This is a genomic window from Pseudochryseolinea flava (assembly GCF_003286915.1).
Classification (GTDB): domain Bacteria; phylum Bacteroidota; class Bacteroidia; order Cytophagales; family Cyclobacteriaceae; genus Ohtaekwangia; species Ohtaekwangia flava.
Genome location: NZ_QMFY01000009.1, coordinates 57672 through 263554, shown reverse-complemented (window position 1 = coordinate 263554; position 205883 = coordinate 57672). Strand labels below are relative to the sequence as shown.

Sequence of the window (205883 nt, the reverse complement as noted above, 5' to 3'; positions counted from 1 at the left end):
CGTTAAGAAAAAAATCATTAAAAAACTCTTCCGAAAAACACTAGCTTAGAACCATCAAATCCACGCAGCTAAAAGGTGGGTCAGATCATTACCGAAATAGGTGGGTCACACTTAGCGAAATAGTCACTCGCCCTCCTACGCGGAGAACATTCCCTAACGACAGCAACCGCAATCACGCACGCGAACGTACTCAGACTATCCATTACTGCGTGGCGGATCTAGTCATGCTCAGTGTGGCTCAACATTGTCATTCAATTGATTGAACGCTTAACAAGGATTAGATACTGGGGTTCGATCGGGTGCTTTATTCGGAAAGTTGTAAGGAAATGTCATATTTCAGGTGATGGCGTAAATGCAAAAAGCCTTGTATCACTACAAGGCTTTTAGGAGTAAAAGATAGGCAACGACTTACTCTCCCAGGTTTTATCCCAGTACCATCAGCGCTGGCGGGCTTAACTGCTCTGTTCGGAATGGGAAGAGGTGATCCCCGCCGCCATAGTCACCTTAAGGTCTTCAGATGATCAACTTATCATCTGGTAATATCTTTGACACGATTGAAAAAAGAATAGAAAGGAAGTAAACAAAATAGTGTAGTGAGTTAAGCAAGCACATAGTAGTTCGTTGCTTTGCCAGTACAACCCTTTTGCAAGATTGTACTGGACTTCGAAGCGTTCGGGTAATTAGTACTGCTCAGCTTTGCCATTTCTGACTTTACACCTGCAGCCTATCAACGTCATCATCTCTGACGTCCCTTAATGGAAGTCTCATCTTGTGGAGGATTTCGCGCTTAGATGCTTTCAGCGCTTATTCCGACCCAACATAGCTACTCGGCGATGCAGCTGACGCCACAACCGATACACCAGCGGTTAGTCCAACCCGGTCCTCTCGTACTAAGGTCAGAGCCACTCAAACTTCCTACGCCCATCACAGATAGGGACCGAACTGTCTCACGACGTTCTGAACCCAGCTCGCGTGCCACTTTAATAGGCGAACAGCCTAACCCTTGGGACCTTCTCCAGCCCCAGGATGTGACGAGCCGACATCGAGGTGCCAAACCTCCCCGTCGATGTGAGCTCTTGGGGGAGATCAGCCTGTTATCCCCAGCGTACCTTTTATCCTTTGAGCGATGGCCCTTCCATACAGAACCACCGGATCACTATATCCAACTTTCGTTCCTGATCGACTTGTCAGTCTCACAGTCAAGCATGCTTATGCTATTGCACTCCACGTACGGTTACCAAGCGTACTGAGCATACCTTTGAAAGCCTCCGATACACTTTCGGAGGCGACCACCCCAGTCAAACTACCCACCACGCACTGTCTCCGCCGAAGGCGGATTAGACATCAGATAAACAAAGGGCGGTATTTCACCGTTGACTCCCCTGAACCTAGCGGCCCAGGATCGACGCCTCCCGCCTATCCTACACATTGTCTACCCAATGTCAATGCGAAGCTATAGTAAAGGTGCATGGGGTCTTTCCGTCCCGTGACGGGTACACGGCATCTTCACCGTGACTACAATTTCACCGAGCTCATGGCTGAGACAGTGCCCAGATCGTTACACCATTCGTGCAGGTCGGAACTTACCCGACAAGGAATTTCGCTACCTTAGGACCGTTATAGTTACGGCCGCCGTTTACTGGGGCTTCAGTTCAAAGCGTCGCCTTGCGGCTAACTTCCCCCCTTAACCTTCCAGCACCGGGCAGGTGTCAGGCCATATACTTCATCTTTCGATTTCGCATAGCCATGTGTTTTTGTTAAACAGTCGCCTGGGCCATTTCTCTGCGACCTCCTAGCAAGCTAGGGAGGCACCCCTTTTCCCGAAGTTACAGGGTTAATTTGCCTAGTTCCTTAGCCATGGATCACTCGAGCACCTTAGGATCTTCTCCTCGACTACCTGTGTCGGTTTACGGTACGGGTACCATATCAATATGCTTAGGGGGTTTTCTTGGAAGTCTGCTTACGTTCTCTATCACTTTGGCCGAAGCCTCTGTGTACTGTTGGGTTTCAGCAAAACAAGCGGATTTACCTACTCGTCCTATACCTACACCTTTTAACGCCCACATTCGTCCGGGCGCGGAACTTTCACTCCTCCGTCACCCCATCGCTCAATACGGTAGTACTGGAATATTAACCAGTTGGCCATCACGTTCGCCTCTCGGCTTACGCTTAGGACCCGACTTACCCGCGGTTGATTAACATTGCCGCGGAACCCTTAGTCTTTCGGTGGGCAGGTTTCTCGCCTGCCTTGTCGTTACTTATGCCTACATTTGCTTTTCTAACTGCTCCACACCACATTACCATGATGCTTCGCCGCTGTTAGAATGCTCCCCTACCACTTAGCATTGCTGCTAAATCCTGAGCTTCGGTACTACACTTGATGCCCGATTATTATCGATGCTCTGTCGCTCGACCAGTGAGCTGTTACGCACTCTTTAAATGAATTGCTGCTTCCAAGCAAACATCCTGGCTGTCTAAGCAACTGAACCGCCTTAGTTCAACTTAGTGTAGATTTTGGGACCTTAGCTGCAGGTCTGGGTTCTTTCCCTCTCGGACACGGACCTTAGCACCCATGCCCTCATTGCAGAGTATATTTTATACCATTCGGAGTTCATCAGGATTTGGTAGGATGTGACTCCCCCTAGTCCTATTGGTAGCTCTACCTGTATAAAACTCAACCTCCACACTGTTCCTAAAAACATTTCGGGGAGTACGAGCTATTTCTCAGTTTGATTAGCCTTTCACCCCTACCCTCAGTTCATCCAAAAACTTTTCAACGTTTACTAGTTCGGACCTCCATCCCGTGTTACCGGAACTTCATCCTGACCAAGGGTAGATCACAAAGTTTCGCGTCTACTCCCACTGACTATGCGCCCTATTCAGACTCGCTTTCGCTCCGGCTGCGCAAGTTTACTTGCTTAACCTCGCCAGTGACAGTAACTCGTAGGCTCATTATGCAAAAGGCACGCCGTCACTCGATTACCGAGCTCCGACCGCTTGTAGGCGTACGGTTTCAGGTTCTATTTCACCCCGTTGTTCACGGTTCTTTTCACCTTTCCTTCACAGTACTGGTTCACTATCGGTCTCTCAGGAGTATTTAGCCTTACCAGATGGTGCTGGCAAATTCAAACGGGGCGTCTCCGACCCCGCCCTACTCAGGATACCACTACGTAACACTAATTTACTCTTACAGGGCTCTCACCTTCTATGGCCGGCTTTCCCACGCCGTTCAAATTAATAGTGTAGTCGATGTTATGGTCCTATAACCCCGATCCAGCCGTAACTGAACCGGTTTGGGCTCTTGCGCGTTCGCTCGCCACTACTTGCGCAATCACTAGATTGTTTTCTCCTCCTCCAGGTACTTAGATGTTTCAGTTCCCTGGGTTTGCTCACCTTGCGGTGTATCATACCTTCAGTATGATGGGTTGCCCCATTCGGAAATCTTCGGATCAATTTCTATTTGCGAATCCCCGAAGCTTATCGCAGCTTATCACGTCCTTCTTCGCCTCTGAGAGCCTAGGCATTCCCCGTACGCCCTTCATTACTTCTTTTAACGAATTCTTTACACCTAATCCTCTATTTCTAGAGTTTGGGATTTTCCTATGTGCTCGCTCTTTAAATATTGTACATGTATATTATGATGCTATCGCATATACACGCCCACTACCTAGATCAATATCTCTCGATATCAATCGCTATTTTCTTTACTTTTTACTACTCTTTTCTCAATATGTCAATGAACTCTTCTGTACACTTATTCCCGACAATGTGACCGGAGGTGGCTCACCTCTGATGGCCCGATCGCGGAGCGTACTTCGTTGATAATTCAGCGTTAGCCGTTTTACCTCTTTCAATTTTTCAATTCACTGTTATCCAACTGATGAACAGCGTTTTCTTTTTCACTTTCCGCTTTAAGCTTTCACTTTTAAGCTCCTTAAGTGGAGAATATCGGAGTCGAACCGATGACCTCCTGCTTGCAAAGCAGGCGCTCTAGCCAGCTGAGCTAATCCCCCTGATTGTTTCCTTCCGGTGCTCTTTCACGCACTGCCCTTTCTTTACGCTACCAACTTCTTCCAGTGATTAATCACTTATGAAGCTTTAAGCGTAGGCGTGGGCCTGCGTGGACTCGAACCACGGACCTCTACATTATCAGTGTAGCGCTCTAACCACCTGAGCTACAAGCCCGGATTGTTTGTCCTTCTATTCCTCAAATAAATCTCGAATAACGTAATTGATAGCGGACCATTTAAGGTCTTGCAGAGTTAAGGTTATCTGTGTCACTCTTGAGTGACATCCAGAAAGGAGGTGTTCCAGCCGCACCTTCCGGTACGGCTACCTTGTTACGACTTAGCGCCAGTCATCGGTTTAACCCTAAACAGCGTCTTACAACAACTGTCTTCAGGTCCTCCCAACTTCCATCGCTTGACGGGCGGTGTGTACAAGGTCCGGGAACGTATTCACCGCGCCATTGCTGATGCGCGATTACTAGCGATTCCAACTTCATGCAGGCGAGTTGCAGCCTGCAATCCGAACTGAGACGTACTTTTTGTGATTGGCTCGCTATCGCTAGCTGGCAACACTTTGTATACGCCATTGTAGCACGTGTGTAGCCCTGGACGTAAGGGCCATGATGACCTGACGTCATCCCCTCCTTCCTCTCTGCTTGCGCAGGCAGTCTTCTTAGAGTCCCCACCATGACATGCTGGCAACTAAGAATAAGGGTTGCGCTCGTTGCGGGACTTAACCCAACACCTCACGGCACGAGCTGACGACGGCCATGCAGCACCTTGCTCCTTGTCCTTGCGGAAAAATCCATCTCTGGATCGGTCAAGGGCATTCTAGTCCAGGTAAGGTTCCTCGCGTATCATCGAATTAAACCACATGCTCCACCGCTTGTGCGGACCCCCGTCAATTCCTTTGAGTTTCACCGTTGCCGGCGTACTCCCCAGGTGGATTACTTATCGCTTTCGCTTGGCCGCGTACTGTATATCGCACACAGCGAGTAATCAACGTTTACAGTGTGGACTACCAGGGTATCTAATCCTGTTTGATCCCCACACTTTCGTGCCTCAGCGTCAGTTGTAGCCTAGTAAGCTGTCTTCACTATCGGTGTTCTTGACGATATCTAAGCATTTCACCGCTACACCGTCAATTCCGCCTACTTCGACTACACTCCAGTCTTCCAGTATCAATGCCACCCCTCCAGTTAAGCTGGAGTATTTCAGCACTGACTTAAAAGACCGCCTACGCACCCTTTAAACCCAATAAATCCGGACAACGCTTGCCACCTACGTATTACCGCGGCTGCTGGCACGTAGTTAGCCGTGGCTTATTCACCAGGTACCTTCAATTAAGCGCGCACGCTCATTTTATCCCCTGGCAAAAGCAGTTTACAACCCATAAGGCCTTCTTCCTGCACGCGGCATGGCTGGTTCAGACTTGCATCCATTGACCAATATTCCCTACTGCTGCCTCCCGTAGGAGTCTGGCCCGTATCTCAGTGCCAGTGTGGGGGATCAACCTCTCAGTTCCCCTACTGATCATCGTCTTGGTGGTCCGTTACACCGCCAACTAACTAATCAGACGCATGCCCATCCTTTACCACCGGAGTTTTAATAATCAAATGATGCCATTCAATTATACCACGGCGGGTTAATTCGAGTTTCCCCGAGCTATCCGCCTGTAAAGGGTAGGTTGCATACGTGTTACGCACCCGTACGTCACTCTCATATCATATTGCTATAATATTTACCGTTCGACTTGCATGTATTAGGCCTGCCGCTAGCGTTCATCCTGAGCCAGGATCAAACTCTCCATTGTAATAATCTTTATCCATCAGTTACCCGATGAACCGGTTAGTGTTGTCCATCCACTTTCGCAGATCGGATTCCTAACCCAATAGGTGTCTGTCCTTAACTCCTAGATCTTTTATTAAAGAATCGTTAAGACTTTCATTTTATTGAGTGTCTTCTTGACGACCACAAACACTTTTCAGTATTTGCTGGTCCGCTATCAATTATCAGTCATTCAAAGAACATTTTAACGCTCCGCTTATCACAAGCTTCCTGTTAACTGTGGCTGTACATTACTTCCGTAATTCACATCCTCTTTCCATTCTATATCGCCGTTTCCGCTTCCCGTTTTCGGCGCCCTGTTTCGTTTTGGGAGTGCAAAGGTAGTAGCTTTTTTTTTCTTTGCAAGTCGTTCGGTAAAATATTTTTTTTCTTTTTTTTCCGAACACTCAATCTCTCAATCCTAAACCCCTTTCTTCTAAAGGGCCTCAAAAGTAATAGCTGGATCTTATGATGCAAAAGATCCAGCTAAATATTTTAAACTTTTTCCAATGTACGGTGTATTGTTTGCGTACGATCTGGACCTGTTGATACCAACGTAATAGGAACGTTCAACCTGCTTTCTAGAAACTTTATATAATCGTTTAATTCCGATGGCAAACTTCCTTCTGCGGTAGAGGGCAATGACGTATTCCAGCCTTTTACTTCAGTATAGATCGGAATTATTTTCTCATTCACGATTTCATACGGAACAACTTCTGTGATGGTGCCATCTTCGAGTTGATACGCTGTACAAATTTTGATTGTTGGGAAAATATTTAAAACATCCGCCTTCATCATAAGCAGCTGTGTCACCCCATTTATCATGATAGAATATTTCAAAGAAGGTAGATCGATCCAACCACAACGACGCGGTCTTCCGGTTGTTGAGCCGAATTCATTACCCTCCTTACGCATGCGTTCTCCTTCATCGTTGTTTAGCTCCGTCGGAAACGGCCCACTGCCAACCCTGGTGCTGTACGCCTTAAAGATTCCATATACTTCACCAATGTGTCGTGGTGCAATGCCTAAGCCAGTACAAGCACCTGCTGTTACTGTGTTTGAGCTTGTTACAAATGGATAACTACCGAAATCTATATCTAAGAGCGCGCCTTGTGCGCCTTCCGCTAAGATCGACGAGCCATTCTTCAACTCTTGATTCAAGAAGTACTCGCTCTCAATCAATTTAAATTCTTTCAAAAAGTTAGTAGCGTCTAAAAACTGTGCTTCCAATTCATTCCAATTGAAAGCCACATCGTGATCTTTCAGGATCTTAAAGTGGATATCCGTGAGTTTCTTTAGTCTTGACCCAAAGTCTGCTGAAAGAATATCTCCTACGCGAAGTCCTTGCCTTCCAATCTTGTCTTGATATGTCGGTCCGATACCTTTTAAAGTAGATCCAATTTTGGCATCGCCTTTCGCCTTTTCGTACGCCGCGTCTAATAATCTGTGCGTCGGAAGAATGAGTGTAGCTTTCTTCGAGATAAAAAGATTTTGCTTAACGTTCAGGTTATACTTGGCAAGTTTCTCAATCTCAGCCTTAAAGATGACAGGATCGAGTACAACGCCGTTACCAATAACGTTTCGCGTTTTCTCGCGAAAGATTCCAGAAGGAATTTGGTGAAGTACGTGCTTGATACCATCGAACTCCAAGGTATGTCCGGCATTCGGACCGCCTTGAAAACGGGCTACCACATCGTACTTGGGCGCCAGAACATCCACAATTTTACCTTTACCTTCATCTCCCCATTGAAGGCCTAAAAGAACATCTACCTTAGACATCGAATTAATTCCTGCTGATTAGATTATTTAATGACTTCTGATTCAGACTGAACCACCTGAAAAATGGCGTTCAATTTTGTAATAACCAGAAGCTTTTGAACGCTTTCCGACGGTTTCATCAGATAGACTTCTCCGCCTTTGTTCCTGAACTTTGTCAGTATTGTGATAAGCACACCAATGCCACTACTATTAATATAGCGTAGTTCTGAGATATCTACGATACACGTGAGCACGCCGTGTTGTAGCTGATTGCTAACAATTTCGATTACCGATGCCCCATTGTCTTCTCCGATGAGATCACCGGAAAGTTTTAGGATAAGTTTTCCTGATTTTACTTCGTGGCTGAAATTCATACGCTTTTAGTTGGCTGCGGCCTGACGATTTTCACAATTTGATTTTGTACACGTTGCATACAAAATCAACGAATGATGAAGCACATTAAAATGTAGAATGTCTTCGACGGTATTCTGAATATTCTGAATACGAGGATCACAAAACTCCACCACTTTATGACATTCGGTGCAAATCAGATGGTCGTGCTGCTTATAGCCATATGATTTTTCATACTGCGCAAGATTTTTTCCAAACTGATGTTTGCTTACCAGGTCGCATTCTACCAGCAAATCCAGCGTGTTATAGACCGTAGCCCGGCTTACACGATAGTTCTTGTTTTTCATGCTGATATACAAAGACTCGACATCAAAATGTCCATCCCTGGAGTATATCTCTTCTAAAATGGCATAACGTTCAGGCGTTTTCCGCAGCTCCTTGCTTTCCAAGTATGCTGTGAAAATTTTCTTCACTTCTTCGTAAATCTTTGGATTTAATGCCATAAAATTCTTGAGCGGGGGCAAAGATAGGAATAGAAAGCAAATATCGAACATCGAAAAACGAACACCGAAGTTCTATTCGATTTTCACTCTATTTTCGAAAGTAATCGCTTCATTTTCTGAACGATGCGCGATCAAAATGTGAATTTTATTCTTTCGAGTCAAAGCGGCTTACTTTCACGACGCCTTCCACGCTGCGCATCTTTTCTATTAACTGTTCTAAGTGGCGCGTGTCATTTACGTACAGCATAATCTCGCCCTCGAAGATTCCGGAATCGGTGTAAATCGACATCGAACTCATATTCACTTTCAATTCCTCAGAAATAATCTTGGAAACATCATTGATCAACCCTACGCGATCGGTGCCGCGAATTTTTAACCCCGTGAGAAAAGCAACTTCGTGTTGTGAAGTCCATTTGGCTTTTACTACCCTATTACCATGGTGGGACAATAACTCTGGCGCGTTAGGACAATTTGTTCTATGAATCTTTATTCCTTCACTCACGGTTACGAATCCAAACACGTCGTCGCCAGGAATTGGTGTACAACACTTTGCAAGTTTGTAGTCGACCACGTCCATGTCCTCCCCTACTAGCAGAATGTCTTCATACCGACCTTTAATTTTGGTGATCTCCTGTTCAATTGTCTTGGCATCGGCCACCTGGAGATTCGGCCTGCTTTTAATTGGTGAGGTTGGCTTGTTCTCAACAAACTTTTTAATGTCGGCCGTGGTGATAAAACCTGCACCTACTCGGAAGTATAAGTCAAAATGCGTGGTTGCCTTGAAATAATCGCGCATTTGCTCTAGTAGCGGCTGAGTTGGTTCTTCTTTTAATTGTCGCAGTTTCCGGAAAATAATCTCCTTCCCTTCTTCAGACGACTTCTTCTTGTCCTCTTTTAGTTCGTCCTTGATGCGAGATTTAGCTTTCGAGCTTACTACAAAACGAAGCCAATCTTCATGTGGCTTTTGCTTCGCCGACGTGAGAATCTCAATCTGATCGCCATTCTTGAGCACATAATTTATAGGAACGAGCTTGTTATTGACTTTTGCGCCAATACATTTAGATCCCACTTGTGTGTGTATTTCGAAGGCAAAATCTAAGGCCGTTGCGCCATAGGGCAGTGTTTTAAGTTCACCCTTTGGCGTAAATACAAAAACCTCTTCAGAGAAAAGATTGCCGCGGAAATCGTCAACAAAATCCAGTGCGGAGTGGTTGTTCTGCTCGAGCAAGTCGCGCACGCGATGAAGCCATTTTTCTAAGTTTGATTCCGCTGTGGTATTGCTGTCTTTATATTTCCAGTGAGCCGCGTATCCCTTTTCAGCAATTTCATCCATTCGTTTGCTGCGGATTTGCACTTCTACCCATTGACCGTTTTTGGCCATTACAGTAGTGTGTAGCGACTCATATCCATTTGCTTTTGGTGTACTTATCCAATCACGTAGCCGATCCGGATTCGGTGTATAATAGTCCGTTACAATAGAGTACACTTGCCAGCAAAGCGCTTTCTCGTGCTCAATGGCAGTGTCGGTAATAATGCGAATGGCAAATAAATCATAAACCTCCTCGAAAGGAATATTTTGTTTTCGCATTTTATTCCAGATCGAATGAATCGATTTTGGACGGCCTTTGATTTCATAGTCCACATCCAGTTTATCGAGTTCCTCTTTAATGGGAATCATAAACTGTTTAATGAATTTGTTACGGACAGCTTTTGTGGCATCGATTTTCTGAGCAATCGAATGGTACACAGGCCGATCAGTAAATCTGAGGTACAAATCTTCTAGCTCAGTTTTGATTGCATTCAACCCTAAGCGGTGTGCAAGCGGGGCATAGAGGTAAATTGTTTCGTTGGCAACCTTGAGTTGTTTGTTGCGCGGCATGCTATCAAGCGTTCGCATGTTGTGCAAGCGATCTGCCAGTTTGATGAGGATCACACGAACATCTTCGGACAGCGTGAACAGCATTTTTCGAAAATTCTCGGCTTGCTGCGACGTGCCATATTCAAAGACACCTCTGATTTTGGTGAGTCCATCAATGATCCGGGATATTTTTTTTCCAAACAGTCGTTCGATATCGGCCAACTCAATATCGGTATCCTCCACTACATCGTGCATGAGTGCAGATATAATAGAGGTCGTTCCAAGGCCAATTTCTTCAACGCAGATCTCGGCTACTGCAAGTGGATGAAAAATAAAAGGTTCACCAGATTTACGCCGCATATCCTTATGGGCTTCTAGTGAAATAGTGAAAGCTTTCTTTATAAGTTTAGCATCACCGTCTTTAAGGATCGGTTTTGCCTTGCGCAATAATCTCCTGTATCGACTGATGATCTCTTTTTTCTCCTGCTCAGCATCAATTACCATCATTAAAAATCTTTGATTTTGTGGGTTCTGATTCTCTTTTCGAATCTTTTGCAATTTGCGAAAGGGAATTTATAAACAAAGTCTTCTTTATTTCCGAATTATCAATAAATTTGCGCCTCCTTTTCCGGGATATGTTGGCACCCCCCGATAAAGTTCGGGAGAAATGCCGCCATCGGAATATCAACTATCATCCTCCGGATGTGGCGTAATTGGTAGCCGCGCCAGACTTAGGATCTGGTGCCGCAAGGCGTGGGGGTTCGAGTCCCTCCATCCGGACCATTGAACCCCATAATACGAATTAACCATTCGTGTTTGGGGTTCTTGTTTATAAATCTGCCAATCAAATACTACAGTCTTGGAAATTACACTGAACAAAACGAACAGCACCGAAGGTTTAATTAAAATTAAATTAACCGAGGGTGATTATCAACCCAGCGTTGAGGAAAAAGTTAAAGACTATGCAAAGAAGGCAAACATCAAAGGTTTCCGTCAAGGCAAAGTTCCATCAGGTGTAATTAAAAAAATGTTCGGTAAGTCAATCCTTGTGGATGAAATCAATAGCTTACTGACAAGCAAAATCTCTGATTATATTAAAGATAACAATCTTAAAATACTTGGCGAACCTCTTCCTAACCAAGAGAAAAGCCGTGATATTGATTGGGACACTCAGAAAGATTTCGAATTCGAATATCAGATTGGAATGGTCGATGAGTTCAGTTACGACCTTTCTTCTAAAGTGAAAGTGACTTCTCATCCTATTAACGTTGATCAAGCTGTCATCGATGATACAATCAGTGATTTGAAGAAACGTTTTGGCAAAGTTAGCTACCCTGAAACAAGCGAAGCTGGCGATAACCTTTTCGGTGAACTTACCGGCGCGAATGATTTTAAACGTGAGTATGCTTTTATCGACACAACGAAAGTTGAGAAGAAAGAACAAAAGAAATTTGTAGGACTGAAGAAAGAAGATTCAGTAGACTTTGATATTGAGAAGGCTATCAGCGAGTCTGCTGCGATCAGCCAGTTACTCGGTATTCCCGAAGAAGAAGCGAAGGATGCAAGAGGAAAGTATACGTTGAAAGTTACGAACATCAGCCGTACCGAACCTGCTGAAGTAAACACTGAATTATTCGATCGCGTGTTCGGAAAAGATGCTGTTACGACGGAAGCTGATTTCCTCGGAAAAGTAAAGGAGACTATTTCTGACAATTACAAGCGTGAATCGGAGCACTTCCTGGATCACAACATTGAAGATTATTTCATCAATCATACAAATATCACACTGCCTTCTGATTTCTTGAAAACGTGGTTGAAAGCAACCAGCAAAGGAGAAATTACAGATGCCGTTCTTGACAACGAGTTCAACGCTTACGTACGTGGTTTGAAGTGGGATCTTATCAAGAATAAGATTGCTGATGATAACAAAATTGAGGTTACTACAGATGAAGTTCGTGCAAAAGCAAAAGAAATGATCCTAGCTCAGTTCGGTGGACAAGCATTTGCCGAACAACTTGGCGATCGTATGGATGCGATTGCAGACAACTACCTGAGAAATGAGAACGGTCAGAACTTCATGAAGTTATTCAATCAACTTCGTCATGAGCGTATCCTGAAATTTATCAAAGAAAAGATCAGTGTTCAGGAAAAACCTGTAAGTGTTGAAGAGTTTAAGAAGATTGTAGCAGAACACAAACACTAGTATTTGTATAATGGCCTCTGGCTTTAAAAAAAACCAGTCTGTTATCCAGGCTGGTTTTTTTATTGGCTTTTGACTGCTGGCTATTAACACTCCCTTATTCGATATTTCATCCCCCCTCAACAACACAGCTTAACACGCTGAGGGTATAGCAGGATATACTGACAGAATAGCTACCCTTTAGCTAGAGTCAGGTTTCGGTGAACAGACTGAAAAAATGTCAGGAACAAATGATGGTTCTTCTTGAAATAAAAATCAGCCCAACAAATAGACGGCGGGCTGCGCCAATAGTTTCGAAAACTTCAAACCAACAGGAACGCGGTGCAGATTGGAAGAGCTATTTATACAATAACGCAGACGACTTTCGTCTATGTCGATGGTAAATGGCTGCTGGAAAACCAGAAGCCAGTCGCCAGAAGCCATTAGCAATTTTAAACCATTTTACGGCGATCTTGGTTTTAAGCAATATCCGTTGGAATATTGGAACGGGATAGCTAAGATTACCTTGATTTCAACTTATTCAAAACGTTAATCATCATTCATTTTATACATGAGCAACAACAACGAATTTAGAAAGTATGCTGTACACCATCTCGGCATGAGTGGTAACGGGCTAGACAGCTATATGAAGTACATCAATGAAAATCCATACACGATCAATGCGATGACGCCGAACATTGTTGAGGAACGTCAGCTCCGCGCAACGGTATTGGATGTATTTTCTCGTTTGATGGCAGACCGTATTATTTTCTTCGGCACGCCCGTGGATGACTACGTTGCGAACGTCATCACAGCCCAACTTCTTTTCCTCGAATCTGCGGATCACAAAAAAGATATTATCATGTACGTAAATAGCCCTGGAGGCTCAGTGTACGCTGGCTTAGGAATTTACGACACCATGCAGTACGTAAGTCCGGATGTAGCGACAATCTGTACAGGACTCGCTGCGTCCATGGGCGCGGTGTTATTGGCTGCGGGTGCTAATAAGAAGCGCTCAGCACTCCCCCATGCACGCATTATGATTCACCAGCCTTTGAGTGGAATGCAAGGGCAGGCTTCAGATATGGAAATTTCACTTCGTCAGACGTTGGAGGTAAAAAGAGACCTTTACAACATCCTTTCGAAGCATAGCGGTCAGAAATACGAGAAAATTGAGAAAGATTCAGACCGCGATTACTGGATGAGAGCTGCAGAAGCCAAAGAATACGGTCTTATTGACGATGTACTAGAACGTAAGAAAAGCTAAAGAATAGCACAAAATACGCTCACAAGGGTGTGCTAAATATTTGTACCTTTGATACTTATTTGGCACGCTCTTTTAATTTTCTATATAACACTTAAGAAATCATGGCCGAAGTTACATGTTCATTTTGCGGTCGAAGCAAAAAAGATGTTGATCTGATGATCTCAGGGATACATGCGCACATCTGCGATAAATGTGTGACTCAGGCAAATCAAATCTTGAGCGAAGAGAAAAAAAGTAAGACCGAGACAGGCTTTTCCCCGAACTTCAAGCTGATCAAGCCAAGAGAAATCAAGAAGTTTCTGGATGAATATGTAATCGGCCAAGACGAAGCAAAGAAAATTATGTCGGTTGCTGTTTACAATCACTACAAGCGATTGATGCAACGTAAGCTCGACAATGATGTAACGATTGAAAAATCTAACATCATCATGGTTGGTGAGACTGGTACCGGCAAAACGTACTTAGCGCGCACACTCGCCAAAACACTACAGGTACCATTCTGTATTGCAGATGCTACGGTACTTACCGAAGCCGGGTATGTAGGCGAAGATGTTGAAAGCATTTTAACAAGATTACTTCAAGCTGCCGACTATAATGTGGAAGCTGCTGAACGTGGTATTGTGTATATCGATGAGATCGATAAGATCGCTCGGAAGTCTGATAACCCTTCGATCACGCGCGATGTGAGCGGGGAAGGTGTGCAGCAAGCACTTCTGAAATTATTAGAGGGAACTGCCGTAAACGTACCACCACAAGGCGGACGTAAGCACCCTGATCAAAAGATGATCACGGTAAACACAGAGAACATCCTGTTTATTTGCGGTGGTGCATTCGAAGGTATTTCAAGATACATTGCGAACCGATTGAACACACGTCCACTCGGATTTGCAGCGAACCAAGATGGTTTGCATCCTGGGGATATTGATAAAGATAATCTCCTTCAATTTATCACGGCGCAAGACCTCAAGAGCTTTGGTTTGATTCCAGAGTTGATTGGACGTTTGCCTGTGGTATCATACCTCAGTCCGTTAGACAACGAGGCCCTTCGTAAAATCCTTACGGAGCCTAAGAATGCCCTCATCAAACAATACAAGAAATTGTTTGACATGGAGAACATTGAACTTGAATTCAAAGATGGCGCGATTGACTTCATCGTAGAAAAAGCGATGGAATTTAAACTTGGCGCACGCGGATTGAGAAGCATTTGTGAAGCCATCATCAATGACGCGATGTTTGAACTTCCTTCAGAAAAAAACTCAGACAGATTGATTATCAACCGTGCTTACGCGGAAGAGAAATTCAGTAAGTCGCAGTATAGTAAGTTGAAGGTTGCTTGAGAAATAATCGTTAATCGTTAATCGTTAATCGTTAATCGTTAATCGTTAATCGTTAATCGTTAATCGTTAATCGTTAATCGTTAATCGTTAATCGTTAATCGTTAATCGTTAATCGTTAATCGTTATTTTTTTAGGTCTTGCTTAAGAAAATCCAACATCAACGTCGCTGCGTTTTCTGATGCTGATCCGGTGTCTAGGATTCGAATAATTTCTTCGTATTCATCAACCATTCGCTCGCGATAAGCGGCATTTGTCATCATTTTCTCCAACTCCAAAGAAACACTCTCGACATTGGCCTCATGTTGAATCATCTCTTTGACCACTTCCTTTCCGGCGATGAGGTTGACAAGAGAAATGAATTGTACACTGATTAATTTCTTCGCCAACCAGTAAGAGATTTTGTTGGCCTTGTACACTACAATTTGAGGAACCTTGAAGAGTGCAGTCTCTAATGTAGCCGTTCCAGATGTGACGATCGCAGCTTTAGCATGCTCTAATAAATTGTAAGTATCTTCAAGAACGAAAGTTACATTCGAATATTGACTTACAGCCTCATACATCGATCGGTCAAGGTTGTTGACAGCAGCCAATCCAAAATGATATTGCGGAAAATATTTAACTACTTGTGCCATGAGCGGAATAATCGTTTGCAGTTCTTGCTTACGGCTACCCGGCAGTAGGGCGATCAGTTTACCCGGATCAGTAAAATTGTGCTTCGCTAAAAAATCATCGTTTGATCGATGCGCTTTAACGGCATCGAGCACTGGATTACCGACATAATGCGCTTCCCAATCGTAACGTTTGAAGAAGTCTTTCTCGAAAGGCAAAATAACAAAGAGTCGGTCGACGTGCGGCTTCAACCACTTTGCTCGTTTGGAATACCATGCCCAATATTTTGGAGGAATGTAAAAGTATACGAGCTTTCCCGTACGTTTGCCATGCTTGGCGATCTGCAAATTGAATCCACCATAATCGATCAGGATGATCACATCAGGGTTGTATTGATCGATATCAACTTTACACCGCTTGATAAACTTAGCGATCTTGTTCATGTTGGTGAGCAACTCGAACAATCCCATGATCGCCATTTCTTTATAATGTACAGCTAACTGAACGCCGGCAGCTTCCATGTATTCGCCACCAAAGCCGCGAAACTCCGCGTTGAGGTCACGTTGCTTAATGGATTTAACAAGATTTCCTCCGTGTAAGTCTCCTGATCGTTCGCCGGCAATGATGTAGTATCGCATAATCTAATGTAGGAGACTATTCGCCATAATATTCAACATAGTTACGAGGCGTCTCATACAATCGGATGCAGTGTAGTTTACCTCTTGAAGTTATAGACGGGAGATGGCTATTTAATATTTTCCAGATTTCAACAATTAAATTCTCGCAACTTGCGAGCTTATCTTTCATAAAATCTACATCGGTATTAAGATTTTTATGATCGAGTTTTTCAATGACTTCGTTACGAATGAGGGTGCTCAACTTCTTTAGATCAACAACGAATCCCGATTCCGGGTCAGGTATTCCCTTCACTGTAACAATAAGGTCAAAGTTATGACCATGCCAATTTTCATTGGCACAAGGGCCAAATACTTCTACATTCTTTTCCTTCGTCCATTTTGGATTATAGAGTTTATGGGCAGCGTTAAAATGCTCTTTTCGCGAAACGTAGATCATAGCGCAAATATACAGCGACAAAGACCGATTAAATGGATTTTTTAAACAGTCTTATAATAACTCATTTTGTGGCGTAAATACTACCGATATTTGCTATTTAAATTAGACAGAGCCTCAATTAAAGACACATCGTTAAAATAAATTTGACAAAGTATGCAAAAGAATTTCATTGTCGTTGGAGCATTATTTTTATCAATCGCCACCACCGGAGTCCATGGGCAAAGCGTTGTTGGAGGAATCCAAGGAAAAGGATTAGACATGCAAACTGCGCCAAACGGCTATGTTACAGGACTACCTTTAGCTCCGTTAGCAAGAGAAGGCAACTATTACCTATTCGATGAATGGTCGACAGGAACAATTTATTTGGAGTCGGTAAAAATTGAAAATCATTATTTCAAGTACGACATCAAACTCAACCAGATGGAGATTAAGTTAGGCAACGAAGTTAAAGTTCTTGATGGTCGTAGGGTGAAGCAATTTGACCTTGTTACGGCAGAGGGATCAAAGACTTTCATCAATGCCGCGGAATTTAAATTGAACGGTACGCCCCTGATCGGATTCTTCAATGTAATTGCAGATGGCACCTGGAAAGTTCTCTCAAAAACAGATACCAAAATTCAAAAATCAACATATGTGAGCTCTCTCGACGCTGGCGACCGCAAAGAAAAAATCGTAAAGGACGTCCGCTATTTCATCGCCCAGGACAGTAACTTGATCGATCCAAAGAAAATCAAAAAGAAAACGGTTCATGATATTTTCAAAAATCAACCTGAAAATGTTCGTCAACAGATAATAGATTCCAACTTTAACACCAAAAGTATAGTTGGACTTACTTCGTTGGTTTCACTTTTAAATTCAAGTGCTAGTGCGGCAAATTAATTGTTCGGCTTCCTAAAAGGTTCATCAAGTAGGAGGACATAGCGATTACATCTCCTGTCCTCTCAGACGACCTTCAGATTGAATCACTATTACTACTAATCCCTTAGTTGTAGTAGTGATTTTCTTTTTCCGTCTTTTTTAGGGACTTACACCACACCGTATCGGTCGAAAAGATGGCAGACGCACAAAAAAAGGGATTCAGAAGTTCTGAATCCCTTTTTTTAATTTAAATATTCTTAAGGTTACTCAACACGCGTCACAGTCTCAGTAATTACGCGTGTCAATCCGCTTGCGTTTGCATACTGATAATAAAGCGTAAACACTTTCGCTTCTGGATCGTAAGTTGATGTCTTACCAGGTGTAGGAGTGATTGCCACCCCTGCATCTGGAGCAGCCTCGATAGTTACCGTGTTATCTTCATTAACCGTTAGATTAAAGAAGATCGTAGGGTTGTTAAACCATCCTAACGCACCGAAAGTCTGACAAGTATTTCCGTCGATTGTAGACAACGCTTTCTCATCAGTGTATTCGTTTGTTGCATATACACCAGGCGATGTCTCTCTAACGATTGTGCCTTCAGTTTCATAGTCGCCTGAATATGGGTTATCAACGATAGCTTTGATCACCGCGCTTTGAACTTCTCTACCATCTTCGAGCACAGCCACAACTCTGAATGACCAGAAGTCACCGACAACTAGCCCAGCATCAGTATCAGGAAGCCCTGCAATGCCATTTTTTAATGATGCATAATCAGCTGTGTAGCTCACTACATCATCATCGGCAGCAACGTCAACAGTACCAGCCAACACTTCAGCTGAAACCTCACCGTCCATACTAAACGTTTTATAGTATTTAACTTGTTTGATCCCTACAGTTGGAACAACCGCGACATCAATTGTTGCGCCGGTTACATATGACAGTTCATCATCCACTGGGACAACAAGGCCACCAGCTTTTGCATCCTCCGTCACCAAATCTTCCGGGTCGCCACATGACATTGCGCTGAGCGCAACAGCCGCTGAAAGGCTAAGTGCAAATATTTTCTTAATCATATTACTCATGTTTAGTTAAGTATTTTGCGTACCGGTTCACCCGGTACGCTAATTAATTTAGTCTACATCCCACCACACTCTGGTGTTGAGATTGTCTGCGCCATTGTGCTGTACAGCGGCAGCATAGTTCGAAGGATTTTTAGACTGCTCATCCAACGGGTAAGGAACACGCACTGGAATTTTACCGCCATTCAGACCATCTTGTGCTGGAGTGAGTACAGGAAAATCTACGCGTCTCCATTCGAACCAAGCTTGTAACCCCTGATCAAACATAGCAACATATTTTTGCGTTGCAATTTGCTCAAGCGCTTTAGCAGGATCGTAAATCACTATTGCATTTTCTGTCAGATGACCAAAAATTTCAGCATCAACGGTATAGTCAGCTGGGATAGCGAGTCCACCGTAAGATGATCCAGCATGCGCGTCAAATTCTTCCTGAAGTGGTTCGCGGAATTGATTATAAGACGCAACAAATCCCTGGATGTAATAAGACTCAGCCGCAGCATCGCCGCCAGGGATAAAGTTTCTCTTTGCTGCTTCTGCAAGAATGAATTGCAATTCGGCAAAGCTCATGAGCATACCAGGTGCCTCAGCCGCAGAGAAATATGCGCCGATTTTTGATGTATTTTTCAAACCACCACCATTAAAAGCAGCCGCTTTCGCTGAGGTTAATCCATTAGGCAATCCAACGAACTGACCTGTACCGGCAGGAAGCGCAAATGCCATAATTCTATAATCCCCAAGATCCTTCAAAAGATCGATGAAGTTTTCGCTCACGCGGTGATCATCTCTTGTCTTACGATTTTCGTGGATCGGGTTGTTATTTGGCGCTGAACCAAGGTATTTTAGATATGCCATATCATCTGGCGTATTATCGGCATATACCTCATCATCCGCCTCGTACAGTGCGTCATGGCTTTCGAAGATTGGATACGTCGCCGGAGTTGACACGATCTCAGTCATCTCTGTTGTAACGAATCCAGGATCCCTATCAGACATACGGAGGAGTAATCTCAAACGGAGTGAATTTGCAAATTTCTTCCACATATCGATATCATTACCAAAAAGAAGATCTCCACCAATTTCTTTTCCATCGGCGCTAAGCAACGTGTTAGCTTCCTTCAATTTTGCGATGATATCACGGTAAACCTCTTCCTGCGTGTTATACGTAGGGCTAAGGATACCACCATCAACGACGTCACCTTTGAATGCTTCTTCGTAAGGAATGTCACCGTGAAGGTCAGTCAATACAGAGATAATGTAAGCCTTCAATACTAATGCGACACCTTTGTAATTGTCGTGCTGAAGCTTCTCTCCCAATTTGTAAATAGTCACTACGTCCATTCCGGATGCAGCGTAGAAGCTATTCCAAGTCGTGTTTACAGTACCTGGGCGAAATTGATAACGATCCTCGTCCGTGTATTGAACCTTTGCCATGTGCTGTACCCAGCCTGAGCCCATTTCATGTCCCAAGAAAATCTCATGGACACGATCCGTCAACGATTCGATGGCATTGGTCAAGAGATAATCTGGTGCAGCCTGCTCATTGGAAGGCGCGTTGTTGTTTGTATTTATTTCCTCAAAGTCTTTTGTACAGGAGCTCACCACGAGAGCAGCTGCCAATACTGAGGCATATTTTAATGTTTTTTTCATGTTCTAGTCCATTTAAGGTTAATCTTCCGCCTACTGAAGTTTAAAGCTGATGTTGAAACCTATGCTTCTAGCGCTAGGCAATTGACCGAACTCAAGTCCCTGTGCGTTCGTGTTGCTGAAAGAAGTTTCAGGATCAACATGAGGCACTGTGCTATACAAGAGCGCAAGGTTTCTTCCAACGAGAGCAACATTCAAATCCTTGAACGGCAATCTTCCGAAGATGCTGTTTGGCACAGTGTAGCCAAGTCTAACCTCTCTGAGTTTCACGTAGCTTCCATCAAACACGCTTGATTCGGCAATAGAGTTTGAGTAAGCAGCCTTATTATATTGTTCAGCCGTTACTACAATATCATTTTGCACGTATTCAGGATTTTCTGCAGTTCCGATGTTTTTAACACCGTCACCTACGATACCATCCTCACGACCAAGAAGTGTTTCTTCGAGTATACCAGCATAACGACCCCATGACGTTGTCATTGAATAAAGATCACCACCGCGTTTTACGTCGATCTGACCATAGAGTGTGAAGCCTTTGTAGCTGAACTGCGAGTTGAAGCCAGCTGTCCAATCGGGCGTATAATTCCCAAGAACTTTCGCTGTAGTTGAAGTTACTGGAAGACCGTCCTCGTGAATAATGTTTCCATTCGGGTCACGCTCGAAACCGTATCCAAAGAGGGAACCAAGTCTTTGTCCAGGAATACCCACTACTTGAAGGCTCCAATATGTTGCAATCAAATACTGCTCAACGCCAGGATATAATTCATCAACTTGGTTGATGTTCTTCGCGAAGTTCAAGTCAACATCCCAACGGAATCCGTTTGAAAGACTTACTGGGGTTGCACCAACGTGGATTTCTATACCTCTATTTGAGATTTGGCCCGCATTGATTGTTTTTGTTGTGTAACCTGATGCCCCAGAGATTGGAATATCAATGATCTGATTCTTTGTTTTACGATCGTAATAGGTAAGCTCAAATCTTAACTTGTCCGTGAAGAAATTCACATCTGCTCCAATTTCAAAACTTTCACTCTCCTCAGGTTCAAGCTCTGAGTTAGGAATTCTATTTGGGACAAAAAGGTTTGGAAGTTTCGTTGCAGAATTCCAGCTGTCTCCAAAAGAAACCGTGTTCAGTAATTGATATGGATCTGTATCAGAACCTACACGTGCCCATCCTCCGCGAACCTTTAAGAAAGAGAGTGTGTTGCTTTGAAGATCGAACAAGTCCGCAAGCGATGCACTTACGTTAACGGAAGGATAGAAGTATGAATTGTTTGCTTCTGGAAGCGTACTTGACCAGTCATTGCGACCAGTGATTTCTAACGTAAGCGCTTCTTTGTAAGAAAGCTTCACGGCTCCATACAAGCTGTTGATTCGTTTTTCTCTCCATTCGCTGCTTGTTCTTAATGGAACTCTTGAGTTATTCAGCGTAAACACGTCTGCTACCGAAAGTTCATCCGCTGCACCAAAAATCTGATGAGACTTCTGGTTCATTTGGTTACCCCCTGCATTGATATTAAGGTTGAAATCTTGTGCGACGTCCTTATTGAAAGAGATCAAGAAGTCAGAGTTTGTTTCAGAAACTGTATTTGTCGTCTCGCTATAAGAACCCGGAGGTGTATCCAGATCGCCGAGGGCAGTTCTTCCTGTGTTCGTGTTTGTATAATAGTCAGTACCAGTACGTACAAATGCGCTTAACCAATCAGTAATCCGATAGTTTAATCTCGCGTTTCCGTAGATACGGCTGCGATCCAAAGTGTTTAAATTTTCGTATAGGATGAAGTACGGGTTGTTATGATAGTTGTAGTTCCAGCTGAACTTTGAACCATCCGCATTCTTATAATTTTTCAAAGCCGCAATATCCACCTGACGTCCGAACCAGTTGAATTGCTGCATCACGTTCTGTGCGCTGTAGCCGTAACCTGGTAGGTTATCACTATTTGTTTTTACAAATGTTCCGGATGCGTTGAGGCTGAATCTTTCCGTAAGTTCCACATTGGCATTCAGGGCAACCGTATTCTTAGTCTGATCGGTATTAGGAACCATACCTTCTTGCTTAGAATTTGTGTATGACAGACGTACACCAGCCTTGTCGGTACCACCGTTAATAGCAACACTGTTAGTAATCGTCGTACCTGTGTTGAAGAAATCTTTTACGTTATCTGGATGCGACACCCAAGGGGTAGCTTCTCTTACACCGTTAACTACCGGGCTGTTAAACTGCGGGATTTTAGTACCTACATCGAGACGAGGTCCCCAGCTTTCATCAACACCGTCATTTATTCCACCTCCCTTGCCGTCTACAAATTCAAATTCACCATTCGATCCTTGACCGTAGCCATTTTGATAATCCGGCAATTTCATTGGATTTTCAAACGTAACGTTTGAATTGAAGGAAATACCTAGTCCAGATCCTTTTTTTCCTCTCTTCGTGGTAATCAAGATAACACCGTTAGATGCACGTGATCCGTAAAGCGCCGAAGCATTTGGACCTTTAAGTACTGTAACAGATTCAACGTCGTCAGGGTTAATGTCCGCTGCACCGTTACCACGGTTCACGTCTTCATTTCCTGTACCTCCGAAATTACCGTTGCTGATTGGAACACCATCTACTACGAATAATGGTTGGTTATTTCCAAACGAGTTTGCACCACGGATGAGGATACGGGAAGACGCGCCAACCGCACCTGATGATCCTGTAACTTGTACACCTGCAATCTTACCAGAAAGTGAGTTTACGATGTTCTGATCGCGTGACTTGAGAAGATCTTCTCCTTTCACTTCCTGAACAGCATAACCGATTTCTTTCTTAGATTGCTCCTGACCGAGAGCAGTTACAACAACTTCTGAAAGCTGTGTAACATCCTGTTGCATCGGCACATCAACAACATTGCGTGATCCGATTTCAACTTCCTGGCTGAGTAAGCCGATAAATGTGAATACCAAAGTTCCCCCGCTTGCAGGTACACTGATAGTGTAGTCTCCGTTTGCGTTCGATACGGTTCCTTGCGTAGTTCCTTTCAAAACTACGTTGACACCTGGGAGGCCTGAGCCGTCCTCCTGGGAGGTGATCCGGCCAGTGACCGTTCGCTCCTGTGCCCACAGCTCGCTGGATACGAGTGCAAACACCGCTGTTAAGCATAAGAGTAGAATTCTCTTCATACTGTGTTAGTTAGGTTAATGAAAATTTAAATATGCGATCAAACTTATAACAAAATAATAACTCCCGGAAGTGACCTCACGCAAAATTTAGTATGCACGCATAAAAAAAATCCCCCAAATTGAGGGATTGGAAACGATTGTGCTAATCCACGTTAGTCCGAAAAATGCGGTTTTCGGCCTGTTTAAAACGGTTGCTTTAACGAATGGTAGTTTCTACTGAATTAATTTAAATTCTATCCGACGATTCATTTTTTTATTGTCTTCTGAATCGTTGGCCGCTATAGGACGGTCTGGCCCGTATCCCATGGGTTGTAGGCGCCTGCTGTCTATCCCTTTTTCGACTAGGTAATTAAACACCGACTGTGCGCGCTTTAAAGAAAGCTGCCGATTGTAATCTGCTGTACCCGCATTGTCGGTATGGCCAGCTATTTCCACTTTCACACGCGGATTTTCGGTAAGAAAGGTGAGAATCTTATTGAGCTCCGGAATGGAGGAATCCTTCAAATCGAACTTATCAAATTCAAAAAATATATTATTCAGAACAACAACGGATCCCGCTACAGCTTTCTCCAAATCGATATCTAAAATGATTGGAGCAAAATCTTTCACTTCTGAATAATTAAAATTCAAACTCTTGAAGAGATAACTTTTCCGATTTACATACAATGCATAGTCTGCCCCTTGCGTCAACACAATGAGGTACTCTCCTGTTACTGAATCGGATTCAACAAGCGACTCGACGGCGTTCTTCTCAATGTTGATCAATTCAATTCTTGCTCGGAGTGGATGACGATCTTTTTTATCACGGACGATGCCCTTCACGTAATTGCTTCTGAACTTGATCTGATTCTCTGTAGGAATAACAAGCTCAAACAACCTGCTCTTCGATTCTCCTGCACGCAGCGCCGCTTCATCTTGCGAGTAATATCCCTTCTTCCCATCGGCTGTAATGAAAAGCGAAAATTGATCTTCGTGCGTATTTACGGGTGCGCCAAAATTCTGCGGCGCACTCCAACCGATGGAATCTTTACGCTCTACAAAGTAGATATCATAGCCACCAAAACCCGGCAAGCCATTGGAAGCGTAATACAACACCTTATTGTTTGCATGGATGAATGGCGACATCTCGTCGAACTGAGAGTTGATGGTCTTCCCGGCATTGACGGCTTTGCTCCACTTCCCATTGTCGTCGAGTTGTGATATCCAGATATCGCGTCGTCCGTATCCCGAGCGGCGATCGGAAATAAAATACAGCGTCCTTCCATCGGCGGACAACGAGGGCTGTGATTCCCATGAAGGGCTATTTACATTCGTTCCAAGATTTTTCGGTTCGCTCCACTCATCTCCTATTTTTGTACTCTCGTATAGGTCACAACTTCCAATCCCCTCCCGCCCTGTACATGAAGTCATAATCAATTTGCGACCATCGGCTGAAATGGTGCAGGTACCTTCATTGAGTTGTGTATTGATATTTTTCGAAATGGACACCGGCTTTTGCCATTGCCCTTTATCGTTCTTTGTAGCCACAACAAGATCTTCATCGTCGTTTGGGTCATTACTCAAACGCCGTGTAAAAATAAGTTGCCGTTGATCTGCCGTTAATACGGGAAAGTACTGCATCGCGAAACAATTTACCGTGTCGCTCAGTGGGCGTTGCTTATAGGCCGATATGTTATCTTTATTTTTGAAAGCAAACTCCGCGCTTTTATACATCATTGTCGCGCGGTCCACTTTTTGTTTGTTCTGTATTTCGTTTTTGATAAAGGCGCCAAGTGTTTTCATGGCATCTTCATAACGGCCTTTCGCGAGATAGGCATCACCGAGGTCGAACCAAAAGACTTTTTGTTTCCGGATGTCGGCGGTGAGCGACAATCCTTTTTCAAGTTGTAGAATTGCCGGATCGTACTGCTTCATGTTCAGGTACACCAATCCTAATCGATAGTAGGCTTCCACAAATTCGTCGTCCTTTTGAAGCGCTTGATTTAGCAGTGCGATGGCTTCTTGAAACTGGCCTCTTACGCGATAGTTGTCTGCTTCCGTGTAGAGTTCAATGGCTTTCTTTGATTTTGTACTCAACTGCACTTGCGCAACACTTTGAAATGCCGCGACTGTTAACAGGAAAAAAATAAAACACTTCATGCGATAAAACTATAAAACAATATTTGACACATCAATTTCCGGGCCGTCAAATTCGAGCATGGCGTTGATGAGTTTGAATGACTGGAAAGAGCTCAAATCTTCCGGCGCGATATCTTCTTCACGGATAAGGTTTCTTTCCAAAAGATTTTGGCGTTGTGTTCCTTTCAATAATGCTGACCAGGGCGTGTACCATTTCCCATTCCTTTTAAAAACGATGTTGCAATAAGACGTATCAGTAATATAACCTCGTTTCACAATCAGCACGTCGTCGCAATCACGGCGTAAGTCGAACAATCGATCAATCGTCTTGCGATCTTTGTATTTGAACTCGTAGTTGATTCGATCATGTTCTACAATGCGCAACGACTGAATTGTTTTGGGTTGATAAGGCACGAACTCAACGTCTTTTGATTTTTCGTCGTATTCAATCCGACATTTATAAAGCCCGGATTGCGGATGTTTGAATCGGTTGAGAAAACCTTCTAATTCTATAGGCTCGTCATCGCCACAAAGCATTTGCAGCGAGCGGTGCATGCGCTGTTCATGATAGGAAAGATTATAAAATTTTCCGTCTAGCAGTTTAATGGATTCAATCAACAGGGACATAAACTTTGTCGATAGCTTCTTGGTATTCTGATGACACAACGCTTTGTGTGGTGATTCCGCCTCCGCTGCGATAAAAATATTTATCGCCATCTTTTTCGATGAAGCGGATCATCACGCCACTGTCCAGCACTGAACCATTAAAATAACCAAAAACTCCCGTGTAGAAACCTCTTTTTTCCCTTTCTGCTTCACGAATTATTTGCACGGTTTTCTTCTTAGGCGCACCGCTAACCGATCCTGCAGGGAGAAGTTTCACGATAATGTCTCCCAACCGCGAAGAATAATCTGCGGGCAGGTCGCCTGTAATCTCCGAACTTACTTGTAGTAGATTTTTATGGCTCGTGCGAATCTTGTCGATGTAACGAAAACGCGTTACGCGTACGTTGTCTGCTACTTGACTGATATCGTTTCGAATAAGATCAACAATGGTAACGTGCTCGGCGAGTTCCTTCTGATCTGTCAGAATCTTCTGCTCGGCTCCGGTAAGATCCGCATCGATAGTACCCTTCATCGGATAAGACAGAATTTTACCGTTGCCAATCTTTACAAACGTTTCTGGAGAGAAAACAAGAAATCGATCTCGCCACAACAATTTATAAGTTGCTTTGCTCGCGGCAAAAATTTCCTGCAATGTCGATGTCGTTTCGATCTCCGTTTTAATGGTGAGGTTCGTCAGGAATGAATCTCCGTATGCAAGCCCCGCCATAACTCTATCAAACTTAGCGCGGTAAATCTCAAGCGGTATCACCTTCTTCGCCAGTGCAATGGGCGCTTGTTTCTTATTTGGTACGGCATTCGTCACGCCGTCAATAGCAAATTGAATTTGTGTTGAGTCGAGGTCGCTTTCCTTCACTATCCACGGTTGCTCCATCTCAAAATCTATAGCAAACAGAAAAGGGACTTTATCTCGTCCCCACCTGTTCATCGTTTCAATAAATTTTGAAATCTCCATGTTCGCATTAACCACGTTGCACTATGGAATGTTCATATACTTATGAACCTGTAACGATACCTGCCATTTCGGATTATCCTTAACATACTCAATGATCAAGGGGAGCATTTCTTTTTCTTTCGACCATTCCGGTTGAAGGAAAAGCTGGCAAGAAGGTTTCAATTTAGACGTGAATTCTTCCGCCCAGGCAATATCGCTTTTGTGGTTGATGATCACCTTAAGTTCATCAGCTTTCTCAAAAATAGAAGTATCAGGCTTCTTAAATTTCTTTGGTGAAAAACAAACCCAATCCCACGTGCCTGTTAATGGATACACACCTGAAGTTTCGATATGTGTTCTGAGGCCGGAATCCTTCAACGCATGGGTAAGTTTTTCGAGGTTGTACATCACAGGTTCGCCACCGGTGATTACCACAATCTTTCCTTTGCCAGTTTTAACACGCGATACAATTTCCGCTATCGAAAGCATCGGATGAAGCGATGCATCCCACGATTCTTTCACATCACACCAGACACAGCCGACGTCGCATCCACCAAGTCTTACAAAATATGCCGCGTGTCCTTGATAGAATCCTTCACCTTGAATGGTGTAGAAATCTTCCATTACGGGGAGTGCGTCGGTGATGGTAATATCGTTTTCCTTTAAGCGCAAATTATTTCACAGAGATGCACAAAGAACCACAAAGTTTCACAGAGGGTTCACGCTATGGGTACCGGAATTCTGTTGCTTTTAGCGTGTTCAACAATAATGACGCGATGGTCATTGGGCCTACGCCTCCTGGTACGGGCGTGATTAGCGACGCTTTGGGAGCGACGGCATCGAAATCCACATCGCCTTTGATGGCCCAGCCCTTCGGATATTCCGGACCTTCAACACGAGTAGTTCCAATGTCGATTACCACAGCACCTTCTTTCACCATGTCGCCTGTTACTAATCCAGGTCTTCCTACTGCTGTAAGAAGAATGTCGGCAGCGCGTGTGTAGCTCGCCAAATCTTTGGTGTACTTATGGCAAATTGTAACGGTGGCATGTCCTTGCTCGGTGAGCATCATACTTAAGGGTGCGCCGGCAATGCGACTCGCGCCGATAACCACTGCATGCTTACCTTCTGTTTGTACATTATAGCGTCTCAACAATTCCATTACTCCAAACGGCGTCGCGGGCATGAGCAATGGATTTTTAGAAATGATACTACCGAAATTTTGATTGGTAAATCCGTCGACATCTTTGTCGGAACGAATTTTCTCAGTGATTTTTTCCACTGAAATATGCGGTGGCAACGGAAGCTGAACGATAAAACCATCGACATCGTCGTCGTTGTTCACGTGGTCGATATGCTTCATCAATTTTTCTTCGCTGATGGTATCCGCGAAACGCATCATGGTGTAATGGAAACCTACCGACTTACATGACTTCACTTTATTATCAACGTAAGTTTGACTAGCCCCGTCGTCGCCAACAAGAATGATCGCCAAGTGAGGGATCTTCTTATTTTGTGCTTTGCGCTCAGCAACACGTTGCGTGATCTCTGCTTTAATGTCTGCAGATACTTTCTTACCGTCAATGAGGGTGTAGTTGGATTTTGTCTCGACCATTGCGTATTAATCTATTTTAAGTACGGCCATAAATGCTTCTTGCGGCACCTCGACAGTACCAATCTGGCGCATCCGTTTTTTACCTTTCTTCTGTTTCTCCAAGAGTTTACGTTTACGAGAAATATCACCACCATAACATTTCGCAATTACGTTCTTGCGAATAGCAGAGATGGTTTCTCTCGCAACAATTTTCTGTCCGATTGCCGCTTGGATCGCAACTTCGAACATGTGACGCGGAATAAGTTCTTTTAATTTTTCACAAAGCTTTCTCCCCCACTCTTGTGATTTTCCGCGGTGAACGATAGCGCTCAACGCGTCAACTTTATCACCATTCAGCATTACATCAAGCTTCACCATGTCTGATTCACGGAAGCCAATCAAATGGTAATCCAATGATGCATAGCCGCGTGAAATGGATTTGAGTTTATCGAAGAAGTCGAATACAATTTCGGAGAGCGGCATTTCGAATGTCATCTCAACACGGTCGGTAGTGAGATAATTTTGATTCTTGATGATACCGCGTTTATCGATACACAAATTGATGATCGGCCCGATATATTCTGACTTGCTGATAATTTGCGCTTTGATGTAAGGCTCTTCGATGGATTTCAACATTGTTGGATCCGGCATTTCAGAAGGCGCACTTACACTGATTTCCTCGCCGTTGGTAAGGAAAGCTTTGAACTGCACCGATGGAACCGTGGTGATTACCGTCATGTTGAACTCGCGCTCCAGACGTTCCTGGATAATTTCCATGTGCAGCATCCCGAGAAATCCGCATCGAAAACCAAAACCAAGGGCAGCAGATGTTTCAAGTTCCCACACCAATGAAGCATCGTTCAATTGAAGTTTCTCCATGGCATCACGAAGCTCTTCAAACTCTGAAGTTTCCACAGGATAGATACCCGCGAACACCATTGGCTTCACTTCTTCGAACCCTTTTAATTGCTCGCCTGGATTAGCAGCGTGGGTGATGGTATCGCCGACGTGTACCTCTTTGGCAACCTTGATTCCCGATATCAGGTATCCAACGTTACCAGCACTGATTTCATTTCGCGCGGCCTTATCAAGTTTCAACACACCAATTTCGTCGGCGCCGTATTCTTGACCGGTGCTCACAAATTTTACTTTGTCGCCCTTCTTGATCGTTCCGTTAACAACTTTAAAGTATACTTCAATTCCGCGGAATGAATTAAAAACCGAGTCGAAGATCATCGCTTGAAGCGGAGCCTTCGGATCGCCCTTAGGAGGCTTTACGCGTGTTACTACCGCGCGAAGAATATCTTCAATACCCTTACCTTCTTTTGCACTGGCCCGAATTACATCCTCGCGCTTACAACCGATCAGGTCGACGATTTCGTCGGTAACTTCCTCAGGCATGGCGTGCGGAAGATCGATTTTGTTCATGACCGGAATAATTTCCAAGTCGTGCTCGAGCGCTAAATAGAGGTTGGAGATGGTTTGTGCCTCGATTCCCTGGCTGGCGTCAACGATCAACAAAGCGCCTTCGCAGGCGGCAATCGAGCGTGACACTTCGTAAGAAAAATCGACGTGACCTGGCGTGTCGATTAGGTTGAGGATATATTCCTTGCCCTCGAATTTATACGACATTTGGATCGCATGGGCTTTGATGGTAATGCCCTTTTCACGTTCCAAATCCATGTTGTCCAGTACTTGCGCCTGCATCTGGCGCTCATTTAGCGTACCGGTAAACTCTAACAGTCTGTCTGCCAGCGTACTTTTACCGTGGTCGATGTGTGCAATGATGCAAAAGTTTCGGATGTTCTCCATACCCGTCTATTCCTCGAATTTTGGACTGCAAAAGTAGGAATTATTTGGCGCATGGCCGAGGTAATTACGGGATCAAAGGCCTGTATTTTCATCACCCTCTTTATATGGCAGGTAAACGAGGATGAGACTTAGCATCTCGTTTTTGGTCCCCATAAGCCCATCGGAGAAGACAATCTTCGGCGGAATGTTCGGATTTCGCGGATTTTTGCTTGTGTTGTCGTATCGCCCCTCAATCGTTAAGACTGCACCTTTTGGCAGTATTTGAAGCTTTTTAAATTTATAGGCTTCCTGCCAATTAAAATCCCAGTTATTGATGCGCACTAAAGGAATAGTGTCACCTTGCAGCGCATAATACGCTGTGTATGATTTCCCTAGAAGATGCATGTGTGGCCAGACGTACATCAACGACAGGGGCTCCACTATTTCCATCTGGATTTTAAAATCATTGATTTCCTCGGGCATTAACATTAATGAAGGTTGTATTTCACCCACCCCACCAGATCCAATGCTCAGTGTTTGAACGGTTCTCGTGATTTCACTTTTTGAGAAGAAAAACTTTAGTGAGGAAATTTCCGTGACGTCCACCGGAGACGGCGCGTAGTGGTTCGTCAAAATTATTACCCCACGCCGTGGCATTTTAAATCCAAGGCCTTTTGGAAAGGTGATCGGGGTCGACCCTGGTACCCATCCATTATAATACACGATATGCTGAGAAAGTAGCGCGAGCTGATTTGCCTTGGCTCCTACGAAGTTGGCATCGATGGGATCCTTTAGGGCATGAATATCAATGGCGGGATCGGGTACCGCATAAATGCCAAAATTTGCATGATGAATGATCTTCATCGTGGAGGATAGGTACTCAACACTTTCAACATTCATTTCTTGATTAAACTCAAAGGGAATGATCGCAAGTGTAAAATTCTCCTTATTGTCCCCTTTGATGCTTATCGGCTGGGCGGCGAGTAAAGCATCAGCTGTACGCGTGTTCGCATTTGATAATGATACTTTTGATTTCTTCGTCGACTTCCCTTTAAACATTCCACCGTCGACCCAGTTAGCAATAAGCACAATCTCTTCATCTGTCAACATTTTCTCATTCGCAAATGACCGATACGCAGGATCTGCTTTCCATGGTGGCATGTACCGTTTTCCGGTAACATATTTTATCATCGATCCGTGCTTTACCGCGTCGTCGAACGTGAGTAACGAAAAGGGTGCGGCAGTCCCCGGGCGATGGCAGGGTGCACAATTTTTTAAAAGCAGAGGTTCTATATGTTCACTATAGGTAACTTTTTTTTGCGCTTGCGCTGTAATTGAAATCACAACTGCCAAATAGATGAGGGCTAGTTTTATCGCTTGACTGGTTTTTGTATAATGCATCCTACTGTTTCCGTTTTCTTAAAAGAGGGATTTTGTCCCTCCACCTCTGCTGTTATAACATCCCGAAGGTAGTTCTCTGTAATTTGTTGCCGATAGCTACCAAGATCGTAAAACCAATTGTCGACAGCGCCTTGATAGATAAATTTCTGATGCGTATTAAAGACAAACACCTCCGGCGTGAATCCCGCTTTAAACCAGTCGGTAAAATGATAATTCTCGTCTCTGACAATTTTAAATGCAATCTTATATTCCTGTTTGAATTTCTTTACATCACTTTTTTGAACGCGCCCCGGAATGATCCCCGTTATCACAACCTGACCCGATCGCTCGCCCAACAATTCATTTAATGTACCAATGTACTTTTGACTGATTGGACAGTCTACCGAAAGAAAAACGACAACGTTAATTTTATCGGCAATGAATAACTCCGAGGGCATTGAAAGCTGCCCGTGAGTTTTCAAGCCTACTCCGATGATAAAAAAAGTGAGCACAAGTTTTGTCGTCATTGCTATTTGATCACTGCCCCATCTTTCATCACAAACATAACAGCTTCCAGTGTCTTAATGTTGTTGATTGGATTTTCCTCGGTAGCAATAAGATCCGCTAACTTACCAACTTCCAAAGTTCCTATCTTATCGTCAATTTGAAGCACTTTTGCCGCAACAATAGTTGCCGACTGGATTGCATCCATGGGCGACATGCCAGCCTCTACCATATAGCCGAACTCTTTCGCGTTCTCACCATGCGGAAATACGCCAGCGTCAGTTCCGAATGCAATCTTCACCCCACGCTTATATGCTTTCGCGAACGTAGCCTGAATTTGTGGGCCAATTTCGAGCGCCTTTGGAACTACAAGCGGATGATAATAGCCCGGCTCTTTCGCCTTTGCCGCTACAAACTTTCCCGCGGATATCGTTGGTACATAGTACGTACCTTTTTGAACCATGAGGTCCATCACTTCATCCGACATTTTTGTACCGTGTTCAATCGTGGTGATTCCTGCTAATACGGCGCGTTTCATTCCTTCGGCGCCATGCGCATGCGCTGCAGTATGCATCCCATAGTCCTTTGCTGTTTCGATTATCGCCGCCAATTCTTCGTCTGTGAACTGTGGGCCTGAACCGTCTTTTGCAATGCTCAACACGCCGCCAGTGGCGGTAATTTTGATAAGGTCTGCGCCATCTTTGTAACGCTGGCGAACCGCTTTGCGCGCATCGTCAGGTCCGTTAATAACCCCTTCCTTTGGTCCGGGATCTCCCATACTCTCGCGCCGATAACCGTTGGTTGGATCGGCATGACCACCTGTAGTGGCGATGGATTTTCCCGCTGTGAGTACGCGTGGTCCGACAACAAGGTTTTGATTAATGGCATTACGCAGTGCAATGTTCACACCACTCCCGCCGAGGTCTCGCACGGTTGTAAAGCCCGCCATAATCGTACGCTTTGCGTAAACCGTAGATTTAAGAGCGATATCCGCATCACTCATCGTGAATCGTTGTAACAGTGCATCTTTGTTCGTTTCACTTTCAAGGTGAACATGCAAATCGATCAGGCCGGGTAGTACGGTCTTCTTACTGAGATCGATCAGTTTATCAGCCTTGCCTGGTTTTGAAAAACCTTTCTCAATGGCAACAATCTTATTCCCCTCAACAATCAACGTCACCTGAACTTGGACTTCCGTGTTTTTTCCATCGATCAGATTTCCACAATGAATAAAAGTTTTCTGCGCGAAGATGTCGGCTTGTAGACCCACGACAAAAAATACGATGACGAGTAATGACCGCATAAATATTATTTATCTCGAAGATATCTTAAAGTGAGTACTTTGAGGGCCTCCATTTCATCGGGAGCCATGGCCGCGCTTTTTACGTGCAACATCAGGTCAAACATCACTTGCTGATCGTAGCCGAGCGTGGCTGCAATTTTTGAGCAGAACATGATCTCTTCCTTATACATTCTTTCGTCAATTTTCATCAACTGCACCAAACTAAAGATGTAGGAGAATTTCTGGTCGACGTTCAAGTTATCAGGAACGATAAGGCTGTGACGTTGGTCAAACATCGGTATTACTTCATCTGGATAGATATTATTTGCCCGGCCAATATTGATGATGTAATTACGTTCACGATCTGCCACCTTCCCGTCGATTTGCGCGAGGTTGATCAGAAGTTTCATTTGAGCAAGTGCAGACATGACAATTATTTAAAATAATGATTTCTAACACAACATTGAGCTGTTAACCTAACAAGTAAATGACAAATTACCAATAACTTTATTCGCAATGAATTTTCTTGCACATCTATACTTATCGGGAAATAATTCTAAAATTCTGGTTGGCAATTTCATTGGTGATTTTGTAAAAGGCCGCCATGTGTATGATCACTACGAGCGTGACATCGCGCGCGGCATCGAGATCCATCGTGCGATCGATCTGTATACCGATACCCATCCCGTTGTAAGTGAAAGTAAACAGCGTTTACGTCCCGTTTATCGACACTATTCATCCGTTATCGTGGACGTTTTCTATGACCATTACCTCGCTGCCAACTGGGAAAAATTTCATCCTCAACCACTCACGTTGTTCGCTGAGGAGTCGTACAACACCATTTCATCTTTTGACAGCATTCTGCCCGAAAATGTAAAACATATGTTGCCCTACATGATCCGCGGTAATTGGCTCGTGAATTACGCCGGGCTTGAAGGTATACAACGCGCGCTCACCGGTATGGCGCGACGAACGAAATACAATTCACGAATGGATGAAGCGGTGAACGATTTACGCGAGCACTATCAGGCGTTTAAAAAAGAATTCAAAGAATTCCTCCCGCTGCTAAAAGCCCATGTCGATCAGATGCTTTAAAGAATAGTTCGAGTTTGAGATACTTTTACCGAACGACTCTTGTTCGTCTTCACTCAACCTTCGTTAGCTGAGTAAAATCTTTGCCTGCGTTCCTAGCCAGAGTACGAATTTGAAGATTGAGATAACTTCATTCTTAGCGGTCAAAGTCAAACTAAAAAAATCTTAACTTGCATCGACTTTTTGAATGTCTATAAATATGCAGAACGACCCGGAGTTAAGTGGCAAGTATTTAGGAACGATATCGCAAGATTTTGTCCGTGTGTCCGACACGTTAAAAGAAGCCAGTTACCAGATTAGAACGGCAGGGTTTGATTTTCCAATCTTCGCGATCTGCAAAGAAGCACAGCCGGTTGGACAACTGTTGCTAGATCAAAAGATGAACGGCACTGCATGGAATTACTTTGCCTCGTTTCTCGATGAATTTCTCCAACGCGGATTGGTGACTGCCGATAAAAAAGAAGACTTTGAAGCAGCATACAAAGATCCTGATGAGTTTTGCTGTCTATTCGTAATCGACGAACAGTTTACCAACTTTGTATTTATTCCGTATCCAGAAGATTAACCTCAGGGTGTTCAAGTGTTCAGGTGTTCGAGTGTTCAAGAAATGTGTTGATGTGTTGGTGTTGAATACGTTTTTCAGGTATTGTTATGCGATATCTAGGATTCTGACGTCTACCCCATTTTTCTCGTAGCTCGCAACTTTCCTGACGTCTAACGCATTTCTCGCAACTCGTAGCTCGAAGCTCGCAGCTCTCTAGTACTGGACGCGTAGGGAGAACATCTGGAGAAAATGAGCGAACATCTATAGCTTCTCTAGAGGATCAAGCCAGGATGACTGGAGAATCGATTTCCGGCTGCCAGTTTAATAATGAAAAAAAACTAGCAACCGGCAACAGATAACAGGAAACATTAAGAATTTACGACCGAAAATGATTCCATCCCTGCGCTGTGATCGGCACAACATTTCCTTGCTTGGTGATCATGATGTTTTGATCTATTTTATCGTGCATGTAGCCAATCAAATGAATGTCTGGGTGGTTCTTTAATTTTTCGTGATCTTCTTGAGAGATCGTAAAGAGCAGTTCATAGTCTTCACCGCCATTTAACGCGCAGGTAATTGGATCGATATTGAATTCTACTGCCGTGTTGTATGTCAATTGATCAACGGGCACTTTGTCTTCAAATAAACGCACGCCCACTTTCGAATTTTTTGCCAGGTGTAGCAACTCCGATGCAAGTCCATCCGATACATCAATCATGGATGTAGGCTGAACACCAAGTTCTGCCAGATCATAGACGATATTTGTTCTAGCCTCAGGGCGTAGTTGACGCCCTACGAGGTATTCAAAGTTTTCCAGATCAGGTTGCATGTTTGGATCCGTTAGAAAAACTTCTTTCTCACGTTCCAGAATTTGTAAGCCGATAAAAGCGGCGCCTAGGTCGCCCGTTACGCAGATAATATCATTGGCTTTAGCGCCACTACGATAGGTGATCCTATTTTTCTGCGCGCGTCCAAGTACGGTAATGGATATGATCAATCCAGATGTTGATGACGTTGTGTCGCCACCAACAAGGTCGATGTTATAATTTGCACAGGCTGCGCGAATACCTTCATACAATGCATCAACTGCTTGGAGTGAAAACCGACTACTGAGTGCGATGCTCACCGTGATTTGTTCCGCTTTGCCATTCATGGCTGCGATATCAGACACGTTCACGGCGACAGACTTATAACCGAGGTGTTGGAGTGGCATGTATGCGAGGTCAAAATGAATTCCTTCCACGAGCATATCGGTAGACACGAGGAGGGCTTCATGGCCGATATCGATTACCGCGGCGTCGTCGCCAATGCCTTTTAGTGTTGATGCTTGTGTAAGGGCAACGTTGCCGCTAATGCGATCGATCAATCCAAACTCACCAAGTTGACTGATCTCTGCTCTATTTTCACTCATATTCAGTTTTTGTGGCCCCTCCAGCGTGTGAAGGGGCGTTTCATCCTGCAAAAGTAAGATTCTGTATGAAACTGAGTGGTTTACTTGATAAGTTCGCTATAATTTTGAACGACAAACAACCAAGAAGATGAAGAAGACAGCTGTAATCGTGATGGTGATTTTTGCTTTCCTGATCAGCGCCTGTGGTCAAAAGCCATATTACAAGACAAAAGCGGGTAAGAAGAAGCAGAAGTACTACAACGACATCCAGTACGGCGGGAAGCGCGCTAGTGAGATGCAGCGTCCTTAATTTCTTCGCACAGTTCAACCAATACACCCTGTGTCGATTTAGGGTGTAAAAAACATATCTTTTTATTGTCTGCCCCCATTTTCGGCTCTGGGTTGATCAATTCAAAACCCTTATCTCGATAATTTTGAATTTCCTGAGCGATGTCGTTCACCTCAAAGGCAAGGTGATGAATTCCCTCCCCACGTTTATCGATAAATTTCGCAATCGGAGAATCCGCACGCGTTGCCTCCAAAAGTTCGATTTTTACACCCGAAAGATCAAAAAATGAGGTCCTAACCCCTTCAGAGACAACCTCCTCTATTTTGTAATGATTTCTTCCCAAAAGTTTAGCAAAAAGCGCATTTGCCTGGTCCAGATTTTTGACTGCAATACCGATATGTTCAAGTTTTTCCATATTTGTTACCTTTACAATCCAAAGAAGAAACTTTTCGCCAAAATCGGAAGTTTAGTCAACTGAATATTAGAAAGATGATACTCGAAACCACCAGCGATATGCATGTAGAAGCTGCCCGCATTCAGCAGGAGATTAAGGATTATCTCGGCTTACGAACTGCAGATTTAGTATTCGAGTACACCACGATTGATGGCAAGGTAAAGCTTGATTTGATCACGATCAATCCACGTCACAACCAAGCATTTCTATTTCACAGCGAAACCGGAAGTGACAAAGTGGAATCGCTAAACAAGATGCTTCGTTACGTGCAGAACTATAAGGAGAAAGAAAACTCTTACACCATTCAGTGGGTCGTGAAAGGCGGCGATGCAGAGTTAAATACATCATACTTCCGCGCGGGAAATATTATGGATGCATTGCAGAAACTTTATTACGGCAGAGATATGAATACGATCACCGTGTTTAGCGTGGTGCTGAATCCAGTGTCGTAAGGTGTTCGAGTGTTAAAGGATTAGATAGACATTTAAAGAATTATACAATGATTACGGTTACAGATAAGGCTAAGGAAAGGTTAACGGCCTTGAGAGTTGAAGAAGGAAAAACCAATGAGCATAACATTCGCGTATCGGTTAAAGGTGGTGGATGTTCTGGTTTGATGTATGACCTTGGTTTCGACGACAAGATAAATCCTGCCGATCAAGTATTTGAAGATAAAGGGATCAAAATCCTCGTTGACAAAAAGAGCTTGTTATACTTACTCGGCACCACGTTAGACTTTACAGATGGATTGAATGGAAAAGGATTTCAATTCATCAACCCTAATGCAAGCCGTACTTGCGGATGCGGTGAAAGTTTTTCAGTATAGTATTCATTGGAAGATACAATCGAAAGCACCTTTATCACGAGGTGCTTTTTTATTTGTCCTCGAACGCTGCAATACATTTTAATTCAATCGCGATTGGTGTCGGCAGTGCATTCACTTCCACCGTTGTTCTACAGGGTTGATTTTCTTTGAAGTAGGTTGCATAAATTTTATTGAATGTTGCGAAGTCAGCTTTCATGTTGGTGAGGTAAACGGTTACGTCCACTAGATTCTCCCAACGTGCCCCCGAGGCTTCAAGAATAAAACGCACATTTTCAAATACAGCATGACACTGTTGTTCAATGTCGTAGGCGATGATGTTGCCGTGATTGTCGAGCGTTACGCCAGGAATATCTTTCGATCCTTTTTTACGCGGGCCAACGCCAGAGAGAAAAAGTAAATTACCCACTCGGCGTGCGTGTGGATAAAGACCTACAGGATCGGGAGCTTTGTCGGAGTACAGCATATCTTTAATAATACCTCGCAATTATCTTTTTAATGTCCGAAACTCAAACTTGCTAAATACGATTGCCAATCCGCTTCGGCATTTCTCGACGCAATCATTTTGGATACCATCACAACCCAAGTTCCTTCGCTCCCCAACGGCGCTTCAATAACACCATCTTTGCCTGAGTAAATATGTTGCACGCCGGTGTTGTTATCGGCGGTCACGCGAACAATTACCCTTGCTCCGAAAAGCGGTTGACCATTCCACAGTATCGTGAACTTCATCTTCTCTCCGACTTTCATATCGTAAGGATTTTTCGCTGGAACAATCTCCAAAGGATAACCAGAAGAATTTTGAAATGTATCGTCCGTAGCCGCGCCTACTTGTAGCAACACTGTTGAATGCCAAGAAGTCGTTACCCGTGCAGCTTTATCCAAAAGGTTTTTAGTTGACCTGCCATAAGCAACATCTTCCAAATCAAACTCTTTCACATAGGCATTTATGCTATCCGCGGAAAGTGTGAGAAGCGAGGGATTTGCTCTCATCATTACAGCAAACGTTCCTTCTTTTTGAAACGACACTTCAAAATTATCTTTTTCCGCTGGCGCCAAAAGCGGAAGCAAATCTGTATTGCCCTGGACCGATTGAACCGCTGCTTTCACAAAGGTTGATCGGGTTATACCATGGGGCACGTCAGTCAATTTCTCGCGATGGATTACATTGAATGTAACCTTCTCGTTGGGCTTTACGCGATACTGAGATGCATTCACCCAAATACGCGGCATGAAAGCAGGCGCATCAAGTAAAGCAACAACTAAAAGCGCTAAGGAAATTTTTGATAACATGTTAGGCGTTCATTAAATCTTCTATTTCGTCTGCTTCTTCCGGAATATTTTTCATCAGGTCTTTTACGCCTGAACGTTGGATGAGCACGTTGTTCTCGATTCGAATACCGATACGCTCTTCACGAATATAGATGCCCGGCTCAACGGTCCACACCTGGCCCGCTTTCATTTTGTGATACATACTTCCGACATCGTGCACATCAAGTCCCAACTGATGACCAGTGCCATGCATGAAATATTTTGAAAACAACGGTTTGTCTTTGGGTTGATTCTTCACATCCTTCTTATCAAACAACTTGAGTCCTATCAATTCACTTTCCGTTATCTTTTGTACTTCCTTGTGATACTCATAATAAAGCTCACCAGGTTTTAGCATTTTTGTTGCCGCTTTTTTTATACGAAGCACGGCGTTATACACATCGCGTTGACGTTTTGTAAACTTTCCGCTAACAGGAATGGTGCGGGTTAGATCAGCATTGTAGTTCGCATATTCAGCACCGACGTCTAGCAACAGCAGATCGCCATCCATGCACTGTTGATCGTTTTCAATATAATGTAGTACGCAGGCATTGGCACCCGAAGCAATAATTGGAGTGTAGGCAAATCCACGAGAGCCCAACCGCAAAAATTCATGCGCATACTCGGCTTCGATTTCATACTCCATCACACCAGGCTTTACGAAGCCAAGAACACGTCTAAAAGCTTTCTCGGTGATATCACAAGCTTCTTGCAACAGGTTTATCTCTTCAGCAGACTTCACGCTTCTGAGCTGGTGCATGATGGGTGCAAGTCTTTCATATTTATGCAGCGGAAATTTATCCTGACACCATTTTATAAATCTGGCTTCTCGTGTTTCCACCACTGTTTCCGCGCGGTAGTGATCATTCGTATTCAGGTAAACATGCTCCGTGTCGCCCATAAGCATAATCGTATTAAACCACTTCGGGAATTCTGATGTCCAAAGTATAGTTTCAATTCCGGTAAGATTTCGTGCTTCTTCTTTGGTGAGTTTGTGACCTTCCCAAATAGAAATCAATTCACTCGTTTCACGAAGGAAAAGAATTTCGCGATAGCGCTTATCCGGAAAATCGGGGCACAGCACCAAAATTGTTTCCTCCTGGTCAACACCGGTAAAATAGAACAGATCACTGTTCTGTTTAAAACGCATGGTGCCATCCGAATTCGTCGGCATGATGTCGTTCGCATTGACAACAACAACTGAATTTGGCTTGAGTGTTTTAAGGAGATTCTTCCGATTGTTAACGAAGAGTTCTTTACTAATACTTTTGTATCTCATGATAGAAGTCTAATTTCAACCGGTGCAATTTAAAAGAATTCTTCATGAAGAAGGTTATAATTAGGACAATCGGTGAGTTGCCTAGCTTGCCTGTTATTATACAACCATAAACCAACCATTTAGACCGCATCCGTGTCTATCTAAAAAACATCATGAAACGCGTTACACAATTGAAATTCCTTCTTGTAATCTTCATCCTGATCGGATCATGGTTTGCTTTTTCAGGTTGTATCGACGAGCAGAATGATCTAAACAGCCAAAGGTGTAGCAACGAGTGCATTCTTATTCAGGGGCGGCTAACGACAGCGGGCGGTGTGGAAGCTATTCCGAATGTTGATTTAAAAATTCAATGGGTAAATGTCGCGATGGAGGGTGGTGGTGTAATTCGCGCCAAGGCCAAGAGTAGAACAAATACCAATGGTGCGTTCAGCGTCCAGTTTGCACAACGAGAAGACGAAAGACGTGAAGGATATTACGAGCTTATCTACTATGTGAATGAGAAAATCTTCCACGTCGGCAATGGTGACCGTTCATTTGCGCTGTGGGATGTTGTGCCTGACAGCGTATTCTATTATGACTTTCAGATTGCCCGACTAGCCTATGCGGTTGTGACGATCACGAATCGTCAAGATATCAAGGGTGACGATTACATGAATATTAATTTATCGACAACCATGGGGTTAGATGGCATGAATACGTTTACCACTGGTGGCGACCAAAGTTTTTTCACGTCGGATAAGCGGTGGACAGTTGGCGGCGACCAGCCTGTGGAGCTAATTATTACGAGGAAGAAAGATGGGGTTGTAAGCGAAGAACGCAAAACAATAAATGTTCCTTCGGGACAAACCAAAACATTCGAAGTCACATTTTAGCGAAAGTCAAACTACTGACCCAGAGACTATCCATTCTTACTGGTATCTGGCGCCGTAAGCCACCAGGTGTTTCCAAACGGGTCTTCGATACCTGCGCTGTAACCGTAATCTTCCTGGCGTGGCGCCCTGATGGAGATTGATCCTGCTTTTAGCGCGCGGTGATACGTTGAATCAACATCTGTTACATACACAAACAAATTTGCTGTGTCTGGTTCGAACTGGGTTGTTGCGCCTGCAAACATCAACGTTGATGTGCCGATCATAATTTCGGCATGCATGATGCCACCTTCGGGAGAAGGTACGCGCATTTTCTCAATGGCACTGAAAACATCTTTGACGAAGTCTATAAACTCTTCAGCGCTATCCATGATCAGATAAGGCATAACTGTTTGATGTCCTTGTGGCAGATTCATAGTGAGTAGTTTTTTCGAATGTAGTGTTTAAAGCTGAAAGACGAAAGTCGGAACGGGCGCGTTTTCGCGAAGAAGAAAGTCGTGCCCACTTCGCACGACTCAGTCTAGAATGGCTAAATTAATTTAGCGCTTTCAGAGTTCGGCGATTTTCTTTTACTTCGACGGATTTTATATCATAATCAATTGACCGAACACTCATTCGTCTTCCATAATTCCAACATAAAAACCAACCAAATAACAAGATGTCTAATCAAAAGATCAAAGTAGCAGTTGCTGGTGTAGGATTCATCGGGCCTGTTCACATTGAATCGATTCGTCGCGCGGGGAATCTCGACGTGGTAGCGCTTTTCCATCCATTCGAAAGTGAAGCTGCTGAAAAAGCCGCCGCGATGGGTATTCCAAAATACTATGTCGATTACGACAAGATGATCAAAGAAGAGGCATTAGACTGCGTGCACATTTGTACTCCTAACAATCTTCATTACCCAATGGCGAAGACAGCACTTCTCGCCGGTAAGCATGTGATTTGTGAAAAGCCACTCGCCACTACCGTAAAAGAAGCAGAAGAGTTGCTTGCTTTGGCGCGCGAGAAAAAACTCGTTCACGCTGTAAGCTTTAATTTACGATACTACCCCTTGGTACGTCAGATGAAAAAAATGCGTGAGAATGGTGAGCTCGGCAACGTGTACAGCATCATGGGCAGCTACTTGCAAGACTGGTTATTCTACGCAACGGACTACAACTGGCGCTTGGAACCAGATAAGTCTGGCGATAGCAAAGCCATTGCCGACATCGGTTCTCATTTGATCGATTTGATCGAATATATTTCAGGTCTGAGCATCACCGAAGTGATGGCTGATTTTTCTACGGTACACCCTACACGCAAGAAACCATTGAAAGCAGTAGAAACGTATTCAGGCAAAATGTTGAGCCCCGAAGATTACGCTGATGTTCCGATCAAAACGGAAGACTATGCAAGTGTACTTCTTCGCTTCAGCAACGGTAGCAAAGGTGTGGTAACCGTAAGTCAAGTGGCGGCGGGAAGAAAAAATCGCCTGGGCTTAGAGATCCATGGATCTAATGTTACTATGTCGTGGAATTCAGAGACGCCGAATGACCTTTGGATTGGTAAGCGCAATGAAGCTAATCAAGTATTGATGCGCGACCCTTCACTCGTCGATAAAGATGTTAGAAGTATCATCGCCTATCCGGGTGGACACAACGAAGGTTTCGGTGACACATCAAAGCAGTTGTTCAAAGAAATTTATGCCGCGGTGCGTGAAGGAAAACAACCCGCCACGCCGACCTACCCTACTTTTGAAGAAGGTTTACGCGAGCTGAGATTATGCGATGCAATTGTTGAAAGTCATCGTAAACAAGGATGGGTGAGAATTAGTTAATCGTAATCGTTAATCGTTAAGCGTTAATCGTTAATTGTTTACTCGACTAAATTCTTGAATAGAAAACAAAAAGACGTCGCAGGTTGTGACGTCTTTTTTGTTGACGCAAGTTTTATTGCGCTTCTCCTATTGGTTCTGCCACGTGGTCGGTATCAATCCAATTTACCAACAGGTACGTGAGACCAAAGCCGGAGAATATCCCTTCCAAGAACACCATGAACGACGCGATGTACGGGTTGAGGTACGGACCAAGCGCCTCGTTTTGTTGAATCGATTCCATCAGGTTTCCTTCAAACTTCAAGAACAGAAACAGAAAGAGCGCAAATGTACTTGTACCGATAACAGCTGATGAAGTTCCTGCAGCAAGTGCGCGGAAATAGTTGATGTGACCGTCATGCGTTCGGCGGTATTGTTTGATCGCGAAATACACGCCTGCTAACATGATGAATAAATTTACGAGTCGTAATTCAATCACGTGAATCAGGCCAGCGGCATACATCACAAAAAAGTAAACGAGCAGCCCGAGGAAGATCAGTGTTCCATAGATTTCGGGTATACGTGTTGATCTATTCCAGATGTTCATAATACAATATTTAAGTTGTGATTATGAACAAGGAAAAAGAAATGCCAATGAACGCTTTGGTGCTGACGTGCTAATGTCAATGTAGCTGACCGGCAATAACGTCAGCACATCAAAACGTCAGCGCTCCAACAACATTTAATGCGCTTGCCCTTGCGGATCGCTCACCTCGTCTGTTGTTACCCAATTGAGCAAGACAAAGGTTACGAGTAATCCGGAGAAGAAACCTTCAAGCACAACGATGAATGATGCCATGTATTCGTTCAGGTAAATCCCCATTGGCTCATTTTCTTTGATGGACTTCATCAAGTCTGCAGCAAGTTTCATGTAGGCAAATAGAAAGATGCCGAAGATGAGTGATCCGATACCGGCAGTAGATACGCCAGTAACCAATCCTCTGAAATAATTGAGGCTCTCATGCGAGCGTCTAAACTTTTTAAGTGCGGCATGTACCCCACCTGATAAAATGAAGAGGTTCAACAATCGTAATTCGACATGATGGCCAAGGTTGGCGAATTTCATAATGAGGAAGAATACGATGAGACCAACGGCTATTCTAATGCCGTAACTTTCCGGAATCCGATTAGGTGCATTGAAGAAGCTCATATAATTTAGGTATTGGTATTCATTAAATTTTCCTTTTTTTTGACACATTAACAACGTTTTCGAAATACAGATTTTTGCTTATATTCAGTTTTACCCTCTTTCAATGAAACCTCTCAAAGTCCTCGGCATCGCTGCCTTTCTTGTTATCGTCATCACCATCATCTTCACTTTCATTCAACCTGAAAAAGGATATGTCGAGCGCTCCGTTGTAATCAACGCACCTGCGCAAGAAATTTATCGCGAGCTAAATTCGTTTCAGAATTTTACATTATGGTCTCCCTGGGCGAAGATGGATGTGAATGCCAAGTATAGTTACGACGGACCCGCGAGTGGCATTGGCGCTAAAATGATTTGGGAAGGAAAAAGTATTGGAAAAGGAAGTCAGTGGATCGAAGAAAGTGTTCCCGATGAGCGCATCAAAAATGGCATCAACTTCGAAGACCTTAACGGTGTTTTCTACGCCCAATATTTGATCGAACCCGACGGCAATCAAACGCGATTAACGTGGACATACGACGGCGTGAACAACGGCTTTCTCGGAAAGATGCGTTGGCTTTTTATGAAGGGCGCACTCGGCATGCAATACGAAGAAGGACTCCATGATCTTAAGTACCTCATCGAAAAACGTGTGGGTACGGCCCCGAGAGTACCTGGCGTTGTGGAGTAATCGAACAAATTATTCCAAGCACTGCAATTATTTCTGCTGAATCTCATTGACTGCCTTTTCAAGCAGCGTATTAAAATCCTTTGGCTTTTCAAGCATGGGGTAATGTCCCGTGGAATCGATAACCAAAAGATTGTAATCAATTTCGTTCTGTTTAAACGCGGCTGTATCGGTTGGTGTGTAATTACTGTTAATTAAGTAAAGTGGTTTTCTCAATGATTTTAGTTTTTCAGAGAATGGATACTTGTCCAGGTTTTCCAAGCATGCAATCGCGATGACTGTATCAGAACTAAAAATATCGTCTGTCACTCTCTTTTGTATCGCACTATCTGTTCTCGGTGTAAAGAGGTAGTGAATATCCTTGGAAACCGTTGCTTTGAAATTTTTCCTAGCGCTGTCGTAGAACGTGCTCCACTCCTTTTCTACTTCCGGTGTCATGACAGTACCTACATTTTTTAGATTATCAATTCCAATGATCCCGATAATGCGGTCGGGATGTGTTAATGCGGTTTCAACGATAATCGAACCGCTCATCGAATGCCCAACCAAAATAACATTCTTCAGATCGAGGTCGGTTAAAACTTTATTGATATCGCTTGTATAGTCTTCAACGGTCCAACTTTCTCTATTCTTTCCTGATTGACCGAAGCCTGGTAAATCAAGTGTAACAACCCGGAAATTCTTTGAGAAATGCGCAACCTGATTTGCCCAGTATGTTTGGTTTATTCCCCATCCATGTATAAAAAGTAATGCAGTGTCGCCGTGCTTGCTGTCTGTGTAATGAATATGCACGCCTTGGTTATCGATTTCAACTTTTTCATTTTTATTATTCGTCGAACAAGAGATTTGAAAAAGCAATATGACCGTTACGATAAGCGTAGCCTTGTATTTCATGGGAAATCTTTTCTGTGAATTTGCAGGATCAATTTTTCCTTTCCAAGTATACTTGTGCATAATGTCCTCTTCTTTGTTCGCTTTTACAACAATGAAAGCATGCGTACGACTTTCTAACACCGACTTTCTCGTTAACTTTGAACGTGAAATATTTTTCATGACACTACAAGAATTTAAGAACACTGTAAGTGCGTCAACACCGCCGGCAGTTTCGCCACTGCTACAAGCCATGTGGTACGATGCAAAGGGTGATTGGAATGCTGCTCACAATATTGCGCAGGATATCCATACACATGATGGCTCGTGGGTACATGGATATCTTCATCGTAAGGAAGGCGATGAAAGCAATGCTGCGTACTGGTACCATCGTGCGAACAAAGCTTTCAAGCGCAATACCTTGTCAGAAGAGTGGAACGACATTGTCACAGCGCTCCTTTAATTTTTTATTTCGAGCGTATCGCTTTCATGTGCTCGCGATTGAATTTTCTTTTCCTTCCACAGTCGTAATTCTTCACGTCGCCTTTCGAGTTCTTCTTCAGTGGGATGATAATCAAGTAAACGCTCGAGATCAGGCTGGCCCGCATCTATCCAGGCGGTATACCAAAAGCTCCCAACGGTTTTAATCGCCGAGCGCATTTGTCGCTCAATCATCCCATCAAGAATTTGGTGATATGCTTTAGCATAACTTCGCGAGAGCACCTTTTGCGTTTGTTTGCCCTTCGTTTCAAATGCAAATTTCTTTTCACCGAAATGCTGCGACAATTTTTTCTCTTCACGCAATACCGAATCAACGGCATGATGCGCACCAATCACGGCGTTCCACGCGGCGGCTTGTGGATTTTCTAAATAGGTTGCTTTACCGACGTAGTAATCGTAGTCGTCAGAAAACAACTCAGGCAAACGCGATTCCCAAAATGCGTGGATACCTTCTTGTCCTGTGAGCTGTCCATTATAGTTTTCGGTAGTATGGAGAGGCACGTGGGCGTCGCCGATATAATGACCAAGTTCAGCCGACAGTTTTAAAATTCGATCGGGGTCTCCGACGAGAAAAGCATGTTTTAATTGATAATACATTTTATTGATGTGCCAAGGGACAATGCCATAGGCTTTCAGTGTGTCCTCCGAATATTTCTCGACAGCCTGATCCCAGTAGCGGGGTATGGTATAGAGTGCACTGTCGCCATAGTGGTCTATATCAATATAGTGTCGAGGTGCTTCTTCGGGCATGGAGAAACGGCGGCGGTCGGGGTTCACGGCAGCCTCAGTGATATAGGTCAGATTCTTTTTATAGAATTTTATCATCCCCGGCGGGAGTGTGAAAACAGCTAATTTGTTGATGCGCTGATGGGCAAAAAAGCCCCAAAAACTGCATAGAAAGGGGATTATCCCCAAAAGGACGGCGGTCCTGGTTAATTTATTCATGGCTAACGGGTTAAAGATTTCAGGTAAAAGATAAGGACTCCTTTGCAAATACGCCAAATCCCTCTACCTTTGCAGTCCTTATTTTTAAACGATATGGCAAACCATAAGTCAGCAGAAAAAAGAATCCGTGCAAATGATGCAAAACGCGTTAGAAACCGCTATCAGCACAAGACTACCCGTACGTTCGTGAAAAAACTTAAAGGTACTACTGTGAAGTCTGAAGCTTCAGCGCTTTTAAAGGAAGTATCTGCGATGATCGATAAATTGGCAAAGAAGAACATCATCCATTGGAAGAAGGCTGCCAATCAGAAGTCTAAACTCGCGAAGTTCGTTAACAAGCTCGCTTAATTAGCTTGTACGCATAATATCACAGACCTCGCAGTGCGAGGTTTTTGTGTTTATAGCCCGCGCGGTCAACGGATCGCATTTATTAAGCCTGTGAACAATAAATTAAATGTATTGCGTGCTGGCTATTCTACTAACCATCACCTTGGCCGCAGAACCACAAATGGAATGGGCAAGATTAAGGAAACCCAAGCCCTTTCAACTACGCAAGTCGTTGTGACGATCGAAGAAGCATGCACAAAGATGCTCGACAAGTCGAAGTTAAAGCTTTTTGATTTCCAAGACCTTCAAACTATCTTGGATCAAACGTTGTGTATTACTTATGTCCGATTCAAAACCACTTACCATCAAGCGATGGTCTCCTGAAGACCGTCCGCGCGAAAAACTACTGCTAAAAGGAAAATCATCTCTTACAGACGCTGAACTCATTGCCATTTTGCTCGGCACGGGCACCACTACTCTCAGTGCTGTTGATGTGGGAAAAGCAATTCTTCACGCGAGTAATAATGACCTTCACACACTAGCGTCACTATCGCTGAAAGAACTCACAAAAATAAAAGGCATCGGAGAGGCAAAGGCCATCACGATTATTGCTGCGATGGAACTTGGTCGGCGGCGGAAGGATTTAGAAGTAAGAGAGAAACCAAAGATCAGCGGCTCGCGCGATGTATACGAACTTCTAAAATCGGATCTTATGGATCTTCCTCACGAAGAGTTTTGGATACTACTGCTCAATCGCGCCAATCGCGTGACAAAAAAATTTCAGATTAGTCAGGGTGGTGTTGCTGGCACCGTTGCTGACCCGAAGATAATATTCAAGCTCGCGTTAGAAAATTTAGCGAGCGGTCTGATCCTTGCGCACAATCATCCCTCTGGAAATCTCACAGCCAGCCAAGCGGATATCAATCTCACTCATAAATTAAAAGAGGGCGCTAAACTGCTTGAAATACAAGTGCTCGATCATGTGATCATCGCCGGTCAAAAATATTTTAGTTTTGCAGATGAAGGAATGATCTAACTATCTTGAACCTTTGTTACCTTTTCAATGACCGGAAAAAGAATTCTTTTGTTCACGACTTCTTTGATTCTCACTGTGGCCGTGGTCTATTTTTTCGCATTACCGTCGCCGCAAGAGCCGACACTACCAGCGGCCGCGCCCATCACCTTGAGTCGCCCCGTTAACCCTGTGCTGGGAAGACTGATTCAGGATTATCAAAAAGAGTTTTCATCATTGATGCAGATCGCACACACACCTGGTGCTGCTATTGCTATCGTAAAAGACAGTACCATCCTTTTTATTCGTGGGTATGGTGTAAAACAAATCGGCACGCGTGATTCCATCAATGAACATACCGTATTCAGATTAGGATCTGTGTCAAAACCTTTCGCGTCATTTCTCGCCGGTATACTTGTGCAAGATAGTGTGCTGTCGTGGAGCGATCCTGTAACAAACTACGTCCCCTCATTTGCATTAAAGTCGCCGGATCAAACGAAGTCGCTTTTATTAAAAAATGTTTTATCGCATACCACAGGGCTACCTTATCATACATACACCAATCTTGTTGAAGAAGGACAAGACCTCTCCCTGCTTTTATCGCAATTAAAAGACGTTAACCTCAGTAGTGATGTTGGGAAACAGTATAGTTACCAAAATGTAGCGTATAGTCTTATCGCAGAGGTAGTAAAATCTGCAACTGGAAAAAGCTACGAAACAGAAATGATGGAGCGCGTTTTCAAACCCCTGGGAATGAAAGATGCATCGATCGATTACGCAACAATGATGTCGAACGCCAACATCGCATTTCCACACGTTGTTCGCCGGGGTCAAATGACATCTGCAAGAATTTCTAACACATACTATAATGTTTCACCTGCGGGTGGTATCAATGCGAGCGTTCATGACATGGCGCAATGGATGATGGCGCTATTAAACACGCGCGAAGATGTGATCAATGCTAATACGCTTTCTCAGTTATATACACCTTTGGTGGATGCACCATCCAAAAACAGACGTTATCGACAAATTGAGCCCATCCAACATTCATATTATGGTTTGGGCTGGCGTGTGTTGCATTACCCAACGGATACATTGCTTTATCACGGCGGTTATGTGAATGGATATCGAAGTGAAATTGCATTGAATCCGAAGGAAAACATCGCCGTGTGCATCTTGGCCAACGCGCCAGGAGAACTTGCAGACAATGGTATACCTTTATTTTTCCACATGTATCGGCAACGTCGAGATTCTATTCATCTTTGGGATAAAAATCACCGTATTAAAGGTACTCCCCTGCAGCCATGAAGAGCAAACATGTTACCATCGTCGTTGTTGTTGTCGCACTCCTTGTCATTGTATTTTATTCGTTCACGGGAAGTGATGGAACGTATGAACAACAGATCACCCAAGAGCGCGTCGAGAAAGACAAATACCTACGCACAGCAGACGATTCTCCGTTCAAAGGAAAAACTGATCAATTCAAAGGACTTAACTATTTCCCACCCGATCCGCAGTATAATGTTGTTGCCGATCTAACGCCAATTCAACAAAAGAAAACTATCGTGTTAGGCACCAGCGACGGCAAAGAGGAACACTACCTTGAATATGCTTATGCTGATTTTAACCTTCATGGGAAATCTCAACGTCTACTCATCCTTGAGTTGATGGAGATGGGGCCGAATCGCGGAAAATTATTCCTTGCATTCGCCGATGAAACAAGTGCCAATGAAACCTACGGCGCCGGACGTTACCTCGATGTATCTCGCAATTCAGGAAGCAATTCGATTACACTCGATTTCAACAAAACCTATAATCCTTATTGCGCTTATGATGATGGATTTTCTTGTCCCTTCCCGCCTAAAGAAAATCTATTAACCATCGCCATTCGTGCAGGAGAAAAAAACTACAAATAACCTTCCATGAAAAAGCTGATACTTGTTCTGATTGCATTCGTGTTTGCTTTCGACGCTTCATCACAAAAGCGCGCAGAACCATTTGCACACACATTTTCTATCGTTGCGCGTGATTCAGTTACAGGAGAAATGGCTGTGGCTGTACAAAGTCATTGGTTTAGTGTCGGTACAGTCGTCGCATGGGGAGAAGCTGGCGTAGGCGTTATTGCAACGCAGTCGTTTGTCAACAAGTCGTTTGGCATTCGTGGCCTTGCGTTGCTAAAAGAAGGCAAATCACCTGAAGTTGTCTTGAGCACATTACTGCAAGATGACAGCGGAAAAGATTTTCGTCAAGTAGCCGTCCTGAATACGCAGGGTGATGTAGCAAGTCATACGGGAGAGCGTTGCGTAGAATCTGCTGCCCACAAAAATGGTCGTAACTTTTCTGTACAAGCCAACATGATGTTGAACGACCAGGTCGTTCCGGCGATGGAAAAGGCATGGTTCAAACACCACGCGCTTCCTTTGGGAGAGCGAATGGTGGCCGTGTTAAAAGCCGCGCAAGCCGTTGGTGGTGACATCCGTGGAAAACAATCTGCAGCATTGCTGGTAGTCGCCCCGAAAGCTACCGCTGAACCTTGGAACGACAGACTGATCGACCTTCGGGTTGATGATGCCGGCGATCCAATCGCAGAACTTGAACGATTGCTAAAAGTGTTCAGAGCTTATGAGCACATGAACCTCGGCGACCTTCACGTTGAAAAAGGTGAAATGGAAAAGGCGATGACCGAATACAACGCCGCCATGAAGATGTTCCCGAACAATCTTGAAATGCAATATTGGACCGCCATCACGCTGGCCAACAACAAAGACGTGAAAAAGGCTAGTCAAATGTTACAAAAAATCTACACGCTAGAGCCTAATTGGCGAGCCTTAACCTCGCGTTTACCTAAAGCTGGAGTACTAAACGTGTCCGAGGCTGATCTTAAAGAACTTATCCGTTAGGTTTTTACCTCCGAACACTAGCCGGTTCCGTGTAAAAACGTATTTTTGGGGTCTTAAAATTTAACCCTTAGAATACGAAGGGCTTTTTGCAACTATGACGATCTCCTACAACTGGCTAAAAGAATATATTGACATTCCCGAGTCTGCAGAAGACATCGGAAAAGTGCTTACTTCTACCGGACTTGAAGTAGAAAAGGTGGAAGCCCATGAGACCATCAAAGGTGGATTGAAAGGGCTGGTGATTGGTGAGGTCATGACGTGTGCCAAACATCCTAATGCCGACAAACTTTCTGTGACCACAGTAGATGTAGGTGGTGGCAAAATTCTCCCGATCGTTTGTGGCGCGCCGAATGTTGCTGCGGGGCAAAAAGTGGTTGTTGCAACGCCGGGCACCACGGTGTATCCAACCAAGGGTGAACCTTTCACGATCAAGAATGCAAAAATTCGCGGTGAACAATCTGAAGGAATGATCTGTGCTGAAGATGAAATTGGCATGGGAGAAAGTCACGCGGGAATCATTGTGCTGAATACCACCGTTGCAAATGGGACGTCTGCAGCCGAATTTTTCAACGTTAGCACTGACTACGTTATTGAGATTGGCTTAACACCTAACCGCGCCGACGCGGCATCGCATATCGGTGTTGTAAGAGACATTAAAGCTTCAAAACGTCGTGCGATTCGTTGGCCATCGGTTGATGCTTTCAAAACAAACAATACGTCGTTAAGCATTCCTGTTGTCGTTGAACACGCGCAAGCTTGTCCACGTTATTCAGCTGTGACGATTTCAGGAGTCACTGTAAAAGAGTCTCCACAATGGTTGAAAGATCGTCTTACAACCATTGGACTCACACCGATCAATAACATTGTCGACATCACAAACTTCATCTGCCACGAGTTAGGGCAACCACTTCACGCTTTTGATGCTAATCAAATTGCAGGTGGTAAAGTATTGGTAAAGACATTGCCGCAAGGAACAAAATTCATTACGCTCGACGGTAAAGAGCGAACTTTACAAGCGAACGATCTCATGATTTGCAATGGCAATTCAGAAGGTATGTGTATCGCTGGCGTATTCGGAGGTCAACACTCGGGTATCACTACCGCTACGCAAAACATTTTCTTGGAGAGTGCATACTTCTCGGCTGATTTTGTTCGCAAAACGTCGTTACACCATCAGCTTAAGACAGATGCATCTTTCCGTTTCGAACGTGGTACCGATCCGAACATCACCGTATATGCGTTGAAACGTGCTGCGCTTTTGATTCAAGAAATCGCTGGCGGACAAATTTCCAGCGACGTGATTGATCATTATCCCACGCCGGTTGAAAACAGGAAAATCGAGGTGAAGGATAAGAATGTTAATCGACTGATTGGAAAAACTATTCCACGCGAAGAAGTATTTGAGATTCTGGAGCAACTCGAGATTAAGGTAATCGATAAAAAAGAAGACCGGTATACAGTATCAGTTCCACCCTATCGCGTAGACGTGATGCAGGAAGCTGATATTATCGAAGAGATCTTGCGTATTTACGGGTTCAACAACATTGAACTATCAGACACTGCGAGTGCAGATTTTCTTGCCGAGTTCCCTGTTAAAAATATTGATAAGTACAAGCGCACCATTGGTGAATTACTCACAGGTAATGGCTTCTACGAAATTTGGACAAACTCATTGACGAACTTTGCATATCAGCAGAAACACAAGTTGACGTTTGAAGGCGAGACCGTTGAGATTTTGAACAAGCTCAGTGAAGAACAAGGCATTTTGCGACAAACGATGTTATTCACTGGCCTCGAGGTATGTGCGCACAATATCAATCGTAAGCAAAAGGACTTAAAGCTTTACGAGTTTGGTAAGATTTACTACCGTGAAGCCGGTAAATATCGTGAAGAAGAGAAGCTTGCCATTTACCTGACCGGGAATGTAGAGACCGAAAATTGGCAGCGTAAGACACAATCTGTGACATATTATGATTTAGCCCAGCAGATACAAAACATCTTGCAGAAAAGTGGGTTGAAGAGTGTATCGCAAGAGAATATCAAAGACCAACTGCTAGAATACGGCGTTAGATTAACGCAGGGCCAGCGAGAAATCGGAAAGTTGGGTAAAGTAAAATCGAGCTTGCAGAAAGATTTTGGCGTAAAGCAGGAAATATTTTATGCGGAGCTTAGCACTTCCTTGCTTTTCCAAGGTGCAAATCCTAAGTTAGTAATTCAGGATGTTACTAAATTTCCTGAAGTGCGAAGAGACTTATCGCTAGTGCTTAGTAAGCAAGTTACGTTCGATGAGATTCGGAAATTGATCTTAGAGACAGAGAAACGATTGATCAAAAACATTTTGGCGTTCGATGTTTACGAAGGTCAGAATCTTCCGGAGGGTAAGAAAGCTTACGCGCTTGCATTTACGTTGTTGGATGAGACCAAAACGCTAACGGACGAAGAGATTGATACGACGATGACGAAGTTGATGGCTGCGTTTGAGCAAAAGCTTGGCGCTGTGATTAGAAAATAGAAGTAGATTAAAAAAACGACTGATGTAAATCGGTTGGATAAATTAGATAACCGCGGCCGGGACAACCACTACGTACGGGAGCGAAAACGACACTTGCATGGATCAGGAACTTTTAAAATCTAACCTTGGTGGGTTGGAGCGCAAAATTCTGGTACTCGTTAACGAGCACAAAACCTTGAAGGAAGAGATCAAGGGATTGAAGACAGAAAATCAGGCGCTGAAGTCGGCTATCAAGGCCCGTGACGAGCAAATCCATGGCTTTCATAATCAATTGAAAATCACTAAAATTGTGGATAATATAAACCCGGAAGACGGAAGTGTTCTGGAGTTGAAGAAGAAAGTGGACGAATACATTCGTGAGATTGACAAGTGCATCGCTCACTTAAGCAGATAAGCAACCGTAAGATATTTGATGGAGGATCTTTCTATAAAAATCAAAATTGCCGACCGGGAATACCCCATGAAGGTGAAGCGTTCTGACGAGGAGCGGGTTCGAATGGCCGGCAGACTCATCAATGAAAAGCTGAAATCTTATCGTGAGCAATTTGGTATTGAAGACAAACAAGATTTACTAGCCATGGTCGCTTTCGACTGTTTAGTCGATAAAATGGCAGCCGAAGAAACACATCAGGTCATTGACCAAACTGTGTTTGAAAAAGTAAATCAACTCAATCACCTCGTATCACAGTCTATCCTCTAATCTTCCTCACTCCTTATTTTCTGTGCCAAGGCGGCATATCCGGGGTTAATTCATAAACCCTAAATTTTTTATGGCAGATATTGCTATCGTTATCGCAGTGAGTGCTCTGGTTACCATTGTGCTGGCTGTTTTGATTGGCAACCTCCTGTTTAAGCGCAAGATGACTAAGAAACAGGAAGACGCTGAAGACAAGTCGAAGTTGATCCTGAAAGAAGCCGAAATTGCAGCTGAGAACCTCAAGAAGGATCGAATCCTTGAAGCCAAAGAGAAGATCCTCAAAATGCGCTCAGAATTTGAAGAAGAGGCTAACCGCAAGAAGAATCAAATTATTTCTAACGAACAAAAGATCAAACAACGCGAGCAAACGCTGAGCAAAGAGCTTGAAACCATCAAACGTAAAGAAGGTGAGCTTGATGATCTGAAGACCGACATGGCGGCTCAACTTGAGCACGTAAAAAAACGCAAAGAAGAACTCGATAAATTCAACCAACAGAAGATTCAGGTTCTTGAAAATATCTCGAAGCTTACCGCCGACGAGGCACGTGAGCAACTCATTGCCTCTTTGAAGGACGAAGCTCAGACAAAAGCTTCCAGCTACATCAAAGATATCATGGAGCAAGCCAAGTTGTCGGCTACAAAAGAAGCGAAGAAGATTGTCGTCGAAACAATTCAGCGTACGGCAACAGAACATGCAATTGAAAACTGCGTGTCTATCTTCAACATCGAGAGCGACGATATCAAAGGTAAAGTCATAGGTCGAGAAGGAAGAAATATCCGTGCCCTCGAAGCGGCAACGGGTGTCGAAATCATCGTAGATGATACGCCCGAAGCCATCATTATCTCTGGGTTCGATCCAGTAAGACGAGAAATTGCACGACTTTCTCTTCATCGTTTGGTGCAAGATGGTCGCATTCACCCTGCGCGTATCGAAGAGATCGTTGCCAAAACGACCAAAAACATTGAAGACGAAATTGTTGAAATCGGTGAACGCACAGTAATCGATCTCGGTATTCACGGTCTACATCCTGAGCTTGTGAAGATGGTAGGGCGCATGCGCTTCCGTTCATCTTACGGGCAAAACTTATTGCAACACTCACGCGAAGTTGCCAATCTCTGCGCTATTATGGCAAGTGAACTTGGCATGAATGTAAAACAAGCTAAGCGCGCAGGTCTTCTTCACGACATCGGAAAAGTATGGCCTGAGGAACTTGAAAAACCACATGCGATTGTTGGGATGGAGTTGGCTCAGAAGTACAAAGAGCATCCAATTGTATGCAACGCCATCGGCGCTCACCACGACGAGATTGAAATGAATAACATCATCTCTCCTATCGTTCAAGCATGTGATGCGATAAGCGGTGCACGTCCTGGCGCACGTCGCGAGGTGATGGAACAATACATTAAGCGTCTCAAAGAATTGGAAGAGCTCGGACTTAGCTTCGACGGCGTTGAGAAGTGTTATGCGATTCAGGCCGGCCGCGAATTGCGTGTGATTGTTGACGCTGAAAAAGCTTCCGACGAAAGAGCTAGTCAATTAAGCTTTGATATTTCGCAAAAAATCGAGCGCGATATGCAGTATCCTGGACAAGTGAAGGTGACTGTCATTCGTGAAATGCGCAGCGTTGCTTACGCCAAATAATAGACGATCTCAGTTTTTTGATCGACGAATAAGCCTCATCTCAACGTGAGGCTTATTTTTTTGCTTCCCCCTTTCATCGACATTATTACTCCGACCTCACGAACGCGTGTCATTTTTATGTTACCGGTTAGTTCGGTACTTCTTTAAAGACTATTTTAGTACGTCCTCAACATCCGTTATGATGAAAAAAGTCCTTTTACAATTGTGGATGATGTTTGCCATTACGCAAGTCACCGCACAAGAAATCTTGGCTGACACCACGTTTATCAATGACGCAGCAGCAAGTGCACGAAAAGTGCTGATCAAATCTAAATCACGTCAATCACATCTATTCAACGGTGTAGCTTATATTGAACCTAACACAACAAGCGTCAATCAATTTCCACAATACCAATCAAATGAGTGGACATCAGGGTGGGTGCATTATGACGGTGAGCGCTTCGAGGGCGTTGGCGTACTTTACGACATCTTTACCGACGACGTTGTTGTTGAAATGCCTTCCACCGGTGCTTCAGTGAAGTTGATTAAAGAAAAAGTTTCAGCCTTTCATATATACGATATCACATTTAAAAATTTATCAGCACCAGCACCGACGCCAGGGTTTTATGGACTCGTCTATGCTGGGCCAACACCGGTGTATGTGCGATTCGAAAAAAACAAGCAAGAGCATATCGAAAGTGGATCGTTAAGCATTGATTATGAAATAAAAACTCGGTATTACCTTGTTAAGAACGGAGCCTTCCACATAATCAAAACAAAAGGAGATATTTTTAACGTACTAAGTGACAAGAAAGCCGATCTCAAACAATTCATGAGACAAGAGAAATTGAAGTTCAAAAAAAACAAACAGCTAAGCATTGTAAAGCTTGCGACGTTCTATGACACGATTCAGCATTAAAATTATACTACCCCTCTTAGTCTGTTTACTTACGACTGCCGTCACTGTTAAAGGCCAGCAACGGACGCGTATTAGCGGAAGCTTCAATGGAGCAAGCTTTTCGGAGCTTATTAAATCGATAGAAGATCAAACTGAATATCGCTTCTACTTTGATCCTGCTACCACCGACAGTATTAAAGTGACGGTAACTGCCGATAATGAAGAGATAACACACATTCTTGAAAAGATCCTGTCTACTACCGACCTGCACTTCGCGATTTATAAAACCGGAATTTACATCACGAAGGAACGCGAGATCATGACAAGCCTAGCCGATGATTACTTTGAACCATCGAAAACAAAATCAGCAACACCGGCATTCGACTACTCCGAATTAGAACGAAAAGAGAAACAGCAAAAGCAAGCGGAAGAAAAATTATACAGTATCGGTCCACGTTCTGAAAATTTAGTTGGTAACGCTACACTTTCCGGTGTAATCACCGACGCGGCATCCGGCGAGCCCGTGATCGGTGCGTCGGTATTTCTTGAAAAGCCGCTCATCGGTGCAGTTACCAATCAATTTGGGTACTACTCCCTTACGCTCCCCAAAGGCCGTCACGAGATTCAAATTAAAAGCGTCGGCATGAAGAGTACCCGGCGTCAAGTAATGGTATACAATAACGGGAAGCTTAACATCGAGATCGATGAAGATGTAACGCCCTTGAAAGAAGTTGTTGTTGAGTCAGACCGTGATGTGAACGTTACAGGCATGCAAATGGGTATGGACAAACTCGACATCAAAACAATGAAACAGATTCCACTCGCCTTAGGAGAAACAGACATTATGAAAGTAGTGCTCACGTTACCAGGGGTTCAAACTGTTGGTGAAGGAACCGTAGGATTAAACGTTCGTGGCGGCGCAACGAATCAGAATCTTATACTTTATAACGATGCTGTGGTGTACAACCCGTCGCATCTTTTTGGATTCTTCTCTACGTTCAATCCCGACGTGTTGAAGAATGTTGAATTGTATAAGAGTGGGATCTCTGCTGATTATGGCGGAAGACTTTCTTCCGTGCTTGACGTACACACACGTGAAGGTAATCTCAAAAAAATAGAAGGTTCAGGTGGTATCAGTCCGATTACCGGGCGTTTTACTATTGAAGGTCCGTTGTGGAAAGAAAAGACTTCATTTCTTTTCGGAGCGCGATCAACATACTCCAATTGGATACTGCGGCAACTTAAAGACAAAGAAATCAAGAACAGCGCTGGTTCATTCTATGATTTCAATGGAAGTATCAACCACAAGATCGACGACGACAACCAACTGTATCTTTCTGGGTACATGAGCAAAGATAAATTTAAGCTCAACAACGACACGACGTATGAGTATTCTGATAAGAACGCGTCACTCAAGTGGAAACACATTTTTAACAGTAAGCTGTATGGCGTTGCAACAGCAAGCACCAGCCAATACACATACTCGCTTTATACCAAAAGCATTCCAACCGAAGGATATAAATTGGACTTTTCAATTCGCCAATGGACCGGTAAAGCCGATTTCAGTTATTTCCCAAATGCCAAACATGCTGTAACTGGTGGAATTAGTGTTACGAACTACAATTTAACACCGGGAAATTATGATCGCTATGGTATTGAGTCGAAAGTAGTTGCGCAAGTAATGCAGCGTGAACGAGGTTTAGAGAACGCGATTTACGTTGGCGATAATTATGAGCTCACGCCCAAAATTGCGTTGTATGGTGGTGTCCGATTTTCTCTTTTCCAAAACCGTGGGCCGCGCGATGTGTTCACGTATGCAGAGGGCGTTCCCCTTCAAGAGTCTACCATCCAAGACACAATCAGCTATCGTTCTAAATCTATTAAGACATATGCTGGTGCTGAGCCAAGATTTTCATTGCGATATGTCCTTTCGAAAGAAGCATCTGTCAAACTCAGTTATAACCGAATGCGCCAATACATTCAAATGTTATCGAATACTACTGCTATTTCACCAACAGATATCTGGAAGCTAAGTGACACACACATTAAGCCACAAATTGGTGATCAGTTCTCTGCTGGGATTTATAAGAATTTTAAAAACGGTTTAATCGAAACCTCAGTCGAAGCGTATTATAAGACGACAGAAAATGCAATCGACTTCAAAGACGGCGCAGAACTACTTCTCAATACGCATCTTGAAACGGAAGTTATTCAAGGGAAAGGCAAAGCATACGGTGTAGAATTTTTGATCAAAAAACAAAAAGGCAAACTCAACGGATGGATTAGCTACACCTACAGTCGCACATTGTTGCAGATGCGAAGTGAGCACGCTACGGAGACGATCAATGAGGGCAAATGGTATGCCGCGAGTTACGACAAACCGCATGCTGCAAACTTTGTCGGTAACTATAAGTTTAGCAGGCGCTTCAATTTTTCACTGAACTTTACCTATAGTACGGGTCGACCAATTACTGTACCGATCGCGAAATATGTTATTGATGGCATACCTCGTTTATACTATTCTGATCGCAACGCGCACCGAATTCCAGATTACATCAGAACTGACATTGCCATCAATATTGAAGGGAATCATCGCATTAAAAAACTCGCACACAGCTCGTGGACGTTTGCCGTGTATAATTTATTCGGCCGGGCAAACGCATACTCTGTGTATTTTCAATCCGAGAGCAGCAAGATCAATGGCTATAAGATGTCGATCTTCGCACGTCCAATTCCAACCATTACTTACAACTTTAAATTCTGAGTATCATGACACTTCGGAATTACTATATTATTATTATCGTAGCGCTCTCGCTAGCATTTACGAGTTGCGTAGATCCCTATGCTACGCCAGAGTCAAACCAAAATATCGATATACTTGTCGTCGATGGTTTTCTCGACATCGATAACGGTACGGTGAATGTGACACTTTCAAAGGCCATAAACTTATCAAGTCCAGATGCACCTCCGGCGGTAGTTGCTGCCACAGTGCATTTGGAAGATTCGGACAATAATATTTTGCCGCTTGGAACAACGACAACCGTTGGACTTTTTCGTATTGATGGATTAACGATCGATCAGGGGAAACAATATCGTATTCGCATTAAAACGGCTGACAAAGAATACCTCTCAGATTTTATCACCCCGACGCCATCTCCTGAAATCGACAGTGTGACGTGGAGAGCCTCAGACGATGGCGTTACGGTTCATGTTAATACGCATGATAACTCCGGAAAAAGCAGATACTATCAATGGACTTTCGACGAAACATACGAGTACACAGCACCGCTCTTGTCACCGTTTATAATTGTTGATACAACGGTGGTGCCACGCCCAGTTGACGAACAAGTTTTTACGTGCTGGCGAACATTAGGCTCGACGAACATCGCGATTGGAAGTTCTTTCCGTCTTGAAGACGACATCATTCAACAAAAAGCTGTTCATTTCATTCCCAAAGGCGACGTCAAGCTCTCAAAAAAATATTCCATCTTGGTGAGACAAACTGTATTAAGTCGCGAAGCATATGATTTCTGGTTAAACCTTCAACAAACGACTGAGCAATTAGGAGGTTTGTTCGATCCACAACCCGGTAAAGTTGTTGGAAATATCCACAGTATCAATGGTGACAAGGAGCCGGTACTTGGCTATTTCGGTGGCGGGCAAATCAAAGAAAAAAGATTATTCATCAAACATAGTGACCTGCCTGAAAACTTGCGCGTGCCTCGTTTCTCACCGTGCGAACAAGACACTGTGATGAAAAAGGATCTTCCTTTACTTGACCGAAGCTATTACATTACATCAGAGTTAAGGGAAGGCCCTGTTGTACTCGGTTACACCTATACAACACGCAGTTGCGCAGATTGTCGCGTTGATAGGGGGATAATAACTAAACCGACTTTCTGGGAATAATCTAAGCGTAGCATGAGATTTTTTTTAAAGCATAGCCTCATATTACTCACGGTATTGCTTACCGTGTCATTGACGTTCGGGCAATCACTTCAAACTGATTCACTCGTCGTAAAATTCGATCGCTTTCGCCGAACTGACTACATCGAAAAAATATATGTTCATATAAATCAATCTGCTCTTCTAGTAGGAGAAACTGTTTGGTTTAGTGTGTATGCCGTTGATGGCAGTTTTCACAAGGGCACTCAACTAAGCAAAGTTGCTTACGTTGAAATTCTGGATAAAAATAATGTTGCTGTAGCCCAAGCTAAAATTGCACTTAACAACGGCCTTGGCAGTGGTTCCTTTTACCTATCTCCATTAATCAACGCAGGCAACTATCAGATCCGAGCCTATACTAACTGGATGCGAAATCAACCTCCGTCTTTTTACTTTCATAAACAGTTAACGATTATTAATCCCTTTACATCTTTGGAGCGAAAGAAAGGTGTTAGCGTGGACAAAAAAATAATAGCAGCGTTTTTTCCAGAAGGCGGAAATATTATTGCTGGCGTCACTAACAAAGTCGGATTTAAACTCTCTTCGCCCGATGGTAAAGGAGTTGCTTCAAACGGATTCTTGTTGAATGACAAAAACGATACGCTCGCGCAATTCTCTCCGCTGAAGTTCGGCATAGGAAATTTTTCTTTTGCCGCCGAAGCTGGTACAGTTTACCGGGCCGTGATTAAAACAAACGAAGGTTACGTTACATATCCTCTGCCAACGGTGAAACCCATAGGCTATGCGCTTCGTGTGATCGACAACAAAGATCATTTCGAAATCGTCGTCGAAAATAAAACCTCAACCAACTGGCCGAGTTATTTACTTATTCATGCGCGTAATAAAATCGTGCTTTGTAAAGCAATAGAAAGTACGGGTGAACCTGCTCGTATACAATTGCACAAAACATCGCTCCCTGACGGTATTTGTACGGCAACTTTATTCGACGCTATGATGTACCCTGCTGCCGAGCGCGTTTTGTATAAACATCCAACAGAAAAATTAACGATCAATGCAAAGTTAAATCAGCAAGACTACAGTCCACGAAGGCCGATCACGCTCGACATTGAAACATCTTCTCCTGCAAATCTTTCCGTATCGGTGTATCGTTTAGATTCAATTTCAATACCGTCGTCGTCCACTATTCTGGATTACCTCATGCTTTCATCCGAATTGAAAGGCGTTGTTGAATCACCGGAGTATTATTTGTCCAACGATCCGCACAAGGAAGCCGCCCTTGATAATCTTATGCTGACCCATGGCTGGCGACGCTTTAATTGGACAGATGTGCTGGATGGAAAAAAGTCAGAAAAAAAATTCGTTCCCGAATTCAATTCACCGATTATTTCTGGAAAAGTTTTCAACGAAAACAATGAGCCGGTAGCAAACATTTTAACATACATCGCTTCGCCATCGAAAGCACCGCGTGTGTATACCTCAAGGAGCGATGCTGCCGGCAATATTCAGTTTGAGATGCAAAATTTTTATGGACCTCGAAAGGTTGTACTTCAGACCAATACAAAGTTAGACAGCATTTACCACATCCAAATTGATAATCCTTATGCAACTGATTTCATAGATTCCAACAGTGATGATTTTCAATTAAATACTTCTATTAAGAATTCGTTAGAAGAGCGAACGGTTGCCATGCAAGTCAACGACATCTATCATCGCGCATCGCATGAAAAATTTAGTCACCCCGCAATAGATACGACCGCCTTCTATGGGAAACCTGATGAAAAATATATGTTAGACGATTTTACGCGATTTCCGGTTATGGAAGAAGTACTACGGGAATATGTCGTTGGTGTTGTCGTCAGGAAAAGACGAGATGGTTTTCACTTCATGCTGGTAGATCACCCTTCAAAAACTGTCTTCTCCGAATCGCCTTTTATGCTTATCGATGGCATCCCTTTCTTTGACGAAGATGAAATTATGTCGTTCAGTCCTTTGAAAGTGAAACAACTTGACGTCATGACGCAGCGATATTATTTAGGATATAATCACTATTCCGGCGTATTGAGTTTCCGAACATACAATGGTGACTTAGGTGGTTTTATTCCCAACAAACACGCACTGGTGGTTGACCTCGAAGGACTGCAACTACAGCGGGAGTTCTACACACCAACGTATGATCTTCAAAAAAATCGAGAAACAAGATTGCCAGATCAGCGTCAACAATTGTATTGGAATCCAAAGATCTCGACGATCGATGGGAAACAACAACTAAAATTCTCGACCAGTGATCTCATTGGAAATTACATCATAGAGATTGAAGGAATAAGCACAGACGGAACACCAGGTAAGAGTCGAACGATTTTCGCCGTGAAGAACTACAACAACTGATGGGGCAAATTGACTTACTATCGATTTAATTCGGCAGCACGTTGTCGAAAGAATACACCATCGCTACCGGGTAGTAGTTCTCCCAGTCGAACGTAAACGTCCACATTGCTACTATCATAAGAGATGGCTTCTTTGTAGAGCCCTACCGCACGCGGAATTTCATTCTTACGATCATAAAGGTATGCCATGAGATGACAAATCCATCTATTGCGGACACCATTGTTATAGGCTTTCTCATACCATGGTAGCGCAGCATCAAAATTATTTTGATTGTAATACACATCACCCATCAACTGCATAGTATTGTAGTATTCTGGATTTTGATCCAACAGTATTTTGAGCTCCACCAGGGCTTGATCATATCGCCTCGTTTGCGAATACATCCCTGCACGGCGATAGCGCGCATATTCATTTTCTGGATCTATTTCCAAAGCTTTGTTGAACATTGTTAACGCAGAATCTTCATCATCGAAATACCAAATAGCATTTCCATAACCAATAACGGCTTCAACATTTTCCGGATCTTTTCGGAGTGCACGTCTGTACCACACGCGTGCAGAATCATACTCGGCCATTTCATAAAACTGTGTTCCTGTTTGCGCGTCTTCCTCCGCCGAGGTTTCAGATGACGAGAAGATAATAGGCAGCGTTATTGAAAGGAATACGAACGCAATAAAAGTACCGGCAATCCAAACGATTTTACGTAACGTCGTACTGTGCGATGACGTCGTTTTACTGTACGTTGTTTTGGTATGTTGATAATATGTACTGCGTGCTTCTTCAGCCTTTGCTCGCGCTTGGGCTCGGACATCGTCACTCGAACGAAACGGTGCGCGCGGCGAATTCCAGAAGCCAACGAAAAAGAAAATGCAAGCAAGTGCTAGAAATATAGTGAAGAACGACCCATCTAAGTTCGTCAACAGCGCCATCAGAAATAGCATAACCCATGCCAGCAAAAACCAAAATTTTGCACCAATGCCGTTTTGATTATGGTTAGGTTCTGCCTTCATCATTGCGCTGATTACTACCGCATGTGTCTAATCAATTCGTTCTCATCAATATGAATATCATCTTCACCTACCTCATCGAAAGGATGCTCGAGGTGATCCTGAATATTATCTAAGCTAACCAAAATAAAGCTATATAAGATCGGCATGACATACTCCAAATGCGCGGAGAAGTCTTTGAAATTTACAGCGAAATACGGACCGTATATGATTGGGAATATATAGATAAACACTTTGCTGTATGCGCGCAGTGTTACTGGCGTTCGATACGCATGAATAATCTTCATGTTATCAAAGGCAATGATCATCTTGCTAACGTATTGGCTCACCCTTGAGAACTCACCAGCTTGCACGCCATACTTACGCATCTCCATGGATAGTTTCGAAAGCTGAGAGAAGTATTCATAGATCTGAGCTTCGTTCTTTTCCCACTCAGCTTTTTCAGATTCTTTAAACATCTTTCGAATAACGATGATAAGCTCAGCCATGATCGTTCTCACCTGTTGCGGAAGCGTATTGTCTTTGTCGGTAGTCCAATCGCGCATGGCAAAATATATTGAGATGGCGTGCCCTTTAAAATCCGAAAATCTTTGCAGCGCTGTTTCTCTTCTATTGTAGGCCGACCCGATGGAGAACACCACAGGAAATACGATCGCGACACCGACAAGCATGTCAGGAAATTTTGCTGTGAATCCAAAATGAAAACACAAATAGGTAGAGATTACCGACAGCGTCGTAATGATGATGGTTTTGTAATTGATAATGAGAAAAAAACTTCGGAGGACTCTGTTCATGAAAATGTTAAGACTAGAATGAATGTATGATAATACGATTGAATTTCAGATGGTGATACGCGCTAACGTCAAAAGCCCCGAACACCAGGGCTTTTGATCGTGACGTCAAACGTTATGTTTTTAATCTTCGATAATTTCCACTTCTACACGAACATTCTTTCGTGCGTTAGCGCTTCGCTTGTCGTATAGTGGTCTCTTACCACCCCAAGCTTTGGTTTCAATTCTATCGGCAGCAATACCATTTGCTACGAGATATTGTTTGATTACTTCAGCGCGGTGGAACGAAAGATCTTTCGCGGAGCCTGTTCCGGATTTAGAACCCTCAAGTGAAAAGAAGTTTTTGTCCTCGCCCATGGTAATGATTTTCCCATGGTAATTTCCATTGGTGTGACCATGGAGGCGAATGCGATACTTCGAATTTTCTTTCATCAACTCAAGCAAGCTATTTAATTCATACTTCGATTCTTGCAGCATTAATGCCGCGTCGTTGAAGAAATATACATTGTAAAGCACCACGATATCACCACGATGGTATCGCACGAGATCAAAGTTGATGACAATGGTAGTACCCATTAGATCGATATGCTCTTTCACCGTGTCTGCTAGTGGAAGTGGATAATTGATCTCCTCTTGAGAGCGACGATATCCGAACGCTTCGCATACCAATGTCAACTGACCTGATTTACTTTTCGGATCTGGAAGAATGAGATATTCATTTCCTTTAACTTTTGTAATGGGGCGAGAACGTTCCGTGTCGATAACTTGTACTTCGCCCTCTACAATTCTGTTGTTACGACCGTTGTACAAGCTCAAAAATACTTCGGTGTTGCCCAAGGTCATCTTTTCGTGTTGAACAATCGGAGGGTTATCCGTTACAGTGATCGTATCGCTTTCGCTATTCTGTTCTTTAGCCGCGGCATTGTTACCATTGCTCGGTGTTGTGGAAGGTTGCGTTGATGATGGCTGCGTAGATGATGGTTGTGTGGACGACGGTGTGGTTTTTTCCGTGGGTTGATTATGGCTCTGCTCTACCACTGGTGGAGGGCCTAACACCTCACCAGGCACAACGCGAACCCAGGCATCTTTAAATTCTTCTTGCTTTCTAAGTCTGCTCATTTCCTGAAGCGATGAGCGCAGATCTTTAAAATAGCTTAGGTATACAAAATATAAATTACGCGACGAATTGAAGCCGTAAGCCGCTTTCAAACCCTTCAGGCGAAGTACTTCGACATAGTTTTGAGCGACATTCTCCCTGCTCTTCGCGTATGCGCTGACGACGACATAATAACCTGGCGTCAACTCACTGGAAACTTGTGCCGAAGTAGCCGTGCTGAGCAAGCATACACATGTCACGACAAAGAGAATCAGGAAATTCTTCATGTAAGGAATAGTCAGGATTTTGGTTCAATATGATCAAAAAAAATGAAATTTCCCATTATTCAATCGATGGAGAAATGAGGTAAAACGGTGATCGCAAAATATGTCGGCTTGTGTAGACAGCCGCTGCGGTTACCACAGCCGTTGCGCGTAGTGATTGCTAACTGAAGCGCGCTTTCAAAAATCCGATGCCGTAGCCCCAGAGTTGTAAAAATGCCGATGGAATAGACAGCATTGCTACGGCAACATTTCCGCTAACACGTAACGCATCGACACCGATCAGTAAAAAGTATAGTAACCAAAGCGTGGTGGCTATTGCTGAAAATCCGGTATGGATAAATGGCAAGACTAATAAACTACACGTTCCTAACACAAAAACGGATGGGAACCAATGCGTCGGTTTCACCTCTTCTGGATGCGACTTGCCCACCAATGCGCGGCCTTTTCCAAAGTTTGAAACTTGGTTATAAAACTGCGCGAACGTTGTGCGTCGCTTGTGATATACAAAAGCGTCGGTGATGAGCCCCACCTTGAATCCCGCTTTGCGCATGCGAATACTGAACTCGATGTCTTCGGCAAAACGATCGAACTTAAATCCCTGCGTTTCTTGAAACACTTTCTTCGAAATGCCCATGTTAAAACTTCGGGGCTGAAACCAACCGATGTGTTTTTTGCCGCCACGAATTCCACCCGTGGTAAAGAAACTTGCCATCGTGTAGCCCATGGCTCTTTGCAGCAGCGTAAAGTTTTCGTGCGCTTGATCGGGGCCACCCCAAGCATCCCACTGATGTACTGTCATTGATTTTTCCACGGCATCAAAATACCCTGGCGGAATGATGCAGTCAGAATCAAAAACAACCAGGTAGTCACCGTTAGCTTTGGCATAGCCGAAGTTTCTACTCGGGCCTGGACCAGTATTGGGTTTATAGAAATAATGCAAAGGAAACGCGTCGCGGTAGCGATCAACAACGGTGTCGCAGCGAATAGAAGATCCATCTTCAACCACCACGACTTCAAAATTCCGATACGTTTGATGGCGAAGACTTTCCAGTAGCTCTTCAATCTCCTGTGGTCGATTATAAACAGGAATAACGATGGAATATTTTGGATGATTCATGAGACTACTTCACTTCTTGCAATTGGCGCGCTGAATCTTCTTCAAGACCAACACGCTCGATCACTAAGTAATCGCGCTTAGAGAGCGACTGCATGGCGAACAGTTCAGCAATAAAGCCTGTAAGAAAAAGTTGAACGCCGATCACCACGGCAACCAATGCTAAATAGAATAAAGGTTGGTCCGCGATATCGCGTTTCATTGGAACTTTGGCGATGAACAACGAATTCATCTTGTCCCAAAAAATCTTGGCTGTAAAAATAAATCCGAATAAGAATGATATCGTTCCAAACATACCAAAGAAGTGCATTGGCTTTTGTTTGAATTTACTGACGAACAGGATCGACAATAAATCCAGGAAGCCATTGATGAAACGTTCAAGGCCGAATTTGGTAGAGCCGTATTTACGTTCGCGATGCTCTACAACCTTTTCCGTAATGCGTGTGAACCCCGCCCATTTCGCGATTAGTGGAATATAGCGATGCATCTCACCATACACGGTTATGTTTTTTACGACCGATGAATTGTATGCTTTCAACCCGCAATTAAAATCGTGAAGATTAATGCCGGAAAGTTTCCTGGTGATGTAATTAAAAAACTTCGAAGGGATGGTTTTGGAGATCGGATCGTGTCGCAGCTTTTTCCATCCGGATACCAGGTGGAATCGATCTTTGGTGATCATGCTGTAGAGCTCAGGAATTTCATCAGGACTATCCTGGAGGTCGGCATCCATGGTGATGACAACTTTACCTTTTGCAGCTCTGAAGCCCGTTTGTAATGCGGCAGACTTTCCGAAATTTCTATTGAAGCGAATGCCTTTAAAATGACGATCGTTCTCGTTGATGTTCCGGATTTGATCCCACGTGCCATCATCACTACCATCGTCTATGAAAATAACTTCATAGGAAAAGCCGTGTGTTTGCATGACACGGCTTATCCATTGACTGAGTTCAGGAAGAGATTCTTCCTCGTTCTTTGCCGGTATGACTACCGATATTTGAATTTTTTCGTCTGCCATTTAAAAAGTCTCCGGTGGGTTTTTCTTCGTAGCCAACGAAGTAAGAGCCCCAACAATTAGATAAAATATCCAAGACCAAAGATACGCCTTCAATTGGCCTAATAAAGAAAACTGTTTCGGCAAATCAACTTCCATTTCGGCTATTTTCTCTTCAATTTGGTAGTCTTTCATCCCGAAGCCTTTGAACATTTCTTCAGTTCTTTCAAGCGTAATACGCACCAGGTTTTTAGACAAATCTGGATCGATGAAAGAGTATAAAATACCATTGAACGTGAGGGCAATAAGACCGCTTACCCCGAAAAATATGAGTGCATGCTGAAAAGCTTTTCCATACGGTAGAAAACCTCCGATCTCTTTTCTGTATTGAAGACCTGCATAGATTACGTAGCCAATAGAAAGGATCATAAACAGGATCCCGATTTTCCAATCGGCCAACAGTGTAAAGTCGACGACATAAAGGAGAACAGTGATGGCTATAGAAACGGCCGCCATGATGACGCCATTCTTGGCAGCGTGTGCTACCAATCCATCGTATTTGTTACTGCTGTTGGTTGAATTCGGATCAAGGACTTGTTCCATAATGTTTAGGGTTTTGGTTGTTTTCGGAGTATGATTGACACAATTACGCTTACGAAAAGACCGATAAACGTTCCTTTTGCAAAGAACGAGATCGTCAAATCGAATACGTTAGTCGACGACAACGCCTTAAAATTACTATCGAACACTTCCTTTCCTATTCTTTTTACTTCCTGTTCGGGAAAAGTTGAAAGATAGGATCGCATCTGCTCGACGTAAACCGTGACGAAAGTTTTTTCCAGCAGGCCAAAAATCTGCATACCCAACGCACTGATGATGTTGGCCACCGTAAAGCATATCAACGCAATCATCATTCCCTGCCAGAAGTATAAGACACCTTCTTGGATGTAATCCCGAAATTCCTTTTGAGCAAAAAAGATAAACACACCAAAAACGATAATTCTAAAATCGAGGTATGGCGCCATCAACAATGGATGACGGTTCATGTAAAACAACCCGATCATTAACGCTAACGTGAGTAGTCCTGCCACAGCACCGGCCCGCAGACCTGTCATTACCAAGGGCGATCGTTTCATGCTACGTCGAAATAATGCTTTCCATTATTGAAAACAGCCACAGCTTTACCCACGATTTCCTGACCGAACCAAGGGGAATTTTTTGCTTTCGAGAAATTGCTTCTTTCATCAAATTTCCAAACACGATCCGGATCGAGCAAGGTTAGATTCGCTTTTTCATCGATGTCAATTTTCGGAATCTCCAAGTTTAACAATCGACGCGGCGCTACTGTAATTTTCTCCAGCAACACGTCCCAGTCTACCCATTTGGATAAGCTCACCAAGTTCGCTGCAGTGGTTTGAAGATTCGTGATCCCAAAATCTGCCAAGTCAAATTCAAGGCTCTTACTTTCTTCGTCTTGCGGCACATGGCCAGATATGATGACATCGATCGTGCCGTCTTTCAACGCTTTGATCAATGCATCTTGATCAGCCTTTTCTCGCAGTGGCGGATTTACTTTGTAGTTAGTATCGAAGTCAGCCAATAGACTGTCATCCAACAGCGCTTGGTAAGCCGTGACACTACACGTAACATTTAATTTCTTTTTGCCAGATCGAACCATATCGATTGCCTTTGCCGATGAAAGACGCGTGATGTGAAGTCTTCCCCCGGCATATCCCAACAACTCAAGGTTTTTGTTCACCACGATATCTTCGGCAATACGCGGCATGCCCTTCAGTCCGAGCATGGTGCTGTTGATGCCTTCATGCATCTGGCCAAAAAGATTCAACCAAATATCTTCGGGGTGATCGATCAACAGACCATCAAATTTTTGCAAATATTGTAATGACTTCAGGAATATATCGGTATGCCACACCGGTTTGAGTCCGTCGGTAAATGCAACGGCACCTGCTTCATGCAAGTCAATCATTTCGGTGAGTTCTTCACCCTTATTGTTTTTTGTAACCGATGCCAGCGGATGAATTTTAACCAAGTTGGTGTCGTTACCCTTGATGAGATAGCTTACTTCATTTTTTGTTTGTATCGCTGGCGACGTATTGGGAAGAACAGCAATTTGAGTAAATCCACCGGCTGCTGCTGCCCGCATTCCCGAATCTAAATCTTCTTTATACTCATGACCAGGATCTGGGATTGAAGTGCCAAGGTCAAACCATCCTATTGAAAGTTTCATTCCCTCCGCCTTGATCACCTTATCAGCGGAATAGTTTTTATCCCCGATTTCAACAATGCGGCCGTTGTTGATGAGGACATTTTTTTCTTTAAGATGATAAGGACTGTTTGGATCGATTATTTGAGGCGACTGGAGTAAGATTTTCATCAATCTCTATTTTAAAAAGCGTATGAGAAGGACTTCCACGACCAGGAAGGCAATTGCCATCAGGAGCGCGTACTTCCACAATGGAGTGCCCAAATATCGCTCCTTTATTTCGTTGCTGAAAGTCCCGACGGAAGTCGCTTCAAAAATACTAACGTTTGTGCCATCTCCCATCATTTTCTTCACTTCATCGCCGCTGTATTGCGCCAAAAGCGATTCCGACTTATCGAGGTTAAAAGCCAGCAAGTTAACGGTGTCGCCCTGGCTTACGAGATTGTAAAACCCGTTGGAAATAGAAAACTTCGGAAGATCAATAAAAATACTCTCCCCCACCTTTCGCTGCGATGGCACCAATTCCTCCTGGCCAATCAAACGCACCGGTTCATCTGATTGAAGGCTGTCCATTCGTACCCCGATAAAGCTCTCGCGCAACGAATAGTACAACCGGCTTTCATTTTTCTTTCCACTCGCCGCCAACCGATACATGACCGGAACAAATAGCGCATGATTATAAAAATCCGTTAACTCAGATTCAAGTGCTCCGGACATCACATATAATTTGCCGTTTCGTGAAAAACTTGACAGAAATGGTTGATCATTTTTGAAGCGCAACAACGCAGATCGATCGGCACCCCAATCGAGTTTCTTCGTCGCTTTTGGCATCGCTAATGATACCGAACGTTCCTCGAAAACATTTTCGAAAAATGGGTTGTCGAAATCAGGTCGATCCAAATCCATCGGCTGGGTATTTTCAATAACGTTTACATTGGGCAATCGAAGCAAATTTTTAAAACTTGCTAGATCAGGACGGTTGCCAGGGATCACCAACACGTTGCCAAAGTTATCGAGGTATCCTTGAAGCGCCGACACCAACGATGGGTCTATGCTGTTTAATCCGTTAACCACCACGAGATCTGCTTGCGACAGAAAATTGTAATTAAAATTATCGGCCGAAAAGCCCGTGAATTGGAAGACGCCGGTGTTACCATACACTTTTTCAATCGGCGTTGGCGTGTTGGCGTTTTTTATTTCTACGACACGAATCTTTTCTGTAAAATTCATGGCGAGGTAAAAATCATTATCAAAACTCACCGGAAAATCGTTGAAACTAATTTTGGCTTTATTAATTCCCGATAGGCCAGTAGTAATGTCGAAGGACGTTTCGGCTACACCTTGCTGTGGAATATCCACCGATGAAGTTCCTGCTTGTACATTATTAATAACAAGTTTAAGGTTGAGCTGATCGACATCGCGCATACCATCATTGCGCACACGAACTTTCAATACATTCTTTTCACCACCGGCCGCAAATGGATTCTCCAGAAATGCCGAATCAACAAACACGTTGGGAATGGCTGCAAAAGCAATTGGAACGAGATGGATGTTGCTTGATGAATCACGATTTGTTTGAAGTTTTCCGAACGTCGACTTTTGAAAATCAGATATCCAAAATATTTCTTTGGCCCGTATGCCATCTTGACGAATACGCTCTTGAATTTCGGACGCTGTTCTGCTCACCGACGACAATCGTATTTGTGTGAGTAGGTCGATCATTTCAGGTTTAGTTTTGAACACGTTCGAGAAAGGCGCAAAATCATTCGTGATCAATTTGTAGCGCGTGTCAGGTGGAAACAACTGAACGATAGACCTTGCAAAACCCAATGCAGCATCCAATCCTTTTGTTTTATCGGCAAGTTGCGCCGACATACTTTGAGAGTTGTCGAGATAAATGACAATACTTCGATCACTTCCCAATTGCTCTTTCGCCGGTATTACCGGTTGACAGAATGTGATAACCAGGAAAAAGAGAAAGAGTAAACGCGAGAAAAGGATGAGATAATGTTTGAGTCTTCGTTTGGCCGTACTCGCTTCCTTAACCTGTTTCAAAAACCTATTATTTGAGAAGTAAACCCGCATGGTTCTTCTAAAATTGAAAAGGTGAATGATAATCGGAACGGCCAACACACCTAAAGCCCACAAAAAGGAAGGATACAAAAAACTCATTGCAGCAATTTACACTTTCGGATTCTAGAAAAAACACTTGTCTTACGCTAAAAACGCCATTTTTTTATTTAGCGGTCGTACGAAACTTTTATTGTACGCCAGAACATCTAAAAAATTATCCGGTCGAGGCAACGTAACCGGCTTCTACAGCATTTTAGAACCAGAACCAGCAAACTTTTGGAAGAAAAAGAAATCGTACGTGGATGTCAGCAAGGCAGCGGAAAAGCACAGGAGGCGGCTTATCGTCGCTATGCCGATCGACTTTTTCGATTGTCGCTGCGATACATCCCGATGGAGGCAGAAGCGGAAGACGTGGTGATGCGTGCTTTCGTGAAGGCCTTTAAGAAAGTAAATGGTTTTAACTATCAGCGTGCCGGAAGCTTTGAAGCCTGGCTGCGAAAAATTGTTGTGAACGAAGCACTGATGACGTTGCGCAGTCATCACAATTTTAACATGACGGAGGCGCTCGATGAAAGCATGGATGAGCCAGACATCAGTTCGCTCTCATCGATGGATGCAACCGACATTTTACAATTCATTTCACAACTTCCGACGGGTTACCGCACAGTGTTTAATTTGTTTGCGATCGAAGGATTTGATCACGCCGAAATCGCCGAACAATTGAACATCAGTGAAGTGACTTCGCGGTCGCAGCTCTTTAAAGCAAAGACACTACTCAAGAAAATGTTATCACGGGAGGGCTATCATTATGGAACATAACATTGAAAGACTGTTGCAAGAAAAAATCTTGAAAGAAGAACATCGACCGATTGCGTGGCGTAAAGAAGCTACTTGGGAACGTATTGCTGGGGGCGCTGCACGCAAAGATCGCTCGTCCTATTATTACGCAGCCGCGTCCGTTGCTATCGTACTCGTTGTTGCGTCAGGAGCGTTTTGGCAATGGTCATCTCAATCAGAGACCGCTGCTACCGCGAAGAATGAAAATTCAAAATCTATAGCACCCGCTGTGAAGCTAGAAGAAGCTCAACCCGTAACGCGCGCTGAAAGTTTGACGCCTCCTTCGGAAAACGTGCTGCTTGAAATTCCCATTGATCAAAAAGTTATTGCAGCTCCGGTTGAAGCGACGTCTAAAGATTCCGTTGTGATCGAGACCTTCACAACAATGCAAGACGACATCACCCTTGCGACTGTTACTTCCACGGCGCCCCAAGCGATTGAAGAAGAACCGAAGCAAAAAGTCCGCCCCATCATTGGTGTTGTTATCGAGGATACACCGGAACCAATGATGATGACGAAGAAAAAAAACAGCAAGATCAAATTCTTCTATCACGACAAGGATTCTCCCTTGCTGAACAATCCGGAACCAACCTCCTTAACCGCTAGAATTAACTAAAAACATCTAACCTCTTTTTGTATGAAACTCAAGCATTTAATTTGCCTGACCGGTATTCTATTGCCGATACTTTCCGCCACTGCACAGATACGCGTAAGAGACTTTCCTGATTCTATTCGTATCGAACTACCTGAATACAATGCGGTCGCGACTTTCGAGATGAAAGAACTGTTTGTCGACAAGCAAGTTTTATCACAATTTCCAGATTCACTCAAGCGTCTTCTGGTGCTGATTCGCAAAGGTTTGCCTGACGATGTAGCTCAACTCGATCCGCACAAGATAGAGGTCCGTTATGTGCGCACGCATTACGATGTTATCGCGGGGAAGGAAAGAACCAATGGTCGTCCATTGCACGAGCGATTAGAGGTGACGATACACAAACAAGATCCGCCCGTTACAACGATGACCATCGTAAAAGGACAAGTGGCCGAAGTACTTCCTCCTGCATGGAAGTTGACCATTCACCACGAACGGTATCGCGTTACCGTCTACGCTGAAGACTTTGTCGCTTTCGAAAGATTGGGGAAAGAAGATTTTACTCCTGTAACACAAGCCATCGAAAAGGATCCACAATCGCCCTACATTGGACGCAAGAGTATTATAGCACGCGTGATCTTAAAAAATGGTCAGGTCAACTACAACACCATCGAGTACAAAACGCCTGGTGACTTCCTCGGAATACACCCGGGCGCTGGGGTTGGCTTATATAAGGGAAATCTCTATCCTGAACTTTCTGTAGCGGCAGCGCTGTATTTCAGTAACAGGTTCGGCCAAATGCGTTCGCGCATAGAAGCAACACTCGAAACGAAATTCTTCTGGCCACAAGGAGAAACGGGTCGATTTAACGCAACGTTTTTATCTGTCGGCTACAGTAGAAACTTTCGTAAAAGCAGTGAGCGGCCACGATGGGTTGGCATTGGTGCCGGATATCTAGTTCATCAGAAAAGCTCGATTGCCTCCGGAGAATCATTTATGGGACCAAAAACCTTGAAGCTCTTTGTGATGAGTGATATTGGGAACGGGAAACTCAATATCATTCCTGAATTCTACTTTCACGATATGAAGTTCAAAAATTTTGATTTCGGTATGAAGCTAACGTATCGATTTTAAGCTAGAATACGATACCGCAAAGTTTCACAAAGGAATGCAGAAAGTTTAGCGAAGGGATTCTTGATGATTCCTAAGCTTAAACTTTCTGCTTCTTCGTTTATTTTCCGCGAAGCATCACCATGTCGTTAATGATAACTTCGGTGATGTATTTTTTCTCACCTTTTGTCTCGTAGGCGCGATGAATCAGTTTGCCCTCTACTGCTACTTCATTGCCTTTCTTGAGATATTGTGCTGCTATATCAGCGAGCTTTCCCCAGGCAACAAGATTGTGCCATTGTGTTTCCTCTACCTTCTCACCTTTGTTGTTTTTGTACGAGTCGGTCGTTGCGATGGAGAATTGCACTTGTTTTTTTCCGCTGTCGAATGTTCTGAGTTCAGGATCTTTTCCTAGCCGGCCAATAAGTTGGACACTGTTTCTGAGGTTTGCCATAACGGGTAAATTTTGATGAAGTAATGGATAACGTGCAGCGATATTGCTGATGAGCCAAATCTGCAAAATGATTTTATTGAGAATCGTATAAAAAACGATTAAATTCGTTTGTAATCGTTTCTAAACATTCCACGATTACACCGTTGTATGTCATTCATCACAGAAAAACGTTGCCTTGAATGCGGGACTGCATTTAAAGGTAGACGGGACAAGAAGTATTGTTCCGATCAATGTCGCACAGGATACCACAACCGTATCAACAGCGACAGTCATGAAATCAGTTACATGCGAAATGTGAACAATGCGTTGCGAAAGAACCGGCGTATTCTTCACCAACTCAACCCCTATGGGAAAACCAAAATCGATGTCGACACACTTCGTGCGAGGGGATTCAACTTCAATTACTTTACAAACACAGAATTGCAACGCGACGGATCATTGTATTTCTATTGCTACGATCAGGGCTATCACGCTGCCGCGCATGAGATTCTTGTGCTTGTAAAAAAGAAACATGTTTAACATGACGTTGACTTAGAACAATAATTTTACAACGCTAGGGCAACTGGTCACCCTAGGGCCATACGCAGAACTAGTAAGCCATGCAAAGGGAATAAAACTTTAAGAGCTTTTTCGTTAAACGCTTGATCGTTAGCCAAAATAATATTTACTTAGATAAAAGCCTTTCAGTTTTATTCTTTCTCAACGCCCTTCAAATTTTCGTTGAAATTGAAAAAGACTTAGGACACCAACATATGATACAGCGGTTCAAACCCCAGGACACACGTATCAACGTATTACTTACGCAATGCAAGTCGTACGCAACCGTGTCTCCATTTTCCACGCCTGTTACATCGTTCTCAGAACGTCACCAACGTCTGGGTCTACACGCACGCACTGAGTATCGTTCAATTGTTAGAACAAATACACTCGATTAACCCTGTTATCTTTTAACGTAAACGAGATCCCAAAACACTACCTCACAATAAAAACTCTCTTCTATGGCAACCAAAGCAATCAAAGTAAAACTACTTGCCGGCGAACGCTGGAAAGAATTGAAACTCAAGAAAGGAACAACGACTAAAAACTACGCAGTATCCGACAGAGGCAGGATGGTAAGCTTCAAAGAAAAAATTGATGATGGCTATTTGCTTAAGCCCCGTTTAACACAAGGTTACCCAAGCATCACGATCGGCAGAGAAGACACCCGCCAGAACTACTACATCCATCGATTGGTTGCCGAATACTTTTGTAAACAATCATCGGCTAAACATGCCTTTGTTATTCACGTCGATCATCAGAAAGACAATAACAAAGCATCAAATTTGAAATGGGTAAAACACGACGAGCAAATTGAGCACGCAAAAAATGACCCGAATGTGGTCGTGAGACTTAACCCAGACGAGGGTCCAAAACTTACCGTTACAAAAGTAAAGAAGATAAAAATTGCGTTGTTCAAATCTAAAACGCAACCGACTTTAAAAGCCCTCGCCAAAATGTTCAAAGTATCTGACATGCAAATTCATCGTATCAAAACAGGTGAGAACTGGGCACACGTGAAAGTATAAAGTGTTAATTTGATGCGGCATTCTCTGGAGTGCTGCATCAAACCAATACCAAACCATGCGACACGTTCTTTTTATTTTATTCGCGCTCATCTCCATCGGGGCAATTGCGCAGCCAAAAAATCTAACACCGGCCAACAAGGCAGAAGAAGTGGGCTTATCATCACAGCGTCTACAACGTATTGACGCCATGGTGGAAGAACACATCAAAAGTAAACTCATCCCAGGCGCAGCCGTATTCATTGCGCGAAATGGGAAAGTCGTCTATCACAAAGCGTACGGATTTAGCAACGTTGAAAAAAATACGCCGCTAAAAAAAGATGATATATTTCGTATTGCCTCTCAAAGCAAAGCCATTACTGCACTCGCCGTGATGATCCTGTGGGAAGAAGGAAAATTCCTTTTGGATGATCCCATCTCGAAATTCATCCCTGAGTTTAAAAATCCAACTGTGCTCAAAACTTTCAACGAGAAAGATAGTAGTTACACCACAGAGCCCGCACGCAGTGAAATCACCATTCGGCAACTCCTGACACACTCGTCAGGGATCGACTATGCTGTAATCGGGACCAAGGAATTCAAAGCAATTTTTGCAAAGGCAGGCGTACCCAGTGGAATTGGGAGTAACAACATGAAACTCGGCGACAAGATGAAAATTCTTGGTAAGCTCCCACTCAAACACCATCCTGGTGAGCGATGGACTTATGGACTTAACAATGACGTGCTTGGCTATTTGGTCGAAGTGTTGTCAGGAATATCGTTCGACAAATTTTTAAAACAACGTATCTTCGATCCACTGGGCATGAAGGACACATACTTCTATTTGCCAACTGAAAAACAATCACGTCTTGTTGCGTTGTATGATGGTTCAGAAGGGGCTATCAAAAAAGCAGCATCACCATTCAATGAAGTTGCCGACTATCCAACGCTCAACGGCACGTACTTCTCCGGTGGCGCGGGGCTTTCTTCGACTGTAGAGGATTACGCCAAGTTTCTTCAACTCTTTTTAAATAAAGGCGAATACAATGGTGTTCGCTTAATCAGCAGAAAAACTGTTGAGCTTATGCATACCGATCAAAAGATAAAAGAAACAGGTCCTGTCGGGCTAGGATTCGGTCTTGAAACAGACACTAACGACGGCAATAGTGTGTTATCTCTCGGATCGTTTAGTTGGGGCGGTGCATTTAACACGCACTATTGGGCCGATCCGCAAGAAAAACTTGTTGGTTTAATTTACACGAACGTATATCAAACACAAGTTTGGAGCATAGGCGAGAAATTCAAAGTACTCACCTATCAAAGTATTATTGACTAACGTCAGGTACGTATAAAAAAAACGAGCGGACTAGCCCGCTCGTTTTTTTTATTCTTGAATTTTCAAATCGCGATGAAATCCATTTGACAATCGATTATAAGGCAACTCCACAATCAAATCTTCATCTTCCGTATGTGCGCTTATTTTATTGATGTCGATAAAATACGGAATGACTTTACTGTAAACGATGCGCGGTAAGTCGATCATCATATCTTGTGACAATAAGGTTGTATAATGATATATCGTCAAACTGTTGTTGTGAATTTCAACATGTAGTGAATCGCGGCTGATGCCTGGTATTCTCATGCGGATCTCACGACCTTCGTGGTTGTGATTCACAATCATCTGCGGTTCGCTCATGCCACCGTTTATTGTGTTCAGCACATCTACGGCTGTGCCAAGATCCAAATAGTTATGCTTCTTCATACGCTGTTCTCCTTCCACTGAAAAGGTAACAATACACATACCAAGACTAGCCGCGTTACAAAACCACTTGCCTTTTTAGTGATCAACAATGATAAAGTGGTGCATTATCCTCATCCGACAGCGCGAACACGCGGAATAAAACGCAACGTCTGTGGGGATTTTTCCTCTAGCTGCATGATCTGACAAACAAGCACGCTACTTTTAATGCGACGGTTCTACATTACTTACATCAAACAACGTTATATGAAAACCACTGGCTTACCCGTTAGCAAACGACTTGCTCTTTCTCTTCTGATTCTTCTCCTGATTTCTTCATGTTGCCGCAAATCACTGTACGTATCTACCTATGCAGGCAATGGAACATCCGGCAATACAAATGGTGTTGGGTCTGCAGCTTCTTTTGCACAGCCTATCGATGTTGCCGCAGACAAGAAAGGAAATGTTTATGTTGCAGAGAAAGGTAACAATGCCATTCGAAAGATCGCGCCAAACAAAACGGTAACCTTATTTTATGATTGGGCACGGCGACCGGGAGCTGGCTTTGTGGCGATCAGAAATCTTGATGCCGACAGCAATGGGAAACTCTTTGTGATCGACGATGACAACCTCAGCATTCAAACTATTGAAGGTGGCATATGTTCTACGTTGACTGGTAAGCGTCGCGACGACGAATATTATTACAACTACATTTCCGTTGATGGATCACCCGACAGTGCTTCTTTCTTCTATCTGTTAGACCTCACGGTAAATGGATCAGAAGATTTTCTGTTCGCGATTGATCGTATTAGAACTTCCCCAACCATTCGCCAAATCACCATGTCAGGATTTGTTACAACACCCTCGGCATATTCGGAAGCATTCGGCTCGTGCATCACGATGGATGCTAAGAACAACATGTATTTATCGAGGGGATCGAAAGTCGTAAAAGTAAGTCCTACAGGGACGGTTACTGATCTTGCCGGTAGCAACACGCCGGGATACGCTGACGGTGTTGGTGCCGCGGCACAGTTCAACAACATATCTTCCATTGATGCCGACGCGAAAGGAAACGTCTACGTATCTGACAATGGAAATCATCGCATCCGAAAAATTTCGGTCGAAGGAGTAGTAACAACGCTCGCTGGAAATGGTACCGCGGGATTTGTAGACGGTCCAGGAGGCACGGCACAGTTCAACGACATACGAGGCATCGTCGTGTACAAGTGTGCAGTTTATGTCGCCGACCTGGGGAACAATCGCATCCGACGGATTTCTATTCCGAAATCGTAAATGCGAAGACAACTCAATGGACGTGGTTACTCTTTGAAGCGCAACTTGAAATACAACAAAGTAGATGCAAGCATGAGTGTAAGCATGTTGGCAACGATCACGGGAATATCTTTAACCATGATGCCGTACACCAACCATAGTGTGACGCCAAGGCAGAATATTGAGAACATGCTCAACGAAAGATCTTTTGCAGATCGGGATTTCCAAGTTTTAATGACTTGAGGTAAAAAAGCGATCGTGGTACATGCGCCGGCGACCAATCCCAAAATTTGTGTGTTCATAGTGTTTGAATACACGACAAAGGTAAAGAAACGTTGCGGTTCTGTGGGGTAGATGTAATTTTTTCACGCAAGTCATCCACTATAACGATTGCGGAAAATAACTGATGCTAGCGTCAGCTCTGGTGAATGCTAGCCCAGCCCCGTGGGAACGAAGCTGGGAAGTGCTATTTAGATGTCTGATCGTTTGAGTTTCAGGTACGCAAAATAATTGAAAAGGAACGTCCAAACGAGTACAATGGCGATAGTCGTGAAGGTGAGATAGTCTCTAATTTCCATGAACGCATACCGTGGAAAGGGAATATCAATGAGGTACCATATTGACTTCATCGGAAAGATCGTGATCAACCAATCGGGCACATGGTCGCGGAGATTTTCGGTGATGATCAACTCTATCGTCTGTGTCAATAGCACTAAGATAATTGTGAGCCCAGACCGTTGAACGAGTATACCCAGCATCAACGCATACGACAAGAAGAAAAATACCTCCAGGAAATATGCAAAGAAGAACTCAAGGTCGGTTACAATCAACTCTAAACTCACAACAGGGCTATAGATCAATCCTGTTATTAATCCGATCACAAAGAGCATCACCACGCTGATAGCGCTATACATCACGTTTGCCAAAATCTTTGTTACAAGAAATTGCTGTCGGCTTAACCCGTCGATGATATTTTGCCTCGCAGTACGATAAGTAAACTCGTTGGTGACCGAGATTACAATCATAATTGCTAGCACGATCTTCAAGAATCCACCAACCCAAATCAGGTTGAGCCATACGTCAGGAAAATGATAAAGCGGAATTCTGTTGATGTTGATTTCCTGACCAAATCCTTCAATGGTACGGGCCAGCAATTTTAGAAATTCCATTCCACTTGCCGCGCCAACACCAAGTGTCAAAAAATAAAGACCACCTACTACCCAGAATGTGCGGTAGTTGGTCATTTTCTTAAGTTCTATTTTCAGGAGATGTAGCAGCATGACTAGTGAGATTCAGAAAGGATTTCAATAAACATTTTTTCAAGACTTCTCTTCTGTGTTTGAAGATGCGAGGCAACAATGCCATTCTCAAACAAAAATCGATTGACGTCAACACTATGGAAACCTGTTCGAAGCGTTACATGACAACTACCATTCTCATGATTGATTGTCGATGTTCCTGGAAAGGTCATTAGAATTTCGTTGAGATTCGCTATAGATGCTTTCACCTCCACTACCTCGGCGCCATTGCCAACGTCATCTACGGGCCCGACGTGCACCAAGTTACCACGCTTCAACACTGCAAAATGTGTACATACCTTCTGAACTTCATCTAACAAATGGCTCGCTAAAATTATCGTCTTACCACTTTCGGCAATTTTTTTGATCAGCCTACGGATATCCGCGATTCCCATCGGATCGAGACCATTCGTTGGTTCATCAAGTATCAATACCGTCGGATCGTTAAGCAACGCTGAGGCTATTGCGAGTCGTTGCTTCATCCCCAATGAATATGTTTTATAGCGATCATTGCGACGCTCCGTGAGCTCTACGATATCCAACACTCTTGCAATGTTCTCTGTTGGACACTGCTTGACCATGGCGTTTAACTCAAGATTCTTCTGTCCGCTCAAGTATGGATAGAAGATAGGATGTTCGAGGACTGCGCCGATTTTCTTCCGCACGTCATGGGATGGAGGCTCACCGAACCAAGAAAATGCTCCTTCCGTTGGGTTAACAACGCCCATGAGCATTCCTAAAGTGGTCGTCTTTCCACTACCATTCGGGCCAAGCATTCCAAAAACTTGTCCCGCCTTTACTTCTAAATTCAAGCTATTGACCGCACGAAGTTTTCCGAATGTTTTCGTGAGCGCTCGGATTGAAAGAACATTTTCCAAAGTATTGCTGATTTATGATTACTAGTCGAACGACTTCCAATTGAATTACATCACTGTTCAGCTTTCTTCTCGGATTTATTTGCAATTGTTTTTATTCTCTCACCGATATCTGCGCTTGAGTCGAGTGTTTTAAAAAGTTCCATCACATTATTCAACGCAATGCTTCCGACGATGTCCAACACGTATACACTTTCTGTATCATTCACAATGGCTAACATGCCGAGTGTTTTTCCATTCTTCTCCTTCATGAGAACATTAAAGTTTCTGCCTTCATGGCGACTGTTCATGATCTCCTCAAATGATTCGGATCTGTAATCGCTAATGAGCTTCTTGAAGTTATCGTTGGTAAAATTCTTTTCCTTCTTATTTACCCACACAACCTTCATTTTCTCAATATCCTTAATTAGTTCATCGAAGGCAGCATTCTCACTTTGATTCACCATACGAAGTGTATTGTGATAAAGGAAGAATGTTCGCGAGCTATATTTTTTATCTAAAGCTTCAGTGGTCTTTGTTTGCGCTACCGTGAAAAAACTCACGGCTACAAGCATAAACATGATGGGGTATCGCATAAAATATTAGGTTGTCTTTGATTTACGTTTACTATGATCTTCTACGATCTTCTCCGGATATAGTTCGCCTCTAATCTCAAGTGCTGTCACATCATGACCATTTTCGATAATCATGAAGTACAAGTCACCGTTTTTGCCATCACGTTGAAAAATGGTGAGGCGTTCACCTTCATTATAGGTACTCACAAGCTCCTCGAATTTGTCTTTCGCTAAGATCTTTTTGAAGCCTTTTGTTGTGACGTTCTTTCTTTTGAATTCTGCTTGCGGAATATTAATGAGACGCACGCTTTTTACTTTTCCGAAATCATCTTCCCAGTCGCCGTCATCGGTGAGAAGCAACACAGTTTTTACAAGAAAACTGCCTGCTTTGACAGAAACTACATTGTCGCCACCCTGGAATTTATTCTTCAGTGTGATGAAGCTATCGCTTTGGGCAGCGGCGGACAACGAGATTGTCAACAATAAGAGAGAGAGTAGTTTTGATTTCATGGTGATATAATTTTGGTTAATCACTAGATGCAAGTTTTGGGCCGCTCGTTGCATGAAATAAAAAAGTTATGCTGAAAACAGCATAACTTTCTTGAACCAGTATTAATTGGTCTTGTCTTTTATTTTTTCGAGGTTTTCAAGCCCCTTCACATCCATTTTTTTGCCTATGCGCGACACTTGACGAAGGTCTATTTCCCCGAACAAGCTCATGATCATAAAGTCTTTCGTTCCGCCCATCACCATCACAAGTTCTGAAATCTTTCCGCCACTTTCTTTGATGTAGAACTTCATGTCTTTGTCCTTGTCGCGAACAGCCATCAACTCTTCAAATTCTTTCATCGGGATCAACGCGAAGGCTTCTTTATACAAGGCGCGTGCATCGGATGTGTTTTCTTTAACGAGTATTCTCAATCCTTTCAACTTGCTGATGGCGTCGAGCACTTCTTTGTCTTCTTTTGTATCGGCTTCCATGTTGGTGAATAATCCGAACATTTTTGAAGAGATCGTCACTTGCGTGAAAGACTCATCCGCTTGATATTTGGTAAAGAACTTCGAGATCGCGTCTTGCGCTTGTAAGCCAGTCGTCACAATCATCAACATCGCTACTACTACTATCTTTTTCATATACAGAATGTTTATGCTTTTCTAATTTTTATTTGAAGTACGACTGCTTGGGGGGCAGTATCTTGAGGTTACTTTTTTTCAGGTGTCTTGTTAATTCCTTCTTGCGCTTCGTTAAACATGTTCAACTTGCGCGCTTGTTCCTCTGCTTTTCCGAAACTTTTGGAGATCATCATCAATGCTTTTTTAGTTTCTTCGAAAGCGAGTTTTGGATCATCGTAAGTATCTTCGACCGTTGCGCTTGGGGGATCGCTTTTACGAAGTTCTTGACGTACAAACCATACGGCGGCTACGAGTACGGCTATGCCTGCAGCGATGCGCATGGAGTTGTATACAAGCTTTACGATTTTTCCTTTCTTCGGCGCTACGCTGTTCAGTATGGAGTTATCAAAGCCAATATCGTTTAGCGATTTTTTTTTGCTCACGTCAAAATATTGGAATAAGGCAGCGGTGTCTTTCAATTGTTCTGGAATCTCGCCCGATTTGAAATACTCCTTCAACTGCTGCTCTTCTTCTAAGGAAGTTTCGCAGTTCCAGTATTTGTTTAAGAGTTCTTCAATTTTTTTAGAGTCCATAAGCATTGATCTTAGTTAACTTTTCCCGTACAGCGTTTCTGGCGCGAAACAGATTTACTTTCACCTGGTTCATGTCCAGCTCCATAATTTCACAAATCTCGTTGTAACTATACCCCTCCACGTCGCGAAGGTGTATAATCTGGCGTTGCTTTTCAGGCAATGCGGCGATAAACTGTGTTATGCGTTGCATGTCTTCATGTGCTTCCGTTGACTCGTGCGGTGTTAAAGTTTCTTGGCGAACATCAAACGACGATTCAATAGGCTGCGTTTGCTTGCGGGTTAGCGATCGAATTCTGTCCAGCGACAGGTTTCTGGTGATGCGCATACACCAGGCCTCCCAATTCTGAACCTCGTGCATCTGATCGCGACCGTTCCAAACCCGAATAAATACCTCCTGTACCACGTCTTTCGCCTCCTCTTCGTTCCCCAAAAACTTGAGAGCAAAGCGAAAAAGCTTGTTTTTAGCTGGCAAAACCCGGTTTTGAAATGCTTCCTGATTCATCCGTTGAAATTCAATAACAAGACGCCGGCATTGGAGCGATGTTACAGTGGAATTGTAAAATTATTTTAAAAAACAGAGGCTAAAGCGGAAAGCAGAAAGCTTAAAGCGGAAAGTTTTAAAAGTTTAAAGTTAAAAGTTCAAAGTTTCAAAACTGATACACTGATAACTGACAACCGATAACTATTTCCGTTTCGCTTTCACTTCGCGGATTAGCTTCACATCTACATTTTCCTTGGCGATATATTCATAGTTTCCCTTTCCGAGGTGGGCAAGCTTCTCAAGGTTCTTCGATGACCCCATACCTTTGCCAAAATTAAAAATGGAGAGGTAGATGTCCTGTGTCGAAAATTTCTGAATGAGTGACAACGTAGCGTCATTCAATACAAATTCGCCATCAGTGGCCAGAATGATCCGGTTGTTACCACCGCGAACATAATGCTCATCTGCAACCTTATATGCTAATGAAATCCCTGCGTCGCCGTCCGTTTTCCCCGACGACTTCAAACTTTCTATCGCTTTTTTAATTTTCTCCTCCTCCTTAAATGAAATGGCATCCAACATCACTTTCGGTTTACTCGAAAACGTGATGATTGAAACCTGATCTTCCGCGCGCATCATGGAAATCAAATCAAGCACCGACTTCTTCAGCACTGGAAATTTTTCAGGTGTATTCATGGAACCTGAAACGTCTAAAAGCAAAACCAAATTATTAGTCGCGTAACCTTCCATCGAACGAAGATTCTCGTCACCAGCGTAAATTGTAACCGTATCACGACGCTCGATGTAGACAGTGTCGTGTACAACTTTAATCGATTGACTTGCCGGCGGCGGCGTACCACTCCCTCGATTTGACTGCGCTGTTACCGATGCTGGCGCTTCTGCAGCCTTCACACTAATATTAGGTTGCGCTGCCGGCTTTTTTTGCTCACCCATTTTCTCTTTAGGTGAAGCCAATTGAAACAACTCCGGTTGCTTCACCACTTTTAAATGCGGAATGGTTTTAGACAAGTCACAAAACTTGTTGTAATCATCAGCAATCTCATTATACATGTAAACCATGCTGTGGTACGGATGATCATAAAATCCTTCCTTCGCCGGTTTTAGCTTTTGCAAATGTTCGCTAAGTGTTTTTGAATTTTTAGGTAAATCTTCATAAGGCGTATAAGGGCAATTTCCATTGTTCCTTCCGATCTTCTCTATTCCCTTCATGTTCGTGTATTCATTGGCGATAACGTCGCGAAGCGTAGCGTCAATTTTCTCCGTTGAGATTACAACGTTGGCATTTCCCAAGTAATATGCTTTTGCTTTGAATAGTTGTTCACGGTCTAGGTCTGTCAAATTCAAAAGCGCCTTTCCAGAAATATACCAGTTGTCTGTAGGCGCTGCAACGGGGTGGCTATCGAAATACGCGCGAAGATCAATATATAAAACTTCCTTGCGTTCATCCCATGTAGAAAAAAGCTTGGCCATGCGCTCAAGAACCTTATAAGTATTCCCAAGACGGTCTTGTTCATATTTACGTTCCTTCACATCGACCGCCAATGACGCACACTGTTCGTTCATCTCTTTTAATATATTCAATATAACCGTAGCCTGATCATTAAAAGTTTTGGATGCCAATGGCGGAAGAACTTTGCTATCTACCACAACTTTTTGATATGAAGACAAGGGAATTTCAAGTCCTTTAAAATCAAATTGCATGGCCCCATGACGACTGTAGTCATCTATATTCTTATAATATGCTGCACTCGAACTAAAGTTTCCAACGATCAATTGCAAATGATTTACTTGTCGCCAAGTTTCATTTAAAAATTCAATGTATTCTGTCAGCACAATGAAGGCATTGGTTGTGATGGCCGTTTTAGCTGGCGGAAATGAAACCGCATGGTGTGGAATATCTTCAAACGGTTTCACTGAAATATTTTCAACTTGAGATTGCGTTCTGATTTCATACAATGGAAAGTATTTAATGGCTTTCAATCCGTGGTATCCATTGCCTTCAGAAAACTGCAAAAATGTATTATAGTTTGTCAGTACACCACCATTGAAGTAATTGATCAAGTCCATGTACACCCTATTACTATACTCGTCCGATTTTTTTGCCTCGTATGTGTATTGATCAAGCCCTCGACGTTTTTCTTCGAGAATATCGGACAACGATCCTTGAAAGGACGTCCACATGCTCGACGCTGGATATTTCAACGCCGGTGTGCTTGACTTCAGTGAAACAAGCGCTTGATCTGTTTGCATAATGCTCGCTTCCAATTTCTCGACTGGCCATCCCGTATGCACTTCCCGTGCGATGTTGAATGTCCATTGGTCAATTAGATTTCTTTCCGCTTGTACTTGTCTTCGAATGGCCGCATCAGACTTTGCATAAACACCTTGAGGCGCACCAGCATTTAGTTTTTTGTAAGCATCTTCAAGTGCAGTGTTCAATGCCCGCTGCTTTTCTTTGTAACTTTTCAATAGTGGCGGAATGTTTTCGATTATGGTTAAGGCCTTTGCAAAGTTGTCTTGCTTATAATCTTCTAGTTTATGATACGTGTCAAGCGCTTTACATTGCTCATCAATTTTTGCAGCAGCGTCTTGTAGCGCACGCATTGCAGGCTGAATTTTGGCTAACGATGTTGCAGGAATATTTTTCTGAAGTGCTAATGCTGTCTTTGCATAGTATTCTTCCAGTTGCACCGGGCATGTATACCGTGGTGGTCCCCATGAGCGTTTTTGTTTCAGTGATGGATAATAATCGATGATACTTTTCACTACGGCGGTCATTTCATCGGCGGACTGATTAGCGTAGTCGACATGCGCATTGAGTGCTTTTTGTTGTAGGGGCGTGATGACTTGCGCCTGTGCGGACAAAGCAAGAAAGACAAGCATGGCGAGCAATAACGTGTGCAATGTGTGAGCTGGCGCAAAACTTTTGCATTCCTCAAAGCGTCTCTGTGAAATGGCGCGAAATATTGATAAATTATTCATGTTTTTGAGGTTATGGAAGAAGCTGAAAAGATAGTGGTCATACGCGAATTCGATGATGCAATAGGCGCCAATATTTGCAAGACCAAACTTGACGCTTACGGCATTCCGTGTTTCTTGACGGAAGAAAATTTGGCCAACCTCTATCCCGGTACTCACCTCCTGGCAATCAAGGTACGACTGCATATTTTCCATAAAGATATTGAACAAGCCGATCATGTGCTACGCGAAGCCGCGATGCAAAAAGATGATGGCTCGTTTATGAGTTGCCCTGGTTGCCATTCGTCTAGACTCGAGCGTGATTTCCCGAAACGTTTCTATGACAAAGCTCTCTCTGCGTTGGGTGTGCTTTTCTTTGGCGTGTTCATCCCGCAAAAAAAAGTTTATCGATGCCTAGACTGTGAGCAGGAATTCGACTAAAAGTATTTAATCGCATTTGAAAACTTGTTACTCGGGACGTTCTCAGTTAACTTTGGCATTCATCTCTCTAGTTATGTTTCCAAAAATTCTTGTGGGTGTTATGGGGCCTGGTGAAAATGCTTCACCGGAAGACAACGAAATGGCTTTCGACCTCGGTTTCGCTATTGCCAAAAACGGTTGGGTTACGCTAACAGGCGGACGCAGCTTCGGCGTAATGGACGCTGCCATGAAAGGCGCGCGTGAAGGCAATGGTCTTACAATCGGTATTCTACCCGACAGCAATGATCACAATGCATCTGAGAATGCACAGATCAGAATTGTTACTGGTATGGGTAGTGGTCGAAACTATATCAATGTACTCTCCAGTAACATCATCGTCGTGCTTGGTATGGCGGCCGGTACAGCTTCTGAAGTTGCACTCGCGATCAAATCAAACAAAAAAGTAATCCTACTCAATCAAGATGAAATCACTATTCGCTTTTTCAAAAACATCGGCACTTACCGTGTGATGGTTGCGAAAACAGTAGAGGAAGTGGTTCATCAGATTAAAGATTACTTAGCGGTGCACCAGCGCGCATAAGTAAGCGTTGCGCGTTTCCTGCCTCAAGCACCAAGTCGTTTGGTCTTGCGATTGAACGACATCCTATCTTCTTATAATTAATTATCGAGAACGTTATCGGATTTTTCACCGCATGCCAATGTCGTGGTGATAGCTCCTTTACAATTTAACGTTCTGGGCGTTTCCCGCCGCGGCGGGCCGCGCTGTCCGCTATACTCCTCCCCCGAGAACTGGGGTCCGGGGTGACGCTGCCATCGCTAACGCAAATGCGACTATTTAATGCAGCACCCAAATAGCTCAGATAATATCACACAAAAAAAAGAGCCACCTTATCAAAAGATGACTCTTTATTATTCTCGCGACACCCGTTCATCAATAACGGATAACGGATCACTATTTCTTCAACACGGTAAATTCTACGCGTCTATTATTGGCACGTCCGGCATCCGTATCGTTTGTATCGATTGGTTTTGATTCACCATAGCCGTGCGCAGATAAGCGGTTGCTGTCAATCCCTTGACTGATCAGATAATCAACAACAGATTGTGAGCGGCCTTGCGAAAGATTTGCGTTGTAATCATCTGAACCTTTGTTGTCAGTATGACCAGCGATCTCAATTTCTACAGATTCATTTTGTTTGAGGAAATCCACCACCTTGTTCAACTCTGTAAAGGATTCTTTCTTCAATGTCGTTTTATCAAAATCAAAATAGATATTCTTCAAACGTACTGTAACACCCACTTCGATTGGCGTCAGATAAACATCTTTCACAACAGGTGTATTTTCCAAGCTCTCCACTTCTACGCTATCCGTGGTATTCAGATACCCTTCCGCAGAAGCTGTAATGATGTATCTTCCAATCTTTGGAATCTCGCGCTCAAAGCCACCTTTTTCGGCCACCAATTTAAAAGCTGTTTTTTTATCGCCGCGCACCGTGATATCAAGTTTAGCACCAGGAATGAGCTGATCTGTTTTCTTGTCGAATACACTACCCGCGAGAATGAGTTTCTTTGGCACAGGCTTCAATAGTAATTCAACATAGATCGTTGTATCGCGTACCAGTAGGGGTACCGTGATATTTTGACTTTTCGGCTGGAATCCCTCTGATTTGGCGCTGATGGCAATCGATGGTGTTTCGACGAGCTTCGATTCAAATTTTCCGGTCGTATTGGTTTTTAACTTAGACGGCTCTTTGTCTTTAACAGCAATTTCTACCTCAGCAACCAACGGCTGCTGATCTTTTTCATTCAACACAACACCGGTCAGGTTAACTTTAAATGTTTTGGGCACCAACATGTAGAGGTCGAGTTGTGCGCCTTCCATCGCCTTATTCGCGCGACTCGTAAAAACATTTCCCTGCGCATCGATGGTAAAATAATAATCGAGCGCGCTGGTATTGATCGGCTTACCTAGGTTTTCAGGCACTGACCAGTTCATCCAAGTATCATCCAACCGTGTGGTTTTGTAAATATCGGTACCGCCTTGACGACCAGGAGCCTGACGTGCACTGGCGAAATACAGCGTTTTTTGATCAGGTCCGATAAACGGTCCTACATCATCTGTTGTCGAGCTGAGTTTCATTTTCTCCGGACGCGACCATGAACCATTCGGCTGTACGTGGCTTGCATAAAGATCGCTGTCAGGGCTATTTTCTTTTTCGCTGAAGTAAATCAGCATATGCTTCATATCTCCCGACATGCTTGCGCCGTAAAACCGTCCCTTGTTCATCGACTTAAAGTCTTTCACATCGAGTTCGCGCAGTGAACCACCGGTGACGAGAGAAAATCCTTTTTCTCCCTTTGTTCGTCCACCTTTTATAAAAAGGCTTCCATCGGGCAACACGGTGAATACTTGATTGGAACGATGAATGTTATATGGATTTCTTAAATGCTCCGCTGGCGACCAGGTGCCATTCGCATCTTTCTTCGACATCCAAATGTCTTGGGTGTCGTCTTTTCCCTGCGAGTTTTCAGGATGGTCTTGCACGAAAAAATAAAGGGTATTTCCATCGGGAGAAATAACCGGTGCCGCTTCGTGGTGGAAGGTGTTAACCGTTTTGTCCATTTTCACAAGTTCGTAGCGTTGCAGCGAGGCGGTGGTTTGTGCAATAACGGTTACCGACAGCAACAATCCGGCAAAAAATAAAAGCGGGGTTTTCATAACTATACTTTTAACTGGGTAAAGTTAAACTAAACAAGTAACGAAGCGAAACAAAAAAACCGGGACTTACCCGGTTTGAGCGAAGGTTTTGACACCTCACATGTTCGTATTGCCAATAATCTTAAGGTGTCCCATCAGTAGCGTTCCCAAAATCACGACCAATGCCAAAACATTTAGGTAAGTAAGTCTCTTGAATTTAGAAGAATCGTCAGTCATTTTCTTCGATGTTGTTCTGGCTACCGTAATTAAGATTACCGCTAAAAGCATCCCGAAAGCGTGTTCGAATTTAAAGTACCTTTCGCTTCCAGCGCGTGGGCTGACAAAATAAAGAATTAACCCTACCAGAAATTGAATGTGCGTTACGATCAGAAGGATCAGACTGAAGACATTGTCTATCTTTTCAAAAGGTTTTTTTGACACAAGCCCTAGCAGTGATTTTCCAATCACGATAAGTAACATGATAAGTACAAGATAACGTACCGAGGAATGCGTATGCAATAGACCGATATACATGGTGAGTAAATTTAGATTTAAAATTAGCATAGCTTTCCCAAAGTTCCGAACCTTTGAGCGCTTCTTTGGTTTGGACAAAAGTGATATTTTTGATCGCTTATTCGTCATGAAAAGAACCCTTGCCCTGTTTGTCCTGCTGCTGGCCACAACAACTGCCTTTGCGCAAGACAGTACAAAAAACAACGTACCGGATACTGTAAAAGTCGGCGCTTACATCATCAGCGTTCACGATATCAACTTTCACGATAAGGAATACACCATCCGCTTTTGGCTTTGGTTTGTCTACGACAATCCGGATTTTGATTTTTCAAAACAACTCGATATTCCCAACGCAAAAGAAATTGAGCCACCCGAAATCATCAACGATAGCATTGATGGAAAGGCTTGGACAATCATGAAGATGAAATGCACGATGAAAGAAAGTTGGGACGTGAAAGATTTCCCATTCGATTCACAACATCTGCGTGTTCAAATTGAAAACACTTTGTTCGACAACAAACATCTCATCTTTGTGCCTGATGTGAAAGGCAGTCGCTTCGATGAAAAAGAAGCCATCGATGGTTGGAACATCACCCACTTTCAAGTGATCAACAAAGAGAATGACTACGAGACGGGCTTTGGCGACGCCTCCAATCCGGCGCAAGTATTTTCAACATTCAACATTGAAATGGACTTAGAACGTGATGCATGGGGATTGTTTTTAAAAATCTTCATCGGCATGTACATCGCATTTCTGATTGCCATGGTGAGCTTCACACCACATCCTTCAGAGTTAGAACCACGGTTCGGATTACCCGTCGGTGGTTTGTTTGCAGCAGTCGGTAACAAGTACATCATCGATTCTCTACTACCCGAGTCGTCGGCATTCACGTTGGTTGACACGTTGCATACCTTCACATTTTTTGCTGTATTTATCACGCTCGTTGTTTCGGCGCTATCGCTGAAGCTTCACGACGCAGGAAAGATCCAGCAATCGGAACGGGTGAACAGCATCGGTTCGCGTTTTGTAATCGCCGCATACGTCAGTGCCAATCTGATCGCAATCCTTTTGGCGCTGAACTAACCACCTTCATCAAAAATTCTTGGCATTTCGTGAGTATGATCGTTACCTTCGATCCGTTAAAACTAATTCTATCCAAATGAAAAAAATATCCGCGCTCGCCGCACTTATGCTATGTTTGTTTGTGATCCATGCAGATGCACAAACGTTAACTTCAAAATGGAATTCTGAGGCAACGCTAAGTGTACCGGAAGCTGTTCTTCTCGATGCAAAAAACAATGTAATCTATGTCGCGAACATCGACGGCAAACCCGATAGCGTTGATGGTGCAGGCTTCATTTCTCAACTCACACCGGACGGTAAAATCAAAAATCTAAAATGGGTTACAGGTCTCGATGCTCCTAAAGGCATGGGCTTGGTGAAGAATACGCTGTACGTGTCAGACATCCACCGTGTTGTGGCCATCGACATTACTGCGGGCAAAATATCACAGCGCATCGACATCGCTGGTTCGGCCTTTTTGAATGACATTACTGTCGATGACAAAGGCAATGTTTACGTTTCGGATACCGGCACTGGAAAAATCCACAAGATCGTCAATGGCAAAGCTGAAGTATTTTTCGAAAGTCAGGATATCAAAAGTCCGAACGGGTTGCTCGCGCTTAAAGAAGGACTCTACATTGCCGACTTCGGAACAGGTGCGTTTCATAAACTTGGATGGGACAAGAAGCTCACAAAAATTGGAACCATCGTAGCAGGCTCTGACGGAATTGTCCAGCTAGAAAAAGATAAATTCCTTGTGTCAAGCTGGTATGGCGAAGCACATACGATTACCGCCAGCGGTGCCGTTGAGAAAGTGCTCGACACAAAAGATCAAAAACTCAATGCTGCTGACATCGATTTCGACTCAAAAACGCGCACGCTATATGTTCCTACGTTTTTTGCCAATACGGTAGCAGCCTATACCCTCGGTAAAAAATAATTTCAAAGAATTTTAATGAAGATGGTAATGGACCAATCCGTTACCATCTTTTTTATTTACGAGCCATCTTGTTCTTGAACAGCGAAAGAACTTCACGCGTGGTCGTCCATTTTTTGTAACTTCATTAGTGATCATTACCTGTTGAAATCTTCAATCAATCATCTGTCCTTTCTTCTTTCTACTCTAATCTTATAGCCATGCAGGGCAGACCTACCGTTTCCACACGCAATGCGCAAATAACAAAACCATTAGGAACGAGCTGTAAATCACCACTTCGCTTTAAAAGCTACATTAATATGGGTGCATTGTTCGATTCATTTTCGTATTTCTGATTTCCCGCCCTGGAATAAGTGGGAACCGATACTTTTTTATAAATTTCAGAAACATTTTCATTATGGATAGCAAACCTCTTTCACTGGATCAGCAAGTAGCGTTGGAAACACAACGGTATATGGTGAAGGTATATGGCTGGATGTTTCTGGGATTGGTAATCACAGGATTTGTCGCATGGTATACCGCAGAGTACACCGATTTTATTGATTTTATTCTAGGAACAAAGTGGATGTTTTTTGCTTTGATTATCGGGCAGATTGTTTCTGTGTTCATCTTGGTCAGTCAGATTAATCGTATGTCTGCATCGGTTGCCACGTTTGTATTTTTGCTATACTCCATGTTATTCGGCTTAACCATGTCGATGATATTTCATGTTTATGAAAATGAATCAATTGCGACTACCTTTTTAATTACAGCGGGAACATTCGGCATCATGAGTGCCTGGGGATATACAACCAAAACAGATTTGACAAAATGGGGTAACCTGCTTTTCATGGGTCTTATTGCTTTGGTGATTACCGGATTGGTGAATACTTACTTCATTGAAAGCACCACGCTTCATTGGATTACGTCTTGCGCCGGCGTGTTGATCTTCGTTGGCTTAACGGCATACGATACGCAGAAAATCAAAAACCTTAACATCATTGGTAACGAGGGATCTGACGAAGACCATAAAGAGGCGATCATGGGTGCACTCACGTTGTACCTCGATTTTGTAAACCTCTTCTTGTATTTGTTGCGCATCTTCGGAAGAAGGAAGTAAGCAACATCATAAAATTCCCTCTCGAATTCATTTTGCCGTTCATCGAAAACATGGAATACATTTCCTGTTGCTAAACTATTTTCGCGCCATGAAAACAACGCTCTTTGCTCCTGCATTATTTATCGCTCTTGCCTTTATCGGGTGCGACAAACGACAGGGTAATCTCAAAACGATTGAATCTGAAAATCAGCAATTCGCAGTTGATACTTTAGCCAAAGGATTGACGAATCCGTGGGGCGCTGCTTTTCTTCCCGATGGAAAAATCTTAATCACCGAACGCAAAGGCGTTATCAGAATATTTAAAGATGGTGAACTGCAAGAGCAAACTATCGAAGACGTTCCTGCGGTGTTTGCTAAGGGACAAGGCGGACTGTTGGACATCACGCTACACCCCGACTATGCAACGAATGGCTGGATTTACCTCACCTATTCAAAGCCAGGTGCTAATGGTGCCAGCACGACGGTATCGCGCGCCAAACTAGACGGAAATAAATTCGTTGAGTTTCAGGAATTATTCTCTGCACAACCATTCGTCGATTCAGACTATCATTTTGGATCTCGCATCGTGTTTGATGGCGAGGGCCACATGTTTGTTTCGTCAGGAGAGCGCGGCGATAAACCGAGTGCGCAAACGCTTTCAAATCACCTCGGCAAAGTTCTGCGTTTAAATGATGATGGTAGTGTGCCCAAAGACAACCCATTCGTGAATACACCTGATGCTAAACCAGAAATTTGGAGCTATGGTCATCGTAACCCTCAGGGACTTTTCTACGATCGCGACACCAAAACGTTATGGGAAGCAGAGCACGGTCCAAAGGGTGGTGATGAATTGAACCGCGTTGAAAAAGGAAAAAATTATGGCTGGCCTATAATCACCTACGGAATCGATTATGATGGAAAGCCAATATCCGATATCACTGAAAAAGAAGGACTCGAACAACCAGTATTCTATTGGGTTCCGTCTATTGCCACGTGTGGCATCACGCAAGTAAAGGGTGAGCTTTATCCAGGTTGGAAAAATAATATCCTTGTTGGCGGTCTAATCTTAACACACGTAGCCCGCATTGAACTCAACGATAAAGGACAATTCCTGAAACAAGAAAAACTTCTCGATAAAGTAGGGAGAGTTCGATTGGTCACACAAGACGCCGAAGGGTACTTGTACGTTCTCACCGAATCTCCTGGCCTACTCTTGAAATTGATTCCCGTGAAGAAGTAATGGATTAGACAGCGGCAAGCTCAAATGCTGAGACCGCTTCATTGATCATTGCCAATTCATCATCACCAAGCGTAAAGGATAATGCTTTCACATTCTCTTTAACTTGTTGTTCATTACGAGCGCCTACCAATACACAATCCATCGCAGGTTGACGTGTTGTCCAGTTGATCACAAGCTGTGACAAGGTAGCGTTATGCGCATCGGCAACCGGTTTGATTCTTTCCAGAAGTCTGTTCGCGCGAATGATATTTTCTTTCGTGTAGAACTTATTTCCATCGCGCGTATCGCCATCGTTAAATTGATGATCAGGTTTGATTTTACCGGTAAGTAATCCGCGTTGCAACGGACTGTAAGGAATGATACTCATCTTTTTTTCAATCGCCTGTGGAAGAACTTCCTTTTCAATATCCCGATTGATCATGCTGTAAGGCACTTGGTTGGATACGATATCCAATGTTTTTAGTGCCTCTTCGACTTGTGTTGCCGTGTAATTACAAACACCTGCAGCGCGTACCTTACCTTGTTTGATCAACTCCTTCACAGCATCCATGGTTTCAGCGATCGGCGTAGTCGCATCTGGCCAGTGTATTTGAAGCAGGTCGATATAGTCTGTCTTCAACCGTCGAAGGCTGTCTTCACATTCTTGAATGACACTTTCTCTAGAAGACAGTTTGTAAATCTTAACAGGAGAACCATCATCAAATTTTGTATCGAAGAAAAACTCTCCACGATCCGATTTCCAGTTCAGTCCATACTTGGTTAGAATTTGATATTTATCACGTGCAATTCCTTGCATCGCACGCCCCACAAGTTCTTCACTCTTGCCAAAACCATATACTGGCGCTGTGTCTATTGTTGTAATACCGTTATCATACGAAGCGCGAATGGCAGCAATCGCCGATGCTTCTTCGGCACCTCCCCACATCCATCCACCAATTGCCCATGCACCAAATGCTATGGGTGTAACCTTTACAGAAGAATTTCCTAACACTTTCATATACCGAAATCAACAATCTTTAAACTTTAAACTTTCGACTTTGAACTTTCAACTCAATTCCCCATCATCACAAACGCACCCCAATAATACGGATCTTTGTATTTCGCCATCAACTGAAGCTGTGCTTGTTTGAATGCTTTTTGTTTGTTACCAAGCTTGATGTAGTTGGTATAAAAATTCGTCATCAACGCTTGAGTTGCAGCATCATCTACTTTCCACAACGACATGATTAAGGCATCGGCACCGGCCACTAAAAAGGCACGTTGCAAACCGTACACACCTTCTCCCGCTTTCACTTCGCCTAAGCCCGTTTCGCATGCACTCAATAACACAAGTTCCGTTCCTTCTAAATTCAAATTCATCGCTTCATATGCGGTGAGTATACCATTATCGTTGCTCTCTAAGTTAGGAAGTCGTTTGCCACTTGCCGTTGACGACGCACCAGCCAACATCAAACCCGATCTCAACAATGGATTATCGTTCGCATTGTCGAAGTGGATTCCAAAGGCGGAGCCTTCATCACCTTTGTCTTGCAAGAAATAACCGTGTGTTGCAAAGTGAAGAATCCATGGTGACTTAAGTTTCTTTACGTTTGCCTCGCTTGCTGTTTTCTGTGTGAACATGGTCACCTGATACGCTGATGCTTTTAGTAGTTTACTCACACCGTCAAGTTCGGTTTTTGTTCCCGGAAGCGCTGCGATTTCCGATCCACCGTAATCAGGAAATCCAATGAGCGTTGCATTCTTCTTAGACGTTTTCGTTTTTTTATTTTTCAACGCGAGTAGGTCACGAGAATTTCCCAACACAACAATGTCGTAGCGATTAATTACATAATCTGCGCCGGGTTTCTTCATCGTATTTAAGTTCAGTTGACTATACACACCGTCTGGCGACAAATAGATCATTTTTTTACCTTGCAACTCCGTTTCAAGTTTTGCCCAATACTGATCATACGAGTGTTCATCGTTAAGTCGCTGGTGGATCGCATTGCGATAAAACTTAGCGTACCGTGTCTCGAGTTGTTGTCCATTGTCGAGCAGCACCATCTTTGGGGCTTCTGCATTCTTGGTAAGGACCAACGCCACGTAGCGTGATTCACCTGTGAACTTCTGATCGTATTTCTGTAGCCTAACAACTTCTACAAGTGCTTCATTATCCAACAATGATTTTTGCAATTGTGAAAATTGTACTTTCTGAACACTATACCCAGAAGAGAAATCCGTTGAACGCTCCGATAGTTTTCGCTCCATGGCATTCGTCGCGCGCTCCAACGAGTCGAGGTTAATCTTCTGATTTTTTAACTCCTCTTTCGAGTAAGCATACAAGCGCGACAGTGATTCTTTTGCGTCCAGCCACGCGAGATAATCTTTAATCAAAAGTCCATCTTTACTAGCAAAAATAGCTTGCTTCACTTTGTTGGTTGAGTTGAGCAATAGCCCCTTCGTTGCGATCTGATAGTCAAACATCGCCTCAATAGCATGCGCATTCTCCGTGCTGGCCTCAATTGAGAAATTGTAGAAACGTTGAAATCTTGGAAAGAGGACATCCCAATATTTTGTTTTCTCCGATTCACTCATCGGTGGGAAGTAGTTGTTGATAAAATCCATCGACTTATCCATCACTTCACGGTAAGTCATAAAGGCTTTGTCCCACGCCTTTTTCTTCCAATGTAGAATTGCCAGATCTTCTTGAGATTGCACGTACAGCGGATGATTTTTACCAAGTGTCGCTTCACGAATGGCCAATGCTTTCTCTAGCGCAGGCTCCGCATCTGGATAGCGTCCTTTATACCGATAGAAATTTCCGAGATCGTTTTGTGCCCGTGCATACGCAGGATGTTGTTCTCCTAAATTCGATTTATAAATAGAAAGTGCTCGCTTTAAAAGATCCTCGACTTTGTCTTCCTTGCCCATCGTCATGTACAACGCGGCTTGATTACATAGCACTGTGGCAAGATCAGGATTCGATTTTCCTAACGTCTTCTCTAAGCCTTGATAGGTCGCTTCCGCGTCTGGATACTTTCCTTCCAGTTGGTACAGCAGGGCGAGGTTCGAAAGAAACTTTGCGTGATTACTAGACTTCGTGCTCGAAAGCTTTGCTGAGATTGTTGTTGCTTCTTTCAATTTCCCTTCTGCTTCTTCATAACGACCAACGCCTTGCAGAAGCATCGCTTCGTTGTTCAATACAATTGCATAGGGCATACCTTGCTCCAACTTATTTTGTTTCAAGATTGCTGTAGCGGCCTCGATGTCGGTGAGCGCTTCATTGTACTGTGCAAGGTTATATTTCAAAACACCATAGTTATTGAAAGAAGCTGCGACGCTCGTACTCGTTTCACCGAATTTCTCTTTCCGCAAGTCCAATGCTTCTGCTGTATATCCTTGTGCTTGCGTGTAACGTCCCATCGTAGAATACAACAATCCCATATTCGCGATGGTCTTGATATAGCCGATATCGCCAGTGAGATTTGCACCTTCGTACGCTGCTTTTGCCGCGTCAAATTTACCACTCGCCATTTTGAACCATCCGTTACCATAATACACCTCCCCCATTTCGCGATGACCACGCGCTTTCTCCGCATCAGTTCTTTCTTCATCTTTCATGAATGCCAGTGTAGCGCTGGCCGCAGAACTCAACATGGCCGTACTTTGTCCCTTCTTTTTTAGATCGAACAGACCTGAGTTATCACTTACAAGAATGGCATAATCAAAATCTGTAGAATCAAATTCCGCGCGCGCCTTTTCAAGATTCTTTACCCCGATAGTTGCCACACGCTCGCGATTTTCTTTCGTATTAAGATCTTTCGCCATGTCGGTCGCCGTTTTTTTCAGATCTTTTAGTATCTGTCCATGGGCGTTCATGGTAAAGGCTACCGCGAAAAACACGAGAAGATTTCTTATCAGTCTATTCATATCAAACAATTGATCAGTCAAAATTAATACAAACAATAATTGACACATCATCAAAAATTGAACTAAACGGCGTTCCAGATGTAAAAAACAACATCACCATGCACAGTTGCAAGACTACATGTTGATGGTGGGATGTGTTCCGGTTCGTTTGTGGTTGAGGTACTTACCGGCTTGACACCTTTTATTTTAACGTCAAGAGGTCATCCTTAACACATCGGCACATTTGTTATCTTTGCCGTCTTATGCAAATGCTCAAACTCCATCGCTCTACCACACAAGCGGTTATCACGTCTTTAGACATGATTTTTAATGAAGGACGATATGCCGACAAGGTTATCGAAAAAACGCTCAAACAAAACTCAAAGTGGGGTGCTCGCGACCGCCGATTCATCGCGGAGACAACATACGACATCGTGCGATGGTATAGAACATTGCGAACCACAACCAAAGCCGAGGAAGGAGATCACTGGAAATTGCTGGCTGGGTGGCTGATTTTAAGTGACTATCACATGCCACCATGGGAAGAATTTAAAGGCGTCAATCCAAAAGATGTACTCCAATCATATCAAAAATTAAAAGGCATTCGGAAAATTAAAGAGTCTATTCCCGACTGGCTTGATGAGCTTGGCGAACAAGAACTAGGCAACCGCTGGTCAACGGAACTCACCGCATTAAACGAAGAAGCTCCGGTTGTACTTCGCGCGAATACATTGAAAACAAATCTGCGGGAGCTCCAGGAAAAATTATATGACGAGAATGTAGAGACGAGTTTAGATGAAAACTTTCCGGACGCGCTGATACTGAAGCAACGTCAAAATGTATTCACGACGCCGTCATTTAAAGAAGGGCTGTTTGAAGTTCAAGATGCGGGCTCGCAACGCATCGCACCGTTTCTTCACATCGAGCCTGGCATGCGCGTGATCGATGCATGCGCTGGTGCTGGCGGGAAAACGTTACACCTAGCAGCCCTCATGAAAAACAAAGGACGCATTGTGGCCATGGACGTTGAGCAGTGGAAACTCGACGAGCTTCAGAAACGCGCGCGCCGTGCAGGTGTATCGAATTTGGAAACACGCATCATTGAAAATTCGAAGTCATTGAAACGACTAGAGAATTCTGCCGATCGCGTTCTCCTTGATGTTCCTTGTTCTGGATTGGGTGTGTTGAAAAGAAATCCTGATGCGAAGTGGAAACTCTCGCCGGAGTTTATTACCAACGTTCTGAAGTTGCAAGAAAATATCTTGGCCGACTATGGTACGATGTTGAAAGTCGGCGGGGAAATGGTGTACTCTACGTGTAGTATTCTTCCTTCCGAGAATCAACAGCAAGTTGAAAAATTCCTGAAAGCAAATGCTGGAAAGTATACATTACAAGAAGAGGAGCATCACTGGCCGAGCGAAGGATTTGATGGCTTCTACATGGCACGCCTAAAAAAGGAAAGTTAAGCGCGACCTTTAAAAGCATACGCATTTGGAAATTTCCGATCTTTCATCAATTTGCGCAGCATATTATCCGATTAGATTTTGAAAATCATTACTACCATTCTGATCGTTCTCTATAGATTCTGGGTATTCCTGGTCTTTACGGTGTTTATGATCCTCTTTTTACCCGGCATCATTATTCCGTTTTTCTTCGGACAGAAAGCGGGGCGCATCGGGTATACATTCCTTTGGTTATGGTCGTGGGTATTTAGTATGCTCACGTTTATTCGATATGAATTTCACGGCAGAGAGAACTTCAAAAAAGGAAAGTCTTATATCTATGTCAGCAACCACACATCATTTCTCGATATTCCAGGATTGCGTTTGCTCATCCCTGGTCAATTTCGACCGTTGGCGAAAAAGGAACTCTTAAAGATTCCGGTCTTCGGTTGGATCGCGCAAGCTGCCACGGTAATCGTTGATCGTTCGAGCCAACAAAGTAGGAAGAAAAGTATCGACCGCCTACGAAAGATTCTACACGATGGACTGTCAATCTTAATTTTTGTAGAAGGCACACAAAACAGATCGAAGGAGCCGTTGCAACCATTTCACGATGGCGCCTTTCGAATTGCCATCGACACACAAGAACCGTTGTTACCGATGGTAGTTATCGGCGCAGGGCCACTGATGCCGCCCAGTACGATCAAAGTGCTTCCTGGTAAAATCAAAATTTATGTTGGCCGTGAGATTCCTACAGCGGGGCTTACACATGATGATATCCCAAGACTGAAGCAGCAAACTTTTGACATCATGAAAGAAATGATTGTAAAAAACAATCACTAAATTCGATCATGGCACAAACATCAAAGCAATACATTCAACGCTTGCAAATCATTCACGCGGCTCAAATGGTGATGATTTCAATTTTTAGTTTCATCGCTTACATCTCGCGTCCTGCTTTGATGGAGGGACACGAAATGTTTCTTTATATACTGGCCGCAATCACGATGGCAGGCATTGTAGGATCACGATTTGTTTTCACGATGCTGATCACCAAAGCTCAAAATGAACCAACGCTTACAGCAAAACTTACAAGATACCTCACCGCCTATATTGTAAGGCTTGCGTTTCTTGAAGCACCAGGTTTTTTCGCTGCGGTAATCGTATTGATCACCGGAAACATTTACGCTTTTTTAGCAACCGTCGGAATACTCATGATGTTCTTTCTGGTTCGACCGACGCCTGATTTAATCAAGCTAGAACTTCAACTTGGCGGCGATCAACGCACACGCATCGAAGATCCTAACGGCGTGGTCATGGAGTGAGATCGCTCACTTTTCTTCTGCAAATCATTACAACGTCACACTCAGCGTACAATTCGCAGATCTGCCATCAGACGTTCACACACCTGGGCCGGGATATATCGTCGGTCGTTTCGTAAAGTAAATTTCATCCTTCGTGGCTAAACTTATGCACGCTAAGTAGAAACCAGAATTCATTTCCCCACAAGGAACACGAGGAACACAGGGCGGCACTTCGGCATTCCCTCGTGAACATTGTGTTCTTCGTGGCTAAACTTATGCACGCTAAATAGATAGCAGAATTCATTTCGCCACAAAGAGCACGAGGAACACAAGGCGGTATTTCGGCATTCCCTCGTGAACATCGTGTTCTTCGTGGCTAAGCTAAAGCACGCTTAATAGATAGCAGAATTCATTTCGCCACAAAGAGCACGAGGAACACAAGGCGGTATTTCGGCATTCCCTTGTAAACATGGCGTTCTTCGTGGCTAAACTTATGCACGCTAAGTAGACACCAGAATTCATGTCGTCACAAAGAGCACGAGGAACACAAGGCGGTATTTCGGCATTCCCTTGTGAACATTGTGTTCTTCGTGGCTAAACTTGCGCATGTTAAATAGATAGCAGAATTCATTTCGCCACAAAGGGCACGAGGAACACAAGGCGGCACTTCGGCATTAAAGCGGGACGTATACAACCTTCTTCGTTTCGAAAAATTCTTCTTTGAAGAAGTCAGACAAGTTGAACACTTGGTGGATTCGTTTTACTTCGGCAAGTTCTTCGTCGAGGTCTCCGCCTTTCAAATATAAGATCCCGTTATCAAGTGTGTGGGTCGATGTGGTCTTTACCTTCTTATTGATCCAACCGTAAAATTCTTTCAATCGTGTTACGGCGCGGCTCACGATGAAATCATATTCTCCTTTGATTTGCTCCGCTCTGATTTGTTCTCCGCGCACGTTCTTAATGCCTACGCCTTCAGCAACACCATTCACGACAGTGATCTTTTTTCCTATCGAGTCGACAAGGTGAAATTTTGTTTCAGGAAACATGATCGCCAGGGGAATACCTGGGAATCCTCCTCCCGTACCAACATCTAAAACTTCCGCCCCTGGATTAAACGACATTACTTTGGCAATGCCTAGCGAATGCAAAACATGGTTCACATAAAGATTCTCAATGTCCTTACGCGAAACCACATTAATCTTATCGTTCCAATCACGATAAAGATTAAACAATTTTCCAAACTGGTCTTTCTGCTTTGCTGTAAGATCCGGGAAGTAATCAAATATAATTTGTGACGTAATCAATTGGCAGTAAGTAATAGTGACTTTGTAACCTTCCATCTTTTCTTATGAAGACGGAGGAAATAAACCTTTGTATAATTTGAATTCAGAATGGGCGTGCCATCTTGAAACGTGACGACTTTACCTGAGAGTAATACGAACGCAGATTGCTGATCTGTAAAGAGCGGCAGCGACGCGCGTTGAAGTCGAACTATTTTGTTCATGTACTTCTGATGCGCTGAGTCTAACTTTGAATTTGTATCGATGCCGGTAAATGGATCACGGTCTGCTATTTCGAACCGATAGACATTCTTTTTATCCCATCGCTTGATCGTAGACGTTTCGAGCTGCGAAATAAGGTGCGTTGTTGTTTTATCATCGAAAGCAATTGTTGTGTCGACGGTGCTGAATCGTTTCAACCCTTCGGTGATGGCAAGGAGTCTATCGTTGTCAATGACTGAAGATAGTTTAACAGCGTCGTCGGCAATTAATGCAGCTTCCAAAATAGCATAACGTTCTTTATCGCCATTCGGTGACTGGGCCAATAACAAAGTGGTATTGACGAGCGTAATAAAAAATACAATGAATACCCGCATGGGTGTTGCGTTAGATGTGGTCGCGCTTATTCTTTACCATTTCGAACATCAGTTCACGCGCGCGGTGAAGTTGTGCTTTTACCGTTCCCAGCGGCGCATCGAGCTCTACAGCGATTTCCTCGTACGATAGCTCATGGAAGTAGCGAAGTCGTACAAGTTTTTGATACTTCGGTGGCAGCTTGTCTACGAATACTTGAATCAACTCAGCTTTTTGAGCTTTGATCGTTTCTTCTTGCGGATCCAGATTTTCATCTTCAACGTCTATTGATACCGATTGACCGTCGTCGTCGGTGAATGAATTGTCGATGCTAAAGGTGTTGAGCTTCTTCTTTCGAATGAAGTCAATCGTATTATTCGTTGCTATCCTAAAGAGCCAAGTGCTGAATGTAAAATCTTTTTTGAAACGATGAAGGCTTCGGAATGCTTTGGCAAACGATTCGATGGTTAGATCTTCGGCGTCATCTACGTTACGCACCATCTTTAAGATCATGTGGTAAACGGGTCTTTTGTAACGCTGGAGTAGTCGTGCATATGCTTTATCGTCGCCATCGACAGCAAGATCGATCAGACGAAAATCCTCAAGCGCTTTGGTGGAAAATCGGCTACCTTCTTCTTCTTCTAGTTCTTCCATCGTACTTTCTTCGTAAATAAAGCCACAAGGCCGGTGACAAGATAATAAAAGGCATAAAGAAAATCCAAAGGCAATATTGCCCATGCCTCAAACCGTTGCCCGAGCTTGCGGGCACTGCTATGAAATGCCCAGCCCTCCAATAAGAGTCTGACAATCAGTACCCCCATTACAATGTAGCGATGTTCCGAAAAAATGGCTAGCGGTAGTCCCGCAAACCACGTGAGAATCCACGTGAGCGTAAATAGCCCCAGTAAAAAACGGTGTCCTAAACGGTAATGCTTGCCAACGGAGAGGTGTCTTATCTTTTGATTAAAAAATGCTTTCCAGGTCTCCTTGGGAAAGGTGAGCACCTGAGCATTTGCATTGATGACAACGGCGGTATTCTTTTTAGTAGCCAAATGATTAACCAGGAGGTCGTCATCACCCCCCGTCACAGCGAGCGAACTATTGAATCCTTTCGATTCCAAAAACATAGAGCGGCGGTAGGCCAAGTTACGCCCAACGCCCATGTAGGGATTTCCTAACCAAGCAAAGGAAAGATATTGTATCGCCGTGAGTAACGATTCGAACCGCACAAACAAATTAAGGAAGCCAGGCTTCTTTTGGTATGGCGAATACCCAAGCACAAAGCTCTTGTCAGTAGCAAACTCAGAAGCCATGAGCGATAGCCATTGGCTACTCGTTGGCCGGCAATCTGCATCCGTAACAACAATCCACTCATAGTGAGCAGCTTTTATACCCAACGTCAGTGCGTACTTTTTGCTATTCACGTGTGGCGGTGTCCGATTCACGTGCACCATCCGAAGACGGTGATCCTTCTTCGTTTCTTCTAAGAGCAAATCAAAAGTTCCGTCATTCGACCGATCATCGACGACGATGATCTCAAACGTAGGGTGGTCTTGCTGAAGGAGTTGCGGAATCAGTTCTCGGAGATGCGTCTCTTCATCATGCGCGGATATGATAATAGAAATCGGCAACGCCTGCGTACTTGCCATTGCCGACGCCTTTCGTTGATCACGACCGAACGCGGTAAGGAAAGTAATGAAGTATCCTAACTGAACAGCGGCGATAACACAAAAGGCAATGAATAAAATAAGCAAGGGCGTCGGATTTGCGCACAAAGATAAACATGCCTTGCAACCTTAAACAAGACTGTAAGGATTCTTTAACATTCGAACCAAAAATACAACGCAGGCTAACCGCTACTCTTGGCTAACCGATTCGTTAGGATCAACATCTTGCCCCGGTTTACGGTTCTCAATCTCCTTCTGAAGATCCTCCGGACGCTTGATATTTAAATCGTTATAGGCGTCTTCGGTCGACACTTTTTTCGACAGACGCTTATCTGATTCTACATTCAAGTTTACCACGGGCGAAGATGTACCGGGTAGATTCTGCGGCGTGATCGGCTCAGTTGATCTTTTCGTCTTTCTCATAACCTTTATCTTTTAAGATGAGTAAGAAAAACAGATGCCTTGCCGATTGACAGACCGATTCATGTTGGAGTGGAAGGCTGAAGGCAAAAGGAATTAAAGATTTTCGCCTTTCGGCGTTCTGTTTTCCTGCGCCCGCTTCTCCATCTCCTTGTCGATAGATTGCTCGTTTTTCTTCCGTGGATTTTCCTCCGCGCGCGATGCTTGCTCAGTCTTTTGATTCAAAGGACCGGCCTGAGGCTTGGCCTCTGATTTCGGCTTCTGTTCGTTTTTCATAGTGTTTTTAATCTATGAACTAAAACTTGATGCCGATTTTCTCGACGACTGTTCCTGGTTATCGTACGCCGTCCAAAAGCGCAAAGAAGGATTTTTTCTTCTTAATCATCCTGTCGATCGTTACCGTACTATAGTAGCTCGCTAATACGATCAATGCTTCTTGATACTCTCGTTGGTACTTTAAAAAATTAAGATACTGTCCATAAATATCACGATTCATCTTGGCGTGCATGATCGTACCATGCATCACTTCCTCGCCATCCAGATAATATCCGAATGCTTGCGGACCATTTTTCTTGAAGACGTAAGTTTTATCATTCATGATGATCTTCTCCCCTACGGATGCCACAACGCGCGAGTCGCGCTCCAATGCGTAAGGCTTTCCATCCTGGAATTTCAACACGTACTGACGACCATCGAATGATAAATTCAGCTGCTTAATCCCATCGATGGTAACGACCCTTTCTTCGACACTGAATTGATGTCGTCCGGATTGCAGCCTCGATAATGCAACACCGTCGATAGTCTTATTGCTGTGCACGAGCTCAAGGAAAGTAGTGTCTTGGGCCATTAACACCGACGACACGAGTAGTAAACAAATAAAAGAGAGGTACTTCATAAGGGTTTTGATGACGTAGCGAAAGTAACGCATACGGTCGAATATATTGACTGAATGCGGATACAAAGTGTTCAAATACGAACAACGATCACGACATCAACATTTGATTTTTGGGCCAACTTCTATGATCTAGGCACTTGGCACAGTTCTTATTCCTACATTTAGGAAAATACTCTTTCAATGAAAAAATACCAGCTTGGTGAGTTTGAAGAAATTGTAATGCTCACCATTGGAATCCTTTATAAAGAAGCGTATGGTGTGGCCATAAAAAAGGAAATCGAAACAAGACTTTCACGCGATGTAAGTATGGGTGCAATGCATACTGCGCTGGTGAGACTTGAAGACAAAGGGTATATCAAATCATTCGACGGTGAAGCCACAGAAGAACGCGCAGGACGGCCGCGCAAATACTTTCAGATCACGGCACTCGGAAAAAAAGCAATGACGTACACCAAAGAAACGAGAGATAGTCTTTGGAAAGCCGTGCCGAAGGTCGTGTGGGAATTGAACGGAATATTCCAATGAGAAACAACCCACCCCCTTTCTTCCATCGCTTCTTCCAATGGTATTGCAAGCCGAAGCTTCGCGATTTCATTGAAGGAGATTTAATAGAAGAGTATAACGAACGCATCCGCACATTCGGAAAACGCAAAGCGGATTTTCGTTTCGCGCTGGATGTAATCAAACTATTTCGCCCCGGTATTATTGGGCGTGATAAAAACTTCAATCGTATCAACAATCTTGCTATGCTACAAAACAACTTCAAGATCGCATTTCGGAATCTTCAGAAAAACAAAGTATCGAGTGTTATCAACATCTTCGGGTTAACGACGGGGATCGCATCGTGTTTGCTCATCATGCTTTTTATTCAGTACGAACTGAGCTTCGATAAATTTCAAGAGAAAGGGAATAGGATTGCGCGCGTCATTATGGAGTATAGTTTCGACGGCGCACCTGATTCACAAAAAGGAAATTTTACCAGCACCAAAGTAGCACCGGTGTTCAGTCGCACCTTTCCTGAGGTAGAGCGTGCAGTACGCATCAGCGATCTTTACACGATCGTAAAGCATGGTGAAGAACTGATCACCGAAAAAGAATTCTTACACGTAGACTCTTCCTTCTTCGACCTGTTCCATTACGAGCTTGTAAAAGGAAGCGTTGGAAAAGCATTCCATGGAATCAATAAACTGGTTCTCACAGAATCAACTGCCAAACGTTACTTCGATTCGGAAGACCCCATTGGGAAAAGTTTGCTCATCGGCACGACAAGTACACCTTACGAGGTCGTCGCGGTTGTAAAAGATTATCCGACAAACTCGCAGATCAAATTCGACTTCCTCGGTTCCTTTTCTTCTATGGGCGCCAATCAGGAGTCAACTTACTACAATGCCAACTACACAACCTATCTGTTGTTACGCGACGAATATGCGCTGCCCACCCTACAAGAAAAGCTTCATCCGTTCATGGAGAAAGAGTCGAAGGGAACAGGATCGCATATGCGTTTTTTCCTTGAACGTTTTAGTGATATACATATTTATTCACCCTACGACGCTTTTGTTCCCAATACAAGTCTTGGCTATATGTACATTGTCGGTGGCGTTGCATTGCTGATCATCATCATCGTATGTTTTACATACGTCAATTTGTGTACGGCAAGATCTGTGGAACGTGCGAAAGAAGTTGGAATCCGAAAAGTATCCGGTGCGGCTAAAGCCCAATTATTCTGGCAATTCATCGGCGAATCTTTTGTATTGTGTGTACTGTCCCTGATCACAAGCCTTGCCGTTGTCGGCGCTGTTCTTCCTTTTTTTAATCAACTCGTGGGCAAACAACTCACATTCGACGGTCTTTTAAATCCGGCGTTTTTACTCGGAGCCTTTGGCGTTACGATCACCATCAGCTTTCTCGCAGGCGCCTACCCTGCACTCATCCTCTCTGGACTACAACCTGCTAAGGTGTTGAAGGGAGTTTTTAGAAATACGAACTCAGCAAAGTGGGTTCAGCAATCGCTCATTGTATTTCAATTTGCTATTTCAATCCTTCTTATCGTTGCCACCCTTGTTATCCAAAATCAACTGTATTTTATTCAGCATGAAAAGCTCGGATATGATCGCGAACACGTTGTTCAGCTGAGAATCAATTGGGATATGCCACACGATAAGGCGGAAGTGCTGAAGCAAGAATTAAATGCTATCCCGGGTGTAGTGTCTGTATCACGTTGCGGCAATAGTCCTGTGCGCATCATTAGCGGATATACGATGGCGAAAGGATGGGCCGAGAATGATGAATTTATGTCCGTCAATGCAAATCCGACAGATACTGACTTCTTGAAAACGACCGAACTTGAACTTGTCACCGGTTCTAACTTCACTATACAAGACATGAAAGATGCCGGTGTCGAAGATTGGGAAAAGAAACAATATCATTTCATCATCAACGAAAGCGCTTGTCGTAAACTGGGATGGACACCGGAAGAAGCCATTGGACAAAAAATGTTTGTCAATCGCCCGGGATATGTTCGCGGCGTGATGAAAGACTTCAATTTTAAATCCATGCACGAAAGCATTGCGCCATTGGTGTTCTTTACAGAAACTACGGGCTCTGTCGTGCTCGTTAAAACAACCGGCACTAACATTCAAGAAACACTTGACGCCGCAAAAGAAAAATGGAAGACCTTGGTCCCTGAGCGTCCATTCGAGTTTCAATTTCTCGACGATAGTTACAATCGTCTCTACGAATCAGAACAACAACTTTCGCAAGTGATGAATGTCTTCGCCGCGATTGCTATCATTCTTGCAACGCTAGGGCTATTCGGACTATCGTCTTACATGATACAACAGCGAACAAAAGAGATCGGTATCCGCAAGGCATTGGGTGCGAACCTCAGCAGCTTATTAGTAGCGCTCTCTGGCAATTTTCTCCGCTTAGTCGTGATCGCGATTTTGATCGCGTGCCCTATCGGCTATTTGGCAATGAAACAATGGCTGAATGGATTTGCTTATCGCATCGATTTGCAATGGTGGATATTCTTAGTGTCGGGCCTGAGTGCATTACTCATTGCTGCTGTTACCGTCAGTATTCATAGCATTCGTGCGTCGCGGGCAAATCCGGTGAATAGTTTGCGGTCGGAGTAGGGGGATGCTGTGATTCAGGAGTCGGAAGTCAGAAGTCAGGAGTCAGAAGTCAGGAGTCAGGAGTAAGGAGTCACTGTCTAAGGGTAGAAGCGGAAAGCTTAAAGCTTTGCTACTTTGTGTGACTTCGCTTGTAGGTTCTTATTACATTGTCGCCCTGTTTCGCGAAGCGGCTACGCAGACGAAACGAGTGAAATGATCACATAAAAAAGGGCTTCCCGTACCACCGGGAAGCCCAACCAAACCAAATATAACCTTACGTAGGAGGTTAATCTTTAGCCCACCAAACTTTGGTGGCAATAGCATCAGCACCTTGTCTCTTAACAGCATCTTGTACATTTGCTGTGTTGAGCTTGGCTTCATTGCTCGAATATCTCAAACGTTGTGGGTAGTTTTCCCCCAAAGATCCGAGGTAGTAAATGTCAATATCATTATTAACGGCGCTCACAGAAGTTGGGTAGCCCGTTTTTCTAACAGTTGCCCATGCTTCAAAGCCGTTACCAAAATGACTCACCCACAATTGCGTTGCAACTTGAGCGACCTGTTGTTCCGTTGTACCAGCCAATGTAGCGATGTCTTCATCTGCAATGAAATCACTGGCATCACCACCGGCCACGCCAAATTGCGCCATTGATAATGTAATACCAGCTTTATAATGTTCATCAGCAGTTTTTGAAGTGTTATAACCCTTCAACTTCGCCCATGCTTGTAAGAGCTCAGATTCAGCAGGTGTCATCACCCATCCTGGCATCATGTCTATTGTGCGATCCGCATTACCGGTAACGTAGTCAGAAGGCATTGAGAACAAATTAGCGTTTACTAAGCTATAGATGTTGCCGTTCAACCTTGCAGGCTGACCGATATAGTATTGGTTAGCGGCAAATGTGATTGTGTTTTGCGCTGTCGTAATATCCTCCGAATAGCTCACACCCGCATTATCCAATTGATCCTTGAGGAAGTCATAGTACTTGTCAAACTTTGCATTGTCGGTTTTCGGGAAAGCGATGGCGCCTCCGGCAGCAGGTTTTGCGAACTTGGACAGGCGTGGGTCGTTGTTATCACGCAACACGTCGATCATCGACTTACTTACTGTCCATTTAGAGCCTAGTCCACCAAATGTCCACCAAACGTTGTTGTAACCGTCATCAAGGAATCCTTTTTGAGCGACATCCTTGTTTATTTTAGCAAGGTCAGTAAGATCTGATAGGAGTGGTGCTGCTAAGCTGGCCTTGATAGCAGCGTCTGCGAAATCAGCACCTTCGGCACCAAGAGCGCGAAGGCCCATCCTTAACCTAAGTGTATTCGCCAGTTTCTTCCATTTATCAAGTTTACCACCGTAGATCAAATCATCTTTTATCAACAAATCGTTGTAGATAACGTCTGAAGTCTTATCGCCGAGGATGGAAATTGCAGTAGCAAGATCAGCAATTGATTGACGGTAGATTTCCTTCTGCTCATCATACTTCGGAGCAAGCGTTACGCCGTCAGCAACTTGTGTATATGGAATATCGCCGAAAGAGTCTGTCATCAATTGATAATAGAGTGCCTTCAGCGTTAAGCCAATTGCGTAAAGATTTTCATTTTCTTGCGCACCGCCTTCACCTACAATTTTCAAGTACTCATTGATGTTTGCAGGAACACGAGTGAAATAATCTCTCCAGTACCAATCAGTATAGTCAATGTTGTACTCATAGCCGAGGCCATCATTCCACCAGCTACCATTAAATCCAAAACGGAAATGATCCGCGAACCGATCTGCGTGGATCAACTGTGCCCGCCACCACACTTCACGATCGGGACTGAACGTAAAACGCTCTATTGTACCAATAAATCCTGTTGGAGATGCACTTGATGGCGTGATGGCGTTAGGACGCTCATTCAGATCATCAAAGCCACTGGTACAGCTTACCAGCGCAATAACAACAAGCACAAATATGCTTTTGCTGAATATAGATGAAATTTTGTTTCTCATGATTTGATCAATTAGAATCCAAGATTTAAGTTAAATCCTAAGCTACGTGTAGACGGTAGGTTGTAGTAGGCTACACCCTGCGCGTTGCCCGTGCTATAACTAGCTTCTGGGTCGAAGTTATCTGTCTTCTTATACAGGAAGAACAAGTTTCTTGCTACAATCCCTAAAGAAGCAGACTTAAATGGAAGTTTAAGGTTAGCTACTGGCAATGCATAACTAACGCTAAGTTCTCTTACACGGAAGTTCGTTGCATCTTTGATGAATGGCGTGCTTATCGCCCCGGCAACACCTTGATAGTATTGTTGCGCTGTAATCGTAACATTATTAGCTGTTCCGCTTTCAAAAACACCATCAACGAGAATTCCGTCTTCGCGACCTCCTAAAGTCTCTTCAGAAACTCCGTTTGCCCAAAGGCCACGATCTGTGAATGAATATATTTCACCGCCAATGCGGCCATCAATAAGCATTCTTACATTGAAGCCTTTATAAAGGAAGCTGTTTGTAAAACCGATGGTTGCTTTTGGTTGGTAGTTACCGATTATCTTAGCATTTGTTTCCGCCATTGGGACGCCTTGTGCATTAACTACAATTTGACCATCCTTACGCAAGTAGTCGAAACCGTAGATATCACCAAAACCACCACCTGCAGTCGCAAGAATTGAAATACCACCGTTGTTGATGATACCTAGCTGATAAGTTTTCAACCCATCAACTAACTTGTCGAGTTTGTTCTTATTGTGTGCAAAGTTTACAGAGACATCCCATGTGAAGTCGTCGTTCTTGATTGGCGTACCACCAATCATCAATTCGACACCTTTGTTACTTACTTGTCCGACGTTTTTGAAAAAAGTGCTAAAACCTGCAGACTCAGGTGTTTGTAATGCAACGATCTGATCTTTTGTTACGATGCTGTAATACGATGCGTCAACATACACTCTGTTTTGGAACAATCTAATTTCTGCTCCAAATTCAGTAGAGTTAGATGTTTCTGGTACCAAGTTAGCATTCGGCACATCTCTTGGAACAGATAAGAAAGCAGTTGTCAAATAACCACGAGGATCCAGTGTATACACGAAACCTGTACGATATGGATCTGTGTCATTACTTACAGATGACCAGCTCACTCGTGCCTTCAAGAAGCTTAACACATCGCTATTCACGTCAAACATATCGGAAGCAACCCACGACAAACTTGCTGATGGATAGAAGTACGATCTATTGTTTGCTGGTAAAGTAGAGGCCCAATCGTTTCTTCCCGTTACATCTAAGAATAGGTAGTCACTGTATCCTAATTGCATAGAGCCGTACCATGAATTCACCTTCTTTTCAGAAATGTCATAGAATGGAATTTTGGTGCTGGCACTTTCTAAAGTAACCGCATCTGGATAGCGTAAGCCGGAAGCATCAAATCCGAAATTTTCGTATTTGTTATAGCGCATGCTTGCGCCAATATTCATTGTAAAGGAGATTTTTTCCGAAAGATCCTTATTGATCATGATGAGACCGTCGACATTGGTTTCGGTGTATTCAGGCGTACGTTTTACGAAGGCACCTTGTGCAACGATTGGATGGTAGTAAGGTCTGAGTGTAAAGGTTTTTTGAGTGGTGAAGTCCGTACCTACGCGACCGAATACCGACAACCAATCATTGAATTTGTAAGTAAGCTTCGTAAAGCCCAACACACGATGTTTGGTATCTTCATTTCTGGACTTATTAGCAATCCAATATGGTTGATAACCACTGCTCGTCCACGATATAGGAGAGCCATTTGGATTTTGATAAACCTTTTCCGCATCGCTAATCGCCACGTTTCTTGGCATATTGAACACCATTGTGGTGGTGTTTCCAAGATCACTTTCACCTTGCTCCGGTCTGTTTTTCGCTTCTTGGAGGAAGTAGGTGATTTTTGCGTCGATCGAAAGTTTAGAACCTAGCTGCGCAGTTCCACGAAGATTGAAGTTATTCTTCGTAAGTCTATTGTTTGGCAGTATACCTTTCGAATCGAAGTTTGTGTAAGAAAGATAGAACGTTGCAGGCCCAGTACCACCTTGCAAAGAGATTGAATTGCTAAAGGTTCTTCCCGTTTCAAAGAAATCTCTTACGTTATCTTCTTGTGCAGTGTACGCTTTTGTTTCGCCAGTGTAATAAGGCTTCTCACTTCCATCGAGAGCAGCACCCCACGAACCCGGTTGGTTTACGAGATCACCTACCGATGCAGGTGCGACACCATTTGTACCTTGACCATATTTGTTCTGAAACTTAGGAAGAACAAATGGGGTCTCAAAAGTTGCTGAAGAGTTGATGTTTATTCCTAACCCTTTCGCATTACCTTTTTTGGTGGTAATGATGATAACACCGTTTGTTGCGCGAGCACCATAAAGAGCAGCCGCGTTTGGTCCTTTGAGGACGGTCATACTCTCGATGTCGTCAGGATTGATATCGGAAATACCAGACCCGAAATCCGAAACGTTATATTGACTTGTTTGGGCGCTGATGCCACCAGGCCCAGAATTATCGACCGGGATACCGTCTACCACATAGAGTGGTTGATTAGCACCTCCGAGCGATTTGCTACCTCGGATCACAACACGAACTGATCCGCCTGGCCCTGTGCTACCTGGTGTAACAACCACACCAGCAATTTTACCTGCAAGACCGTTTGTTACGTTGCCGGTTTGGATGGTTGTAAGCTCATTGCCTTTTAAATCTTGCGCTGCATATCCGAGCGTCTTCTTTTCACGTGAGATACCTAGAGCAGTAACGATAACCTCATTTAGCGCAGTTACGTCTTCCTGAAGCACAACGTCGATTGTGGTTCTACTTTCAACAGCGATTTCTTGCGTCGCAAAACCGATAAATGATACAACCAAAATAGCGTTAGGGTCACCAGCATTGATTGTAAATTTTCCGTCGGAGTCCGTACTCGTACCGTTGCCGGTTCCTTTAATAAGCACTGACGCTCCCGGCACAGCCGAGCCATCAGTCGATGAGGTGACTCTTCCTGTCACCGTCTGACCAAAAGCCGCGGCGCTCGTCAGCAGGAGCAAGGCCACGACCTGTAGTAAACATCTTTTCATTGAGATTTGGGTTTGGGTTAAAACTTTGTTGTCCGTTTTTCGACTGGTCCAATACATTGTTGGGCCGTTCGAGAGTGTTAAAGTAGAAAGTGCTTGAAATAAAAGCAAGAAAAATTTTAATTTGTGTACGCACACACTTAATTTGTGTGCGAAAACATTGAAAACACGATTGCGATGATCGTTTTCGATTCAAATAAAAAATTGATTTCTTTAAAGATATGGCGCTCAAAAACATCAGAATCAAGGATATTGCCAAGCTTGCCGGCGTCTCGGTAGGAACTGTGGACCGTGTGTTACACAACAGAGGCCGGGTTTCCGATGAAGCCCTCAAGAAGGTTACATCCGTAATGGAGCAGATCGATTACAAACCCAACCTGATCGCTCGCACCCTCGGAACCAATAAAAACTACCATATCGCGGCGCTGCTACCCGATCCGAATTCTGACCCGTATTGGAGTCAAGCCAATACCGGCATCATTGCCTCTCAATTAGAATGGGAACAGTATGGTATCAGAATCGAACCATTCTTATTTGACCTCTTCGATAAAGAATCTTTTCAGCGACTCGCGAAAAAAGTTTACGAGGCAAATCCAGACGCCATTCTGGTAGCACCAATCTTCTACCACGAGGCGCTTCCCATCTTCGAACTCTTTAATGAGAGCGGAATTCCTTATGTACTGTTCAATACCAATATTCCAGAAGCCAGACCTTTAACCTTTATCGGTCAAAACCTCTATCAAAGCGGACGCGTCGGTGCTGAGCTTATGCACATTGGACAACACCATTCTGGAACACTCGCCGTACTCCACATCGATGAAGACATTCATGAGTCTGTCCACTTATTAGAAAAAGAGCGCGGCTTCAGAGCATACTTTAAAGAGAAAAGCAAAATTGATTTTAACATCGTCGACTTTACACTCAACGTTAAAGACCCAACATTCTCCGATCGATTGAAGACGCTTTTAGATGATCCTACTTTAAAAGGAATCTTCGTGAGTACTTCGAAAGGTACGGCCGTTGCGGCATCGTTCCTGGCTCAATTCGGTAAGCGTGAAATCAGAATGGTGGGCTATGATATGCTTGACGAGAATCTCAAATATCTCCGTCAGGGCACGATCGATTTCCTCATCAACCAAAACCCAAAACGTCAAGCATCGTTGGGGATCAGTCACCTTGTAAATTATTTGATGTTCAAGAAGGGCGCTCCTGACACGGATCTTTTCCCTTTAGAAGTAATCACGCAACAGAATATCGATTCCTATACAGGATCAGGTATTCATTAGTGTAGAGACTTTTAACAAGGTCCTTTGGCCACAGGCTCCGTTATCTCGCAGATGACGGAGCTTTTTGTTTATCGGCATAACGAAGCCTTAAGAAATTGGGTGCACCACTACGCTCCATCTTCACACTGCGCATCTTTCAACGAGGCGCCAAGAATTGTGGCATTCAAGGTTTATTTATCCTGCGCTCAACGATTAAATCCTAAACTTTTAAGCCCGACTTCCTATTTTTGCAGTCCATGAAATTTCAACTGACAGCAACAGATCCACGTTCCTGGGCACGCGCAGGCACGCTTCAAACCGACCACGGCGAAATTCAAACGCCCATCTTCATGCCTGTGGGAACTGCAGGATCGGTGAAAGCTATTCATCAACGTGAACTAGAACATGACATTCAAGCACAAATCATCCTTGGCAATACATACCACCTCTATCTAAGACCGGGTACTGAAATTCTGGAAAAAGCCGGCGGACTCCACAAGTTTAACGGCTGGAACAAACCTATTCTTACGGATAGCGGTGGATATCAAGTATACTCCCTTGCTGAAAATAGAAAAATCGTGGAAGAAGGTGTGACCTTCAAATCTCATATCGATGGATCGAAACACCACTTCACACCGGAAAGCGTGATGGATATTCAGCGCACCATTGGCGCCGATATCATTATGGCATTCGACGAGTGTACACCCTATCCATGTGAATACCGATACGCTAAATCATCGATGGGGCTCACGCATCAATGGTTGAAGCGCTGCGTGGAAAGAATCCGCACCACAGAACCAAAGTACGGTTATGAGCAAGTGCTATTCCCCATCGTACAAGGAAGTGTCTTCAAAGATTTAAGAGAAGAGTCTGCAACATTCATTGCGTCGCAAGATCAGCCTGGTAACGCCATCGGCGGTCTCTCTGTTGGGGAGCCGCACGAAGATATGTATGCGATGACGAGTCTTGTGTGTAGCATACTTCCGAAAGAAAAGCCGCGCTACCTGATGGGCGTAGGCACGCCTGAGAATATTCTTGAATGCATCGCTTTAGGTATCGACATGTTCGACTGTGTGTTGCCGACGCGTAATGCTCGAAACGGTATGCTGTTCACGACCGAGGGCATCATCAATATTCGGAATGAAAAATGGAAATCGGACTTCTCTCCGATCGATGCAGCGCTTGGAGGTTATGCCAGCACGTTTTATTCGCGAGCGTACCTCCGACATTTAGTCATCAACAAAGAGATTTTAGGCGCGCAAATTGCATCAATCCACAACCTGACGTTTTACCTTTGGCTCGTGAAAGAAGCACGCCAACAAATTATCGCCGGTACGTTCGCCTCTTGGAAGGAAATGATGGTGAAGAAGGTGAGTAGGAGGCTTTAGGGATTGGGTATTGGGTATTGGGTATTGGGTATTAGGGCTTTGGGTATTAGGGCTTTGGGGATTAGGCATTGGGGTATTGGGCATTAGGTATAGGGTATTGGGAAATTGAAATAACACAGACATCTAAAGAACTAACTTGAACACTTACGCCCTGAACACTTGAACACTTTAAAATGAAACTGATCGACAAATACATTCTGCGGCAATTTCTCAGCACGTTTTTCTTTGTGGTGTTGATATTACTTGCTGTGATCACCGTGATCGATCTGACCGAGAAGATGGACAAGTTTGCCAAAGCAAATGTTTCTAGCGCGCAAATTGCATCTTACTATCTCGACTTTGTCATCTGGATCGCGAGTCTGCTCACGCCCATTACCATTTTCATTGCAACGGTATATGTATGCGCACGCATGGCAGGGCGGACAGAAATCATCGCAATACTCAGCAGCGGCGTTTCGTTTAGACGATATCTGTTTCCTTTCTTCATCGGGTCGATACTTGTCGCGGGCATTAGCTTCGCCCTTAACGGATGGGTAATCCCTAATTCGAACAAAACACGTCTTGCTTTCGAAGTACAGTATTTGAAGTCTAAATATTATTTCGATAAGAAGAATATTCATATCCAAGTCTCTCCGAACGTATACCTGTACATGCAGAGCTATAACAACAGCAACATGACGGGCTACCACTTTACGATGGAGAAATTTGAGAACAACAAGTTAATTGAGAAGCTTGTCGCCAATCGTATTCAATGGGATTCTGTCAAACAGAAATGGAAGATGAAGGAATGGCAGATCAAAAGGATAGAGAATATTTTTCATCCAACAAAAGATGGGCAAGACAGTGTTCGCGCGACAGATTTGATTGGCACTGAAGATCGAGATACCGCTTTAGTAATCCACCCGAAAGAATTTGAAAGCGATTACCGTAAGTACGACGGTATGACCATAGGAGAGCTTAAGCACTACATCGGCACACTAAAAGCGCGAGGCTCTACAGGCGTTGAAGCGTATGAAGTGGAATTGTATACTCGATATGCAGCGCCCTTCACAATCTTTATTCTTGTATTCATGGGCGCCATTGTATCGTCTAGGAAAAGTCGTGGCGGAACAGGCGTTCAAATTGCGCTGGGATTTTTGCTTTCATTCGTGTTGATCATTTTCGTTACCGTATTCCGAACGTATGCTGAGAACGGCTCCGAACTGCTCACACCAGCACTGTCTGTTTGGATTCCAAACATCATCTTTGGAAGCTTAGCACTCGTCATGTATAAATACGTTCCGCGTTAATGGCCTCGACGAACGATTACATTAAACTTCACTTCATCGTTTTCCTTTGGGGCTTCTCGGCAATCTTAGGAATGCTCATTACTATTCCCGCGGTTGAAATGGTATTCTATCGTTCCATTCTCGCGGCAATCGGTATGGCCATTCTAATCGCTGCAACGAAAGGATCTTTTCAAATTACTACCACAGATCTCATCAAACTTCTCTTCATTGGCTTCATCGTCGGCGGCCATTGGATTGCTTTCTTTGGATCAGGGCGCATATCGAATGTATCCGTCAGCTTAGTTGGGTTTGCAACGAACTCTTTATGGGCAGCATTGCTTGAACCTGTATTCAACAAAGTACGCATCAAAAAGACAGAGGTCTTCTTAGGCCTTCTCGTCATCGCTGGGCTGTACATCATTTTCTCCTTCAAGTTCCAATATAAACTCGGATTACTCCTCGGTATTCTTGCCGGGTTCTCTTCAGCATTATTTTCAGTGTTCAATTCAAAGATGGTCCGTCGCGTTCCAGCTTATACCATTACGTTTTATGAAATGATTGGCGCGGCATTATTCATTGCATTGTTCCTGCCGATTTACAAGATGACGTGGGCAAGCAATCATGAGCTTCAGCTAATTCCTACAACGATGGACTGGATATACATCGCACTTCTCGCAGGTGTGTGTTCCGTATATGCGTATTCTGTTGCTGTTGAACTCATGAAAAAAATCAGCGTGTTCATGCTTCAACTTGCATTGAATCTCGAACCACTCTATGGCATTATTATGGCCCTGATAATTTTCAAAGACAAAGAGAAAATGGGCGTAAATTTTTATCTCGGTGCCGCCCTTATTGTAAGTGCCGTGTTGCTTTATCCCGTTTTGAAGAAAGCTAAAAGCGGAAAGCAAAAAAGTTGAAAGCTGAAAGCAGACAGCAGAAAGTTGAAAGTTGAAAGTTGAAAGTTGAACCATAAAAAAATGCTGAATCTTTGATTCAGCATTTACGGTCTATTGTCGAATACTAAGTGCTAGTAGGCTCGTACGAGTTTTCCTTCCATGTAGTTCACATATGAGCGGTTGACGACTTTCATACCGCCAGGCGTTGGATAGTCGCCGGTGAAATACCAATCGCCGAGATGAAGTGGACAAGCTTTATGAAGATTATCTACTGTTTGAAACACAACCTCGAGGTCGGCTTGCATATCGGCAGGTCTACAAATGTCCGCGATCTTTTGAGAGATCTGATCATCTGTAAATTGCTCGTAAAGTTGTTTGATGTAGTTATTCTGACTTTGGTGCCCGCGTGCGCGTGTACATTTTTCGTATACCTCGCCAAGCAAGTAGTCTTTTCCTTGCTCCTTCAACAGCGCGATCATAGCACGGAAAGCGATGAAGTCGCCCATACGGCTCATATCAATTCCGTAGCAATCAGGAAAACGGATTTGTGGCGCTGAAGACACGACGACGATCTTCTTCGGCTGAAGGCGATCCAACATTTTTAGAATACTCTTTTCCAACGTAGTCCCGCGAACGATAGAGTCGTCGATCACTACGAGTGTATCTACATTTTTACGAATTACTTCATACGTTGTATCATAAACATGCGACACGAGTTCGTCGCGATGTTCATCGTCAGTGATGAACGTACGAAGCTTCACATCTTTCAATACCAACTTTTCAACACGTGGTCTGAAAGAAATTATGTCTTCAACAGAATCAACCGATGGTTTCCCATCAATAATAATTTCTTTTTGTTTGTTTATCAGATATTCATCGATACCCGCCATCAATCCATAGAAAGCTGTTTCAGCGGTGTTGGGGATGTATGAGAATACGGTGTTCTTTATATCAAAGTTGATAGAGCGCAGTACTTGCGGAACAAGCAACTTCCCAAGTTGCTTTCTTTCCTTATAGATATCTGGATCGTTTCCACGAGAGAAGTAAATGCGTTCGAAACTGCATGATTTTTTCTCGCCTGCTTTTATGATCTGAAATTGACCATAGTCGCCATTTTTATTGACGATCAAAGCATGACCTGGTTTGATCTCTTCGATTTGATTATAATCAATATTGAATGCTGTTTTGATCGCTGGTTTCTCCGAAGCAACCACAACAACTTCATCGTCGGCATAGTAGTAGGCAGGACGGATTCCATTTGGATCGCGAACGACAAAAGCAGAACCAGAACCAGTCATGCCTGCCATTGTATACCCGCCATCAAAATCTTTACATGCTCTTTTTAGTAAGCGATGAAGATCGAGTTCGTTCTCTATGATTTCAGATACTTCGCGGTTGGAGAATTTGTCTTTGTATTTCTCGAAGATGTTTTGAACTTCTTCATCCAGGAAGTGACCGATTTTTTCCATCACGGTAATCGTATCAACTTTTTCTTTTGGATGTTGTCCGAGATTGACGAGAATATCAAACAGTTCATCAACATTGGTCATGTTGAAGTTACCAGCCATCACCAAGTTTCTACTTCTCCAGTTATTCTGACGAAGGAAAGGATGAACATTTTCAATGCTATTCACGCCGTGCGTTCCATAGCGAAGGTGTCCTAACCAGAGTTCCCCGCTGAAGGCAACGTTTTCTTTCAACCATTGCTCATCACGGAATTTATCCTTCCCTGCTTTTTGCGCCTTCTTATATTTTTTACTGATTTTCTTGAAGAGATGTGCCACGGGTTGTGGCTTGATTGAGCGATAGCGGCTAATGTAGCGGTGTCCTGATTCAACGTCGAGTTTGATGTTGGCGATCCCCGCGCCGTCTTGTCCCCTGTTGTGTTGTTTTTCCATCAGGATGTACATCTTGTTCATGGCATAGGTAGGGCCATACTTTTCGATGTAATAAGAGAGCGGTTTACGAAGTCTGATAAACGCTACGCCGCACTCGTGAAGAATCTGGTCGCTCATGTTATGGTTTCCGTTGTAAAATCGCCGTCGCCATTAAGTTAAAAAAGCGATCGTAAAGCCGTTATCCTGCCCACGATCTCCTCCACTTTGATAACGCCAACGAATTAAAGTACAAAGTTAATTTTATTAATCCATCCCATCAATAATCCGGGCGCGAAGAAGATTAATAATAGCACTATAACCAGAATGAGTCCTAAAAGATTTCCGATGCTACTCCGTCCAATAAAAGAATCGTAAGCGACCGGCGAAGACGTGAGAATATTCGTTTTTGGAGTCGATTCCCAATTTTTTATGAATGCGAAGTAGGGAATTCGCAGATAATAAAATAGTGAAACCACGGTATTGAGGAGTCCAAAAATGAATAACCAGAGAAGAATTTGATCACCACGATGCGCGTGATTTGAATAGGATTCCCACAAAGCAGAAAAAATAAAAAGCTTAGCCGTAAAACCGCCAGTAGGTGGCAACCCTGTAAGCGAAATAAATCCAACCAATAAGAAAATCGAAGGCCACAAATATTTAGAACCAGCATTTTGATAGGATGCAATCGTTGTAAATCCACGAAGTTCAAAATACTGCAGATAATAAAACACAAGAAAATTCATCAGCAGATAAATCGTGCTGTAAAAAATCATAAACTGAAGCCCGGATGCCGAAAGCGCAACCAATCCTACCAGCAAAAATCCAGACTGCGCGATGGAAGAATATGCCATCATCCGTTTTGGATTCTTTTGTACCAGCGCAGAAAAATTGCCCACGGTGATGGTAAGAATAGAAATGAGCGCAAGTGCGTGCATGACAGCAGGATTTCCGTTATCATAAGGAGACACGATGACGAATCTTACCAGGATAGCAAGGCCAGCGAGTTTGGGTACAACAGAAAAAAAAGCAACGATGGGTGTAGGCGCAGCTTCGTACACATCGGGCGCCCATGGATGCATTGGAACGGCAGCAATCTTATAGAGAAAACCTGCCATCGAAAACACCACACTGACGACCAGTAATGGCGACCACGGAACCGTAGCAAAAAGATCGTCTCTTCTGAAATCAAGTGTTCCAAACTGTCCGTAAAATAACGAGAAACCGTACAACATCACCGCTGACGCCACTGCACCGAAAAGGAAATACTTGAAACTTCCTTCCGAACTTTTTTTATTGAATAAAAATCCAGCGAGCGCATATGATGGCAGCGATATTAATTCCAGCGACAAGAAGACCATCAGCAAGTTCACACTGCTTATCAGAAGATGTCCACCAAGAACGATCACGACGATCAACAGATAGTACTCTGATACAAACCGCCTGCGTTGCTCTAATCCTTCTTTCAATTTATCGGCGTGAAGAAAATAAGGCCACGACATGAGCACCGTTAATATTCCACCGAGATCAAGTAAGAAACCCATGTAAGAACTGAAATTGCTCACCACAATCATCTTGCTGAAAAGCTCGTGAGAGATTTCACTTGTCAGTGGAATATCACGAAGGTATTGTGCATAGGCTACGGCCATCAGCACCAATAAAGCGACAGCACTTATTTTATGAATATCATTGGTGAACAAACCAATGATCAGCAACAGCACAACACCACCGCCAAGCATAAGCTCTGGCGTAAATACACGGAGACCCGTGATGATATCTTGCAACGATAGGGCTACACTACTCTCCATCGATCAGGGATTTAGTGTTATTGCTTTTCCATGATCAATAACCAACGCTGTGAGATACTTGGCAAATGGATCGATCATATCGAGCATAGGCTGCGGAAAAATTCCGAAGCAAAGTGCTGCTATCGCCAAAGGAACCAGCATTACATACTCGCGACTTGTCAGGTCGACAATAGCATCGCTCTCAATATTTGCTTTTAAGTGAAACGGTCCAAAGAACATTCGCTGGAGTGTCCACAAATAATAGGCAGCAGAGAGAATCAATCCTGACGTTGCAATTACAGCGAGACTTTCATGCAGCACCCCATTTGTAGCATTCGATCTAAACGATCCGAGGAACACCATCACCTCGGCGATAAATCCTGAAAACCCTGGTAGCCCCATCGATGCAAAAAATCCTACTAACACCAACGCGGTAAAGTTCTGCATCTTCGAGGAGAGCCCCGAGTAGTGATCAATAATGCGATCGTGTGTACGATCGTACAACACGCCAGCAATCAAGAACAACATAGCCGAAATAATTCCGTGGCTTACCATCTGATATACGGCACCTGCTATTCCTTCCTCCGTCACCGAAGCGGCACCCAGTAAGACAAAGCCCATGTGGGAAACAGAGGAATAGGCAATCAAGCGCTTTAGATCTTTGCTAGCCATTGCATTGAGTGCGCCATAGATGATTGACAGCACGCCCATAATTCCGACAAACATTCCAAAGTGCATCGCTGCCTCCGGAAATATCGGATAGGCTATGCGCAGAAGACCATATCCGCCGATTTTCAAAAGGATCGCGGCAAGTATAACGGAGACTGGCGTTGGTGCTTCCACGTGTGCATCGGGCAACCATGTGTGTAAAGGCACCATCGGAAGTTTGATAGCAAAACCAATAAACAAAAGCAAGAATGCCCAATAGCGCGCATTAAACCATCCAATTTGCCACGGATTATTGGGATCTAGAATCGTGTTCGAAATAAAATTCATCGGCTCCATCATGTGAAGGAGATTGAACGAGTGTACCAATAGCCCGCCTTGTGATGCAACCGGATCGCTTACACTCGTGTAGAGTCCGATCATAACCACAAGAATCAAAATCGATCCTAACAATGTGTACAATAAAAATTTTATCGAAGCATATTCACGACGTGGTCCTCCCCAAATGGCGATGAGAAAGAACATCGGCAATAACATGAACTCAAAGAATAAATAGAACAAGAGAAAATCTAATGCGACAAAGCTTCCGATTACCGCCGCGTTGAGAATCAGTAACAATACGAAATAACCTTTGACATTTTTCTGAATAGACCACGACGAAATGGTCGCAATCAACAAAACAAAAACAGATAGTGCTACAAGCGGAAGACTCATGCCATCAACACCAACGAGATACTCAGCTTTCAAGACACCCCACGATCCAAGATTTAGCGTAATCCAGTTAGAACGTTCTACAAATTGAAACATTCCAGAGGCTCTAAATCCTACGAGCATGGGCAGAAGCCAGAGTATTTGTTGCACATTCACAATGAGGGCCACCGCACGAAATGCTTTTTCAAATTTCTTTGGAAGAAACAAACAGATACATGCTGCAACCAACGGCGTAAAAATCAATAAGGAAATCAGGTAGTGCTGCATGTAAAAATCTCTTTAGTTGAAGCTTCTATTCTATCCACTAAAACAAGGTCCAAATTAAAAAAATAACAATTGCGATAGACGACCAGAAGACATAGAGTTGAATCTTACCTTCTTGAAATGATCGAATAAACGCGCCAATTCCATTGGCTAGCCATGCGAATAGATTCACGATTCCATCTACTATGAAACGATCGAACCATCCAATTAAATTCGCCACCGTTACTTGTACATATGCTAGTAAGTGGATCCCGCCATCGATCCACCGTACATCGGTCTTCGTGGTAAGTTGCGACAAATAACTTGTGCCTTTAATGATCGTTGCGCTATACACGCGATCCAAATAAAAACTTCTGAAAAGGAATTCTGATTGTAACGTTTTGTTACGAAAGCTATAAGCCAACAGCAGCGACAAGAGTACCCATAGCGCAGAAACAATGACGATAATTGTATTGTGTGGCGCCGTCGTGTTTAATCCGCTATACAACCAGCCATCAAAATGAATGGGGCTGAACGATACAATCAACCAAATAGAGCAGATCATCAATACAGCAATCGGTCCACGCATTACCATCGGAGCTTCGTGTATGTCCAATTCAGCAGCGCCTCGAAACTCACCCATGAACACATTCCAAAATAAACGAAACATGTAAATAACGGTAAGCATCGATACGATGAGGGTATTGATGAGGATAAGGTATTGCCATGTACCGCCATTCGTCCAATTAAACACTGCGGAAAGAATGGCATCCTTCGATAAAAACCCCGAGAAGAAAGGAAGACCTGCGAGAGAGGCTCCGGCGATAAGAAACGCGATAGCCGTGAAAGGCATGTCCCTTCTCAGTCCGCCCAAATTACGCACATCTTGAACATCGAAATGCGTGAGTGATTTAGATTGAGCATGATGAACAGCATGAATGATGCTACCTGCGCCTAAAAACAAACAGGCTTTAAAAAAAGCATGCGTGAATAGATGTAGCATTGCCGCGCTTGGATCGCCAACACCTGCGGCCGTAACCATTAATCCAAGTTGTGATATGGTTGAGTAGGCCAGAATTTTCTTAAGATCATGTTGAACACAAGCACTTAACGCGGCCATCAACGCCGTGAGTGCCCCGAAGACCACCACTACATTCAAGGCTTCGGGTGTGAAAATAAAGTGAACACGTACAATCAAGAATATTCCTGCGGCCACCATCGTTGCAGCATGAATCAATGCGGATACTGGTGTCGGTCCTTCCATGGCATCGGGTAGCCATGTTAATAGGGGGAATTGTGCCGACTTGCCGATGACACCACAAAAGATGCAGAGCGCAGCAGCAGTGTCTAAAATATTGTGAGATTGTACGAGCGAAAGCGCGTTGATGTCGAAGGTATTTCTACTGATCGCAATCAGCAACATGCCGATGAGAAATCCTGCGTCGCCAAATCGATTGAATATAAAAGCCTTCTTGGCGGCAGCTGCAGCTTCAGGCTTTTCTGACCAGTGACCGATCAACAAATAAGAAGAGAATCCGACGAGTTCCCACGCAAAGAAGATTAACATGAAATTATCCGCCACGCACAATAACAACATGGCGAAGGTAAAAAAACCAAGTGCCGAAAAATATTTGCGCAGGCCGTGATCGCCCGCCATGTAGCCTGTTGAGTAGATGTGAACCAATGCTGATACCGTTGTAACTACGATAAGCATAATGCGTGTGTGGTTGTTCAATAATACACCGGCGCGAACCCCAATCTCACCAAGTTGAAACCACGCGCAGTTGAATTGCAATGATGGTTCGTTCCACGTTGAGACACTCACGAAAACAGCAGTCACTGCGGCAACAAACATTAAGAAGGGAGATGTGACCGAAACAATCCATGCGTAACGTTCACGCACGACCAATGACAACATCGCAGACAACAATGGAAGACTCAGGCTTGTGCCGAGACAAAACAATACGGTATGTTGTGTCATCGCTTCCATCGTCAATCTTTTAATTCGCTGACTTCGTCAGGTACAGAAGTCTTGTAATATTGATATACGCGTAGTACGATTGCTAATCCTACTGCGGCTTCACAAACTGCAACGATAATCACGAATAAGCTAAACATCTGTCCGTCGATACGCCCCGCATGGATTCGATTAAACACCACCAGGTTAACGTTCGATGCATTGAGCAGTAGCTCGAGACCAAGTAAAACCATGATAGCATTCCGCTTGACAACAATCACCGCTATTCCTACCGCGAAGAGGAACGCGCCGAGATAGAGCATGTGATCAAGGTTTTGCATCTCAGACAGATTTTGATTTTGATGAAGCCATCGCTATGGCGCCGATCAATGCCACGAGTAACAACACCCCCGCGATTTCAAAAGGCAAAAGATAATCGCTCATGATGTGAACGCCGACTTTCTCAATATTTATTTCTTGCGTTGTTAGCGCCGTCGGTGAAGGCCATACCGTTTTTGATATTGCATAGATCAGAATTCCCAAGATGCTAAGGGAGAGCAGTACACCACTGATTAAATAATTATGAGATACAACCAGCGGCTTACCTCCGTGTCGCGCCGACAACATGATACCGAACACGATCAACACAAGAACACCTCCAGCGTAAACAAGAATTTGCGTCACGGCAACAAACTCGGCATGATTAAAAACGAAAACGGCGGCAATGGCCAAGAGGCAACAAATCAAAAGCAGTGCGCCATAAAAAACATTTCTTACAAACAGAATCCCCAATGCGGATAACGCCGCAATCGCTTCAAAACAATATAACAGCCACGCGCTACTCATGATGCACTTGGGGGTGGTCCTAGTGGTTTTATCTTCGGACGAAATACAGGTTTGGCTGCCTTCGGAGCTTCCGCATTGTCTTTCTTTTCCTCGACGGTTGCTGCAGTCGTCGTTGGCGATGTTGTTTCCGTTTTGACAACCGGTGCTGTTGCAGCCTTCGCAGCTGCTTTAAGACGCTGACTTTCTTCCCACAGATTTTTCTTCTCTTCTATTTCTGATGGTGTCATTTCACCAAACACAAAGTTATGTTCGCGAATATCGAAGACGCTGAAATCATAAACCTTGGTCATCGTTAAACATTCTGTCGGGCAAACCGTGGTGCAAAGTCCGCAAAAGCAGCACTTGCCCATATCGATATCAAACTTCGCTGCGTAGATACGTTTAGAAGTACCATCCGATGTTTTCCCAAACTCTTCCGCTGACTTTATCGGCTCGATGGTAATACAGTTCACGGGACATACCTTAGCGCACTTATCACAAACGATGCAGTCGTCAATTTCATTATGAAGGCGATACCTGCCATTATCAGGTACGGGCTGCATTTCGTATGGATATTCAATCGTAGAAATACCCGCGGGCTGATCAAAGTATGCGGGACTTGAGATGATGACAGGGCGCTGACGATGTCGCGCATTCAACATATGACGAAAAGTGATCTTCAGTCCACCCCACAATGTGGTGATCGACTTTACGATCGTTTGCCAGTATGTTTCGCGTGAAGCCTCCATATCAGGCAGCAAAAATAGAATGGAATGACGGCTTTAAAAGCGATTATCTAAGAATTTGCGGCAGAATATCCGACAGCAGGATTAGTTCGCCTTTGGAAGGGTGAACCAGAATGTGCTTCCGGTACCTTCCGCGCTTTCAGCCCAGATTTTCCCACCATTCTTCTCAACAAATTCTTTACACAAGATCAATCCAAGGCCAGTACCTTTTTCATTCGCCGTGCCACGTGTCGTATACGGCGCCGTTTTATCAAACAGAATATTCAGGACCTCAGGCTTGATACCGACGCCGTTATCTTTCACTGAAATAAGCCACTCGTGGCCGCGTTCCTCCGCATCGATCTTTACTACGCCGCCGTCATTGGTGAACTTTATCGCATTGGTCATCAAATTTCGGATTACCAAGTTGATCGTATTTGAATCGGCGAAACCGATGGCATTGGCCGGCACATTGTTTAAAACCTTTATATTTTTCGCTTGTACGGCAATCAAGAGTTGTATATTCTCTTCGACAATGCGATGAATATTAATCTTCGCTGCTTGAAGATTCAACTTATCCATTTGCAATAGTGTCCAGTCGAGGAGGTTGTTCAAGAGAGTTCTCGTGTGATTGAAACGCACCTTCAGTTCCTGCGTGTGCAGGTGCATTTCTTCTGGTTTCACAGCTCCTTTATCGAGCAGGTCTAACAGTCCTGCGAGGGCATTGATCGGCGAGCGCAAATCATGTGAGATGATCGAGAAGAACTTATCTTTCACCTGATTCAGGCGTTCTAATTCCTCACTACGCTTCTCCATTTCATCCTGATGTTGCAATAGAAGCATGTTAATCTTCCGTCTTCTTTGGCCGCTGCGATACACGGTGATCAACAGTATACCACTCAACGCCATGACGACTACCAAAATATTGCGGACAAATTGTTGTTTCTTCAATGCATCTACAAGGCGGGCCTGCTCTCGGGCACTTTGTGTATCACGTGCTTCCGTTTCGAATCGAACCTGATCACGCAACAGTTTCCCTTGCATGTCTTGGCTAAACAAAGTGTCTTCTAAAAGTTTAAATTGTTTGTAATAGGACAATGCGCGACTATGATCGCCCTTCAATTCCCACAACGCAGATAACTGGTTATAGCATTTGATCTCCAGCACTCTCGCGTTAAGCGACTTCGCAAGGGCGAGACTCGCTTCTACCTTTTGAAGTGCGTCATCAAAGTTCTTTTCTCGCATGAGCGCATCTCCACGGCCAAGTTCGATTTCGGCCATGCCTAACTTATTTTCTGACTTTTGATGGATTGCATAAGCCGAATCGTAGTAAGCTTTTGCTTTCGAAAAGTCGTTCTTCACGACGTGTACACCGGCGATTTTCGTGAGTATCACCGATTCTAATAAAAAGATTTTTTCTTTTCGCGACAGGGTCAACGCGTCCATGAACATCATCAACGCAGAGTCGTATTTCTGACGGCGGAAAAGAACGTCGGCTATTTCGTTTAAGCTGTAAGGAATACCTTCCTTGTCGTTGAACTGTTCACTCATTTTCATCGATTTTTTCAGATGACTGAGTGCTTGATCGTATTGACCGAGTTCCTTGAATACGCGTCCTACATTGTGCATAGCAACCAGTGTGCGTAATGTATCGTCCGCTTCTTTGGCGACTCTTAGAGATTGTGTAAAATAGAAGAATGCGTCGTCGTATTCGCCGAGATCATAATAATCATCTCCGATATTGTTGTAGTCCATGGCAATTGAACTTGAGTCTCGAAGCGCGATATCATTTTCAAGGGCAAGATTGTCGTAGCGCAGGGCTGAGCTGTAATTACCGCTGCTAGTAAAATTGTGCGCGGCTGTTTGATAAGCGAGTACTTTAAATTTAGGGTCGTCTACTTTTTCGGCGAGTTTAATGGCCTCTTCGCTATAGCGAGCACTCAGCTTGCCATTCGAAAAAGTATGTAGGGTAGAGAGCTCCGTGAGCAGTCGGATGTCGATCGTGTCCGCCAGCGTCAGTTTAAGTGAGTCCTGAATTACTGATATTCTTTTCTGGTCCTGCGCCAACGTTGAAAAACTAAAGGCGAGGAGCACAAAAGCACAAAAAAATTTCTTCACGTATTTTATGTAAAAATTATTCTCCAAAATCCGCATACGATAATAAGTATGAGTGCTAGCGGTGTTAAAAACTTCCACGACAGACTCATGAGTTGATCAACACGTAAACGAGGATACGTCCAGCGAATCCACATCTGTAAACCGACAAAGAATAGCGATTTACTCATCAACCAAAAAATCCCCCATAAGGTAGAGGACCAAGTCCCTTGCACTCCGCTTGTCCAATCCGCTAGCTTTAGTGAAGCGACGTTAGGCAGTGGGGTACTCCAGCCTCCAAAAAATAACACTGCCCCTAATATACTTACTAAAAGCATCATTCCATATTCTGCCAGCATTATTACCGCCCAGCGAAAGCCCGAATACTCGGTATGAAAACCGGCGACCAGTTCTGATTCTGCCTCAGGCAAGTCGAAGGGCGCGCGATTACATTCCGCCAATGATGCGATAAAAAATACAACCCAAGCAAAAAACAGTATCGGCATTTTTACAACATTCCACGCAAGTATGCCGCCCACTTTTGACACATCCATACCCCAAGCATATACAGGTTCCGGTGAGAAAATACTTTGCTGATAATTTACTTCTTGCAGATCAAGTGTTCCCGTCATCATGCAGACACACACAATAGACAGTGACAAAGGGACTTCATAGGAGATGATCTGTGCTGCAGAACGCATCGTGCCCAATACGCTGTATTTGTTATTCGATCCCCACCCTGCCATCATGATGCCGATCACATCGAGTGAAATGATGGCAAGCAACAGGAAAAGCGCTGATGACATTGTTGCCCCTGGCCAAGATGGGGCCAAGGGAATGAGCGCAAAACCGGCAAACACAGCACCGAAGATGACAAAAGGAGCAACTTTAAAAAGTGTAGCATCCGCTTTTGTCGGAACGATATCTTCTTTTTGAATCAGTTTTAGCAGGTCTGCAACGCTCTGTAATAAACCATAGTAGCCAACCTCCATTGGCCCAAGTCGATCTTGAATGAACGCCGATATTTTTCGTTCAGCATAAATCGCCATGATGGTGTACAGGAGCAAAAAGGGCAATATAAAAATGAGTGTCGTCAGCGTTGCTAAAATTTAATGTTTGCGAAGATGAGCATTATCATTTCAATTCCACAACGGATGTTTTTCTAATTGTACCGCGTTGTGAAAAAAGATCTGCGCAGCTGCTTCAAATGATTTTGTGTAATCGGAAACGAGGAAATGATCAGTACCAACTTGCCCGTCATTCAATAAGTCTTTGCTTTCCAAATACTTCTTCAACGCTAGGGCTACTACCTCCGACGAATCAAGGATGGTCATCTTTCCTTGGTAGAACTCATTGATTTGTTTTTTGATCAGTGGATAGTGTGTACAAGCAAGGATCAATGCTTGGATTCTATCCAGCGACGTATCGGCCAGGTATTGCGCGATAATTTCATAGCTGATCTGGTTATTGAAGAAACCTTCTTCGATCATCGGCGCAAGCAACGGCGTGGCTACTGAATTTATGGTAATCGCCTTGTTCCCTTCTTCGATTTTTCGGTTATAAACGCCAGATTGAACGGTCCTTTTCGTTCCGATTAAACCCACCGACTTTCCTGGAAACTGTTCCATGACCAGCGAAACCATCGGATCGATCACATTTATAATATGAACGTCGTTTCGAACGTACTCCTTTAACAGCTCATACGCCGCGGATGACGCTGAATTACAGGCAATCACGATAACCTTACATCCCTTCCGAAGAAGTACATCCGCTATTTTTACAGAGTAAGCTTGAATTGCCGCCTCAGATTTATCGCCATAAGGAAGATGGGCGGTATCCCCGAAGTAGATCATACTTTCGCCCGGGAGCAATTTTTTAATGGCATGTGCCACGGTCAATCCCCCTATCCCGCTATCAAATACACCTATCGGATGCTGCTTTTCTAGTTTCATTATCAAAAAGTCGTTGCGAATTTTGTTAAATTTAAGTTCACCTCTAAACTATCCATGAAGAAAAATCTGGGCGTTACTCTATTTGTTCTGATCATCATGATCGGCGCCCAGGCACAGGACACCCTGTTGATCGATAGCTTGAACAACAGTATATCTTCAGCAAATTCCGACTTCACAATCAACAAAGCTTTCGATGAAATAAGCAAAACCCTCGAAAAGCTACCGAAAACTATAGCCTTACGAAAAGCAAAGTACAGTCTACACCTAGCACTCCAAAGCGACCGCGAGCTTAATGTTGTATTCGCTTACCGAAATCTCGGACGCGTTTACAATTCGTATGGACAACGCGAAGAGGCGCTGCGAAATTTTCAGTTGTCGATCGCTACCGCACAAGCTTCACCCAACAAACCCTTTGGGCTGGCCATAGCACACTTCCACTTTGGACAATTCCTTGCGCAACAAGGACTACTGTCTGAAGGACTTCAAAGTTTACTTGACGCGTCTAAAATTTTCGAACATCTCAAGATGTATTCCTACGTAACGCTGTGTCACTACGAAGCAGCGATCATTCACTATAATGCGCGAAACTATAAGCAATCGATTGAAGAAGGTTACACCGTTTTAACTTTTCAGGATAAGATCAAAACCGACGAACTCGACTATGATCAGTCCTTTCAGCGCATGAGTATTCTAAACACGATCGCACTGGCCAATAACCAACTGCGCCAATACGATATGGCGATTATTAATTACGATAAGGCAGAGGTCATTGCAAAAAAAATAAAAAACGATTTCTGGGTGGGGCTTATCAACGGAAATAAGGCTATCGTTTTTAAAAATCTTGGTCGTGTCGACGAAGCAGAGTCCAGCTTGATGGCCGATTATGAAACCAGTAAAAAATATAAAGTGTGGGGTAGCGCTGGTATGTCGGCGTTATCACTAAGTGATATTTACCTATCGCGGAAAGAGTACGCCAAAGCAAAGTCTTTTCTAGATTCTGCATTGTTCTATTTCGTACAAGACCCCGACAAAGTTTCCAGCAAGCGCGGACTATCGTCCTATTTAAATAGCTATGCGCGACTAAAAGCGGCGATGAAAGATTATCCGGAAGCGTTTAATGCCATGCAAAAACATGTTCAACTTCGCGACTCACTATCGTTCGAACAGGAAGCGCTGAACATGGCCAAGATAAAAGCAACGTACGATCTTGACCGCAAGCAAACTGAAATTGAACTCTTGACTAAAAACAATGAAATTCAACAAGAGCGTATACGCGGACAAAAAACGCTATTCATCGCTACGCTAGTGGTGTTGATTTTAGTTGTGCTGTTGTCTCTTAACCTGATTTACATTTTCCGTAGACAGAAACAAGTGGCCAAACTTTTACGTCAACAACGCGACGAGATTGAAGCCAAGAATGCTGAACTTGAAGCACAGGGCACAAAACTTCAGGAGAACAATCAGTATATTCAATCGCTGAATGCTAAACTAGAACAGAAAGTAGCTGCCCGTACAAGAGAGCTTGAAGAAACCAACCACGAACTCGATACCTTCCTATATCATTCCTCACACGACATCCGGCGTCCAATCACGACCTTGCTTGGACTTGACCTGGTTGCACGGCAAGTTTCAAACGACAAGGACGTCATCACGCTTTTTGAAAAAGTAGGTGAAACTGCGCGAAGCATGGACAATATGCTTTTCAAAATGCAGATGATGTATGAATTGAATCAGCCCGATCACCCTGTCGATCCAATCGACATTCACCGTGTGATCCGAGGCGTACTTCAGCATTATCGGCCGGAGTTTGCAAGACTTGGAATGACCAATCACTTGTCGCTTCATGAAAGTCTTTTCTTAACATCAAACCCTGCCCTACTGAACATCATCTTTAGAAACCTTATTGAGAATGCAATCCTCTTCAGAAAAACTCATCCTGGAGCAGAACCATTTGTTGACATTGTGTTTAAACCCATCGGCACACAACTGGAGATATCAATAACCGACAACGGCATAGGCATCGAAGACAAATATCATGATCAGGTTTTTGATCTGTACTTCCGTGGATCCCCGGCGTCGAAAGGAAATGGATTAGGACTCTATCTGGTAAAAAAATCCGTGCAGATATTAGGTGGTAGTGTCAAACTGATTAGTGATTACGGTGTAGGCAGTACTTTCACAGTACTGCTACCCGGAATCAAAACAGATTAGTTTTTAAGCGACGTTGTCGGAAAGTTTAGCAACGATAATTTCGCGTGCTTCGCGATGATTACAATACGAACATTTGAAATGCTGAAGCAAAAGGCCTGTAGATGAAGCGGTCGGAGACTGCTCGACTTCTTCGCGTGAAATTTTCATGGTGTAATAGCCACATTCCGAGCACTCTTCAGCATGCTGGTAAGCCTGATACTTTTCAATTTTCTTATAACCAGTCTTCTCGTCAATCCAAACATCATAGTCGATTGAGTGAACCTCCTCGTCTTTAATTTGGCTGGGTTCTAAATGATGATCCTCTTCCGATTCGGTAAGCTTACGCATCAAATTCCCTTGTGGCGAAACACGTGGCGTATTCCTCAATTTTGACAATCGTTTTTCAAGCTTGCCGGGGTAGTATATTTTCACCAAACTGAAAAATATAAAGTATGCAATCACGCTGAGACTCACAGCAATAAAAAGTCGCACGTAGAACCAGCGTTCGCCGTCTTCCACGATCATACTTGAATAAACGGTGTTGAGGAAGCAGGCTCCTGCTAAAATCAGCGCAACGATGGCATACCAGAAGTAACGGACTTCGTGCAAGTTCACGTAGTCATATTTCTCTTTGTAATCCTTAATTTGAAAGACTTTAAATTCATGATAGAGAAGAATCAACACAGCAAGCGCCACACAAATTCCAGCGCCTATGTACATGTATTGATCCCATGAACTAAGAAAAAATGAATTAGTTTCCATAGCGGGTGGGTTTTAGGCTAATTAAAGATAAACAATTCCCAACACTATAAGTGCAAGCGTAAATTCTCTTTTCCGCAGATGTATTGTAATATTGGGCTTTCAATTCAAACCTATTCGAACAGACAACTTATGGCTAACAACTTATTAAAAGGAAAACGCGGTATCATTTTCGGCGCTTTGGACGAGAATTCCATTGCTTGGAAGACAGCCCTAAAGGTAAAAGAAGAAGGTGGGAGCTTTACCCTCACCAATGCACCTATTGCTATGCGGATGGGTAAAATCAATGAATTGGCGAAAGCATGTAACGCAGAGGTTATCCCTGCAGATGCTACCTCTGAGCAAGATCTGACGAACCTTTTCACAAAATCAACTGAGGTTCTAGGCGGGAAACTTGACTTCGTTCTGCACTCGATTGGCATGAGCCCTAACGTTAGAAAAGATCGTACCTATGGCGATTTGAACTACGAATGGTTTCTTAAAACACTCGATATTTCAGGTATCAGCTTCCATAAAGTACTTCAGACTGCCGAGAAAACTGACGCCATGAATGAATGGGGATCAATCCTTGCCCTTACCTACATTGCCGCTCAGCGTACATTCCCAGATTATTCCGACATGGCGCAAGCGAAAGCTGTTCTCGAATCCATCGCGCGCAGCTATGGTTATCGCTTCGCGAAACTTAAGAAAGTTAGGGTTAATACAATTTCACAATCGCCGACCAAAACAACTGCTGGTGCGGGCATCTCTGGCTTCGATGTATTCTTTGACTACGCTCAAATGATGTCGCCATTGGGAAATGCGTCTGGTGAAGATTGCGCGAATTACATCACCATGATGTTCTCTGACTTTACAAGAATGGTAACCATGCAGAACTTGATGCACGATGGCGGTTTCTCATCGACTGGTATCACGCAAGATCTGATCGACAGACTTTCAAAGTAATATCTTTTACATCCCTTTAATTACGACTGGCCATAACACGCCAGTCGTTATTTTTTATGATTGCATTTCCGCCTTGTAAAATCAATCTAGGTCTTCATGTCGTTTCGAAAAGATCCGATGGGTTTCACGATTTGGAAACGTGTTTCTTACCCGTACCGTGGACCGATATTTTAGAAATTATTCCTGCCACGCAAACGTCCTTCACGCGTACCGGAACGACCATACCGGGAAACGACGCTGACAATTTATGTCTGCGCGCCTATCAACTCCTGGCCACGTCGCACAATATTCCACCCGTCAGTATTCATCTTCATAAAGTGATTCCAACGGGAGCTGGTCTCGGTGGTGGATCTTCCGATGCAGCACACACACTTCGCCTCTTGAACACGATTTTCAACCTTAACCTTTCGACGGAGGATTTGATGAATCATGCCGCCACACTGGGCAGTGACTGCGCTTTCTTCGTACAAGACAACCCGATGATAGGGCGAGGACGAGGAGAAGTACTAACACCAGTTGAAGTAAATCTCAAAGGAAAATATCTTGTGCTGGTAAAGCCAGACATTCATGTGAGCACCGCAGCCGCCTATTCGAATATTAAACCTGCGACGCCACAGCATGAACTTGAAAAGATATTGAATATGCCGATAGGACATTGGAAAGAATTGCTTTGCAACGACTTTGAACGTACAGTGTTTGCTCAATATCCGGCCATAGGTTCCATTAAAGCCCAACTTTATGAATTCGGCGCACACTATGCGAGTATGAGTGGCTCTGGTGCAACTGTGTTCGGGATTTTTGACAGCCCGATAGACGTCAGTCAATTTTCTCAGCACACGGTCTGGACCGGATTATGCTAACCGTTCAGCCAAAATTTTGCTGAAAAGCCAAGTCATTTTACTATTTTCAAAACACTTAATAATTGTTGATCATATGAACTATTGGTTGGTGAAGTCTGAGCCGAGTACCTATTCTTGGGATGACCTTGTTCGAGACAAAAAAACAACATGGGATGGCGTGAGAAACTTCCAAGCACGAAATAATTTGAAGTCCATGAAAAAAGGAGACCTCGTTCTTTTTTATCACAGCATGGATGACAAAGCCGTGGTTGCTACCGCCACCATTTCAAAAGAGCATTTTCCCGATCCAAAGGATAAAGATTGGGCGGCAGTAGAAATTGCTGCTGGCAAAAAATTAAAAAAACCTGTTACACTCGCACAAATAAAAGCCGACAAGCGTTTAGTTGATATGGTGTTGGTTAAGTCGTCTCGATTGTCTGTACAACCCGTAAAAGAAGCCGAGTATTCAATCGTATTATCCTTAAGCGAAGAAAAATGAATTTGCGTTACCTTGTGCGAAGAACAGATACGAGCATTTCGTGTGTCTGTCTGCTGATCTGTAGTTTATTAACGTTCGGTCTAAGCGCACAGGTATCTCAGCCTCATCGCTATGAGCGACTCCACAAAAATTCCGACGATAATTTTCATGTCATCTCACTGAAAGAAGATGGCATTGCACTATTTCGTGAACGTGACAAGTATAAAAACAACAATAAACTATACGAGCTCATTCTTCTCGACACGACCTTACAAGAGAAAAAGTCTGTCGAGCTAGAAGTAAAAGAGCGATATAGACTCGTTGGCTATGAAGTGACGTCCACTCAACTTTATTTTCTATTCCGTTATGGAGAATCGACAAAGGGGGAGTTTGAATGCGTGGAAGTGACGCTATCGAATGGTAACGTTGCAAAATTCAACATCAAACCTGATTTTGAATTTAGACTTTCACATTTCAGTCAGGTGGACCGAAGTTTAATCTTGGGTGGATATATAAACAACGAACCTGCCATACTGTTGTTCGATGTAAGTTCAGCACTCTTAAAAGTTGTCCCTGGTTTTTTCCAAAAGGATACCGAGCTTGTTGATCTGCGCGTAAATCAAAACAGTACATTCAACACGGTTACTATTGATCGAGGAACACGGGGTGATCGGAAGCTGACTTTTAAAACATTCGACAGCAATGGCAAAATATTAATTGAAGATGTTGTGCCTATTGACGAAAATATTTCCGTTCAAAACGGACTTACCAGTACATTAGAAAACGAAGACCTGTTGGTTTTCGGAAATTGGGGAGAAAAAAATTCTAAACAATCGAAAGGATTTTACTCGCTAAAAATTGATCCGTTCAACGATCAGAAAATTAAGTATGTAGACTTTGGCCAATTCCAACATTTTTTAGAATACCTAAATCCTAAACGTGTTGCTCGTCTGAAAGAAATCTCAAAAGAAGATAAATCAGATGGTAAAATCCCATCGTTTTCTGCTTATGTAATGCCGTACCGCCTTGTGGAAAAGCCAGAAGGATACCTACTATTAGCTGAAGTATACACGCCCAATAGCAATATTAATCCATACTATACGGGGCCGTACTACTATAGCCCATATTACTATGGTCCGGCCATGGGTTACGGACCATACTTTCGGTCACGTCCGTATGCACCAGGTCCAAATGATAATCGCACCAATACAAGTATTCGCACAAATCAATCCGCTGTTATTTCATTCAATAACAGTGGAGAAGTACGATGGGATCAGAGTTACAAGCTTGAAGACATCGATCTACCCAGCACAGAACAAGCTTCTGATTTTTTAGTCACTAAAAATTCGGTGTTCTTAGTTTACAAGAAAGAATTCGATATCAAGGTAAAAGCAATCGACTTGCCCGACGATAACACAGAAGAAATCACGGAAAAAATAAAGCCTTCCGAAAATGGCGATGAGATTCGTGACGAAGAAGAAAACGAGGGAGGTGTACGATTCTGGTACGGCAACAACCTTTATGTTTGGGGACTTCAAACCATCCGGAATTTGAGTAAAGAAGATCGCGTCCGCGATGTATTTTACATCAATAAAGTGACCGTGAAATAATGTCGCTGGCAACGCGACTATCAATTCATTATATTCGGTAGACGCACTTCATGTGCGCTAATAACATGCGTTGCATATTCTTTTGCTTTGCACTCATTACAAGTTTGTCACTCAGCGGACAAGTTAAACAATCGGCGCGTCTAGAGCTTCCGTTGTATCAGGGTGAGTCCAAATTTGAAATTGTTCCATCTAGCAATCGTGGGTTATACCTATATCGTTGGATTTCGACCGATCAAGCCGATGCATTAGAGCTCATCAAACTTGACACTGCGTTCAGCGTGATTTGGAGAGGCTTTCTTCCGCTCGACCAACATCTCAAATTTTTGAGTCTGAAAGTTGCAAGGGATAATTTTTACGTTCTGTTCCGTAGAGAAAATCAGGGGCGAAATAATTTTTCATTGTATGCTATTGAAGGAAGAACAGGAAACTTCATTCGGCATGATATTAAAAACTACATCACTTTCACGCCTTTGGAATTTCAAGTTACCGATTCGGCAGCGCTCATGGCTGGCTATTTCAACCGCGTTCCCGTGGTGACACATTTCGATTTCAGGAGTAACAGATCAAAAATTCTTCCCGGACTACTCAACGAGATCGGGGAACTCACGCAAGTAAAAACAAATGATGATGGTAGTTTTAATGTACTCATTGCAGCAAGGAATTACGCCGGCCAGAAAACGATATGGATAAAAACATATGACCCCAGCGGAAAACTCTTGAGCAACATACCACTGGAATCGGAAGACAATAAGACTTTGATTTTTGCGCGATCGCTAAAGATGGAAAATAATGTACAGATTGTTGCCGGTGTGTTCGGAGCGCAACGGTCGGACTATTCGCGCGGTTTCTTTATGGCAAGCATCGATCCTTCATCAGGGATGCAGCAGATTCGTTATTACAACTTTCATGAGCTTCAAAATTTTTTCAAGTACATGAAAGCCAAGCGAGAAATCCGGGTTAAGAAAAGAATAGAGCGAAGAAAAATTAAGGGCAAGAGGATTAAGTTCAATTATCGTTTTTTAGTACACGAGTTGGTACCGCATAACGGACAGTTCATTCTTCTGGGGGAAGCTTTTTATCCACACTACATCACGGCTGATCGGTCTGGCTTCGGATTTTTTTCACCCTATGCGTACAGCGGTGCTCAACAGCTTCGAGACGGGCGCATCTTCGACGGCTACTACTATACCCATGCCGTGGTAATGGGGTTCGATGTAAATGGTGACATCATTTGGGACAACAGTTTTGAAATCAACGACGTGAAGACCTATACCCTTGAGCAATTTGTGCGACTTGAAATTCAAGACGATAAAATTGTATTGCTCTACCTTTACGAAAACGAACTTCGAACAAAAATTATCGAAGGGAACAACGTGGTTGAAGGAAAAACGATTGAGCCGCTTACAACGTCGTCAGAAATGGATGAAATTCTGAAAGAAGATCATGAAAAAGGCGATCTGAATTACTGGTATCAATCATTTTTTTATGCTGCCGGTATCCAAGAAATAAACAACCCGAAGCTGGGCCGTCGACGCGTTTTTTATGTAAACAAGATCAGCTACGATTTTTAGTGTTTTTGGGCGTTCCTGCACCACACAATTTTTACCGAGTATCCAAAAACTAACCGCGATATGTCTATATTTGCACGTCTGTATGCAAAAAAAGCTCATTCTCGATAGCGACCTTCTCGACATCACTATCAGCCGTCTTTGCCAGCAATTGATTGAGCGTCACGGCAATTTCTCTGAAACAGTTATCATTGGTATGCAGCCCCGTGGAATACACCTGGCTGAAATCATCCATGCGCGATTGCAGAAAGACACCAAAAAAGAAATTCCGCTAGGCTACCTGGATGCTACCTTCTATCGCGATGACTTCCGTCGTCGGGAAATTCCTGCAAAAGCAAATGAAACACGCATTGACTTTATCATCGAAGGAAAGCGCGTAGTGCTGGTTGACGATGTACTCTTTACGGGTCGTACAATCCGGGCCGCCATGGATGCTATGATCGCATTTGGTCGCCCGGCAAAAGTCGAACTGCTCGTGCTGATCGATCGAAAATATACACGTGAGCTACCGGTCGCCGCCGACTATGTTGGAAAAGCTGTCAATACGTTAACATCACAGCGCGTGCTGGTGGAACTCGAAGCACAAGGCCATAAACAAAACAAAATCTGGTTGGTAAATAAGGATTAATCCTATGTCGAAACTCAGTCAAAAACACCTTTTAGGTATCAAGGACATCTCTCGCGAAGACATAGAATTAATTTTCGAAACCGCCGATAATTTTAAAGAAGTAATCAATCGCCCGATCAAAAAAGTGCCATCTCTACGAGATGTTACGATCGCGAATGTGTTCTTCGAAAATTCGACACGTACACGTCTCTCCTTCGAACTTGCGCAAAAAAGATTATCTGCTGATGTCATTAATTTTTCTGCATCAAACAGTTCTGTAAAGAAAGGCGAAACCCTACTCGATACGGTCAACAACATCTTGGCGATGAAAGTCGACATGATTGTGATGCGACATGCCAGCCCAGGCGCACCGCATTACCTTGCCAAACACATTAATGCCAATATTGTAAACGCGGGTGACGGCACACATGAACACCCAACACAAGCGCTCTTAGATGCCTTTTCTATTCGTGAAAAACTCGGAAGCCTCGTTGGTAAGAAGATCGCTATCATCGGCGACATCTTACATTCTCGTGTAGCGCTATCCAACATTTTTGCACTGCAAAAGCTTGGCGCGAAGGTGATGGTTTGCGGACCTCCTACGTTGTTGCCAAAGTTTATCAAGCACCTTGGCGTAGAAGTAGAACTCGACGTACAAAAGGCTTTACAATGGTGCGATGTTGCTAACGTGCTACGCATTCAACTTGAACGCCAACAAATCAAGTACTTCCCATCGCTGCGAGAATACTCACTCTACTACGGCATCACAAAAAAGACGCTTGATAATCTCAAGAAGCAAATCGTCATCATGCACCCCGGACCAATCAATAGAGGTGTCGAGCTTAGCAGTGATGCAGCAGACTCTGAACATTCCATTATTCTCGATCAGGTAGAAAATGGTGTAGCCGTGAGAATGGCAGTACTTTATCTTCTGGCTGGAAGAACGTCGTAATATTTGATCATCGGCTTCAGGCTGCAAGCTACTAGCCTTTATGCATTCTCTGCGGTCTTCCGGACTTCTTTGAGAACCTCTAGCATTTCTTTGCGAAACTTTGTGGAACATTTGCATTGCCGTAAAAGCTCCGGTTCGCTCGTCAATACACGACCCAGAGTATAGCAGACTATACTGACACCGTAACCAGACCGAAGCTACACCGTATCCAGAGTCAGGTTCGGATCGAGCGCCTGAAAAAATGTCAGGTCTAAATAATTGCCTTTTTTTGAAAAAACCGCCCGACAAAAGATGACGAACTGATGATTGATACGCTGATAACCCGACAACCAATTTTCTTAATTTTACATCGAGATCCAAGATTATGATTTACAATTCAATTATTGAAACAATCGGCAATACCCCAATGGTGAAGCTGAACACCGTTAGCAAAGGCATTAAAGGGACGATTCTTGCAAAGGTAGAATACTTCAACCCTGGCAACAGTACTAAAGACCGCATGGCGCTGAAAATGGTTGAAGATGCTGAGAAGGCTGGTATTCTTAAACCCGGTGGAACAATCATTGAAGGTACTTCCGGCAATACTGGAATGGGACTTGCACTCGCTGCTATCGCCAAAGGATATCGCTGCATTTTTACAATGGCCGACAAACAATCGCAGGAAAAAATCAATATCCTCAAAGCTGTCGGCGCAGAAGTTATTGTTTGTCCTACCAACGTGGCGCCGGATGATCCCCGCTCCTATTACTCTGTCGCCCGGAAATTGAATAAAGAAATTCCAAACTCGATTTATCCGAATCAATACGATAATCCGAGCAACGCTACAGCGCATTACTTAACAACCGGCCCCGAGATTTGGAAACAAACCGACGGTAAGATTACACACTATGTTGCCACGGTTGGTACGGGCGGATCAATGTGTGGTACTGCGCGGTATTTGAAGGAACAAAATCCATCGATCGTTGCTGTGGGTATCGACACCTATGGATCTGTTTTCAAAAAATACAAAGAGACCGGCATCTTCGACGAGAATGAAATCTATCCTTATTTAACTGAGGGATTTGGTGAAGACATCTTACCAAAAAATGTAGACTTCAACGTGATCGATCAGTTCATTAAGGTGACTGATAAGGATGGTGCAATTGCAGCTAGACGTCTTTCAAAAGAAGAAGGATTATTCGTGGGATGGTCTAGTGGATCTGCTTTGCATGGCGCGCTTGAATATGCAAAAGAGAATCTTAAAGAAGACGACGTCATGGTGATTTTGCTACCCGACCACGGCACGCGTTATCTCGCCAAAGTATATAACGATCAGTGGATGAAAGACCATGGCTTTTTAGAGGCGCGTTCATTCGGGTCGGCACGCGACATTATTGCAAAACGAAATGGTAAGAATAGCTTGTTCACGGTTTCGAAAAATTCGAAAGTAATGGAAGCAATATCGGTGATGAACCGCGAAGGCGTAGATCAGATTCCCGTCACGGAAAATGGTCAGTTCATCGGCAGCGTATCTGCTTCTGGATTGTTGGATAAAATCATTCAAGACCCACAGTTGCAGTCGAAGCTCGTGGGCGAGGTGATGGACAAACCCATGTTGTTCATTGCACCCGATAGCACGCTGGACGTTCTTTCCTCACTATTGAATAGAGACAACAAGGCCGTTTTAATTCGCGATGATCAGGAGCAGGTGCATATTATCACGCAGCACGACGTGTTGCAGGCTATTGCCGGCTAAGAAATCAGAGAATACGTTTCTCAAAAGGAGAACTTTTTATCATAAAACCCTCAAATTTTAACGATTTGAGGGTTTCTTGTTTTTGGCGCGAGATTGGCCTTACACTCGTCAAATAAGAAGGAGGATTTATGATACTGAAGTTTTTCTTTAAACAGATGTCCCTGCAACGACAAGCTAATTTTTTAAAGAAGCGTGGAATTATGCTCGGAACAAGGCTGAAAGACGGACGTAGAATTTACATCTACATGTTGCGTGACCTCTTTATTGAGGTGCTCTTTAAGAATGATAATGTGAACGAACATGCCGAAAGGCTCAACATGCTGGAAGGCCTCCACAACTTGAACGAATATCTAGAGAGAGAATTTAAAGCGAGTTTTTAAGCCCAGTCACGCCAAGCCAGTCTGCAATCGTGGACTGGCTTTTTACTGTTCTTTATTTTCCGAGGACTTTCAACATGGTATCGCCGATCTCTGCAGGAGATTCTACGACATGGATACCACACTCACGCATAATAGCCATTTTAGCAGCGGCCGTATCTTCTGCGCCACCGATGATCGCACCGGCGTGTCCCATTCTTCTACCTGGAGGTGCAGTCTGCCCTGCAATGAAACCAACGACAGGTTTTTTATTTCCAGTTTCTTTGATCCAACGTGCAGCAACGGGCTCATAATTTCCACCGATCTCGCCGATCATGACAATCGCATCCGTTTCAGGATCATTCATCAATAACTCAACGGCATTCTTTGTAGGCGTTCCAATGATTGGATCACCACCGATACCGATCGCTGTAGAAACGCCAAGGCCAGCCTTCACGATTTGGTCAGCGGCTTCATAAGTAAGCGTTCCTGATTTTGAAACGATACCGATTCTACCCTTTTTGAATACGAAACCAGGCATGATCCCTACCTTCGCTTCACCCGGCGTGATGACACCTGGGCAGTTCGGTCCGATTAAAGTCACGCCTTTGTTTTGGATATATTTCTTGGCAACCATCATATCCTTTACAGGAATACCTTCGGTGATGGCGATAATTACCTTGATACCCGCATCAGCAGATTCCATGATCGAATCAGCCGCAAATGCTGGGGGCACAAAAATGATTGACACATCGGCACCAGTCTTTTGTACAGCTTCGCTAACGGTGTTGAATACTGGGCGTCCCAAATGTTCCGAGCCACCTTTGCCAGGCGTTACTCCACCAACTACGTTCGTTCCATACTCGATCATTTGACCTGCGTGGAATGTACCTTCCGTACCGGTAAAACCTTGTACGATTACTCTTGAATTTTTATTGACGAGAACGCTCATGGAAATAAATTTTGTGAGCACAAAAATAGGAGAATATGGCTCTTGGCCAAACCGTCTGAAAACAAAGAAAGCTGCTTTACCAGCAGCTTTCTCATTAAATATCTACGTAGACATTAGTTTTCTTTAGGAACTGTCTTAAACCCTGTGCGCTTCAAATAATCTTCATAGTCGCCCTTGAAGCTCGGTTCGAGTTCAACTGCTTTGATAAAGGCTGTGGTCGCGTCAATGAGCAAACCATTCTCTTCAAAGAATGCGGCTTCAAAATACTTATCAAGTGCGGTTGCGGCGCCGAGTTCTCCTGATACCTGATTAAACTCCGACTTAATGCGTTGTTTATCAGCAGAAGATAAACGCTTCAATGTATAGATCTCCGATTTTGCATTGCGGTTTGCCTTTTGATAAACGATCACCGAAATATTGTCTTCATCTTTTAAAGTAGATTCAGAAAGATCGATAGTCACCTTTGATTCTTTTGTTTCAATTTTCGCCAACTCGTCGCCAAAAACAGACGACAACTCTACCACGAAAGGGCCGGCAACTTTTTTAGCGTCCCATGCAATGGTAACTTCATTACCAAATACTACTGGATTTTTATCAGGCACCGGAAGGAACACAGGAAAATCTACACCACGGTGTACAGCTCCCGTTGCGGCTAGGCGCTTTTGTTTTGATTCGTTAGAACTTAAAATAAAGTCGGTGTACTTATTTAGAACGCTCGAGCTGCCAGAAACTTTAGCGGCAAGATTTTCTACTTTATACTTACCAGCTTCCTTTATTTCAAGCGGCTTACCATTCGCGTGAACCAAGCCAACGTAGGAGTTTGCCGTCACGTTTAATTCATCTTCTGGCTTGAGGGTTGCCCCGACTTTTACCGCCTGAACTTTTGCACCTGATTTTATTTCACTTTTCCCTTTGTTCACCAATACCTTGAAAGCAAAATCTTGCGCAACAACAGTAGACACAGTCGTTGCCAGGAGTGATGCGAAGAATGCCAACTTAATCGTTTTCATACTGAGCGTAATTTGAATGATACCTGTAAAATTAGGTTTAAAAATGTTTTCATTAAAACGGAAAAAGCCGCTTTATGGCGGCTCTTATTTCAACTTTCGTTCCAAAATTTTTAACGCTTCATGCCATGTCTGATCAAAAAGTCGTCGTAAGCTTCTTTATATTCCTGAACCTCAGGCGCGAGGCGGATCGCTTCTTCATAAGCTGCTACCGCATCGATGAAAAGAAAATTCGTTTCATAGAAACCTGCTAAGATGAATTTATTCAATGCGGTTTGCTCTGCAACTTCCCCCATGATTTCGCCAAGTGAAACTTTAATCTTGTCTTGATCTGCCGGTGATAGCTTTTTAATCAACTTCTCTGCAGACTTCTTTGAAGGATCGGCCTTCGATGAAACTTGCACGAGCACAGCGTTTTCTTTTACAAATTTTGGATCAGTTAAGTCCAGTCTCAAAACGGACTCAGGTGTTTCAACTCTTGCTAGCTCCTCCCCAAACATGTTGTTCAACACAACCACATAAGGGCCAGGAACGACTGAACCTTCCCAAGAGATGATCGCTGCTGAATTATAGATTCCTGAATGTTGATTCTCCGGAAGCATGATTTGAATAGCGGGAGCAGCTCCTGTTCCATCTGTACCACGGTGAATGGCTCCTGTTGCACTCAACCTATTTTTCTTTGCCTCAGCAGAGTTGCTACTCAGGATAAAGTCTGTGTATTTATTAATAACGCTAGAGCCCGTTCCAATTTTCTTCTCCAGGTCCGACACGGTGTAACTTCCAGCTTGTTTCAATTCAATTGGCTTACCTGTAACGTGTACCAGACCCACATATGAGTTCTCGCTTACTTTCAACTCATCGTTCTTATTGATGGTCGTTCCCGTTTTAATGGGCTGCCAAGCATCGCCCGTCTTAACTTCGCTACCACCTTTGTTGGCCAAAACTTTGAAGGCATACTTCTGGTCTTGCGCGAAAAGGCCTAGGGTAACAAATAATAATGCTGATAGGAGCGTTAATTTATTGATTTTCATGATTTTGAAATTCTACAGGAGTGTGCCAAAGTTACGGACTATAATCTAAGAGTTTAATACTTCTTTTTTCTTTTTGGTAAACAGTCGAGAATTCTTAATTCTCTTCAAAATTTCCCTGATGAAGCCGTTGTAAAGCTCAAAACAGGTTCCCACCAAAGCCAGCGCAGCCAGCGTTAACGTGAGATTTAGCTTAAAGTTGAACCACTTCAAAAAATACAGCATTAAGACTGTACAAATTAAGATTTGAACCAACTGCAAAATAATACTTAGCCCATCAAACCAGAGCGGGATCTTTCGCGTGATCATGATAAACAGTGCAACGTTCAGGAGGCAAACCAGAAAGGCAATAACATATTCTTGCCACGGACTAAGCTCATTGATGTAATCTTCTCCTAAAATCATTGATATGATATTAGCATGCACCACTACGCCGTACATATCTGGCCTGGTCTTACCCGCATAGTCTTTATTAAGTGGGGTAATGAATTTATCATCCCATGAGGTATCTTCCATGGTTTGGCCCATAAATCCAAATAGAACAATTCTGTCCTTGATGAGCTCGGTTAAGAACGTAGAGGAATCCATCGCTTGATCCCAATCAAGATAAGCATATCGATTAGCGAATTGCGGATCCGAAGCATGGAATACATCTGGCACGTTACCACGATAATTAATCACCTCAGAAGATTTATTTCGTTCTAGGAATCGCTTAGTTTTTGCGGAATCGTAGAGCATGGCAATTTTAACGGAGAATGCTAACTCACGGGTACCGTCCACCATCATTATGGAGGGATTGAATCGCCTGCATATTTTCAGATCTTCTTGATCGTTTGCGTCGGTATCTAAATTTGCAAAACCTTCAAACACATTTCCTCGGATCATTTCGTCGGTGTGTTCAAGCGAATCATAAAGATCAATGTCACCCGCCGCTTCCAATAACGAATCGGACTGAAGTAGCTTTGTCACCATGACGACGTTCCCGGCGTTCGATATTGCAAATCCTAGTGACATATTTGCTAGCGTATCATACGCCATTGGGCAGCATAAGGAATCAATAGCTCCCCCTGCGCAGCCCGCGCAATCAAAAAAACTGTCAATACCAATTACCCTAGGTTTAAGCGACGCGATATAGGCTAATTGCTGAGCAAATTCCCCGCGCGTGAGTGTACTCATATTAATGATCGTGATATCATTGTCTACGGGGGGTTGCTCCAACCTGAGTTTCGAAAATGCAATATCTGTGATCTCCATGTCACCCAGTGCTTTTCCGATTGGATCGAAGACGTTAAACACATTAAACTGTGCCACCTGCTTTAGAGACCACAAGACACCGAACACAAAAAGGGTTGCGATCAATGAATCGATCCAAAATTTCTTCATACCAAGAGATGTAATTCAGTAAATTTAGAAATTTAACCGACTTAATCACACTCCATAATCATGCAAGGATCCAGATTCAGGAAAAGTACCGACGCGTATCGACAGGGAATTCTGGAAGGCGATCGCATCATCCTTAGTCAGGCGATAACGCTGATGGAGAGTGCACATGAAGAAGATCAACGCGCCGCGCGCGAATTGCTTGAAAGCCTCATCAAACATACCGGACAATCACTTCGCATTGGCATTACCGGACCTCCCGGTGTCGGAAAAAGTACATTCATTGAAGCATTCGGCAAACACCTCACGGAACAGAGAATTCCGATTGCCGTGCTCACGATCGATCCCAGTAGCAATCGTTCACAAGGAAGTATATTGGGCGATAAAACGCGCATGCACGATCTTTCCAAAGATCCACTCGCATACATCAGACCTTCGGCATCCGGAAATGTTTTGGGAGGTGTTGCGCAGAAGACGCGCGAATCAATGTTACTCTGCGAAGCTGCTGGATATAAAATAATTTTAATTGAGACTGTCGGTGTTGGTCAATCGGAGACTGCCATTAAAGATATGATCGACTTCTTCCTGTTACTCGCGCTACCGGGTGCAGGCGATGAATTGCAAGGTATCAAGAAAGGAATTATGGAAGCCGCCGACGCCATTGTCGTCACAAAGGCCGATGGTGATAATGTCGCGCGCGCAACGCTAGCCCTATCCGAATTTAAGCATGCTCTACATCTTCTCTCGTCGAGCGACACATCATGGACGCCCCGCGCATTGGCAGCGTCTTCGGTATCTGGGAAAGGTCTTGATGAGATTTGGCTGATGATCCAAGAATTCGAACGCGGATCGAAATTATCTGGCCGATTCGAAGAAACCAGAAAGCGACAACGGGTCCAATGGATGAATGAATATTTTCAACAACTGCTTGCTCAGGATATTGAACAAGCAAACCTTGTCGAGCAAAAATTAAATCATGAACGTGCTGTGATGGAAAACCGCGTCACACCTTTTTCCGCAGCGAAAGCGATCCTTCAACACTATCACGAAGAAATTCGCAAGCGTAAGTCCTGAAACCAAAACGCGGATTCTTTCTTTTCACTTTCACCATCGGGCAATGTAACGGCGTAGGTATACGTTTTCTTGACTACCTGTTTTCTCTCTATCGCGATATCGGATTTAAATATTGGTCCTCCCACCACGAACGTATGAAATTCTCCACACTCACCACAGGGATCTATCGTTGGCGAAAGCGTCTCAAGAAATTCGTCGTCTAGAAAACGTCCTAAATCCTCTTCCGCAAATAGTGAGGCATCGGCGGCACACAACACTGTCTTAAATCCTGCACCGATGAAATCACTCAACAGCATTCGTGAGTCTATTCCCCATAGCGGAAAGATGGGTTCGAGTTTCGATTCAGCTAACAGTGACTCACGAAAAGCACGGAGATCTTCCAGAAAAATATCACCATACATCACCGCTTCAATTCCATCGCTTGCACAGATTTTGTAAAACGACTTCATCAATGCTGTATAGGTGTCGTGATCTTGACTGGCGGTAAGGTATAATTTAACCAACGGTACCCCTAGCTGCGCCGCTTGCTGCTCGATCAACGTCTCATGGATACCGTGTAATCCGACGCGCCGGGTCTCTTTGTCGATCACCGTGTGAAGGTTAACGATCTCGAACTCACCCGAAGCCATTACCTTGAATAAGGCGAAGGCAGAATCTTTACCGCCGCTCCAACTTATCGTTATCTTTTTTCTTGAAACCATAGGGACAATGTCTGCAGCCACTTTTACAACAATACCCACGTTTCAGGTGAAAGGCCTCAGTGAAAACCATGAGGCCGTTCTCCCAATAAAAATCTTCTTCTTTTATATGACGTTTCTTGTCGTCTTGCACTATCTAAAAATAAACTGCCCTGGTGAAATTCCACTCACAAAAGATGTTTTAAATGTACCATCTGCTTTGTAGATAAAAACCTCACCTGGACTTGCATTATCATTTGCATCACCTACGTAGATATCGCCAGTTTTTGGATCAACATTCAGCGCGTAAGGTTTAGTGACATCACTTGCATTGATAAACGCTTCCGCTGGTGCGGACGTTGCACCGATCGCTATCTTGTAGATATTCTTTCCAACACGATAAAGGATTTCATCTTTCGCTGCGTTGGTCGCAAGGTCTCCGCTGGGTTGACCTTCTATCGTAATCTCCTCCTCGATTTCAAACGTCGTGGCATTCACTCTAAAAAGTTTGCCGCTTGTCGCTCCATAGGTACCAGTCGTAATGACCCATAGCTTGTTATTCTTATCGATCACCAAGCCCTCAGGGCCAGCACTCAATTCCAGTTCATGCTTAACAGAATTATCTGTCGGATCAATAACCAGAACAATGCTTGAATTTCCAAATTTGTTATTTGAAGCAAAAAGGTATTTGCCGTCATAAAGAAGATTTTCAGTTCCGTCGTACGTGTATATTGTATCCAACGGCGCCATGGTATTTGCATTTAAAACGAGTACCACGGAATTGTCTAGGCTCCATGTTTCACTATAAGGTCCCCACACGCTTACATAAGCCTTCTCACCAACGATCTGCACATATCTTGGCTTATCAAGAATAGGAGCAGAATATGCAGTGATCGATTTGAAATCTTTACTATTCGCAACTTCTATTTTATTATCACCATTCAAAACAAGGAATGCGCGATCATTGTAGAACGTGATCGACTGTAATACATCTCCAGCAAATCCTTCGTCGTTCTTAAAAATATTGAGTACTGATTCTCCCGTATTCGGATTATAAAAATCTACTGTACCCGTTCCGGCTTGAAACTTGCCTTCATTAACAATCAATACGCCGGATTCAAAATTTACTTCTTTCTCGTCGTCAGATTCGCAGCTTTGAAAAGCAACTGCACCAGCGATCAATGAGAGAAAAAGAATTGTCGAGCGAAACTTTTTAAAATTCATTCTGCTTTGTGATTTAATTTATAGTTGAGTTGAAAATTATAATGACGTCCGGGCAAAGCTCGTCGTTCATACAATGTATATTCTTGGTTGTGTACGTTAAGAACTGAGAACGTCACGCCAAGCACATGTCTTCCGAGGTCAAATGCGCCGCCAACCGAAATATTATGAACTGCGAATGGATCAAGTGCATACATTTCCGTATCCGCTGTATCGGTAGCGCGTCTGCTGTTGTACTGAAGAGATTGTGTGAGGAAATATTTTTTGTATGTAAGCTGTACATTAAGCCCCGCAATATGTTTCGGTGTATACATAAGTTGTTTGCCGATCACGTAAGCATTGTCGAGCGGTGCTTTGGATGTTATTGATTTAACAAATTGATAGTTTCCCATCACACTGATTTTTGACGAGCCCATTTTTTGACTCCATGCTATTCTCGACTCGAGCCCTTTAATCTCAACCTGCATAACGTTTTCCGGATACCACTCTTCACGACCGCCTTGCACCTGTCGCGGCCTCCATTTTACTAACTGGTCTACGACTTGTGCAAAAGCTGTTTGTTGAAATGAGAGAAAATTCCGCTGCCACTTAAAACCAAACTCCGCAGCGTTACTCTTTTCAGGAAGCAGATTCACGTTGCCGACGCGTGGCCAGTAACGATCGTTCAAAGTTGGAATACGATAATTACGTGAAGCGTTTGCCAATAGTGAAAGTTGCATCCTTGTTTTGTCGATCACCCTATAAGACGCACCGACATAGGGAAGAAATGGCGCATCGAATCCTTTCACAGCGGGTTGCCTCAAGTTGATTGAAATTGAAAGACGATCACTAAAATCTTTGAGGAAAGAAGCGTAAACATCATATCTGTCTTCCGTAATATTATCCTCGTAGGCATCTAGCTTTCCCACCACGCGTGTCAAGGAAGTGCCCACCTCCATAAAAACATCATAAGGTAATTCCCGCTGATATCGGATATCACCACTGAAACGCTCCACAACACCATGCTCGCCATTAAACACCAAATCGTCATGCACATATCCCAACGAAGCCTGTAGACTTCCATATCGACCATTGCTTTTATATTGCATGCTTAGGCGATGGTTTTCATCTTGTTGTTCATCACTCGCATTCACGCCAGTGGAGTTTTGCTGAATCTCACGATCACTTTTATGATACCAGTAATGCCATTCTATTTGCTTGGCATTATCGATTTGAAATCTGATGTCTTGTAGAAAGCCGCCTTGCTGATAAGCCGCATGTTGCTGACGTTCTCCATTGGAAAGCTTTCTAAAATCATTATCACACTGTTGATGATAGGCACGCGATATGAAACTCCATTTCTTCCGTTGCCATGCGCCTTGAATGGAACTAAAATATTTGCCGAAGCTCCCTGATTCTAAAGTCAAATCGAGCACAGGATCATCGTCGAATGTTGAGTTAAGGAGTACTGTTCCTCCGATCGCGCCACTTCCGAAACGTGCACTACCGCCACCGCTATGAACACTCACCTCGTCGGTAGCTGTGACAGGAAGGATAGAAAAATCTGCTTGCCCCAATGAAAAGCTATTGATGTTTAATCCATTCCAAAGCACGGCGGTATGTGCGGGCGAAGTACCACGGAGGTTGATTCCACTACTCATTCCATTGCCATAATTTCTGAAATAAATAGGGAAGTCTATCGAGAGAATTTCGCCAAGATGTTGAGATGCTCTATTCTGTTGAATTGTTGAATCGAGTGATTGATAGGAAGAGCCTACTAAAAATCTATCTTCAGGAATACCATAGACGGTGACCTGCGACAATACAATAGAATCACGCTGTTGCGCACAACACAACGCGCTGTTGATAATGAACAATGCAAATAAAATACCTAACCGCATACAATAGTATCAGTCAAGATGTAAAACCAGATGGTAATAAGTAACTACGTCGCTTAGTACACTTCTGACCTTTCACCCGAAAGTCAAAACATTTTGGAATTACATCGGCAGGTCTCCTGGCTTTTCACGTCGCTAACGCCTTCCCATCCCGAACAATCGGCACAGTGGCAATGATGGTTAGCAACAAGATGTGAACTTACAGTTGCGGGGACAGCTCCGGCATTTCACCGGTATTCCCATTTAATCTCAACGCCCTTGTATCGGGCTTGAGAACCGCGAATCCGGTGCAAACTTAACGAGCATTTTTATAAAACTGCAATGTCTTCCAGATTAATTCGCACAAACCTTCTATTATTGCGTGCTATGAAAAATGTTTTTTACATCGTAATCATTTCGCTCGGGCTATTCAGCTGCACATCAAAAATTGAGAACACGTCTACGCCTGTCACCGATACAACGCGCACCAATATTAATTACGCTGATGGATTTCGCGTTTCAGAATACAAGGGCTTCAAGCTTGTAGACGTTGTATATCCCTATCAAGGTGCTACGTCAGGGTACAAGTACTTACTTATTCCGAGAGGCGCAACGGTGCCGGAACATCCCGCTGATTATAAAATCATCTACACGCCACTTACGTCAATCGCATGTACATCGACCACACATATTCCGTTGCTCGACTATCTCAACGAAACTGATAAGCTTACTGGATTCACGACAACGGACTACATTAGTTCTGAGAAGATGCGCGCTCGTGTGGATGCCGGAAAGGTTCAAGAACTCGGCAAAGACAGTGGCATCAACATAGAACTGCTCACGGTATTAAAGCCAGACGCTGTGATGGCGTACACCATGAGCAGCGACTATGGGCAATTCAAAAAAATTGAAGCCCTCGGCATTCCTGTTGTCATCAATGCTGAATACTTGGAGAAACATCCTTTAGGTCGTGCCGAATGGATTAAATTCATGGCGCTGTTCTTCAACAAAGAGAAAACTGCGGATTCCGTTTTTCAAATTGTAGAATCAAACTACAGACGTATACAAAAACAAGCGGCGCAAGTGCAAACACGTCCTTCTGTATTGAGTGGAATTGTATATGGCGATACCTGGTTTCTTCCTGGCGGACAAAATTACGCCTCAAAAATTCTCGACGACGCTGGTTGTCATTATCTATGGGAAAGCGACTCGTCGCATGGATACCTTGAACTGAGCTTTGAATCTGTGTATGACAAAGCACACAATGCAAATCTTTGGATTGGTGTTGGAAACATCAAGTCATTACAAGAACTCGAACAAGCGGATCATCGCTATAAGAAATTCAATCCGTTTGGAGCGAAGCAAGTGTATACATATGACGGAAAGAAAGGCGCAAAAGGCGGGAGTGAATTTCTTGAGCTCGGTTACTTAAGGCCCGATATTATTTTAAGTGATCTTGTCGCGATTGCCCATCCTGACTTACTCCCCAACGACACGCTATATTTTCACAAGCGTTTAGAATAGACCCTAAAAAAAATTTAAAATCCTCGTTGAAGAAACAACATGCCTTCTTCAACGAGGCAAATAATTAAGCAAGCACTTGATCTGTCTCTACTTCGAGACCTGCCTGCTGCATGGCGCCGAAACCACCATAAATATTCGTAAGATTTTTGAAGCCTTGCTTCGCCATAATAGAAACAGCCGTCATCGAACGATAACCTCCACCGCAGTGAACAAGGTATGATTTATTTTTGTCGAGTGATTCGGTGATGTTCGGAAAGTCGGCCAATGGAAGGAAGGTTGCATCCTTAACATGCGCAGTACTCCATTCACCAGGTTTGCGAACATCTGCGACAACAGCACCTGCTTTCATTTCAGATTTCATATCCTCTGCATGAATCGATCTCACCGTTGAAAGTGTATCGGTCCATCCGCGAATGCCATTCTGGAGATAGCCCAACACATTTTCATATCCAACACGCGCTAAACGCAAAACAGACTCCTCTTCTTTTCCTTCTTCCGCTATCAACACCAATGGTTTCGCGATGTCGATCAGCGTACCAACCCACACTGCAAATTGTCCATTCAATCCGATATTAATGGCTCCAGGAACAAACCCCTTTTCAAAATCATCAGCTTTGCGTGTATCGAGAATTGTTGCACCGTTTGCTACTGCGATCTTAATCTCTTCAGGTGAAAGTGGCTTCGTATTTTTAGCGATCACTTTTTCGAGTGGATCATAGCCCATTTTGTTGATGCGTGCGTCCTCGAAAAAATATTGTGGCGGAGGGAGTATTCCGTCCGTTACCTTCTGAATAAATTCTTCACGCGACATGGGCTGAAGCGCGTAGTTGAACTTACGCTGTTCTCCAATTGTCGAGAAAGTTTCTTTGCCAATATTTTTTCCACACGCTGAACCAGGACCATGTGCTGGATAAACAATCACTGCGTCAGGAAGTGTTTTTATTTTTGATGTGAGTGAATCGTATAACATACCAGCAAGATCTTGCGGCGTCATTACACCGTCAAGCAGATCAGGACGACCAACGTCACCGACGAATAAAGTATCGCCAGTAAATATTGCGTGTGGGTTTCCTTGTTCATTCAACAAGAGAAAACAAGACGACTCAGGTGTATGTCCCGGCGTGTGCAGCACGCGAATTTTCAATTTGCCCAGCGTGAATTCTTCGCCGTCTTTTGCATTATAAACTTTGTAAGAAGTTTCGGCGAGCGGCCCATATACAATGGGTGCGTTTACTTTGTTGGCAAGGTCAATGTGTCCTGAAACGAAGTCAGCATGAAAATGTGTTTCGAAAACATACTTGATCTTGGCTCCCCGCTTGTTGGCCAATGCGAGATAAGGTTCTGTTTCGCGAAGAGGGTCAATAATAGCTGCTTCGCCATCCGACTCTATATAATAAGCCGCCTCTGCCAAACAATTCGTGTATAACTGCTCGATGTACATAGTGATTTGATTCTAAAAACAACAAAACCTTACAAATCTCTTAAAAATTCCCGGTAATTGAAGTCATCGACGTAACTTTGGGGTGAAATGAAGGCCCTGAGTTGTTTTTTCTTCTTTTTGCTGATCTCATTTTTTTCAGCAGCCACCTCCGCACAATATGAAATATTTCAGGAGAATGGAAAAGTCGGATTGAAAGATACCGATGGTCAGATCGTTATTCCTGCGCAATATCAATCGATTGGATGGAGCGACGGGAAGATGTCGGTCATTAACAATATTACGGGCTACAAGCAGAATGAACTGTGGGGTCTCATCAGCATTAAGAATCATCGATTAACTCAACCGACTTACTCGGAATTAGTTCCGGCAGAAGGTAACATGCTTCTGGCGCGAAAGAAGTCTACGCTATCGCTGCGCAATGTACAAGGATGTATTACTGTTGATGGCAAAGAAGTAATACCGTTTCAATATGATGGAATTAAAATCTCGTCTCTCCGTGCGATCGTGTATACGAAGATTGACAATCAATATCGCTACGGACTCATTGACCTCAGCAACAAAACAATTATATCGCAGCAATACAAAGACATTCGTTCTATCGGAAGTTTGCGTTACGCTGTAGAAAACTTCGATCGCAAGACAGCTTTGTTCGCAGATAACGGAAAGCAAATCACAAGTTTTTCGATTGACAGTATATCTGTCTTCAAGAAAAATTTCGCCATCATTTACCAAGGCAATCTTCAGGGACTCATCGATCGTGAAGGACAAATTAAAATTGAACCGACGTATCGCGAGATACAAGTGACCAACGAAGGAACAGTTAACGCACGCGCTGCCGATGAATGGATCGTTCTCGATGGAAAAAATCAGTTGATCCGAAAAACTTTTGCGGATATGATCGAGCCAACTGGTAAAGATCAGCTGCGCATTTTGCAATCGGGTAAGGTTACACTAGCAGACGTACAGTTCAACACCACATCAAAGACAACGATGAACGCGCTGGGAGGATTCTACCGTGACCGTGCGGTATTCACTTATGATGGTAAGCAAGGACTTATTGATCGAAGAGGCAATACGATTATTGAGCCGCTCTTCGATAAGCTTGTACAAGATCGGCAATTTCTTCTCGCTAATGTTAGACAAATGGGAGCCGATCGTTGGAGTTTATTAGACTCTCTCGGAAAAAAAATATCCACAAAGTCGTATGATTTCATTACGCCCTTCAACGGCGAATATTTCGCGGTAAAGCAAAGAGGCCATTGGGGCGCAATCAGTTTCGCAGGAAAAGAAGTATTGAATTGTACCTACGACTCATTGCTACAGGCTAAAGGCCAATTTATCGTAGTGAAATTCAGAGGTCAATATGGCATCATGAATTTAAATGACGAGTGGATCGTAACGCCGAGGAGTAACATGCTGCGTTTGGTATCTGAAACGCGCTACGTGGAATTTTCACCGAAGACAATTTTCTTGAAATCGATGGACAATCAAGTGATCTACTTCACCGACAACCAAGTGGTATGGAAAGAAGATCACCTGCTTGAGACGTTACCGTCGGGAACTGTTTGGAAGATCGATATGGACGGACGCATCACTGACCGTAAAGTTCATCCTGACGAACCCATCGAAAAGATATTTGAAGAAAGTGAGGGCCTTCGCGGCATTCAGAAGAACGGCAAGTTTGGTTTTATTGATTCACGTGGACGATTGCGTATTGCTAACCGATACGAAAACATCAAGCCTTTTAGTGAAGAGCTTGCTCCGATCATGATTCGTGGCAAGTGGGGGTACATTAATCATTACGACAACATTGCTATTCAACCCATCTACGAAGATGTTGCTAATTTTAAAGACGGTTACGCACAGGTTAAACAGAAAGGTTTGTATGGTCTCATCAACAAACAAGGCGTTCAAGTTCTTCCCGTTCGTTATGAATCGATTTCTGTAACACCACATAAAAATTTGTTGATCAAGCAAGACAAGTCATTTGGACTTGCTGATGCGAAAGGCAAGACGTTAATTCATCCGCGCTATCACTATCTAGAAGATGCAGGGAATGGTTTTGCTGTTGCTATGCGCGACGGAAAATATGGCGTTGTTACCTATCAATCGATCAGTACCATTCCCATGCTCTACGACTTGATTATTTTCGATCCTTACAATAATGTATTTCTTGCGATGAAGAAATCGAGTTGGGTAGAGGTTTTTAAACCGTAGAAATCTGCACGACAACCATTACCCATTTTTAACGCTAGACGGAAATCTATAACGTCAATAAGTGCTAGGCCGTTGGAGAATGCTGGCCCGAATCCGGATCACTCAACAATTGTACTTTATGCGATGTCTCCGTAAAAAAAATCCCTCACCGTGAGGCAAGGGATTTCTTAATAGCATTCGTGCTACGATATTACTTCTTTTCACCCGTAGAGCCGGAAGAAGATTTTCCTGAACCTGAAATAGCTTGACGCATGTCAGTGTCAGATTGTACATTTTGCATTTTGTAATAATCCATCACACCAAGGTTTCCTTTCACGAAAGCATCGGCAATTCCTTTAGGAATTTCAGCTTCCGCTTCGATTACCTTTGCACGCGCTTCTTGTGCTTTCGCTTTCATCTCCTGTTCTAACGCAACGGCCATCGCTCTTCTTTCTTCCGCTTTTGCTTCAGCAACCTTGAGGTCGGCTGTTGCCTGATCAATCTGAAGCTTAGCGCCGATGTTTGCTCCAACGTCTACGTCGGCGATATCGATAGAAAGGATTTCGAACGCTGTACCAGCATCCAACCCTCTTGACAGTACAAGTTTAGAAATCTTATCAGGGCTTTCGAGTACTTCTTTGTGTGATTTCGCAGAGCCGATAGACGATACGATACCTTCACCGACACGGGCAAGAATAGTATCTTCACCGGCACCACCGACCAATTGAGAAATACTCGCGCGAACAGTAACACGCGCCACAGCAATCAACTGAATACCATCTGCTGCAACAGCTGCTACTTTCGGTGTTGTAATAACTTTAGGATTTACGGAAATCTGCACCGCTTGAAACACGTCGCGACCTGCCAAGTCAATGGCTGTAGCTTGTTTAAAGCCGAGACTGATGTTGGCTTTATCGGCTGAAATCAATGCGCGAATTACATTGGGAACATTACCACCCGCAAGGTAGTGAGTTTCTAATTCGCCCGTTGTAAGATTAAGCCCTGCTTTCGTGGCCGTGATCAACGAGTCAACAACAATCCGGGGTGGCACTTTCCGAATACGCATCACGACGAGTTCGATGAGTCCAACTTTTACGTTCGAGAACAACGCTGTAATCCAGAGGTTGACGGGAACGAAATAAAGGAAGATGAAGAATAAAATTATCCCGCCTAAAACGAGAATCAGTAACGACGATGATACCATAGATAATATAAATTAAATAAAGGGTTCTACAATTACTTGGTTCTGTACCAGTCCAGTCACTTTTACTTTAGTGCCTTGGTCGAGATAATTACCGGTTGTTTTTACCTCGATGATCTGATCATTGAACGAAACTTTTCCCATAGGTCGGAGCGCTGAAATGGTCACTCCTATATCGCCTACTTTCAAAAAATCTAATGCGCCTTCATTTACCCTGCTTTTAATTGCCGAAGTTAAGGCAAACGCAGACCAGGCATTGCTTCGAAAGCTAAAGAACAATGCAACGCCGGATACGAGCAAAGAACCTAAAAGAATGTATACGCCAACTTGTTTACCAAAATGATTGTAGCTGATGACGATTGCCGCAATGGAGAAGGTAAGGCCGAGTAGTCCAACAACGGTGGTTCCCGGTATAAATACCAGTTCAACGATGATCAGCGCTAGACCGATCAGTAATAATGTCAATATGATTGTCCACATCACCATAGCTTTCTGGGGAGTACGAATGTGCACATAAATTTACGATAATCCATGTGCACCTGTACAGTTAAAATCAATAAGCTCTAGCGAAGATAACGCGCTTGTTGGAAGGTTTTCCAGAATAAATGCATTTTCCGGCTTCCTCAACCGCATCCAACGGGATACAGCGGATGGTAGCTTTTGTTTCTTCCTTGATGGCCGCTTCTGTTTCGGGCGTTCCATCCCAGTGGGCGAGTACGAAACCTGATTTTTCATCAAGCACTTTCTTAAACTCGTCGTACGTTTCCACTTTGGTTGTCAGGTTTGTACGGAATGTTAGCGCTCTATTGTAAATATTCTCTTGAATTTCGTCGAGGAGCGCTGGAATTTTCGTAGCAACCTCATCGATTTTCATCACCTGTTTTTCCTTTGTATCGCGGCGAGCAACTTCGACTGTGCCATTTTCCATATCGCGCGGACCAATCGCTAAGCGAACCGGAACGCCTTTAAGCTCCCACTCGGCGAACTTGAAACCTGGCTTATGTGTATCGCGGCTATCGAACTTAACGGTATAGCCCTGCTTTTTCAACGATGCGGTAATCTCTTTCGCTTTTTCGGCGATTTTATTGAGCTCCTCTTCGTGCTTGAAAATCGGCACGATCACCACGTGAATTGGTGCGAGCTTTGGCGGGAGAACCAAACCATCATCATCAGAGTGAGCCATCACGAGGGCGCCCATCAAACGGGTACTCACACCCCATGAAGTTCCCCAAACGTAGTCGAGTTTACCTTCTTTATTGGTGAACTGCACGTCGAAAGCGTTCGCGAAATTTTGACCAAGGAAATGTGATGTTCCGGCTTGCAAAGCTTTACCATCTTGCATCATCGCTTCGATGCAGTACGTGTCTACAGCGCCAGGAAAACGTTCGCCTTCTGACTTACGGCCTTTGATGATTGGGAGGGCCATGAATTTTTCGGCAAACTCGGCATACACTTCAAGCATCTGTACGGTTTCTTTCACGGCTTCATCGGCGGTGGCGTGTGCCGTATGACCTTCTTGCCATAGGAATTCTGCCGTGCGAAGGAAAAGACGTGTCCTCATTTCCCAGCGTACAACGTTTGCCCATTGGTTAACCAATATTGGCAAATCGCGATAAGACTGAATCCATTTTTTATAGGTGCTCCAGATGATGGCTTCGCTGGTAGGGCGAACAACAAGTTCCTCCTCCAGTTGGGCATCCGGATCAACCATGAGTTTACCCTTGTTTTGCGGGTCATTTTTAAGTCGATAGTGCGTAACAATGGCGCATTCCTTCGCAAATCCTTCCGCGTTCTTCTCCTCTGCTTCGAACAAACTTTTGGGTACAAATAGCGGGAAGTATGCATTTAAGTGACCTGTCTCTTTAAACATGGCGTCCAATGCCTGTTGCATTTTTTCCCATATGCTATAGCCATACGGTTTGATGACCATACATCCTCGCACGTCAGAATGTTCGGCGAGGTCGGCTTTTTTAACGAGCTCATTGTACCATAAAGAGTAATCTTCGCTGCGACTTGGTATTTCTTTACCCATGGTTGGTATAATTATTGTTACTTTTTCTTGATCGAACGGCAAATATAATTTTACGGGAAGAATTCCTTCCAAATTTTGTAGCTTTATCAGCACTTTTAAAAAAGTTTTACCGTTTTAAGGGCAAAAGGTCAATAAAACTAAGGTTATGAAAATCAAAATGTTGCTTAGCACGGTGTTCTCCCTGTCAGTGTTGACAGTAGCCGCACAGGAGAACGATGATCTTTACTTCAACTCGAAAGACCGCGCCAAACTCGCGGCCGAACAAGCCTCGTTGACAAAAACCGTAGCGCCGGTTGAAAACGCGACGGAAGTAACCGACGAAGAAAGCTACAGCAACCCAACGGATAGTTATTCCTCACGTGACATTAACCCTGAGTTTGCGGCCCGTTCCAATTCAGAAGTGGCGTCGGAAGACGATGCTAACTACTACGTGAGTGACTACAAATTCAACAACCAAACGAAGTTTAGAAATTTTAATGACAACTATAGCGCGTGGAACAACAGTCCATGGTATAGTTCTAATTATTACGGTCCGCAGATCAACCGCTGGAACAGTCCTTACTATGGATATAACAACCCATATTCAAGCCCATGGGCCGACCCGTACTGGAGTTACTCCGGATGGTCAGCGTCATTTAGTTACTCTTATGGTAACAATTACGGCTATTGGAATAATCCGTACTGCTATAATCCATATTCACACTATTACAACCCGTATGGTTACTACAACTATGGTGGCTACCCATCTTATTATGATCCGTACTATGGTGGCGGCTTCGGCGGGTATTATGGCGGCGGATACTACTATCCGAGAACTGTCGTGATTATTAATGATGGATACCGCTATACGCCGAATTATGGTAAGCGATCTTCAAGAAGCGCTGATGTAATGAGGGAGGCTCCTAATAGAAATGCACAATACAGAACCTCAAGGAATCCGCAGCGAAGCAGTGCTTCAGACGCCGGTGATGTCAATGGAAGAACACGTACGTCACCTAATTTACAAACGACATCGCGCCCTCTAATGAATACGAACAACAGTAACAGACAAGGCGAATATTATAGAAGAACATGGCGCGCCAACACGACAAATTCTACAGGCGATGATAATAACAGTGCGCCCGCACGCACGAATACCAACCAGCCTTCTCGACAGTCGAATTTTAGTCGTGACAATAATACTCAGCAGTCATCGCAGCCAACACGCGCTAGAGAGCAGCAACAATCTGCACCGACACGATCATCTGAAACATGGACACCACCATCACGTAGCTCATCACGGTCAGAGTCATCTGGAGGATCTACGTACACACCGCCATCCAGAAGCAGTGGTTCATCAAGTGGTGGCGGAGGCTCGTCGTCAGGTGGCGGTGGATCACGAGGAGGTCGCAGTCGCGGTAATTAATTTTGCTTACAAACATGAATGTGTCTATGTCAATGAGGTTAACCCTCATCACTGGAATAGTATTGTTATCCTTCAGCGGCGCCGTTGCTCAGAATTTCGTAAGTGACGCACTGTTATTCAGTCGTTCTGCTAGCACCACAGGCAGTGCGCGGATGCAAGCATTGGGTGGCGCGCATTCATCCATTGGAGGAGACTACAGCGCAGCATTGTCGAACCCAGCCGGGCTAGGAATGTATAACCGATCAGAGGCAACACTTACACTTGGATTTAATAATTATAACACGTCGGCAAACTACTTGAGAACAAAATCCGAGACGAGTGGTTCTAAGTTGAATCTGCCTGGCCTAAGTGTTGTTCTTAACTACAAACGAGATGAGCCTACGAGTTCAGGGTTCTTAGGATGGAACTTCGGAATAACGCTTACCCGCACAAACGATATTAATCGCCAGTACAGCTATAACGGACTAAACGATGAAAGTACAATCCTCTATTCGTTTGAAGATCTTGCCGCAGAATTTGCTGGGGAGGATTTTGAATCGATGATTCAGGGCAACAACAACTACTATAATCTTTACGCACTAGCCTACAATAATTATCTTATTGACACAGTTCAAGAGAATGGATCTTATGCGGGATATTATCAATCACCATGGGATCTGTATAGCGGCGAAAGTAGGAGTATCGAACAACGGGAATCCATTAAGCGGCGTGGTGCGCAATATCAGTGGACATTTGCAGCCGGCGTCAACTTTTCAGATCGTTTGTTCATGGGTGCTGGTGTAGGCATTACAACGCTTCGTTACAAACTATCGCAGACTTATACCGAACGTCTCGTAGATTTTGATGCGAACGATGATTATTACCCTGACTTGCGCGAGTTTACGATCGGCGAGGATTTAGACATCCAAGGCACAGGCGTTAACCTGACACTCGGGCTCATCTACAGACCGATTGATTTCGTTCAACTAGGCGCGTCTTTCGTAACACCGACTATTCATCAAATTACAGACAATTACACAGCTGGAATTACTAGCGAGTGGAACACGCAAACCGACACAGGTGAAAAATTCCCTGAAGCCTTGTTGTCGGAATACAATTTCAATACGCCTTCGAGGTTAAGCGGTGGGATCACGTTTATATCAAAATATGGTTTCCTCACTGGAACCGTAGAACGGGTAAACTATCGTCGCGCAAGATATTCGTCTGATATTGCAGGCATCGATTATGATCTTGAAAACGAAGATATCAGCAAAGCATACCGCAGCACTACCAATTTCCGTTTCGGTGCAGAATTCCGTTATGAGCAGTTCCGAATCCGTGGCGGCTATGGCATTATGGGTGATCCGTACGTCGATACGGATAACATTGACAGAAAGATTACAACATTGTCGGGTGGCGTGGGAATTCGCCAGAAAAAATTCTTCACAGATTTCACGGTGATCACGACAAAAACGGAAGGACTTCGTATTCCATATACCGCCTTCGATGTTGACACGCCAGTTGCCAACTTAAAATTCACAAACACGAACTTCGTCGTAACTGTCGGTTTTACTTTTTGAGATAGATCGCTTCCATCAGTTGCGCTAAGGTCGGTTCAACAAGCGTGATCTTTGCTTGTAAATAGATATCACGGCGTTTTGCGTATAACTGCGCAAGCTTTTCTTCCTTCTGTTTTAAATCATCGGTTCCGAGCAAGGGTCTTCCCGATTGAACACCAATGCGACGAAGTAACTCGTCAACGGTAACGTCTAAAAAAATACTAAGTCCATGTTGATTGATGATATCAATTCCGCTATGAAAGCATGGAGCGCCGCCTCCTGTCGCTAACACAAAATCCTTACTGGAAAATGCCCATTGCTTCAACGCAGAGGATTCGACATTTCTAAAATGATCTTCTCCATGTGACGCAAAGATATCAGGGATGGTCTGCTGTTCTTGACGCTCGATCTCCTTATCGAGGTCTACAAAAGGCAAGTTAAGCGCTTGTGCTAACGGTCTGCCTAGCGTACTTTTTCCAGAGCCAGGCATACCAATGAGGAAAATTTTCATAGCGTTGTAATGAGAGCTTTAAGACCGGAAGGCTTGGATAATTCGATCACAGAAAAGATCATTAATTTCAATCATCCAATTTCCAAGCCTTCCCGCCTATTGACCAACCAACGTTAAAACTTCATTGGCCGTTGGTGTATCGTTGTGATGCCACATTCCTTTTACGGTTCCATTAACCCACAACGTAATTCCTGGGTTCGAACGCACAATTGTTTTTAGAACGGTAGCATCGACGAAATAGTATGGAACGGCAAGTTGATGCTCATGACGGAAAGCTTCAAATTGTGCCGCGTTAGTTGACGTTAGTACCATCGCTTCTAATTTGCCATCAATACCCTTCACCAAGTCACGAATGGTCTGAATATTTTGTGTAGATGCTTTGTCGGTATCATTGATGATGAATAATAGTTTCGCTCCGTCAAAAGTGTGTTGTGTCATATCTTCGCCATCGGGTGTAAAGACACGATAGTCGGTGATCTTCGGTTTTGTATCCGGATCATCCTCGTTTAACTGAATGAGCGCTTTGTATTTATAGGTTGTTGTGTCCATCAAGTATTTCTCCGACTTGATTTCTTTTCCAGAGCTTTTCTCCAAGAAGATGTATTCGTATCGAATAGGTTCTTTCGCGATCATTTGATCTGGAATGTGATTCCCGATTTTATACGCTCTGAAATCGATGAAAGGTAAATGTCGGATCGCATAGACTCCCAACACAAAACAGATAAGCGTAATCACGCCTATGGTAATGTGCCCTTCTTTGGTGTAGAGCACTGGTTGATATTTTTTTCTGAACCACCACAGGTGAAGCACAAACACCATTAAGATCAAATCTTTGAAGAATGATTCTTTCGGCGTTAATTTGATGGCGTCGCCGAAACAGCCGCAATCGGTAACAGCGTTGGTGATCCACGAATAGCCCGTGAGAAATGTAAAGAAGATCATTAGCAATAACACGACGGTCGTAGTGATCTTCATCTGATAATTCAGCAGTAGCGCAAAGCCCAATACCACTTCAAGCACGACCAGGATGAGTCCAATTTCGAGTGCGATCGGTTGGAGGTACGAAAAAAGCGAAGTGAATTCCGTCGAGAACACATGAAAGTATTCTTCAAGCTTGATTTCAGTACCTACCGGATCGTTCAACTTTATCAACCCAGAGAAAATGAATAGCCCGCCGACAAAAAATCGCGAGAATTGGTCAATTATTTTACGAAACTCCATGCGTTCAATACTTGTATTTAAATCAGTCTTGCAATTTGATCAGCGCAAAAACTGAATAGTTAATCATATCTTGATAGTTTGCTTTCACCCCCTCGCTTACGAGCGTCTTACCTTGATTGTCTTCGATCTGCTTTACGCGCAACAGCTTCATGAGAATGATATCGGTGATCGACGTTACACGCATTTCTCGCCACGCTTCACCGTAGTCATGATTCTTTTGTTGAAGAAGGTCGAACGTCTCTTTAGCAGCTTGATCGTACAATGGTTCCAAGGTTTCAAAAGGCAAATCCATATCTGTACTCTCGGCCAATCGAATTTGCACCAATGCTATCAGGCAGTAATTGATGATACCGACAAACTCATCACGAATAGGGTCGTCCACTTTCTGAACGCCTTTTTCCTGGATGCTGCGAATACGTTGTGCCTTGATGAAGATTTGATCCGTAATGGATGGTAATCTTAAGATTCGCCAGGCGGTTCCATAGTCGCGGGTTTTCTTTTCAAAAAGCGATTTGCAGTTTTGAATCACCAGTTGATATTCTTGCGCTGTTCTTTCGATCAAGGGAATAAAATTTTAACGCGCAAACTTCTTAATTTGAATCGTATTTCCATCGAACCGATCATGAAATCTGCATCCGAAAGTAAATTATTTTCAACAAACAAAACATTAAACTTCCAGGGGCGGTTAGTCGATCTTTCCACACCTGCGGTAATGGGCATTTTAAACATCACACCGGATAGCTTTTATGGCGGTAGTCGCGTTCGCGACGAGAAATCGATTCTGGGAAAAGCGGAAGAAATGCTGCGACAAGGCGCGACCTTTTTAGACGTTGGCGGATATTCAACGCGCCCCGGGGCCGACGAAATCTCGATGGATGAAGAAATTCACCGTGTAACACATGCGCTGACGATTATTCATAAAGCGTTTCCTGAAGCTTTGCTAAGTGTCGATACATTTCGCAGTGCTGTCGCGCGGGCTGCTGTGCAAGCGGGAGCATCTATGATTAACGACGTTTCGGGTGGGACGCTCGACGATGCGATGTTTAAAACTGTCGGCGACCTACAAGTGCCCTATGTTCTCATGCATATGCGAGGCACGCCACAAACGATGGCGAGTCAAACAAACTACACAAACTTGATGAAGGATCTTGTCGATTTTTTTCATCAGAATATTCATCAACTCGAACAGCATGCTGTAAAGGACGTTATCATCGATCCCGGATTTGGTTTTGCCAAAACAGTGACGCAAAATTTTGAACTTCTGAATGGCATGGAATATCTGAATATGCTCGGCAAACCGATGATGATCGGTCTTTCGAGGAAATCGATGATCTGGCGCACGTTGGGTATCACGGCCGACGACGCGATGAACGGTACCACTGCATTAAACACTATTGCCGTCATGAAAGGCGCTGGCATCTTGCGCGTGCACGACGTTGCTGAAGCTGTGCAAGTCGTAAAATTAACGCAAGCATTAGTGAATCGTTGACCGACGTTTTCTAGCAACAAAGATTCATGCATTGCCGAAAGTTGATACATTTGTAAAGCATGACTTTACTTTTTAAGATCGGATTCCTGGAAGTGGGTTGGGTAGACTTCATTGATGTCTTTCTGGTCAGCATTCTCCTTTATCAGATCTACAAACTCATTCGTGGTAGTATTGCCGTCAATATCTTTTTAGGTATTCTCGCGCTCTACCTCATCTACCTCATTGTGCAAGCGGCGCAAATGGAATTATTGGCCACCATCCTTGGGCAGTTTATGGGCGTTGGTGTGTTGGCCATGATCATTTTATTTCAGCCAGAAATCAGAAAGTTCCTCCTGGTGATTGGTCGTGGAACGGAATTCCGTGAGAACATTTTCAAAACCATCACAAACTGGCGTAGTCAATATCACGACGACTTCGATATTCAGCAAATTATGGAAGCAGCAAAAACGCTGAAGGCAACCCGGACCGGCGCTCTCGTTGTTTTCTCACGCGACACAGAGCTGAAGTTTTATGCAGAAACGGGTGACGCACTCAACGCCGAAGTCAACAAACGACTCTTACTCTCGATTTTTAATAAAAATTCTCCCCTACATGATGGTGCGGTTATCATTCACAAAGGGCGAATCAAAGCAGCACGTTGTGTCCTTCCCGTAAGTGAAAATGATCACCTGCCAGCAACATTTGGGCTGCGCCATCGGTCGGCGCTAGGCATGAGTGAAAACACCGATACGCTGGTTATGGCGATTTCTGAAGAGACAGGACGACTTATTCTGGCGCGCAACGGAAAGTTTCTGAAAGCGCTCAAGCTAAAACAAGTCGAACAAAAAATCCTTGAGTACTTACACAACGACGAGCCTGCGAACTGGGAGGAATTACATGTGGGTGAAACAGAAGCCGAGTCCCCTACTAGCAATTCCTAATCTTTATTAATTTCATGGTTTAATTCCCATTACACCATGAGACACGCTCTCCTATTCATCCTTTTATTTTTATCGCTTTCATTTTTATCTTCTGGTCAATCCTTAGAAACCATCATCCAGAAAGGTCACGAACTTGCTGTGATGTCAATCGCCGTCAGTCCAGATAGCAATTACGTTGTAACCACCAGTAAAGACAAAGCCGTTAAGCTTTGGGAAATGAATACTGGAAGAGAAGTGAGAAGTTTTCTCGGCCACGAAATGACGGTGACGAGCGCCGCATTCACGCCCGACGGAAAAACATTGTTTACCGCCAGCTACGACAAAACCATTCGCATCTGGGATGTCACGACGGGGAAAGCAATACAAACAATTACAACGATCGATCTGATTACCGACATCGCGATTGATCCACAGCAAAAGTTTTTTATTCATGCCGGCTTGGCAAAACGCGGCACACAAGATTCTGCTGTCGTATACGATTTCAAATCGCGCAAGCCAATAAAAAAATTTCCAGTCGACGCTGAACAGGGACTTGGCAGTGGGGTCGACATTGCCATAAGCCCGGATGGAAAATGGGTTGGGTTCGGTCAAGATAATCGCTTGGTTGATCTCTATCTGTCGACAGATTGGACGTTGGCAAAAAAAATCACCTTTGAAGAAGGCTGGTGTGGCGGATGTGGAGCTCGGCTAGCATTCAGCCCTGATAGCAAATCAATTTACATTGTGTCATATCATGGCCCTGTTCGGAAGTATGACCTTTCGAATTTTAACATTGTAAAAGAATACGATAAAGCGACGGATGAAAACCTTGAGGGATTCGCGCTAAGCAAAGATGGGAAGTTGTTGGCACGCGCAACAGAAAAAGATCTGACACTGTGGAATGAATCAACGGGAGAAGTGGTTGCCAAAATAGCGGCAGAAGAAAAAAGTGAGTTCCATGAAATTGATTTCACGATCGACTCAAAAAAAGTTTTGATCTCTTCTGATAATAACACTGCCTTTACATGGGACATTGCGAAGAAATCAAAACAACTCACACTGACAGGATTTTTAAACCAGCGTGACAAGGGAGGATTGAACTACGATCCGAATTTCTATTGGCAATCCAACATTGCCCGATATGTGAGGATGAAGAACAACCTGCTGATCAGCAATGACGGTAAGACACTAATAAAAGGAAAGTTCGGAACAAAAGTTAAACGTTGGGACATCGCGAGCGGGAAAGCGGTGATGGAATATGTCGGACACAAAAAAGCAGTGCTCTGTTATGACCTTTCACGTGACGGCAAACGTCTCTTGACGGGAGGCGGTGATGGCAAGATCGTATTATGGAATTTCGAAACGGGAGATTCTATTCAAGTAATCGACAGCTATCAGGAACCAATCTTCGACATCCATTTTAATAGTGATGAAACCAAAGTAGCGACGTCAAGCTGGGATGGAACGATGAAGGTTCATGATCTTACGACAGGAGAACGCGAAACATATATTGATTTCCAAAATTATTCCGCATACAGCATTCTGTATCATCCCAACGATCTTTATCTCTTTACAGCACGACTCGATAATTCACTTCAGCTTTGGGAAATTGACACGAAAACAGTAGTGCGCACTTTTGTCGGACATACTGATATCATCTCGTCAATTCGGTTGAGTTCTGATCAAAGAACATTGATGAGCGCGAGCGTAGACGGAACCATTAGACTGTGGGATATCGCAACAGGCCTGATGACCAAAAAACTTAAAGATCATCGCGGCGCCGTACACATCAGTATTTTCGGAAAAGATGAAAAAACGATTTACTCTGGTGGCGCTGATCGCACAATTCGTGTTTGGGATATCGCAACCGGCAAGGTGATCCGCACTTTCGAAGGACATAACGCAGAGGTTACGTCATTACTGTTTAGTCCCGACAACAAGATGATGATCAGTCACAGCTTGGATGGCGTTACGAAGTTTTGGGATCTTTCATCTGGACGTGAGTTCTTCGAGCATATTCATATTGGCGAAAACGATTGGATGGTAAAAAATCCGGGTGGTTATTTCAATGGAACAGACAATGCACGTAGATACATTCATTTCGTAAATGGCTTAAAGACGTATTCGGTAGATCAATTCTTCGAAGACTTCTTCCGTCCCGATCTGCTGCCGAAAATTTTCCAAAATCGTGGAGGATCAGAAGACAAGAATGACATTCAAGGAAAACTAAGGAATTCACCTCCGCCCACGGTTAAGGTTGCTGTTGTCGCTGGGCAAGAAGGTAAGGCCGATCTATTTGTCAGGCTTACCAACAACGGTGCTGGTGTGCAAGATCTACGTGTTCTACACAATGGAAAAAGCATTCCATTGAATCGTGAAGCGTTAAAGTTTCCGTCAACGAAAGGGCAGTCAACAACCTATAAGCAAAGTATTGACTTGATCGGCGGCACGAACACGTTTACCGCTGTTGCCCGCAACGAAGAAAATCTAGAGTCTGATCCGCACAGCACCGAAGTATTCTCGCACCATGCTTCAAAAAGTAGCGTTTGTTATATTCTGGCCGTGGGCATTAATGAGTACAAGAATTCAAAAATGAATTTGAACTACGCGAAGCCCGATGCGGAGTCATTTACAACATTGCTCGATGAAAAGTCGCCACAGCTTTTTAAAGACATCGAGCTTCACACGCTGTACGACAAAGATGCAACGCGTGCCAAAATATTAGCGAAGATGGATGAACTCGGGAAGAAGATACATCAGGAAGATGTGTTCATTTTCTATTATGCTGGCCACGGCAGTATGGTCGACGACAAGTTCTATTTCATTCCGACAGAAAGCCTGAGATTGTATGACGAGGGGTCGTTACAAAAAGAGGCGATTGAGGCCAGTGTTTTCCAAGAAAAGTTAAAGCACATCCAGGCGCTGAAACAACTTATTGTGATGGATGCGTGTCAATCTGGAGGCTCGGTAGAATTACTTGCCACCCGAGGTGCTAGTGAAGAAAAAGCGATTGCACAGTTGTCCCGTAGTGCAGGAATACATGTGATGGCATCTGCTGGTAGTGAGCAATTCGCCACCGAATTCACCGAGTTGGGTCACGGGCTATTTACTTACGTATTGATACAGGCACTGCGAGGAGAAGCTGACGGCGCGCCCAAAGATGGCAAGGTTACTATTTATGAACTAAAGTCATACATCGACGATCAAGTGCCGGAGATGACGAGGAAGTTAAAAGGGAAGCCGCAATATCCGTATACATTTAGTCGAGGTCAGGATTTTCCCGTGACTTTTCAAGAACAGTAGCACGAGAGTGAAACAGTGAATTAAAAAAAACGTAAATTAGTTTACCATTTTTTAACCTCGTTACAGCCATGATAGAAGCGAATCCCACAAAATTCTACGTTGCCAAGTATTTCTTCCTGGTCTTTGCGTGTATTCAATGGATCGTTGGAGGAACGCTGTTGATTAACCAACCATTTGGTGCGCGAAACTTTTTTACGTCACTTATCTTCCTCACGTTCGGGCTCATCTTTTTGTATCTGTATGCAATCATTAGCGACAAGATCAGAAGAGTTGCCGTGGGCAAGAATAAGATTATCATCATCGAGGGGCAGCGCAATGTTAGATTTAACTGGCCCGAAGTGAAGTCACTGAAGATTATCCCCTACCTCAACCTTTATCGGTTGAAGATCAGAGGTAAGAAGGGAAGTATTTACTTCTTCCCTTCTACCAATATCGATCCTGCTTTCGGCCTGATCGCCAAAGACACCTCTAAGATGGGGGACATTGTGGCGAAGCGCAAAAAGGAATTTGGTATCAAATAATCACTTTAGCACACCAAGCGCTTTCCCAACCTCGGTAAATGCTTGAATAGCTTTGTCGAGATGATGGCGTTCGTGCGCAGCAGAAATTTGGACTCGAATTCGCGCTTGACCTTTCGCTACAACTGGATAGAAAAATCCAATCACATAAATTCCTTTCTCAAGAAGTTGCTCAGCGAATTGCTGTGCTAGCGGCGCTTCGTAAAGCATGATGGGAACGATAGGGTGCTCACCTGGCTTAATGTCGAATCCCGCCTTTGTCATTTCCGCTCTGAAATACTTCGTATTTGCTTCCAGCTTATCGCGCAGCGTAGTGGTCTGAGACAACAGATCAAAGATTGCAATTGACGCGCCGGTAATAGACGGTGCCAATGTATTGGAAAAGAGGTAAGGACGCGAGCGTTGACGAAGCATTTCAATGATTTCCTTACGACCAGATGTAAATCCACCGGATGCGCCACCAAGAGCTTTACCCAACGTTCCGGTGATAATATCAACGCGACCAGTAACGCCTCTATATTCGGGAACACCACGACCGGTCTTGCCAATAAATCCCGTTGAGTGGCACTCATCTGTCATCACCAATGCTTCGAACTCATCGGCGAGGTCACAGATTTTATCCATCTGCGCGATGGTTCCGTCCATTGAAAATGCACCATCTGTTACAATGATGATTTGTTTTGCGCCAGCAGCCTTTGCGTCTGCAAGTTGCTTACGCAGATCGTCCATATTGTTATGCTTGTAGCGATAGCGCATCGCCTTACATAACCTCACGCCGTCAATGATAGAGGCATGATTGAGCTCATCGGATATGATAGCATCTTCCGCGCCAAACAAAGGTTCGAACACACCACCATTGGCATCGAAAGCGGCGGCATAGAGAATCGTGTCTTCAGTGCCGAGGAATTCAGATATTTTTTTCTCGAGTGTTTTGTGGATATCCTGAGTACCGCAAATAAAACGGACAGAAGACATTCCGAAACCGTGACTATCAATTGCATTCTTGGCAGCTTCCAGCACACGAGGATGTGACGACAATCCTAAGTAATTGTTCGCACAAAAGTTGATCACTTCCTTTCCGTCTTGCGTCTTGATGTCGGCGGCTTGCGGCGTCGTAATAATTCGTTCTTTCTTAAATAGACCAGCTTCACGAATATTCTCGAGCTCTTTCTGGAGAACAGGTTGTAGTTTACGATACATAGATCTAGATCAAATTAAATTTTTGGCTTTGGTTTAAAAACGGGCCGTGGCACTGCAGGCTTCGGCAAAGGTGTAGTTGCTGATGACGTGTTCGAAGGCGCAGGTTCAACATTCGTCGCATGCGTTGCGACTGGTTTCTCGGCGACCACTTTCGGTGCGGGAACAACTTTCAATTGGTATTTCCTTCTTACAGGATTGATAAGATTTAGCTTTTGCAGCGTAAAGCTATTAGGATGTATTTGCTCGAACTCGTCTTTCCAAGTAAGCCACATTGATTCTTCTGCTTTCTTGAAAGCATCGGAGTCAATCCTTTTAGAAATTAAATATTCTTCAAAATTCACGGGCGCTAAGTTAATCGAAAACCTTTCCTAACACATGATAGGTGAATGGTAATTTTTGGTAATATTGCCCCGCATTCAGACGCAATGAAAAGAGACAAGATTTTAGTGATTGGCGCCGGCGGACAGTTGGGTGCTGAATTAACCCAAGGACTGTGGGAACGGTACGGGAAAGAGAATGTGATCGCAACAGACATCAAGGGAGCAGAAGGTGTATTGGCGACAGGAAACTTTGAGATCCTTGACGTGCTCAACACGCCTCAATTGATTTCGCTCATTAGTAAGAACAAGTTCACGCAGATCTATCATTTGGCCGCTGTGCTGTCGGCAACTGGCGAAAAGAATCCTCGGCTCGCATGGAAGCTAAACATGGATGGACTGATCGAAGTGCTCGATGCTGCAGTCGAATACAAAGTAGAGAAAGTTTACTGGCCAAGTTCCATTGCTGCATTCGGGCCAACAACACCGAAGATCAAGACGCCACAAGACACCATTATGGATCCGACTACGATCTACGGAATTAGTAAACAAGCTGGTGAAAGATGGTGTGAGTGGTATTTCAAAAACAAAGGTCTGGATGTACGAAGTCTTCGTTATCCTGGGTTGATAGGCTATAAAACAAAGCCTGGCGGAGGCACCACTGATTACGCTGTTGACATTTATTTTAAAGCATTAAGCGACAAAAAGTTTGAATGCTTTCTAAAGCCTGACACCTACCTTCCCATGATGTACATGAGCGACGCGGTAAAGGCAACGTTAGATCTGATGAGTGCACCTTCTGAGCATGTCAAGATTCGGTCGAGTTACAATATTGCTGCGATGAGCTTTTGCCCATCTGAAATAGCAGCGTCTATACAGAAACATATCCCAGAATTCGAGATCACCTATAAGCCTGATTTTCGACAAGCGATTGCCGACTCGTGGCCAAAGTCCATCAATGATTCAGCAGCACGGATTGATTGGGGATGGAATCATGCGTTCGATCTCGATGAAATGACGCAGGAAATACTTAGCAACCTTAAGCTGTAAAAGAGCATAAATGAAAACAGTCACCTCTTGATGAAGTGACTGTTTCATTATTTCAAATCCGTTAGGTTATTGGCTTACAGAAAATCTGATGGTAGTTGAAAAATCCCCAGCAAAAACTTTCAGCAGATAAGCGCCTCCATTGAGTGGCTCACCAAATTGAATTTCTTGCTCAAGATCAGTAATCTTCATGCTTCTAATTTTCACGCCCAAATTGTCGATAATCTCCAACGTCGCGTCGCTTTCGAACTGAAAATTTTTGACAAGGTTGAAAGATGATCCGCGTAACGGATTTGGGTAAATCAACACTGTCTTTTTTCCTTCATGGGTTAAGGTGATGACGTTTGAATATTCCGTATAACCATCGAGGTCAACAATCCTTAAGCGATAGTAATTTCGTCCTAGCAGTGGCAAGTTGTCGGTTGCGTTATATTCGATGCGCGATGTACTGTTACCTGCGGCTGCAACTTCACTGATTGTTTCGAATGATATTCCGTCAGCAGAACGTTCGATGACAAATTTTTCAGCATTCTCTTCCGTAGCCGTTACCCAATTCAGTGTGACAACGTCGCCAGCAGGTTTTGCTTTGAAAGAAACGAGCGTAACTGGCAATGCACCGCTACCGCAGAACGATGCCGGCCCAGTACATGATCCTCCACTCTGATAGCATCCTGCACACCCGTTAAGGTTAGAACCGTTTCCGACGTTCGTGCTTCCACCAACAGATACAAGTCCACTCACGGCAACGTTGGTGTTGTTACCACCTGTGAGGTTTCCGTCGACGCGCAAATTTCCTGACACCGCGACGTTCGCGTTGTTCACCATCACTAGGTTTCCCTTAATGATCACAGTCCCCGAGATTGACCAGTTGATATTGTTATTCACCGTTACATTACCCCAGATGATAAGCGTTCCGGCCACGTTCACGTTTGCATTGTTGTTGGTCGTGAGCGATCGTGAATTGGAAGCATCTCCGATGTTGAGTGTTCCATTGACGGTAAGCGTGTTGTTGTTGGCAAGCGTAATACTTCCTACCGTAAAGCTGTTACCGTTTGCAACAGTAGGGCTTACGTTGTTGCTGATCGTAATCGTTTCAGCGACTGTATTACCTATGTTATTTCCCGACCAGTTGCCATCAGTTCCCCAATCACCGGAGTTGTTCATTGTTGCCGTCTGAGCGGTTAATTTAGGCAAAGCGAGAAGCGTGATAACTATTGTTATCGCAAAAATCTTGTTACTCATTTTTTTACTTTAGGTGGGCTCCTAAAATTTACTATGTATAAATACTTACGTGAATCTATTGGTAAGCAGATTTTCAAAAGGAAAATAAACTGTTCTTAACGAACCTCTATTTACTTTCGATCTCCAGCTGATCGTCAATACACGAATCTGAAAATCAATCAGATATGGCGCAAATGTAGAGAAGATTGGTTAAACAACCAACAGACAGCCCCTTGCACTGCACCCCAGACGTTATGGCAAAGGCAAACCGGATGATAGTTCTCGGCATCCGTATAAATACCTACTTTACAACGAAGCGTATTATCTGTTTATGAGCCGATGACACGTAATGGAATAGATATGAACCAGGAACTAGTGGACGGCTAAAAGTCAAATTCAAATCCGTCGTAATTGATCCCTTTTCGATCACAAAACCTCGGCTATCATAAATCTCGAAACGTGCATCAGATGTGTATTCGAAAGTTGCCTTTATATTCAAATATGCTCCTGTCGATGAGTTAGGATAGAGCTCCACGCGATTGCCAAATGTTGCATCGACAAACACTACTTTAAACGATTCTGTGTAGCCATCGTAGTCGATCGAAGTCAAGCGATAGTAGATCCGACCGCTAACGAGATTTGAATCTTGAAAGCCATAAGTATGTTTTTCCGTGCTGTTGCCGTGAGCTGGTACCGATCCAATCTCAACGAAATCGCTTCCGTTCACAGAACGCTCAATCGAAAAGCGCTCAGTATTTTTTTCTGTCGCCGTTGCCCATGCCAAAGAGACGATTTCTTGTTCGTATGAAGTTACCTTGAAGTAGATCAAACTCACAGGCATCGGTGTATTGGGAATTGAATTCACCCAATTATAAAACGGTACGTTTGTCGTTTGAAGCACGACCAAGTTTCCTTTGTTGGCAGTCGTTGTCGAACCGCCTCCCGTGTTTGAAGTTGTTCCGTTTACGTAAAGGCCGTAAGGTGTTACTGCACTTCCCGCATTGCCGTTAGTAATTTGGCTTCCTCCTCCTGTGTAGGAAATGTTACCATGAACATAAGCTTGCCCACCACTTTCCACTGTGAGACGTGAATCACCACCACCACTGTCCGTTACATTACCAAACACGGCGAAGCGTCCATTTCTTCTGATGCGTACATCGCCACTTCCCGTCTGATTGAGATTACCTCTAATAATTAGATCTGCGTATGCGGGTGGCGCAACGTTTGTTCCTACCACCAAGTTTTCATTATCACCAACCGTAAAGTTTCCATTTACAGAAGTCGTTCCGCCCGGATTGATTTGCATTCTGCTTGAGCTCGGCATCGATGCATTACCTGAAACATTTATCGTTCCGGAATTTGTTGTAACCGACGACCCAGATCCGCTTCCAGTGAGGTTACCATTTATCTGAAGCGTCCCTCCACTTAAGTTGTTCAATGTACCCCCTTGCGACACACTTCCTGTAACTGTGAAATTTCCGCTGTTATCGAGAACGGCATCATTGTTATTGCTGATGGCGAGACTTCCAACGGTTACCGCTCTTCCTGCTGCCACCGTAACATTCGAAGATGAATTAATAGACATTGCGTTAGTCACTGAAAGTGATCCTGCATTTATATTCAGCGTTCCACCAGAACCACTTGTATTGAATGCGCCGACTGATATTAAACCCGTGCCGTTATTGGTAAGCACGGCATCGCCTGTCAAAGTAAGCGTACCTGTAACGGTGAGGCTACCGGTTGTTATCGTCATCGTTGTTGCGTTCAAAGTCAAGTCGCCGTATACCGTTACGTTTCCATTGTTCACGTTGAAGTTGGTGACGTTCTGCATCGACAAGTTTTGTGGCGTGCCTGCTGATCCGGAAGTGAATGATCTTCCGCTGTTGATCCTGATTTGGTTAAAGCCATTAATCGAAGATGGCACGGTCACGTTGTGATTAATGATGGCCGAGTACCCCTGCCAATCCGAAGGCGCGGTGCCTCCCCATGTCGCGCCGGTAGCCCATGGGCCCGCCGCGTTTGTAGTGTATGTTTGGGCAACCAGGTTAAGCGATGATAACATGAGTATTATCATTATGCTTAAAGTCAAGCCTGCCGGTTTCATCATTTGTGCTGTTTTCATAGCCAAAGTTTCTAGGTGGTTGATTGTCTTTTGGCAACAACCCCGCCACCTGATCCGCTAACACGCATTAGGACAAAGACTAACAATCATTAGGGAGTGAAGAAATAGGGAGGAATAACCTTCACAATTTCGCAAAAAAACGCCGGTAGCCCTTTCAGGAACGATATGTTCACTGGTACCCGTTAGAAAAATCCGAATTAAATTTGCCCGCATTATTATGAAAAAAATCTATTCCAGTCGGAAATCATGCACTCCCAAGGTGATTAAAATTCATCATTTCAAGATTTGATTACTCATTTTGGGAAAACGGATTACCGTGGGAAATGAGGAATTGAGCTGAATTCGATGAAAAATGATAAGTTGCAAACTAAACGCTCCAGATGTATGACAGTAATCAAGACAGATCTTACAAACCATATTTTGACTGTAACGATCGCACGGCCAGAGGCTATGAATGCGCTCAACGCAGATGTACTATCACAACTTAGTGAAGTCATTTCTCGAGCCTATACCGACGCAGAAATTGGAGGCATCATACTTATCGGTGAAGGCGAAAAGGCTTTTGTCGCGGGAGCAGACATTAAAGAACTTTCTGTGCTCTCGCCAACCGAAGCACTTACGCTAGCCGAAAAAGGACAGCGAATTTTTAAAGCTATTGAAGATAGTCCGAAGCCTATCATTGCTGCTGTAAACGGTTTTGCATTGGGCGGTGGGTGTGAGCTAGCAATGGCCTGTCATTTTAGAGTTGCTACCGAGAACGCAAAGTTTGGCCAGCCTGAAGTAAATCTTGGTATTATCCCAGGATACGGTGGAACGCAACGACTAACACAATTGGTCGGCCGTGGCAAAGCATTAGAACTTCTGTTGACAGGCGATGTGATTTCCGCACAACAAGCCTTAAGTCTCGGTTTAGTAAATCATGTTGTTGCTGATCGCCAAGCTTTAACCGTTTTAGCCACATCGATCATGACGAAGATTCTCGCGAAAGGATCCATCGCTGTCCGACATGTTATTCAAGCCGTGAACGCTGGTTTTGATTTTGAAAAAGTAGGTTATCAAACAGAAGCAAAATTGTTTGGCGACTGCGCTGGAACTGCTGATTTTAAAGAAGGAACTAGTGCGTTTATGGAAAAGCGCAAGCCAACATTCACAGGGAAATAAGCTTCTCGCAGTAGCATGAGTAAAATTAAAAAGCTCGCCGGTGAAACGGTATTGTACGGTCTTGGCAGCATCGTTCCGCGATTCCTAAATTTTTTATTGGTATCGCTTCACACACGCGTACTTCCTGCAGGCGAATATGGAATCATTACTGATATTTTAGCTTTTGTCGCGTTCTTGAATGTGATCTACGCATTTGGAATGGAGACTGCCTACTTTCGATTTGCTACCAAAAGTGAAAATGATGAAAAGCACATTTTCAATCTGGCACAGACTACCGTTATCGCGGTAAGCGTAGTAACCTCGCTCGTGTTGATCATCTTTGCACGGCCCATCGCTAATGACATGGGTTTCGCGGGTAACGTTGATTATTTGTATTGGACTATCGGCATCATGTTCATCGATGCTTTGGTGATCGTTCCTTTCGCGCGTTTACGATTACAAAAGAAAGGCTTGACATTCGCACTTGGAAAGGTGATTAATGTCTTGATCGTTATCGCACTCAACATTTATTTCCTCAAAGTAATTTACGATCCAGAAGTTGGATTCGCCTACGTGCTGTTGGCAACGCTTATTGGTAACGCTTTCTTCCTTCTTTTCTTTTCTCGCACTTTACTCTCTTGGAGGCCCACATACGATCGCAGAATTACGCGTGAAATGTTTCGATATGCTTATCCTGTAATGCTTACGGGATTACCTGCCATGATCAACGAAATGTTCTCGCGAAAAACCTTGCGTTATTGGCTTCCTGAAGGTTACTATCCCGGAAAAACCGAGAACGAGATTCTTGGGATCTTCGGTGCCACTTACAAGTTTGCCGTGGTGATGAACTTAGCTATTTTGGCTTTTCGCTACGCGGCAGAGCCTTTCTTTTTCTCGAACGCTGCCGACAAAAACTCACCCGAACTTTTTGCGCGCGTCAACCATTATTTCACGCTGCTTTGCTGCGTCATTTTATTGGGCGTGAGTATCAATTTGGACATCCTTAAACTTTTTTTGGGGAATAGCCAATATTACGATGGACTACGAATTGTTCCTGTGCTTTTGTTAGGCTACTTATTTCTGGGAATCTACTACAACTTGTCGGTGTGGTTTAAGCTTACCGACAAAACTTACTACGGGACATACATTACACTTGGTGGCGCTATTATTACAATCGTTGGAAACTACTTTTTGGTTCCGATAGCGGGAATAGACGGTAGTAGCTGGGCAACTTTTATCTGCTATTTTACGATGACCGTTGTATGTTATCTGCTGGGAAGGAAATACTATCCGATACCCTACAAGGTAGTGCAAGGGATAAGCTACATCACCCTTACTTTAGCTTTGGTGTATGCAATCAATTCAATCGTTATCGAAAATATCTGGCTGGCATCAAGTTTTCACATGCTGGTGTTCGTCGCGTATCTGCTGATAATTTATTTCCTTGAAAGAAAAGATTTGAAAGCTAGCCGACGCTAATTTTTTTTTACCTTGAATCAGTTTTATCTGCAACTTTTCTAATAACCGAAAAAAAATCCTTTAATCATGAACATCATTATTCCTATGGCGGGCTTAGGTAAACGCATGCGTCCGCATACGCTTACAGTTCCTAAACCACTTCTTCCAATCGCGGGCAAACCCATCGTGCACCGTTTGGTTGAAGACATCGCTAAAGTTTGTCCCGAAAAAATCGACACCATAGGTTTTATCATTCACCCAAGTTTTGGAAAAGACGTTGAAGAGAGCTTAAAACAAATTGCAAAAGACGTTGGCGCGACAGGAAAAATATTCTATCAAGAACAAGCCATGGGAATTTCACATGCGCTGCTATTCGCAAAAGAATTGTTTACCGGGAAAGTGATCGTGGCTTTCGCTGATACACTGTTCAAAGCGAATTTTAAATTAGATACGAATCAAGATGGTATCATTTGGGTTCAGAAAGTTGATGACCCTTCACAGTTTGGCGTCGTTAAATTGAATGACAAGAATGAAATCACCGACTTGGTCGAGAAACCATCAAGCTTTGTTTCTGACCTCGCCATTATCGGGATCTATTTTTTCAAAGATGGTGCGGGCTTGGCAAAAGAGATGCAATACCTTATCGACAACGACATCAAAGACAAAGGCGAGTATCAATTCACGTCGGCGCTTCAAGGACTTAATAAAAAGGGAGCAAAGCTAGTACCTGGTCAGGTAACGGAATGGTTAGACTGCGGAAACAAAAATGTGACCGTTCAAACCAATCAACGATATCTTGAGTTTATCAAAGATCAAAAACTTGTGTCCGATCAGGCAAAGCTTATTAATAGCGTCGTAATCCAGCCTAGCTTTATTGGTGCTGGCGTTGTTATTGAAAATTCCGTTGTCGGCCCGCATGTTTCAATAGGCGAAAATTCCAAAATTTCGAATAGTCGGATTCAAAATTCGATTATTCAAAAGGAAACAAAAGTATCAAAGGCTGTATTGGAGAACAGCATGTTAGGGAATTTCGCTAATTTTGAAGGATCGGCACTCGACCTGAGTGTTGGTGACTTCAATTCAATAGCTTGATTTTGACGAAATTCCATAGATATAAGCCAACAGGGATTGTTCTGCTCTTCGCACTTATCCTCTCCTTGTCGACTTATGCCCAACGAAAAAAGAAAAATGACGAAGGAACACAGGCCTCGGGAGTAAAACTTCGCGAGGCCGAGTTCTATTTTACCGAAGGGGAGAAATTCTTTATCCTCGAAGACTACGCAAAAGCGATACTGTACTATCAGCGTACGCTTGAACTCACACCAGAGAATGGCACGGTGCACTACAAGATTGCAGAAATTCTCGCCCGCAGTAGCAAGCAAGATGACCTCCTCAAAGCATCACTCAGTATCGAGCAAGCATTGAAGCTCGAACGGAAAAACAAATACTTTTATCTTCTCGCGGCGAACATCTACAGTAGCCTGGGCCGTTTCGATAAAGCTGCTCAAACTTATGAAGCGCTTATCTCAGAAATTAAAGGAACGGAAGAGTACCTCTACGAGCTCGCCTCTATCTATCAATACGCGAACAAACCTGATGAAGCGCTGAAAGTATACAACCGTGCTGAAAGCATCATGGGTGTAAACGAAATATCTTCTGCGCAGAAGCAACGGATTCTCATGGATCAAGGCAAAACGAAGGAAGCATTGGCTGAAGGAGAACGATTAATCGAGGCGTATCCTGGTGAAGAAAGATTTGTGATGGGATTTGCTGAGGTACTTTCCGAGAAAGGAATGCGCAATGAGGCCATCAGCTATCTCGAGAAGTTTCTCCAGCAAAATGAAGATTCACCCAATGCAATGATGCTGCTGGCCGGAATTTATCGCGATAACAACCAAGAAGAAAAAGCACGCCCACTCCTACTAAAATTGTTTGACAATCCCGATGTAGAGTTCTCTCGCAAAATGCTGATCCTCGGAACGTATAGCGCTCAGATTAGCATGAATCGGTCGAAAAAAAATGCCGACGAAGATCAAGAAGCTTTTGCATTCTCATTATTCAACAAACTTGAGCAGACCAATCCGACAGATGCCAACATCCATATCCTCGGCGGCGATCTTTATTTATCATCTGAACGGCCACGAGAAGCCCAACGCGAATACCTCCAAGCAATAGAGCTCGGCGAAGTAAACTATGAGGTATGGGAAAACCTTCTTTACATCGACATGCAATTGGAACAATATGATCAGGCCATCGTGCACGCCGATCAAGCTTTGGAATTGTATCCTAATCAACGCATGATTCATTACTTCAGTGGATACGCGAACCTTAGAAAGAGACATTACAAAGAAGCAATTTCATCACTCGAGCAAGCAAAGAAGTTATCCAACAGTGCGCCTGCTTTCGTTAGTGACCTTAACGCATTGTTGGGCGATGCATACAATGCAACGAAAAACTACGAATTATCAGATAAAGCCTATGAGGAAGCATTGGCGTTTAACGCAAACAACAGTGTCGTTCTCAATCAATACAGTTACTTCTTAGCCCTACGAAAACAGAATTTAGAGAAGGCCGAAAAAATGTCATCCACCCTGGTAAAGAACAACCCTGACAACGCTACTTTTTTAGACACGTACGCATGGGTTCTTTATATGCGCGAAAAATATAAAGATGCCCGGAAAGCGATTGAACGCGCTGTGAATTCAGGAAATGCAAATGCTACACACTTAGAACATTACGGTGACATCTTATATAAACTCGGAGAGGTCGATAATGCTGTTAAGCAGTGGGAACGGGCACGAGGCCTCAATGCAAACAGCGAAATCCTAAATAAAAAAATTGCGAATAGAAAGATCTATGAATAGAATCCACCAATTTTTACTCATCGCATTAAGCATAGTCGTTTTAACGGGATGTAGTAAAAAAACAGCCTCTCTTACCAATCAAACACCAGCAGTCCCGAAGCCTACGCTTAACGTAGATGAGATCGACTTTGAATATTTGCAAGGGAAAGCGAGGATGACGTTGCGTGATGCTAAGAAAGAGCTTGAGGTAAAAGCGAACATCAGAATTAGAAAGGATAGTGTCATTTGGATGACATTCTCTGTTATTGGCGTTCAAGGGGGGAAAGCGTTGATTAACAAAGATTCGATCACCATCGTAAGTAACTTGAAAGATGAGTACTATGTGTTCGACTACGAGGAACTTTCCAGACGTTATAACTTTAATATCAATTACGGAATAATTCAGTCGGCGATGCTCGGTAATCTGATTATGGAAAGGAAAGAAGAGGATGAGATCCTTCAAGAGTCTTCTCTTTTTATCCTCAAACAACAAACTGGAACAGTGAACGTTTCAAATTTTGTGAATGCGGCGAGCATGAAAATTGAAAAAGTTGAACTAAAAGAAAGCAATACAAGTAATTCGCTGACACTACACTATTCTAATTTTCAGCCTATTGCCCATAAGCTTTTCCCATACAACGGAACAATCAACCTCTTCTATAAAGCGATTGGAGGTTTGTTAAATACGACGGTTATTTTTGAGTACAACAAAGCAGAGTTGGGTGATAAAGAACTTAAGTTCCCTTTTAATATTCCGAAGAGATATGTTCGCAGGTAGAACACTGGTGCTCATATTTTTTACGCTGATTGCTTTTTCGGTTTCTGCACAACGCCACCGGACGAAATCTCAATTGCAGAAAGAAAAACAACAGAACCTGGAGCGAATCAAAGAAACAGAGAAGATTCTCACCGAAACGAGCGCGAAAAAGAAAAACACGCTTGGCGAGCTCAACGCATTAAATCAACGCATCGACGACCAAGAAAAGCTCATATCATCTATCAAAGGCGAGGTTACGATTCTTGATTCGGAGATCGGTGAGAACAAGGATATTATTTTGGCGCTCGAGAATGATTTACGAAAACTAAAGAAAGAGTTCGCGGCGATGCTTGTAGCAGCCCAAAAAGCGAATAACAGCACCACACGCCTTACCTTCCTTTTCTCAGCAAAGTCATTCGACCAATTGGTGATGCGCATGAAATACATGGAACAGTATTCAAACGCGCGAAAGCTACAAGCGGAACAGATTGTAAAAGTACAAGAAGCGTTGGGCGGTCAGGTTCGTGAAATCGAAGGTCGTCGTGTAGCAAAAAACAAGCTTTTGGATGAAGAGTTAAAAGAGAACGACAACCTGTCGTCGTTAAAAAAGAAACAGAACACGGTTGTTAAATCGTTGCAAAAGGAAGAGAAGAAGCTTCGGAAAGATCTAGAAACGACAAAGAAGGCGGTTGCTGCGCTCGACCGACTTATTGAAGACATCATCCGCGAAGAGCGCGAACGTGTTGCACGCGCCAGTGGAAAAAGTAGCGATCGCGATGTTGCGCTTTCGTCGTCTTTCGAACAAAATAAAAACAAGTTCCCTTGGCCTTCCGCTGGGTTTGTTTCTCAAAAATTCGGCAAGCAACCACATCCGGCTCTGAAAAATATTGTCGTTAACAACAACGGCGTTAACATTCAAACACGTGAAGATGAAAAAGTGAAATGCATCTTCGATGGTGAAGTTAGCCGCGTCGCATTTATCCAAGCCATGGGTAATATCGTGATTGTAAAACATGGGGAATACCTCACCGTTTACGGCGGATTGAAAGAAGTTTCTGTTCGCACAGGTCAAAAAGTTTCCACCAACCAAGAGATCGGAAAAGTATTCGCAAACAGTGATGGCGTCTCCGAATTACGGTTTCAAATTTTCAGAAACAGCACGCCACTAGATCCTCAAATCTGGTTACGAAACATGTAAGCTTGTAACATTTTACATTGGCTTAATGTAACATTCACCTCGGTAAATTGATTTTTCATTCTGCCGTCATTTTCTGACAGTAAGTAGTTCTACTTACCCTCTGTTATTTCAAGTGTTAGAAATACAACGAGTTAAGAAACGCAATATCCTCCTTTAAAAATCAGGTATCCGTATTACAACGTATGGTCTACCGGTTGCTTTACGGATGTAACTTTAGTTTGTTTTAACAAGGAAGGATCCTTCATCACTTTCATAAAATGACAGTGAATATTTTCAACTTTGCCTCATCATATAAAACAAAAATGCTATGAGTAAGCTGACCCTTCTTAAAGAACCTTATGTCGACATTACACTCGACAAAGACACCAATGTTATCTATGCAAAATGGATCGGGTTCCTAAGACCTGATGATGTAAAAAAAGGATGCGCGTTCATGACAAAGTACATCAAAGAAAAAGACATCAAGAGTCACTTGAGTGATCACCGTTCCTTGAAAGTATTGTCTAAAGAAGTGCAGGACTTCCTCACGAAGGAATGGTTCCCAGAAGTTGAGAAAGTAGGTCTTACAAAAGTCGGCGCCGTGGTAGCAGATGACGTGTTTGCTGCAGCGACCGTAAATAAAGTAAACGCCGAAGCAAAGGTTGGACGTCTTACCATCAACATGTTCAACTCAGAAACAGAATGTACTAAATGGCTTCTTAACTAATTAAGATTATGCAAACGCAGCGTACGGCAACATTAAATTTGATAGAGCATCCATGGTTGGGGAAGCAGGAGATGATTCAGTCGCTGGATCCGTTGAATTTTGATAACGCCCTGCCTGTATTGCATGCCCTTAATCGCGAAGGAAATACTCACGAAATCATCCAGCTTTTGTATCGTCACTTACCGGTTCCCGATAGGCTGGATGGTTTTGGATACGAAGAAGCAATCGCCAGCATGCGCGACCTCGGAATTTTCATCGGCATTTTGAAAAAACATGGTATTGAGCCTGTAGATGTTTTACCAGAACTCGAATACGTTTTGCTTGTGTTGATGGTCAAAACCGGATTGCCTCCGCGCGACACGCTCATTCATTATACTGCTTGGAATCCTTCCAATGAAAGAATCAGAACTTACACTGGATTAGAGGATGAAAAGCAGCTTATTGAAAGTGTTAAGATCGCCTATCCTTCGTTGTTGGATGCCATTAATCTACTAGATAAAACGCATAGCATTGCCTTGAACGATCCTTCATTTGCAGATCACTGCACAACGATCCGCGAAATGTTGGAAGGCATGGTAAGAGGTATTGTATTGGCGAAGCGTAAGGTTTCTCCGGAAGTTTTCGCCAACGAGTTGCGTTTTTATTACGACGCCATCAAAGTCGACTATAACAATAAATACATGGGACCAGGTGCAGTAGAAATGCCGATGTTCCTCATTGATCACTTGTTATGGAGCTGCGATTGTGATGACCAGGTGTACACTGAATTCAAAAAGGGTTATTTAAGTTATAACCTTCCTGTTGTTCGCGAGATTTATGATCGTTACGAAAACAAACCGTCATTGGCGGCACGCATGGCGCAAGCATTAGCAACAAATTCCTCGTTGGAAGTTTTCAATAATGCATTAGCACTGGCTGATCTTTTCACTGTGTTGAAGAGTTTCAGAATGCCGCACAAAAAGGTAGCCGAGAGTGCATACCAACATCAAGACGATAAGCATCATCAAAAAGGAAGTGGTGGGTATGCGACGGATATTCTTCAACACATTATCGATCTTCAACAAAGGAATACTGCGGCAATGATGTCGGCACTTGTGGTCGAACGTCAGAAGTACGTTATGGAGAAAGTACAAACCCGTTGACATTATTTTATTTGATCCGTGGAAAAGTATATTACCCGCCTGGCGGTCGTCGACAAGATGATCAGGCGAAAGGCTACAGGCTCACCAAAGGAGCTTAGTCAAAAATTACAAATTTCTGAATCTACCGTATTTCGTTTGATGCGCACGTTAAAGGCAAACATGGGGCTAAAGATTGAATGGAGCGCCAAACATCACAGCTATGTCTACACTTCCGACAGTCAGAAATTCAATCTCGACAGGTTGATTTTGTCGTCGGAGGAATAATTATCACTCAGGAAATTATCGTGTCGAAAACACGAAGGGATAAAAAAATCCCTCATTTTAAATGAATCGTCCACCTGGCCGATGGATTTCGCGCTCCTCGGCCACTTTTTTAATGTGACGATAGCCCATTTTTACGAAAAAACGCGCAAAACGGTACTTTTTGGCAGATTTTTCTGCGTTTGATACTACCTTTTTTTACTCTACTTTTGTTGTTCGATTAAAATTTAAGCCATGAAAGCTACATTATTGTTTCTCAGCGGTATGGGAACTACGGAACTCATCATCATCGGACTTGTTGTTCTCGTGTTTTTCGGCGCGAAAAGAATTCCTGAATTCATGAAAGGATTGGGGAAAGGCGTGCGTGAGTTCAAAGACGCTGTGAAAGACGTGAAGAAAGACGTTGAGGGAACGGGCAAAATCGAAGAATAAGTTTGAGAACGTACGCTACATTTCGCGAAATACAGCACGATCTGCAGCGAGGCGCCTTAACTTGTCAGGATCTCGTCCGACATCACCTTAGTAACATCGAAAAGAAATCGCATCTCAATGCATTTCTAAGCGTGTTTCCTGAGGAGGCACTCGAACGGGCGTCACTCATTGATCAAAAAATTAAGAACGGTACGGCGGGAAAGCTCGCCGGGTTAGTCGTCGGTATTAAAGACGTACTTGCTTATACCGGACATCCTCTGCAAGCCAGTAGTAAAATACTGAATGGATTTATTTCCCAGTTTAACGCCACTGCCGTACAGCGTCTGCTGGACGCCGATGCGATCATTATTGGAAGACAAAATTGTGATGAATTCGCAATGGGATCGTCCAATGAAAGTAGCGCCTTCGGACCAGTACTCAACGATGCTGACAACACACGCGTACCGGGTGGATCTTCCGGAGGCTCCGCAGTTGCTGTTCAAGCAGATCTTTGTCAAATCTCTTTAGGATCAGATACCGGTGGTTCCGTACGACAACCTGCAGCCTTTTGCGGATTAGTCGGCCTTAAACCAACGTACTCGAGAATATCAAGATATGGTTTAATCGCCTATGGATCTTCGTTCGATTGTATCGGAATCTTTGCAAAATGCGTCGAAGATGTTGCTGTTGTATTGGAAGTGATTGCTGGCGCAGATGATGAAGACAGTACAGTATCACGACTGCCCGTGCCGCAATATGCTGAAGAATTATCGCGCACATTGAGCAAGTCATACAAAGTGGCTTACGTGCGCGAAATTGATGACGCTGAAGGATTGCAGCCCGAAATTCGTGATGCCATCCAGCGCAAACTCGATCACATTAAGAATGCAGGTCATTCTGTTGATGTAATCGACTTCCCTTTGCAAGAATATGTACTACCAACGTATTACATCCTTGCCACGGCGGAAGCAAGCTCGAACCTTTCGCGCTACGACGGTGTGCGCTATGGGTATAGAAGTCCGCAGACGACGGACTTACAATCACTTTATAAGAAAAGTCGATCAGAGGGATTTGGAAAAGAAGTGCAAAAGAGAATTTTACTCGGCACGTTTGTGTTGAGTGCTAGTTACTATGATGCATACTATACCAAAGCCCAAAAAGTAAGACGGCTCATTCGTGAGAAGACGAAAGATATATTGAAGCAATATGATTTTATCGTTATGCCGATTACACCGACAACAGCTTTTAAAATTGGAACACATACAGATAATCCATTAGAAATGTACTTAGCAGATCTTTTTTCCGTTCAGGCTAATGTGGCAGGTGTTCCTGCTATCGCGGTGCCTTGTGGAGAAGACAAGCTAGGATTGCCTATCGGACTGCAAGTAATTGCGGATGACTTTCAAGAATCAAAACTTTTACATTTTTCAGACGCACTCACTAAAATGAACTGAGATGAGAAAATTAATTCTCCTGCCCGTGTTCATCATTTTTTCAACTGTCGCTTACAGTCAAGTGCTGCAACCTGATTCGGTTGTTGTCGATTCATTAGAAGTAGCGGAAGCAGAAGAAGAAATGCTTTACAAGGAAGACACGCTTGATTACGTGTATTACGCGATGCCTAGCGACCTAGAATTTATTCCGGGCAATGACGATCCTGAGTTGATCGCAGACCGCTTGCAGTGTATTAGCGGCCGTATTCCTTTGGTCTATAATGACCGCATTCAGGCTTTCATCAACTACTTCACCGTGAAAGATCGTGAGTATACAAAAATGGTGATGCGTAGGAAGAATTTATACTTTCCACTTTTCGAGAAGTATCTCGCGAAATACAATCTCCCTGATGAATTAAAATATCTCAGTATCATCGAATCCGGATTAAACCCGCGTGCGATGTCTCGTGTACGCGCAGTAGGGCTCTGGCAATTCATGCCGGCTACCGGACGATACTATGGACTCAATTACGATTGGTACGTAGACGATAAGATGGATCCAGAAAAATCTACCGATGCTGCCTGCCGTTACCTCCGTGATTTGCACCGGATGTTCAACGACTGGGAAATGGCATTAGCCGCTTACAATACAGGCCCTGGCAACGTGAAGCGTGCCATTCGTAAATCTGGATACAAGAGAACGTTCTGGGAGATTTATCAAAATCTTCCTAGAGAAACCCGTTCGTATGTGCCGCAATTTGTAGCAATCATCTATACGATGAACTATCTCGATCAACACAACTTCATTGATGAAGGGCAAGAGATGCTCGTGACTTACGATACCCTGCACGTCAATAAATTTCTTCACTTTGAGACGTTCGCGAAACTCACCGGAACTTGTGTTGAAGATCTGCAAAAATTAAATCCTGCAATTCAACATAATGCCGTACCTGAAACAGGAAAAAAATATATCATCAATGTTCCCGAAGCTGCAAAGTTTCACCTAAAAATGAATCGCGCTGCAATTCTTGATTCAGCCTCTAAAGTTGGTCGTGTTCAATTGGAGCTTCTTGCTAAAAATAGTCCTGGTAATACCTACGGTCGTGAGCGCACAGTATACAAGGTTAGAAGTGGCGATGTGTTAGGCTCAATCGCCATGCGTCACGGTGTAAAAGTTACGGATCTCCGAAAGTGGAACAACTTACGCGGCAACACGATTCGCGTCGGACAAAGAATAAATATCTACACGAAATCCAGTGGCAGCCGCACGTCGCCGACTACGGTGCTTGCGTCTAACACAAAATCAAATCCAATTACCGTTGATGCCACGGGATCGAAAACATATACGGTTCAAAACGGCGACACCTTGTGGGATATCTCACAAAAGAACGGTTTGTCTATCGATAAGATTAAGAGCTTGAATAATTTGAATAACAACAAAATTCAGCCAGGACAAAAACTAATTATAGGAATTTAATCCTTGTAGTTTTCTATCACACTTCGATAGTATCTATTCAAAGTAAAAGGCGCGTCAATGCGCCTTTTACTTTTTATAAACGAGATAAATCTATTGCAGCGCTTGCTCTCTGCTTTAAACCGATTGTCTTTTTCAAGGGCATTCCAAGAGACATTGTTTCATCAATCCACCGAGGTTCATCAGTATTTCGGCACGCTTTATTTTTGCGCTATTCCCTCTATATTTGGGTACTCACTAAACTGACAATTCATGTCTATAAAAATCCGAAAACAGGATGCCTTGAACTATCACATGCAAGGGCAGCCTGGCAAGATTGAAGTCGTTCCTACCAAAGTGCTTAGCTCTCAATTAGACTTGGCGCTGGCGTATTCTCCGGGTGTAGCAGAGCCCTGCAAGGAAATTGCTGCCAACAAAGAAGAGGTCTACAAATACACAAGTAAAGGCAACTTGGTTGCTGTAATATCGAACGGAACGGCCGTGTTAGGGCTTGGCAACATCGGTCCTGAAGCATCGAAGCCCGTAATGGAAGGTAAAGGAGTTTTATTCAAGAAATTCGCCGGCATCGACGTGTTCGATATTGAAATTGACGAAGAAGATCCAGATGCGTTTATCAAGATTGTAAAATCACTTGAGCCAACCTTTGGTGGTGTTAACCTTGAAGACATCAAAGCACCCGAATGTTTCAAAATCGAAACTTCACTTCGCGAGAAGATGAATATTCCGATCATGCACGATGATCAGCATGGCACAGCAATCATATCATCTGCCGCATTGCTTAACGCGCTGGAGCTTGTTGGAAAGAAAATCGATCAAATTAAAATTGTTGTGAATGGCGCTGGTGCAGCTGCGGTAAGTTGCACAAAACTGTACATCGCGCTCGGAGCGAAGAAAGAAAATATTATCATGTGCGATAGTAAAGGTGTCCTGAATAAGCAACGCACTGGCCTCGATGAGATCAAACAACAATTTGTTAACGACACACCGATCTCGACACTACAAGAAGCCATGAAAGGCGCGGACTTTTTCGTCGGACTTTCTGTTGCCGATGCAATCACGCCGGAAGATTTGAATAATATGGCCAGCGATCCAATCGTCTTTGCCTTGGCCAATCCTAACCCGGAGATTGATTACCACCTGGCTCGCAAAACAAGGAAAGACGCTATCCTTGCGACAGGACGCTCTGACCATCCTAATCAAGTGAATAATGTATTAGGCTTTCCTTATATTTTTCGCGGTGCGTTAGATGTGCGCGCGCGTGAGATCAATGAAGAGATGAAGCTCGCAGCGGTTCATGCACTCGCTGACCTCACGAAAGAACCCGTACCAGACATGGTGGTGAAAGCATACGGCACCGATAAGTTGCAATTTGGAAGAGAGTATTTAATTCCAAAGCCGCTCGACCCTCGATTAATTACCACAGTCTCTCCTGCTGTTGCGAAGGCTGCGATGGATTCAGGCATGGCAAGCCAACCCATCACTGACTGGGGCGCTTACCACCACGAGCTACAGAAACGTATCGGTATTGACCAGAAATTGATGTCGCGTATTATTGATCGCGCAAAACAAAATCCGAAACGCGTTGTCTTTTCAGAAGCAACGCATCACAAAATTCTAAAGGCAGCTCAAATATTAAAAGACGAAGGTATCGCAGAACCAATTCTTTTGGGTGACCCTGCAGAAATAAAAAGATTGATTGAGGAACATGGATTGGACCTTCAAGATTGCAAGGTGATTTATCCACGGCAAGAAAATGAAATCGTAGAGCGTTACGCTGATGTGTTTTACAAAAAGCGCCAACGTAAAGGATTGACTCGCCCAGACTGTGTTCGATTGATGCGTGACCGAAATTATTTTGGCGCGATGATGGTCGAGTTCGGCGATGCTGATGCATTGGTGAGCGGTCTCACGAAAGATTATCCGAAAACAATATTACCATCACTCCAGATTATTGGTACCGCAGAAGGTGTTAACCGCGTGGCTGGGATGTACATCATTATCAACAAGCGTGGCACCTTCTTCTTTGCCGACACAACTGTTAATGTAGATCCGAATGCACAGGAACTAGCAGAAATAATTCAGCTCACCGCACGTGGCGTGAAGTTCTTTGATATCGATCCGCGCATTGCTGTGCTTTCCTACTCAAACTTCGGATCATCCAAAGGCGATATTCCAGACAAAACACGGGAGGCCGTTAGACTTGCTCGGACAAAAAATCCAGAGCTCGTTGTTGAAGGTGACATTCAAGCAAACGTCGCATTAAATACACAGCTGCAACAAGAGACATTTCCATTTAGCACCCTTGCACAAGAAGGTGCGAATACATTGATCTTCCCGAATCTAGCAGCGGGAAATATCGCCTATAAATTATTGATGGAGATCGGTGGTGCCGAAGCTATAGGACCGATATTACTGGGTATGAAGAAACCGGTACACGTCTTACAGCTCGGAAGTTCAATTCGTGAGATTGTGAATATGGCTGCCATCGCGGTAGTAGATGCGCAACTGCATGAACAAAACGATCACTTATAAATGCAAAAGCACTTACCTTGATTCAAACAGGGTAAGTGCTTTCACAAAGAAGCTAGCGCTCTAACTTAATACACAGAACTTCTTATCGTCAATGTAGTTCCATCGAGATCAGCCGCATAGCGGTTGAGTTGCCGTATCGCAGGGCCGTCAGTGGGTTCGCCATCTGGAAACCGAAATCTTGACTGGCAGCATGGATCCACCATAAATAACTTCGTAGCATCGACATTCACGGTCGCGCATGCTTCATTTGGGCGATATGAACAATTCCTTTCAAAAGCTATGTACGTAGACTCATTCTGTCGATATACGATAATTCCACGAACGCCACCATCTTGAAGATATAGCGTTCCACCGTTGGTTTGCAATGCTGCATAAGATGGCAAAGTGAGTTCGAGTACGATATCATCAAATGGCTGTTGAGGGATTACGTCGTCGCTGAGATCTGGTGAGCAGCCTGCCAATGTGACGATGATAGAAATTGCGAATAACGTATTAAGCGTTCGGATAATCATAAAAACCTTTTCCTGTTTTGCGACCTAAGAAGCCGGCGTCTACTTTTTGTTGTTGAATTCTACTGGGTCTAAATTTTGGATCTTCATGAAACGCATGATACATCGAAGCGGTTACCGAAAAGTTAATGTCCATGCCAATCATATCCATCAATTCAAACGGTCCCATGCGAAATCCCGTTGCTTTCATGAGTTGATCAATCTCTTGATGCGAGGCAACATTTTCTTCCAGCAACTTCAATGACTCCACATAGAAATGACGTGCTACACGGTTAACGATAAAACCAGGTGAATCATTGGCTAATACCCCTTGTTTATTGATCTTCTTCACAAACGCGTTAAGTAATTCAATCGTCTCTGCATCGGTTGCGGCACCACGAATAACCTCAACCAATTTCATTAACGGTGCGGGGTTAAAGAAATGAAGCCCGGCAAAACGGCCTTGATGTTTGAGAGATGATGCTATTTGTGTGATCGGAATAGACGACGTATTGCTTACCAAAATGCAGTCCTTACCATTGATCTTTTCTAACTCTTGAAAAATTTTTTGCTTGATTTCCAGTTTCTCAATGACCGCTTCTATGGCAAGATCTACTTGAAGGTACCGGAAGTCGCCAACTACCTCTATTCGCGAAAGCGCGTTGTCTTTTTCTTCTACCGTAAGCTTCTTCTTATCAATGCTTAACTCCAAATGTTTACGAATCGCTGCGATTGCCGTTTTGGTCAAATCGGGTTGAATATCGTAAAGGGCTACATGATATCCGGTGGTGGCGCAAAGTTGTGCTATGCCCTGCCCCATCGTGCCGGCACCAATCACTGCAATGCGTTTAACACCATCTATCGTCATGCTACATCACTAGAATGGAATTGTCGTAAGAATCGAATATCATTTTCAGAATACAATCTCAAGTCACCGACTTGATAACGGAGCTGCGTTACGCGTTCGATGCCCATACCGAACGCAAAACCAGTATACTCTTCCGGATCGATGCCGCAGTTTTTCAAAACATTGGGATGCACCATGCCTGCTCCAGCAATTTCTACCCAGCCACTACGTTTACAAACGACGCAACCTGCGCCCTTGCAAATCAAACACGTCACATCTATTTCTGCACTTGGCTCTGTAAAAGGAAAGAATGAAGGACGAAGGCGAAGCTTAACATCCTTACCATACATTTCTTTTGCGAAGTGAAATATAGTTTGCTTCAAGTCAGCAAAGCTTACATTCTTGTCGATATATAAACCCTCAACTTGGTGGAAAAAGCAATGAGCGCGCGCCGAGATGGCTTCATTACGATACACCCGTCCGGGCATAATCGCGCGAATCGGCGGTTTTTGTTTTTCCATCATTCGAATTTGTACGTTCGATGTGTGGGTACGCAAAATGACATCTTGAGAGTCGGCAGATTGTTTTTTCTCGACGAAGAACGTGTCCTGCATTTCACGCGCGGGGTGATTTTCAGGAAAGTTCAGCGCGGAGAAATTATGCCAATCATCTTCAATTTCTGGTCCATCGGCCACATTGAACCCGAGACGTTCAAAAATCTCGATGATGCGATAACGCGTTAATGTTAGTGGGTGGAGGTTTCCAGTTTTATTGGCTACTGGCGGAAGAGAAAGGTCAATATCTACCGATGAAGAATCCGACGATTCTAATTTTTCATTGAGTTCGGTGAATCTAGCTTCAGCTGTTTGTTTAAGTTGGTTAAGAATTTTGCCGACACTCTTCTTTTGTTCGTTCGGCACTTGTTTCAACTCATCGAAGAGTTCTCCTACCACACCCTTTTTGCTGATGTATTTCAATCGGAAAGCCTCCAATGTCTGTTTGTCGGACACGGGAAATTCGGACACTTCCTTAATCAGCGATAGAATCTTTTCTTCCATAAAAACGAGAAAATAAAGGCAAAAATAAGATAATGTCAGGAAAACCCTTAGGCATTCTCCTCTTCAAGATCATCTTTCACAGAAAGTTTGCCCAGGATCAATTTATCCAATAGCAAACTCAAGCTCAGCGAAAGGACAACTACGCCCGTTAGGATGTACCGTTCGCTATAGTGATGGAAAATCACAGCGCCGGTAATGAACACCAGTTGAATACCGCCAAGGAAAAGGGTTGTTTGGCCGTGGCTCAACCCCAATCTCATCAAGGCATGGTGAACGTGGCTCTTGTCTGGCTTGAATGGTGATTGACGTTTTGAAAGTCGCAGGATCACAATGCGTAGCGTATCTACCAATGGAATAATAATGATACAGATCACGGTTCCAATAGAAGCGCTAAAGCGGTAAGGGTGACTTACTGGCAAGTTGAAATTCATATCCATAAAATGAATCGCCATGATCGCCAAAGTCATTCCAATTACCAACGCACCGGTATCGCCCATAAACACTTCCGAAGGTTCCCAATTGAAAATTAGGAATGCGAGAATTGCGCCAAGCATAGAAAACGCAAGCACCGAGAAAATAATATCGTCGGCCACATAGAACCACACGCCAAATGCCAGCAATGAAATTATCGCAATCGTACCCGCTAGTCCATCAAGCCCGTCAATAAGATTGAACGAATTGGTAATGACGATGATCGTCATGTAAGTGATGGCATATGTTGCAAACTCTGGCAATTCGTAAACGCCAAAAAGTCCGTAGAAAGATTTGATTCGTAGATCGATCAAAAAAATCACGAGCGAGGCAGCCATGATCTGGCCACCAAGTTTTAGCATCCATTTCAAAGGAACTAAGTCGTCGCGAACGCCGATAAAAAAAATCACAAAAAGGGCGACCATAATAAATTTGATTCCTCCCCAGTTTTGCAAATCAATCCAAATCAAAGATGAAATGAAGAAACCAAAGAAGATTGCAATACCGCCCATAGAAGGCGTTACTTTCTTATGAATTTTTCTTCTTCCCGGAATATCTACGAGGTTTTTAAGCAACGAGTATTTAATAATAACGGGAACCACCAAAAAGGCGATTACAAATGAAGTTGTTGCTGCAGCGAGCTCTAATGCCATAAATCGATTAAGGTTCAAAAATAATGATTCCCGGGCAAAATGTTCACTTTTCAAAAAACTCCTTAATGTTTTCGCACACGTAGTCGATTTGGTCAGTCGTCAACTCAGGATAAATGGGTAATGAAAGAACTTCTTCCTGCAAAGCACTCGCAACAGGGAAAGCATTTGGTGGATACTTCAAGTGTTGATAAGCGTGTAAATTCGGGAGAGCTTTCGGGTAGTGAATGATCGATTGAACACCACGATCCATAAGCCATTGCTGCAAACGTAAGTGGTAACGCGTCTTGATAACGAACAGATGAAAGGTATGGGTTGTCGCCTCACGTACTTTGGGCAATGTTACGTGCTCAAGTTGTCTCAACTGTTCTATGTAGCGTGTGGCATTAAGAAACCGTTTGGTATTCCATGTCTCCAAGCTCGGTAATTTAGCTAGTAATATTGCAGCTTGAAGCGTATCCATCCGACTATTGATCCCTTCAAACAAGTGGTCATCTTTTATCAGCGCGCCGTGGTTGGCAAGACGTCGTATTTTAACTGCAACTGCGTCATCATTTGAGACGACCGCGCCGGCGTCGCCATACGCGCCCAAATTTTTTGTAGGATAAAAACTGAAAGCTGCAGCGTGACCAAAGGTTCCTACTGGCTTGCCGGCAATTGCTGTGAGATGTGCTTGCGCGCAATCTTCGATCAAAATGAGATGCCTTCTGTCACAAATATCTTTCAACGTTGATACATCTGCAGCTTGCCCATAGAGATGAACTACGATGATCGCTTTTGTTTTCGACGTAATCCGTTCTTCAATGCGCTCGATATCGATTGTGTAGTAGTGAGGATCCGCATCCACAAACACAGGCGTTGCGCCGGTGAGTGAAATGGTTTCAGCCGATGAGATCCAACTCCAAGCTGGCGTGATCACCTCGTCGCCAGCGGCAATACCAAAAGCTTTAAGAATTAAGAATATCGAATCCGTTCCGTTCGCGGTAGCAATGCAATGCTTAAGACCTAACATCGACGCAAACGCATCTTCAAAAGATTGAACAGCACCACCGCGAATGAAATTAAATTCGTTGATTGCTGAAGACACAGCAGCGTCTAAATTGTGTTTATTGGACACGTACTGTTTTTGCAAATCATTAAAAGGAACTTTCACGATGGCAGGTCAATCTGTCAATAGTTGTTGCTATCGAAGATAAGAAGTAATTATCTTTTTATTGATTTGTGATCGCTCTTTATCGAAGAACCATCCCCATTTCGAAAAGTAAATGAATGCGCCATGCAAGTGATACATCATTAATTTAAGATTCTTATATGATCCTTTCTCATGATGATGGTAGACATGCACATGCGGATAGAAAACGGTCCTAAACTGTTGGTGCATACGGCGCGTGAGGTCAGTGTCTTCGATGTACATAAAAATTCGCTCATCGAAGAGGCCAACCTTCTTGAGCGCTGATGTTCTGAAAAACATAAAACAGCCCGAGAAGTTAGGTATATCCATAATCTTGTCGTATCCAGAATCAGCGAGTTCATAAACACGGTTTCTCGCTTCGGCCCCTGGAAACCAAGGGAAAAATCTTCGTAGAAATAAATCCATTGGTGTAGGGAGGAGCTTACATAACTTTTGAATGCTTTCATCCGGATACATAATTTTCGGCATCATTTGTCCAACGTCCGGATTGGCTTCCATATACTTAAAAAGTTCTTCGAGCACACCAGCGTCGAAAAATATATCGGGGTTTAACACCAGGTGATAGGGAGAAACCTCCATTGATTTTCGAATAGCTACATTGTGCGCTTTACCAAAACCCAGGTTGGCATTATTAAAGATGTATTCGATACGCTCATCTGTTTGCAGCACGCGTAGCGCATCCGTTGGCGAATTATCGACTAAGTAAAGCCTGAAAGTCAATTTTGTTTTGAAAACACTTTCGATGACTTGTTGGAGCATCGAAATATTATTCTGATACAAAACGATTGAGGCTGTGAAGTTATATTTCATCATTTAGAAGAAAGCATTTTGTAAAAAAGCTGTTCAACGGTAAAGTTACCTGGAAAGTGTTTTAATTCTGAAGAAACATCAACCACGGGTCGATTTTCGATTACTTTTTTCATTTCACTCGCAAGCGCCTCCGCGTGATATGGGCTAACAAAAACCACATTTTCATAACCCCACAAAGTTTCGTATGCGTAAGGCAAGTCTGCCGCAATAATTAACTTTCCAAGTGCTGCAGCCTCACTCAACGGCAAGCCCCATGATTCGAGTAATGAGGGAAATAGAACGCAATCAGAAGCTCCGACCATTGTTTGGAGGACGTCGTACGATTGACTCCCCACAAATTCAATCTCCGTATAGTTTTCGACCTTTTTTTTGATGTACCTACTGTATCGCGTTTCATCGCCCGAGATAGTCATCTTCACAACGAAGTTTTGTATTCCCCACGCTTTCAACAAACCAACGGCGTCTGCAATCAGATGGATATTCTTATACACTTCAGGTTTTGTGGTGCAGAAAAAAATAACTGGGCCGTGTCTATCTTGCTTGACACGCACGACTTTTTCTTGCACCGTTTCCGGGCGATTGATCAAGATACGCTCCGCCGGAAAACCTATACTTTTGCCTACATACTCCTTCAAAAACTGTTGCTGGACAACTACAAAATCGTTGTTAAAGATATTGATACGATAGATAAAGTAATAATAAAATTTCTGTGGCACCAGCCTCGCCGGGAATAGCAGGTCGAGCCATTTAAGTTTGTAGAAAGGAGCCGCATTGTGAAAATACGCCGCCTGAACGCGGGCTGAAACACAAGGCGACATATCATTCAATGAAAGCCAGAGGTCAGCATTAAGCTCACGCGATAGTCTCCGAAAACCGAAGTACTCGAAGTATAATTTATGAAAAATTGATCGCTGGCCGTTTTTTATCTCAATCACGCGGTGTCGCCCTATCGGTAGCAAATTCTTATCCTGGAGAATAAAAATCAGCTCATAATCAGGTAAAGCGCGCGCAGCATAATCATAGAAAAAACGTAGCACCGTAAGAGGTCCTCCCTTGGAAATATTAATACCCGAAAAAACAATACGTTTAGTCTGCAGCGCTGGCATGTGTTAAAGTTTCATTTTCATGTTTTGAAGTAGAGGCACAAACCAATGCCGCAAAGACTACCCAAACAAAAGGTAAATTAAACGCACTTACGGTAAGCCATCCAACGAAAGCGCCGAACACCGGAAGCCAATATCTTTCTTGAATCCTTCTTAAAAGAAATATTGAAAATATCATCCATGTTGCAATGCCTGCAACGCCAATAAGCGCGAACACATTTAAGTACCAGTTAAATATATTTCCGTAGTCGAGGTGTTGCTGTTCTGCAAAAACCTGGAAATTACCAAGACCGATTCCAAAAAATGGATTGTTACATCCAAGGTTAAACGCCACAAGCATTGAGTCAATTCGTTGACGAAAAGAATCATCTACCGACATCAATTTCTGAGGCGTGAAGTATTCGCGCATAAAAAACGCGGCGATCAGAGCTGCACCTGCTATAAGCGACGTTCTCCACACCTTTCCCTGGATAAACCATATCACAAGAATACAAGCGGCGATGAGGTAACCTGTGCGTCCCACAGTGACCAACAAACTAACACCGTTAACCGCCATGAGCCAGGGAGAAAAACGTTTTAACGAAAGGCCTACTGCAATATTGATGGCAACAAAGAAACTCCAGAACGACGGCTCTGGCGAAAATCCGGTAAGCCGAATATTTGGGTATACCGATTCAATTGCACCTACATCGAAATTACCAGCATTGTTAATCGCATGAATGAACTCGATATTAAACTCACGATTGAAATTCCCAAATACCAGGAGGATTAACGCTGGTACTTGTATCCAGCTGTAACACTTGAAAATAGTAGGCAACATTTCATCCTTGGGCAGTGCTGATTTTACCAACAAGAATTGCGCTACTTTATAGATCAGATATGTCAACAAGAGATTTATGACTTGTGTCACGCCGTGCGTCATCGGCCAACTCCAGGCATTGATGTACACCGATAATAAAGAAACGGTTAAGAAACAGGAAAACGCAATATCTTCACTTCCAAATATCCTACTCGGAACACGATCCCGCGCGATCACAATAACGCCTATTACAAAAAGCATGACTAAATAGACCATGGGGAGTTTTGCCCCCGGAATGAACGACGTATTGATGAAGGGTGAAGTACCAAGAAGTATGTAGAATAAAGTTTTATACTTGATCATACACAGAAATCGTTTCTTTCACCATTTTCTCCCAGCTAAATCGCTTTATATTTTCTCTTCCGTGCTCGATCAATGCTTTCCGACTGTCGGCCGACAATACCAACGCGATTTTTTCAGCAATATCTTTCGGGCTAGATGGATCACAATAAAATTCTTTTGGATAACCTGCAATCTCCGGCAAACTCGAGTTGCTCGCTGTAACAACCGGAATATCACAGCTCATCGCTTCCAACACAGGAAATCCGAATCCTTCATAATAGGACGGAAATAAAAGAAGCGACGAATGCTTATATAGCGACGCCAATTGCTTCTCGGTAACAAAACCCGTATAATGAATGCGTGCGTTATCGGTGCCCGGTAGATTCGTTTTATTTCGAATGTCACCAACGATAACCAAGTCGACATCTTTTTCGCGCGCTAATCTTTCAAACGCAAGAATACCGTTCGTTAAATTTTTTCTCGGATTTAAGGTTCCGATCATCAATATGAACGGTGGTGAAATGCCGAATTGCACGAGCGCATTATCATCGTGCGCTATCTCCCCGAAATTCCTAAAACCGTTATGTACACGGAATACTTTATTTTTCGTTTCTGGAAATAATTCTACCAAATCTTGCTTGCAACTATCGGATATACAAATGACTCCATCTGCTTGACGCAAACTCTGCGCGAGAAAAAGTTTATAGTACGATCTCGTTTTCCAATCAAAAAACTCAGGACGTTTTATGAAGGCGAGATCATGTACAGTGACGACCTTTTTAGGTGTTGGTGTATTGAGCGGAAGAATAAAATGAGGAGAATGGAATATCGAAACCTCCTTAGAAATTAAGCGCTTAATATCGTGAAGCTCCCATTTCAGCTTGGTAAAGGTCGAAGACGCCGCTGGCATTTCTGCGTTTCGAACAACTAAAGATGCATTCTCCTCTAATGAGACCTTCGAAAAACCATACACCTCCACTGGGAGCCCCGTGCTTGCAACACCCGTTATTAACTCGCGGGTGTATACTTCGATTCCGGAATCGTTACGACTTAGCGAAAAACCGTCGATCCCAATCCGGCGTTGTGGCCATATGATATTCCGTTCTAGCATGCTTTACATTGCATTGATGATGGCATCAGCAATTCGTTGATATGCGCGTCCGTCTAAATCACCTGTCTGTTGATAAACAAGTCGTTTCCGCTCCTCGGCATGGTAGCTTCTATCTTTCAAATACGTGTTCAAGGCATTAAGCAATTCCTCATCACTATTTACCAATGCCGCCGCCCCAACCTTCACTACATGTTGATAGTGTGTATACTGATAATAACGCGAAATGGATCCAACATATTCCTGAGGGTTATCCTTCATGTCATAGGCGATGTTGATCACCGGTGTATCGAAACAAGCAGCATCAATTGTAATCGTCGAGGCAATGTTAATCACGACATTGCTATACTTCATTGTTCTTGCCAAATGTGTTGTGTTATCTTCACGTGGCACCCACTTCGAAATCACGTTTTGTGTTGGCGTACTTCCGTAGTAGTCGACAACTACACCGGGATTCTTTTCCAGGTCTGTGTAGTCAGTTTCATCGAGGGGATGAGGACGTAATAGAACGTTGGATGGCGGAATCATGCCACGATTGATGAAGTTCAAAATACGCAAGGTTAATTCGCGATGGCAGCTCCCAAAGTAAATCGTAGGAATTGTAGTGATTGAAATCAATGGTTTATCGTCGCCGAATCCAAATTGACTTAAGAACTCCTTCTTGTTTGTTGCTGGTTCGTGTAACACCTTGACGTAGCTATCGAACACTGGAACACCCGCCACGATAACATCTTCAGCTTTATATTGATGGTATTCAATCGCCTCCTCCTTCATAATCTCGTTCCAAACAATGAGTTTGTCAACGTTGAAGATGAACGGACCCTTCGCGGTTAAATTGTCCCAACTATATACTGGTGATATCGTTTTTATTTTCTGTCGTAAAGCTTCATAGATCAACGGAAGATCGTTCACTTTCTGCCCTG

Annotated in this window: 184 protein-coding genes, 3 tRNA genes, 3 rRNA genes and 1 riboswitch (1 of these 191 only partly in view); of the genes, 83 read left to right on the top strand and 107 right to left on the bottom strand. The window is 43.7% G+C overall.

Annotated features, from left to right (window positions below; translation table 11 throughout):
* Positions 1-395 precede the first annotated feature (395 nt).
* The 9 genes from rrf to DQQ10_RS17925 all read right to left on the bottom strand — a co-directional run bounded on the left by rrf (position 396) and on the right by DQQ10_RS17925 (position 10811).
* Positions 396-507 (bottom strand): 5S ribosomal RNA (rrf, locus tag DQQ10_RS17965).
* A 153-nt stretch (positions 508-660) separates the two neighbouring features.
* Positions 661-3551 (bottom strand): 23S ribosomal RNA (locus tag DQQ10_RS17960).
* 388 nt (positions 3552-3939) lie between these two features.
* A tRNA-Ala gene (locus DQQ10_RS17955) sits at positions 3940-4013 on the bottom strand.
* 98 nt (positions 4014-4111) lie between these two features.
* A tRNA-Ile gene (locus DQQ10_RS17950) sits at positions 4112-4185 on the bottom strand.
* Positions 4186-4298: 113 nt separating this feature from the next.
* A 16S ribosomal RNA gene (locus DQQ10_RS17945) occupies positions 4299-5820 on the bottom strand.
* The 16S, 23S and 5S rRNA genes sit together here with 2 tRNA genes alongside, the layout of an rRNA operon.
* A gap of 509 nt (positions 5821-6329) precedes the next feature.
* On the bottom strand, positions 6330-7613 hold the full coding sequence (locus tag DQQ10_RS17940; RefSeq protein WP_112748266.1) for an adenylosuccinate synthase: 1284 nt from the start codon (positions 7611-7613) through the stop codon (positions 6330-6332).
* Between the two features lie 23 nt (positions 7614-7636).
* The gene (locus DQQ10_RS17935) at positions 7637-7966 is read right to left on the bottom strand and encodes an STAS domain-containing protein (RefSeq protein WP_112748265.1); all 330 of its coding nucleotides are present in this window, start codon (positions 7964-7966) and stop codon (positions 7637-7639) included.
* 6 nt (positions 7967-7972) lie between these two features.
* Entirely contained in the window at positions 7973-8446 is a 474-nt protein-coding gene (locus tag DQQ10_RS17930; RefSeq protein ID WP_112748264.1) for a Fur family transcriptional regulator, read from the bottom strand.
* A 145-nt stretch (positions 8447-8591) separates the two neighbouring features.
* Positions 8592-10811, bottom strand: coding sequence for a RelA/SpoT family protein (locus DQQ10_RS17925; protein WP_112748284.1), 2220 nt, complete (start codon positions 10809-10811; stop codon positions 8592-8594).
* Positions 10812-11002: 191 nt separating this feature from the next.
* Here DQQ10_RS17925 and DQQ10_RS17920 point away from each other — a divergent pair.
* The 4 genes from DQQ10_RS17920 (at position 11003) to clpX (ending at position 15087) form a co-directional block, all read left to right on the top strand.
* A tRNA-Leu gene (locus tag DQQ10_RS17920) sits at positions 11003-11087 on the top strand.
* Between the two features lie 76 nt (positions 11088-11163).
* A complete protein-coding gene (locus DQQ10_RS17915; protein WP_112748263.1) occupies positions 11164-12507 on the top strand; it encodes a trigger factor in 1344 nt (447 codons plus the stop codon).
* 547 nt (positions 12508-13054) lie between these two features.
* A complete protein-coding gene (locus DQQ10_RS17910) occupies positions 13055-13750 on the top strand; it encodes an ATP-dependent Clp protease proteolytic subunit (RefSeq protein ID WP_112748262.1) in 696 nt (231 codons plus the stop codon).
* A 101-nt stretch (positions 13751-13851) separates the two neighbouring features.
* Positions 13852-15087: an ATP-dependent Clp protease ATP-binding subunit ClpX gene (gene clpX, locus DQQ10_RS17905; RefSeq protein ID WP_112748261.1), complete on the top strand. Its 1236-nt coding sequence runs from the start codon at positions 13852-13854 to the stop codon at positions 15085-15087.
* A gap of 122 nt (positions 15088-15209) precedes the next feature.
* On the opposite strand, the gene lpxB is transcribed toward clpX, so the two are convergent.
* Complete coding sequence (lpxB, locus tag DQQ10_RS17900; protein WP_112748260.1) at positions 15210-16334, bottom strand: lipid-A-disaccharide synthase; 1125 nt, start codon at positions 16332-16334, stop codon at positions 15210-15212.
* Between the two features lie 16 nt (positions 16335-16350).
* Positions 16351-16770, bottom strand: coding sequence for a 6-pyruvoyl trahydropterin synthase family protein (locus DQQ10_RS17895; protein WP_112748259.1), 420 nt, complete (start codon positions 16768-16770; stop codon positions 16351-16353).
* A 153-nt stretch (positions 16771-16923) separates the two neighbouring features.
* On the opposite strand from DQQ10_RS17895, the gene DQQ10_RS17890 reads away from it, so the two are divergent.
* On the top strand, positions 16924-17649 hold the full coding sequence (locus DQQ10_RS17890; RefSeq protein ID WP_112748258.1) for a hypothetical protein: 726 nt from the start codon (positions 16924-16926) through the stop codon (positions 17647-17649).
* A gap of 242 nt (positions 17650-17891) precedes the next feature.
* Here DQQ10_RS17890 and DQQ10_RS17885 read toward each other — a convergent pair whose 3' ends face one another.
* The 13 genes from DQQ10_RS17885 to DQQ10_RS17825 form a co-directional block, all read right to left on the bottom strand.
* Positions 17892-18701 (bottom strand): BT_3044 domain-containing protein, encoded by an 810-nt coding sequence (locus DQQ10_RS17885; protein ID WP_165823998.1) that lies wholly within the window; start codon positions 18699-18701, stop codon positions 17892-17894.
* 57 nt (positions 18702-18758) lie between these two features.
* The gene (locus DQQ10_RS17880; protein ID WP_112748256.1) at positions 18759-20354 is read right to left on the bottom strand and encodes a SusD/RagB family nutrient-binding outer membrane lipoprotein; all 1596 of its coding nucleotides are present in this window, start codon (positions 20352-20354) and stop codon (positions 18759-18761) included.
* Positions 20355-20384: 30 nt separating this feature from the next.
* Positions 20385-23513, bottom strand: a complete 3129-nt coding sequence (locus DQQ10_RS17875; RefSeq protein WP_112748255.1) for a SusC/RagA family TonB-linked outer membrane protein — start codon at positions 23511-23513, stop codon at positions 20385-20387.
* Between the two features lie 213 nt (positions 23514-23726).
* Positions 23727-25652: an OmpA family protein gene (locus tag DQQ10_RS17870; RefSeq protein WP_112748254.1), complete on the bottom strand. Its 1926-nt coding sequence runs from the start codon at positions 25650-25652 to the stop codon at positions 23727-23729.
* Between the two features lie 9 nt (positions 25653-25661).
* Positions 25662-26258, bottom strand: a complete 597-nt coding sequence (locus DQQ10_RS17865; protein ID WP_165823997.1) for an aminotransferase class IV — start codon at positions 26256-26258, stop codon at positions 25662-25664.
* A complete protein-coding gene (locus DQQ10_RS17860; RefSeq protein ID WP_112748252.1) occupies positions 26242-27210 on the bottom strand; it encodes an aminodeoxychorismate synthase component I in 969 nt (322 codons plus the stop codon). The genes DQQ10_RS17865 and DQQ10_RS17860 overlap by 17 nt, the downstream gene beginning before the upstream one ends.
* Positions 27211-27231: 21 nt before the next feature.
* Entirely contained in the window at positions 27232-27813 is a 582-nt protein-coding gene (locus DQQ10_RS17855) for a 7-carboxy-7-deazaguanine synthase QueE (protein WP_112748283.1), read from the bottom strand.
* Positions 27814-27913: 100 nt separating this feature from the next.
* Positions 27914-28804 carry a bifunctional 5,10-methylenetetrahydrofolate dehydrogenase/5,10-methenyltetrahydrofolate cyclohydrolase gene (locus DQQ10_RS17850; RefSeq protein WP_112748251.1) on the bottom strand — a complete coding sequence of 297 codons (891 nt, stop codon included), beginning with the start codon at positions 28802-28804 and terminating at the stop codon, positions 27914-27916.
* Positions 28805-28810: 6 nt separating this feature from the next.
* On the bottom strand, positions 28811-30595 hold the full coding sequence (gene lepA / locus DQQ10_RS17845; protein ID WP_112748250.1) for a translation elongation factor 4: 1785 nt from the start codon (positions 30593-30595) through the stop codon (positions 28811-28813).
* 72 nt (positions 30596-30667) lie between these two features.
* On the bottom strand, positions 30668-31765 hold the full coding sequence (locus DQQ10_RS17840; RefSeq protein ID WP_133259691.1) for a cytochrome c: 1098 nt from the start codon (positions 31763-31765) through the stop codon (positions 30668-30670).
* Between the two features lie 179 nt (positions 31766-31944).
* Entirely contained in the window at positions 31945-32481 is a 537-nt protein-coding gene (locus tag DQQ10_RS17835; RefSeq protein WP_112748248.1) for a redoxin domain-containing protein, read from the bottom strand.
* A 2-nt stretch (positions 32482-32483) separates the two neighbouring features.
* Positions 32484-33761, bottom strand: coding sequence for a metal-dependent hydrolase family protein (locus tag DQQ10_RS17830; protein ID WP_112748247.1), 1278 nt, complete (start codon positions 33759-33761; stop codon positions 32484-32486).
* Positions 33762-33766: 5 nt separating this feature from the next.
* A complete protein-coding gene (locus DQQ10_RS17825) occupies positions 33767-34168 on the bottom strand; it encodes a hypothetical protein (protein ID WP_112748246.1) in 402 nt (133 codons plus the stop codon).
* Positions 34169-34256: 88 nt separating this feature from the next.
* On the opposite strand from DQQ10_RS17825, the gene DQQ10_RS17820 reads away from it, so the two are divergent.
* On the top strand, positions 34257-34835 hold the full coding sequence (locus DQQ10_RS17820) for an acyl carrier protein phosphodiesterase (RefSeq protein WP_112748245.1): 579 nt from the start codon (positions 34257-34259) through the stop codon (positions 34833-34835).
* Positions 34836-35031: 196 nt separating this feature from the next.
* Entirely contained in the window at positions 35032-35397 is a 366-nt protein-coding gene (locus tag DQQ10_RS17815; RefSeq protein ID WP_185147038.1) for a hypothetical protein, read from the top strand.
* A gap of 355 nt (positions 35398-35752) precedes the next feature.
* Here the strand turns inward: DQQ10_RS17815 and thiL are convergent, their stop codons facing one another.
* Positions 35753-36787, bottom strand: a complete 1035-nt coding sequence (thiL, locus tag DQQ10_RS17810; RefSeq protein WP_112748282.1) for a thiamine-phosphate kinase — start codon at positions 36785-36787, stop codon at positions 35753-35755.
* A 127-nt stretch (positions 36788-36914) separates the two neighbouring features.
* On the opposite strand from thiL, the gene DQQ10_RS27985 reads away from it, so the two are divergent.
* Positions 36915-37076, top strand: coding sequence for a hypothetical protein (locus DQQ10_RS27985; protein ID WP_165823996.1), 162 nt, complete (start codon positions 36915-36917; stop codon positions 37074-37076).
* Here DQQ10_RS27985 and mce read toward each other — a convergent pair.
* Complete coding sequence (gene mce / locus DQQ10_RS17805) at positions 37054-37470, bottom strand: methylmalonyl-CoA epimerase (protein ID WP_112748243.1); 417 nt, start codon at positions 37468-37470, stop codon at positions 37054-37056. The genes DQQ10_RS27985 and mce overlap by 23 nt on opposite strands.
* Before the next feature lie 74 nt (positions 37471-37544).
* Between mce and DQQ10_RS17800 the strand changes: the two genes are divergently transcribed.
* A complete protein-coding gene (locus DQQ10_RS17800) occupies positions 37545-37961 on the top strand; it encodes a hypothetical protein (protein ID WP_112748281.1) in 417 nt (138 codons plus the stop codon).
* Positions 37962-38008: 47 nt separating this feature from the next.
* Positions 38009-38335: a HesB/IscA family protein gene (locus DQQ10_RS17795; RefSeq protein WP_112748242.1), complete on the top strand. Its 327-nt coding sequence runs from the start codon at positions 38009-38011 to the stop codon at positions 38333-38335.
* Positions 38336-38384: 49 nt separating this feature from the next.
* On the opposite strand, the gene DQQ10_RS17790 is transcribed toward DQQ10_RS17795, so the two are convergent.
* Genes DQQ10_RS17790 through DQQ10_RS17780 form a run of 3 tightly spaced genes read right to left on the bottom strand, consistent with a single transcriptional unit; the run spans position 38385 to position 40922 of the window.
* Positions 38385-38798 (bottom strand): RidA family protein, encoded by a 414-nt coding sequence (locus DQQ10_RS17790; RefSeq protein WP_112748241.1) that lies wholly within the window; start codon positions 38796-38798, stop codon positions 38385-38387.
* A 29-nt stretch (positions 38799-38827) separates the two neighbouring features.
* Entirely contained in the window at positions 38828-39625 is a 798-nt protein-coding gene (locus tag DQQ10_RS17785) for a DUF4198 domain-containing protein (protein ID WP_112748240.1), read from the bottom strand.
* Between the two features lies 1 nt (position 39626).
* Positions 39627-40922, bottom strand: coding sequence for an aminopeptidase P family protein (locus DQQ10_RS17780; protein WP_112748239.1), 1296 nt, complete (start codon positions 40920-40922; stop codon positions 39627-39629).
* A gap of 152 nt (positions 40923-41074) precedes the next feature.
* On the opposite strand from DQQ10_RS17780, the gene DQQ10_RS17775 reads away from it, so the two are divergent.
* A complete protein-coding gene (locus tag DQQ10_RS17775) occupies positions 41075-41794 on the top strand; it encodes a hypothetical protein (RefSeq protein WP_112748238.1) in 720 nt (239 codons plus the stop codon).
* A gap of 26 nt (positions 41795-41820) precedes the next feature.
* Here the strand turns inward: DQQ10_RS17775 and DQQ10_RS17770 are convergent, their stop codons facing one another.
* Positions 41821-42207: a VOC family protein gene (locus DQQ10_RS17770; protein ID WP_112748237.1), complete on the bottom strand. Its 387-nt coding sequence runs from the start codon at positions 42205-42207 to the stop codon at positions 41821-41823.
* Between the two features lie 242 nt (positions 42208-42449).
* Between DQQ10_RS17770 and DQQ10_RS17765 the strand changes: the two genes are divergently transcribed.
* Positions 42450-43607, top strand: coding sequence for a Gfo/Idh/MocA family protein (locus DQQ10_RS17765; RefSeq protein ID WP_112748236.1), 1158 nt, complete (start codon positions 42450-42452; stop codon positions 43605-43607).
* A 112-nt stretch (positions 43608-43719) separates the two neighbouring features.
* On the opposite strand, the gene DQQ10_RS17760 is transcribed toward DQQ10_RS17765, so the two are convergent.
* Both DQQ10_RS17760 and DQQ10_RS17755 read right to left on the bottom strand, forming a co-directional pair.
* Positions 43720-44190 carry a DUF4199 domain-containing protein gene (locus tag DQQ10_RS17760; RefSeq protein WP_112748235.1) on the bottom strand — a complete coding sequence of 157 codons (471 nt, stop codon included), beginning with the start codon at positions 44188-44190 and terminating at the stop codon, positions 43720-43722.
* A gap of 135 nt (positions 44191-44325) precedes the next feature.
* Entirely contained in the window at positions 44326-44793 is a 468-nt protein-coding gene (locus DQQ10_RS17755; RefSeq protein ID WP_133259690.1) for a DUF4199 domain-containing protein, read from the bottom strand.
* A gap of 103 nt (positions 44794-44896) precedes the next feature.
* Between DQQ10_RS17755 and DQQ10_RS17750 the strand changes: the two genes are divergently transcribed.
* Positions 44897-45460 carry an SRPBCC family protein gene (locus DQQ10_RS17750; RefSeq protein ID WP_112748233.1) on the top strand — a complete coding sequence of 188 codons (564 nt, stop codon included), beginning with the start codon at positions 44897-44899 and terminating at the stop codon, positions 45458-45460.
* A 27-nt stretch (positions 45461-45487) separates the two neighbouring features.
* Here the strand turns inward: DQQ10_RS17750 and DQQ10_RS17745 are convergent, their stop codons facing one another.
* Positions 45488-46510 (bottom strand): alpha/beta fold hydrolase, encoded by a 1023-nt coding sequence (locus tag DQQ10_RS17745; protein WP_165823994.1) that lies wholly within the window; start codon positions 46508-46510, stop codon positions 45488-45490.
* Here DQQ10_RS17745 and DQQ10_RS17740 point away from each other — a divergent pair.
* A complete protein-coding gene (locus tag DQQ10_RS17740; protein ID WP_112748280.1) occupies positions 46509-46790 on the top strand; it encodes a hypothetical protein in 282 nt (93 codons plus the stop codon). The genes DQQ10_RS17745 and DQQ10_RS17740 overlap by 2 nt on opposite strands.
* Here the strand turns inward: DQQ10_RS17740 and DQQ10_RS17735 are convergent.
* Positions 46787-47830, bottom strand: coding sequence for a zinc dependent phospholipase C family protein (locus DQQ10_RS17735; RefSeq protein WP_245970453.1), 1044 nt, complete (start codon positions 47828-47830; stop codon positions 46787-46789). The genes DQQ10_RS17740 and DQQ10_RS17735 overlap by 4 nt on opposite strands.
* Before the next feature lie 36 nt (positions 47831-47866).
* Between DQQ10_RS17735 and rpsT the strand changes: the two genes are divergently transcribed.
* The 14 genes from rpsT to DQQ10_RS17670 all read left to right on the top strand — a co-directional run bounded on the left by rpsT (position 47867) and on the right by DQQ10_RS17670 (position 64031).
* Positions 47867-48121: a 30S ribosomal protein S20 gene (gene rpsT, locus DQQ10_RS17730; RefSeq protein WP_112748230.1), complete on the top strand. Its 255-nt coding sequence runs from the start codon at positions 47867-47869 to the stop codon at positions 48119-48121.
* A 90-nt stretch (positions 48122-48211) separates the two neighbouring features.
* Positions 48212-48484 (top strand): hypothetical protein, encoded by a 273-nt coding sequence (locus DQQ10_RS27980; protein WP_165823993.1) that lies wholly within the window; start codon positions 48212-48214, stop codon positions 48482-48484.
* On the top strand, positions 48441-49136 hold the full coding sequence (gene radC / locus DQQ10_RS17725; protein WP_112748229.1) for a RadC family protein: 696 nt from the start codon (positions 48441-48443) through the stop codon (positions 49134-49136). The genes DQQ10_RS27980 and radC overlap by 44 nt, the downstream gene beginning before the upstream one ends.
* 27 nt (positions 49137-49163) lie before the next feature.
* Positions 49164-50420 (top strand): serine hydrolase domain-containing protein, encoded by a 1257-nt coding sequence (locus tag DQQ10_RS17720; protein ID WP_112748228.1) that lies wholly within the window; start codon positions 49164-49166, stop codon positions 50418-50420.
* The gene (locus tag DQQ10_RS17715; protein ID WP_112748227.1) at positions 50417-51028 is read left to right on the top strand and encodes a DUF1684 domain-containing protein; all 612 of its coding nucleotides are present in this window, start codon (positions 50417-50419) and stop codon (positions 51026-51028) included. The genes DQQ10_RS17720 and DQQ10_RS17715 overlap by 4 nt, the downstream gene beginning before the upstream one ends.
* Positions 51029-51034: 6 nt before the next feature.
* Positions 51035-52012: a DUF1028 domain-containing protein gene (locus DQQ10_RS17710; protein WP_112748226.1), complete on the top strand. Its 978-nt coding sequence runs from the start codon at positions 51035-51037 to the stop codon at positions 52010-52012.
* 94 nt (positions 52013-52106) lie between these two features.
* Positions 52107-54524, top strand: coding sequence for a phenylalanine--tRNA ligase subunit beta (gene pheT / locus DQQ10_RS17705; protein ID WP_112748225.1), 2418 nt, complete (start codon positions 52107-52109; stop codon positions 54522-54524).
* A gap of 97 nt (positions 54525-54621) precedes the next feature.
* A complete protein-coding gene (locus DQQ10_RS17700) occupies positions 54622-54918 on the top strand; it encodes a hypothetical protein (RefSeq protein ID WP_112748224.1) in 297 nt (98 codons plus the stop codon).
* Positions 54919-54936: 18 nt separating this feature from the next.
* Positions 54937-55224, top strand: a complete 288-nt coding sequence (locus DQQ10_RS17695) for a cell division protein ZapA (protein ID WP_112748223.1) — start codon at positions 54937-54939, stop codon at positions 55222-55224.
* Between the two features lie 70 nt (positions 55225-55294).
* Positions 55295-56863 (top strand): ribonuclease Y, encoded by a 1569-nt coding sequence (rny, locus tag DQQ10_RS17690; RefSeq protein ID WP_112748222.1) that lies wholly within the window; start codon positions 55295-55297, stop codon positions 56861-56863.
* Positions 56864-57041: 178 nt separating this feature from the next.
* Positions 57042-57761 (top strand): hypothetical protein, encoded by a 720-nt coding sequence (locus DQQ10_RS17685; protein ID WP_112748221.1) that lies wholly within the window; start codon positions 57042-57044, stop codon positions 57759-57761.
* Positions 57742-60504 (top strand): carboxypeptidase-like regulatory domain-containing protein, encoded by a 2763-nt coding sequence (locus DQQ10_RS17680; RefSeq protein ID WP_112748220.1) that lies wholly within the window; start codon positions 57742-57744, stop codon positions 60502-60504. The genes DQQ10_RS17685 and DQQ10_RS17680 overlap by 20 nt, the downstream gene beginning before the upstream one ends.
* Before the next feature lie 5 nt (positions 60505-60509).
* Entirely contained in the window at positions 60510-61649 is a 1140-nt protein-coding gene (locus tag DQQ10_RS17675; protein WP_112748219.1) for a DUF4249 domain-containing protein, read from the top strand.
* Positions 61650-61661: 12 nt separating this feature from the next.
* Positions 61662-64031, top strand: a complete 2370-nt coding sequence (locus DQQ10_RS17670; RefSeq protein WP_112748218.1) for a hypothetical protein — start codon at positions 61662-61664, stop codon at positions 64029-64031.
* 17 nt (positions 64032-64048) lie between these two features.
* Here the strand turns inward: DQQ10_RS17670 and DQQ10_RS17665 are convergent, their stop codons facing one another.
* From DQQ10_RS17665 to DQQ10_RS17625, 9 genes are all read right to left on the bottom strand, one after another.
* Positions 64049-65044 (bottom strand): tetratricopeptide repeat protein, encoded by a 996-nt coding sequence (locus DQQ10_RS17665; RefSeq protein ID WP_112748217.1) that lies wholly within the window; start codon positions 65042-65044, stop codon positions 64049-64051.
* Positions 65045-65055: 11 nt separating this feature from the next.
* Positions 65056-65832, bottom strand: coding sequence for a hypothetical protein (locus DQQ10_RS17660; protein WP_112748216.1), 777 nt, complete (start codon positions 65830-65832; stop codon positions 65056-65058).
* Positions 65833-65952: 120 nt separating this feature from the next.
* Entirely contained in the window at positions 65953-67212 is a 1260-nt protein-coding gene (locus tag DQQ10_RS17655) for an OmpA family protein (RefSeq protein ID WP_112748215.1), read from the bottom strand.
* Positions 67213-67369: 157 nt separating this feature from the next.
* Positions 67370-68326, bottom strand: a complete 957-nt coding sequence (locus DQQ10_RS17650; RefSeq protein ID WP_112748214.1) for a glycosyltransferase — start codon at positions 68324-68326, stop codon at positions 67370-67372.
* A 4-nt stretch (positions 68327-68330) separates the two neighbouring features.
* Complete coding sequence (locus DQQ10_RS17645) at positions 68331-69341, bottom strand: glycosyltransferase family 2 protein (protein ID WP_112748213.1); 1011 nt, start codon at positions 69339-69341, stop codon at positions 68331-68333.
* Positions 69342-69920, bottom strand: a complete 579-nt coding sequence (locus tag DQQ10_RS17640) for a DUF4199 domain-containing protein (protein WP_112748212.1) — start codon at positions 69918-69920, stop codon at positions 69342-69344. It abuts the gene before it with no gap.
* A gap of 5 nt (positions 69921-69925) precedes the next feature.
* Positions 69926-70453 carry a DUF4199 domain-containing protein gene (locus DQQ10_RS17635; RefSeq protein ID WP_112748211.1) on the bottom strand — a complete coding sequence of 176 codons (528 nt, stop codon included), beginning with the start codon at positions 70451-70453 and terminating at the stop codon, positions 69926-69928.
* Positions 70450-71712 carry a dihydroorotase gene (locus tag DQQ10_RS17630; RefSeq protein WP_165823991.1) on the bottom strand — a complete coding sequence of 421 codons (1263 nt, stop codon included), beginning with the start codon at positions 71710-71712 and terminating at the stop codon, positions 70450-70452. Before DQQ10_RS17630 ends, DQQ10_RS17635 begins: the two co-directional genes overlap by 4 nt.
* A 6-nt stretch (positions 71713-71718) precedes the next feature.
* Positions 71719-73713 (bottom strand): vWA domain-containing protein, encoded by a 1995-nt coding sequence (locus DQQ10_RS17625; RefSeq protein WP_112748209.1) that lies wholly within the window; start codon positions 73711-73713, stop codon positions 71719-71721.
* Between the two features lie 177 nt (positions 73714-73890).
* On the opposite strand from DQQ10_RS17625, the gene DQQ10_RS17620 reads away from it, so the two are divergent.
* Genes DQQ10_RS17620 through DQQ10_RS17610 form a run of 3 tightly spaced genes read left to right on the top strand, consistent with a single transcriptional unit; the run spans position 73891 to position 76177 of the window.
* Positions 73891-74433 (top strand): RNA polymerase sigma factor, encoded by a 543-nt coding sequence (locus tag DQQ10_RS17620; protein WP_165823990.1) that lies wholly within the window; start codon positions 73891-73893, stop codon positions 74431-74433.
* Positions 74423-75067: a hypothetical protein gene (locus DQQ10_RS17615; protein WP_112748207.1), complete on the top strand. Its 645-nt coding sequence runs from the start codon at positions 74423-74425 to the stop codon at positions 75065-75067. Before DQQ10_RS17620 ends, DQQ10_RS17615 begins: the two co-directional genes overlap by 11 nt.
* Before the next feature lie 21 nt (positions 75068-75088).
* Positions 75089-76177, top strand: coding sequence for a hypothetical protein (locus DQQ10_RS17610; RefSeq protein ID WP_112748206.1), 1089 nt, complete (start codon positions 75089-75091; stop codon positions 76175-76177).
* 97 nt (positions 76178-76274) lie between these two features.
* Here the strand turns inward: DQQ10_RS17610 and DQQ10_RS17605 are convergent, their stop codons facing one another.
* Positions 76275-76607, bottom strand: a complete 333-nt coding sequence (locus DQQ10_RS17605; protein ID WP_112748279.1) for a single-stranded DNA-binding protein — start codon at positions 76605-76607, stop codon at positions 76275-76277.
* 147 nt (positions 76608-76754) lie between these two features.
* Between DQQ10_RS17605 and DQQ10_RS17600 the strand changes: the two genes are divergently transcribed.
* From DQQ10_RS17600 to DQQ10_RS17590, 3 genes are all read left to right on the top strand, one after another.
* The gene (locus DQQ10_RS17600; RefSeq protein WP_112748205.1) at positions 76755-77126 is read left to right on the top strand and encodes a hypothetical protein; all 372 of its coding nucleotides are present in this window, start codon (positions 76755-76757) and stop codon (positions 77124-77126) included.
* Positions 77127-77605: 479 nt separating this feature from the next.
* Positions 77606-78172, top strand: coding sequence for an NUMOD4 domain-containing protein (locus DQQ10_RS17595; RefSeq protein WP_112748204.1), 567 nt, complete (start codon positions 77606-77608; stop codon positions 78170-78172).
* A gap of 55 nt (positions 78173-78227) precedes the next feature.
* A complete protein-coding gene (locus DQQ10_RS17590; protein WP_112748203.1) occupies positions 78228-79484 on the top strand; it encodes a serine hydrolase domain-containing protein in 1257 nt (418 codons plus the stop codon).
* A gap of 48 nt (positions 79485-79532) precedes the next feature.
* Here DQQ10_RS17590 and DQQ10_RS17585 read toward each other — a convergent pair whose 3' ends face one another.
* Positions 79533-79910 carry an Hsp20/alpha crystallin family protein gene (locus DQQ10_RS17585; protein WP_133259689.1) on the bottom strand — a complete coding sequence of 126 codons (378 nt, stop codon included), beginning with the start codon at positions 79908-79910 and terminating at the stop codon, positions 79533-79535.
* A 243-nt stretch (positions 79911-80153) separates the two neighbouring features.
* Here DQQ10_RS17585 and DQQ10_RS17580 point away from each other — a divergent pair, with 243 nt between their 5' ends.
* Positions 80154-81179: an NHL repeat-containing protein gene (locus DQQ10_RS17580; protein WP_165823988.1), complete on the top strand. Its 1026-nt coding sequence runs from the start codon at positions 80154-80156 to the stop codon at positions 81177-81179.
* 26 nt (positions 81180-81205) lie between these two features.
* Here the strand turns inward: DQQ10_RS17580 and DQQ10_RS17575 are convergent, their stop codons facing one another.
* From DQQ10_RS17575 to DQQ10_RS17535, 9 genes are all read right to left on the bottom strand, one after another.
* Positions 81206-81460 (bottom strand): SemiSWEET transporter, encoded by a 255-nt coding sequence (locus tag DQQ10_RS17575; protein ID WP_112748200.1) that lies wholly within the window; start codon positions 81458-81460, stop codon positions 81206-81208.
* 168 nt (positions 81461-81628) lie between these two features.
* Positions 81629-82438, bottom strand: coding sequence for a hypothetical protein (locus DQQ10_RS17570; RefSeq protein ID WP_112748199.1), 810 nt, complete (start codon positions 82436-82438; stop codon positions 81629-81631).
* A gap of 2 nt (positions 82439-82440) precedes the next feature.
* Positions 82441-83334, bottom strand: a complete 894-nt coding sequence (locus tag DQQ10_RS17565) for an ABC transporter ATP-binding protein (RefSeq protein WP_112748198.1) — start codon at positions 83332-83334, stop codon at positions 82441-82443.
* A 50-nt stretch (positions 83335-83384) separates the two neighbouring features.
* Positions 83385-83906 carry a DUF4252 domain-containing protein gene (locus DQQ10_RS17560; RefSeq protein ID WP_112748197.1) on the bottom strand — a complete coding sequence of 174 codons (522 nt, stop codon included), beginning with the start codon at positions 83904-83906 and terminating at the stop codon, positions 83385-83387.
* 6 nt (positions 83907-83912) lie between these two features.
* The gene (locus DQQ10_RS17555; RefSeq protein WP_165823987.1) at positions 83913-84395 is read right to left on the bottom strand and encodes a DUF4252 domain-containing protein; all 483 of its coding nucleotides are present in this window, start codon (positions 84393-84395) and stop codon (positions 83913-83915) included.
* Between the two features lie 102 nt (positions 84396-84497).
* Positions 84498-85019: a DUF4252 domain-containing protein gene (locus tag DQQ10_RS17550; protein ID WP_112748195.1), complete on the bottom strand. Its 522-nt coding sequence runs from the start codon at positions 85017-85019 to the stop codon at positions 84498-84500.
* A gap of 68 nt (positions 85020-85087) precedes the next feature.
* Positions 85088-85591, bottom strand: a complete 504-nt coding sequence (locus DQQ10_RS17545; protein ID WP_112748194.1) for a hypothetical protein — start codon at positions 85589-85591, stop codon at positions 85088-85090.
* Positions 85581-86093 (bottom strand): RNA polymerase sigma factor, encoded by a 513-nt coding sequence (locus DQQ10_RS17540; protein ID WP_112748193.1) that lies wholly within the window; start codon positions 86091-86093, stop codon positions 85581-85583. The genes DQQ10_RS17545 and DQQ10_RS17540 overlap by 11 nt, the downstream gene beginning before the upstream one ends.
* Before the next feature lie 180 nt (positions 86094-86273).
* A complete protein-coding gene (locus tag DQQ10_RS17535) occupies positions 86274-89075 on the bottom strand; it encodes a VWA domain-containing protein (protein WP_112748192.1) in 2802 nt (933 codons plus the stop codon).
* Between the two features lie 12 nt (positions 89076-89087).
* On the opposite strand from DQQ10_RS17535, the gene DQQ10_RS17530 reads away from it, so the two are divergent.
* On the top strand, positions 89088-89492 hold the full coding sequence (locus DQQ10_RS17530; protein WP_112748191.1) for a putative signal transducing protein: 405 nt from the start codon (positions 89088-89090) through the stop codon (positions 89490-89492).
* A gap of 73 nt (positions 89493-89565) precedes the next feature.
* Positions 89566-90072: an SLOG cluster 4 domain-containing protein gene (locus DQQ10_RS17525; RefSeq protein WP_112748190.1), complete on the top strand. Its 507-nt coding sequence runs from the start codon at positions 89566-89568 to the stop codon at positions 90070-90072.
* A gap of 372 nt (positions 90073-90444) precedes the next feature.
* Here the strand turns inward: DQQ10_RS17525 and DQQ10_RS17520 are convergent, their stop codons facing one another.
* A complete protein-coding gene (locus DQQ10_RS17520) occupies positions 90445-92211 on the bottom strand; it encodes an OmpA family protein (protein WP_112748189.1) in 1767 nt (588 codons plus the stop codon).
* 96 nt (positions 92212-92307) lie between these two features.
* Entirely contained in the window at positions 92308-92724 is a 417-nt protein-coding gene (locus tag DQQ10_RS17515) for a cytochrome B (RefSeq protein ID WP_133259688.1), read from the bottom strand.
* 106 nt (positions 92725-92830) lie between these two features.
* Between DQQ10_RS17515 and DQQ10_RS17510 the strand changes: the two genes are divergently transcribed.
* From DQQ10_RS17510 to DQQ10_RS17495, 4 genes are all read left to right on the top strand, one after another.
* On the top strand, positions 92831-93787 hold the full coding sequence (locus DQQ10_RS17510; RefSeq protein WP_112748187.1) for a ligand-gated ion channel: 957 nt from the start codon (positions 92831-92833) through the stop codon (positions 93785-93787).
* 76 nt (positions 93788-93863) lie between these two features.
* Positions 93864-94706, top strand: coding sequence for an SMP-30/gluconolactonase/LRE family protein (locus DQQ10_RS17505; protein ID WP_112748186.1), 843 nt, complete (start codon positions 93864-93866; stop codon positions 94704-94706).
* A 394-nt stretch (positions 94707-95100) separates the two neighbouring features.
* Positions 95101-95802, top strand: coding sequence for a Bax inhibitor-1/YccA family protein (locus DQQ10_RS17500; protein WP_112748185.1), 702 nt, complete (start codon positions 95101-95103; stop codon positions 95800-95802).
* An 88-nt stretch (positions 95803-95890) separates the two neighbouring features.
* Positions 95891-97021 (top strand): PQQ-dependent sugar dehydrogenase, encoded by a 1131-nt coding sequence (locus tag DQQ10_RS17495; protein ID WP_112748184.1) that lies wholly within the window; start codon positions 95891-95893, stop codon positions 97019-97021.
* Between the two features lie 4 nt (positions 97022-97025).
* Here the strand turns inward: DQQ10_RS17495 and DQQ10_RS17490 are convergent, their stop codons facing one another.
* A complete protein-coding gene (locus DQQ10_RS17490; protein WP_112748183.1) occupies positions 97026-98018 on the bottom strand; it encodes an aldo/keto reductase in 993 nt (330 codons plus the stop codon).
* Positions 98019-98071: 53 nt separating this feature from the next.
* Positions 98072-100930, bottom strand: a complete 2859-nt coding sequence (locus DQQ10_RS17485; protein WP_165823985.1) for a CHAT domain-containing tetratricopeptide repeat protein — start codon at positions 100928-100930, stop codon at positions 98072-98074.
* A 242-nt stretch (positions 100931-101172) separates the two neighbouring features.
* Here DQQ10_RS17485 and DQQ10_RS17480 point away from each other — a divergent pair, with 242 nt between their 5' ends.
* The 3 genes from DQQ10_RS17480 (at position 101173) to DQQ10_RS17470 (ending at position 103676) form a co-directional block, all read left to right on the top strand.
* Positions 101173-102375 carry an RsmB/NOP family class I SAM-dependent RNA methyltransferase gene (locus DQQ10_RS17480; RefSeq protein ID WP_245970452.1) on the top strand — a complete coding sequence of 401 codons (1203 nt, stop codon included), beginning with the start codon at positions 101173-101175 and terminating at the stop codon, positions 102373-102375.
* Between the two features lie 78 nt (positions 102376-102453).
* Positions 102454-103194 carry a lysophospholipid acyltransferase family protein gene (locus DQQ10_RS17475; RefSeq protein WP_112748181.1) on the top strand — a complete coding sequence of 247 codons (741 nt, stop codon included), beginning with the start codon at positions 102454-102456 and terminating at the stop codon, positions 103192-103194.
* Positions 103195-103202: 8 nt separating this feature from the next.
* Positions 103203-103676, top strand: a complete 474-nt coding sequence (locus tag DQQ10_RS17470) for a hypothetical protein (RefSeq protein WP_112748180.1) — start codon at positions 103203-103205, stop codon at positions 103674-103676.
* 653 nt (positions 103677-104329) lie between these two features.
* On the opposite strand, the gene rsmG is transcribed toward DQQ10_RS17470, so the two are convergent.
* From rsmG to DQQ10_RS17435, 7 genes are all read right to left on the bottom strand, one after another.
* The gene (gene rsmG / locus DQQ10_RS17465; protein WP_112748179.1) at positions 104330-104995 is read right to left on the bottom strand and encodes a 16S rRNA (guanine(527)-N(7))-methyltransferase RsmG; all 666 of its coding nucleotides are present in this window, start codon (positions 104993-104995) and stop codon (positions 104330-104332) included.
* The gene (locus DQQ10_RS17460; RefSeq protein WP_112748178.1) at positions 104956-105531 is read right to left on the bottom strand and encodes a hypothetical protein; all 576 of its coding nucleotides are present in this window, start codon (positions 105529-105531) and stop codon (positions 104956-104958) included. Before DQQ10_RS17460 ends, rsmG begins: the two co-directional genes overlap by 40 nt.
* A 10-nt stretch (positions 105532-105541) precedes the next feature.
* Positions 105542-106162, bottom strand: coding sequence for an RNA polymerase sigma factor (locus tag DQQ10_RS17455; protein ID WP_112748177.1), 621 nt, complete (start codon positions 106160-106162; stop codon positions 105542-105544).
* Positions 106150-107262, bottom strand: coding sequence for a glycosyltransferase (locus DQQ10_RS17450; protein WP_245970451.1), 1113 nt, complete (start codon positions 107260-107262; stop codon positions 106150-106152). The genes DQQ10_RS17455 and DQQ10_RS17450 overlap by 13 nt, the downstream gene beginning before the upstream one ends.
* Before the next feature lie 102 nt (positions 107263-107364).
* Positions 107365-107598: a hypothetical protein gene (locus DQQ10_RS17445; RefSeq protein WP_112748176.1), complete on the bottom strand. Its 234-nt coding sequence runs from the start codon at positions 107596-107598 to the stop codon at positions 107365-107367.
* Between the two features lie 93 nt (positions 107599-107691).
* Positions 107692-107871: a hypothetical protein gene (locus DQQ10_RS17440; protein WP_112748175.1), complete on the bottom strand. Its 180-nt coding sequence runs from the start codon at positions 107869-107871 to the stop codon at positions 107692-107694.
* A gap of 58 nt (positions 107872-107929) precedes the next feature.
* Complete coding sequence (locus DQQ10_RS17435; protein ID WP_133259687.1) at positions 107930-108490, bottom strand: hypothetical protein; 561 nt, start codon at positions 108488-108490, stop codon at positions 107930-107932.
* Between the two features lie 180 nt (positions 108491-108670).
* Here DQQ10_RS17435 and DQQ10_RS17430 point away from each other — a divergent pair, with 180 nt between their 5' ends.
* The gene (locus DQQ10_RS17430) at positions 108671-109015 is read left to right on the top strand and encodes a PadR family transcriptional regulator (RefSeq protein WP_112748173.1); all 345 of its coding nucleotides are present in this window, start codon (positions 108671-108673) and stop codon (positions 109013-109015) included.
* Positions 109012-111624, top strand: a complete 2613-nt coding sequence (locus DQQ10_RS17425) for an ABC transporter permease (protein ID WP_112748172.1) — start codon at positions 109012-109014, stop codon at positions 111622-111624. Before DQQ10_RS17430 ends, DQQ10_RS17425 begins: the two co-directional genes overlap by 4 nt.
* Before the next feature lie 265 nt (positions 111625-111889).
* On the opposite strand, the gene DQQ10_RS17420 is transcribed toward DQQ10_RS17425, so the two are convergent.
* Positions 111890-113593 carry a SusD/RagB family nutrient-binding outer membrane lipoprotein gene (locus DQQ10_RS17420; protein ID WP_112748171.1) on the bottom strand — a complete coding sequence of 568 codons (1704 nt, stop codon included), beginning with the start codon at positions 113591-113593 and terminating at the stop codon, positions 111890-111892.
* A gap of 11 nt (positions 113594-113604) precedes the next feature.
* Positions 113605-116670: a SusC/RagA family TonB-linked outer membrane protein gene (locus DQQ10_RS17415; RefSeq protein ID WP_165823984.1), complete on the bottom strand. Its 3066-nt coding sequence runs from the start codon at positions 116668-116670 to the stop codon at positions 113605-113607.
* Positions 116671-116888: 218 nt separating this feature from the next.
* On the opposite strand from DQQ10_RS17415, the gene DQQ10_RS17410 reads away from it, so the two are divergent.
* The 4 genes from DQQ10_RS17410 (at position 116889) to DQQ10_RS17395 (ending at position 121505) form a co-directional block, all read left to right on the top strand.
* A complete protein-coding gene (locus DQQ10_RS17410) occupies positions 116889-117953 on the top strand; it encodes a LacI family DNA-binding transcriptional regulator (protein ID WP_112748169.1) in 1065 nt (354 codons plus the stop codon).
* A 236-nt stretch (positions 117954-118189) separates the two neighbouring features.
* A complete protein-coding gene (tgt, locus tag DQQ10_RS17405) occupies positions 118190-119320 on the top strand; it encodes a tRNA guanosine(34) transglycosylase Tgt (protein WP_112748168.1) in 1131 nt (376 codons plus the stop codon).
* A gap of 173 nt (positions 119321-119493) precedes the next feature.
* Positions 119494-120609 (top strand): LptF/LptG family permease, encoded by a 1116-nt coding sequence (locus DQQ10_RS17400; RefSeq protein WP_112748167.1) that lies wholly within the window; start codon positions 119494-119496, stop codon positions 120607-120609.
* Positions 120609-121505: a DMT family transporter gene (locus tag DQQ10_RS17395; RefSeq protein WP_112748166.1), complete on the top strand. Its 897-nt coding sequence runs from the start codon at positions 120609-120611 to the stop codon at positions 121503-121505. The genes DQQ10_RS17400 and DQQ10_RS17395 overlap by 1 nt, the downstream gene beginning before the upstream one ends.
* Before the next feature lie 110 nt (positions 121506-121615).
* Here DQQ10_RS17395 and DQQ10_RS17385 read toward each other — a convergent pair whose 3' ends face one another.
* The 10 genes from DQQ10_RS17385 to murI all read right to left on the bottom strand — a co-directional run bounded on the left by DQQ10_RS17385 (position 121616) and on the right by murI (position 134318).
* Entirely contained in the window at positions 121616-123499 is a 1884-nt protein-coding gene (locus DQQ10_RS17385; protein ID WP_112748165.1) for an amidophosphoribosyltransferase, read from the bottom strand.
* A 104-nt stretch (positions 123500-123603) separates the two neighbouring features.
* The gene (locus tag DQQ10_RS17380) at positions 123604-125166 is read right to left on the bottom strand and encodes an NADH-quinone oxidoreductase subunit N (RefSeq protein WP_112748164.1); all 1563 of its coding nucleotides are present in this window, start codon (positions 125164-125166) and stop codon (positions 123604-123606) included.
* 3 nt (positions 125167-125169) lie between these two features.
* Positions 125170-126789 carry a complex I subunit 4 family protein gene (locus DQQ10_RS17375; protein ID WP_112748163.1) on the bottom strand — a complete coding sequence of 540 codons (1620 nt, stop codon included), beginning with the start codon at positions 126787-126789 and terminating at the stop codon, positions 125170-125172.
* A 37-nt stretch (positions 126790-126826) separates the two neighbouring features.
* Complete coding sequence (locus DQQ10_RS17370) at positions 126827-128755, bottom strand: NADH-quinone oxidoreductase subunit 5 family protein (protein ID WP_112748162.1); 1929 nt, start codon at positions 128753-128755, stop codon at positions 126827-126829.
* A 2-nt stretch (positions 128756-128757) separates the two neighbouring features.
* Positions 128758-129063 carry an NADH-quinone oxidoreductase subunit NuoK gene (nuoK, locus tag DQQ10_RS17365; RefSeq protein ID WP_112748161.1) on the bottom strand — a complete coding sequence of 102 codons (306 nt, stop codon included), beginning with the start codon at positions 129061-129063 and terminating at the stop codon, positions 128758-128760.
* A gap of 1 nt (position 129064) precedes the next feature.
* Complete coding sequence (locus tag DQQ10_RS17360; RefSeq protein ID WP_112748160.1) at positions 129065-129568, bottom strand: NADH-quinone oxidoreductase subunit J family protein; 504 nt, start codon at positions 129566-129568, stop codon at positions 129065-129067.
* Positions 129565-130296: a 4Fe-4S dicluster domain-containing protein gene (locus DQQ10_RS17355; RefSeq protein WP_112748159.1), complete on the bottom strand. Its 732-nt coding sequence runs from the start codon at positions 130294-130296 to the stop codon at positions 129565-129567. Before DQQ10_RS17355 ends, DQQ10_RS17360 begins: the two co-directional genes overlap by 4 nt.
* An 81-nt stretch (positions 130297-130377) precedes the next feature.
* Positions 130378-132390 (bottom strand): tetratricopeptide repeat-containing sensor histidine kinase, encoded by a 2013-nt coding sequence (locus DQQ10_RS17350; protein ID WP_165823982.1) that lies wholly within the window; start codon positions 132388-132390, stop codon positions 130378-130380.
* Between the two features lie 5 nt (positions 132391-132395).
* Complete coding sequence (nuoH, locus tag DQQ10_RS17345) at positions 132396-133463, bottom strand: NADH-quinone oxidoreductase subunit NuoH (protein WP_112748157.1); 1068 nt, start codon at positions 133461-133463, stop codon at positions 132396-132398.
* A 42-nt stretch (positions 133464-133505) separates the two neighbouring features.
* Positions 133506-134318 (bottom strand): glutamate racemase, encoded by an 813-nt coding sequence (gene murI / locus DQQ10_RS17340; RefSeq protein ID WP_112748156.1) that lies wholly within the window; start codon positions 134316-134318, stop codon positions 133506-133508.
* 54 nt (positions 134319-134372) lie between these two features.
* Here murI and DQQ10_RS17335 point away from each other — a divergent pair, with 54 nt between their 5' ends.
* A complete protein-coding gene (locus DQQ10_RS17335) occupies positions 134373-136529 on the top strand; it encodes an ATP-binding protein (protein WP_112748155.1) in 2157 nt (718 codons plus the stop codon).
* A gap of 3 nt (positions 136530-136532) precedes the next feature.
* On the opposite strand, the gene DQQ10_RS17330 is transcribed toward DQQ10_RS17335, so the two are convergent.
* Positions 136533-137270 (bottom strand): tripartite tricarboxylate transporter TctB family protein, encoded by a 738-nt coding sequence (locus DQQ10_RS17330; protein WP_112748154.1) that lies wholly within the window; start codon positions 137268-137270, stop codon positions 136533-136535.
* 129 nt (positions 137271-137399) lie between these two features.
* Here DQQ10_RS17330 and DQQ10_RS17325 point away from each other — a divergent pair, with 129 nt between their 5' ends.
* The 9 genes from DQQ10_RS17325 (at position 137400) to DQQ10_RS17285 (ending at position 146381) form a co-directional block, all read left to right on the top strand.
* Positions 137400-138212: an enoyl-ACP reductase FabI gene (locus DQQ10_RS17325; protein ID WP_112748153.1), complete on the top strand. Its 813-nt coding sequence runs from the start codon at positions 137400-137402 to the stop codon at positions 138210-138212.
* A 56-nt stretch (positions 138213-138268) separates the two neighbouring features.
* Positions 138269-139072: a 4-(cytidine 5'-diphospho)-2-C-methyl-D-erythritol kinase gene (gene ispE, locus DQQ10_RS17320; protein WP_112748152.1), complete on the top strand. Its 804-nt coding sequence runs from the start codon at positions 138269-138271 to the stop codon at positions 139070-139072.
* Positions 139073-139145: 73 nt separating this feature from the next.
* Complete coding sequence (locus tag DQQ10_RS17315; RefSeq protein WP_112748151.1) at positions 139146-139550, top strand: EVE domain-containing protein; 405 nt, start codon at positions 139146-139148, stop codon at positions 139548-139550.
* Complete coding sequence (locus DQQ10_RS17310; protein WP_112748150.1) at positions 139547-141139, top strand: hypothetical protein; 1593 nt, start codon at positions 139547-139549, stop codon at positions 141137-141139. The genes DQQ10_RS17315 and DQQ10_RS17310 overlap by 4 nt, the downstream gene beginning before the upstream one ends.
* Before the next feature lie 65 nt (positions 141140-141204).
* Positions 141205-142710 (top strand): hypothetical protein, encoded by a 1506-nt coding sequence (locus DQQ10_RS17305; protein WP_112748149.1) that lies wholly within the window; start codon positions 141205-141207, stop codon positions 142708-142710.
* A gap of 82 nt (positions 142711-142792) precedes the next feature.
* Positions 142793-143335: a bifunctional pyr operon transcriptional regulator/uracil phosphoribosyltransferase PyrR gene (gene pyrR / locus DQQ10_RS17300; protein WP_112748148.1), complete on the top strand. Its 543-nt coding sequence runs from the start codon at positions 142793-142795 to the stop codon at positions 143333-143335.
* Positions 143336-143339: 4 nt separating this feature from the next.
* Positions 143340-144266, top strand: a complete 927-nt coding sequence (locus DQQ10_RS17295; protein ID WP_112748147.1) for an aspartate carbamoyltransferase catalytic subunit — start codon at positions 143340-143342, stop codon at positions 144264-144266.
* Positions 144267-144630: 364 nt separating this feature from the next.
* Entirely contained in the window at positions 144631-146001 is a 1371-nt protein-coding gene (locus DQQ10_RS17290; RefSeq protein ID WP_112748146.1) for a cystathionine beta-synthase, read from the top strand.
* A gap of 128 nt (positions 146002-146129) precedes the next feature.
* A complete protein-coding gene (locus DQQ10_RS17285; RefSeq protein ID WP_112748145.1) occupies positions 146130-146381 on the top strand; it encodes a hypothetical protein in 252 nt (83 codons plus the stop codon).
* A gap of 52 nt (positions 146382-146433) precedes the next feature.
* On the opposite strand, the gene sucD is transcribed toward DQQ10_RS17285, so the two are convergent.
* The 4 genes from sucD to DQQ10_RS17265 all read right to left on the bottom strand — a co-directional run bounded on the left by sucD (position 146434) and on the right by DQQ10_RS17265 (position 150727).
* Positions 146434-147309, bottom strand: coding sequence for a succinate--CoA ligase subunit alpha (gene sucD, locus DQQ10_RS17280; protein WP_112748144.1), 876 nt, complete (start codon positions 147307-147309; stop codon positions 146434-146436).
* 113 nt (positions 147310-147422) lie between these two features.
* Entirely contained in the window at positions 147423-148319 is an 897-nt protein-coding gene (locus DQQ10_RS17275; RefSeq protein WP_112748143.1) for a hypothetical protein, read from the bottom strand.
* 110 nt (positions 148320-148429) lie between these two features.
* Positions 148430-149347 (bottom strand): hypothetical protein, encoded by a 918-nt coding sequence (locus DQQ10_RS17270; RefSeq protein ID WP_112748142.1) that lies wholly within the window; start codon positions 149345-149347, stop codon positions 148430-148432.
* 45 nt (positions 149348-149392) lie between these two features.
* Entirely contained in the window at positions 149393-150727 is a 1335-nt protein-coding gene (locus tag DQQ10_RS17265) for a CHASE2 domain-containing protein (protein ID WP_112748141.1), read from the bottom strand.
* A gap of 60 nt (positions 150728-150787) precedes the next feature.
* On the opposite strand from DQQ10_RS17265, the gene meaB reads away from it, so the two are divergent.
* Entirely contained in the window at positions 150788-151798 is a 1011-nt protein-coding gene (gene meaB / locus DQQ10_RS17260) for a methylmalonyl Co-A mutase-associated GTPase MeaB (protein ID WP_112748140.1), read from the top strand.
* On the opposite strand, the gene DQQ10_RS17255 is transcribed toward meaB, so the two are convergent.
* The 4 genes from DQQ10_RS17255 to DQQ10_RS17245 are packed head-to-tail and all read right to left on the bottom strand — an operon-like array spanning position 151768 to position 155576.
* Positions 151768-152499, bottom strand: a complete 732-nt coding sequence (locus tag DQQ10_RS17255; RefSeq protein ID WP_112748139.1) for a Dph6-related ATP pyrophosphatase — start codon at positions 152497-152499, stop codon at positions 151768-151770. The two genes, meaB and DQQ10_RS17255, sit on opposite strands and share 31 nt — an antisense overlap.
* Positions 152456-152569, bottom strand: coding sequence for a DUF5522 domain-containing protein (locus DQQ10_RS27975; RefSeq protein ID WP_245970456.1), 114 nt, complete (start codon positions 152567-152569; stop codon positions 152456-152458). The genes DQQ10_RS17255 and DQQ10_RS27975 overlap by 44 nt, the downstream gene beginning before the upstream one ends.
* 59 nt (positions 152570-152628) lie before the next feature.
* Positions 152629-153699 carry a YncE family protein gene (locus DQQ10_RS17250; protein ID WP_112748138.1) on the bottom strand — a complete coding sequence of 357 codons (1071 nt, stop codon included), beginning with the start codon at positions 153697-153699 and terminating at the stop codon, positions 152629-152631.
* Positions 153696-155576 (bottom strand): TonB-dependent receptor plug domain-containing protein, encoded by a 1881-nt coding sequence (locus DQQ10_RS17245; protein ID WP_112748137.1) that lies wholly within the window; start codon positions 155574-155576, stop codon positions 153696-153698. The genes DQQ10_RS17250 and DQQ10_RS17245 overlap by 4 nt, the downstream gene beginning before the upstream one ends.
* Before the next feature lie 89 nt (positions 155577-155665).
* Positions 155666-155866: riboswitch (cobalamin riboswitch) on the bottom strand.
* Positions 155867-155939: 73 nt separating this feature from the next.
* On the opposite strand from DQQ10_RS17245, the gene DQQ10_RS17240 reads away from it, so the two are divergent.
* Positions 155940-157076, top strand: a complete 1137-nt coding sequence (locus tag DQQ10_RS17240) for an ABC transporter substrate-binding protein (protein WP_165823980.1) — start codon at positions 155940-155942, stop codon at positions 157074-157076.
* Positions 157077-157140: 64 nt separating this feature from the next.
* On the opposite strand, the gene DQQ10_RS17235 is transcribed toward DQQ10_RS17240, so the two are convergent.
* On the bottom strand, positions 157141-158517 hold the full coding sequence (locus DQQ10_RS17235; protein ID WP_112748135.1) for an MBL fold metallo-hydrolase: 1377 nt from the start codon (positions 158515-158517) through the stop codon (positions 157141-157143).
* 87 nt (positions 158518-158604) lie between these two features.
* Between DQQ10_RS17235 and DQQ10_RS17230 the strand changes: the two genes are divergently transcribed.
* Complete coding sequence (locus tag DQQ10_RS17230; protein WP_112748134.1) at positions 158605-160734, top strand: WG repeat-containing protein; 2130 nt, start codon at positions 158605-158607, stop codon at positions 160732-160734.
* Between the two features lie 190 nt (positions 160735-160924).
* On the opposite strand, the gene floA is transcribed toward DQQ10_RS17230, so the two are convergent.
* The 3 genes from floA to proS all read right to left on the bottom strand — a co-directional run bounded on the left by floA (position 160925) and on the right by proS (position 163946).
* Entirely contained in the window at positions 160925-161917 is a 993-nt protein-coding gene (floA, locus tag DQQ10_RS17225) for a flotillin-like protein FloA (protein WP_112748133.1), read from the bottom strand.
* A 12-nt stretch (positions 161918-161929) separates the two neighbouring features.
* Entirely contained in the window at positions 161930-162394 is a 465-nt protein-coding gene (locus DQQ10_RS17220; protein ID WP_165823978.1) for an NfeD family protein, read from the bottom strand.
* A 73-nt stretch (positions 162395-162467) separates the two neighbouring features.
* On the bottom strand, positions 162468-163946 hold the full coding sequence (proS, locus tag DQQ10_RS17215) for a proline--tRNA ligase (RefSeq protein ID WP_112748276.1): 1479 nt from the start codon (positions 163944-163946) through the stop codon (positions 162468-162470).
* A gap of 145 nt (positions 163947-164091) precedes the next feature.
* Here proS and DQQ10_RS17210 point away from each other — a divergent pair, with 145 nt between their 5' ends.
* The gene (locus DQQ10_RS17210; protein WP_112748131.1) at positions 164092-165351 is read left to right on the top strand and encodes a hypothetical protein; all 1260 of its coding nucleotides are present in this window, start codon (positions 164092-164094) and stop codon (positions 165349-165351) included.
* A gap of 26 nt (positions 165352-165377) precedes the next feature.
* Positions 165378-166910, top strand: coding sequence for a hypothetical protein (locus DQQ10_RS17205; protein WP_133259685.1), 1533 nt, complete (start codon positions 165378-165380; stop codon positions 166908-166910).
* On the opposite strand, the gene DQQ10_RS17200 is transcribed toward DQQ10_RS17205, so the two are convergent.
* The 3 genes from DQQ10_RS17200 to DQQ10_RS17190 form a co-directional block, all read right to left on the bottom strand.
* On the bottom strand, positions 166900-167400 hold the full coding sequence (locus tag DQQ10_RS17200; protein WP_112748129.1) for a shikimate kinase: 501 nt from the start codon (positions 167398-167400) through the stop codon (positions 166900-166902). The two genes, DQQ10_RS17205 and DQQ10_RS17200, sit on opposite strands and share 11 nt — an antisense overlap.
* A gap of 96 nt (positions 167401-167496) precedes the next feature.
* A complete protein-coding gene (locus tag DQQ10_RS17195) occupies positions 167497-168621 on the bottom strand; it encodes a BT_3928 family protein (protein WP_112748128.1) in 1125 nt (374 codons plus the stop codon).
* Positions 168622-168643: 22 nt separating this feature from the next.
* The gene (locus DQQ10_RS17190) at positions 168644-169183 is read right to left on the bottom strand and encodes a DUF1599 domain-containing protein (protein ID WP_112748127.1); all 540 of its coding nucleotides are present in this window, start codon (positions 169181-169183) and stop codon (positions 168644-168646) included.
* 33 nt (positions 169184-169216) lie between these two features.
* On the opposite strand from DQQ10_RS17190, the gene folP reads away from it, so the two are divergent.
* From folP to DQQ10_RS17170, 4 genes are all read left to right on the top strand, one after another.
* The gene (gene folP / locus DQQ10_RS17185) at positions 169217-170110 is read left to right on the top strand and encodes a dihydropteroate synthase (protein WP_317047954.1); all 894 of its coding nucleotides are present in this window, start codon (positions 169217-169219) and stop codon (positions 170108-170110) included.
* A 59-nt stretch (positions 170111-170169) separates the two neighbouring features.
* Positions 170170-171030, top strand: a complete 861-nt coding sequence (gene cdaA, locus DQQ10_RS17180) for a diadenylate cyclase CdaA (protein WP_112748126.1) — start codon at positions 170170-170172, stop codon at positions 171028-171030.
* 36 nt (positions 171031-171066) lie between these two features.
* On the top strand, positions 171067-174312 hold the full coding sequence (locus tag DQQ10_RS17175; protein ID WP_112748125.1) for a caspase family protein: 3246 nt from the start codon (positions 171067-171069) through the stop codon (positions 174310-174312).
* Positions 174313-174380: 68 nt separating this feature from the next.
* Positions 174381-174833 (top strand): hypothetical protein, encoded by a 453-nt coding sequence (locus DQQ10_RS17170; RefSeq protein ID WP_112748124.1) that lies wholly within the window; start codon positions 174381-174383, stop codon positions 174831-174833.
* On the opposite strand, the gene kbl is transcribed toward DQQ10_RS17170, so the two are convergent.
* Positions 174834-176030: a glycine C-acetyltransferase gene (gene kbl, locus DQQ10_RS17165; protein ID WP_112748123.1), complete on the bottom strand. Its 1197-nt coding sequence runs from the start codon at positions 176028-176030 to the stop codon at positions 174834-174836. It abuts the gene before it with no gap.
* Positions 176031-176044: 14 nt separating this feature from the next.
* Complete coding sequence (locus tag DQQ10_RS17160) at positions 176045-176371, bottom strand: hypothetical protein (protein WP_112748122.1); 327 nt, start codon at positions 176369-176371, stop codon at positions 176045-176047.
* 84 nt (positions 176372-176455) lie between these two features.
* Between DQQ10_RS17160 and DQQ10_RS17155 the strand changes: the two genes are divergently transcribed.
* Positions 176456-177397 carry an NAD-dependent epimerase/dehydratase family protein gene (locus tag DQQ10_RS17155; RefSeq protein ID WP_112748274.1) on the top strand — a complete coding sequence of 314 codons (942 nt, stop codon included), beginning with the start codon at positions 176456-176458 and terminating at the stop codon, positions 177395-177397.
* A 66-nt stretch (positions 177398-177463) separates the two neighbouring features.
* Here DQQ10_RS17155 and DQQ10_RS17150 read toward each other — a convergent pair whose 3' ends face one another.
* Together DQQ10_RS17150 and DQQ10_RS17145 are read right to left on the bottom strand one after the other, a co-directional pair.
* The gene (locus DQQ10_RS17150) at positions 177464-178636 is read right to left on the bottom strand and encodes a T9SS type A sorting domain-containing protein (RefSeq protein ID WP_112748121.1); all 1173 of its coding nucleotides are present in this window, start codon (positions 178634-178636) and stop codon (positions 177464-177466) included.
* A 280-nt stretch (positions 178637-178916) separates the two neighbouring features.
* Positions 178917-180737 (bottom strand): hypothetical protein, encoded by a 1821-nt coding sequence (locus DQQ10_RS17145; protein ID WP_112748120.1) that lies wholly within the window; start codon positions 180735-180737, stop codon positions 178917-178919.
* 384 nt (positions 180738-181121) lie between these two features.
* Between DQQ10_RS17145 and DQQ10_RS17140 the strand changes: the two genes are divergently transcribed.
* The 13 genes from DQQ10_RS17140 to DQQ10_RS17080 all read left to right on the top strand — a co-directional run bounded on the left by DQQ10_RS17140 (position 181122) and on the right by DQQ10_RS17080 (position 196092).
* Positions 181122-181898, top strand: coding sequence for an enoyl-CoA hydratase-related protein (locus DQQ10_RS17140; protein ID WP_112748119.1), 777 nt, complete (start codon positions 181122-181124; stop codon positions 181896-181898).
* 15 nt (positions 181899-181913) lie between these two features.
* Positions 181914-183356: a lipopolysaccharide biosynthesis protein gene (locus tag DQQ10_RS17135; RefSeq protein ID WP_112748118.1), complete on the top strand. Its 1443-nt coding sequence runs from the start codon at positions 181914-181916 to the stop codon at positions 183354-183356.
* 66 nt (positions 183357-183422) lie between these two features.
* Positions 183423-184427: a sugar phosphate nucleotidyltransferase gene (locus tag DQQ10_RS17130; RefSeq protein WP_112748117.1), complete on the top strand. Its 1005-nt coding sequence runs from the start codon at positions 183423-183425 to the stop codon at positions 184425-184427.
* Positions 184428-184429: 2 nt separating this feature from the next.
* Positions 184430-186199 carry a tetratricopeptide repeat protein gene (locus DQQ10_RS17125; protein ID WP_165823977.1) on the top strand — a complete coding sequence of 590 codons (1770 nt, stop codon included), beginning with the start codon at positions 184430-184432 and terminating at the stop codon, positions 186197-186199.
* Positions 186192-186956: a DUF4292 domain-containing protein gene (locus DQQ10_RS17120; protein ID WP_112748115.1), complete on the top strand. Its 765-nt coding sequence runs from the start codon at positions 186192-186194 to the stop codon at positions 186954-186956. Before DQQ10_RS17125 ends, DQQ10_RS17120 begins: the two co-directional genes overlap by 8 nt.
* A complete protein-coding gene (locus DQQ10_RS17115; protein ID WP_112748114.1) occupies positions 186943-188133 on the top strand; it encodes a murein hydrolase activator EnvC family protein in 1191 nt (396 codons plus the stop codon). Before DQQ10_RS17120 ends, DQQ10_RS17115 begins: the two co-directional genes overlap by 14 nt.
* A 307-nt stretch (positions 188134-188440) precedes the next feature.
* Positions 188441-188839: a hypothetical protein gene (locus DQQ10_RS17110; protein WP_112748113.1), complete on the top strand. Its 399-nt coding sequence runs from the start codon at positions 188441-188443 to the stop codon at positions 188837-188839.
* Positions 188840-188847: 8 nt separating this feature from the next.
* Positions 188848-189981 carry a monodechloroaminopyrrolnitrin synthase PrnB family protein gene (locus DQQ10_RS17105; protein WP_112748112.1) on the top strand — a complete coding sequence of 378 codons (1134 nt, stop codon included), beginning with the start codon at positions 188848-188850 and terminating at the stop codon, positions 189979-189981.
* Positions 189982-189999: 18 nt separating this feature from the next.
* Positions 190000-190245, top strand: coding sequence for a hypothetical protein (locus DQQ10_RS17100; RefSeq protein ID WP_112748111.1), 246 nt, complete (start codon positions 190000-190002; stop codon positions 190243-190245).
* Between the two features lie 231 nt (positions 190246-190476).
* The gene (locus DQQ10_RS17095; RefSeq protein ID WP_112748110.1) at positions 190477-190674 is read left to right on the top strand and encodes a Sec-independent protein translocase subunit TatA/TatB; all 198 of its coding nucleotides are present in this window, start codon (positions 190477-190479) and stop codon (positions 190672-190674) included.
* Positions 190675-190676: 2 nt separating this feature from the next.
* Positions 190677-192107, top strand: coding sequence for an Asp-tRNA(Asn)/Glu-tRNA(Gln) amidotransferase subunit GatA (gene gatA / locus DQQ10_RS17090; protein ID WP_112748109.1), 1431 nt, complete (start codon positions 190677-190679; stop codon positions 192105-192107).
* Between the two features lies 1 nt (position 192108).
* On the top strand, positions 192109-193563 hold the full coding sequence (locus tag DQQ10_RS17085; RefSeq protein WP_245970449.1) for a lytic transglycosylase domain-containing protein: 1455 nt from the start codon (positions 192109-192111) through the stop codon (positions 193561-193563).
* A gap of 249 nt (positions 193564-193812) precedes the next feature.
* Complete coding sequence (locus DQQ10_RS17080; protein ID WP_112748108.1) at positions 193813-196092, top strand: NADP-dependent malic enzyme; 2280 nt, start codon at positions 193813-193815, stop codon at positions 196090-196092.
* Between the two features lie 65 nt (positions 196093-196157).
* Here DQQ10_RS17080 and DQQ10_RS17075 read toward each other — a convergent pair whose 3' ends face one another.
* The 10 genes in view from DQQ10_RS17075 to DQQ10_RS17030 are tightly spaced (at most 47 nt apart) and all read right to left on the bottom strand, a layout consistent with a single transcriptional unit that may run on beyond the window.
* Positions 196158-196604: a Rieske (2Fe-2S) protein gene (locus tag DQQ10_RS17075; RefSeq protein WP_112748107.1), complete on the bottom strand. Its 447-nt coding sequence runs from the start codon at positions 196602-196604 to the stop codon at positions 196158-196160.
* Positions 196585-197448 carry a 3-hydroxyacyl-CoA dehydrogenase NAD-binding domain-containing protein gene (locus DQQ10_RS17070; RefSeq protein ID WP_112748106.1) on the bottom strand — a complete coding sequence of 288 codons (864 nt, stop codon included), beginning with the start codon at positions 197446-197448 and terminating at the stop codon, positions 196585-196587. Before DQQ10_RS17070 ends, DQQ10_RS17075 begins: the two co-directional genes overlap by 20 nt.
* The gene (gene pheS / locus DQQ10_RS17065; RefSeq protein WP_112748105.1) at positions 197445-198485 is read right to left on the bottom strand and encodes a phenylalanine--tRNA ligase subunit alpha; all 1041 of its coding nucleotides are present in this window, start codon (positions 198483-198485) and stop codon (positions 197445-197447) included. Before pheS ends, DQQ10_RS17070 begins: the two co-directional genes overlap by 4 nt.
* A 47-nt stretch (positions 198486-198532) precedes the next feature.
* A complete protein-coding gene (locus DQQ10_RS17060) occupies positions 198533-199609 on the bottom strand; it encodes a glycosyltransferase family 4 protein (protein WP_112748104.1) in 1077 nt (358 codons plus the stop codon).
* Between the two features lie 43 nt (positions 199610-199652).
* The gene (locus DQQ10_RS17055; protein WP_112748103.1) at positions 199653-200759 is read right to left on the bottom strand and encodes a DegT/DnrJ/EryC1/StrS family aminotransferase; all 1107 of its coding nucleotides are present in this window, start codon (positions 200757-200759) and stop codon (positions 199653-199655) included.
* A gap of 30 nt (positions 200760-200789) precedes the next feature.
* On the bottom strand, positions 200790-201611 hold the full coding sequence (locus DQQ10_RS17050; protein ID WP_245970448.1) for a glycosyltransferase family 2 protein: 822 nt from the start codon (positions 201609-201611) through the stop codon (positions 200790-200792).
* Positions 201608-202714, bottom strand: a complete 1107-nt coding sequence (locus tag DQQ10_RS17045; RefSeq protein WP_112748102.1) for a glycosyltransferase — start codon at positions 202712-202714, stop codon at positions 201608-201610. The genes DQQ10_RS17050 and DQQ10_RS17045 overlap by 4 nt, the downstream gene beginning before the upstream one ends.
* Positions 202695-203873, bottom strand: coding sequence for an O-antigen ligase family protein (locus tag DQQ10_RS17040; protein ID WP_112748101.1), 1179 nt, complete (start codon positions 203871-203873; stop codon positions 202695-202697). Before DQQ10_RS17040 ends, DQQ10_RS17045 begins: the two co-directional genes overlap by 20 nt.
* On the bottom strand, positions 203860-204963 hold the full coding sequence (locus DQQ10_RS17035; protein WP_112748100.1) for a glycosyltransferase family 4 protein: 1104 nt from the start codon (positions 204961-204963) through the stop codon (positions 203860-203862). The genes DQQ10_RS17040 and DQQ10_RS17035 overlap by 14 nt, the downstream gene beginning before the upstream one ends.
* 3 nt (positions 204964-204966) lie before the next feature.
* A protein-coding gene (locus DQQ10_RS17030) for a CDP-glycerol glycerophosphotransferase family protein (RefSeq protein ID WP_112748099.1) crosses the window boundary here: on the bottom strand, positions 204967-205883 show its 3' portion. The gene runs 454 nt beyond the window's last position; 917 of the gene's 1371 nt are visible here — the last part of the coding sequence; its start codon lies off the right edge, out of view; it ends in the stop codon at positions 204967-204969.

Excerpts from the sequence above, each read along its gene's own strand:
- DQQ10_RS17680 (WP_112748220.1), top strand. The coding sequence starts at position 57,742 with ATGACACGATTCAGCATTAAAATTATACTACCCCTCTTAGTCTGTTTA.
- DQQ10_RS17445 (WP_112748176.1), bottom strand. The coding sequence starts at position 107,598 with ATGAGAAAGACGAAAAGATCAACTGAGCCGATCACGCCGCAGAATCTA.
- DQQ10_RS17440 (WP_112748175.1), bottom strand. The coding sequence starts at position 107,871 with ATGAAAAACGAACAGAAGCCGAAATCAGAGGCCAAGCCTCAGGCCGGT.
- DQQ10_RS17250 (WP_112748138.1), bottom strand. The coding sequence starts at position 153,699 with ATGAATTTTAAAAAGTTTCGCTCGACAATTCTTTTTCTCTCATTGATC.
- murI (WP_112748156.1), bottom strand. The coding sequence starts at position 134,318 with ATGAAACTAGAAAAGCAGCATCCGATAGGTGTATTTGATAGCGGGATA.
- DQQ10_RS17455 (WP_112748177.1), bottom strand. The coding sequence starts at position 106,162 with ATGGAAGAACTAGAAGAAGAAGAAGGTAGCCGATTTTCCACCAAAGCG.
- DQQ10_RS17290 (WP_112748146.1), top strand. The coding sequence starts at position 144,631 with ATGATTTACAATTCAATTATTGAAACAATCGGCAATACCCCAATGGTG.
- DQQ10_RS17895 (WP_112748259.1), bottom strand. The coding sequence starts at position 16,770 with ATGATCTACGTTTCGCGAAAAGAGCATTTTAACGCTGCCCATAAACTC.
- DQQ10_RS27975 (WP_245970456.1), bottom strand. The coding sequence starts at position 152,569 with ATGGTTTTCACTGAGGCCTTTCACCTGAAACGTGGGTATTGTTGTAAA.
- DQQ10_RS17150 (WP_112748121.1), bottom strand. The coding sequence starts at position 178,636 with ATGAGTAACAAGATTTTTGCGATAACAATAGTTATCACGCTTCTCGCT.
- DQQ10_RS17610 (WP_112748206.1), top strand. The coding sequence starts at position 75,089 with ATGAAACTCAAGCATTTAATTTGCCTGACCGGTATTCTATTGCCGATA.
- DQQ10_RS17815 (WP_185147038.1), top strand. The coding sequence starts at position 35,032 with ATGCAGAACGACCCGGAGTTAAGTGGCAAGTATTTAGGAACGATATCG.
- DQQ10_RS17410 (WP_112748169.1), top strand. The coding sequence starts at position 116,889 with ATGGCGCTCAAAAACATCAGAATCAAGGATATTGCCAAGCTTGCCGGC.
- DQQ10_RS17140 (WP_112748119.1), top strand. The coding sequence starts at position 181,122 with ATGACAGTAATCAAGACAGATCTTACAAACCATATTTTGACTGTAACG.
- DQQ10_RS17910 (WP_112748262.1), top strand. The coding sequence starts at position 13,055 with ATGAGCAACAACAACGAATTTAGAAAGTATGCTGTACACCATCTCGGC.
- DQQ10_RS17115 (WP_112748114.1), top strand. The coding sequence starts at position 186,943 with ATGTTCGCAGGTAGAACACTGGTGCTCATATTTTTTACGCTGATTGCT.
- DQQ10_RS17795 (WP_112748242.1), top strand. The coding sequence starts at position 38,009 with ATGATTACGGTTACAGATAAGGCTAAGGAAAGGTTAACGGCCTTGAGA.
- DQQ10_RS17235 (WP_112748135.1), bottom strand. The coding sequence starts at position 158,517 with ATGTACATCGAGCAGTTATACACGAATTGTTTGGCAGAGGCGGCTTAT.
- DQQ10_RS17575 (WP_112748200.1), bottom strand. The coding sequence starts at position 81,460 with ATGAACACACAAATTTTGGGATTGGTCGCCGGCGCATGTACCACGATC.
- DQQ10_RS17170 (WP_112748124.1), top strand. The coding sequence starts at position 174,381 with ATGATAGAAGCGAATCCCACAAAATTCTACGTTGCCAAGTATTTCTTC.
- DQQ10_RS17660 (WP_112748216.1), bottom strand. The coding sequence starts at position 65,832 with ATGAACAGAGTCCTCCGAAGTTTTTTTCTCATTATCAATTACAAAACC.
- floA (WP_112748133.1), bottom strand. The coding sequence starts at position 161,917 with ATGGTATCATCGTCGTTACTGATTCTCGTTTTAGGCGGGATAATTTTA.
- DQQ10_RS17515 (WP_133259688.1), bottom strand. The coding sequence starts at position 92,724 with ATGTATATCGGTCTATTGCATACGCATTCCTCGGTACGTTATCTTGTA.
- DQQ10_RS17555 (WP_165823987.1), bottom strand. The coding sequence starts at position 84,395 with ATGAAATCAAAACTACTCTCTCTCTTATTGTTGACAATCTCGTTGTCC.
- DQQ10_RS17755 (WP_133259690.1), bottom strand. The coding sequence starts at position 44,793 with ATGAGCTTCTTCAATGCACCTAATCGGATTCCGGAAAGTTACGGCATT.
- DQQ10_RS17825 (WP_112748246.1), bottom strand. The coding sequence starts at position 34,168 with ATGTCTGCACTTGCTCAAATGAAACTTCTGATCAACCTCGCGCAAATC.
- DQQ10_RS17510 (WP_112748187.1), top strand. The coding sequence starts at position 92,831 with ATGAAAAGAACCCTTGCCCTGTTTGTCCTGCTGCTGGCCACAACAACT.
- DQQ10_RS17775 (WP_112748238.1), top strand. The coding sequence starts at position 41,075 with ATGAAACGCGTTACACAATTGAAATTCCTTCTTGTAATCTTCATCCTG.
- DQQ10_RS17745 (WP_165823994.1), bottom strand. The coding sequence starts at position 46,510 with ATGAAAAATATTTCACGTTCAAAGTTAACGAGAAAGTCGGTGTTAGAA.
- DQQ10_RS17245 (WP_112748137.1), bottom strand. The coding sequence starts at position 155,576 with ATGCGGTTAGGTATTTTATTTGCATTGTTCATTATCAACAGCGCGTTG.
- DQQ10_RS17560 (WP_112748197.1), bottom strand. The coding sequence starts at position 83,906 with ATGCGATACCCCATCATGTTTATGCTTGTAGCCGTGAGTTTTTTCACG.
- DQQ10_RS17645 (WP_112748213.1), bottom strand. The coding sequence starts at position 69,341 with ATGGCAGACGAAAAAATTCAAATATCGGTAGTCATACCGGCAAAGAAC.
- DQQ10_RS17625 (WP_112748209.1), bottom strand. The coding sequence starts at position 73,713 with ATGAGTTTTTTGTATCCTTCCTTTTTGTGGGCTTTAGGTGTGTTGGCC.
- DQQ10_RS17830 (WP_112748247.1), bottom strand. The coding sequence starts at position 33,761 with ATGCGGTCATTACTCGTCATCGTATTTTTTGTCGTGGGTCTACAAGCC.
- DQQ10_RS17605 (WP_112748279.1), bottom strand. The coding sequence starts at position 76,607 with ATGGCAAACCTCAGAAACAGTGTCCAACTTATTGGCCGGCTAGGAAAA.
- DQQ10_RS17145 (WP_112748120.1), bottom strand. The coding sequence starts at position 180,737 with ATGAAAACAGCACAAATGATGAAACCGGCAGGCTTGACTTTAAGCATA.
- DQQ10_RS17495 (WP_112748184.1), top strand. The coding sequence starts at position 95,891 with ATGAAAACAACGCTCTTTGCTCCTGCATTATTTATCGCTCTTGCCTTT.
- mce (WP_112748243.1), bottom strand. The coding sequence starts at position 37,470 with ATGGAAAAACTTGAACATATCGGTATTGCAGTCAAAAATCTGGACCAG.
- DQQ10_RS17050 (WP_245970448.1), bottom strand. The coding sequence starts at position 201,611 with ATGATGAAATATAACTTCACAGCCTCAATCGTTTTGTATCAGAATAAT.
- DQQ10_RS17930 (WP_112748264.1), bottom strand. The coding sequence starts at position 8,446 with ATGGCATTAAATCCAAAGATTTACGAAGAAGTGAAGAAAATTTTCACA.
- DQQ10_RS17270 (WP_112748142.1), bottom strand. The coding sequence starts at position 149,347 with ATGAAAATCAATAAATTAACGCTCCTATCAGCATTATTATTTGTTACC.
- DQQ10_RS17425 (WP_112748172.1), top strand. The coding sequence starts at position 109,012 with ATGAGAAACAACCCACCCCCTTTCTTCCATCGCTTCTTCCAATGGTAT.
- DQQ10_RS17580 (WP_165823988.1), top strand. The coding sequence starts at position 80,154 with ATGAAAACCACTGGCTTACCCGTTAGCAAACGACTTGCTCTTTCTCTT.
- DQQ10_RS17085 (WP_245970449.1), top strand. The coding sequence starts at position 192,109 with ATGAGAAAATTAATTCTCCTGCCCGTGTTCATCATTTTTTCAACTGTC.
- DQQ10_RS17835 (WP_112748248.1), bottom strand. The coding sequence starts at position 32,481 with ATGACGACAAAACTTGTGCTCACTTTTTTTATCATCGGAGTAGGCTTG.
- DQQ10_RS17885 (WP_165823998.1), bottom strand. The coding sequence starts at position 18,701 with ATGATTAAGAAAATATTTGCACTTAGCCTTTCAGCGGCTGTTGCGCTC.
- DQQ10_RS17710 (WP_112748226.1), top strand. The coding sequence starts at position 51,035 with ATGAAAAAGCTGATACTTGTTCTGATTGCATTCGTGTTTGCTTTCGAC.
- DQQ10_RS17370 (WP_112748162.1), bottom strand. The coding sequence starts at position 128,755 with ATGGAAGCGATGACACAACATACCGTATTGTTTTGTCTCGGCACAAGC.
- DQQ10_RS17205 (WP_133259685.1), top strand. The coding sequence starts at position 165,378 with ATGTCAATGAGGTTAACCCTCATCACTGGAATAGTATTGTTATCCTTC.
- DQQ10_RS17070 (WP_112748106.1), bottom strand. The coding sequence starts at position 197,448 with ATGACGATAGATGGTGTTAAACGCATTGCAGTGATTGGTGCCGGCACG.
- DQQ10_RS17550 (WP_112748195.1), bottom strand. The coding sequence starts at position 85,019 with ATGAAAAAGATAGTAGTAGTAGCGATGTTGATGATTGTGACGACTGGC.
- DQQ10_RS17925 (WP_112748284.1), bottom strand. The coding sequence starts at position 10,811 with ATGATGGTAATTGATGCTGAGCAGGAGAAAAAAGAGATCATCAGTCGA.
- DQQ10_RS17720 (WP_112748228.1), top strand. The coding sequence starts at position 49,164 with ATGACCGGAAAAAGAATTCTTTTGTTCACGACTTCTTTGATTCTCACT.
- DQQ10_RS17295 (WP_112748147.1), top strand. The coding sequence starts at position 143,340 with ATGTCGAAACTCAGTCAAAAACACCTTTTAGGTATCAAGGACATCTCT.
- DQQ10_RS17485 (WP_165823985.1), bottom strand. The coding sequence starts at position 100,930 with ATGAATAGACTGATAAGAAATCTTCTCGTGTTTTTCGCGGTAGCCTTT.
- DQQ10_RS17655 (WP_112748215.1), bottom strand. The coding sequence starts at position 67,212 with ATGAAGAATTTCCTGATTCTCTTTGTCGTGACATGTGTATGCTTGCTC.
- DQQ10_RS17595 (WP_112748204.1), top strand. The coding sequence starts at position 77,606 with ATGGCAACCAAAGCAATCAAAGTAAAACTACTTGCCGGCGAACGCTGG.
- cdaA (WP_112748126.1), top strand. The coding sequence starts at position 170,170 with ATGACTTTACTTTTTAAGATCGGATTCCTGGAAGTGGGTTGGGTAGAC.
- DQQ10_RS17305 (WP_112748149.1), top strand. The coding sequence starts at position 141,205 with ATGCGTTGCATATTCTTTTGCTTTGCACTCATTACAAGTTTGTCACTC.
- kbl (WP_112748123.1), bottom strand. The coding sequence starts at position 176,030 with ATGTATCGTAAACTACAACCTGTTCTCCAGAAAGAGCTCGAGAATATT.
- DQQ10_RS17095 (WP_112748110.1), top strand. The coding sequence starts at position 190,477 with ATGAAAGCTACATTATTGTTTCTCAGCGGTATGGGAACTACGGAACTC.
- DQQ10_RS17240 (WP_165823980.1), top strand. The coding sequence starts at position 155,940 with ATGAAAAATGTTTTTTACATCGTAATCATTTCGCTCGGGCTATTCAGC.
- ispE (WP_112748152.1), top strand. The coding sequence starts at position 138,269 with ATGATTGCATTTCCGCCTTGTAAAATCAATCTAGGTCTTCATGTCGTT.
- DQQ10_RS17460 (WP_112748178.1), bottom strand. The coding sequence starts at position 105,531 with ATGCGGGTATTCATTGTATTTTTTATTACGCTCGTCAATACCACTTTG.
- meaB (WP_112748140.1), top strand. The coding sequence starts at position 150,788 with ATGCAAGGATCCAGATTCAGGAAAAGTACCGACGCGTATCGACAGGGA.
- DQQ10_RS17175 (WP_112748125.1), top strand. The coding sequence starts at position 171,067 with ATGAGACACGCTCTCCTATTCATCCTTTTATTTTTATCGCTTTCATTT.
- sucD (WP_112748144.1), bottom strand. The coding sequence starts at position 147,309 with ATGAGCGTTCTCGTCAATAAAAATTCAAGAGTAATCGTACAAGGTTTT.
- DQQ10_RS17385 (WP_112748165.1), bottom strand. The coding sequence starts at position 123,499 with ATGAGCGACCAGATTCTTCACGAGTGCGGCGTAGCGTTTATCAGACTT.
- DQQ10_RS17430 (WP_112748173.1), top strand. The coding sequence starts at position 108,671 with ATGAAAAAATACCAGCTTGGTGAGTTTGAAGAAATTGTAATGCTCACC.
- rpsT (WP_112748230.1), top strand. The coding sequence starts at position 47,867 with ATGGCAAACCATAAGTCAGCAGAAAAAAGAATCCGTGCAAATGATGCA.
- rsmG (WP_112748179.1), bottom strand. The coding sequence starts at position 104,995 with ATGGAAGGTTACAAAGTCACTATTACTTACTGCCAATTGATTACGTCA.
- DQQ10_RS17355 (WP_112748159.1), bottom strand. The coding sequence starts at position 130,296 with ATGGAGGCTTCACGCGAAACATACTGGCAAACGATCGTAAAGTCGATC.
- DQQ10_RS17790 (WP_112748241.1), bottom strand. The coding sequence starts at position 38,798 with ATGCTGTACTCCGACAAAGCTCCCGATCCTGTAGGTCTTTATCCACAC.
- DQQ10_RS17415 (WP_165823984.1), bottom strand. The coding sequence starts at position 116,670 with ATGAAAAGATGTTTACTACAGGTCGTGGCCTTGCTCCTGCTGACGAGC.
- DQQ10_RS17760 (WP_112748235.1), bottom strand. The coding sequence starts at position 44,190 with ATGAACATCTGGAATAGATCAACACGTATACCCGAAATCTATGGAACA.
- DQQ10_RS17700 (WP_112748224.1), top strand. The coding sequence starts at position 54,622 with ATGGATCAGGAACTTTTAAAATCTAACCTTGGTGGGTTGGAGCGCAAA.
- radC (WP_112748229.1), top strand. The coding sequence starts at position 48,441 with ATGTCCGATTCAAAACCACTTACCATCAAGCGATGGTCTCCTGAAGAC.
- DQQ10_RS27985 (WP_165823996.1), top strand. The coding sequence starts at position 36,915 with ATGAAGAAGACAGCTGTAATCGTGATGGTGATTTTTGCTTTCCTGATC.
- DQQ10_RS17480 (WP_245970452.1), top strand. The coding sequence starts at position 101,173 with ATGCAAATGCTCAAACTCCATCGCTCTACCACACAAGCGGTTATCACG.
- DQQ10_RS17590 (WP_112748203.1), top strand. The coding sequence starts at position 78,228 with ATGCGACACGTTCTTTTTATTTTATTCGCGCTCATCTCCATCGGGGCA.
- DQQ10_RS17470 (WP_112748180.1), top strand. The coding sequence starts at position 103,203 with ATGGCACAAACATCAAAGCAATACATTCAACGCTTGCAAATCATTCAC.
- lepA (WP_112748250.1), bottom strand. The coding sequence starts at position 30,595 with ATGGAGAACATCCGAAACTTTTGCATCATTGCACACATCGACCACGGT.
- DQQ10_RS17765 (WP_112748236.1), top strand. The coding sequence starts at position 42,450 with ATGTCTAATCAAAAGATCAAAGTAGCAGTTGCTGGTGTAGGATTCATC.
- DQQ10_RS17675 (WP_112748219.1), top strand. The coding sequence starts at position 60,510 with ATGACACTTCGGAATTACTATATTATTATTATCGTAGCGCTCTCGCTA.
- DQQ10_RS17840 (WP_133259691.1), bottom strand. The coding sequence starts at position 31,765 with ATGATAAAATATGTTACCGGAAAACGGTACATGCCACCATGGAAAGCA.
- clpX (WP_112748261.1), top strand. The coding sequence starts at position 13,852 with ATGGCCGAAGTTACATGTTCATTTTGCGGTCGAAGCAAAAAAGATGTT.
- DQQ10_RS17220 (WP_165823978.1), bottom strand. The coding sequence starts at position 162,394 with ATGTGGACAATCATATTGACATTATTACTGATCGGTCTAGCGCTGATC.
- DQQ10_RS17540 (WP_112748193.1), bottom strand. The coding sequence starts at position 86,093 with ATGAATCAGGAAGCATTTCAAAACCGGGTTTTGCCAGCTAAAAACAAG.
- DQQ10_RS17635 (WP_112748211.1), bottom strand. The coding sequence starts at position 70,453 with ATGAAACGATCGCCCTTGGTAATGACAGGTCTGCGGGCCGGTGCTGTG.
- DQQ10_RS17880 (WP_112748256.1), bottom strand. The coding sequence starts at position 20,354 with ATGAAAAAAACATTAAAATATGCCTCAGTATTGGCAGCTGCTCTCGTG.
- DQQ10_RS17155 (WP_112748274.1), top strand. The coding sequence starts at position 176,456 with ATGAAAAGAGACAAGATTTTAGTGATTGGCGCCGGCGGACAGTTGGGT.
- tgt (WP_112748168.1), top strand. The coding sequence starts at position 118,190 with ATGAAATTTCAACTGACAGCAACAGATCCACGTTCCTGGGCACGCGCA.
- DQQ10_RS17195 (WP_112748128.1), bottom strand. The coding sequence starts at position 168,621 with ATGGAGTTTCGTAAAATAATTGACCAATTCTCGCGATTTTTTGTCGGC.
- DQQ10_RS17890 (WP_112748258.1), top strand. The coding sequence starts at position 16,924 with ATGCAAAAGAATTTCATTGTCGTTGGAGCATTATTTTTATCAATCGCC.
- DQQ10_RS17395 (WP_112748166.1), top strand. The coding sequence starts at position 120,609 with ATGGCCTCGACGAACGATTACATTAAACTTCACTTCATCGTTTTCCTT.
- DQQ10_RS17820 (WP_112748245.1), top strand. The coding sequence starts at position 34,257 with ATGAATTTTCTTGCACATCTATACTTATCGGGAAATAATTCTAAAATT.
- DQQ10_RS17615 (WP_112748207.1), top strand. The coding sequence starts at position 74,423 with ATGGAACATAACATTGAAAGACTGTTGCAAGAAAAAATCTTGAAAGAA.
- DQQ10_RS17130 (WP_112748117.1), top strand. The coding sequence starts at position 183,423 with ATGAACATCATTATTCCTATGGCGGGCTTAGGTAAACGCATGCGTCCG.
- DQQ10_RS17850 (WP_112748251.1), bottom strand. The coding sequence starts at position 28,804 with ATGGTCGAGACAAAATCCAACTACACCCTCATTGACGGTAAGAAAGTA.
- DQQ10_RS17040 (WP_112748101.1), bottom strand. The coding sequence starts at position 203,873 with ATGATCAAGTATAAAACTTTATTCTACATACTTCTTGGTACTTCACCC.
- DQQ10_RS17715 (WP_112748227.1), top strand. The coding sequence starts at position 50,417 with ATGAAGAGCAAACATGTTACCATCGTCGTTGTTGTTGTCGCACTCCTT.
- proS (WP_112748276.1), bottom strand. The coding sequence starts at position 163,946 with ATGGGTAAAGAAATACCAAGTCGCAGCGAAGATTACTCTTTATGGTAC.
- DQQ10_RS17330 (WP_112748154.1), bottom strand. The coding sequence starts at position 137,270 with ATGGAAACTAATTCATTTTTTCTTAGTTCATGGGATCAATACATGTAC.
- DQQ10_RS17310 (WP_112748150.1), top strand. The coding sequence starts at position 139,547 with ATGAATTTGCGTTACCTTGTGCGAAGAACAGATACGAGCATTTCGTGT.
- DQQ10_RS17275 (WP_112748143.1), bottom strand. The coding sequence starts at position 148,319 with ATGAAAACGATTAAGTTGGCATTCTTCGCATCACTCCTGGCAACGACT.
- DQQ10_RS17685 (WP_112748221.1), top strand. The coding sequence starts at position 57,042 with ATGATGAAAAAAGTCCTTTTACAATTGTGGATGATGTTTGCCATTACG.
- DQQ10_RS17420 (WP_112748171.1), bottom strand. The coding sequence starts at position 113,593 with ATGAGAAACAAAATTTCATCTATATTCAGCAAAAGCATATTTGTGCTT.
- DQQ10_RS17870 (WP_112748254.1), bottom strand. The coding sequence starts at position 25,652 with ATGAAGTGTTTTATTTTTTTCCTGTTAACAGTCGCGGCATTTCAAAGT.
- rny (WP_112748222.1), top strand. The coding sequence starts at position 55,295 with ATGGCAGATATTGCTATCGTTATCGCAGTGAGTGCTCTGGTTACCATT.
- DQQ10_RS17695 (WP_112748223.1), top strand. The coding sequence starts at position 54,937 with ATGGAGGATCTTTCTATAAAAATCAAAATTGCCGACCGGGAATACCCC.
- DQQ10_RS17800 (WP_112748281.1), top strand. The coding sequence starts at position 37,545 with ATGATACTCGAAACCACCAGCGATATGCATGTAGAAGCTGCCCGCATT.
- DQQ10_RS17490 (WP_112748183.1), bottom strand. The coding sequence starts at position 98,018 with ATGAAAGTGTTAGGAAATTCTTCTGTAAAGGTTACACCCATAGCATTT.
- DQQ10_RS17360 (WP_112748160.1), bottom strand. The coding sequence starts at position 129,568 with ATGAGTAGCGCGTGGCTGTTATATTGTTTTGAAGCGATTGCGGCGTTA.
- DQQ10_RS17265 (WP_112748141.1), bottom strand. The coding sequence starts at position 150,727 with ATGAAGAAATTTTGGATCGATTCATTGATCGCAACCCTTTTTGTGTTC.
- DQQ10_RS17325 (WP_112748153.1), top strand. The coding sequence starts at position 137,400 with ATGGCTAACAACTTATTAAAAGGAAAACGCGGTATCATTTTCGGCGCT.
- DQQ10_RS17080 (WP_112748108.1), top strand. The coding sequence starts at position 193,813 with ATGTCTATAAAAATCCGAAAACAGGATGCCTTGAACTATCACATGCAA.
- DQQ10_RS17120 (WP_112748115.1), top strand. The coding sequence starts at position 186,192 with ATGAATAGAATCCACCAATTTTTACTCATCGCATTAAGCATAGTCGTT.
- DQQ10_RS17230 (WP_112748134.1), top strand. The coding sequence starts at position 158,605 with ATGAAGGCCCTGAGTTGTTTTTTCTTCTTTTTGCTGATCTCATTTTTT.
- DQQ10_RS17105 (WP_112748112.1), top strand. The coding sequence starts at position 188,848 with ATGCAAACGCAGCGTACGGCAACATTAAATTTGATAGAGCATCCATGG.
- DQQ10_RS17380 (WP_112748164.1), bottom strand. The coding sequence starts at position 125,166 with ATGGAGAGTAGTGTAGCCCTATCGTTGCAAGATATCATCACGGGTCTC.
- DQQ10_RS17135 (WP_112748118.1), top strand. The coding sequence starts at position 181,914 with ATGAGTAAAATTAAAAAGCTCGCCGGTGAAACGGTATTGTACGGTCTT.
- DQQ10_RS17670 (WP_112748218.1), top strand. The coding sequence starts at position 61,662 with ATGAGATTTTTTTTAAAGCATAGCCTCATATTACTCACGGTATTGCTT.
- DQQ10_RS17060 (WP_112748104.1), bottom strand. The coding sequence starts at position 199,609 with ATGGCATTAGAGCTCGCTGCAGCAACAACTTCATTTGTAATCGCCTTT.
- DQQ10_RS17545 (WP_112748194.1), bottom strand. The coding sequence starts at position 85,591 with ATGGACTCTAAAAAAATTGAAGAACTCTTAAACAAATACTGGAACTGC.
- DQQ10_RS17865 (WP_165823997.1), bottom strand. The coding sequence starts at position 26,258 with ATGTCCCTGTTGATTGAATCCATTAAACTGCTAGACGGAAAATTTTAT.
- DQQ10_RS17435 (WP_133259687.1), bottom strand. The coding sequence starts at position 108,490 with ATGAAGTACCTCTCTTTTATTTGTTTACTACTCGTGTCGTCGGTGTTA.
- nuoK (WP_112748161.1), bottom strand. The coding sequence starts at position 129,063 with ATGCAAAACCTTGATCACATGCTCTATCTCGGCGCGTTCCTCTTCGCG.
- DQQ10_RS17200 (WP_112748129.1), bottom strand. The coding sequence starts at position 167,400 with ATGAAAATTTTCCTCATTGGTATGCCTGGCTCTGGAAAAAGTACGCTA.
- DQQ10_RS17665 (WP_112748217.1), bottom strand. The coding sequence starts at position 65,044 with ATGATGAAGGCAGAACCTAACCATAATCAAAACGGCATTGGTGCAAAA.
- DQQ10_RS17935 (WP_112748265.1), bottom strand. The coding sequence starts at position 7,966 with ATGAATTTCAGCCACGAAGTAAAATCAGGAAAACTTATCCTAAAACTT.
- DQQ10_RS17315 (WP_112748151.1), top strand. The coding sequence starts at position 139,146 with ATGAACTATTGGTTGGTGAAGTCTGAGCCGAGTACCTATTCTTGGGAT.
- thiL (WP_112748282.1), bottom strand. The coding sequence starts at position 36,787 with ATGAGTGAAAATAGAGCAGAGATCAGTCAACTTGGTGAGTTTGGATTG.
- DQQ10_RS17210 (WP_112748131.1), top strand. The coding sequence starts at position 164,092 with ATGAAAATCAAAATGTTGCTTAGCACGGTGTTCTCCCTGTCAGTGTTG.
- DQQ10_RS17375 (WP_112748163.1), bottom strand. The coding sequence starts at position 126,789 with ATGCAGCACTACCTGATTTCCTTATTGATTTTTACGCCGTTGGTTGCA.
- DQQ10_RS17535 (WP_112748192.1), bottom strand. The coding sequence starts at position 89,075 with ATGAATAATTTATCAATATTTCGCGCCATTTCACAGAGACGCTTTGAG.
- pheS (WP_112748105.1), bottom strand. The coding sequence starts at position 198,485 with ATGGAAGAAAAGATTCTATCGCTGATTAAGGAAGTGTCCGAATTTCCC.
- DQQ10_RS17400 (WP_112748167.1), top strand. The coding sequence starts at position 119,494 with ATGAAACTGATCGACAAATACATTCTGCGGCAATTTCTCAGCACGTTT.
- pheT (WP_112748225.1), top strand. The coding sequence starts at position 52,107 with ATGACGATCTCCTACAACTGGCTAAAAGAATATATTGACATTCCCGAG.
- DQQ10_RS17600 (WP_112748205.1), top strand. The coding sequence starts at position 76,755 with ATGTCATTCATCACAGAAAAACGTTGCCTTGAATGCGGGACTGCATTT.
- DQQ10_RS17860 (WP_112748252.1), bottom strand. The coding sequence starts at position 27,210 with ATGGAGATTTCAAAATTTATTGAAACGATGAACAGGTGGGGACGAGAT.
- DQQ10_RS17285 (WP_112748145.1), top strand. The coding sequence starts at position 146,130 with ATGATACTGAAGTTTTTCTTTAAACAGATGTCCCTGCAACGACAAGCT.
- DQQ10_RS17530 (WP_112748191.1), top strand. The coding sequence starts at position 89,088 with ATGGAAGAAGCTGAAAAGATAGTGGTCATACGCGAATTCGATGATGCA.
- DQQ10_RS17035 (WP_112748100.1), bottom strand. The coding sequence starts at position 204,963 with ATGCTAGAACGGAATATCATATGGCCACAACGCCGGATTGGGATCGAC.
- pyrR (WP_112748148.1), top strand. The coding sequence starts at position 142,793 with ATGCAAAAAAAGCTCATTCTCGATAGCGACCTTCTCGACATCACTATC.
- DQQ10_RS17500 (WP_112748185.1), top strand. The coding sequence starts at position 95,101 with ATGGATAGCAAACCTCTTTCACTGGATCAGCAAGTAGCGTTGGAAACA.
- lpxB (WP_112748260.1), bottom strand. The coding sequence starts at position 16,334 with ATGCGATACTACATCATTGCCGGCGAACGATCAGGAGACTTACACGGA.
- DQQ10_RS17505 (WP_112748186.1), top strand. The coding sequence starts at position 93,864 with ATGAAAAAAATATCCGCGCTCGCCGCACTTATGCTATGTTTGTTTGTG.
- DQQ10_RS17770 (WP_112748237.1), bottom strand. The coding sequence starts at position 42,207 with ATGAATCTGCCACAAGGACATCAAACAGTTATGCCTTATCTGATCATG.
- DQQ10_RS17875 (WP_112748255.1), bottom strand. The coding sequence starts at position 23,513 with ATGAAGAGAATTCTACTCTTATGCTTAACAGCGGTGTTTGCACTCGTA.
- DQQ10_RS17255 (WP_112748139.1), bottom strand. The coding sequence starts at position 152,499 with ATGGTTTCAAGAAAAAAGATAACGATAAGTTGGAGCGGCGGTAAAGAT.
- DQQ10_RS17045 (WP_112748102.1), bottom strand. The coding sequence starts at position 202,714 with ATGCCAGCGCTGCAGACTAAACGTATTGTTTTTTCGGGTATTAATATT.
- DQQ10_RS17640 (WP_112748212.1), bottom strand. The coding sequence starts at position 69,920 with ATGGAACAAGTCCTTGATCCGAATTCAACCAACAGCAGTAACAAATAC.
- DQQ10_RS17335 (WP_112748155.1), top strand. The coding sequence starts at position 134,373 with ATGAAGAAAAATCTGGGCGTTACTCTATTTGTTCTGATCATCATGATC.
- DQQ10_RS17750 (WP_112748233.1), top strand. The coding sequence starts at position 44,897 with ATGAAACCTCTCAAAGTCCTCGGCATCGCTGCCTTTCTTGTTATCGTC.
- DQQ10_RS17780 (WP_112748239.1), bottom strand. The coding sequence starts at position 40,922 with ATGAGATACAAAAGTATTAGTAAAGAACTCTTCGTTAACAATCGGAAG.
- DQQ10_RS17075 (WP_112748107.1), bottom strand. The coding sequence starts at position 196,604 with ATGATTATCCGAACGCTTAATACGTTATTCGCAATTTCTATCATCGTC.
- DQQ10_RS17110 (WP_112748113.1), top strand. The coding sequence starts at position 188,441 with ATGAGTAAGCTGACCCTTCTTAAAGAACCTTATGTCGACATTACACTC.
- DQQ10_RS17585 (WP_133259689.1), bottom strand. The coding sequence starts at position 79,910 with ATGAAGAAGCATAACTATTTGGATCTTGGCACAGCCGTAGATGTGCTG.
- DQQ10_RS17525 (WP_112748190.1), top strand. The coding sequence starts at position 89,566 with ATGTTTCCAAAAATTCTTGTGGGTGTTATGGGGCCTGGTGAAAATGCT.
- DQQ10_RS17940 (WP_112748266.1), bottom strand. The coding sequence starts at position 7,613 with ATGTCTAAGGTAGATGTTCTTTTAGGCCTTCAATGGGGAGATGAAGGT.
- DQQ10_RS17520 (WP_112748189.1), bottom strand. The coding sequence starts at position 92,211 with ATGAAAACCCCGCTTTTATTTTTTGCCGGATTGTTGCTGTCGGTAACC.
- DQQ10_RS17570 (WP_112748199.1), bottom strand. The coding sequence starts at position 82,438 with ATGCTGCTACATCTCCTGAAAATAGAACTTAAGAAAATGACCAACTAC.
- DQQ10_RS17855 (WP_112748283.1), bottom strand. The coding sequence starts at position 27,813 with ATGGAAGATTTCTACACCATTCAAGGTGAAGGATTCTATCAAGGACAC.
- DQQ10_RS17650 (WP_112748214.1), bottom strand. The coding sequence starts at position 68,326 with ATGAATCATCCAAAATATTCCATCGTTATTCCTGTTTATAATCGACCA.
- DQQ10_RS17785 (WP_112748240.1), bottom strand. The coding sequence starts at position 39,625 with ATGTTATCAAAAATTTCCTTAGCGCTTTTAGTTGTTGCTTTACTTGAT.
- DQQ10_RS17630 (WP_165823991.1), bottom strand. The coding sequence starts at position 71,712 with ATGAAAATCTTACTCCAGTCGCCTCAAATAATCGATCCAAACAGTCCT.
- DQQ10_RS17740 (WP_112748280.1), top strand. The coding sequence starts at position 46,509 with ATGACACTACAAGAATTTAAGAACACTGTAAGTGCGTCAACACCGCCG.